The sequence below is a fragment of the Pleurocapsa sp. PCC 7327 genome, from assembly GCF_000317025.1.
Classification (GTDB): Bacteria; Cyanobacteriota; Cyanobacteriia; order Cyanobacteriales; family Microcystaceae; genus Hydrococcus.
Map to the genome: position 1 here is coordinate 3,580,543 of NC_019689.1, position 230,686 is coordinate 3,811,228.

Below are 230,686 nucleotides of genomic sequence, written 5' to 3' on the forward strand. Positions count from 1 at the left end.
GACCGACAATAAATAACGTGATATTTTCTCGCTTTGCCACCTGCATCAATGCCGAGGTACATTCTCTCACCTGAGCGACCGAACCGGGAGCCGAAGTTAGCGAGGCAAAATAGAGGGTTTGAATACTGTCGATAATTGCCACCTGGGGTTTAAGAGATTCCAATTCTCGGAGAATTTCTTCTAAATCGGTTTCGGGGAGAACATAGAGATTGGAATTTCCCTCTTGTAGCTTGTCTTGTGAGGATTGATGACCTTTTTTCGCCTTGCCATTGCTCGTATCTTCCCGTTCAAAAGAAGATGTCTGCGTCACGCCCAAACGAGAGGCGCGCAACTTAACCTGTTGTCCCGACTCTTCGGCGGATACATAGAGAATTCTGGGCAATCGCTGAGACAGTTGGTTAGCGACTTGCAGCAATAGCGTCGATTTACCAATGCCGGGATCTCCCCCAATTAGCACCAGCGAACCTGGAACGATGCCCCCGCCCAGCACCCGATCCAATTCTCCATATCCAGAAGGAAACCTGGCTTGAACTTCGTGGGTGATTTGCGAGAATTTGACGGATATTCTTGGTTGAGCGGGACCTTTGGTTTTGCCAACCGTGCGAGTAGACGATTGCCAGCCTCCTCGACTGATTCCAATCGAATTTTGTATGACAACTTGCTCTTCCAAGGAACCGTAGACTCCACAGCTCGGACATTTGCCAAACCACTGCGGCGATTCTGCTCCACAGGCACTGCAAACGTAAATTGTTCGAGATTTCGGCATTTGAAGTTTTTTTAAAAAATTGTTAAATCCATTCAGATAAAGAGCAAAATATCCACCAGCCTCAACAATTAAGTAAACTTTAAAAAAAGCCCAATCGAGCCAATATACAAGGCAATTTAGGGTTAATAATAACGGGAAAGAGATATTCTAGTAACAGAGGCACTCAAAAATTAACTTAAGAATTAGCAAATTTATTTAAAAAAGGAGTGTTGAGTAACTTGGAGATTCATAAAGAAAAAATCTTGGTTGTAGATGACGAAGCCAGCATCCGCCGAATTTTGGAAACTCGTCTCTCCATGATTGGCTACGATGTCGTTACGGCTGCCGATGGAGAAGAAGCCCTCGAAGTCTTTCATCAGACCAATCCAGACTTGGTAGTCTTGGATGTAATGATGCCCAAGCTCGATGGCTATGGCGTTTGTCAAGAACTCCGCAAGGAATCTGATATCCCCATCATTATGTTAACCGCTTTGGGAGACGTTGCCGATCGCATTACGGGTTTGGAGTTAGGGGCTGATGACTATGTAGTCAAACCTTTTTCTCCCAAGGAATTAGAAGCTCGCATTCGTTCGGTGCTGCGACGAGTCGAAAAAAATGGTACCCCCGGCATTCCCAGTTCTGGGGTGATTCATGTGGGATCGATTAAAATCGATACCAACAAGCGACAAGTTTACAAGGGCGACGAGCGCATTCGTTTGACTGGAATGGAGTTTAGCCTGTTAGAGTTATTGGTCAGCCGTTCTGGAGAACCTTTCTCGCGCTCGGAGATCTTACAGGAGGTGTGGGGCTATACCCCCGAACGCCACGTCGATACCCGCGTCGTTGACGTTCACATCTCCCGCTTGAGGGCAAAGTTAGAAGATGACCCTAGCAACCCAGAATTAATCCTCACCGCACGGGGAACGGGATATTTATTTCAACGAATTCTAGAACCCGGAGAAGAGTAAATTGGTCATTTGTCCTTTGTCATTCGTCCTTTGTAGACTGAACTAATGACCAATGACTAATGACTCATGACGAATGACTAAATCCGACGATCCCAATCGAGTGGTGCGGCTGCTTCCTCTATTTGTTGGCATTTTGGGAGGAATATTGCTGCTCCTTAATCGTTTGACAACCGCTCAGTTGACAGAATCTCAAGCTCGTTCCGATGCGCTAGGCACGATCCTTAGTGCTATATTGATTCTAGTCGGTTTGCTTTGGCAGCAAATCCAGCCGCGATCGCCCGATGCAGTTACTCTGATTGGCAAAGAGGGAATGGAGTTGGCTTCGGAGTTGCCCGATGCGGTTAAAACCGAACTGGCTTGGGCATCGCACCTCTTATTAACCAATACTGTAACAAAATCCTTAGTCGTTTACTACCAAGGAAAAGTTCTCCTGCGGCGGGGAATATTGACAGATAATCCCCATGTAAAACCCGGTCAAATCGTTCGGCGGGTGTTGGAGACTCACAAACCAATTTATTTGGTCGATCTGAAACTTTTTCCAGGACGCATAGAATTTGATTATCTGCCAGAAAATACCCAAGGGCTGATCTGCCAACCGATGGGCGACGGAGGCGTTCTCATTTTAGGGGCTAATGTACCCCGCAGCTATACCAAGCAAGACGAAAATTGGATTGAGGGAATTGCGGACAAATTGGGAGAAACCCTCAGTCGCTATAGCCATGAAATTGTCGCTTGCGAAAAATAAACGGGATTCAATCCAAAAGTTCGATCCTCCTTGCGATCGCGTTAAACTATTTGGAAATAGCGCGGCTAAATTTTAAAATTTTAATGAACTTGGTAAAAATACGTAGACAAGATCCTGGTGAAATGTTATCAAAGTACTGTTAGGGGTTAATTGGTCAGTGGGACTGATAGAGAGCGTTTATACAGAAGAAGATTAATTCGATTCTTAAAAATCGCTATATAAATAAGCTCTCAGTCCCTCTTATTTTTTTATTTTAAAATTTCAGTACCAGCAGAAAAACAAGCTAAAAAGTAAAATATACTATCTTTAGAAACAACTTGAAGCTGTTCATGGAAGAGCGGCAAATAGAACAAAATCGCAATTACATATCGCAGAATTTACCACTAAAAACTTCTCTGTCCAACCATCAGGGAAGCCATTGGCAACCCCAACAACTGAGCGAACCATCTTTCTATTATTTTGCCTATGGATCTTGTATGTGTCCGGTGGATTTAAAGCGATCGCTCGGCGAAAACACTCATCACTACGTCATCGGAACTGGAGTTGTTAAAGGCTATCGTCTCGGATTTTATCGCCGCTCTCTACGTCGTAACTGCGGTGCTTTAGATATCGTTCCCGATCCTAGTTCTTACGTCGAGGGGGTATTGTATAATTTACCTTGGCGATTGAGCGATCTTCTCGACGAACGAGAAGAAATTCCCTGCAACGGATACCGCCATGAATTCGTCAATGTATACCATGGTAGACAAATTTATCGCAACGTTCGGACTTATGTCGTCGTCGATAAACTAGAAGAAGAATTAGCACCTAACGACTGGTATTTGAATGTAGTCATTCGCGGTGCGGTGACTTGCGGACTCTCAGAAGAATACCGCTGGAAATTGTTCCATCACATGTACCAGCTACAACAAAAGTCAAAATCGATCGAGTTAAAATAACAAAGAACAAAAAACGCTATGTGATAACTTGTCCGAGCAACAGCAACCCCAATTATCGCCGACAACTGCGATCGCAACCGATGACGCTCTCAGAGCGACTACAGAAGTATGGTTTGAATACGCCGTTCGCGCTCAACCTCATCATACAGACTACGGCGGAGTGGTCTGGCACGGTTCTTACCTTACCTGGATGGAAGAAGCGCGAGTCGAATGCTTGCGCTCCATGGGCATAGATTTTGCCGATTTGGTAAGGTTAGGTTGCGACCTACCCGTAGTCGAAATGTCCGTTCGCTATCATCGAGCCATGCGGTTAGGAGAAGCGGCTATCGTCAAAACTCGCATGACCGAGATAGCAGGAGTCAGAATTAATTGGGACTATAAAATTCAGATGCCACAAGAAGAAGAATTGTATTTGACAGGGAGAGTTACCCTAGTTGCGATCGATCGCGAGAAAGGCAAAATCATGCGCCAGCTACCTCCAGCCGTAAAGGATGTCTTGATGAGGCTGATTCAATAGTAGAAATTAAAGCTTGCAGATATAGCCATGTCAAACCAATTTTCCGACTACAAAAATTTACTTGCCGAGCTGATAAATCGCTATCGCGATCGCATCGATTTTTTAGCCATTCGCATAGAACAAGCAGAAGGAACGAATATCTTATTGCGAGGAGACAAGGTAGAAACCCTTAGCGAAGGCATTTCGATTGGCGGCCAGGTGAGAGCAGCTTATAAAGGCGGTTGGGGGTTCGCTACCTTTAACCAATTATCTACCCTAACCGATCGCGTCGAAGAAGCCATTGCCGCTGCCAAAATGGTAGGAGAAGAAGAGACGATTCTCGCCCCAGTCGAACCCGCGCAAGTCGTTTGCCAACTGCCACTAACCGGAACCGATCCGCGTCACGTGCCGCTAGAGCAGAAAAAAGCCCTCTGCGATCGCTACAATGAGCTTCTTCGCGCCTATAGCGATCGCGTCGCTACCACCTCTGTCCGCTACGGCGATACCACCCAGCGCGTTATTCTTGCCACTTCTGAGGGAACCTTAATCGAGCAATCCTGGGCAGACATGGAAATGCGCTTTTCCGCTACCGCTAGAGATGGAGAAATCGTGCAGACGGGGCGAGAAACAACGGGTTCTCGCAAGGCTTACGAAGATTTAACCCAGCTAGACGAACAGGTGCGGGGTGCCGCTCAACGGGCGGTAAATGCGCTTTCCTTGCCATCAGTCAAAGGCAATACTTACACCGTTGTCATCGATCCCATTCTCGCAGGTTTATTCGTTCACGAGGCATTCGGACATCTCTCGGAAGCGGATATGCTCTACGAAAATCCCGACTTGTTAGAAGTCATGAGTATAGGGAAACGGTTCGGTCCCAAAGAGCTACAAATCTTTGACGGCGCTGCCCCCCAAGGACACCGAGGCAGTTATTTCTACGACGATGAAGGAACCCCCGCAAAAACCACTCAATTGATTAAAGATGGCGTATTAGTCGGGCGGTTGCATTCCCGCGAAACGGCAGGTAAGTTGGGCGAACAGGCGACGGGAAATGCTCGTTGTCTCAATTATCACTATCCCCCAATCGTTCGCATGACCAACACCTGGATCGAGCGAGGTACGACACCTGTAAAAGAGTTATTTGCAGGAATTCAAGAAGGAGTATACGCTCGCAATTGGTTGGGTGGCATGACCAATGGAGAAATGTTTACCTTTAGTGCAGGAGAAGCGTGGATGATTCGCGATGGCAAAATTGCCGAACCCGTGCGCGATGTGACGCTATCGGGAAATGTATTTAAAACCCTGGCAAATATCGAAGCGATCGGCGATGATTTCTACTGGGATGAATCGGGCGGTTGCGGTAAGGGCGGACAAAACGGTTTGCCCGTCGGTTGCGGCGGTCCGAGTTTGCGAATTCGCAATGTCGTCGTGGGAGGCGAAGCAATGTAACATTAATCGGCAATCGCAGTATTATTGGACGACTTTGCGAGTCGTTAAATAGTTAAGATGAACGATATCTTCGCAAAATTGACAGTAGCCACTGCTCTATGTACTCCGAGTTTTACGGCGATCGCGGCTCAACCGACCCAAGCAGCTACCGTCTTTTGGGATTTGGAGTTTTTTGACTCTCCTAGTGGCGAGCAAATCGGAACTGGAGGGTTTAGTTATGACGATTCAGAACCTTTTGAAGGTACTATTCCTAGTCCCGTTCCCTACATCCCTGAATTTCCCGACATTACGATTCGCAAAAGCGATAACTGGTATGCTTTGGAAAGTTTTTCAGCAACTATAGCGGGTGTCACCTGGAATTTAAGTAACGGACGTTGGACTGCAAACATTGCTGGTCAAGTAGACGAGTTTTTTCCATACGCTGCACTTTTTGCCTGGCAACCTCCTGAGACAGATACTTTTCCAGGAAGCGGTGGCGGACTTCGTGCTATTGATACTTATCCCAGATACATTTTATCAGTCATTAGCGATCGCCAATCGGGTGAAGAATAAAAGTAAAAAAAATGACAAATGACAAATGACAAACACAATTGATGAAGGGTATGTAAAATATCAATGCCATTGGATTAACTCGTTACCCCTTTCTAATAATAAAATTCAAGACCTCAATCGATGGAGAAATAAACTCTATCAATTGGGTTTAATTGGCGAATATCCTAATGGCATAGGATTTGGCAACCTTAGCATTCGCCATCCCGATAAACCCAGTCAATTTATTATTTCTGGTACTAAAACAGGAGGGTTGCCCGCCTTAAACGAGCAACACTACACGACAGTTATTGATTACGATTGGGAGCGAAACTGTTTGACTTGCGAAGGACCAATACAAGCTTCTTCAGAAGCATTAACCCATGCAGCTGTTTATGAAGCCAACCCAAAAATTAATGCAATTATTCACGTTCACCATCTCAAACTCTGGCAAGAATTAATGGATAAAGTTCCAACAACGGCAAAAAATATTACTTACGGTACGCCAGAAATGGCAAAGGAAATTATTCGATTGTGCCGAGAAGAGAATTTGGGTGAAACGCAAATTTTAGTGATGAGCGGACACGAAGAAGGAATTATTGCTTTTGGCAAACAATTGGATGAGGCAGGGAGTTTGCTGTTGCAATACTATAAAGATTTCGTTAAATCTTAATCTTATTTATGATGCTTTCAATACCTGTTTTAGTTTCGCACAAGCTTCTTCAATTTTGTCGATGCTGCCAGGGTTGACTAATCCATAATAATCAAAAACATACACGCGATCGCGCTGAGTGGCTTTCAATTGACTCCAGAAAGGTTGGGCTTTAAATTCTTCAAGTAATTTTTGTCCGAATGATTCTACAATTAACAAAACTTCTGGATTAGCTTGGAGAATTTTTTCAGGAGAAAGTGTAATATAACCAGAAAAAGCAGATTTTCCTTGGAATTCTGCTGCTAAATTTTTCGCATTAAATTTCTCTAATAAATCGCCCGCCCAACTATTTTTATTGGGAGCTAAAATTGGTTGGCGACTGACCAAAACTAAAGTGGATAAATTTTGTTGGGGAAGATCGGTTAAAAAGGTTTGATAGCGTTTTAATAAAGGAGTTGGATCGGCGCCAATTTTTTGAGCTAAATCTTGAGTAATTTCTGTTAAAGCATTCCAATTATTTATATCGGTGGACAGCGTAGCAATTCCCAACTCTTTTAATTTGTTAAGAGTTTGGTCGCTAAATCCTTTAGCACCGATGACTAAATCGGGTTTGAGAGCAACAATTTTTTCTAAATTAGGTGGGGTTTGTCCTTCGCTAACTATAGGAATATTTGTAAAGCGATCGCTCGATTTGAGCAAGCTACTGCCTGCGATTCCAACCAGTTTATTTTTATCTAATCGTTCGATAATATCGGCGGTTAGCGAAGTTAAAGCTACCACTCTCTCAGCCGATTCGACAGAAGAATTGGAAGAAATGGCAGGAAGATTGACATTTTGATTTTGTGCCGTACCACAGGCAATTAAAAGGATGCTGCACAGAAAAGCTAAAAGCCTAGTTAAGCAATGACGAGACATAATTCTGACTTCAGTTGTGCTTGAAGTCTAAAGGAAATCGAGACCAGATCGCAAACGAGCTAGAGTTTTACTACTGAATTTCCCACCAACCAAAAGCGGGTCCGATAAAGCGAATGGTCACCCAAATAACGGCTAGAGCACCGATACCAATCCATGCCACTCTTGTGGTTAATTTGTACAGGTTTTCTGCTTGACTTTTGGTTACTGGCAGCCAAGGAAAGATTCTTTCTTCTTGACCGTATTTATCGCCTAGTGCAGCTTTACGACGCTTAGCTTCACCCATAGCCGAACTCTTACATGTGTTTCAGCGTATTTTTTCCCCTCGATTCTATCACGCGAACTCTTCTATTTGGGAAATAGATGTTGTTTGATTACGTCCAAACGAGAGCAGTGCCAGTAATCGACGTGAGAGACAATCATTTCTTGTTCGTCGAGCTTTAGTTCGCTTCTGCCAGGGATGGTAATGCGAGGTTTCCAAGGAATGGGAGTCGTCCAGTTGAGCGTCCATTCAGTGTGGATGGTATCTCCCTCTCTCCGAATGTCGTGGAGCTCCATTTTAATGTCCTGAAACCAATTACTCATAAAACCAATCATCTCTTTATAGCGTGCAATTCCCCGAAATTCATTGAGAGGATCTTTGAAATAAACGTTTTCGGCGTAAATACTATAAGTTTGATGGGCGGGAAATCGCTGATAGTCGTCTTTGAGAATTTCGATAATATCCATCTCAATTTGTACTTTTTAGCTTATATGTAGCAATTCGATTTGAATTGCGGACGGAGTGCGATCGTCTTGCTCGCGCGCAAGCGAGACGCTCACACTATATTTTTACAAATCATTTAGGTTGGCTATAAACTTTTGATATGCCTATCCGTTAAGTATTGGTTGTAGATGTAGCGAACGATCGGATGGCTCCAGACCACGGGAACGATGTTGCCTGCTTTTTAAAGACAATTAGATTGTTCAAACAGTGACCTATTTTAAGTAGGTAGACAAATATTAATTACAAATTTTCTTCCCTTTTCCAAATCTTCGGGGATGAATTGAATTTTGCCTAGATACCTAAAAACAATAGTTGGTTCGATCTACAGGCAGATCGGCATCCTTCCTCAAGTCTCCTTCTTTTAGGAATGCTAGATCTATGCCTGCATGACCAAACAATTAACCATTAATGAAACAGCGTTGCTGCCTAACCAAGCTTGCGAGTCTAGTAACCTATATCAACCTATATCTTTGAGCTAGCCTTCATAGACTCAAATAATTGCAACTTGATTTGACTCGCTTTAAGACCAACCTTTTTCTGCTTGAGACAAGACATAATTGGCTACGTCATCGATTTCTTGCTCGCTCAAGCGACCCGCAAAAGCTGGCATAGCATTTTTTCCTTTGGCAATCTGAGTCTTAATTGCTTCTAGTGAATTCATGCTGTACTTCTCTAAATCGCCTTTTTGCAGCGTTTTCGCTGCATTGACTACATTCTTGCCGCCGGCATGGCAAGCAGCGCAATTGGCAGAAAACAACTTAGCTCCTTTGGCTAAATCTCCAGCTAGGGCAGGACGAGTAAAGGTTAAAGTAAACAATGCCAAAACTAGCAAGATTAAAGACAAAAATCTTTTCATTGAGTTCTCCTCTCGTTTGCGTATCGAACCGTAGATTATCGTCGGCAACGGTCGATCTTTTGTCAAAAGACAAGCTGTCGAACTTCTGTAGTAGGATCTTGTATGGAGCTAAAACAAGCAAATTTTAGGACTCCTGTCAAAAGACAAACTGTCAAACTTTTGTAGTTGGATAATTTTACTGAGCGAACAAAAATGTCGAAGAAATTAGCTGTATTACTTGCCACCATTTTGCTAGTCATTTCTAGCTTCGTTATTTCCGCTGCTCCTGCTGCGGCAGAAACCTATACGGTCAAAATGGGTTCGGACAGCGGCTTGCTGAAGTTTGAACCCGACACCTTGACCATCGAAGCAGGCGACACCGTAAAATGGGTGAACAACAAGCTGGCTCCTCACAACGTGGTTTTCGACAGCAGCAAAATGGATGAAGCTATAGCCACCAAAATGTCTCACAAAAATCTTGTCTTCTCTCCCGGCGAATCCTATGAAAGCACCTTTGACGAACCTGGAGAGTATACTTATTACTGCGAACCCCATCGCGGTGCGGGTATGGTTGGCAAAATTATTGTGAAATAATTCGGAATTCAAAATTCCTAGAGACATTCCACGAACGTCTCTACTGACTTCGATTCGATTGACTGCTCCAGCAATAGAAGCAAGAGAAGAAAAACCCCACAGCTCAATTCTGTGGGGTTTTTGTGGCATAAATATATTGCAAAATCAGCATCCAGAGTGTTTTTTGAATTAAGTTCGTTTGAGAAAGGTGCAAGATCTCAGTTTCTTGTTATTATCTCGTTGCGATCGCGAGTTTTGGGATTGCGATTGAAGCTTTGCGAGTACTGTCTACCTTGGTTAAGTTATGCTCGATCTGAAAGCTATTTAAATCTATCAATTTTTGAGATCGATCTGAGATTACAAGAGGAGAAAGTGACATCCGTAACGCCAGAAATCCGACAGAGAGTCGAACGACTGCGGCAACAACTGCTTAAAGCTAACTATGCTTACTACGTTCTCGATAACCCTATTATGGAAGACTCGGTTTACGACCGATTGTATCGAGAACTGCAAGATTTAGAAACCCAATGTCCCGAACTGATTGTACCCGATAGTCCAACTCAGCGAGTAGGAGATCGACCTGCCTCTCAATTTACCTCCGTTCGCCATAACATTCCTCTCTACAGCCTAGAAAACGCATTTAGTCTAGAAGAATTGGCTAAATGGCAGGAACGCTGGCAGCGTGTAGTCCCCGATGTCAAACAAGTTGAATACGTTTGCGAGTTAAAAATCGATGGAAATGCTTTAGCATTGACCTATGAGAATGGCGTATTCGTGCGAGGAGTCACGCGGGGAGATGGCGTTACTGGGGAAGATATTACCCAGAATGTCCGTACTATTCGTTCTATTCCTCTGCGATTGCACCTAGAAACGCCGCCACCGATTGTAGAAGTACGAGGAGAAGCATTTTTACCTCTCGATGAATTTGACCGAATCAATCAAGAACGAGCACAAGCCGGAGAACCTCTCTTCGCTAACCCCCGCAATGCTGCTGCCGGGACGCTTAGGCAACTCGATCCCAAAATAGTCGATAAGCGACGATTAAAGTTCTTTGCCTATACCTTGCACCTTCCCAACCATAACACGCTCAAATCCCAATGGGAAGCTCTAGAGTTTCTCAAAGAAATGGGATTTGCTGTCAATCCCAATTGTAAGCTGTGTCAGTCTTTAAAAGAAGTAGAGGAATACTTCCAATACTGGGAAACGGGAAGGCGAACCCTACCCTACATGACTGATGGGATAGTTGTGAAGATAAATGACTTTCAACTGCAAGAAAAACTCGGCTTTACGCAAAAGTTTCCTCGTTGGGCGATCGCGCTTAAATATCCCGCCGAAGAAGCTCCTACCATAGTAAAAGAGATTGCCGTCAACGTAGGACGCACTGGGGCAGTCACGCCGCTCGCGATTATGGAACCCGTGCATTTAGCGGGGACGATCGTGCAAAAAGCTACCCTTCATAATAGCGATCGCATTGCCCAATTGGACATTCGCGTCGGCGATACGGTTATCGTTCGCAAAGCGGGAGAAATTATTCCCGAAGTCGTCCGCGTCATGCACGAACTGCGTCCCCCCGATAGCCAACCCTTTCAAATGCCAACCCACTGTCCCGAATGCGGTTCGCAATTAGTGCGTCTCGCTGGCGAAGCCATAACGCGGTGCGTCAATAGTTCCTGCCCGGCTATTTTACGCGCTAGCATCGTGCATTGGGCTTCTCGCGATGCTTTAGACATTCGCGGATTGGGAGAAAAAATCGTAATTTTACTGATTGAAAACGGATTGATTGAGTCAATCGCCGATTTATATGACTTAAAACCCGAACAAATCGCTTCCTTAGAGAGAATGGGAACCAAATCTGCCGAGAATTTGGTCAATGCGATCGCCCAAAGTAAAGAGCGACCTTGGTCTAGAGTTCTTTACGGATTGGGCATTCGTTATGTCGGTAGCGTTACAGCTAAATTATTAGCCGATAATTTTCCCTGTGTCGAACAATTATCCCAAGCTTCGATTGCCGCCTTAGAATCTGTTTACGGGATCGGTGCAGAGATTGCTGAGTCCGTATACGATTGGTTTAAAATTCCTGCCAATCAAATGCTAATTCGGCGTTTACAAGCGGCAGGCTTACAGTTGGCTAGTACTTCCACCTCAAAAGGCGATCGACTTACGGCTTTGGCAGGTAAAACCTTTGTGATTACTGGAACTCTGCCAACTCTCACCCGCGATGAAGCCAGGGATTTAATTGAAAAAGCAGGCGGAAAAGTCACGGGTTCGGTCAGTGCTAAAACAGATTATTTAGTCGTGGGAGAAAAAGCCGGTTCTAAACTAGAAAAAGCCCAACAGTTAGGAATTACTCAACTTACGGAATCTCAATTATTAGACATCCTGCAAAAATCATAAAATTTAATTCCCATTTGGGGAAAGAGGAAAGAAAAAACTTTTATATCTCTTTTTCCCTTGTCCCTTTTCCGGCATCTAGATTAATGGATTGTCTGAGTCGCGATTGCGTTTCTTGGCGCAGCCAATAATTCTTGAATACTCTGTACTGACGATCGCTAAACTGTTATCTTGGACATAAAAGCGATCCATCCAAAAGTTAACTCAATACCATGCCAACGCGGGATCTTCACTTTCCAACCTCTCCCGATCTGGAATTGCCCTTTCCGGCAAGGACTGCCTCAGTTAGCCGCACTACAAAAGAAACCGACGTAAGCGTAAGCCTCAATCTTGACGGACGAGGAAATTGTAAGGCAGCGACGGGCATTCCTTTTTTAGATCACATGCTGCACCAAATTGCTTCTCACGGGTTAATCGACTTGGAAGTGCGGGCAACGGGAGATATAGAAATTGACGACCACCACACCAATGAAGACGTAGGAATTACATTAGGTCAAGCCTTGGCCAAAGCATTGGGCGATCGCAAGGGCATCATTCGCTTCGGTCATTTTCTCGCCCCCTTAGATGAAGCCCTCATTCAAGTGGCACTCGACTTTTCAGGAAGACCGCATCTGAGTTACGGGTTACAAATCCCTACCCAACGAGTAGGAAATTATGATACTCAGTTAGTCAGGGAATTTTTTGTTGCCTTGGTCAACCACAGCCAAATGACGCTTCATATTCGGCAATTGGATGGTATCAATTCTCACCACATCATCGAAGCTACTTTCAAGGCATTTGCTAGGGCGACGCGAATGGCAATAGAAATCGATCCCCGTCGCGCCGATGCCATTCCGAGTTCTAAAGGAGTTCTGTAAATGCTTCTCAATAGCAGAGCAAAAGAAGATTGAAAAAAACATGGCGTCTTGGCGCGAGAAAAAAATGGGATTGGATCGACAAAAACTCGCAGCAGAACTCCTCAAATTTTCCGATAACAAAACACTGCAACAATTATCAATTTATCTCTACGAAATTATCCCTTCGACCAACCAAATTCTTTGGGAACTGCTCGATCGCAACCTCAAACCTCCCCTAGCAGCAATCGCTGCCGAACAAACCGCAGGACGCGGACAGTGGGGGCGGCAGTGGCAATCTCAGCGAGGGGGACTGTACCTATCCGTTGCCATAAATCTTAATATCCCGGCAAGCGATGCGTCCCATTTAACCCTCTTTAGCGCTTGGGGAATTGCCGAGGCATTGCGCTGCCACGATCTACCCGTTTTTTTGAAATGGCCCAACGATCTCATTTTGGAAGGACGCAAACTGGGCGGCATTAAAAGCGAAACCCTCATCCAGCAAGGAATAGTCGCTCAAGCTGTTATCGGCGTAGGCATTAACTGGAAAAATCCCGTACCAGAAGTAGGGATTAATCTCCAGTCTTTTCCCGTCATTCATTCTCTCGAACAGTTAGCCGCGATCGCAATTTATGGCATATTTTTTGGATATCAACACTATCTATCCAATGGGGTAGAAATTTTGCTACCCTCGTATTTAAACCTTTTACAAAGTATCGGACGCGAGGTGACAGTCAATGGCAGTCCAGGAGTCGTTGTCGGCGTAAATTCCAAAGGAGAATTGCGAGTGCGACTGCATTCCCCAGGAGCTACTACAGAAATTCATCTACCATCCGGTACAATAAGTCTCGGTTACGACGAGCAACTCTAAGTCAATTCAATCTACTGTAGAAGAGTGAGGCAGCAATGAGTCAGCCATCGTCCCAAGAGGCGAATCCCGTCAATCCTAAAAATCCTGTCCATCCCTATCGCCTGCTCAAGCAAGGTATGGGATTAATGGGCGGACTCAGTATTCTGGCGAGTGGATTGGTCTGGATCCCAGCCAAAGCAACTACTAACACATTTATCGTTCCAGATTCTTCAATTCCTTCAGATCCACCGCCAAAAGCGATCGACCTCGCTCCCCCTGCGCCGGCAAAGCGCATGAAACCGATTGTCAGAGAAAATCCTGTAAAAACTACGGTGACTCGAACCGCCCCGATTGAGGTTCCCAAACCTTCCGCAAAAACGCAACTGTCCGCTCCCAAAGTTTCTACCTCTTCCTCGACCGCAGAAAACGACGCTTCGGGGATTCGTAACCTCATTCGCCAACCTCAGTCAACTCAGACAAGCTCCGTTTCTGGGCTGGCCAATCCGGGAAAGAATAGCTACATCGACCCAACCAACTATAACCGAGATGAAGTCGAAAATTACGCAGCCCCAAGCGCTGTGATTATGAGCGATCGCGCGACGGGATGTAGCAGCATTTCTCAAAATGGAAAACTAACCAACGGCACCTGCGGCGGCACAGCCAAAAAGCAACGCGCGATCGCGACAAAAACTCGCCTAGCTTCATCGCCAATACAAGTTGCCAGCAGGGCAAGAACTTCCGGAGAACTAAAATCTACCAGCTATAAAACTCGCCCAACCGCAATCGGTTCGGTCGTTAAGCCACCTGCTTCTATTGCCTTAGCTCCCGTTCCCAAGTACAGTCGAGCAACGATAACCTATCATTATCCTCAAGTCCCTTCCCAACAACGCAGAACGTCCCTCATTTTCCCCTTACCCATTCCTGCTAATATTACCTCTGGCTTTGGCTGGCGAATTCATCCCATCACGGGCGCTAACAGAATGCATGAGGGAACCGATATCGGCGCACCGCAAGGAACTCCCGTACTCGCTACTTACCACGGCGAGGTAGCTGTCGCCGATTGGATGGACGGCTACGGATTAACGGTGATTGTACGCCACGAGAAAGGCACTCAAGAATCTCGTTATGCCCACCTATCAGAAGTCTTCGTCAAACCAGGCGACTGGGTCAACCAGGGAACTGTTATCGGACGAGTCGGTAGCACGGGAATGTCTACAGGTCCCCATCTCCATTTTGAATGGCGACATCTGACGAATGAGGGTTGGGTGGCTGTAGATGCGGGACTGCATCTCGAATATGCCCTAGATAATTTAATGCGTGCCATGCAGATGGCCGATACCAACGCCGAACCGCAAGGGTAAGTAAGAAAATTTCGCTCCATGCGTCAGTTACTCTCAATTTTTTAGCTTTGGCGATCGCCTTTTTTGGGGTAGCGGACTAATTCCAACCAGAGCAATGCCTAATGATGATGCCTTACTCCAGCTAGGAGAAAGCATTATTTTTTCCTAGAAGGAAGCAATCCCAAATGATTCATAAAATAGGCTGTAGTGCGAGCAAGATGCTCGCACTACCATATTTACAAATAGCCATGCTCCGCTAAAAAAGTAAGGCTAAGATCTTCTTGGGCACTATCGGGGGCTAAGCGATGATTGAGTAACTTATCGACATATTTGCCCAGAATATCGCCTTCTAAATTAACCAAATCGCCGATATTGAGATAGCAAAGGTTCGTTTCGGCATAGGTGTGGGGAATGACCGCTACCTTGAACCAACTGCCGCGCTCGTCGCAATCGGCAACGGTTAAACTAATGCCATTGACGGCAATGCTGCCTTTGGGAATGATATAACGGGCAATGCGAGAGTGCCATAGTTCGGACATGGACGGCGGTGCGGCGAAGGTCATTTCCCAAGACTTTTCCGTTGAGACTGACTCGACCAAACATCCCAGCCCATCCACATGACCCGTGACGAAATGTCCTCCCAGTTTGCTGCCTACTCGGAGAGACGTTTCTAAATTGACATAATTGCCTGCCTGAGAGCGCTGTCCTAGCGTAGTCCGCTGCAAGGTTTCTGGAGAGGCAGTGGCTACGAAGCCATCGGGCAAGATTTCTTCTACAGTCAGACAAACGCCATCCACTGCCACGCTATCGCCGATCGCTAAATCTGACAAGATGATGGAGGCAGCATTTCCCTTAATTGACAAGGCAAAGCGATCTTGCCCCAGCGATCGCATCGTTCCTATTCCTTGAATTAATCCTGTAAACACCGTTCTTTATTTGAGACAATAGAAGTAGTATCAGAGCGAAGGGAGTCACAGAGAGCGTCTTGGCTTAATGTATTTTTTTCATGAAGTTAAAAACTATTCCCCCCATCTTGGGGCATACTGTTTGTTGGGTGCCACGCTAGGTGTAGTCCACTGCTCAATCCTAACAATCTTCCTTCCCTTTTTACCTTTTGATTCTTTGATTAACGCCGACCTTACTTGAGAGGCTGAGCTTATGATTGAAATGAGAGTTGCTGGAATTGCCTTGGATGCCGTTACTCGTAGCCCGATCGTGCTGCTCAAAGACGGCTCGGATCGTCGCGCTCTGCCAATCTATATCGGGCAAGATCAGGCTAGGGCGATTATCGGTGCCCTTGAGCAACAAAAACCTCCTCGACCGCTAACCCACGATCTGCTCGTCAATCTCCTAGAAGCATGGGAGATGGAATTAGAGCGCGTTATTATTCATTCCCTACAGGATAATACTTTCTATGCCGTTCTATGCATAACTCAAGGAGAGAAGAAAAAAGAGATTGATTGTCGTCCCAGCGACGCGATCGCGATCTCCCTGCGCACGGGCGCCCCCATCTGGGTCATGGAAGAAGTCGTAGCCGATGCTTCTATTCCCGTCGATCGCGAGGCTGATGAAGAAGAACGCAAAGCTTTTAGGGACTTTGTTGCCAATTTGCGACCCGAAGACTTCATTCAACGAGGAGGCTTGGGCAACGAGAATGAATCTTCTTAATTGTCTTGCGCTTAAAGCTCTAACGGGTAACTGGTGATGCGGTATCGACGGTTCGGAAAAACGAATTTATTCCTTTCAGTTTTTTCCTTGGGAACCATGCGCTGCTTGGCTTCTGAATCAGTGCTCGAACAGACGCTACAGCAGGCGATCGCGCTAGGGATCAATCATGTCGAAACCGCCAGAGGCTATGGCAAGAGCGAACAATTTTTAGGACGCGCCCTCAAAGTAGGACTGCCAGTGCCGCGAGAGCAAATTTTCATTATGACGAAGCTTCCACCGACCACCGATGCAGGACAAATGCGTCAGTGGATCGAGCAATCGCTGGTTAACCTACAGCTTGACTATATCGATTGCCTGGCAATTCATGGAATTAATACCTGGGAGCATCTCGGCTGGATTACGCAGGAAAATGGAGGCATGCAAGCCATTAGAGAAGCCATGTCAGAGGGAAAGATACGGCATCTTGGTTTCTCTACCCATGGCTCTTTAGAATTAATCTTGGCTGCCATTAATAGCGATTTATTTGAGTTTGTCAATCTTCACTACTACTACTTTTTTCAGCGCCACGAAAAGGCGATCGCACTCGCCCATCAGAAGGATATGGGGGTATTCATCATCTCTCCGGCGGATAAAGGGGGTCGTCTCTACACGCCGCCAGAAACCCTCGAACGGTTATGCCAGCCTTTTTCTCCCCTGGAATTGAACTATCGTTTTTTGCTCGGCGACCGCCGCATTACTACCCTCAGCATCGGACCCGCTAACCCAGAAGAATTAATCGATCCCCTGGAGGTTAGCGATCGCGATTACCCGCTTACCGCCTCGGAAATAGCTGCTCTAGAACGTATAGAAACTCATCTAGTCCAGACTCTAGGAACAGATCGCTGCGGTCAGTGCTATCGCTGCCTGCCTTGCCCAGAAGAAATTAATATTCCCGAAGTCTTACGGTTGCGCAATCTTGCTGTTGCTTATGACATGACAGATTTCGGTCAATATCGCTACCGAATGTTTGAAAACGCAGGTCATTGGTTTCCCGGCAATAAGGCTAGCTGCTGTACTGAATGCGGTGAGTGTCTTCCTCGCTGTCCCGAACAGCTAGATATTCCAAGGTTATTACTCGACACTCACCAACGCCTCAACGGTTCTCCCCGTCGTCGTCTCTGGGAATGAGGCAAAATCGGTGACTTCCTCCCGACGGTAAATGCTCCTTGCGTCGCATTATACCGTGGGCTTCCCAACCTCACGGCTGGGCATTCCTCCCCCACGCCACTTATCTAGAACAAAGTTCCCCGACAGTACGACGGCAAAAAGCCCGCCTCGACTTGAGAGGCAATTTCTTGCTTCTCCAGAGTCCCTGGATACGTTTCTATTCCTCGGTTACAGATTTCTTGCGCCGAGGCGATATCTCGATCTGCTTCATAACCACATTCAGTACAAACATGATATCTGTCAGATAGCTCTTTCCTGACTTCAGTTCGACAATTAGGGCAAGTTTGAGATGTGCCGCGATGGCCAACTCGACCTACAAATATATTTCTTTTTCGAGCTACATACTCTAATACTGCCCTAAATTGTCCAAAACTAGCATCAATAGTATGTTTGCCTAGCATCCCTTTTGCCATAATTCGAAAATCACAATCTTCGACAAAGATTGTATTCGCCATATCGCATAACTTATGAGCTAGTTTGAACTGATAATCCTTGCGCTTGAAATCAATGTGATTATGTTGTTTGGCTACTCAAATTCTTGCTTTCTCGTAGTTCTTGCCTCGTTTCATTTTCCTAGACAAGCGTTTCTGTAGCACTTTCAGCCGACTACACACTGTCTTGAAAAATTTAGGTCGCCCTTCGGTATATCCATCTGATATCGCCACATAAGACAACAATCCTACATCGATACCTATTGCACGACCATGAGGCAAAGGACTAGGAAGAGAAATATCCGATTCAATCGCTACTACGGCAAACTAACCTACTGCCTTTTTAACTACCCTAACCTGCTTGATAACAAATCCATCAGGGATTGGGCGATGTAAATTGATGGGGATTTTCCCTAGCTTGGGTAATTGTATCTGCCATCCAGTCAAAGGATTAGATTTGAACTGAGGGAACAAGAGAGATTTCATTTGCCCGTATTTTTTATAGCGAGGAAAGCCATAACCCCTTTTTTGGAAAAAGTCCCAAGCGTCGTGCAACCTTCTTATATTGGTTTGCAGCACTTGAGACGGTACAGAAGCAAGTTTAGGGAATTCTTTCTTTGCCTTGGGTAAATTGTTTTGCTGTTGATGATAGCTAGGAAACGGATAATCCGCCGCCATAATGTATTCTGATTCTAAACTACATCTATCAATCGGGCATTTTCTAGAAGCAAGCCAATCTTTTAGTTCCCGCAGCGCATAGTTATAAGATATGCGACAAGTTTCTAGCCACTCGTTGAGTAGGTCAACTTGGTTGCTATCCGGGTAAAGGCAGTAGACATAGTTTAGTATTATGCCAGTATTATGCCAGCATTCTACCACATCAAAAATAAATGGTAGAACATTAGACCTCCAGCAAAAGTCAGAGTAAGTTAGGTAAAATAAAACCAAATTACAATTCGAGTTATGACTTACTCTCAAGTAAAAATTTAAAACCGACAGAGTTTAAACGGCTTTGTGGAGTATATCCAGAGACGTTTAAAGAGATGGTAAAAGTTCTAGAAGCCGAAAAAGTCTTACAAAAAAAACAGGACGACCAAATAAATTAAGCGCAGAAGACCAAATCTTAATGACTCTTGAATATTGGCGAGAGTATCGCACCTATTTTCATATCGGAACTAGCTGGGGAATAAACGAGACAACGGCTTTACGAATCACCAGAAAAGTAGAAGATATTTTAATGAAATCGGGACTTTTCAATCTGCCTGGGAAAAAAGCTGTTCAACCCCAAAATACAGAAATTGAAATTGTCGTAGTAGATGTAGCAGAACATGAAATAGAAAGACCGAAAAAAAACAAAAAGCTTACTACAGTGGTCGGCAAAAGTGTCACACGATAAAATCGCAAGTTTTAGCTGACGCAAAAACGAGACAAATTCTTTGTATTGCTCATGAGAAGGGAAAAAGTCATGATTTTAAGATTTGGAAAAATAGTAAAATAGGAATCGAACAACAGATAGAATGTTTGGCTGATAAAGGATATCAAGGAATTCAGAAACTTCATCCCAACAGTAGAATTCCCAACAAAAAAAGCGCAATCAACAGTTAAGTCTAGAGCAAAAGAAGTTTAATCGTAAGTTAGCAAGTGAAAGGATTGTAATTGAAAATATTCATCGCAGTCTAAAAATATTCAGAATTCTTTCAAGTCGATATCGCAACCGAAGAAGACGGTTTGGGTTGAGATTTAATTTGATTGCTGGCATTTATAATTATGAACTTCTTTCCCACTCCAATTATGCGATCGCGTAACACTTTTGCAGGAGGTCTATTGTAGCTTCGCGTTTATTTACTGGTCGGGTTGTATCCCACCGCCAAATCAAAGGCTTGTTCTGAGCTTGCGAAGAATCTAGCGGGGGACTTAACCCGACATCTAAGTTAAATATTCTTGAGTAAATGCTTGTATAGATTATCTTTCACCATCATCTGGCGAAAGAGTTCGATCAAACACTCTTGAGCTTGGTTTTGGTTCAAGTTTTTGACCTGCTCTTTAAACACTCGCAATTTAAACTCTTGCTCCATAGTCAGTTGGTTGGGGATTTCCATCAACTTACTCCTGAGAACCTTTTGAACGGGGGAATTGATTTCGATCTGTTTCATCATTTGTTACTATAGCAGCTGATGAGTAAAAAGTCAATTTTGTCAAGTTATGATTAATGTTGTCAATAAAAATTAACAAATAAAGGAAAAATTTTTTCAGTCCTTTGCCCTTCATCATTGGTTAGTAGGGGTGGGTTTATCTCAAAATCCTAGAGATTGCCCGACAGTTACTGTTAAAAACCAGTTAATCGTCTCCCCGTCTCTCTCGACCGAAGGAAGCCATTTGTATTTTTAATGTATTGTATCGAGTCAATTTTTACCTTATGTTTACCTTGACGTTGTAAGTTAATAGCGGACTTGTTGCTTTTTTTGGGGAAGGACTTAGATTGGCATGATAGTAACCTGTAATCTCACTCACACACAACTACAGAACGAACAGACGGAAGGACGGAGACTGCATTTTTATGATAGAGGCGAAGAAATTCCGTTAGTAGAACAAGGCGTTTGGCAAGTTTATCGCGGAGTTGCCCAGCTAAGTCAATTGTCTGTAAATGGAGAAGAAATTCTATTGGGTTGGGCGCAACCTTCCACCTTTTTTGGGATGTGGTTAACGCATATCGAGTCTTATCAAGTCAAAGCCTTGTCGGAACTATACTTGAAATGGTATCCCTTGAGCGAAATCGAAGCCTCTCCCCATTTGTCTCATCTCATGTTAACTCAGGTAGTGCGTCGGATGCGCCAGACAGAAGCGTTACTCGCGATCGCGGGATTGCGCCGAGTCGAAGAGAGACTGCAAGAGTTATTACAACTCCTCAAAAAAGAATTAGGTCAACCCGTCCCAGAAGGAACTCGCTTGGCAGTTCGCTTGACTCATCAAAATCTGGCAAATGCGATTGGAACGACGCGAGTCACGATTACTCGTCTGTTGGGGGACTTTCAGCGTCAAGGGATAATCAGTCTAGATAGCGATCGCCACATGATCGTTCATCACTAATGTAGTGCGGAAAGTGTGGCGTGCGCATAAGCGCATATGTTGGCGATCGCAGTCATTCATCCAGATTTGATATTATTTGAGAGTAGCGAGCGCAGATAGAAGATCTAGAGTCTCTCTATCAAGGTCAAGCGAGTAGTACGGTTAGGAAAATATTTCTCCTCGACCCTACTAATCTCCCACCACACTAGGAAAGCAGTTAGTGGCGAGAGTGTCAAACGACGAAATTCACCAACTTTCCAGGTACGACAATGATTTTTTTCACTTCTTTGCCTTGCAAATATCGTTGAGCAATTTCTGATTCGCGGGCATATTTTTCTAAAGCAGCTTTATCGGCGCTTGCCGGAACTTGTATCGTCCCGCGAGTTTTGCCCATAATTTGAATCACCAAGGTAATTTCATCGACTTGTAGCGCCAAGGGATCGACTTGAAGCCAACTTTGTTGGTGAATGGAACAATCATGACCTAATTCGTGCCACAATTCTTCGGCAATGTGAGGGGCAAAAGGGGCAAGCAAGATAAGCAAGGTCTCAATTCCTTCGGCATAAACTGGTGAATCGCAACATTTTGCCTCGCCAAGCGCATTACTCAGCTTCATTAATTCAGAAATCGCCGTATTAAATTGATAGTCTCCCTCTAAATCTGCCGAAACTTCTTTGATAGCTGTGTGAATGGCACGACGCAAATCTTTTTCAATTTTGGATTTTGGATTCCTCCCTTTTGAAGAGGGGGATTGATTTTTGGATTGTTTTTTTCCTATTGGGGATGATTTCTCAACAAACTCTGCAACCAAGCGCCAAACCCGATTTAAGAAGCGGAATTGTCCTTCTACATCGGCTTCATCCCACTCCAAATCTTTTTCAGGCGGTGCTTTAAATAAAATAAACATCCGTGCCGTATCTACGCCATATTTAGCGATTACTTCTTCCGGTGCTACGCCATTGCCTTTTGACTTAGACATGGTAGCGTAAACAAGCTGCAAAGGTTCTCCCGTCTGCGGGTCGCGCGGGTCTTTGGGATTGACGAGTTCGGCAGGAATCCATTTATCTTTATCAGACTTGTTAGGATTCATGTAGGTCAATCCCTGTACCATTCCTTGCGTCAAAAGACGTTGGAAAGGTTCGTCAAAATTCAACAAACCTCTGTCCCGCAAAACCTTAGTAAAGAAGCGAGAATAAAGCAAGTGCAAAATCGCGTGTTCGATGCCCCCTACATACTGATCCACTGGCATCCAGCTATTTACCTTATCTGAGGCAAAAATTTCCTTGTCATTGTTGGCATCGGTGTAGCGGAGGAAATACCACGACGAATCGATAAACGTGTCCATCGTGTCTGTTTCCCGCTTGGCAGCTTCGCCGCAACTCGGACAAGGAACGTTAACCCAACTTTCAAGCTTTGCCAATGGAGAGGGCCCGCGCCCGGTAAACTCAACATCTTCGGGCAACTTGACTGGCAAATCTTCCTCTGGAACGGGAACGATGCCGCAACTCGGACAGTGAACGATTGGAATGGGCGCACCCCAATACCGCTGGCGAGAAATTAACCAATCCCGCAAGCGATACTGTACCCGTGCCTTACCATAGCCTTGTTTTTCGGCATATTCGATGATGGCGGTTTTTCCTTCAGTCGAAGGCATTCCGTCGAACTGCCCAGAATTAATCATAATTCCTGGGTCGGTATAGGCTGTTTCTAAAGGTTTCGTGCCATCCTTGCCTTCTGAGACAATAACTGTTTTAATGGGAAGATTATTTTCGTTAGCAAATTTGAAATCCCGCGTATCGTGGGCGGGAACTCCCATAACAGCACCCGTACCGTATTCATAAAGCACGTAATTGGCAATCAAAATGGGAATTTCTTCTCCGTTGAAGGGATTAATTGCCTTTCCTCCCGTGAAAATGCCTCGTTTGGGTTTATCTTCTGCCGTCCGCTCGATTTCGCTTTCACCCTTGACTTCTTGGATAAACGCCTCAACTGCTTCTTTTCTGTCGGGAGTGGTGACTTTTGGCGTTAGGGGATGTTCTGGAGCGAGGACGACGTAAGTCACGCCATACACGGTATCAGGGCGAGTGGTAAAGACCCCAATCTTTTCCTCCATCCCGACGATGGGAAATTCTAAGTATGCGCCGACGGATTTGCCAATCCAGTTGGCTTGCATTAGCTTCACTCGTTCGGGCCACCCTGTCAATTTCTCGAGGTCGTTGAGCAACTGTTCGGCATAGTCGGTAATTTTGAGAAACCACTGGCGCAACAATTTGCGTTCTACGATTGCACCAGAACGCCAGGAACGCCCTTCGCTATCGACCTGTTCGTTAGCTAAGACGGTTTGGTCAACGGGATCCCAGTTTACCGCGGCTTCTTTTTGATAGGCTAATCCCGCTTTAAAAAATTGCAAGAATATCCATTGAGTCCACTTGTAGTAATTCGGCGCACAAGTGGCTAATTCTCGACTCCAGTCGATGGAAAGTCCCAATTGCTGGAGTTGTTTCTTCATCTGGGCAATATTTTGGTAAGTCCATTTAGCTGGTGGAATGCCTCGCTTAATAGCAGCATTTTCGGCAGGCAAACCAAAGGCATCCCAACCCATCGGGTGCAGAACGCGATACCCTTGCATCCGCTTGTATCGAGCAATCGTATCCGTAATTACGTAGTTGCGGACGTGACCCATGTGCAGGCTTCCCGATGGATAGGGAAACATAGATAGGGCATAGAATTTGGGCTGGGTGTTATTTTCTGGAGTTAGGTATAACCCCGACTCTTCCCATTTCCGTTGCCATTTTTGCTCGATGTTGGCTGGGTTGTATTGGGACTCCACTCTCTGGTTTCTCCAAGGACTTCATTTTCCTATTTTAAGCGCATCCCACAACTGAATTTCAGAAGGCTTTCACTTTTGAGCCATTTCTTTGGAGGCTATAATCGACTCAATTAAGTTTTAGTTTTGTCCATCCTTATCAAGAGGTAGCCAATGAAGAAAGTTTTATTGACTTTGCTTGCTAGTTCTGTAAGCCTAGCTGTTATTTTATTAGCGATCGCTACGGCTCGTGCAGATGCGATCGCATCTCGAAATATCAAGTCTGCTATCTCTGGACCTGTCGTACAATTTGTCAATCTAAACTTGGCTAATTTCAGTTTTAATGCGATCGACCCAAAAAGCTATCCTATTTTGCATCAATGGGGATGTAGTTGTACGGCTTGTACCGAACCGTCCAGACAACTATCTTTGATAAAAAGTTAACGCCGTGTTGCCGTAAACTTTTTCTCGACAAATTTCTAATCCTGGAATCTCTATTGCTTTCCAAGATTTAGGATCGTGTTCTACTGCGATTTCCCCTTCTTTATCGAGAAGTTGGTATTGCGCGAGCGCTTCTAGGACTGGCTGGTACAATTGGCTTTCGTAGGGAGGATCGAAATAAATGCGATCGAATTTTTCTCCCGCTAGGTTTTTGAGGCGCGTTACGACATCTCCCCGGATAACTCGGAATGTCTGTTGCGGGGTAGCTACTTGTTGCCAATTTTGTTTGATAATCGCGCAAGCTTGAGGCGATTTTTCGATCCCGACAACTTCCCTAGCACCCCGACACAATGCCTCTGCACCCATCGAACCATTGCCCGCACACAAGTCCAACCAGCGACAATTAGCAATCTTGCCCTGCCAGATATTAAACAATGCTTCTCTCACTCGCGCCGCCGTCGGCCGAGTTAATTGTCCCGGCAGGGTTTTCAATTGTCGATTTCCGTAAATTCTCATGGTAATTAGTGACTCTACCTCGTTGAAGTATAGTCACGCTATCAAAAAATATTGGTTATGGAGATGGGGGCAGAGGGACTTGAACCCTCACGACCTTTTAGGGTCAACGGATTTTCATTCTCCCGCAGCTTTCGCTACTGCCATCTGCTGGCTTTGAGAATTGGACTCTCTCTTTACCCTCAGCTTGACCTGTTAGGGTAGCTCCCGTTGAGTCTCTGCACCTTCCTTTCAAGGTAAAAGGTAAAAATGTTTTTTTCCTTGATTAAGGCTTGGCTCAGGATTGCCATATCTGTTGCCAGACTTAGGTTTCCCTGAATTTGAGAGCGTTCGCATGACAGATTTCTCTGCCAAGGCTCAATTTTTTTAAGTCCGTAGCGTCTACCATTCCGCCACGCCCCCGCGATCGCCTAGAAAGAATTTCCGACAGCGAACCAGCAGTTATCTACAATACCATATTTTTACCTTAAGTGACAAATCAAACAATTCTATCTATTTGCTCCCGTTCAATTTTTTGGGAGGTAGCACCCGAAGCGATACAATAAAATAAATTTGAGATAGCTCCCTTTTTATTCTTGACAAATAGTAGAAATAATGCTTTCTCCTGAAACCACTTTAATTGCTCTTCTCTATCTGAGTTTAGGCGGTCTCTATTTATTAATAGTTCCTGGTTTGGTTTATTTTTATCTTAACAATCGCTGGTATGTAGCCAGTTCCTTTGAACGGGGATTTATGTATTTTCTGGTATTCTTTTTCTTCCCCGGACTGTTGCTGCTAAGTCCGTTTCTGAATTTTCGTCCCAAACGCCGGGTTCTAAAAGCCTAAAGCTCAAACAGACTTTTCGATTACAAAATTAATGCGACGAATTGATGTCATAGGAATTGGAATCGGTATTTTTGCAGCAGGTGGAGTTATCTATCTGTTTTTGCAAGCATTTGGATTAGACAGTCTCTCAGCTGGGGTTTGGAGTCAGGCGATCTTAGTCGCTGGGTTAGTTGGTTGGACGCTGACTTATTTGTTTCGAGTCTTGACAAAAAATATGACTTACAACCAGCAACGTAGAGACTATGAAGATGCCATCTTGCAAAAACGTCTCGATGAAATGGCACCAGAAGAACTAGAAAAGTTATTCTCTGAGGTGGAGCAAGAAAAACAAACCAAGCAAACCAAGACACAGAAGAAAGCCTAATGTGAGTTTACCAAGAGGAGGCGAGAAAGCCTTATTTTTGTAGGGATAGTCATTGGGGGAAAGGGAAAAGGACAAATGATATCAAATCCGTTTAATTAGTCATAAAATATATGTAGTACGCTCATCGTAGCGTGCGCGTAAGCGCATACGTCCCGCTCGCGACCAAGACGCGAAGCGCCCCTCCAGCGATAGCAAAGGATCTTTCGCACTACTGGTTATTGTGGTCATTCATCCGGATTTGATATGACTTGAAATCTCGCTCTTTTTAAGAATGAGATGAGGTTAACATCCGGGAATCTAGCGTGAGAGAATAAAAAGTCGGCTATTAAACTCGTATCCAAAATCCTTTCATCGAATGACCTCTGTTTCCAACTGCTTAGAATCCTTACGCGATCGCGCTCAATGCGCCTTAATTCCCTTTATCACTGCTGGCGATCCCGATTTAGACACTACCGCTAAAGCTTTACAAATCCTCGATCGCTCCGGTGCCGATCTCATCGAGTTAGGAGTTCCCTACTCAGATCCCCTCGCAGATGGCCCGGTCATTCAAGCGGCTGCCACGAGAGCTTTGGGACGCGGAGTGAAGCTAGAAGATGTCTTGCATGTAGTTAAGACAATCGGCAAAGAGATTAAGGCACCGATCGTTTTATTTACCTACTACAATCCGATTTACTATCGGGGAATTGACAGTTTTCTCCGACAAATTGCTGATGCTGGCGTGCGAGGATTAGTCGTCCCCGATTTACCCCTAGAAGAAGCGCAAACCCTCCTAAAACCAGCCGCCGAGATGGGGGTTGAGGTAACGCTGTTGATAGCGCCTACGACTCCAGCCGAGAGAATAGACGCGATCGCGCAGCAGTCGCAAGGATTTATCTATCTCGTCAGCGTCACTGGCGTAACGGGAATGCGTTCTCAAATTGCCAGCCAAGTTCAAGATTTACTTTCGGCTATTCGCAGCACCACCGATAAACCGATTGGCGTAGGTTTTGGCATCTCTGCACCCGAACAGGCTTTACAAGTCAAACAATGGGGGGCAGATGCCGTTATCGTTGGCAGTGCTTTTGTCAAACGACTGGCTGAAGGAACCCCAGAACAGGGTTTAGAAGCGATCGCTCAATTTTGCCAAAGTCTCAAGCAGGCTATTATCTAACTTCAACAATTGCCACATCTTCGATCGCTTTGCCACGATGTATAAAAGTTTCGTGACCGTTGGCATTTAAACTAACTTTGATTTCGTTGCGTCCCGGTTCCAATCGGTCGAGATAATACCAATTCCCATAAAGACGGGTGATTTTTTTGCCATTAACGTAGAGATGGGCGTGTCCTTCTTTAAAATTACTACTTTGATTGACCTTTTCTGGAGCAAATGCAAAATTAGTTACTTTCAGTTCTAAATTCCATCCCTTCAAGGCATCCCGATGAACGATTAAATCTACTGTGGGAATCGGTTGACCATCGGGAATTTCCATCATTTTATGTTCGTGTCCTTCTCCGTCTTTAAGCTCAACATTTCTTTGTAATTGAGCGGTTGCGACAGTTCCAAATAATGTCAAACCAATTAGCGAAGCCGAAAGAAGCACAAGTTTTTGTTTCATAAAAGAAAGAGTCAAACAATGATATTTTCAGAACCAGAAAAACTTTGCTGAATTTGCTCGATTAGCTTGAGAATGTGTCGATAAGCAACTAACTTTCCTTGCTGGCAAAAACATTCTGCACCTAAGCGCAAATCTGTTAATGCCGTTTGGTAATAACCGAGTTGATGGCGAAGCAAACCGCGATTGATGTATGCTTCAGCGCGATTGGGATCGTTTTGTAGGGATAGGGTAAAGTTGGCAATGGCTTCTCGATAGCGTCCTTGCCTCTGACAGATAAAAGCACGGTTATAGTAGGCTAGAGAATTTTTGCTATCGAAACGAATAGCGCGATCGTAATCCGCGATCGCTTTTTCCAAATTGCCCAAGCCAAAATAAGCCAATCCCCTGTCATTGTAGATAGTGGCGAGTTGGGTGCCATCGAGGGCAGACATCTGACGCAAGGCTTGATTATAATCGGCAATGGCTTCTAAATATTTTTCTTGAGCGGCATAGGCTAGTCCTCGGTTATAGTAAGCCAGAAAGCCATCGGGTTTGAGTTGGATGGCAGCATTATAATCTGCGATCGCGCCTTGATAATCGCCGAGTCGATAGGCAGCCAGTCCGCGATGCAAATATGCTAAATCATTTGTTGGCTGATGTTGCAAGGCATGGGTGCAATCTTGTTTGGCTTGTTGGTAATCATTTAGATAAATGAGTACCAAACAGCGATTGCTATAGGCAGCTGCGAAATTAGAATCGAGTGCGATCGCTTTATCAAAGTCTAACAGTGCTTGTTGGTAATGTCCTTGTTGCGTCTCTTCAACACCTGCTTTAAACCACTCTTGCGCGGAGATCGGATTAATTTCTGCTGCTTGAGTAGCCCGACCGAAGAGGGAAACGAAGAGCAATACCGAAATCAAAAACTTGGCAAGTTTTCTCCGAGCGAATTGGGCAAGCATTTTCCCTTTCTAATCGCGATCGCCCTTAATTTTCGGCAAGATTTCTAGCGATGTCAAAAGACAAGCTGTCAAACAAACTTCAATAGTTATTGGGTAGTAGATATAGCAATCCTAAAATGAGTTATGAACATTTCGCGAGCATCCTGCTCGCACTCACCAATCAATTAAGACTGCTATAGTCGTTAGTAGAAGATTTCCCACTAACAGCTAACTACTAACTAAAAAGCGATCTCTACTAACTTATTTTTTGAAGATAAACCGGACTTAATCAAAACTTGTGATTTCGTGACCTTGAATTTTTTGGCAAGCAGTTCGATGAGTTCTTGATTGGCTTTTCCATCAATTGGAGGCGATTTTAAATAAATAAATAAACTTTCGTCATCAGCTTCTTCTATTCTTTGTTGTTTGGAGTTAGGTTTAACTTTTACTTGAATTTTCATCAACTTTCTGTTATTCAATTTAACATCCTTGCGGGAAGTCCCCCAGTGCAGGGAAACGGAACTGGGGGATGAAAGCAAGGGCAGGATATAGTTAGCTACGCGGAGAATCTTGTTGCTTGATAGATTTTTTCAAAACATCAAGCGATACTCCGCCACTGGAATTGACCAAGTATGAGCTAGACCAAAAAACAGGTTTCCAGTAGTATTTGTCAACATGAGACTTGAACTCCTTGCGAATTAGTCTGCTTGATGACGCTTTGAGAACTTTTACAAACTCAGAAATCTGGTTGTCTGGAGACAGACTGACCAATTGAGACCCCGTCCTTAAGGACGGGGATTTATAATGCTTTTTTGTTGTTCACCTAGTGAGAATTTCAGAAGTAATCACCTTGCCTCGATACTTCGTTACCAATACAATATGCAAGTGAATACAAAATAGAGCATGAGAACTCTTTCTGAGCAAAGGTTGCACTGGGCGTTAAGTGAATGGTACGCTCGCACCCATGAGAGTAACACGTAGAACCACCTTTCGCTTATATCCAACTAAATCTCAGGAGTCGAAATTGCATTATTGGCGACGACTTCATAAAGATTTGTTCAAGGCCTGTCTTTACCACAGAAAGACAGAATATCAGCGTTTTGGGAATTCTATTAGCTACTATGACCAGCAAAATATTCTGCCAGATTTCAAAGAATGTTGGCCTGAATATAAAGAATTAGGTGCGCAAGCTTTACAGGCAACGGTAAAGGGTGTTGACTATGCCTTTCAACGTTTTTTCCGTGGATTGAGTGGATACCCAAAATTCAAGTCTGCACGACATGATCGTGGTCGGACTTATCCAGGAATAAGTGGATGGAAAGCGCATACATCAGGCGATAACGGCTACCTGGAATTGTCTAATTTAGGACAAATTCAGATGAGAGGTAAAGCTAGAACTTGGGGGACACCAACAACTTGTACAATCATCTGGAAACCAGGTAAATGGTATGCTTCAATCACTGTAAACTGCGAACCAAAACGAGAAACTAGCACTGGTGCTATAGGTTTAGATTTTGGTACTCACCACGCTATTGCTTGTTCAGATGGAACAATAATTGCTCCTCCGAAATTTTTAGCCAAAACTCAACAAAAAATAAAGCAATTATCTAAGAGATTACGTCGCAAGCGTGCGCCTAATTTCAAAAAGAAGATTAAAGCATCTAAACGTTGGAGAAAAGCCAGGAAACAAATTAGTAGACTTCAAAGTAAAGTGACCAATCAAAGACAAGATTGGCAACATCAAGTAGCTACACAGATAGTAAAGAGTAATTCACTGGTAGCTACTGAGAAGTCGAACATCAAAGGGATGACTCGTAAAGCAAACAAGGGCAGCCAAAGAAAACATCAAAAAACAGGACTCAATAGCTCGCTGTTAGATGTTGGGATTGGCAATCTAACTTCACTAATCAGATCTAAGCTCAGTGAATGTAGTGGGGTATTTGTTGAAGTACCTCTCAAAATTGCACCATCCCAAACTTGCCCTCGGTGTGGTTACAAAAAGAAAAAAGAGTTAGCCGAGCGTGTGCATCATTGTGAAAACTGCAACTTCACTGCGGCTCGTGATGTGGCAGCATCAATGGTAATGCTCAATTACGCTTTGGGGTTAGGAACTAGCCTCTCAAACGCTGATGCTGAACCTCTTTCTAAGACCCCACAGCATTGTGGAGGGTTTAGGAAAGTTCAGCAGGTGAAGCGTCAGAAACCTCGGAGGTAGCGCAAGCGAAGTCCGTAGGTAGTTCATAAGCCTACCGATCGACAGCTCCAAGATTTAGAAAAGCAACAACCCAACCCTGTTGTTAGAATTAGGGTTGGGTAATTAACTCTTAGCGAGAGCGACCGAACGCTATCTTACAAGTACAGGTCGTCCCAAAGGTATAGTATGTCATGTTGAGCGTAGCGATCGCGACGCGAAATATCTGAATATACCAACTTCCTGCACTCAGAATGACAAAATGGACTTTTGGGATGTCTTCTTAGCCAACATAGGAACAAGACGGACAAAATAGATAATCATCTTTGGGAATATAACGATCTAGCATCTCTAAATGCAAATCGAGAATCTGAGCAATTCCCTCAGTGACATAATGCTCGATAAGCAAGCGAAGTTCTAGAGACCGATAAGGAAACTTAGTTTTCGAGAGTCGATGTTGCCTATTTTTGAGATCTGCGTTTTCTGTCTCAATTTTATCAAGAACATAGGCGCTCAATTTTTGACGAAAACCAGGGATCGCCAAAATTTTCTCACACAATTCATCCGAATAAAGTTGCAGTGCATTTTCAATTTCTTCATCAATCGATTTTTGCACTGAATTTACCCAGATTGAGGTCGAGATAGTCATTTCAGTTCCTTCCTGTCGTAGTCGATGCTAGAATTCACTGCTTACTTTAATTCCCCAACCTCAAAATTTTGTGAAGGAAATCGGGAAGAAATCGGGAAGAAGCCGCCAACTGCGATCGCAAAAGATTAAGCAAGCCGAGCCATAACCTGCGTCGCTTTGCAGTACTCCTTAAGGTTCCCTCAAAGCATCCCGCTCGCTACCCAACTCCTCTACTAAAGTTGATTGTCGCGGCATGTTGAGTCGATAACCGATACCGTGAACCGTCTCGATTAACTGCTTGGGAGCGCCTGCGGAGTTTAGTTTGTGGCGCAGGCTTTTGATATGTGCTTTGACTGTTTCTTCTGTTGGCGGTTCTTCTAAAGACCAGATGTGTTCGATAATAACGCTGCGACTGATAACCCGTCGACCATAGCGCATGAGAAGTTCTAGGATGGCATATTCTTTGGGAGTGATGTGGAGGAAACGATCGCCATAAGTAACTTCAAAGGTACTCGGATTAAGGCGCAAGCTACCCCAGGTTAAAATCGGAGGCGCACAAATCTCGCTCCTACGCAGCAAGGCTCGAATTCTTGCAAATAGCTCCGATAAATCGAAAGGTTTGACGATATAGTCATCGGCTCCGGCATCTAATCCAGCAACTTTGTCGGTGCTAGCGTCGCAGGCAGTCAGAATGAGGATGGGTTTGAGAAAACCGCGATCGCGCAGCCGTTTGCACAAGCTAATACCATCTAATTTAGGCAGCATCACATCTAACAAAACGAGATCGTAGTCGATTGTTGCAATTTGCCGCCAAGCCGCTTCCCCATTTTGGACGACATCAACCGCATAGCGTTGGTTGGCAAGCGCTTCAGATAAGCTGACAGCTAGCGTTACATCATCTTCAGCCAGGAGAAATCTCATGGAAGGTTTATTCTTTTGTTTTTTTGTTTTGAGTCGATTTTGAAGGCTTTACCAACTGCTCTTCCTTATCAAAATAATATACGAGGTTCTCGCTAGCGATCCGAGGTGGGGCGATCGCCAAAAATATTTTTTAACGATTAACCTCTTGCAAAATTATCCGACCTGTCGCTATAATAAGAGGCTGTTGTCAGCAATCCTCGGTAGCTCAGCGGTAGAGCGGTCGGCTGTTAACCGATTGGTCGTAGGTTCGAATCCTACCCGGGGAGTTAATAAATTAACCCAAATCTTGCACTGCGATCGGTAAGCCTCATATTCCGCCAAGAAATAAATTTCTTGGCTAACAGCCCAAGTCCATTAAAATGGACTAAATTAATTCTGCTGTGAGTCTTCTTTAGAAGCGGGTCATCTCTCAGGTGCAAAAAATAGATTGCCGTGGAAAGATTCCCACGGCAATCTGTCAGAATCTATTCAATTGATAGCTTAAATTAAACTAGCTTCAAATTGGGATATTCAGCCAAGATGTCCTCAGAGGTTAGAGTATCTCCTTGTGCTTGAGGAGTCCAGAGAACCTCGACGGCTAGCAGGCGATCGCTGCCGATTCCCCCAATTTGTTGCAATGCTTGGCGTAAATCTTCAGAATCGTTAATCTTGGGCAGTTCGAGTTTTCCTTCAACACCGACTAGAATGGTGACGACGATGTAGTCCCCAGAACCGTTGCCTGTTTGGGCTAGTTGTCCCTGTCCTTCTAAGAGAGCCGTTGGCGAGGCTTGTCTGAGTTGGTTATTGACGTTTGAGAGCGTTTCTGAGGTAAATTTGCTCCGTTCTGCCAAGTCTAGCTGATTGAATTTTGCTTCTGCTGACTCTAAGGTAGTTTGATAGGATTCCGTAGCGCCGTAAACCCAATATTCGGGATGGCGTAGCAAGGCTAGGCTGGCTTCTTGGAGAACCAGAACGCGCCCCGCAGCCGAATTAGTATCTGCGCTCAAGGCGATTTCATTCAATTCTCTCTGCAAACCACGGGCATTAGCGAATAACCCGACTTGTACCTTAGCAACAGAAATTTTAGGACTGCCGTACTCGAAGGAAGTTCCATCTCCTTGCATGCTGGTACTGCGAAAGCTTCTTACGAGAAAGTTGGCGATCGCAATAAAGATCAGAATGGTAAACAGTCCCCCAAAGCCGCCGCCAAAGCCGAAGAAAGGCAACAAAAAGGGAAATCCAATACCGCCGCCATAGCCGTAGCCATAACCGGGCGAACTATAGCCGCCTCCAGGAGGGGCATAGGTTCGGCTGGGAGCGCGGAAGGAACCGCCGCCGATTCTACCGCCACTGCGGGCAGCCAAGGCAGTACTTGCATTGCCAAAAACTAAGGTGAGAACCAGTCCCAGAGCTATCAGGGATTTTAAAAGAGATTTTATTTTGGGAAATCGTTGTTTAGACATGGGAATACTTTGGTTGTCTACGCTCGGTTCATACTTTAGCGACTTAGATCGATACCAGTCTCGTTTCGCTAAAGATTTTTAAGAATAAATGTTTACCCAACTGGCAGTGTAACAACTTGTATCTTTTAATGTATCCCACCTAGCACTATAAATACGAGCGATCGCAGGTGAGGAAATCTTCACTCAATGGTACGGTTCTCTCTTTGAAGCTTGTGCAAATAAGCGATCGCCTTTTGATAATTCGCTCCCTGTCCTTGTTGCTGGTACAAAAACACGGCTTGCTGACAATCTTTTAGCGCTAAGGAGCGATCGCCCAATTCAGCATAACATTGACTGCGATAGAAGTAAGCAGCTGCATGAGTCGGCATTCCCTCGATAATTCGCTCGAGATCCCGAATAGCTTCCCGAAAATTGCCTAAATTGGCGTAAACTCTGGCTCGATTATAAAGCACCCCCCTATGATAAGGGTCGATCTCCAGCGCTCGGTTGAAATAGTCGAGGGCAGCCTGAAAATCTTGTCCTTCTAACTTGAGTATGCCTTGCTTGTTCCATTCGGTTGCCTCCCGATTCCAAACGTGCTTTTGACAGACCTGGCAAGCTTGCTTTTCTATCTCGGTTTGAGGATTTTTGAAGGCGGGATGATAGCGCAAGCGATCGCAGCAAACTTGCAACCAACTCCGCCAACCACCGCCGCGCCACAAATACACTTTTCCATTCAAACTGCTGCCGACCAGAATTTGTCCGTTGGAACTGAAAGCCACTGAGGTAGCTTCACTTTTGTAAATCTCGAAGGGTTGAGCGATGGGATTGCCTGAGAGATCCCATAGCCTAATCGTTCCGTCGCCGCCGCCGCTGACAATTGTCTGTCCGTCTGGATTGAAGGCAACTGAAGTGACGTAACTTTCATGACCCCGAAACGGTTCGCCAATGGGATTGCCTGAGAGATCCCATAGCCTAATCGTTCCGTCGCCGCCGCCGCTGACAATTACCTGTCCGTCTGGACTGAAAGCCACCGAATTAACCCGTTCCCGATGACCCTGAAAGGGACGAGCGATGAGGTTGCCCTTCAAATCCCACAGGCGGATGGTTTTGTCCCAACTGCCGCTAGCGATTTTCTCTCCATCAGGACTGAAGACAACTGAGGTGACATCTCCTTCGTGACCTCGAAAGGGACGAGCGATGAGGTTGCCCTTCAAATCCCACAGGCGGATGGTCTTATCCCAACTGCCGCTAGCGATTTTCTCTCCATCGGGACTGAAAGCTACCGAGGTAACGTCATTTTCGTGACCCTGGAAAGGTCGGGCGATGGGGTTGCTTGCCAGATTCCACAAGCGGATAGTCCTGTCCCAACTCCCGCTAGCAATTGTTTGTCCGTCGGGACTGAAGGCAACTGAGGTGACATCCCCCGCGTGACCTCGAAGCGGTTGACCGATGGGATTGCCTGAGAGATCCCACAACCTGACCGTTCCGTCGCCTCCTCCAGTTGCAAATATCTCCTCTTTGCCCTCTTTATCAACCGGGGTGGGACTAAAAGCCACTGACCAGACGGAAACTTCGTGCCCTTGGATAGGTCGATGAAGAGCATTGCCTCGGAGATCCCACAACCGCACGCTTTTGTCCGTACTGGCGCTGGTAACTGTTTGTCCGTCTGGACTGAAGGCAAGCGAACGCACGGAACTCGTGTGACCTCGAAGCGGTTGACCGATGGGGTTGCCTGAGAGATCCCACAACCGAACTACTTTGTCGCTACTCCCGCTAGCGATTAATTTTCCTTCAGGGTCGAACGCGATCGCGATAACATAATCCTCATGACCGCGAAAAGGACGACCGATCGTTTTGCCTTGCAAATCCCACAACCGAACTGTCGTATCCCAACTGCCGCTAGCGATTTTCTCTCCATCGGGACTAAAAGCGACGGCAGCGACTTTATCTTCATGACCCCGAAACGGTTCGCCGATGGAATCGCCAAAAAGATCCCACAACCTCACCGTTCCGTCGCCGCCACCGCTGACGATTGTCTGTCCGTCGGGACTAAAGGCAACCGAGGTAACATCTCCTTCGTGTCCTTCAAATGGCAGACCGATGGGGTTGCCTTGCCGATCCCACAATCGAACCGTTCCGTCGCCGCCACCGCTGACGATTGTCTGTCCGTCGGGACTAAAGGCAACCGAGGTGACATCCCCTTGGTGACCTAAGAAAGGGCGAGCGATCGCGTTTCCTTCGAGGTTCCACAGTCGAACCGTTCCGTCGCCGCTGCCGCTGACAATTGTCTGTCCGTCGGGACTAAAGGCAACCGAGGTGACATCCCCTTCATGCCCTCTAAAAGGTTGACCGATGGCGTTGCCTTGCCGATCCCACAGGCGCAAGGTTTTATCCCAGCTTCCGCTGACGATTATTTGTCCGTCAGGACTGACGGCAACTGCCTTGACTCTATCGTCGTGCCCTTGGAATATATTTTGCTCTCTTGCGATTTCCATCGCACTGTTTAGACAGGTTTGCACGACGGGAAGCATCTGCTGCGGAAATTTATCTGCATTTTCTCCTGTTGTTTGAATGGCCAACACTAGACCTTCTAGCGGTCGAACGGGCAATAAATTTTGCGCTCTCGCTGCTTGCTCTCGCAGCTTGGTTTCATCAAGTATCCGATTTAACTGTTGAATTTGTGTTTCTTTTGACTTCAGCGCCTGATTTTGCCGGGCGAGACTTGCGTCGAGAAATCGATCTTCGTCGGGACTCAAACCATCCACGGCTAAATTAAATAACCAAGTATTTCTCAGTTCGCAAGCTTTCTCTAATTTAGATCCATACCAAAGTTTTGTATTGGCTTGCTCTCGATCCTCTTGAGACAAAATTTTCCAGGCATCTGCTGCTTCAGTTAGTTGTTTTTTGATGACCAAAACTTGACGAGCTTCTTCTAACCAATCTCTCAGAAATTTCCACCGATGCAGCAAGGTTTCATGGATAATTTCTACTGAGTTCGTAGCGCGATCGCAGGTTAACAAATTCCCTTCAATTAGTTGTACGATCGCCGTTTGACTGATTTCATCATTGAAGTTAGATAGTTCTGCTCTTTGACTAACGGCAATTCCCTCGCGCCCCGATTCTTCTACATCGACAATCTTTACTAGCTTTAAAAAAATTTTCTTGGCGGCTATTTGTTCTAATTTAGAGAGACTATTATAGACTCGATTCGATTGATTTTGTAATGCCTTTTCAATCTTACCTAATTGCCTATAAGTGCTTAGTTTTAAAGTTCGCTTGTCAAGATCTTCACTGTGCCAAAGTAAGTTGAGTGCGTGTTGTAATAGAGGTAAAGAGTAGTTATACTCTCTAATGTCCTTAAGAATTTCTGACACTAATTCCTCTTCAAAAATTACTCCGTTTCTGGCAGCGGGTTGCTCGATCGCTAAACGCAGAGAGTTGGGGTCTATATTGGCGATCGCTCGAATATTTTTTCGATCTATTGTTATGTCTAAAAATTGAGGATAAGCACTGATTTTGTCTAAAAATTCGGTTTTGATTGCTAGAATAATTTTTATTTTGACAAAACTTTCAGACGTACGATCGAGATGATTATAGAGATGAATTAAACTATCAATAAATTTATCGGTCTTTTCGGTAGCACTAATCGTCAAGAGTTCTTCAAAGCGATCGATAAAAATAAGCCAGTAACTTCCATCATTTCTGGCTTGTAGGACTTGAAAAAATTTGCTCAGACCATCGACTTCTTCTCTAAGAATCAGTTCGGCTTCTTCTGGATTGCAATTTTGTCGAACGAGTGCCTTAAATAACGATACAAAAGGATTGCGATTGGGGTAACAAATAACCTCAATAAATTTTGACGGTAAATTGTTTCTAATTCTAGGAAGCAACCCCGCTTGAATGACTGATGTTTTCCCACTTCCCGAAGCTCCCAAAAGTAAAATTAAGTTTTTTTTGCATAACTCTTCGAGTAAGTGAAAAGTTAATTTATCTCGACCGAAAAAATAATCGCAATCTTTGGCTGTGAATGGCTTTAATCCTTTATAAGGCGAAGTCGAAATTAAAGGTCTACTTTTAATTTGCTCGGCAGAAATATCTAGAATCGGTGTTGGCGAAAAATGAAAAACATTCTGACCATCGCTGAGAGTAATAGTTTGGTTATGAAACTGAGGATTGGTTGACTTCCAAGCCATAGCTGGTTCTAGTAAATTTTAGGTTTGCAGGATTCTGGAGCTATTGCAGTTAATATTTGCCACAAATACCAAATTACGAATTTTTAATTGTTAATTGAAATATATTCTCTTGCTTGCAATGCGAACCAATCGCGATCGCAAACTCGCCCAACTAAAACTTCTCCAACGGTCGGAATGGATAAAACGGTGGCGATCGCTTTTTGAGGGTTTCATGATTTTTATTGTTGCAGCTCTTAAATTTATTAGAGCGCAAGAATTAGCCAATCGAACAACCGAGACTCTGAGCGGTATTGTTGCGCGTGTAAGCATTCCAAGTTCCTAACTCTTGGGCAGAACGACTGCACAGCATCGCTTTTGTTTCTTCGCTCAATCCTTGAACTAGCGTAAAATCGGCTCCAGCAATACTCTGCAATTGTTCTAAACTTGCATTTGTCAAATCGGCGGCTCGCAAATCCGCTCCCTGTAATTCTGCCCCAATCAGTCGAGCATTCCGTAAATAGGCTCCGGTGAGAAAAGCCCCTTGAAGATTAGCTCCGCTCAGAGCTGCTCCTGCCAAATTCGCCCCCGTTAAATCTGCGCCGCTGAGGTAAGCGCCTCGTAGGTTCGCCCCTCGCAGATCTGCCTCTCTGAGATTAGCCGTGTTGAGAAACGCGCCGCCTAAATTGGCTCCCGGTCCAACTGCACCAGAATTTTTGTAAGCAAATCCTTCAGTCCAAACGGTTTGAGAATCGTATCTAGCTAGTTGTAGCCTAGCACCTTCGAGTCGAGCATCTTTGAGATTGCATTGCTCTAGGCGAGCGCGAAATAAGTAACTATCTTCTAAATTAGCGCCTTCTAGGTTGGTGTTAATTAAATTCGCCCCCCGCAAGTCGGCGCCTTTGAGATTAGCGTTGCTGAGATTAGCGCCGTTGATGTGAGCGCCAATTAAGTTAGCCCCCCTTAAATCGACACCAGACAAATTCATCTCGGTGAAATCCATTCCCTGTAGGTTGGCATTGGCAAGACTTTTACCTTGCTTGAGGGTTTGTAAGATATCGCTAGATAAAGAATTCCAAGAACGGGAAGAGAACTGTTTGTGAATGGTCATAAAGTTTATCTGAAGGATGATTGATGTCAATTATCCTAAAATTTGTGCGATCGCGACCCTGAGTTTTATTGATTTTCTTATACTAAAGCTCGTTTACCTTTAGCTTAACTAACTCCGCAATCTCGACTGCGAACTCCGAACTCGGTAAAATCGAGCCATCGGGTGCTTCGAGGACAAATCCGGCATCGCGGAGCATTTCTAAGTCAGCACGAGCAGCTTGTCCGGCAGTAGTCAGATAATCGCCAATAAAGATAGAATTGGCTGGATATAAACCTAAAGGTTGAAGCGATCGCAAATGCACTTCCCTTCCTCCTGCAATTCTAATCTCTTGAGAAGGAAGGAGAAAGCGAAACAGACACAGAATTCGCAAACAGCGACGCGGGTTTAATTGTTGCACCTTGCCGAGGGGAGTTCCCGAAATGGGAATGAGAAAGTTAATCGGAACGCTAGTAACTTGCAACTCCCGCAGAGAAAGCGCCAAGTCGATGATATCGTCGTCTGATTCTCCCATACCGACAATTCCGCCGGAACAGGTTGTAATGCCTGCTGTTTGGACATTTTTTACCGTGGTGACGCGATCGCTAAACGTATGAGTAGTGCATATATTAGGATGGTAGTTTTCTGAAGTATTTAGGTTATGATTGATGCGATCGACTCCTGCCTCTGCTAGACGATGGGCTTGCTCTTGACTCAGGAGTCCCAGACATGCGCAGACTTTGAGGTCGTGTTTGCGTTTGATCTGGCGCACTGCCTCTAGAACTTTAGTAAAGACGGACTCGCTCGGAGAACGTCCCGAAATAACAAAACAAAACGTTCCTGCCTTTAATTGTGCCGCGCGATCGGCAGCAGCGAGAATTTTTTCCTGTGCTAGCAGGGGGTATTTTTCGATTTCTGCTGTCGAAATTTTCGATTGAGAACAGTAATGACAATCCTCTGGACATAAGCCACTCTGAGCATTGAGTAAAAAATGCAGCCGTACTCGATTTCCCCAATAGTGACGGCGCACGCAGTAAGCTGCTGCAAGCTGTTCGAGTAAAACCTCATCGGGTGCTTGCAAGACTGCTTGTGCTTCTTGACGGGTTAGGAGTTCGCCTCTCAGAGCGCGATCGGCTAGACGATTCCAATCGGGTAAATTACCAGAGAATTCTGTCATGGGTGTTTGATTGCTTTCAGGGGACAAGTATTATTAATTGTTCTACTACAGATGGAGTTTGTCTACTCATACAAAATCCTTGTTCAAAATATCTATGCGCCCAAATCTCCAGCAGCGTATTATTTTGGCTATTTTGCTTTTCTTGAGTACGAGCTAACGATAAAGTAGATCCGAAACTTAAGTCTCGAAAAAATCCAAATTATCGAAGAGAGGACTTATATTAAGTAAAATGGACGAACAATTGGAAGTTTTTTTCTCATTATTTACACCTGTCAGCGACCTAGCCACAGGAGAAATCGGTCGGAGGTTAGAAGCCGTTTTCGGTCGCCGTGGTAATGATAGCTTGTATGCCTTTGCGCCCGGCGCAGCTAGTCCGCCCCAAAATCAAAATGTCGATATTTTATTCGGGGACATATTTGACAACACTTTAGAAGAATTTGAAGTTATTTTTGGTATCCAGACTAGCCCCCAAGGCGGCAATCCCCTACTGATTCTAGAGAGGAATATCCCCTCTGTAGGAAGAGACCGTCACGTTCTCGGAGATACCACTACACCTTACTATTTAGGCGACCCAAATACTCTAACTACCTCGAATCTATTTGGGACTAATGAGTTTGCCGTCATTTACGATTTCGATCCCAATCAAGATACGATACAGCTCAACGGTTCAGCACAGGATTATGTCTTGCTAGAAGTGAATAATTTGCAGGTTGAAGGAGTCTCACAGCCGTTTTTTGGTGAAGCGATTTTTTCGCTTAGACAAGGAGTCCCCGACCTCGTCGGCTACGTGATTTCGAGAGATGAAGTCGATTTAAGTCTGAGGGCTAATTATTTCGAGTATGTGGGCAACCAACCCCCACGAAGACCAGAGCAGAGACGGGTTCAACAATTAGGGGGAGCTGGACTCGAACTCGGAATTGATACAGCTACAGACCCTTCGGGTAATGTCTACGTAACCGGAACGACTACTGGGACGATTCAAAATGGAACCACCTCCGCAGGGTTCTCAGATTTCTGGGTAGCCAAATACGACAGCCGAGGCAATCAGTTATTCATTCGGCAGTTTGGCAGTTCTGATAATGACTCGGTCTTAGACATCGCCACGGACAGTGCCGGGAACTTCTACGTGTCGGGAGCGACCCAGGGCAACTTGTTTGGTCCGAGGCAGTCACAATCACAGGATTCCTATGTAGCCAAGTACGATAGCAATGGCAATCTGTTGTGGGGGCGGCAATTTGGTTCTAATGTAATCCCTAATGCTTTTTCCAGTGCTGCTACAGCTCTTGATGTGGATGCACAAGGAAATGTCACTGCATCGGGATTGGGACTGAAAAATAACACTCGAACAAACATCTTTAATTTTCCCATTCAGGACGATTCTTACGCGCTCAGATTCGACACTAATGGCAACCAGCAGTGGTTTACGGAGATTAGAGATCCCGTAGCTCCTGCCCCTTTGAACGAAACTCCCTTTTTTGACGAGACATACGACGTTGCCGTCGATAGGAATGGTAATACCTACTTAGTCGGATGGACTCAGGGTTTAGTCAGAGAATCCGATCCTGGTCGAGAGGTTTCCAAGTATGATGTTTGGTTGGCGAGGCTCAATCCCAGCGGTCAGGTGCAGTGGGTTCAACAGTTGGGAAGTCAAGATTTGGGTCTTGAATTTCCTTGGGGAGTTGACACTGACAGCCAAGGCAATGTCTACGCGACTGGATGGACGACAGGCAATTTTCCGGCAGGTAGCCAAGCCAATCCTGCTTACGATATCTGGCTTGCCAGATTTAACCCAGCAGATGGCACTCCGACATGGATCAGACAGTTCGGCACTCCAGGCGATGATGGCTCCTTTTTAGCTGACATGGAGATCGACTCACAAGATGGGATCTACATAACCGGATATACCGACGATAGGCTCGGCGGACGCGGCAGAAATAGAGGAAGAAATGATGCCTGGGTGGCGAGATTCGACACGGCAGGCAACAATCAGTGGATTCAACGGTTTGGAAGTGCGGGAACCGACTACGCGACAGGCATTAGTGTAGATGCCAACGCGAGCAGAGTTAATGTGACTGGATTTACCGATGGTTCTTTAGGAGCTACCAATACTGAAGCTGTAGATGCCTGGTTCGCTCAGCTTGACGCTAGGCGGGGAAGAGTGCAAAGAGTGACTGGCTCTGCAAGGGATAGAATCGCTGGCGACGAGTCGGGTACAGCGCCTACTGAGGCTTCCCAACTTGTCCCCAGCCAGCAACTTCCCGCTGGTGACAATCGCGCTAATCCCAGTCAGGGGGTTCCTGGGAGTGTTGCAGTAGACCAACAGCGAGTTGAATCTGCGCTCGCTCGCATCTTCGATCCCAATGCGGCAAACGGTTTCCCCAGGGCTTTGGGAAATGCGGTTAGAGATGATTTTGCTAACTTTCTCAATCCCACCGACACTCATTCAGCCTCAGATCCAACTCTAACTCCAGCCGATGCCGATACAGTTGTAGCTTAAGTTCAGCTTCTAGAGGTTTTCAGCTTGAGGATCTTCAAAAACAGGCTTGATGAAAGCTTATTGAATTGATAATAATGACAGGAACGCGATCGCAGTTAACCTTAATTACTCGCAACAGAGAAACGATCGAGTGCAGACTTCCGATTGTCTTTAATTTGCTCCCACAAACTCTAAAATACGATCTGCTGTTATCTGAGGCTGTTCTAGATGGGGAACGTGACCGCAATTTTCTATCCAAACGAGTTGGCTATCGGGGAGCAACTGCTCGAATTGCATCGCTGCTTTCGTTCCCAAAATGCGATCGCACTTTCCCCATAAAATTAAGCTAGACTGCTGGATCTGCGATAGTTGAGTAGAAAAATTGCCATAACCGCCGCTTTTAGTGAAAGCAATCAACGCTTCTCGCCACCCCGGACAATTTAAGTGCAAAGCAGCACAGAGTTGAGCGTCTCGACTGGCAAAGCTTTTGTCATAGTAAGCGGCGCGACTGATGTTTTGACGGACTCTCGGATTGCGCAAAAACTCTGTCGCCCAGTAGTCCAAGGGAGGAAACATCAGTTTCCCTGCCATTGGAGAATTGCTTAATCCGGCACTATCCAAGAGAATCAATTTTTTGACGGCTTCTGGATAAGCTAGCGTAAAATCGATCGCGGTTGCCCCTCCCATCGATGCCCCAACTAAAATAACGGGCTGTTGGATGAGAGTTTTCCAGAAATAGTAAAGATGGGCTTTAATCTCTGCTGATGAAAACGATAATCCGGGAAGCCTTTGTGTAAAGCCAAATCCCAATAAATCAACTGCCCAAGTTTCTCTAGCTTGGACTAATAGCGGCATCAAGCGACGAAATTCTAGGAGCGAACTATCAAACCCGTGCAGTAATAGAAATGGCGTTTCTCCCCTTCCCTGACGAGTGTAAGTCATTGTTATGGATTGAGGACTGAGTGGCGTTGAGAGGGCATGAGATTCGATTTGACGAATTAGAGCGATCGAAGTCGATTCGGTTAGATTTTCGGCTTCTGAGGGAATAAAGCTGGGAAACATAAACAATAAAGCCGTATTTTAATAGCGATACCTCTTTATTGAAGTTTAAACCCAAGCACTCATTTTAGGTGCCTTACAGACAAAAGAAACGTCATTGATAATTCGCCATTCGCCATTAAAATCTAAAAACATTGAATTTATAGCTATAATCCATCTCTATTTCTCAATCGCAAACTGATAATTGCCAATTGCGAATTGCTATAAGATGTTTCGCTTCGCGATCGCTACGCTCAACATGACGTACTATACTTTTGGGCTCTGTACAGGACAAAAAATGAGAGTAGAGGTTGCAATAGGTGACAGAAAAAGGGTCTCATAGAAAGTTACCACACAATCGTTGAACCCCTATGAACCAAGTTAACCTACTGCGAGACAGTTTGAAACCCCTTCTCCCATGGCACGGTGCTCGACTCAATTTTCTGGCTTTGTTTTTAATTGCCCTCATCAGAGTTAAAATAGCGGTAGGGTTTAGGAGCGAGGCGAAAACTGGTTCAAACTATCAGCGATTACAACGGTTTTTCAAAAAATTCGACCTTGATTATTCTTTGATTGCTAAATTGATTGTTGCCTTAAGGAAAATTCCGCAGCCTTGGGTATTAAGCATTGACCGCACAGAATGGTCGTTTGGGCCAACTCGTTTTCATATCTTTATGCTGGGAATCGTACATCAAGGAGTAGCTGATCCGATAGTTTGGACGATGCTGTCGAAGAAAGGCAACTCTAACAGTGATGAGCGGATGGATTTAGTCGATAAGTTTTAGGAAATATTCCCCGACGCCAAAATTGATTATCTATGTGGAGATAGAGAGTTTATCGGCCAAGAATGGTTAATTAATTATTATCTCGGATGACTCGCCCACCACAGCTATTACTGACTATGGATTAATATTTAACACTTAATTAGAGAAAATTTAAAAATTAATTAATCTTTAATTTTTGAGTTGATTAAGACACAGCTGTTCAAAAATTTAATAATGGATGTACTCTAAAAATTAATGATGTCTAATTCAACCATTCGTGTTATTGCCCACGTAATAGCACTACCTAACAAAATAGAAGAATTAAAAGCAGTTCTTCTCAATCTTGTCGAACCTACTCGTCAAGAAGAAGGTTGTATTCAGTATGACTTATTTCAGAATCAGACCGATCCGACCGATTTTACTTTTGTAGAAGAATGGACGACTAAACAAGCTTTAGACAAGCATTTGGCGAGCGAACATCTTCAAGCTGCCGTACAAAAAATAGATGGTTTAGTAGCTGCTAATCCAGATATTCGGACTTATCATCAATTAAAGTAAGTTAAGCAAAAATTTCAGATAAATTAGACGTTTTCTGCCCAATCCCAAATTTTTTCTAACTGTCGAAGATTAATTAATCCATACTTCCATAAAACCATCGGCAACACGGTGGGATTTTCTTGAGAATAACGGAGAGCGAGTTTGATGGAGTTGCCTGGAACGGCTAACTCTTCGACTAAAAATTTAACCAATCGTTGTTGCGTCTTAGTTTTCATCGCTCTAACCCAGCTAACGATTTTGACTTGAAACTGAATATACTCAACCCACGTGTCAAGAAAATGACAAGCGATTTTTGCTAAGAACAAATTGCGATCGCTAAATTTGCTAGCGTTATTGTTGCACGTCACTAATATTAAACAAAAAGGGCACGTTACTCTTAGAATCGCCACTAATTACTAGAACTCTTGGCATTTGTGCGCCGCCTTCTCTCCACGATTCGATCGCTTCTTTTTGCAACACTAATGCCCCGCCCTGCGCTTTGAGGGTTTCTGCCAGCAATCGTTGCGCTTCTGCCTTGCCTTTAGCACGGTTGATGTCTGCTTGTGCCTGTTGTTCGGCTTCCTGGGCGATGTAAACGGCTCGTTGAGCGCGTTGTTCGGCAATTTGTTTCTCTTCTACCGCTCTGGCAAACTCAGGAGAGAAAGTGAGATCGACAACGCTAGTATCTAACACGATAATCCCATACTTCTCTAAGCGTTCGCCCAGCGCATTATCAAAGTCTTGTTTGAGTTCGCTTCTTTGGGTAATGGCTTGTTCTACCGTTCTCTTAGCCGCAGCAATTTTGAAAGATTCTTGAGTTTGAGGCGCGATAATTTTGGAGACAATATTTTGTAAGGTACCTTGTTTTCTTCTAATGTCCACTACTTGCACGGGATCGAGACGAAAGTTGATAGCAAAGCTAGCCGATAAATCCTGAAGATCCTTAGTCGAACTCTGTGCGGGAACTTCAAACTTCTGCACCGTGACATCATAAATATCGACAGTGGAAACAAAAGGAGGCTTGAAATGCAGCCCTTCTAGCAATGCCCCGTCTCTCGCTTTCCCCAAAATACTTAATACTCCCGCCTGTCCGGGGTTGACGATGACAAAAGAATTAAAACCAATTAAAACGATTAAAGCAATAATAAGTCCGCCGAGTAGGGATTGCCAATTTGTCGAAGCCTGAGATTTCACGGGTTGCTCTCCTTCTGGTATGCGATTCGCCCATCCGCATCATACAGAAAAAAATGCCCTCTGGTTTGACTGCTTACTTTTGATGCTCGCCCATCTGAGGCACGAATCGCTGCTTGAATCTTAGGAGCCAAAGTTAAAACACATGTTATAACTTAAGAAAAAGAAAACAATCGATCTCGCACCTGGGCACATCGTAAGTCATTATGGCAATGCAACTCAAAATCAGAAAAATTGGCAACTCTTATGGTGTCATCTTTCCCAGTGAAATGATATCTCGACTCAAAGTAGCTGAAGGAGATTCCGTATACGTCACTGAGTCTGCTGAAGGATACAACATCTCTGCTTTCGATCCTGACTTTGCAGAAACAATGGCTGCTTTTGAAGAAACCTACCGCCAGTATCGCAATGCTTTCAAGGAACTTGCCAAGTGACCGGCAGAGAATCTGTATGGTTATCAGAAAAGGCTATTAAAGCTATTTATGAAATTCTGATAGCCAGAACTGGTGGTACTTTTGGAGTGCTAGACCCAGGAATGCTTGAGTCTACCCTAGCTAAACCCAAAAATCTTTACTACTACAGCGATCGCGCTTCTATTTTCAGGCTTGCCGCAACCTATGGCTATGGTTTTATTAAAAATCATTGCTTCGTTGATGGCAATAAAAGGGTAGCTTTAGCTGCGGTTGCTGTTTTTCTCATCAGAAATGGCTACCGACTGAATGCAAGTGAAGTTGAAGCTGCGACATTCTTTCTCAATTTAGCAAGCAGAATTGAAAGCCAGGATGAGGGAATAGATCGCCTGACGGAATGGATTGAGAAGAACAGCAATCCTATAGAGAAAAGCGATCCAAATACTTTTTGAAGCAGCTAGAAAAGTTTACCCATTAGATAGTTAATTTGTACCTGTTCGGTTTGACTGAAGTCGCGATCGCAACGACTCTTAAGACTCAGAAATTATTCCGGCTAGCATTATCCCCCTTCCAAAATCCTCCCTCTACAATAGAAGTGTGAAGAAAGTTTGCAGGCTTGGGATATGAAACGCATCGTTGTCATTACTGGGTTTGAATCATTCAACGCCGATCTATACCGAAAAGCGGCACAGTTAGCGACTTCTCGATGTGAGGGATTAGAGGTGCAGGTATTTAGCGATCGCTCTCTCATGACGGAACCTGAAACAATAGAAAAAGCCCTCAAAGATGCCCAAGTCTTTTTTGCTAGCTTAATCTTCGATTACGACCAAGTAATGTGGTTGCGTCAGAGGGTGCAGCACATTCCTATCCGCCTCGTCTTCGAGTCCGCACTCGAATTAATGAGTCTCACGCAACTGGGTAAATTCTCCATTGGCGACAAACCCAAAGGAATGCCCAAACCCGTTCAATTCATCCTCAGCAAATTCTCTAGCGGCAGGGAAGAAGACAAACTCGCTGGATATATCAGCTTCTTAAAAACGGGGCCCAAACTCCTCAAATTCATCCCTCTACAAAAAGTTCAAGACTTGCGAAACTGGTTGATCGTCTATGGGTACTGGAATGCTGGCGGTTCGGACAATTTCGCTGCCATGTGTTGGACTATTGCAGATAAATATTTAGGATTGAAAGTAGGAGACATTCCCGAACCCATCGAAACTCCCAACATGGGATTGTTTCATCCCGACTATCCAGGATATTTCACCTCTCCTTGCGAGTATTTGGATTGGTATTTTCAAAGGAATCAGGAGAAAAAGGATTCTCCAGTAGTTGGTATTCTCCTTTATCGCAAGCATGTCATTACCAAACAATCCTATATCGCTAAACTCATTCGTTATTTTGAAGAAGAAGGGTTGATTCCCTTACCTGTTTTTCTCAATGGGGTGGAAGGTCATGTTGCAGTTAGGGATTGGATGACTACTGAATATGAAACCCGTCAACGCCAGCAGGGAAATATTGAAACTCCCTCTCTATCCCAAGATGCAGTAGAAGTTGACGCGATCGTTTCTACCATCGGTTTTCCCTTAGTTGGCGGTCCTGCGGGTTCGATGGAAGCAGGACGGCAAGTAGAGGTTGCGAAAAAAATTTTAACGGCTAAGAATATTCCTTATATCGTTGCCGCACCTTTGCTAATTCAAGATATTTATTCTTGGACGAGACAAGGTATTGGCGGATTGCAAAGCGTGGTATTGTATGCATTGCCAGAACTCGACGGCGCGATCGATACCGTTCCGCTGGGGGGATTAGTTGGAGAAGATATTTATCTGGTTCCAGAAAGAGTCAAACGCCTCACGGGAAGAATTAAGAACTGGATTAAACTAAAACAAACGCCTCCTGCCGAACGGAAAATTGCGATTTTATTATATGGTTTTCCGCCCGGATATGGGGCGACCGGAACGGCAGCTTTATTAAATGTTCCTCGCAGTTTGATTAAGTTACTTCAAGCACTAAAAGAACAGGGTTATACGGTTGGAGAACTGCCGGAGGATGGAGAAGAAATCATTCGTAGAGTGAAAGAGGCGGATGAGATAATTAGTGGTAAGGAGCAACTAACAACAACAGTTAATGTAAAAACTTTAGAAAATTGGTTGGGTTATCTCCTGACGACTCGCATTGAAAAGCAATGGAAATCGCTGACAGGAACGGGAATTAAAACCTATGGAGATGAGTTTCAGATCGGTGGAATTCAATTAGGAAATATTTGGATTGGAGTCCAACCACCACTCGGTCTTTCTGGCGACCCAATGCGATTGATGTTTGAAAAAGATTTAACCCCCCATCCTCAGTATGCAGCTTTCTATAAATGGTTGCAAAATGATTTCCAAGCCGATGCTGTCATTCATTTTGGCATGCATGGAACGGTAGAATGGTTGCCAGGATCGCCGTTAGGAAATACGGCTTATTCTTGGTCGGATATTTTATTAGGAAATCTACCTAATCTCTATATCTATGCCGCTAATAATCCCTCGGAATCTATCTTGGCAAAACGTCGAGGATATGGAGTATTAATTTCCCATAACGTACCGCCCTATGGTCGGGCAGGATTATATAAAGAATTGATGGCACTGCGAGATTTAATTGCAGAATATCGAGAAGATCCTGAGAAAAATTATGCTCTCAGAGATGCTATCTGCCAGAAAATTGTCGATACGGGATTGGATGCAGATTGCAAATTTGAAGAGGGAGAAAAGCAAGGCATTGCTTTTACAGTTGAAAATGCTCGTCTGTTCAGCAAACATGCATTAACTAATTATTTTGTCAAGGTGTATGAATACTTACAAGTGGTAGAACAACGGTTATTTTCTTCGGGATTGCATACTTTAGGGGAAGTTCCCAATGAAGAAGAATTGACTTCCTATCTCGAAGCTTATTTTGGGGATAAATTACCAGAAAAGGCAAGGGAAGCTATTGTGACAGGAGAAAAAGAAACGCTAGAAATTTTCTATTCACAAAACGGTTATTCAGAAACGATAAAAGAAGCTCAAAATATTCGAGATTTGCTATTTCAAACTACTGAGGAATTAACCAATCTTCTTCGAGGATTAAATGGAGAATATGTACCGCCCGCACCTGGGGGAGATTTATTGCGGGATGGAATTGGCGTATTGCCGACTGGAAGAAATATTCACGCTCTAGATCCCTATCGAATGCCTTCGTCTGCTGCCTATGAAAGGGGAAGAGAAATTGGGAAAAAAATTATTGCCCAAAATTTAGAAGAACATGGCAAGTATCCGGAAACCGTGGCGTTAATGTTATGGGGATTAGATGTTATTAAAACTAAAGGAGAATCCATCGGGATTTTATTAGAATTAGTTGGTGCCGAACCTATCAAAGAAGGGACGGGAAGGATCGTTCGTTACGAGTTAAAACCTTTATCAGAAGTCGGACATCCTCGCATTGATATTTTAGGAAACCTTTCTGGGATTTTCCGAGATACTTTTGTCAATATTATTGAGTTATTAGACGATCTGTTTCAACGGGCAGCAGAAGCAGACGAACCAGAAGAAGAGAATTTCATCCGCAAGCATGCTTTAGCTTTAAAAGCACAAGGCGTTGAAAATGCCTCGGCACGTTTATTTTCTAATCCAGCAGGAGATTTTGGTTCTCTCGTAAACGATCGAGTTGTCGATGGCGATTGGGAATCAGAAAATGAGTTAGCGAATACTTGGAAAAATCGCAATGTATTTAGTTATGGCAGGAAGGATAAAGGACAAGCAAGACCAGAAGTATTAAACCAATTATTACAGACTAGCGATCGCGTCGTTCAAGAAATAGATTCAGTCGAATATGGACTAACAGATATTCAAGAATATTATGCCAATACCGGAGGCTTAAAACTCGCCGCAGAAAAACAAAGTGGCAAGAAAGTTACTGCCAATTTTGTTGAAAGTTTTTCTCGCGATACAACTCCCCGAAAGCTAGAAGAAGTGCTGCGTTTGGAATATCGAACTAAGTTATTAAATCCAAAATGGGCAGAAGCGATGGCAAACCAAGGCTCGGGGGGCGCCTATGAAATTTCCCAACGCATGACAGCTTTAATTGGTTGGGGAGGAACGGTCAATTTTACCGATTCTTGGGTATACGACCAAGCTGCACAAACCTATGCATTGGATGCAGAAATGGCGAGAAAATTACGCAAGGCAAATCCCGAAGCTTTCCGTAATATTGTCGGACGAATGTTAGAGGCACACGGACGCGGTTTCTGGCAAGCTGATGAAGAGAAATTGGAAAAATTAAGAGAATTGTACGATTTGACTGAGGAAGAACTTGAAGGAGTAAAATTTGAGTAATCCAAAATAATTCTGACTACAGAATTTGCCTTACTAAATGGAAGCGGTCGCTAGAGTTTGATTGAGTTTTTTAAACTCAGAGCTCGTACCTACGCTTCACCCGACAAGGGAATAAATTCCTTGACGCGATCGCAAAAGTCCTCTTCGGAAAACTAAATGATGACTGAATAAGGCTTTCGATCTATTTTAATAGACTTATGCTATTAGCCAAGAAATTGATTGCTTGGCAAGTTAGATATATTAGATAGCAATTCTATTGAGCAATAATTGTGGTAATGATTCGTAAATTATGCTGAGATACTGACAGTTCCTCACACGCACAGTCTTATTCTCAAGAAAATTTACAGCATCACACAGACAATAAGAGAACTGATGGCAATTCACCATAGATTCAAGAATCGGGCAAAATTATCTCCTCAAATTCGTAGAGAAAGCAGACAGCACCTATTACAAAAGTTAGTAGTTTTTGGGATTTTGGTAGCAATAAGCTTGGGATTGCTAGTTTTTGACAGATCGATATTTGTATTTTCTGACAATCTTCCGTTAAAAGAGAAAGAGCGCGCCGAACCATTGAAGTTAGTCCCTGCACGGTTCGAGTCGAGTAACAGTAGAGTCGGTCGTCTCTTAAGCCAGCAGGAACGCCAAGCGATCGCGCAAATTTTAGGACAACCCTTATCAACAGATCCCGATCCAGCATTCGATCGAACGCCCAAGTTTATCTTACACGATACGTCGGGCGAACTGAGCGATGGCACAATTGAGAGGATGAAACAGCAAGCGCGAGGTCCGATGGGCAATGGAATTGCCGCCTACGTATCTAGGGAAGGTAAAGTGACGATCGCGCGATCGATGTTCTTCAACCAGCGCCGTCCGACAGCAACCGTTTATGAAAAGGCAGCCGACATTCTACCCGAAACCGTTCGCAATCGGGAAATTCGCCGAGTCTGGAGTGCCACCGCAGCATCGATAAGACAAGCAGCGCTCAAAAATTTGGTGGCAGCGCTAAATTTGAACGAACCCTCTCTCGCTAACCGAGCGAGTATTTGGCTTAATGCACCTTCCGAGCAAGCCTTTGAAGCGCTAAAAGCCCGTTCTTCAACTAACTTGGACGGGGGGAAGACGACGGGATTGTGGACGGTTGCCCAGATCTGTGATGGCGTTCTCAACGATAGCGAGAATGCCGCTCGCATGGCTAGTTCGTCTGGGACGGCCGCGACCCTCAAAAACGCTTGTCAAAAACTAAATCCCGTACTCAGCGAAAATCGAAAGAGGGTCGCCTCATCCACCCACGTCGAAATTCTCCAAAAGCGAGGGTCTGAGTGCTGGGTAACAAATGCACAAGTGAGAGCATACAATCAAAATGTGCCAGATAGCTTAAAAATTCAAGCCAATCGAGTCGTTCCTCTGGAAACCTTAGATCGACCTGCTTATACTGACGAACAGTACGAACAAATCGCTCGCCTGTACCTGCAAGCTGCCCTGCAAGCAGGTCAGTTTCCCGAAATTACGACTCACTACTGGGTAGACCAAGGCGAGTTCGGACGAATAGGCACTCATTGCGATCCCAGGGGCTTTGACCTAATGCACCTCTACCGCCAAATTAGCCTGGCTTTGGGGCATCCCCAAAAGACGCGCTACGGAATCGAGCCACAATATGGCATACATCCAGAAAAAGGCGACAATGTTTGGTGGACTGAAGCGGTCTTGGGGAAACTCCCGTCCGATACCGATTCAATTTAACGGTCGTCTAACCAGCTGCCAAACTCTTCAACAAAGCGATCGCGCAAGATTGCCTCGCGAATTTGTTGCGTAAAGCGTACCAATTCGCTGATATTGTGCAAAGACAGTAAGATATAGCCGAGCATTTCCCGCGACTTAACCAGATGGTTGAGGTAAGCCCGACTGAAATTCTGGCAGGTATAGCAGGGACAAGTCGGATCGAGGGGGGTAAAATCTTCCCGAAACTGGGCATTTTTGAGATTTAGGCGCTCTCCTCGAACTAATGCTGCCCCGTGACGACCAAAGCGAGTCGGAATCACGCAGTCAAATAAATCGATTCCAGAGGCGATCGCTACTACCATCTCTTTATAAGTTCCCACTCCCATCAGATAGCGAGGTTTTTCTGGCGGCAGCATGGGAGCTGTTATCCGAACGATTTTATGGATTAGTTCCGGTTCTTCGCCTACACTCACGCCGCCAATGGCATATCCGGGTAAGTCCAACTTAACTAGAGATTCCGCAGCAGCACAGCGCAAGTCTGGATAAATTCCTCCCTGAACGATGCCAAAAAGGGCTTGTTCTTGCGGGCGTTGATGGGCGTTGAGGCAGCGTTCCAGCCAACGGTAAGTCCGTTCCGTTGCTGCGACGACTTCCTCGTGCGCCGCACCAGCAGGCGGACATTCATCGAATGCCATAATCACATCTGCACCCAAGGCATTCTGGATTTGAATCGAACGTTCTGGAGTGAGTTGGATAATGCGTCCATCCCTGGGAGAGCGAAATGTCACGCCAGATTCATCGATTTGGCGGAGTTCGCTCAAGCTAAATACCTGAAACCCTCCCGAATCGGTCAGAATTGGACCCTGCCATCCCATGAACTCGTGCAATCCTCCTGCCTTCTCTACAATCGCTTCTCCGGGTTGTAGGTGCAGGTGATAGGTATTAGCCAGTATCATCTGTGCCCCAGTCGTTTGTATTTGTGCTGGGGTCAATCCCTTAACTGTTGCCAGCGTTCCCACCGGCATAAATCGAGGCGTTTCTACGCAACCGTGCGGCGTATGCCAAATTCCCGCTCTTGCTCCCGTTTGACGACAGGAGGCACGACATTCAAAGGAAAATCCCACTTAATCTGTTACCAGTTACCGGTTACTGGTTATTAATTACTATTATTAACTATACTACCTAACATTTTAGTGTTTGCTGGTCGCTGAATTTAAAACGGGCAATCGTCGTCTTCATCATCGAGTTGTACGTCCCACCTGGCTGAAAGGACTTGCGCGACCATAGCTTCGAGGGTAGCTGCATCAATATTGCTCGTAACTTCTGGATCTTGCAAAGTGTTGGCAACAGGAATGAGGCGCAGTTGGCGATTGTCTTGAATGAGATCGAAGTAGGTTTCTTTTTCTAACGATTGATGAAGCTGTAAATAGTCAAAACTTAAAACGTTAAGATATAGCTTGCGGTTGGCTACGAGTGTGGCTCGATCTGGATCGACAAAAACTTCTAGAACCCATCCTTCTCCTTCGCTTTGTAGCTGACCGTCTAGAGTATGAATGTAACGAACGCGACCCAAATCGCTAAGTAAACGTTGTATGTCGGCTTTATTGACAATCGTACCGGAATCGATAATGCAAGGGGCGGGTAGGTGGTGCGCGGATTGTTCCTGACTCATAGGAAATAGCCTTTAATGGTAATTGTCTTGACAGCCCAAGGGGGGAATTCTATGCATATCCCGATCTTGAATCCGGTAAGCTACGACACAATCTTAGCCCAAGATGTCCTGACTGTTTCTTAAAGTTTTAGATAAAGATAATTTATGAAGGGAGTGGATTGGAAAATCATATCGCGCTGGCGAGAACGACAAACAACCTCTTTTTTTGGTGCTGTTACCTTTTATACCATAATACGGCTCCCAAAAAACTGGCAGCTAGAATTTCGACGGATTGCTCGTTGGGCGCCTTGCATTGGGTCGATCGTAGGAGGATTGTTAGGGCTAGCTGACGGGGTTTTGCAGCGACTGGGATTTTCAGTCTTAACTCGTAGCGTTTTGATTATTACTCTTTGGATTGCACTGACGGGAGGACTTCACCTCGATGGCGCGATGGATGCAGCTGATGGGTTGGCTGTTGGCGATCGCGATCGCCGACTAGAGGTCATGAAAGATAGTGCGACGGGAGCTTTTGGCGTAATGGCAGCCCTCGTCGTATTGGCGATCAAAACGGCGGCTTTGTATGATTTGGAGTCTTACCGCTGGCTGGGATTGATGGGTGCTGCTGGATGGGGACGTTGGGGACAAGTAGCCGCGATCGCCTTTTATCCTTATCTCAGACCGACAGGAAAAGGAGCCTTTCATAAACAAAGTCTGCGCCTGCCCCAAGATCTTCTATTCGGTCTTGTCTTTTTATTGAGTCTTGGCGGACTTCCCTACTTACTCGACCCTCATCAATGGTGGCTGGGATTGGGAATGACGGTGGTTGGAGGCGCGATCGCGCTTTTATCCGGTTTCTGGTTCTATCGCCAGTTTGGCGGACACACGGGCGATACTTACGGCGCAGTTGTCGAGTGGACGGAAGCGCTATCGCTTTGCTTTTTTACTGTCTTTTTCTAACAGCAGCTTTTTCTTCTAACTTACGACTTTTACTTCACTGGTCGCAAGCGAGTCATTTTTAGCTTAAAATTGCCGCTTCCCGTTTCTCCAAAGGCGCGAACGCGAATGATGTAGTTTCCCGTCTCTGTAATTCGCGCAAACAGAAGCGAATTTGTCGATCCATCCGGTCCGTCGTCATTTTCTGCTACCGTCGAACCGTCGGCGGCAAGCAGGACGATAATGCTATCAAAATCATCGGAAGTTAGGTCGATCGCTACCTGATCTCCCTCTTCTAGCTGCACGAAATAATCGCGAGCAAACCCTCCTTCGCCTGTGGGGATATCTCGCTCGGTAAGCTTATCGGAGATTTCGGAATTGGTGGGCATGGGAAGCGGATTATATAGCTTCTCCTGTGCCTTCACTGGCACGGTTTTCAGTCCTATCAGTAGTGAAAGCGTCCCAAATACTAAGGGCAAATGCCAACGATTGACGCAGAGGATAGCCATACACAATTCGGTCGCTCGATCTTAAACCTATTCATTTTGACACTCCCACCGATAAATTGGGGGATTCTTGCTTTATCGGGTAAGGCGCGCTTAAAATCATCTTTGATTCCGAGCAACGTCCAGATTTCCCTCGGCAAGCTACTATTTAACGTCCACTGGCTGTCCGACAGCAGACAAAAAATTTAACTTTCCTTTCTTCAGACTATATCGCGACAGATACTTAAACGCCAGACGCACGTTCCAGCAACGTGTCCTCCCCTGTTACTAAGTATTTTTTCTTAGTTTGACTTTCTGACTACTGAGAATCACTAATTTTGCCTCTCGTGGCACTCATGGATGCGTTGATTTGTTCATTGTACCACGTCTGACCGTTATTCACGAGGCTCTTAAAGAGCCGTTCACCTTCTATCAAGTGTCCGAGGGGCGGGAGAAGATAGAATTATATCGTTTTGAGAAATTCCTGCTATAAATCACCCTTTTCCCACACCTCTCACTCTTTTATCTCTCATCTTCTGCAAGGATTTACAGAAATTGATTTTAGGTTCTTCTTATTGACTTATAGCAAGATAACTTGGCTAAAATCAACCAAAACGACCGCTGACGTAATCTCTAGTCGCTTCTTGGATGGGATTTTGGAAAATTGTTTCAGTTCGGTCATATTCGACCAAATAACCAACTTTTCCTCCCTTGGGAGTAGCTTCTGCATTATAGAAAGCCGTGTAATCGGATACCCGTGACGCTTGTTGCATGTTGTGGGTGACGATGATGATGGTATATTGCTGTTTCAACTCGTGAATTAACTCTTCCACCTTTAAAGTAGAAATGGGGTCTAGGGCGGAACAGGGTTCGTCCATTAAAATGACTTCCGGTTGAATCGCGATCGCTCTGGCAATACATAAGCGTTGCTGCTGTCCGCCTGAGAGGGCAAGTCCGCTTTCTTTGAGCTTATCTTTAACTTCATCCCATAGGGCAGCTTTGCGCAGAGAATCCTCGACTAACTCGTCCATATTGCCTTGATAACCGTTAATCCGCGCGCCAAACGCAATATTTTCATAAATAGACTTAGGAAATGGATTCGGCTTCTGAAATACCATGCCAATGCGGCTGCGCAACGCCACGGGATCGACTTTTTTGTCATACATATCGCGTCCGCGAAAGGTAATTTTCCCTTCAACCCTTGCCCCTGGAATTAAGTCGTTCATGCGGTTAAAGCAGCGCAGAATCGTACTTTTTCCACATCCAGAAGGTCCGATAAACGCAACGACTTTGTTTTCTGGTATGTCGAGGGAAGTATCGCGAACGGCTAAATTAGAACCATAGTATACAGAAACATTCTGAACTCTTATAATCGCTTCGGTGATGACATTAGTAGAAGAAGAATCGGATAGCATAAGATTGAGCCAAAACTAATAGATGAGAAATAAATTCTAAATTTCTAAGTTAAAAGTTCCCAATTAATGAATTCAAACTCGCTTTTGGAACTTATTGCGTAAAATAATTGCTGTGGCATTCATTGCCAACAAAACAACCATCAAAACGATAATTCCCGCTGCTGCATTCACATGAAATTCTTTTTGGGGACGAGAAACCCAGTTAAAGATTTGAATGGGTAGTACGGTAAAAGAACTCTGTAAATTCTCTGGTAAAAATGAGACGAAGGTCAGCGCGCCAATAGTAATCAGAGGAGCTGTTTCTCCAATTGCCCGTGCCAAAGCCAGAATTGTTCCCGTTAAAATCCCTGGGAGAGCCACTGGAAAAATATGCTCGCGGATTACTTGCCAGCGAGTCGCGCCCAAGGCGAAACCTGCTAGTCGCAAGCTGTTAGGAACGGCACGTAATGATTCGCGGGTTGTGACGATGATAATCGGCAGTACCAACAAGGCGATCGTGAGAGAACCTGCCAGAATACTCCGCCCTCCCGTAATGGGTGCCATTACCCGAACGAAAAATCCTAACCCTAACAATCCATAGATAATGGAAGGAACCCCGGCTAAGTTAGCAATATTGATTTCAATGACCTTGGCTAAAAAGCTATCTCGCGCAAATTCTTCCAAATAAATTCCCGCCCCAACTCCGATGGGAAAAGCCAATAGCGCTACCAACCCTAACATCCAAACGGTTCCTGCTAGGGCAGATAAAATGCCTGCCTGTTCCGGTCTGCGGGAGGGAAAACTGCTTAGAAACGTCCAATTGAGGCGAGGTAAACCATCAATAAAGGTATCCAATAGTAAAACTGCTAATACGGCTAGCGATACAAATGTCGCCACCCAAACCAGGATTTCAAAAAACCGATCCACTCCATAGCGTTGGGCGCGATCGCTCTGAAAAAGCTCTTGGTCTTGCTGGCTTTTTCCTGAAAACAATCGAGTATTTGGACGTGTCATTCGTACTTCTCCCGGAAACGGCGAACGAACCAAAAGCTAAAAATATTGAGTGCCAGGGTGATGAGGAACAGGGTCATACCCACGGCAAAAATGGTCTTATAAGCGAGGGATCCTGCTGGCGTATCTCCCAAACTGACCTGCACGATAAAGGCTGTCATTGTCATTACGGGCACGAAGGGATTTAGTCCCAATCGAGGATTTTGACCGGCAGCGATGGTCACGATCATTGTTTCCCCAATTGCCCTAGAGATGGCTAAAATGAGCGAAGCGACAATTCCTGAAAGAGCGGCTGGCAAGACGACGGCAAGAATGGTTTCTCGCTTGGTTGCTCCCAGGGCATAAGCTCCCTCGCGCAAGCTGCGAGGAACGGCATAGATAGCGTCTTCACTTAAAGAAGCGACTAATGGAGTGATAGAAATTCCTAAAACTAGCCCGGCACTTAGGGCATTGAATCCCTGCAAACCGGGGATAAAGTTTTGCAATAAAGGAGTGACAAATAGTAAGGCAAAGTAGCCATAAACAACTGTGGGCACGCCCGCTAAAATTTCTAGACCGGGTTTGAGCCACTTACGTACCTGGGGACTAGCATACTCGCTTAAGCAAATAGCAGCTAGCAAGCCTAACGGTAAAGCGATCGCAATGGCAATAACGGAAGTCAGAAATGTCGCACTAATCAGGACGAAAATCCCAAATTGAGCGTTAGCAAACAGGGGAGTCCATTGCTTGTCGGTTAAAAACTTCCACAAGGGAACCGCTTGGAAAAACTCAATCGTCTCAAAGATTAGCGTCAGGACAATCCCGATGGTGGTAGCGATAGAAACCAAGGCAAACAAAGCAAAAATTGCTTTGACAGCTAATTCCATCCGTTCGCTCAATTGCCGCCGAGGTTGCCACAGGTTCGATCTAGACAACGGTAATTCTAAAGTCATAACGTGATAGATAAGGGGTGAAAGGCGAAAGGGAAAGGCTCCCTTGCCCTCCAAGTTAATAGCGTCTTGTTACTTTTTACTTCTCTTTTGCCAGAATATCTGCAAGTTTCACGCCTACTGCGGGTTCTCCGCCAAAGACGGTGCCTATTTTAGTAGTTTCTAAGCGCTCTTTTACTACTGCGAGAATATCATCGGGAAGCGGCACGTAGCCAGTCTCTTTAATCAGACCTTTATTGGCTGGATCGATCTGAAATTGAGCAAACGCTTTAACCGCAGGTTTGTCAAGGGAAGTTTTCTTGACGTAAATAAATTCTGGACGAGACAAAGGTTTGTAGCTACCGTCAGCAATCGTCGTTTCGCTTGGTTCTACGCAATTGCCATCCCCGCTATCGATCGCGACTAGCTTCAGTCTATCTTTGTTTTCTTCGAAGTAAGCATAACCGAAGAAGCCAAGACCGCCTTCATCGGAGGCTACCCCTTGAACGATTGTGTTGTCATCTTCGCTTGCGGTGAAGTCGCCTCGACTTTCGCCTTCTTCACCCACAATAGCAGCCGTAAAGTAGTCGTATGTACCGGAGTCAGTGCCTGCACCATACAAACCAAGACGTTTATTGGGAAAGCCTTCTCTAATTTGATTCCAGTTAGTGACTTTGCCTTGGGCAGCGGGTTCCCACATCTTCTTGAGTTCCTCTACTTTTAAGCAAGTTGCATAGTCGTTTGCCGGATTGACCACTACCGATAGACCGTCAAAAGCGACGGGGAGTTCGACATATTCAATGCCATTTTTCTGACATAGTTCGATTTCTTCTTTTTTGATCGGACGAGAAGCATTGGAAATATCGGTTTCTCCAGCACAGAATTTCTTAAACCCACCGCCAGTTCCAGATACTCCAACCGTCACTCTCACGTTGGGATTTGCCTTCATAAACTCTTCTGCCATCGCCTCCGAGATCGGAAAAACGGTGCTAGAACCGTCAACTAATACTGCACCGCTTAGGTTAGAAGCGGCAGGTTGACTGCTTTCTTGAGTTCCTGAGGGACTTGAGGTGGAATCAGGAGTGGTGGTAGTTTGATTTCCTCCGCCGCAGGCGGCTAAAGTTAAAGCTAATCCGATAGATGATAAACGAATGGAAAGCTGGCGTTTAGTTTTCTTAGAAAGGGTCATAAAGTTTTCTTCAGATGACGCATTTTTCAGGCAAGGCATGTTTTTGTAAATTCGTAACTTAAAAAACCTTATTGATTTTACGACACAGCCTAACTCTTGTTGGTAAACAAGAGGTTAAGAAAATTGCTTTGGATGTTAAGATTTTTTGGGGATTTGTTTAAATAGCTCAAATTAAACTTGTACTTTTGTCGTTAGCTTGAAGAACAATTAATCGTCTATTGGTAAAGCGTAGTCTCTAAAGAAAAGGTTGGAATATGCTATCAAAACTAGATTTTCTATTTGGAATCTTGTTGTCAACTTTTGATTTCTAAAAAATTAGAAAAGTTTTTGAGGCGGAGTTAACATTTAACTTTCTCTCGATCTTGTCTAGACAACTGGGTCCACTTCAATCGATAGCTAGCTAAGAGAAAAGAAAAAAGCCGTCAATTCTTTTCTGAGAGGCAGTTGACGTTTGACAGCGAGTGAAAATTATTTTAGTCTGTTAGCTCACTCTAATCGTTTCTCTCTCTTGAGCAGTTCCTGAAGCGTTAACTTTTCAGAATGTCCGGCAAAAGCAGTCCCGACTTTACGACTCTGGAAATGGTCAAGAGCAAACGTATATGCTTCATCGGATAAGGGTACATAACCTACTACCTTAGCCAGATTTTCAGCATTGACGAGATAGAATTGAACGAAGTTCTGCAATCCTGGCTTCTCTTCTAGCAACTTAGCATTCACATAGATGAACAGCGGGCGAGCAAGAGATTGATACTCACCTTTAAGTACTGTCTCGCTTGAAGGCAATACAGGACCTCTGCCTTCGTCAATGGCTACTGCCTTAAGTAGGGTTTGGCTTTCCTCATAATAAGCATAGCCAAAGTAGCCCAGACCATTGGGATCGTTCCTGACTCGTCGCATTAACTCGTAGTCATCCTCGCTGGCGGTATAATCATTCCGACTGGCTCCTACTTTACCGACGACTATCTCGGTAAAGTAATCAAACGTCCCAGAATCTCGACCTGCACCATATAGATTGAGAGGTTTGTCGGGCCACTCAGGACGAATCTGATTCCAACGGGTAATTTTTCCCTGTGCTGCTGGTTCCCATATTTTTTTCAGTTCTTCTAGGGTAAGGCTCTGTGCCCAAGTATTGGAAGGATGTACGACTATTGTTAGGGCATCATAGGCAACTGGCAATTCAAGGTACTTTACTTGATTGGCTTTACAAGCTTCTATCTCCTTATTTACGATCGGACGAGACGCATTGTTTATATCTGTTTCACCTGCACAAAATTTTCTAAACCCACCTCCCGTACCAGAGAAAGCAACTGTAATCTCAGGAGCATCGCTGCGTTCAAATTGATACTCTTTGACGACTTCATCGGTCAAGGGGAAAACGGTACTGGAACCATCAATAACGATGGGCTGTTGCTGGATTTGAGAGGTTGATGTTGGCGGTACGCTACAGCCTGTCACCAGAGTAGAAAAACTCAGGGCGATCGCCCACCCACAAACTTTTATATTCATTGTTTTATCTCCTTATTCCCATCAAGGAGTGTTTTCTATATATTTCAAATAAATTTGATACATTAGGTCAAGTAAAAGCTTATGGTTTGATAAAAATCTTAATATTTTGGTGCCGCGATCGCTCCTGCCCAAGATGTTTTTGTAATTTTAATATCAAAAATTTTTGTTAATTTAATCTGCAAGTATTGATGTAATTGATATTACTAACTGCTGAATCTGGTTAGGTTCGTGAGTTGCCATAACTGAGAAGCGAATGCGGCTGGTGGGAACTGTGGGAGGGCGAATGGCTGGGGCAAAAATTCCCCTTTCTTTGAGTTGTTTGGCTAGCGTTAATGCTTCAGCAGGCGTAGCTAAACCAAGACAAATAATCGGCGATTCGGAAGGCAATAAATTTAGTCCAGCTAGTTGCTGTTTTAGGAAATTAACATTGCGCCACAATTGTTGACGGCGATCGCGATCGGTTTGCACAATTTCAATAGCTGCTAATGCTGCTGCTGTATCGGCGGGAGAAAGCCCTGTAGTATAAATCCAACTGGGGGCGCGATTGCGTAAAAAATCAATGAGGGTTGCCGAACCCGCAACATATCCTCCCAAACTCCCCAAGGCTTTACTCAGCGTCCCTATTTGAATGAGTTCTTTCCCCGTGCAACCGAAGTGTTCTACACATCCCGCACCCGTTTTTCCCATAACTCCGGTAGCATGGGCTTCATCAATTAAAACCATGCAGTCAAAGGCTTCTGCTAGAGATAATAATTGGGGCAGGGGACACAAATCGCCGTCCATACTAAAAACGCTATCACTCACAATTAAACAGCGACGATATTGTTGGCGATATTGCTGTAATTTTGTTTCTAAATCTGCCAGATTACAATGAGAATAATCGATAACTTTTGCGCCGCTTAGTTTGGCTCCATTTTTTAAGCTGGAGTGATTGTATTGGTCAGAAAAAATCACGTCGCGCCGTCCGACTAAGGCGGGAATTGTTCCTATATTTGCAAGATAGCCAGAACTAAAAACTAGCGCATCTTCTGTTTGTTTTAAAGACGCGATCGCGCTTTCTAATTTCTCGTGCAATTCTCGATGTCCGCTCAATAATCGAGAACCCGTGCTACCCGTTCCTAATTCTTTTATCGCTTCTATTGATGCTTGAATTAAGCGCTCGTCTCCTGCTAGTCCTAAATAATCATTACTGGCAAAATTAATCAGCGATCGTCCTTCTAAATTTACAATTGTTCCCGGACGACCATAAATTTTTTTTACCGAACGATACCAATCTGCACGATGAATTATTTCCAGAGATTCTTTAATCCAATCATAAGGATTTGAGGACATATTTTGTCATATCAATAATCGGAGTATAAATCTTTCTTTCTCTTAAGCTTTATTCAGTTAATCCTACTATTTAAGTCGTTTTGGCTCGCAAACTGAATTGCTTAATAATAGATAGCACTTTGCGTCTTTGTGTGCGCCTATCATCCCCTAGTTGTGCGACGCTATAAATTAAATTAACAACGTTGCATGATTATCAATTAAATCTGGAATTCCATTCCCATTAGTAGCGCTGAATTGTTGAAAGTAATGACGAACTAATGGCGGAAAATCAACAAAATCAAAAACTGCATCGCCCGCTGCAATATCTGCCCAGAAATAGCGTAACTGAGGGACTAATTTTTCTGCTTCTTCCATTGATAAATTCAAAGGATGTCCGGTTAGTAATCTTATCATAAAAGGATAAGAGCGATCGCCCATCCATTTTCGGGAAATTTTTGCTAAATCTTCCCATCCCGGTAGAGATTTTAGACGATGAGATTCTATTTTTAACTCCCAATTTCCCCCTCTTTTGGCTTGCATTTCCAAGATACGATAGGGGTGAGGATAGCTGACCAAAGATCCAGTCGTAATCTCATAAATTCCCTCTTCATAAGCTACATCTTGAACGTGTAAATGCCCGCTAAAAATTAGCTTGATGCCCGCTTCTTGAAGTATTTGTAGCAAAATAGGAGCATTGTCAAGCATATAACGCTTGCCAAGTTCGTGGCGAGATTGCCCTGGTAAATGTTCGATTACGTTGTGATGAATCATTACCAATACTAATTTATCTCGAACATCTGGAAGCAATTTTTCCAACCATGCTAATTGTTCCTCATCTAAACATCCTAATTGCTTGCCATGAGAATCGAATTGATTAGAATTAAGGGCAATTAATTGAACCCCTGGTAAAATTTCACAAGTATAGTAATGTTGTTGAGAATTCTGATAGCCAAGCTGACGGTAACAGAGGGGAAAATCTTGAAATCCAATTGACTGTTCTGTTGGCAATAAAGTTGGGATGTCGTGATTGCCAGGAACGACATAGACGGGAAAAGGCAAAGTTTCTAGGCGTTGTTGCAGCCATTGATGATTTTCTGGTTCTCCATCTTGGGTTAAATCCCCTGGAAGTAAGAGAAAATCGAGATTTATTTGTTCTAGATGCTCTAATACAACCTCTAAAGCAGGAATACTGACTTCTACTAGATGAAAACGGTTGGAACGATTCCAGATAGTTTGGGGAACAGCAATATGGGGATCGCTGATAATTGCAAAACGAAAATTCATCGCGAATATAAGAACGCAAAATTGCTTAAGAACTTTTAACTATTGGCCAGTATATTAGCGTAGCGTGTCTCAGGCAAATTCTATTAAGATTGTTTTATTGCTAATTCAGCTCAGTCATAAATTATTGTTATTTAGTCGGATTTGATATAAATTTCTGACAAAAACATTTTATTCGTCAAGAAATAAATTTCTTGGCGAATCGAAAAAGTCCACTTAAGTGGACTTTTTCGATTAGCTTGGGAATTGATTCCCAAGTGAAAGTTTAGCTAGAATTTACTTAGCTCGATCGCTAAAAGGTTCGCCAAATTTTGAGAGTTTTGTCTTCGCTGCCGCTGACTAGAGTTTGTCCGTCTGGACTGATGGCAAGGACGCTGACGGATTCTTGATGTCCTTTGAGCGTTTGCAGCAATTTTCCCGTATTCAGATCCCAGACTTTGATAGTTTTATCATGGCAAGCAGCGATCGCGTACTGGCTATCGGGAGCGATCGCGATCGCGCGAATTGTCCCCGAATGTCCTTTAAAAGTATGCAGGAGTTTGCCCGTCCCTATCTCCCAAAGTTTGATAGTTGCGTCGTCGCCACCGCTGAGGAGCATTTGTCCGTCAGGACTGACGGCAAGGGCTTTTACGCCACCATCGTGTCCGCTAAGCGTGTGTAGTAACTCTCCGGCAGATAAATTCCAAATTCTAATCGTTTTGTCTTTACTACCGCTGATCAGCGTTAGACCATCCGGGCTAACTGCCAGAGAATACACCCACTCTTTATGTCCAAAAAGCGTAAGAAATGACTCTCCCGTCTGTAAATCCCAGAGTTTGATTTTATGGCTACCACTGGCGAGGAATTGCTTGTTTTCACTCTGCCAAACACCGATCGCCAGAGAATGAATGGCTTGTTTGTGACCAAATAGAGTGCGATGGAGTTTTCCCGTTTGCAAGTTCCAAATTTTGATCTGACTTCTCTCGGCAGTTTTATCGCTACTCGCTAGCGTCTGTCCGTCGGGACTAAAGGCGACTGTTAAAACTTTCCCCGCATGTCCGCCGAGTTTGTGACTCGAAGATAGTCGATCGCTTCCCTTATCCAAGTACCATAACTCCAGCGTGCTACTATTAACCTCGCTAACTAATTTTGGCTCGTCAGAACCAATGGCTAGCGAGGATACTTTCCCAGAAATTCCTTTCACCGTATGGCACAGAGCAAACTTAACCCGCTTGCTTGCCTGAGTTATCTGTTTGCAGGGAACAATTGCGTTTAGGAGATTTTCTACCTGAGTTGCGCCCGACTCATCTCCCAGGAGCGACAAACAGGCTTTAAGGCTTTCGAGGTAGTCTCTGTCTTCGCTAGTTAAGGTAGTTGGGATAGTTTCTGGGGTAGATAATTGAGGTAAATGGTGCTGTTGCAGCCACAACTGTAGCGAGTAATCCACTTGTTCTCTAAACAAAGATTTGTCGGGGAAAGAAGCAAGACTGAGCGCAAGTTTCAAAGCTAATTCGGGAATGTCTTTAGGTCGTTCGTTTGCTAAGGCTTTAAAAATCTCTCGATAGATTAAAACTGTCGTGCGGACGATTTCGTCAATGGATAATCGATCTGCGATCGCCCCTCTTAATTGAGGCAGCCATTCGGATAAATTTGGGGGAGTATTGTAGTGGATAAGATAGTGAATGTCTGCTATCCAGCCCGCTATTAAACAATTACAGATACTCAAAAATTGACATAATGCTTCAACATCTTTGCGATCGATTTGATAAGAAAAGTTTAGCTCTCTCAAATCGATACCAGCCGCTTGTAAAGCTTCTGCTTCTTCTAAAAGATCGAGATTGACAGTGTTGTTTCCTCCTAGACGCTTAACTTCTTCTCTGGTTTTTCCCAGGGCGAGAAGTTTCTGGCGTGTTTCTTTCCATCGCAAAGCTCTCGCTTTTGCCGACTCTTGTAGAAACGTTTTGTAAGGCAGTTTAAAAATAGTTGCATAGCAATATTTTTCCTGCTCAAATCCCCAATACGCTATGCGAAAATTAAGAAATTCTCTCTCAATTTCTGACTCGATAATTAAAGTCGGTTCTGACTTTAGCACTCCAAAGATTGCCTTAATATTTGCTTCTCCATAAACGCCGCGATCGCTCCACGCTCCTCCTAAAAATTCTGTCGGTCTAACCTGAGAGTGTAGCGAATAGTTTTGGCTGAGAAATTCTCGCAGTTCCTGAGCTAGGATTGATTCGATTTCTCGCGTTCCTAGACTAGTTTCTTTGCTTTCTAAGTATATTTTAGGAGACGCGAGAATCACTCGTAATGGAGTAGGACTGCGATCGCCAATAGATTCTAAAAGTTGGGAGGGAAATAATCGTAGGGGCCAATGTTCTAGTGTTTTTTGCAGTTCGGGAAGTTTTAGCGTCGTTTCTTGGACGCGATCGGCAATTTTTGAAAATACTTCGTTATCTCGACCGAACGATTGTTGTTGTAGAGTTTTGTCTCTGTTAAAAGAGGATTGCCAATCTAAATTTTTTAACTCAATACTTGAAGTAAAATTTACAATAGCCTCTCGAAGATAACTCGCTTGCTTTTCTCTAATTCCCAATGAGTTTAATACCAGTTCGGTGCGCTCTTTTTGTCTGTTTGTTAGTTCTTCTTGTAGGCTACTTAGTAGCGTATTCGTCCCCGTATAAACTAAAGTTGAAAAGATAGGCTTAGCAACTTGAATGAATAAGTTAAACCATTGCTCCATAAATTTTTTCTTGAGCCAAGAAGGAGTTAATCTCTTGAGAAGTTATTCTTGCATTAGAATCTAGGTTCATCTCAACAATATATACAATAGAATTCTACTTGTCTGCGACCGTAGCTTCTCAAACTCGCTTTAGACCAGATATAGTTGCTAAATATTAAACCGCAGTAAGTTAGCTCCCAAGGTTATGGAAGATTAAAATTTTGGTTAGCATTTGGATAAGAAATTCGCGTCAGTTTTAAAACTCCGCATTTAAAGGAGTGCGAGGGAAAGGAATGACATCGCGAATATTGCCCATTCCTGTCATAAACTGTATCACTCTTTCAAATCCCAATCCGAATCCGGCATGAGGAACGGTTCCAAAGCGACGCAAGTCTAGATACCACCACAAATCTTTTTCCGGCATTCCTAGTTCTTTAATGCGTTTTTCTAAAACATCTAGTCGTTCTTCCCGTTGAGAACCGCCGATAATTTCTCCAACTTTTGGCACTAAAACATCCATGGCGGCAACGGTTTTGCCATCATCATTCAAGCGCATGTAAAAGGCTTTAATAGAAGTCGGATAATCTGTCACGATGACGGGTTTTTTAAACAGTTCTTCTGCCAAATAGCGTTCGTGTTCTGACTGTAAATCGACTCCCCACTCAACGGGATATTCAAACTGACGATCGCTCTTCTCTAATAACTTAACCGCTTCGGTGTAAGTTATACATGCGAACTCATTGTTGATAATATTATCTGCCGTTGCCAGCACGGTGTTATCGATGCGCTGGTTGAAGAATTCCATGTCTTCGGGGCAGTTGTCGAGGACGGATTTGAAGATATATTTTAAGAAAGCTTCTGCTAACTCGCGATCGCCTTTTAAGTCACAGAATGCCATTTCCGGTTCTACCATCCAAAACTCTGCCAAATGGCGGGAAGTATTAGAATTCTCGGCGCGGAAAGTCGGTCCAAAAGTATAAACTTTCTGGAATGCCATTGCCATGACTTCTGCTTCTAACTGTCCGCTGACGGTTAAATAGGCACGCCGTCCAAAAAAATCTTGAGCGAAATCAATTTCTTGTTTGTCCGTGCGAGGAAGGTCGTTTAAATTTAAGCTAGTGACGGTAAATAACTCTCCCGCACCTTCGCAGTCGCTTGCCGTAATAATGGGCGTATGAACCCACAAAAATCCCCTTTCCTGAAAGAATTGATGAATAGCTCTAGAGCAAGCGTTGCGGACTCGCATGACGGCACCCATCGTATTGGTGCGCGATCGCAAATGTCCGATAGTACGCAAAAATTCAAAGGAGTGGCGTTTCTTTTGCAGGGGATAGGTTTCGGGTTCTGACTCTCCGTAAATTTTTATAGAAGACGTTTCCAGTTCGATTCGCTGCCCTTTTCCTGGCGAAGGGACGAGTATCCCGGAGACTTCGACAGATGCGCCCGTATTCAACTTTTTGAGAGATTCTTCATAATTGGGGACATCGGGATTGAGAATGACCTGTAAATTTGCCATTGAGGAACCATCGTTGACCTCGATAAAAGCAAACCCCTTCAATTCCCGCTTGGTACGCACCCAACCCTGAATCGTTACTGATTCGTCTGGTTGACCATTTTTCAATACTTCCCCAATCCGTCGAGTCATCATGTTTTTTTGCGATCGCTAATGAGTCACTAAACTAAGCGGCTACTTCTCATCCGCACTTTTTTAGTTTAATCGCTATCTTGCCTGAGTTTGGAACCCATTAGAGACAAACTCGATGAGAGTCTTTCGCCAATCAATAATTATAAGTAAAATTTATAGTAATTGGGTCTCAGATTGTTGCAGCTTTCCGGAATTTTAGTTACAGTTATTAACATAATGCTTTACAAAACGTAATTTAAAGGGGAATTATGGAGAACGAAAATCGCAACGAGTTCAAATTCGGCTTCACTCCCGGCGCTGAAAATTGGAACGGTCGCCTAGCCATGATCGGTTTTGCAGCTGCTCTAATTATCGAGTTAGTTTCCGGTAAAGGCGTGTTGCACTTCTGGGGTTTGATGTAGTTTCTAACGCAATCGCCCTTCGTCAATCTCAATCAAATAATCTTACTAAAATAACTGGGTATCCTCATGCAAAGGAAACCCAGTTTTTTTAGGACAGGGATTAGTCAATCTAATTCGCAATTCAAAATTGCCAATTCGCAATTAGAGTCCGACAATTGCGAATTGCGAACTATCAATTGTCAATTGCTTAGGGCATACCTTACCCCTGCCATTCGTTTAGCGGATATATTCTTTAAGAATACTGTTGCGATTGGGGTGACGCAGTTTGCGTAACGCCTTTGCCTCAATTTGGCGAATCCGTTCGCGGGTAACGTTGAAGATTTGTCCGATTTCTTCAAGCGTCTTCATCCGTCCGTCATCTAACCCATAACGCAGTCGCAGCACGTCCCGTTCGCGGGGACTGAGAGTGTCGAGGACGTTTTCTAAATCTTCGCGCAACAAATTTTTGGAGACTTCATCTTCAGGGGTTTCGCCGTCTGCTTCGATAAAGTCTCCAAGTCGAGAATCTTCTTCTTTACCAATAGGGGTTTCCAGGGAAATAGGCAGCTGAGCCGATTTAGCAATAAACCGCAATTTCTCGATAGTCATTTCCATTCTGGTGGCGATTTCTTCCTCAGTCGGCTTGCGGCGCATTTCCTGAGAGAGAATCTTAGTGGTTTTCTTGATGCGGGAGATGGTTTCGTAGAGGTGAACTGGGAGGCGAATGGTGCGGGATTGATCGGCGATCGCGCGCGTAATTGCCTGCCGAATCCACCAAGTCGCATAGGTAGAGAATTTATAACCTTTCTCGTGATCGAACTTTTCGGCAGCCCTAATCAATCCGAGCGATCCTTCCTGGATTAAATCCTGGAAAGATAAACCGCGATTCATATATTTTTTCGCAATAGAAACTACTAGACGCAGGTTAGACTGCACCATTTTGTCTTTTGCTCTTCTGCCCAGGTAGAGGCGGCGTTGAAACGCGGGCAATTCCATTTCCACAGCCTCTGCCCATTCGCGATTGTTGGGGAAGCGACCCAAGCGCTTTCTGAGTTGCTCGTAAATGCGTTCTAATTCCAGCAAATCGGCGATTTTGCGAGCCAATTCAATCTCTTCTTCGGCTCTTAAGAGACGAATACGACCGATTTCTTGTAAATAGACGCGAATTGAGTCTTCTGTATAGGGTTTCTTTTTACTTGTCTCGCGACGGCGAGAGCTACCCCTTACTTTCCTGTCTTCAGGTTCAGCAATAGCGTCTTCTAAGTCCTCCATCTTATCGCCATCGAGGTCTTCTTCTATGAAGGGTTCCCAATCCGTTTGAGGCTCAGTAATAGTTGCAAGTACTTCGTTGGCCTGCGTCATGCCGTTTTCCTCTTACTCCTGCTGTGCAAAACGAGAAGATTTCTTGGTTAGTTTAACTTAATAAGTTTTAGGTGTTTAAGGCGAGATTAGCTTTCTGGTTTGGCTCGACACGTTTCCTGACTTTTGTCGGAAAGGTTCGCCATCTATCGCCATCCTGCAAGACTTTGCTAGGATAACAATCTTCTGCCTTCGAGAAAATTGTAAGCCTTCCCGATTGTAGCTTCGATTACAACAAAATGGTTGGGGCTTTTGATTAAATTGCAAAAGAACAAAGCAACTTTTGCTATGATTGAACTTTTTTCCTCGAACGCATTCATTATTCTGGCTTTCCTCAGAAAACTACCAGGTTGTAATTGCGGGTAGACTATTTTGTTTTAGTCTTGAACCCCTGATTTTATAGCTTAGCTTACAATCCTTGAAAACAGGATTGAGAGATTTTTTTCTCTCGATCGAGTTTATAGGCTAATAAGCTAAGCATAAGACAACCTAGCTGACCTTGACACTCTTATATAGATGAGCTAATAGCCAACAGTCTCGATCCTTAAGCAGGCGAGCTACTTTTTTGTAGTCTCAAAATCTTCAGCTATTGTAATTAATTTCACGTCAAAGTGCAGCTAAAACCAATAAAAAACAACTTAATTGTTTTGTTATGAATAGTGCATATGTACCAGTAAGGATTTGTTAAGATAACTGAATCGTTACCTTACCTAAAGTTTAAATTTTCTGTTGAGAAGCATTGATAAATTTTGTAAAAAAATTTAGGATTTGAAGTTGAAACGTTACTCGCTATCAGATTTTATATATAAATTAAGTAAGCGATCGTTGTCGATCTTGCGAAAGTTCTTAAGGATGCTTCTGCCGCCAAAGTTCGTCAATGGTTACGAAACGATAACCTTTTTGTAAGAGACGGGGAATTAAATTAGCAGCGATCGCGCTTACGTCCTGTCCGCCACAATAACCGTCGTGCAGAACAATTATGGAGCCATTGCGGACGTTCGCCATAACTCGGTTGCTAGCAACAGCAATGCCGGGACGCACCCAGTCCTCTGGCACCACAGACCACATCACCGGACGATAATTGTTTTGGTGTAAAAGCTGTAGAACTTTAGGAGTAAATAAACCGTTGGGAGGTCGAACGTCGCAGACGCGATCGCGATCGATCTGACAAGCATTGGCGATCGCGGTTTGCGTTTTCTGCAAGCTTTGTTTGAGTTCGTCTGGGGTTAGCAAAGGAAAAGAGCGATGGTGATACCCATGCAGTCCGATCCAGTGACCGCGTTGATGAATTTCTTTGGCAAGGGAGGGATTTCTGTCTACACAAACGCCCAACAAAAAAAAACTTGCCTCGATCTGGTATTCGTCTAAAACTTTTAGAAGTTGAGGAGTGTATTCGGGATGGGGACCGTCATCGAAGGTGAGAGCAATTGTCGGTGAAGCTTCATCGCCATTCCAGAGGCAGGTAGGAAAGGTTGGTTTGAGAATCCGATACAAAATCGGATAGAGAGGAGCCAATTGCATCAGAGCTTATTTCATCGGATGAGGCGCGATAATTCTACATCATCCTTATATATGCTAACAAGATAAGGGCAAGGCATGACCCGAACAATTGACGATAGAAGCCCGTGACGAGGATTGAACTCGTGACCTCACCCTTACCAAGGGTGTGCTCTACCACTGAGCTACACGGGCATTTTAAGCTTTATTTATATATTGTGGTGGGCCGGGCTGGATTTGAACCAGCGTAGGCATAGCCAGCGGATTTACAGTCCGCCCCCATTAACCACTCGGGCACCGACCCATTAATGTCACGATTAATCATCATAGCACAACTTTCATCTCAATAAAAACTTTTTTGCCCAATCCTCAAAAATCAGGATTGTCAGCTTCGCGATCGACGCGAGCATCTTCACTAGATTGTTATTCCCACTCGGCAACTTTAGCTTCGTTTATTAAAGTGCATTGGTAAGCGTGCAAAGTTCAAAACGGTGAAGCTCAAGGCATTGACCGAGGTTTGTACCATCTGGCAACCACCTCAGACGGTCAGTTCTTTAGCTCAAACAAAGTTCGTGCTACGCCAAGACGGTATTTGTACAATTGGCGCAAGTTGCAGCAAAAAGGTACTCGAAGCGCGAAGCGTCGCCTAGGGGCGATGTCAGGCAAAGAGAAGCGGTTCATGGGCGACGTTAACTATTGTGCAACCAAGAAGCTTGCTAGACAGCCTGATTACACAGTTTTTGTGTTGGAAGATTTGTCGGCCCTTCGCACTCAAAGGCGAGGTAAAAAGCTCAATAAGTAGCTCTCTAGCTGGAGCTTCTATCAGTTTGAGCAATTCCTTTCGTATAAGGCTGAGGCGCTTGGCAAACGAGTTGTCTTTGTCGATGCTCGGTATACCAGTCAGAAATGTTCTCGGTGTGGGCATGGCAGTAGCGCCAACCGGAAAAAGTCTCGATTCTATTGTGGCTCTTGCGGCTACACGGCACATGCAGATCTAAACGCTGCGGTGAATGTGCGAGATAACGACATTCTTTCCCTTGCTCAAATCGAGACGGGGGAACAGGGATCAGTCAATGCTCCTCATGGTTCGGGGACTCTCGGTTCCCAGAGCCAAGCCGCATCCGCTTGTCGGTGCGGTTAGTTGACCCAACCAGATTGTCTTTATAAGAGAAAAAAGATAGCAGCGATCGCTTCCGTTCAGTTTGGAGAAGATCGCGGTCTTGTCGATAGCATCTTCTTTACTGGAGAGGAAAAAGATGGCGGTACTGAGTTTGCCTTAGAATTGGAAACTAATACTCTTCATGCTGTGCCTTGGTTGGGACGGGCGGCTTGGGAAAATGTTACTGAAATCGACACTGGTACTACAGATAAAGTAGCATTATTGGTTGGCGACGATCGCGAAGGTGCGCCTTTATTAATGTATGTCGGGAAAAAGATCCTAGCGAAGAGGCTGATTTCTTAGCTCGTAACGGTTTGAGCAATGGCAAACTTTATACTTGGGTTCCCGATGAAGGGGCAGATACCCCAACTTTTACTCTTGAAGGTGGTCAAAATGTTATTACCGGGGATGAAGGCGCAGACCAATTCTGGATTGCGGTAGCCGAAATTCCCGAATCAGCTAACACCATTACTGATTTTGAATCGGGCGTGGATGTTTTGGGGATTATTGGCTTGGGAATTGGTTTTGAAGACCTCAGTCTTACCCAAGATGGGGATAAGACCTTAATTGCTACTGGTGAGAAAGATTTAGCTATTCTGCTTGGTGTGGAAGTAGATAGTCTGAGTTCGGACAATTTTGTTTTTGTTTTTAACCTCAAGTTCTACTTGGGTTTGAGGCTTTTTTGGGGGTGTTTTTTTATCTAAGTCCCGTTAAGTAAATGACGCGATCGCCAAATCCGATCTGAAATCTTCCTGATTTCTCAAATGCTTTGGAAGGATGGAAGATGGCGATCGCCTAGATCCCAAATGGGTTCTATATATGCATATGCCAGCCATTTTAGAAAAAGGTGTCTGGCGGTTTTGAATATCCAGTTCTTAATGTAAAGGTTCATGTATCTTTCTCAGAAATCTCTAATCTCTTAATAATTTCTTTTGATTACGCCGTCTCCAGCCAATCATCAAAAATTTGTTCTAACTGTCCTAGATCGATTAGTCCATACTGCCACAGGAGCATCGTTAGCTGATTGGGAGCCTGTTGGACTTTAGAGATGGCTAAAGCGATCGCCGATGCCGGAATTTTCAGTTCCTCTTGTAAAAAATGAATTAACTTTTTCTGCATGGCTTTATTGACCAAGGTTTCTTCTTACTAAGATAGAGCGGCTCCTCGTTTTTGTAAACTTATGTAAATTATTTTAAGATTCTGATGACTCAAAACATTTTTGTATTATTTCTCCAATCCACCGCTCACATAAACTTAATTCTAGCTGCGACGGCTGCCTGTAGATCTTCACGGCGATCGCCAACATATAAACAATCAGTAGGCTCATTCGTGAGAGGTTAAGAAAACTATGCTTTAGTCATCAGCTTTTCCTTTGTTGTAAGCTACGCTGAAATGGTACAAATATCGATAACAAGGAAGCGATCGCTTTCGTCTCTAAGACATTGACAAATAATGTGGTGACAGAATTTTCCTATTGCAGTTTATATAACCTATGGACGTAACTGGACTCGAACCAGTGACCTCTACGATGTCAACGTAGCGCTCTAACCAACTGAGCTATACGTCCGCACGATTTTTTATCATAACACAATAACTACTTATAGGGACAAATTTTTTAGTTAATTTCAACACAGAGTGCTTCACTTTAAAAACTGTCTCTAAAGATCGCGCGATCGAGCAGGGTTTGCTACAATAGCATGCGGTCATTAAGCCTATGTTTGGTTAAAATCTTTGAGCCAACCAGTAGATATTCTTCCCCCTGATACACTAGCGCAAGAACTAGCAGCCATTCAGCAAACTGGCTCCAAGCGCATTGCTATTTTAGGCTCGCGCCATGTTCCCCTAACTCACCAGCAGCTGATCGAAATGATGAGCTACGCTCTCGTGTTGGGCGGCAATCGCCTAATGACCTCTGGTGCCACGGGAACGAATGCAGCCGCTATTAAAGGTGCCATGCGAGCCGATCCTAATCTTTTAACCGTAATTCTGCCTCAAAGTCTCGAACGCCAGCCACGAGAATCACAGGAACAACTCAGACAAGTTATTCACCTAGTACAATGCCCAGAAAACGATCGCTTGTCTCTGGCTGAAGCCAGTGCTATATGTAATCGAGACATTATCTCTCGCTGTCAACAGCTTATTTGCTTTGCCTTTCACGATAGCGAGACGTTGCTGAAAACTTGCCAAGAAGCAGAAGAACAACGTAAGCTAGTTACCTTATTCTATTTTGACTAGGATAACGCTCGCCCTCGAATCGCGAGATTGGGGAAATTAACCAAAACTAACCCAATCGCTCTGTAATATATTCTGTAATATATTTTGTTATCTTTGCTAGTGCACTTTGATGCCGCGCTTTTTATTATAGTAGGCAATTAAAGCTCTCAAGTTCTCTTTTAAGCTCTCTCAAGAGAGTAACTTTTCAGAGCTTTTGAGAGCTAAGAGCCAAGAGAATACCCAATCTAAAGAGGAGTAAACCCATATGAAATGGAAGTTAATTGTATCTATTTTTCTGGGGACAGTTTTATTAACGACGCTCAGTTTGAGACCAGCCAAAACTCTCTCTCAGGAAAACCCTCAGCCTAACTCGCAACCTGAAATGACTTTTGTCTGTGCCTCAGATGTAGCTCCGCCAACTACCTATGCTTACATTCCAGGAAAGGTCGAGCTTCAACCCTTAATGAGCTGGTATTCTGAATATTTACTTCCAGGCGATTCGGCAGCAGCACTTTGTCAACAAGCCGCTCTAAAACTACAAAGCAAATACAACGAGCAACAGGAGTACCTCTTGGCAAGCAATTGGACAGACGAAATGTGGAAAGTCTGCATGGTCTCAAAAGAAGGGGAAGACTGCAATGCAAGCAGTAGCGTCTATTTATTTAGTTTAAACAGCAGCTATCAATCCCCTAGATGTTTAATGGAGGGAATTCAACCTTTACAATGTCCTCGCTCTAGAGGAAAGGTTATCAGCCTTCCAGGAGGAAGTTATACGCCTAAATGGTGGATTTTCTAAAGCTGCATTGGTCTCGTCAAAAGTTGCTATCTGTGAAAAGATGGAATGATTGAGCTAAAAATTTGGAATTTATCTCCTTAAACTTTGAAAAATGCTTGCTAAGTCCATCTACTGGCTACCTTTTGTTTCTTTACTGACTGCTACTTTATTACAAGGTACTACACAGATTGCCCGAAGCATGGAAGAGCAAGATTCTGTTTCAAAGCGATCGATTCAAAATATAAATCCCCCAGCACGGACTGGAAGTTTTCTTGAAGACTCAAACTTTTTTTCGCTGCCAATTTCTCAATCCAACACGCCATTCTCACAAAATACAATGATAGAACCCCCTAACTTGCGCCGCGCGCCCGTTGGCGGAGAAGAGGAATTTAAACCCAAAAAAGTGCCTTTAAATATTCCTGGACTTGAACAGATAGAACAACAGGAAGCTAGATCGGCTCCCTATAAAGCAGCTCCTAGCATTTCTATCATAACCCCTTCTGGTTACGGAGCTGATTGGGGAACAGCGGGGATTGGAATTGGTTTTCAACAGAGAACTCGTTTTACAGAAACTAGCGATGCGGTAGTCGGATTAGGTTTTGGTTTAGGCGACGCTCAAAACCTTGTGGGCATTCAAGTCGGTCTTGCCTTAGTAGATGTCAGCGATCCTTTCAGAGATGGAAGTATAAGTTTTAAAGTCCATCGACGTTTACCATACGATTTCAGTCTCGCCGTAGGCGTACAAGGTGGAGTAACTTTTGGAGTAACCGACGGAGGTTCATCTGTTTATGGCGTTGTCAGTAGAAGATTTGCCCTCAAGCGAGATGTCAGAGAACCGTTTAGCGAAATTTACACTTCTTTAGGAATTGGGGGAGGACAATTTCGCTCGGAGTCTGATATTAATGAGGGAGTTGAATCTGTGGGATTATTTGGTAGCGTAGCCGTAAGAGTTCTCGAACCAATGAGTTTAATTACTGAATGGACTGGTCAAGATTTAACGATAGGAATTTCATGGGTTCCTTTTCGAGATCTCCCTCTAGTAGTTGTTCCAGCAGTTACTGATGTGACTGGAACGGCTGGAGATGGCGCTCGATTTCTCATTGGCGTTGGTTATGGTTTTTCATTTTAATTGATTTAACAATTAATTGAGATTTTGATGATAAGAATATGAAAATCTTTCAATCTTGGTTCAAAATCAGTTTATTCGTCAGTCTATTTCTAATGCTTACCACTCCTGGTAATACTCAGACTGGCAACATGTCAGATGTTACCGGACCCAATCCTATTCCTGGGGATACTAATCCAGATGGTGGTAACAATAACTCTGGCGGCGATACCAACTCCGGTGGGAATACCAACTCCGGCAGCAATAACCAAGCAGGGGGCAATACTAACTCCGGTGGTGGAACCGGCAACATCAGTTCGGGTACTGGCAATACTAACTCCGGCAGCAATAACCAAGCAGGGGGCAATACTAACTCCGGTGGGACTACTAACTCCGGCAACAATAACCAAGCAGGGGGCAATACTAACTCCGGTGGGACTACTAACTCCGGCAACAATAACCAAGCAGGGGGCAATACTAACTCCGGTGGGACTACTAACTCCGGCAACAATAACCAAGCAGGAGGCAACCGCATGGGGACTAATACTTCTAACAACCGCAACGCAGAAGGCAGTAATCGGACGGGGGCCAATTCCCGCAACGCTGAGTCAGAAGATAAGACACAACGGGCAACTGAATCGGAAGACCAGAATCGACAGGCAACGGAACGAGGAAGAACTGACCGACAGGAAGCTTCGCGAGAGCAAGAGGAAGCCAAACGAGAACAAGCTGAACGAGAACGAGATGAACGAGAACGAGCCGAACGGGAAGAACAAAAAGAAGAGAAAACCGATAAAGAGGCTCAGCCACAACAAGCTGCTGTCACTGTAGATAGAAGTGCTTATGACAGTCAGCTTCAACAAGCAGATCCCGTGCAAGCAGTACAGCTTCAGGAAGAGTTTCAAGCAGTAGAAATTCAGAATTACTTAGGCATAGAACTCTATGGAGACAATCCTCCTCCCGAAAAGATTTCTGCTAGCTTATCCAATCTCAGTCAAGTCACTGGGAAAAAATCCGCAGTGATTTATGTATCTGCTGTTGATGAAGAAATCATTACTTTTTCAGTTTTGCCAAGTCCTTCTCAGGTCTCCGATCGCTCTGGTGCCAGCAGTCAAATTCATGGTTCCAAAGAGCAAAACCCAAAAGATAAGCTCGCTCAGCAAAATGAGTTTACCATGTTGCATAAAACATCGATCCCGCGAGCTAAATTATTAGAAACTGTTAAAAAGTTTCAGGAAAATATCAGCGATGAATTTAAGGTAGGAGAACAAGAATATTTACCATATTCTCAGCAGTTATACCAGTGGATTATCGCACCTATAGAAGACCAGTTAAAAGCCAATGGGATTGATATTTTGGTGTTCGCGTTGGACGATGGTCTAAGAGGATTACCGATCGCAGCTCTTAACGACGGTCAACAGTATTTAGTTGAAAAGTACGCTTTAGCTATAGTTCCCAGTTTTGGTCTAACCGACATTGGGTATGTCGATGTAAGAAAAAGCCCTATTCTAGCTATGGGGGCTTCAGAATTTACCGATAAAGTTCCTCTACCAGCAGTGCCAGTCGAACTACAAACCGTTATCGAAAATCCTCGTCGCGGAGAGAAGTTCCTTAATCAAGATTTTACGATCGCAAACTTCAAAAACGAGAACCTGAAAGAACGGTTTTCTATTATCCATCTGGGAACTCACGCAGAATTTCAACCAGGAGATCGAGATCGATCTTACATTCAATTCTTTGATAGCCGACTCAGCATGGGTCAACTCGTACAACTCAGCGACGAACTGGGCTGGAGTTCGTCTAAAAATTATCCGGTAGAATTACTGGTGTTGAGCGCTTGTCAGACGGCTTTAGGCGACCGCCAGGCAGAATTGGGATTCGCTGGGCTAGCCGTTGCAGCTGGAGTCAAGTCAGTCCTCGCCAGTCTTTGGAATGTCAGCGACTTGGGAACTTTGGGCTTGATGGGTCAGTTTTATCAAGAGTATGGCGAATTTGCCAACAAAGCAGAGGCTCTGCGACAAGCTCAGTTAGCTATGCTCAAAGGACAAGTACGAGTAGACAATGGCAAGATGATGCTGGCGAATGGAGAAAGTATCCAGCTTCCACCGGAGTTTCCCAAGGGAACGTTAGAGCTATCTCATCCTTACTATTGGGCTTCCTTTACCATAATTGGCAATTGGAACTAACAAAAGGGCAGTTTCTTTCCTAATTTCTTTATTAATTGGCGATTTTCGGGAAATAGCTTGAGCCTACTAAAAAAGATTGAGAGGCTCAAGCTTTCTAATATCAATTACATAAATAAACGAACTTGTCAGTTTTATAAAGCCATGGGATTTATGCCCGATGGCATGTCTAAACAAGATAGACGAGAAAATACAATCCTGACACAATTGAAATACTCGTATATCAATCTTTAAGATTGAATAGGATTCGATGGGCTACGAATTATTTGAGATTATTGCCAATGGATACGTCATCGCTGGATTTTTCTACTTATACTCAATGGTTGGGAATCTTGACCTTAATATGTCTCGTCCTCACAATTTTGGGGTTTGTCTTCGGGTGGGGCATTCGCTTTCGCTTGGTCGGGGTAACGAGTTTTATGGTAGTTCTGACGGCAGGAATATTTGCTCTGGGACTGGGATTATTTACTCGCACGGTTGTCCCCGGTGCCGTTCGTTTTGCTCTGGTTTACGATAACGGGGCAACCCAGGCAGTAATCGCCGTGCCGCCGAAAATAACCGAATCGGAATTGGAGGCAACGCTGCGGCAAGCTGCTGACGATTTATTTTCCTATGGCAGAAACAGCATTGGTGGCGAAAATCAATTAACCATTCGGGCGCGCGTCTTGCTGCATCCAGAATCAGGAGTATCAGTACCAGTGTATGTGGGACAAGTCAAGCGATCGCTCGCTAAACGGGACGACGACCAAATGCAAATCGAAATCTTCCCCGAAAGTCTCGCTAAATTGGAAATGAACGCTAAGGGATAACGATCGAAGAGCAACAGAGGCTAACATAGAGAAAAATACATCCATATTAATGAGATAGAACGTTACAAAATTGTCTAGTCACGCTGCCACTTCGCTCATTTCTCTGTTTGTCGCCCCCACTCAAGTCCTGCGGGGTGAAAATTCTCTTCAAGCTGCCGCAGAAGCGATCGCCCTTTTGGGAAAGCGTCCCTTAGTCGTTGGCGGCAACCAGACGTTAGGGATCGTCAAACCTCATCTCCAGCCTCTCTTCAAACAATCCAAACTGAACGCCTCTGAGGCAACCTACAGCCCCGACTGTTCGGAAACCTCGTTAGCCTCTCTCAGAGAAGCCGTCAAAGAGCATCAAGCCGATCTGATTATTGGCGTTGGTGGCGGAAAAGCCTTAGATACGGCAAAATTGCTGGCGCATCGGTGTCAATTGCCCGTAGTCACCATTCCCACCTCTGGGGCGACTTGTGCTGCTTGGTCGGCTCTGTCTAACGTTTATTCTAATGAAGGAGCATTTCAATACGATGTCCCTTTAAGTCGCTGTCCCGATCTCCTCATCCTTGATTATGAGTTAATTAAAACTGCGCCGCAACGGACGCTCGTGGCAGGAATTGGAGACGCGATCGCGAAGTGGTACGAAGCCTCGGTTAGCAGTGGTGCTTCAACGGCAACTCTGACTATTGCTGCGGTACAACAGGCAAGAGTTTTACGCGATATCCTCTTGCAAAAATCCTCTGCTGCCCTAGAAACTCCTGGCGGCGAAGAGTGGCGAGAAGTGGTCGATGCAACCGTTTTACTCGCAGGAGTCATCGGCGGGTTGGGCGGAGCAAATTGCCGCACGGCTGCTGCCCATGCCGTTCACAATGGCTTGACCCATATTCCAGCCGCTCACCATGCTTTACACGGAGAAAAAGTTGCCTACGGTATTTTAGTGCAATTGCGGCTTGAAGAAATGATCCAGGGAAATCAACTTGCCGTCTCCGCCCGACAGCAGTTATTGAAATTCTACGACGAGATCGGTTTGCCAAAGACGCTAGAAGATTTAGGGTTGAAAAATATTACTTTAGCCGAACTGCGTTATGCGGCAGAAATCACTTGCCGTCCCGATTCTGATATCGATCGCCTGCCTTTCCCCGTTTTACCCGAACAGTTAATGGCGGCAATGGTGTCTACAGCATATGAGTGTGCCAAAGTTTCCAGCCTGCGCGTGTAGTTTATCGCGATCGCGCGGGTAAGGGCATTAAATAAAGCAATAAGAGCTTAATTTTCATAAATTTCTAGCGGCAGATCGTCTGGATCTTTAAAGGCAGGGGCATTCTACCAAATTAGCCTCTCATATTTTTTAGGAGCGCGATCGCTCGACTTGATTTTATAACAAGTGTTCGATATAGTAAAATTCAGCGATCGCGTCATTGGCGAATGCGAAAATCCAAAATGGTATGATGCGAGCGGGAATCTTAGCACAAGAGATGTAGTTAATAGCGGCTGGAGCTAGAGGGAACAAATGAAAAGCAACCTGTTGTCTAACACTTCGCGCATTTGGCTGCGATTGACGAAATGGAAGCTTCGCTGGGCGATCGCTCCCAATTCCTATATCAATACGCTGATGATATTACACGAGATTGCTTTAGAAGACTTGGAGTTTTATGCCATTTACGACCCCAATATTTTCAGCGTAGCCGTTACGATTTTGATGTTTAAGCCGATTGAATATCTCCTTGAGGTCGCTGTTTGCTTATTTGCCTCCCGCTGGCAGTGCGATCGATAAGTTTGCACCATTCTCAAGTCAGCGATTGAAATCGCTGCCTCATATTTCAAGTCGTCTAAAGACGACTGCATAAGAGAATTTATTTCCCGGCGGTTGATGCAACTGCTGCAAGAGGTAAGTTTCAACTAAGATCTTGCACCTTCATTCTCATGTGTCCTGGACTGTACAGGATTAAAAAAACTTTTATCATAATGAATAACTTGTGTTTATCATAGCTCTTTATTATAATCTTATTTATAACGAACATTCGATATTAAGTTGATTCATTAATGATTCTCAAACGCTTGCGCAAAACACCCCTAGCTTGGCTTCAGCTAAAGAAAGAAAAAACGCGCTTTTTCGTCGCTTTAGCAGGAATTGCCTTTGCAGATATTCTCATGTTTATTCAATTGGCATTTCAAGATGCGCTCTATGATGCAGCCGTCAAACCCCATCGCAATTTAGAGGCAGATTTAGTCTTAATCGATCCGCAACTACAAACCCTGTTCTCGGTCAAAAGCTTTCCGAGAGAGCGTCTTTATCAAACATTGGCATATGAAGGAGTCGAGTCCGTCAGTCCCGTCTACTTTGCCTCTGGGCAGTGGCGCAATCCTGAAACTCGTCTAGAGCGGACTATTCTCGTGTGGGGAATCGATCCGGTAAAACCGACATTTAAGTTTTTAGAAGGCAACCAAAATCGAGAGCAACTAAAGCAGCTCAATCGGGTGCTATTCGATCGAGCAGGTCGTCCAGAATACGGAGCGATCGCGGATATTTTCAACCAGACTGGTACCCTAGAGACAGAAATAAACAACAAAGCGATCGCGGTGGCAGGTTTGTTTACCAACGGAGCATCCTTTGCTGCCGATGGCAACGTCATCGCTAGCGAATCTACCTTTCTGCACCTATTCCCCAATCGCCAACCCAATCAGATCGATATCGGTCTGATTGCACTCAAACCGGGTACAGATGTCGAAACAGCGCGATCGCGACTCGACGCAGGTTTGCCCGACGACGTTCTAGTCCTGACTACAGAAGAATTTGCCCAAATCGAGCAACAATACTGGGCAAATAGTACGGGCATCGGTTTTATCTTTGGACTGGGAGTAATTATGGGTTTCATCGTCGGGATCGTCATCGTCTATCAGATCCTCTACTCCGACGTATCCGACCATTTGCCGGAATACGCGACGCTCAAAGCAATGGGATACAGCGATCGCTATTTACTAACAGTTCTCATGCAAGAAGCTTTAATTCTAGCGGTACTGGGTTATATTCCGGGATTTATTCTATCGCTCGGACTGTATCAGCTAACCTACGCCGCCACCATGCTTCCCATCGCCATGAAAACCAGTCGGTCGATTACCGTGTTTATTTTAACGGTTTTGATGTGTTTTATATCGGGCGCGATCGCGATGCGGAAATTACAATCTGCCGATCCCGCAGACATTTTTTAGAATTTTCAGAAAGTTTTATTAAAAATTTAACAAATATGGAGACATTACTGAGTTCTATTGTCGCGATCGCTGCTATTGATAGCATTAATCCAAGTGCTATGGCAGTTCAAATTTATCAAATTTATTTGTTGAGTACGCCGAAACCAATAGCTCGTTCTGTCACTTTTATCGTTGGAAAAATTCTTTGCCGCTTGGATAGCTGGTTGGTTATTAATTCTAGGATTGACTCAAATTATCGCTCAACTATTCAGCCGTCTAAACGAAGTTATCTATTTTTTCAGTTCCTTCTTGGCATTGTCTTAATTCTGCTTGGCTACCACTCCAACAAATTTGCTAACCAGTCAACGACTAATTTTTCTTTCATAAAAATGCTGCTTCCGTACTCGATCGCATTCATCCCTCGATCGCTGATTAGTTTCCCAAAATCATGTGCGTCGTTCTGATAATTTTTGGCTTTTTACTAATAGTTGATTCTGTTATCTATCTATTCAGTCACTCAATCTTTTAACTAGATTATCAATCCAAAATTAATCATGACCCAAACTACACTCACTCCCATTATTTCTGCCCGCAACCTCAACCATTACTTCGGTCAAGGTGCGCTTCGCAAACAAGCTTTATACGACATTAATTTAGAGATTAACTTCGGCGAAATCGTCATTATGACGGGACCTTCTGGATCTGGTAAAACAACTCTATTAACTTTATTAGGAGGCTTACGTTCTGCCCATGAAGGTAGCCTAAAAATATTAGGACAGGAAATGTGCGGCGCAAGCAAGCAACAGTTAACGCAAGTTCGCAAACGAATTGGCTATATTTTTCAGGCAAACAACCTAATGACTTTCTTGAGTGCAAAGCAAAATGTGAAGATGTCTTTGGAATTACACGAGGATTTTCTTGATGAAAAGATTGATGCCAAAGCGATCGCAATGTTAGAATCCGTTGGGTTAGGAAATCGCGTCGATTATTATCCAGAGAATTTATCTGGCGGACAGAAACAACGAGTTGCGATCGCACGCGCTTTAGTTAGCCATCCTCAAATTGTCTTAGCAGATGAACCCACCGCCGCACTCGATAAAAAATCCGGTCGAGATGTGGTGGAATTGATGCAAAAGTTAGCGAAAGAGCAAGGCTATACTATTCTACTGGTGACTCACGACAATCGCATTCTCGATGTCGCCGATCGCATTATTTACATGGAAGATGGTCGTTTAGTTGATGATGGTAAGACAAAGTAATGCGATCGCATATATTTCATTCCAGATATTTTAAGAATTTACTAAATATAAAGATTTAGTATTTATATTAAGAAATCAATGTTTTTTAAAATTATCTTATCTGTCAAGCAAATAGTATTATTTAGGCTTTAGGATATAGAGCGAAGAATTGGAGGAAATTATGAATCCTTTCGAACAAAATAAATCCACAATCCAAATAGAAGATTTAGGTTGCTTGAGAGAATTATCCGATCTAGAAGTGGAAAAGATTGCTGGTGGTGCTGGTTCCACATCCAATCCAATTCAAGCCATGGAAGCGCTCTTACAACAGGCACAACGTATGGCTATGATGGCAACCGCAGCAAATATCTCTGCTAGCTCTGCGAGGAATCTTGCCTCCCCAGCAAGAAAGCAATAAGAATTTTGAATAGTTTGATAAACCAGAAATCTGAGTACAAATCCAATGGCTAGCGTAGTTTTGTCTACGGTAGTTCATCGAGTTAGGGCGATCGCGTGTGAGCAATTTATTAACGTAAATCAAACTGCGATCGTCCGATAAAAGTCTTTTAAAATCCAAAATCGATTTGGATCGTTTCGCGTTGACGCGGCTAAAACGCATAAAATAGCTTGTAACTAAGATCTTGCACCCTTCGCAACAGGTGCCTGGAAATCAATTTCCAGGCTTATATATCAAGTCCATTAAAATGGACTGAAACACTTCTCTAGTCGTATGAAGACGACAAATATGAGGCAGCGATAGAACATCGAGGGTCGGACTGTTGAGACTGGCGCAAGATCTCAGTTTTAACTAACTTTTAGTTCTACGCCAAATCCAACTAAAGCGACTTGTTCGAGTGGCTGTCCTTCTGGCGGACGTTGATAGTTGATTATTTTTCTAATGCGTAAACTGGGATTAACTAATGTAATCGAATCGACGGAGACAACGCGAGTGTAATGAGTCGTCATTAATAATTCTCTGGTTTGAGAATCGAAGCGAAAATGAGAAATAATTGGTTTTGCTTCTTCATAGGCGCGATCGCGCAGATAATCCCCTTCTAAAAAAGCATTAATTTTTTGTTTGGGAACGAATAAAAGATTGAGTTGTTGAGAGACTTCTTCGCCTTTTTCAGAAATTGTATAAAATCCTAAGCTAAATCCTGGAAGACTTTCTAAATTTGATAGTAGAGCATATTGATTATCTGACATAACTTTAGCTTTTAGATCGGAAGTTAGAGGAGCGATGGTAAATTCTGTTCGCGATCGCTCGACTTCATTGTGGGTTAAATAGTGATACGTTCGTTCCGTCGCCCAACTGCCCACGCAACAATCAAAAAATTCTACAAATTTAGAAGTATCCATAATTCAGTTTTTAAAAAAGCTAAAGACTTACAACAGTTAGTGTAAAAAAAATGCCCATACAGTCATTTATTCAAATTTACTGAAACTGTTTCATTTTCTCAATTAAATGGTCAAAGTAAGGAGCGATATTTTCTAATTCTTCCCCTTGAAATTGTTTTAAACTAAAACACTTTAAATTTTCCAATCCTAAAACCATTGCCTCTAAAGGAACGCGCAATTCTTGGTAAAGTAATTGCATATTGTTTAATCCTTCTTGACTGGTATAGGCGGTACTTTGACCAGCAATGCCATAAGAAATGCAGCGCAAAAAATGCCAGAAATCTCGCCAACAAGCTTCTGCCCTTTCAGGAGGATATAAGTCGCCTCCTGGTTGAGTAATATTCGGAAATCGTTCTAAAACTTTCTTTCTAGCTTCGCTAACGATTTCAGTCGCTTTTTCTCTCAATAATTTTGCTCTTTCGAGTGACACTAAGGTCTCTGAAGAAAGGGTTTTGATTCGTTCTATGTCTTCGTCAGTAAGATAGCGACCTTCATCATCTGCTTTCTGAAAAATGGCAATTACTTCACTAGGATAATGGTTTTTCCAAGTTGCAAAGCTAACAATTCTTGCCTTGGGAATTAATTGTTTAGCTCTTTTGCTGAGTTGCATAATTCTAAGATAACTTAACTAAATGTTTTTGCTCCCGAACGTTTTACTGAATTTGTTGTTACTGAATTTGTTGGGCACGAAGTTTTTCTATGGCGGCATCAATCCGAGCAATTTCAGGATGTCGGGAAAGGTGTTCCATAGCAGCTTTTTTAGAAAATTTGGCTTTTTGCGCCATTTGGAGCATTTCGTTGACAAGCCTTTCTCGATATTGCTCTAATTCTAGGATGACTTCCTTAATTTCTGCTGCTGATACTGGTGTGGTTAAATTCTCAGACATAAGCTCTACTTTCTGTTAACGATATATTGCTCTAGCCTTTATCTTCCCAAAACCTGTCTCCTATCGCTACTTTTGTAAAGTAAAGTAAAGTAGAATTAAGAAAACTGTCTCGATAACGCTTATGGAAATTAACCAGATTGAAGCCTGTCTGAAAAGTTCTGACTCTCAAGATAGACTCAAAGCGATCGTTGAGTTAAGACGTTATGATTCAGAGATAGCCGTTCCCCTGCTGCTCACTAGAATACGCGACCAAGAATTTATCGTCCGTTCCTTTGTGGCGATGGGATTGGGTAGAAAGCAATCGGCAGAAGCATTTGCTGCCTTGCTAGAGTTAATGCAATTCGATCGCGATCCTAACGTTCGTTCGGAAGCTGCAAATTCTCTCTCGTTTTATGGCGAGATAGCCATGCCTCATTTAGTGGCAACCTTTTATCGGGACGATCATTGGTTAGTTCGTCGCAGCATTCTTGCAGCAATGGTTGAATTAAATTCTCCAGAAGAATTGTTTGAAGTCTGTGCGTGCGGATTAGAAGGGGAAGATCTGACAGTCCAAGAAGCTTCTGTTAATGCGTTGGGTTTGCTTGCTGGTACGATTAGAGAAGACGCCGCATTGGAAAAACTTTTAGCTTTAGTTAAAGTAGATTGGTGGCGCCTGCGAGCGGGTGTTGCCAAAGCTTTAGCAAAATTTGACGATCCGAGGGCAAAAGAAGCTCTCCTACAGCTAAAAGAAGATGCGGATCATCGCGTTGTAGGGGCAGTCTTGGAAAGTTTATTGTAGCAATTAGCGACTTTGAGAAAAAACTCGCTCGATCCTTTCTAATTCTAAGTCCCACAAGTAATCGATCGCCCAGTTGGCTAAACGTTGCATGATATGAAAGGGATAGGTATTGGCTATCCCGACTACTTGCATTCCTGCCTTTTTTGCTGCTTGAATTCCGGCAGGAGTATCTTCGATCGCTAAGCAATTTGAGGGTTGTAGTTGTAGTGTCATGTCTAAACGATTGAAGCGCTCGACTGCTAGCAGATAGCCATCGGGTTGGGGTTTGCTGGCTTTTAGATCGTCGCCTGCTACAATAACACTGAAATAGGAAGCGATGCCAGCGCGTTTTAGAATCAGTGCAACTTCCGAACCCAATGCACCCGTTACTACTCCTATTTTTAATCCTTTTGCCTGAATTTTAGCTAGAAAATCTGTTAGTCCCGAATAAATTGGCAGCGTTTCTAATTGTTCTATGCGTTGCTGATAAGATCTAGATTTAATTTCAATTAATCGATCGAGATAATCGTCTAATACCATTCGTCCTCGACGAGAAAGAATGTTAGACAGACAAGCACGATCGCTCCTTCCCAAACAAAATTCTTGAAACTCCCCAGCAGAGGGACGCAGATTTTCTCTCAATAAAATTTCATCAACTAACTCTTTATGAATTGGTTCGTCGTTGATAATAACGCCATTGAAGTCAAATAAAATTGCTTTTAAAGTCATCCGCTTTTGGATTTTTATGTTTAATTTTATGATGAAATTTGATTGAAACAATTATTAATAAAAAGAGACACGACAAAAAATTTTATCGCGTCTCTTTTTCATTTTATCCTATTGAGAATTACTCAATCCCTTCAATCCGATCTTCAACCTCTTGATACAACTCGCGCAAACGGTCTAGATTCTCTTCGCTGGTTTCCCAATAACCGCGACCGTTGACTTCGAGTAACGTGCCGACAATTTTGCGGAAAGAATTGGGATTGAGATTCATCAAACGCCGACACATTTCCTCATCTTTAATGAAGGTGGAATTGACATCTTCATAAACCCAATTATCGACTGCATCGGCAGTTGCAGACCAACCCATCGTATTGACGAGACGTTTCGAGAGTTCTCTCACGCCTTCGTATCCGTGACTGAGCATTCCCTCATACCACTTGGGATTGAGTAGCTTCGTCCGCGCATCCAAGCGCACGGTTTCCGATAGCGTCCGTACCTGTGCGTTAGCAGTCGTCGTATCGGCAATGTATGCCGCAGGTTTCTTGCCATCTCCCCGTAGGTTAGCAACAACTTTTGTCGGGTCGGAGTCGAAATAGTGAGAAACGTCGGTAAGACTGATCTCAGAAGAATCGAGGTTTTGGAAGGTCACTTCCGCGGTTTTGAGTGCCGATTCAAATATCTTCCGATTTTCATTCATCACGCCGGGATTGTCGGAGTCAAAGGCAAAGGACTTGCGATTGAGATACATTTCCTGTAATTCTTTTTCTTCTTCCCAACTGCTGTTTTCTACTGCCAGGTTGATGTTAGAAGAATAGGAACCGGAAGCGTTGGAGAAGATGCGAGTCGCCGCTTGACGCAAGCTTAATCCCGTATCTTTTGCTTGTTCTAAGGCGTGTTTGCGGACATAGTTCATTTCTAAGAGTTCGTCTGCTTCCGCTGCCAGCTTCACCGCTTGGTCGAGTAGATTCATCTGATTGATGAACAAGTCGCGGAAGACTCCAGAACAGTTGACCACTACGTCAATACGAGGACGACCCAATTCTTCGAGGGGAATCAATTCTAATTTATTAACTCGTCCTAAGGCATCGGCAACGGGTTTGACTCCCACCATCCACATAATCTGTGCCAAAGATTCCCCATAGGTCTTGATATTATCGGTTCCCCAGAGGACACAGGCAATTGTTTCGGGGTATTTGCCGCCATTATCTGCCTTTTGTCGCGCTAGCAGTCGGTCTACGACGATTTTAGCCGATTTTACTGCCGCCATCGTTGGAATGGATTGGGGATCTAGCGCGTGGATATTCTTACCCGTTGGCAGAACGTCGGGATTGCGGATGGGGTCGCCTCCGGGACCGGGAAGAACGTATTCGCCTTCTAATGCCTTTAGCAATGCACCGAGTTCGTTATCGGCGCAAACCTGTTCTAAGCAGAATTCGAGATATTCAAACAGGGGTTTCAATGCCTCCTGGTCAACTTTGGGATAACCCAATTGATGCAACGCTTCTACCCAAGGCGCTTTTTTGCCGATATTGAAGAAATTGAGTTTGGAAATCATCGATACTCGTCCCTCTGCGTCTACCTGCGCCTTGACTAAGGCAGATACGGCAGCGCGAGTTGCTTGAGTGATGTTTTGCAGCAAGTCAACGTCTTCGAGGATTCCTTTGTCGCTATTTTTATAGATCTCGTCGATATCGCGTCCGATGCTATTGGCAATGATACGAGGTAAGGAAAGAATTTCTTCTTCTTCGCGATCGAGAATGGCTATATTCACTAAAGTTGCGATCGCTTCTTCGGCGCTTGGCGGTTTGCCGATGACATGTAATCCGCAAGGCAGTAAGCGCGATTCGATTTCCATTAACTTGCGATAGACCAAACCGACGACGTTATCTCGTTCTTGGGCGGTCATGTCTTGGGCATTGGTTTCTGGTAAAGCGATATCTTTGTCCAGATTGCACAGTCGCGCTTTATCTAAGATGGTATCGACAATCTGTACCCCACGCCCGCTATCTTTGAGGGTTTGATAAGAACCAATTAACTCGCTGAGTTCTTTCAACCCTTTGTATAATCCTGCATTTTCTGCGGGAGGAGTAAGATAGGAGATAGTTTCGGCATAGCTGCGACGCTTGGCAATGGTCGCCTCGGAAGGGTTATTCGCCGCGTAGTAGTAGAGGTTGGGAAGATTCCCAATGAGGTTGTCGGGGTAACAATCTCCAGACATTCCCATCTGTTTGCCCGGCATGAATTCTAGGGATCCGTGCGTTCCAAAATGCAGGATGGCATCTGCTTTCCAGACATGATTGAGATAAGTATAGTAAGCGGCAAATCCGTGGTGGGGACTTGCAGAACGAGAGAATAACAAGCGCATGGGGTCGCCTTCGTATCCGAAGGTAGGCTGTACGCCGATGAAGACATTACCGAAATGCTTGCCGTAAATGAGTAGGTTTTGTCCGTCGCTGTTGAGATGTCCTGGCGGCGGTCCCCAGTTTTCTTCGAGACGGACTGAATAGGGGGTTAAGCTTTCGTACTGTTCGACCGACATCCGATAGGCAATGTTTAATTCGGGGCTTTTGTACTGTGCCTGCGCGTCGTGAATAACTGCTTCCATCAACGCTTTGGGCGACTCCGGCAAATCTTGCACGTCATAGCCATTACCTTGCAGTGCCTTCATTACTTCATAAATCGAACCGAAGACATCTAAATAGGCAGCCGTTCCGACATTTCCTTTATCGGGAGGGAAGCTAAAGACGGTGATAGCTATTTTCTTTTCTAGTTTGGGCTTTTTGCGTAGGTTTGCCCACTTCATTGCCCGTTGCGCGATCGCTTCGATTCTATCCTGTAAAGCGATCGCTCGTCCGGTGTTTCTATCTCGACCGGAGAGAATAATCGGTTCGATCGCGCCGTCTAATTCTGGAATGGCAATCTGCAAGGCAACTTGAATCGGATGCAGTCCCAGATCGCTTTCTTCCCATTCTTGCGTGGTTTGGAAGACCAGGGGCAAGGCGCACATATAGGGGCGATTTAGGCGCTTAAGCGATTCAATTGCTTTGGGATGGTCTTGTCGCGCGGGCCCTCCCACTAAGGCAAATCCAGTCAGAGAGACTGCGGCATCGACAAGAGGAACTTTGTCCTTTGTCGTTTTTCCTTTGTCATTGACTAATGACGAATTGTAGAAATAAGCGTCAACGGGTTTCGAGAAATCCAATCCGCCTGCAAAGACGGGAATTACCCTTGCGCCCATCGCTTCCAATTCCTGGATCATCGCCACATAATGGGCATCATCGCCCGTTACCAGGTGAGTTCGTTGCAGGATCAGACCGATACAAGGGGCTAAAGGATCTTTGAGATCCTCGGAAATATCGGTGCGGCTGTTATACCAATGGAGATAGTCTTTGACATCCTCAAACATTTTCATCGCTAGCGGATGCCAAATGCCCATGTCGGGATAAACGACGGGTTCTTGATACTCAACCGACTTATCCTTATTTCGATCCTTAAAAACATATTTATCTGCCAACATCAGCAGGAAATTCTCCAGATTTTCCGAAGAACCGCCCAACCAATACTGGAAACTGAGCATAAAATTGCGGGCATCCTGTGCTTTATCGATGGGAAGGTATTTTAGGACTTGCGGCAGAGTACGCAATAGTTTGAGCATGGCGTCCTGGAAAGATGCGCCCGAATTTTCCTTACGCTTGCGCATGAACTGCGCGATCGCACTTTTAGACTGACCGAGTTGCGCCATCGAGAAACTTCCCATTTTATTGAGGCGCATTACCTGTGGCATCGACGGAAAGACCACGATCGCGTCCAATTTATCTCTATATGGCTGTACTGCTCCTACCACTTTTTCGGCTAGGTCTTCGATAAAAATCAGCGAGGCAATAAAAATATTCGCTTCGGCGATATCTCGCTTAAAATCTTCGTAATTTTCTCGATCGCGCAGTTCTTCGATTAAATAGCCGCTAATTTCGATCGCTAGTCTGGGATTGTTTTGGTTAATCTGCCTGACAGCGGCAGATAGGGAACTCTGGTACTGAGGCTCTAGCACGACATAGACCACCTTTAGTAAGGAACGCCCGTCTAAGTTTTCTGGAACGATATGGCGAATGGTGGACTTGACGTGAGTGAACATATATGACGCTTCTCCTTCTGATTCGGTCTGCTTGGATAGGGGAAAGAAACAGGCTCAACAATTTTTAATGACCTGCAATATATAGTCCACTTGTGTTTGTATCAGAAAATGACCTACCAATGAGCGCTTACTCTCCTATTCGACACAATTTGATAAAAATAGAGACTTGTTTTGTTACATTTTTAAACAAAATAGTGAGTGTTTGCTTTAATTAATTTTTTACAAAATTTAACATAATAAATCTCTATTTGTTATTTTTGAAGAGTAATAATAGTTCCGTCGGTTCTATGCCGAGTCGCTGCGGGACGGGAAGCGATCGCTTCCAAGCTGTTATTGACAAGTTAAACATGGGAACAATAGCAGTAGTTCGACCCACCACCAAATATGCAATACCTGCTTTACGCGATCGCTTTCTACTTACTGATACTCGTTCTCCCCTATCTCATTGCTTATTTACAGTTTCGCAAGTCGATCTTGCAATACCCAAAGTACGAAATTTGCTCGGATAATAGCCTTCCCGTTCATCTGACGGAGTTATTTCAAAAGCCAATTAAAGATTTAGAGCCATTTGGCTTCGAGCCATGCAGCTATTTACTGGTAGAGCAAATGCAAAAGCTCGATCCGCAGACAACCTAGGAGCTTTTACGATAAATATATCGAGAATTATATCGATCGCTTACTGAAGTTAAAACAGATATCGACCGTAAAGGACACTAACTTATTTCAATACAATCGGCTGACAGCTTTCAAAAAAGCGCGACAGTCTGTTTAAAGTAGTCGGCGTAATTTGTCTGGGATTGTTAAGAATCAACTCGCCGATGATACTTGCATTTACTTTGCTTATCGCCTTAAGCATTCCCAGCAGCTTTCGCATTGCCAAAGTTCATGCCAAGTTGCGCCAAGAACTGCGACAAAACCCGCTCACAGATCGAGAAAATCTCCTGCCTTCCATCTTCGGACATCTAAAGCAATTGGGATATGGCAACTTGCCCCATACTCAAAAATCGGTGCTGGTAAAAGAATTAATCCAACGCCATTACGAATCGCGTGCCGATTGGAGGACGAGGGTTTTTCTGAGTGCCATTTATTTAGGAAGCTTATTTGGAGGAGTCGCTGGCGCTTTTGGGGCAATCTCTCCCCATTGGATAGGTTTGCTGTCTTCTTACTTTAAAAGTTCCCAACAAACGCGCGATCGCATTACTCAAGAAAGACAGCAGGAGATCGATCGCGCCACCGAAGCTTTACGTCGCAATCCTAATGATGTCGATGCTTATCTCAAACGAGCGCAGATGTATACTTGGCTGGGCAAGGATCGGGAAGCGCTAGCCGATTACGATTGCGCTGTCAGTTTAAAACCCGACGACATATCATCTCGCCTGAATCGCGCTAGTTTTCGTGCTAAGTTGGAAGATAGTCAAGGCGCGATCGAGGATTACGACTACGTACTGCGCCTAGAACCTCACAACATACAAACCTACTACAGTCGGGCGCAACTGCGCAATGAAATAGGAGACTATCGGAGAGCTTTTGACGACTACAATACCATTATCCAATTCCATCCCAAAGATAGCTGGGCTTACGTAAAACGTGGCTATGTTCGCCAGCAGCTAGGAGATTACAAAGGTGCGCTTGTCGATGCTAACCGCGCGATCGCCCTAGAACCAGAACTGCCTGATGCCTATGCGCTGCGCAGCGAAGTCCGCCGCCGTCTGGGAGACAAAAAAGGCGCTCTTGCCGACGAGAAAAAAGCAGACGATCTCTACGAAACCTCGAAATACTAACGGTTAGCAACAGAAATTTCATAAAGCTTGCATTTTAGGTTTCATGGGTTTCTCTTTTCTATTTTCTTTACTTGGCTATAGTTTTCACAAAAACTAGCCAAAATAACATAGTAACTCAATTGTATTTTTTAACTGAATCTCTGGAGTAGGTTATTACTAATTCGTTAAAAGTTTTTGTAATGTTGACTTGCCATGAATCAATGCGATCGCATAATCCAAACTTGGCCGATGTATCGCGGGGAGAGATGTTCGCCATTGCTTAAAAGGCGTTGTTTTCTTATTATAGTTACAATCCCAACACATTACTAAAAGATTGCTCGTGTCTAAAGCTTTTGTATAGTGATATGATAATGGTTCTAGATGGTCAATAGTTCCAAACTTAGTATCCTCTCCACAAACAGGACAAATATAACCCAATTTTTCTAATTGCTGCTGTTTAAACTTTTTTCCATCTTCCGAGTCTCGCCATTGCTCGAACAAAGCTCGTTGGTGTTGCGTACAGTCTCTAATAGTTGAATAAAACCGGGCTGCATTGCGAGAGAGCTTATCTGCTTTTAAACTAGCTTTTTTTGACCAAGATGTCATTTTCTACCTCGTTTTATTTTACTTTCTAGCTTTGTTAGCGTCATTTCTAATTCTCGATCTTTACTATAAAAATTATTAGCTAATACGTCAGATTTGCAATTCCAAAAAATCGAGCAGCTATTCTTAGTTATTCTTTGTTTATGAAATTTTTCTAGCCCGATGACCTCGGCAGTTTTTCTAACTGATAACAAGACTTTATCGACCATCTCAGGTTCGCACTCTAAAACTGAAAGAGCATCCTGAAAATCTTTTTTATAATTAAAATTATAACTAGATAACTCAGGGAATAAATATTTGAATTCTTGAGTTTTGCTAACCTTGGTTAACTTAAAAATCTTTTGTTTTATCTCGTCTCGTTTCATTTTTTTCTTGGGTTCTAACTCTAGAAGATAAAGATACGCTAAACCTAAAAAGCTTTTTATTTTTGTTTGGTATCATATTGAACCGTTGGTTGCAGAATCTTCGTAATAAATTGGCAAATTTCACTTCTGCTAACCATATCATCCATTAAGCCATCGGCAATGTGTTGTAGGTTTTCACCCATCGCATCTCGCCATTCATCCAATTTCTGACGCAAAAGATGGATTTGTTGCTGCCAATAAGCTACTTCTTTCTAGGCTCTATTTAGCTGCCCGTTACGAATCATCACTTGATTAAGAATTTCTTTATTCTTGGTTCGCGCATCATTGCGATCGCTGACCAAAATTCTCAAGAATTCTGCATACTTTTCGTTAAGTTCCGCTATTTCACGAGCAGACTAAATTTGCTTTGCATTATAGCTAGGAGTTAATTCAGAGGCTAACAGCAAAAGTCCACTTATAAATATTGCCTGAATGCCTCTACGATCGCACGAGAATAAACGGGTGCATATCCCTTGGAGAGGGGAAACGGAAGAGTAGGGAGAACTTCTTCCCACACTCCCCACACTCCCCATTCTCTTCATCTGTAGCCAGAAAAGAAGCAATTGATATTAGTAAGCTCGTAGAGTGCGTCAATTGTCAATACGTCTAAATACCTCATTGATTTTGATTCTGGTTAGCAGTCCGTTGCGTTTGTATCTGCAAGGCATCTCTGGCAGAGATCCCATCTCCTTGGAATCCAAAATACCAGAGTGCGGCGGCAGCTTCGGCACGAGTTACATTTTTTTTCGGTTGAAAAAGGGTAGTCGAACCAAAGACGCGACCGATGTTTGCTTGTCCGCTATTTTGGTAGTCGGCATAGAGCGATCGCAGTGCTTTAGGATCTATTTTGGTAGCATCTTGGAAACCCCAAGTCTGTTTGATTTGATCGATCGAAGCTGAGGGTAAGGCTTTGCGATGATCCAGTGCCACTTTCCAGGCAATTAGATCTTCTCGCGTCAAAGGGGAATCGGGACGAAACAGCATAGCAGAATTATCCCCAGTCAACGTCGAAGAAATAAACCCTGCCTCTGCCAGTCCTTGAATAGCAGCAAAATCGGGATCGTTTTTCGGCACGTCTTTAAAAACGGGTTCCGAAGTGTTAGTAGCGAGACGAAGTTGTTTGCCTGGTTGGTTGGCAAATAATTTATTATTCGCCGCAACTAGCCAACGGGCATATTCTCGGCGCGTAATAATGGTATCGGGATTAAACCGATCGCCTTGGTTTTGATTTGAGACTAAAATTCCTAAAGCGGCTAGATCTTGCACGTATCCGCGCCAAGGTTCGGCAATGCGATCGAGATCGGAAAATTCTAAGGGAGTATCCGAGGCGAGTTGAGTGGGTGTAGGGTTATCTGTTGGCGAGTTGGCAGCGTTATTATCTCGCTGGTAGGCGATCGCAAATTCTGTTGGAGAGGATGAAGCGATCGATATTTTTACTTCTAAGTCGTTCTGACGCGCTACCAAGGCATTTTCTGCATTACCTTCCTCTGTAGGGAAAGGTGTAACAATCTGCCAACCTCCAGACTGAAATTGCTGTTGATAAAAAGTTGCGATCGCATTACTGGGATCGTTAGATTGCCAGCGCGTGATGCCTTGTGCGGCAGTCAATCCGGGTTCTGCCGCCAAAAATTGTGCGGTTGGATAGCGAGGAATATCCGCAGGAAAGGCATCCGGTAATTGACCTTGCGATTGAGGTGGCTGAGTCTCTAAAGACGAAGAAGTAGGCGTAGAAGAGTTATTTTTCAGTTTCGGATCGGGCGCGAACGCGCTTTCTATACCGCTACAGGCTGTTAATGTACCCAGCAGAAGGGCTAATAGACCGATACGAATCGTAGCGTATTTTTTAGGCAACACAGTTGAACCAATCGAGGATACAGGAGGGTCGCTATAGCAATCTTAGTAGTTCGGGCATCTTGCCCGCGCAAGCGGGCCGCTCGCACTACCTTCACAAATGATTTAGGATGGCTATATCTAGTACTAGGCTAGCGCAGAGTCGTTATATTTACCTTAATAAATACTCTCTCAACTGGCTTCTACAATAGTATATGGAACCTGCCAGCTAACTAAGATTCGTCTAATCTGTGACTGTATTTGACTGCGAACGCCTTCTATTTACTCCTGCTTCTCCCAACCCCGATGCCATTCCGGTGATTTTTGCCTTTCCCAATGAATATAGTGTGGGAATTACCAGCTTAGGCTATCAGGTTGTTTGGGCAACTTTGGCAATGCGTCCCGATCTCCGCGTCAGTCGCCTTTTTACCGACGTTTGTGAAACCCTGCCGCGATCGCCAGAACTGTTGGGCTTTTCTTTTTCCTGGGAACTGGATTATATTAATATTCTCAATCTTCTCGAATCCTTAGAAATTCCTATTCGTGCTGCCGAACGCGACGACACCCATCCCCTTGTTTTTGGTGGCGGTCCTGTATTGACGGCTAACCCGGAACCGTTTGCAGATTTCTTCGACCTAATTTTGTTAGGAGATGGGGAAAATTTACTCGATAATTTTGTTGATGCTTATCAGGAAGTTAGAAGCGCAGATCGTCAAACTAAATTGCGCTATCTCTCGCAAGTTCCAGGTATTTACGTTCCCAGTTTATATGAAGTTACTTATGACAGTCAAAAGGGAAAAATTCAATCGATCGCACCGATAGATTCTGAAACTCCTACCCGAATACAAAAACAAACTTACCGAGGAAATATTCTGTCTGCTTCAACTGTCGTGACCGAAAAAGCAGCTTGGGAAAATATTTATATGGTGGAAGTGGTACGCAGTTGCCCGGAAATGTGTCGCTTCTGTTTGGCAAGTTATCTCACCTTGCCGTTTCGGACAGCAAGTTTAGAGGGATCTTTAATTCCTGCGATCGAACGGGGATTAAAAGTTACCGATAGAATCGGTTTATTAGGCGCATCCGTTACTCAACATCCAGAGTTTGAAAAATTATTAGATTATTTGTCTCAACCCCAATACAAAAACGTGCGACTGAGTATTGCTTCGGTACGCACCAATACCGTGACCGAAAAATTAGCTAGAACGCTAGCAGAACGCGGTACTCGTTCGATTACGATCGCAGTTGAAAGTGGTTCGGAAAAAATTAGACGAATTATTAATAAAAAACTGACCAATGAAGAGATAATCCAAGCTGCTATCAATGCTAAAGCTGGCGGTTTAGGGGCGATTAAATTTTATGGCATGGTGGGAATTCCTGGGGAAGAAGAAGCGGATGTCGAAGCAACGGTGGAAATGCTGCAAGCAGTGAAAAAAGCAGCTCCCGGTTTGCGATTGACGCTAGGATGCAGCACTTTTGTACCGAAATCTCATACCCCATTTCAGTGGTTCGGGGTGAATCCCGACGCGCAAAAAAGATTGAAGTGGTTAGAAAAACAACTGCGATCGCGCGGCATCAATTTTCGTCCAGAAAGCTACAATTGGTCGGTCATTCAAGCGTTAATTTCTAGGGGCGATCGTCGTCTTTTTCAAGTCTTAGAACTCACCCGACAGTACGGCGATTCTCTTGGGAGTTATAAACGTGCTTTTAAACAACTCAAAGGACGGTTACCTAATCTAGATTACTACGTTCATAGCGACTGGGCAACCGACCAAATTTTACCTTGGCACCATTTAGAGGGCCCCCTTCCTCAGTCAACATTAATTAAGCATTTGCACGAAGCGATCGGTCATTTTAACGCCAGTCGATTAGTCGAACCTGTAGGGTAAGGTGCCAGAGAGACTTTTGAAATCTCGCCGGAGGGATAGTGTTTAGTCATCTGTCATCGATCGTTGGTAATGAGTACAAATGACCAATGAGCCTTTCCCTTGAAGCATCTTGCTCGTCTATGGCATAGTTTTCCACGCTTGAGCTACGATGTCGCTTAACCAGCGTCGTTGAACGCGATCGAGAATGGGATCGTCTTGTAATACTTCGGCTGTTAAATCATCGAGGGACTGTCCCTGAGAACGCGCCATCTTGACAAGACCCGCGATCGCCACAGCAATCATTTCTTCGTCAACGGGGCGCTGACGGAGCGCCATAATTTCTTCAGGATCAACTGGAATAGAGTAATTCATAACGGTTTCGCGATAGCATCAGAGAATCTTACTAAAGGGGTCAAAATGTAAAGTTTTTTTAAGTGCTTTTAAGGATTTAGTATAAAAAAGTTTAGCCTACTTTCACCGTCATTAGTTCCGTATTTTCTTTTAACTATTAGATCAAGCCTTTGCTCGATATGCAAGAAATCCTCTATATAGAAGTTCCAACGGCGGATACAGTTGGCGTACGTATCTGGCTACAGCAGGAATGGAAACCAGATCTGGGGCAAATAATCAATACCCCTGATGGCATTCGCCTGCAATTTTCCCAAGAAACTTCAAAACACCCTCAAGAAATTTCGGAAAGCGAACTCTCGATTTTTGTTTGGTCGGTTCAGCGCACGACTTATCTAAAAGTATTCCGCTGGGGATCGAAAAGAGTTCCATCGGAAAAAAGAATTTTACAGCAATTGGTTACCAACATAAGAAATCGATTTCCTCAGCAATATCCAGAACTTCCAGAGATTGATTTATCCAAACAATCTATTTTTGAGGCTTTAGACCCCTACTATCCCAAAACGGTTCATTTTTTTCAAAAAATGCCTCAAGGGGAATACGATCTCAAACGGGTTTACTGGTGGGAAAAACGTTGGCGCGAAAGCGTTCGCCATCCTCAACAACCAAAGCAGGTGGTGTTTAAGGCACAAGAAAATGTAGAGACGCGACATGGACTATCTCCCGATTACGACCTAATCTATATCGGAGGGGCGTTAGGGGCGATTCATGCAGCAGTGATGGCGAAGTTAGGGTATCGAGTCCTGCTTGTCGAACGATTGTCTTTTGGACGGATGAATCGCGAGTGGAATATTTCGCGATCCGAGTTACAGGGTTTACTCGATTTGGGGTTATTAACCCCCGACGAATGCGAAAGCATCATCGCCAGAGAATATGTCGATGGCTTTAATAAATTTTTTGATGGCAATTTGCCTCTACATCTCAAAGCCGAGATTTTACATACACCGACGGTGTTGAATGTAGCTCTTGCCTCCGACAGGTGGCTGAGTTTGTGCGGCGAAAAATTACGTCAAGCAGGCGGGGAAATTTGGGATGAAACTGAATTTATTCGTGCAGATATCGACTCGGAGAAAGTAACGGTTCAATTGGTACATTTGCCGACGAGAGAACCCAAACAGGCAAGCGGACGGTTACTGATCGATGCGATGGGGACGGCATCGCCGATCGCTTGGCAACTTAATGGCAAGCGGACTTTTGAGAGTGTTTGTCCTACGGTAGGCGCTGTCTTAGAGGGCATTGAACCACAGGTATGGGATTCTAACTATGGGGACGTTCTCAACTCCCACGGCGATATTTCTCGCGGACGACAACTGATTTGGGAGTTGTTTCCAGCACAAGGAAAGGAACTGACCATTTATCTGTTTCACTACCATCAGGTGCATCCCGACAATCCCGGCTCTTTATTAGAAATGTATGAAGATTTCTTTACAATTCTGCCGGAGTATCGACGCTGCGATTTGGAGAAGTTGACTTGGAAAAAACCGACTTTTGGGTATATTCCCGGTCACTTTAGCGTGGGAAGCCGCGATCGCGCGGTGGCATTCGATCGCTTATTAGCCATTGGGGATGCCGCTTCGCTTCAATCTCCTTTAATTTTCACGGGTTTTGGCTCTTTGGTACGCAATCTCGATCGCCTCACGACTTTACTAGATACTGCTTTAAAACATAACTTATTAAGCGCAGAAAATCTGAATCAGATTCGCGCCTATCAAAGTAACGTTGCCGTGACTTGGCTGTTTTCTAAGGGAATGATGGTGCCGACGGGGACGACTTTACCGCCCCAACGCATCAATGCCATGCTCAACAATTTTTTTGGATTGCTTGCCGACGCACCTCCAGATGTTGCTGAAACGTTTATCAAAGATCGAACCAGTTGGTTGATGTTTAACCAACTTGCCCTTAAAGCCGCCTGGAAAAATCCTGCTTTACTTCTATGGATCTGGGAGATGGCGGGAAGTCGAGATATGTTGCGCTGGCTGGGATCTTACTGGGATTTTACCCTCGATGCGCTCAAAAACTGGTTATTAAGTGGATGGTTCCCCAAATGGTTGCAACACTCACAACCTTGGCTAGAAAAGAATCATCCAGCTCTATGGCTGCGATTGTTGAATTTGAAATACAGTCTTAATCCAAAATCGATATAAATATGTGCGATACCTTAGTTGTTCTATCAGAGGATATCTGAAAAGTCTATCTTGTTATTCTCAGTGCAGGAGAAGGTAACGAAGAATATCTGTTTGGAGTTGGTATGCTAATACCATTTTGGATGAAAGGATTTTGCGCTGCTCGAACAAAGTTCTGCGCGGCGGTTTTGGATTTTGGATTGAGAAGTAAGGGCGGGCCGATCTAAAAACGCGAGAGATTTCCCTACAGTTACTGTCAAAAACTCGCCCCACCCAGAGCGGCTGACTAATTGATAATTCGCAATTAATAATTCGCCATTCGCCATTAAAATCTAAAAACATTGAATTTCTAGCTAGAATCCATCTCTATTTCCCAATTGCGAATTGATAATTGCCAATTGCGAATTGCAATTTATATTAATTAAATTATCTTTCCTCTGATAGAAAAGCTTGGGCGATTTCTTCCCAATCCACTTCATCAAAAGCTTCTTGCAAAATCTCAGTGTATAAAGAATTGTGACCAGAAAGCGGATTATTAAAATCCGTCACTAACGCTTCAATTTCTTTTGCAAGCGCTTCGATCTTATTTCTCGCATCGGCAGCTAGCACCTGAAGTTGGTTGTGAGTATTTTCTTCTTTAGTCAACCAGAGGTGGACAAGCCAAGTAGAGTAGTTTTTAAATCCTTTATAGGTCATGGTCTTAGTCCTCCTTATTTGTGACTTCTATTTTAATTATCTCAAAAATCAGTGAATTTAAGATGTCTCGATTATTTATCTATCTAAATAAGTCGGTCTATAATGACTGGGCTGCTTAATTTATTGTCATCAAATTCTAAATTCTTTAGATATCTATCTAAGTCAACTTTTCTGTTTTTCAAGAGCAAATACAGATTTTTTTGCAATAGTATCCAGTTAAAAAAATGAATGATGGGATTTAGAGGTTTACTAGACAACCTTCTATTGAATCAAATATGAAGAAAAATAATTAGGGATTGCTTTTCTTGATAACTAATTCTAATTTTTTTCCTTGTTTCTCCGTCTCCTGCGTCCTGAATTTGGGTATTTCTCCTCAAAGGGATTACAATAAAAATAACAAAACTTAACAAAAGCTAGAGGTAACGGCTATGGAAAGCCTATGCTACACTTTTATCGTCCGGCGACTAGCAACCTTTCTGGCAATTGCAACGCTGACTTTATGCTTGCTTGCAGCGTCCACGGGAGTTCTTCTAGCATTTTACTATTCCCCTTCTGCGGGCAAAGCCTTTTCATCGATCGAGCGCATCGCTACCGAAATTCCCAACGGTTGGCTGATTCGCAGCTTACACGACATTGCAGGTAACGGACTGATTGTTGTCGCGCTAGTGCAAATTGTCGTGATGTTTTTAGGACGGCAATTTCGCTTCGGTTGGCTGACTGCCTGGATTTCAGGAATCGCGTTAACTCTGAGCGCGATCGCACTGAGCTGGACGGCAATGAATCTCGAATGGACTCAAACGGGGTATTGGCGTTTGACCCTCGAACTTGGCATTATTGAAAGTATTCCGCTAATCGGTCAAACCCTGCGAGAGTTTCTGACGGGTGGCGAAGCAATTGGGACGGTTACGCTTCAACACTTGTTTGCTCTGCACAGCTACGTACTCTCAAGCTTAGCAGTCCTTCTCTCGATAATTCATTTAGTCGGACTGCTTTTCCAAGAACGCCAAGAAAAACAGCTGCAAGCTTTATCTTTAGAAACCGAAACCCAAAAAGACTCAAGACAGTCTAGCTCGGATCTAACTTCCCCATCCTCGGAAGTCTTAGATCTTGCACCAGCTTTTCATCCCACCAAGAAATAAATCTCTTGGCTTATAGCTAAAGTCAGATAAATCTGACCAGAAATAATGGGATACAAGCCCCATCTTTCCAGACGGCTTTATTTCTGTTATCCTAGTTGCCATAGAAGTTTTCCACGTCAATAATAGTTTTAGAGTTTAAGGCAAAGGGGAAAACAACTCAATATGCGGCTATAGATGAGGCGATAAGAACTGCTCAATTTGTTCGCAACAAATGTATCCGTTTTTGGATGGATAACCGAGGTGTAGGACAAAAAGAAAAGAACTATATTGCTACAACACTACATTAAGAGCTGAATACTCCTTTGTTAAAGACTTAAACTCTCATGCTTGTCAGGTAGGAGTAGAAAGAGCCTATAGCGCTATAGCTAGATTCTACGACAACTGCAAAAAAGGTATTCCCGGCAAGAAAGGTTATCCACAGTTCAAGAAAAATAGCCGTTCAGTGGAGTATAAAACTTCTGGTTGGAAGTTATCAAAAACGAGAAAGCAAATCACTGTTACAGACAAGAAAGGGATTGGCGAACTCAAACTAAAAGGGACGTGGGATTTAAATTTTTACCAACCAGGACAGATAAAACGGGTCAGGTTAGTACGTCGTATAGACGGTCACTATGCCCAATTCTCAGTCAGTGTAGACAACAAAGTAGAAACACAACCAACGGGTAAAACCATTGGTTTAAAAATAAGTAGGCAACGTGAAGAACGCGCCAAGCGAGTGGCGCGTTGCGTAATCCAATCTAACGATTTGGTCGCCTATGAAGATCTGAGGATTAAGAACTTAGTTAAAAATCATTGTCTTGCCAAATCTATTAATGATGCTGGTTGGGATCAATTCAGGAAATGGTTAGAGTATTTTGGTCTGAAGTTTGGCAGGATAACTGTTGCGGTTAATCCTGCTTACACATCTCAAGAATGTTCTCACTGTGGGGCAGTAGTCAAAAAATCTCTGTCAACAAGAACCCATGTTTGTAAATGTGGATTTGTAATGGATAGAGATTGGAATGCTGCAATTAATAATATTCTGAAATTAGCCTTGAGTACGGTAGGGCATACCGGAACTTGGATCTTAGATCCGAACGCTTCAGGAGATTCGACCTCTACTCATGCTGGAGAAATCTTGTCTGAGCAAGTTGGGTCACAGAATGAAGAATCTTCGCCCTTATAGGGCGGAGATTGTCAAAGTTAAGTATGAATCACTTTATCGTCGGGGTTGACCAAGCGCAAGAATTTTTGCTTGATTTGATTGTCAAAGACTTCCCATTTAAGCTTGGTGTATTCGGCATTGTCATTGCTGCCGCTCAAGAAGCCGATGGGGATTTCAAATCCTCCCGCCATGTTGCGTCCGCCGCCATAATAGCGCCCTTGGCTGTCTCTACCGAGGGCTTGTTTGAGGAATTCGTCCGGATCGAGCGTCAGTTTGGTAGTTCTCAGGGAACCGATGATGACTTCTATGTCGTTGTCTTCGTCGTGAACGATTCCGTAGACGACGGCAGTGTGGACGTTTTCTTCGGTGGCGAGAAAATCAGCCGCCTGGGGAATGGCATCGCGATCGTCATAGCGCAAATAGCCCACCCCAGCGATAGAAAAGTTATTTTTGAGCTTGCGATTTTTCAGCGCTCGCTCGATCGCGTCCATCACGTGTCGCGATCGCGCTGATTGTAGAACGGCACTAAGCAACTGACAGTCGTAAAATCGACTTAGATAGGCTGCTGCTAGTAAATCTTCTTCCTGCGCTTGTAGCAAACCATTGGTATCGGAGCGCACGCCGTGCATCAAAGCGGTGGCGCATTTAACGTGGGCTTTGTTGTTACTGTTAAAGGTTAACAGTCCCGCCTGGATGTATTGGGTCAAAATCGTAGCCGTAGCTCGGATTTGCGGGCGCACGTCGATAAATTCCGCCTCTATTTCTCCTTGCTGGGTGTGGTGATCGATGACGACAACAAAGGGGATTTTTGCCTGTTTTACTAAGGGGATAAGTTGGCTAGTCGTTCCTTGACTGTCTACCAAAACGCATCCTTGATAAACGGATAAGTCCCGATCTTTGAGAGTCTGTACGCCCCAGCGTTTTGCAGGTAACTCCGTTAATTTTACCAAGGCAATATTCTCTTGATGGGAAAGGGTTCCTGCATAAACAATGTCGCATTGGATGTCGTACTGCTGGGCGATCAGTTGATACGCCCAAGCACTAGAGAGGGCATCTGGATCGGGAAAATCTTGGATGACGACGATCTGATATTCGCCTCGATGCCTTTCTAGCGTCTGCTTCAGTTTTTCTACGATCGGTCTGATAGATGCAGCATGGCTTTCTCGCTCGAAGGTCAAAGCAGCCGTTTCTTCGTGCCGATCGACAACTGCTGCATCTGCTTTGACTTCTGGATCGGTGGAATTGTTGCGATCGAGAGGAGTAAGTAAATTTGAAGTCATTTGAAAAGAATTTTAAAAAAGACTCAGCCGTTTTCCTGTAATAATTGAAGAATTATATAACCTGCTCCTAGTCTAAAACTAACTCACCTGTCGAGTGATGGATTTCATCGATTTATTTTTCTTAAGCGATAAGATTAAAGACAGCTCAAACTACTTACGATATAATTTATACAAAAATTTCCGTAGAGAGGAAGTCGGGTTAACCGACACGACAACCGAACGCGATCTATAGCGCAGCACTCGCACGAATTCAACATCGTTCGACATCTGAGGCGATTGTTTTTATCATAGCCTAAACTCAATAGTTTGTCATTGTGTTGAGGATTGGAGATTGGTAATATCAATTCGCCAGGATTGGCAATTCACAACACAATTGTCAATGATTTTCCCTTGGCAATTATTAAAATATAGTCAGGACATGAACCTGTCATGTAAAATTCACAATATTGTCACAGAAAGTTCATATCCCTCATCTACAGTAAGAAATGTCAGCTCAAGCGCTCCAGCCGTTTTCCTCAAACGACACTCCTCACACTGCTGAGCTGACTTCCTTCTCCTAGCGATCCGAAGCTATAGGGTATGCGAGACGATCCAAACACTATGAAACGAGCTTCTTTTGATTCGGAACTTCCCCATCAATCTTCTTTTTCTGGCTCTCGCTTCTCTCCCGCGAAGAGAATGGCAACCTACCTATCGCTGCTGCTGTTGGGAGCAGGAATGGGAGTAGGAGGAGTATATATTGCTGGCAGTCCGCCAATGTTGACGCGCACGCCGGGGACTTCAGCTTTAGCTCAAAATAATGAGAACTCTCAAGAAAATTCTACCCCCGCGATCGCCGCTCCCACTAACTTTGTGAGTGAGGTAGTCAATCGAGTCGGTCCGGCGGTGGTTAGAATTGATGCCTCGCGCACGGTACGAACACAAGTGCCAGAGATGTTTGACGACCCGTTTTTCCGTCGCTTCTTTGGGGATGCAATTCCTTCTTCTCCAGAGCGGCAGATTCAGAGAGGCGTAGGTTCCGGCTTTATTGTTAGCGCCAACGGTCAGATTTTGACGAATGCCCACGTAGTCGATGGCGCGGATCGAGTTACCGTAACCCTCAAAGACGGTCGCACTCTAACGGGTAAAGTCTTGGGGACAGACGATCTGACGGATGTAGCGGTTGTCAAAGTAGAAGCAGAGAATTTGCCGACCGTGAAGTTGGGCGACTCAAACGCACTCCAAGTCGGAGAGTGGGCGATCGCGATCGGAAATCCTTTAGGATTAGATAACACCGTCACCACGGGGATTATTAGCGGTACGGGTCGCAATAGTTCCCAAATCGGCGTCGGCGATAAGCGAGTCAATTTCATTCAAACCGATGCGGCGATCAATCCCGGTAACTCTGGGGGTCCTCTACTGAATGCCAAGGGAGAAGTCGTGGGCATCAATACCGCAATTATTCGCGGTGCTCAAGGTCTCGGTTTTGCCATTCCCATCGATCGAGCGATGCAGATTGCCGAGCAATTGATTGCTAAAGGAAAGGTCGAGCATGCGTATCTGGGCATTCAAATGGCAGAGATTACCCCAGAACTCAAGCAAACGTTACAAGAAAACGAGGGGTTGACCATCAATGCCGACCAAGGAGTATTGATTGTCAGAGTCGTTCGCAATTCTCCAGCTGCTCGCGCGGGATTGAGGGCAGGCGATGTCATCCAAACAATTAACGGTCAATCTGTTAGCACGCCCAGTCAAGTTCAAGATACTGTCGAGAAAACAGCAGTAGGTAATGAGTTATCCATAGCAGTAGAACGCGATGGGAGAACGGTAAATTTGAATGCTAGAGTGGGAGTATTCCCAACTCGACAAGCTCAAGGTTAGTAGTTGGAAAAAGGAAGCAGAGACGAAATTCCGATCTCCTCTAGGGACAAGGTATTGTCTTGTCCCTACGCCTAACTTCCAACCCTTAATTTCTCTCTATGCGACAAGTTCTCAGCGGATTTGGCTTTCTTGCGGGAGCCTCTTATCCTTTTCGCGCCTTGGCAGTTTTTCGACGCACGCCTCGTCTGTGGGGTTATTTAATCGTTCCAATTTTGCTGAATTTTTTTCTAGGCATTATTTTATATGCAGGCTCTCTATATTTAGGTTGGCAGGTAGTCCAGGATCTCATCACTGGTCTCTCCAACTGGGTCGATTCATTAATTGCTAATCTTCCCGCTTGGTTGGGGATTTTGGAATATCTTATTGTTGGGTTGGGTTTTTTACTGCATCTGCTGTTGATTATCGTGTTATTCATCGTCACGGGCTTCTTGTTGACTCAAGTGGGAGTGACGCTAGGCGCGCCATGGTATGGAAAACTCTCAGAAGAGTTAGAGAAAATTCGCACGGGTAAGCTACAAGCGGTAGAAGTCGGAATTTTTCGGGATATTTGCCGAGCAATCCTGTTTGAATTTAAAAAACTGGTACTCTTTGCCTGTGTAGGAATCCCTTTATTTGTGCTAAATTTTCTGCCGGGAGTAGGTACGGTAATCTCTACAGTTGGTGGGATAATCCTGACGGGAACGATTGTTTGTCTCGATTTTTTAGATGGTCCGCTAGAACGCCGACGCTTGAGCTTTCGAGACAAGTTGAGTGTCGTTTTTGGCAGTTTGCCTGCCAGTGCCGGCTTTGGTTTGGTCTGTTTGGGATTGATTAGTATTCCCTTAGTCAATCTGGTGACGATTCCGCTGTGCGTTGCTTCGGGAACATTGTTTTTTTGCGATCGCATTTTGCCCAAGCGTTTTCGGTCTGTTGATAATGCTAAGGGCTAATTAGCTAATTTATGTTAAGTCAAACGATCTCGATTCCCGATACCCCAAATGTCAGTTTGGTAGCCTTTTATGGCACTAAACCAACTGCCTTAAAATTATTCATTGAATCCTTACAAACACGCATTTCAGAAGCGCTGGATAATAGTTTTGAATGTTATCTCCTCGAACAAGTACACGCCACAATTATTGGATGTGAAGGATTGAAAACAGAAAAAGGCATCCTAAGCAAGTGGTTTTTAGAGCATCGGGGTGAAGAAAGATATATTAAGTTAGCTGATTTTATCAATTATGTTCGTCAGAGCGATCGCTTGCCCATTCATGTAAAGATCGGTGGCTACGCTCCAAAGATCGACTATGGTTTTTTAAGTCAAAATAAGCATCCCTTTGAACGTTCTTTTCAATTTCTAGGAAATATTGCCGTATCGATCGGATGGTCGTTGAGAGAAAGAAAAATTTCTCGCGATCTCGATCGCTTTCGTCTAGAATGCCAAAATTTTAACTTACTCCATAAATATCATAAGCACCCCAATTCAGTAGATAATGATTGCTATATGCGGATTGGCGTTATCAAAGGCAAAGTTAACGATCGAGAAATCAAAAAGATCGAACGAGAAATTCAGAATAGTTTGAGAAATATATCGCCCATTCATTTATCTATAGGTTTCGATAACCTCAAATTTGTAAGGTATCAAGATCTAGCACTTTCACTTGATAAAACTCAAATAATTTCTCTTAAAAATGCCACTGAAGATAAAGTCGAAAAATTTTATCCATCGAGATAATAAAAAGCGTAAACGATCGAGGAAAGATTATTGGATTAATAGTGCAATGGCACAGTTACTAAAGGAAGAAAAACAAAAAATATCCAACTCCAATACCACCAATTATAAGTCAGATAAAAACTATCTTCGCTAAGAATAAGATCGATTCGTTCTTTTAAACGGCTATGAGAAGTTGGATCGCTTAGAGCAGCACAAAAACTAGCTGATATATCTATGAATGAAGATTGACTAACTTGTTGGGCAACTAACAGCAGCGATTCTGCTAACAGTAAAGAATCTACTTGTTGAATTGCTTGCCGATCTGCTCTTAATTCTCTTAATAATAAAAGTTCTTGCCAGAGAGATTCTGTATTCGGCAACCAAAAAGTCAGCGATCGCAACCAACCTAACCAGAAAAACCAAAAAGTATCTCGATTATTATAATGAGCTTGTTCGTGAGCTAATACAGCTATGATATGTTCGCGATCGAGGATATTTAAAAGTCCCTTACTAATAACTAATTCAGGATTTAAAAAACCGATTTGGGCACTGTAAGGAAAATTTGTCTCTAAAATTCTGGCGATTTTTCCTTCTACTATTTGCTGGGGATAGGCACAAATTTTTTGCCGAGATCGCCACGCTTGATACGATAACTTAACACCTAAAATGCCTGCAAAAGTAACAAACCCTATAGCCAGCATATAGCTCAACCAGCTTGCTCTCCAGCCTAGCATTGTGCCTTTATATCCCATGCACGATACTGCTACAGCCGTCATTAGCAATAGTAAGGGAGGAAAAAGAAATAAAAATAGCGATCGCTGCCAGGATTTTCTCCAATTTCCTAACAGCTTTAACGACATTAATCTAATACTAAAAGCCAAGCCCAAGGCTAACAAAATCATCAATGCATGCATTATTTTTGTTCCTCTCTTTGGCGACGAATTTTTTCTAGACGGGACGCAATCGCTTCTAGTTGTTCGAGACTGGCTGTATCCAGGCTATCCGCAAAAGAAGCTACGATATCGGGATTGCTAACGGCTAAAAATTGATGCAACTGTTCGTAAGATTTAATTGCCCGCGCTTCTTCGCGAGATACCAAAGGTTCCCAATAAAAAACCCGCCCTTTTTTATAACAAGACAACCATCCTTTGTTAGTTAAACGATTGAGAACGGTAGTGACTGAAGTATAAGCTAATTCTCGGTCTGGATCCGATAAAATTCGCTCGTGAACTTCTTTGACAGTCGCGCAACCCAGTTCCCAAACAATGTTTAAAATTTCTGTTTCTAAAGGTCCCAGAGACAGTTGTCTGGGGCGATAATCAGGTAACGGAGACATATTTCTTGTTTTCGTTTGCTGTTTAATGATGCCTGTTAAAGGCGATAAATTGTATCATCGATCGCTCAATCGATTCCGTTAATCGATCGTTAAGCCAATTTAATTTTAGAGGGTTAACGTTCCTGATAGAATAGCTTCGTCCCTTTTCACTACACTAACATGTCTGCTGAAACCCAAGCATCGTCACAAAATACAACTGGCGCTGATGCGGTAGATGCTGCTATCGCCAAAGGAATCGATCTCGATGGCACTCCCATTCCGGCTGAAAAACTGGAACTCTACAACAAAATCATGGCACTAGAAGCCAACAGACAGCGTAGCGGCGTTAGCAATACGATGCGATCGCGAATCGTTAGAATTGGTTCCAAGCATATTGCTAAAGATGAATTAAATCAAATGTTAACTGATGCTGGTTTTGCCCCTCTAAAAGAGAAAGAAATCGCCTTTTTTATGGCGGCAAATAAATGACAAGATTGATAGGAATCGACCCTAGCGAGTTCGGCATTTAGGATCTTAGAAATGTGCTACTCAAGCTTTGCGCTCGCAATACCATGTCCGAACGTCAGTTCTTTCAATTACCCCGCCTAAATTTTAAAATCTGGATTCTGGCAGCAGGTCGATCGATCTCTCAAATTGGCACGGGTTTTACACTATTTTATGCGCCAATTTTTTTCGTCAATCAAGTTGGTTTATCTGCCACGACTGTCGGAATTGCTTTAGGCAGTGGCTCTCTTTCTGGGATAGTCGGACGTTTTTTAGGGGGATCGTTTTCGGATTCTCAGTGGTGGGGACGCAGAAAGACTTTATTGCTTTCTGCCGCTATTTCTGCGATCGCAGATGTCGTTTTGGCACTTACCTATAATTTTCCTACCCTAGTCATTGGCAATTTATTGATGGGGTTGGGAATCGGTTTATATTGGCCCGCTACGGAAGCCGCTGTTGCCGATTTAACCACCATCGAACAGCGAAATGAAGCGTTTGCCATTACTCGCTTAGCCGATAGTATTGGTTTGGGATTGGGGGTAGTTTTGGGCGGCGCCTCGATCGCTTTTTCAGGTAATTATCGTACTTTGTTTATTATCGATGGCATTTCTTTTCTTGTTTTTTTTGCCATTGTTTATGTTGCCATTTCTGAAACTTACCAATTTCACAAACGCCAACGCGATCCGAGTCGAGGATGGTTAGTTGCATTAAGCGATCGCCGTTTAATAATTTACTCTATTGTTAACGTTATTTTTACTACTTATGTTTCTCAAATACAAAGCACGATGCCGCTCTATTTCAAAAATTTTGTTTCGGGAAGAGGATTTTCTCCCACAATAATTAGTCTTATTTTTAGTTGGCATATCGTTTTTAGCGCCCTCTGTCAGTTACCCGTCGCGAGATTTCTTAACCGCTTTAGTCGCATCGAGGCTTTAATCTTTTCTCTTCTGTTCTGGGGAGTCGGATTTATCTTAGTTTGGCTGACAGGAATTTCCACAACTTATGCTTTGGTCTGGGCTATTTTAGCGCTAGGAGTTTTGGCAGTGGCTACGGTAGCCTATACGCCTTCTGCGTCTGCTCTCGTTGTCGATTTATCGCCTCCGTCTCTGAGAGGAATTTATTTATCCATTAATTCTCAATGTTGGGCAATTGGTTATTTAATTGGTCCGCCACTGGGAGGATGGGCACTCGATCGCTCTCTCAGTTTTGCCCATAGTTTTTGGTTGGCTTCTGCTGCTAGTATTAGTTTAGGAATTTTGATTTTACGATATCTCGATCGAATTTTAAAAAGCGATCGCTAATTTTCTCAATTTTTTTCAACGTTTATATAATTTGCGCCCAATTTTTTGTAGCATTTTGCTTTACTTTTTTGACTTTCTGCCTTATATTTTAAATAATAGGTATCTTTGCGTTTTAATTTTAATGCAAATTTTTCCATTTTAAAAAATATCCTTTAAAAAAATTATCCCAAAAGTTGCTGGCAATTACAAGAAAATTTTCACGAATAATTACTAATTAATAATTAAGATTTTACTGTCGCCGTTCTTGTAACTTGCGATAAACCTCTCTAAGATCGACCTGGTGATAAGCCAAAGCGACTAGAGCATGATAAAACAGATCGGCAACTTCAGAAGCGATCGCGGCTTTATCGTCGTCCTTACATGCCATCACGACTTCTGACGCTTCTTCGCCAATTTTTTTGAGAATTTTATTATCTCCACCTGCAAATAACTGACAGGTATAAGATTTTTCAGTTGGATTATCCCTGCGATCGCAAATAACTTTAAACACTTCAGATAACGTATCGGCTGGCGGAGCATCTTTCATTCCATCTACTCGATGAAAACAACTCCTTTCGCCTGTATGACAAGCGATATCGCCGATTTGTTCGATGGTGAGTAATAGAGCATCGCTATCGCAGTCATAGCGAATGGAGCGTACCTTTTGAATGTGTCCAGAAGTTGCCCCTTTGTGCCATAGTTCTTGTCGCGAACGACTCCAATACCATGCCTCGCCGGTTTCTAGGGTTTTTTGGAGAGAGTCTCGATTCATCCATGCCATCATTAAAACCGTCCCATCGAGATAATCTTGAGCGATCGCGGGAACTAATCCTCGCTCGTTGTAGCGAATTTCATCAATGGGGATGGCTTGGGTTAGCGAAGTTGGTTGAGTCGAAGACATAGTGTTGGTAAGCTCTCAACAAAGCTGTAGTGCTTTCCAAATTGTACTTTATAAAGACTCTTATCTTTGATATAGAGAGTGTCAATGAATGGCATGATAGTTTATGATACCCATTCAGAAGCTTTGCTGTTGAGATTATTGGCTTGGCAAACCGATCGCGCTGACATTGCTGCAGAAGACAATCTCTCTGTCAAAATAGCGTTTTATCCGTGCAGTCGGTTGGGAGTTACCGATATAAATCAACGCGCTTTTAGCCTGGGAAAATGCCTTGGCAATTATCTCTCACATTTTGTCCGAACGATCCGATTCAAAAACTAAAGGGAAAGAGTTCTGCTCTCAACTCTGGATCTGACGGTGCGATCGCTGCTCGCGAGAGACTAAATTCGATGGTGCAAGCGTTTGAGAAGATGCCTCTAAAGTCGAGACAGCAAAGTTTGGAAGGGTACTGAGTTAAGTACGTACCATGAATGAACTAAATTCTTTCGGGAGAACAATGGTAAAACGATTCATTTGGGTTGTTATAGCAACCGTATTTTTTGTGTTTCAATTCCACGTTAGCGGTGCATCGGCTTTGGAATTCGATGAAGCCACGCGCACTATCACCTTAAACGAAGCCGGTGAAACCGTCACCCTGAGTTCTAAAGAAGTGACCGAAGGTCAGCGTCTATTTAACTCAACTTGTACGAAATGCCACCTCCAAGGCAAGACCAAGACCAATAACAACGTGAGTTTGGGTTTAGATGATTTGGCTGGTGCAGAACCTCCTCGCGATAATCTTTTAGCTTTGGTCGATTACCTCAAACATCCCACCAGCTACGATGGAGAAACCGATTTGTCTGAGGAGCATCCCAACGTCAGCAGACCCGATCTTTATCCAGAACTGAAAAATTTCACTGAAGATGACATTTATAACATTGCTGGCTATATGTTAGTCGCGCCGAAGTTAGATCCGAGATGGGGAGGAACGATTTATTTCTAACTCTGAAAAGTTGACGATTTCGGCGTTACAACGTTGACTCAAAAATTCCCCCTAGTTTTTCGCTGGGGGGATTTTATTATAATTTTCTAAAAATCTATAACTGTTAATGACCAATAACCAAATTTTAGGGGGCGATCGCGCGAGGAGCCTTTGGTGGGAGGCTTGGCGGCGGTTTCGTCGAGATGGGATGGCTATCTTAGGAACGGTCGTTCTGTTGAGTATTATCGTTGCGATCGCCATTGGACCGCTGATTTATACCACTCCTATCGATCGCATCGATTTCGGGCAAGCGGCCGCGCCTCCGAGTTGGCAACATCCCTTTGGCACCAACGATCTCGGTCAGGATTTACTAGCTAGGATATTGTTTGGCGGGCGCGTTTCTCTGGCCGTTGCCCTCGCAGCCATGTTAGTGACCACCTTCTTGGGAACGTTTATCGGCGCGATCGCGGGGTTCTATGGGGGAATTGTCGATAGCCTATTGATGCGCCTGACAGATTTATTTTTATCGCTGCCTCAGTTACCTTTATTGCTGTTGGTGGTGTATTTATTCCGAGACGCGATTCGGGCGGTCGCCGGACCTGAAGTCGGAATTTTTCTGCTGGTTGTTGTGGTCATTGGCGGACTCAATTGGATGCCCGTGGCGCGATTGGTGCGAGCCAATTTCCTGAAACTGCGGGAGATGGAATTCGTCATGGCAGCTACTGCCATAGGCGCGCGTCCGAGTCGATTAATCTGGGTGCATCTCTTTCCCAACGTCCTTAGCGTCATTATCGTTGCCGCTACCCTAGCGGTTGGCAATGCCATCATTACCGAATCGACTCTCAGCTTTCTGGGATTGGGATTTCCGCCTGATGTCCCTACTTGGGGCAGAATGTTGTACGACGCTCAAAATTATCTGACCTCGGCTCCTCACATGGCACTGTTTCCCGGTTTGGCAATCTTTTTGACCGTGCTGAGCATCAACTATATCGGCGACGGTTTGCGGGATGCCCTAGATCCAAAAACGCGATAATCTTTGATAACTTATTCGATATTTTTTGGGTTATTCTAGGGAATCCTGAGAATATATAAATTAAATAAACGCGACTTTGCCTATTTATGAGCGCTACCCCAGTAATCGTTCCTTTTGTCGATCTTTCCTGGCAACACGAACCGCTACAAACCGACATAGAACAAGCGATTAAAAGCGTCATCGAGCGAGGAGATTTTATCCTGGGTCATGCCTTGAGCGAGTTTGAAACGGCTTTTGCTCGCGCTTGCGGAGTCGAACATGGCATCGGGCTAGCATCGGGCACCGACGCGATCGCCCTTGGCTTGCAAGCTTGCGGCATCGGCGCGGGCGACGAAGTTCTCGTTCCTGCCAATACATTTATTGCCACGATTCTGGGAGTTATCCAAGCGGGAGCAACCCCCATTTTAGTCGATTGCGACCCCGATACCGCCCTCATCGATTTAAATTTGGCTGCTAAGGCAATTACTGCCAAAACCAAAGCGATTATCCCCGTTCATTTATACGGGCAGATGGTTTCTCCAGGGCAGTTATTAGATTTTGCTAGCGCCTATAACCTACTGATTTTTGAAGATGCTGCCCAAGCGCATTTGGCACAACGGGAAGGCTACACGGCTGGCTCGGTGGGAATCGCAGCCGCCTTTAGCTTTTATCCGAGTAAAAATCTCGGCGCGTTTGGCAATGGCGGCATGTTAGTTACTCGCGACGAAGCGATCGCCAAAAAAGTCCGAACCCTGCGCAACTACGGCGCGCCCAGCAAATACTATCATGTCGAACTGGGCAAAAACAGCCGTCTCGATACGATCCAAGCCGCTATTCTCCAGGTTAAACTGCCCTATCTATCCAAGTGGAATCGCTTGCGCTATCAAGCTGCCCAAGAGTACGATCGTCGCTTGCAACCCCTACAGTCGTTTGGAATCTCTGCGATCGCTAATCAAAGCGGCACGGGACACGTTTATCACCTCTACGTCATTCAAATTAGCGAAGCTTGCCCTTTAAACCGCAATGAAATTCAGAACCAACTGGCAGCTAGCGGCATCCAAACGGGCATTCACTACCCCCTTCCCTGCCATCTCCAACCCGCCTGCCGTCATCTCGGCTATCAAATCGGCGACTTTCCCAGCAGCGAACGACTGTGCGATCGCATTTTATCCTTGCCAATGTATCCGGGGTTAAGCCGCGAGCCGATCGAATTTCTCAGCGAGCAGTTGTCATCTCTCGCTAGAGTGGTTTCAATTTAAAAAGGTTGTTAAATCTAAACGCGATCCGACTAGGAGCGTAACGATGCTCGCCAAACAAAAATTTCCGCTTGTCAGAGAACAAAACCTCTTTACCATCCTTGTTATCGTTTTACTGGGCGTTCTTTACGCTCCAATCCTTCTCCACTGGTACGATGGCTGGTTAAACAAAAGTATCAGCACCGAACACGAATACTTTAGCCACGGGCTAATCGGTTTTCCCTATGCCGCCTATATTTGTTGGATGCAGCGTAAAAAGTGGCTGCGCTTAGAAAATCGCTCTCATCCCATCGGCGGATTTTTATTGCTATTAGCAGCGGTTTTTTACTTAACTGGCTCTGCCGAATTTGTCAATTTGTCCTTTCCCATTATTTTAACGGGGGTCTGTCTCTGGCTCAAAGGACTGCCTGGTTTGAGGCTGCAAAAATTTTCTTTGCTTTTAGTTTTACTAGCTACTCCCAATTCAGTTCCTTACCTAATTACGCCCTATACGTTACCCTTGCAAATGTTTATTGCGGGAGCCGCAGGTTTTCTTCTGATGCAATTGGGATTTAACGTTACGGTGGATGGAATTTATCTAGCTGTCGATGGAAAACTCGTAGAAGTCGCTCCCTATTGTGCTGGCTTAAAAATGTTGTTTACCAGCCTCTATGTTGCTTTGCTGCTTTTACATTGGACGGGAAATTTAAGTAATAGAAAAAAAACAAATTTGTTATTAATAGGAGCTGTCGTCATTAGTATCGTTGCTAATATTATTCGCAATACGTTACTAAGCTTTTTTCACGGTAGAGGATACGACCAACTCTTTAAATGGCTCCACGATGGAATGGGCGGCGATCTGTATTCGACCGCTATGTTAGGTGCCATTGTCTTACTTCTAAATTTTTTAGGGAGGTTCGATCCAGTCATCGAGTCAGAAAAGTCGGAATCACTTTCTAAAACTCAAGAGTCATAATTTCTAAACATCGAGGGAGCGATAATTTGATGGCTGCGATAAACCTAATTAAAATCAAAAAATCACTTTCAATTACTCGGATGGCCCTAGTCTTGCTGCTGATTGCGATCGCCGCTATTGGAACCATTCCCGGCTACTTGGGGGGTCAGTGGTCATGGGTAGATTTGCCAAAAGTGACCCAGATCGAGCGGCTCAAAAATCTGCGCGACAATGGTTTAACGCTTCCCGGCTGGAAAACCATCGAACAACAACAAGTTTTGATTGGAGGAAATCAATGGTCGTATCAAAAGCTCGAACGAGAGGGAAAAAATTCCGTCGAACTCTGGCTGATGCCCCAAGATTATTACAAAAACCATCCACAAGTTGAATGGACGGATCTTAACGGTTTCGAGCGCTGGCAGACAGATTCCCACAAAACCCTAAATCTAACCGATCGCGTCAGCGCTAGCTTTTTTAGAGCCTGGAATCGAAAAACCTATGCGGTAGTTCAGTGGTATGCTTGGGCTGGCGGCGGGAATGTTTCTTCGCTGCAATGGTTTTTAGCCGACCAATGGGCGCAGTTACATCGCCGCCGAGCTGCCTGGGTTGCCGCAAGTCTAAAAATTCAAATCGATCCGCTCTCAAGTGTAGAATCGACGGAAGCTTTCGCTCAATCCCTGGCTCAAACGGTTCGGACAACTTTAGAAAAAGAGATTTTTCACCCATCGTAAAGGCTAGCGATCGGGGTCTACAAGCAGTTAAAGTAGGAAAATTGCTTTTTAACCAATGAGGGGTAGATCCACAAGACGAACGCGAGACGAGAAAATCTCGTCTCGCGTTCAAAAGATTTAAATACCCACTTGCTGTAAGTACTGGCGAGGATTGTAACTGCGAAGGTGGCGGAGTTTTTCGTAGTATTCCCGTTCGGTGGCGCTAAGATTTTTAGGCGTATCGATCGCGATCTTCACCAATAAATCGCTCCGTCTGTCTTTGGGATGAATCCATCCTTTGCCCCGCAGCCGGAGAGATTGACCGGAACGAATGCCAGGGGGCACTTTCACTGTTACCATGCCATCGGGAGTCGGAACCTCAATGGAGGCTCCTAAAACGGCTTCATCTGGTGCAATCGGCACCTCGCAAACCAAGTTATCTCCCTCAAACTGGAAAAAAGGGTGGGGTTCTAACTCCACAGTCAAGTACAGGTCGCCCCGTTGTTGCGTGTAGGGACTTACCGAACCCTTGCCGCGCACTCTTATACGACTGCCTGGTTTGGCGCCGGGGGGAATGCGGACATCAACAACCTCATTGCCCAGATTAAGGCGTTTTTGAACGCCGCGAAATGCTTCGGAAAAGGTGAGGCGAATGCTAGCTTCTCGATCTGCAGCAGGCGTTTGAGTACCAAAACCGCCAAAGTCGCCATATCCCCCAAAATCGGTATATCCACCCGGTCTGCTACCGGTTGAGGTTCGGTAAGTGTAGGTTCGACTTTGAGTCCCGCCGGGACTAGAAACGCGACCGAGTAATTCGTTAATAAAATCTTCAAAATTGGCGAACTGGCTGAAGTCAAAGCCGCCAAAATCAACGCCAGCGCCACCGGGAGACCACCCTCCAGCCTGTTCCGCTTGTTTCCAGTACCGACCGAATTGGTCGTATTTTTGGCGCTTATTGGGGTCTGACAAGACTTCATAAGCTTCGCTGATTTCTTTGAAGCGTTCCTCGGCTTTTTTATCGCCGGGATTGCGATCGGGATGATACTTTACAGCTAGCCTGCGGAAGGCTTTTTTAATTTCTTCGGTGCTAGCATTTTTGCTGACCCCTAGAGTGGCATAATAGTCTTTGAAGTCAGTCGAAGCCATTAATAAATATCTCCTCTTCAATTACTGGTGGTTCGCGTTTGTTGGCGAGGATTTAACAGTTAATGAGTTAAGAATAATAACTTTTTCTGAGAGTTCCTCTTCATCTAGGTTAACAGAATGATTAACTGAAGTCAGTTCGGTTCTTACTCTCTACAGCAAGGGCAATTTCCGTACCAGTTGTACGGACAGGTTGAATTATCAAAATTTCTAATCTGGTCTCCCAAGTCGCACTTGGCGGCGATCTCTTCCGGCAAGCCTGCCTTGGCTTTCAGTTTCCGACGTTCCCGACCGTTGCGTTCGGACTCATTCCTCCAAGATCGCACAAAAATGAATAAAAAATCAAGCAAAAATGAAAAAAAGATGAGACTTTTTTGCGAGAAATTCAGTTAAAATCTTTAGAGGCGCGAATTAGTTACTAAATGGAATCTTTATCAACAGTATTAATGGCAGTAGGATTATCAGCAGATGCATTTGCTGTTGCTATGAGTAGTGGGTTGCTGATTAAGCATATCAAAATTAATAAAGCGCTAAAGATTGCTTTATTTTTCGGGGGATTTCAATCTCTTATGCCGCTGCTTGGATGGATGGCAGGGCTAACTTTTAGAGAGATTTTGTCTTCATTCGACCATTGGATTGCTTTTGGCTTGTTGGGAATTATAGGAGGGAAAATGATCTATGAATCCCTGACAAGCGATGATGATGAAAGAAGATTTAATCCTTTAGATACCTACACGCTGACCGTTCTTGCTATAGCGACCAGTCTCGACGCTCTTGCAGCAGGACTGGGATTAGCGGTAATTAAAACTTCAATTGTTTTAGCAGTAACTACTATTGGGGCTATTACTTTTAGCTTGTGTTTTTTGGGCGTATTCATCGGTCATAGATTCGGAAACTTATTCAGTAAAAAAATTGAAATTATTGGTGGATCGATTTTAATTTTTATTGGGAGTAAAATTTTGTTCGAGCATTTAACGATTTAGGAAATAGAAAATAACATAATATAGAGATTCATAAGATTTTAGCGATCGACTCTGGCAAGGTAAGAAATTATTTGCTCGCGATCGCCGTTCTCAAACCAACCAATTGCTGTTGGAGTCCATTCTCTACGATTGATGGTCGATTTCTGGATCTCGACTTAAGATAAACCTTTTGGGAAAAAAGTTGGTAACATCTAAAATGCCCAGTCGCCATTTGCCTTTCCTTAATTTCTGGTTGGCAAAGGTGTCTTTAAAAGAGAAAATGAGATTACAGTTTCTATGTCAGTCTGTCTTGTGGATAAGGTTCGTACTGTTTCAGACGCAAAGCGTGATTTCTATACTCATCACACCCGCCCGATCAACTCGATCTATCGCCGCTTCGTAGAAGAGTTGATAGTAGAGATGCATTTGCTCTCCGTCAATACGGACTTTCGTTACGATGCTATTTATGCCTTGGGAGTCGTCACCGCTTTCGAGCGTTTCATGCAAGGATATCAACCCGAACAAGATAAATCATCGATTTTTGCAGCACTGTGCCAAGCAACTGGCGGCAATTGGGAACAGTACCGTCAAGAAGCCGGAGAAATCTTAGCCCAAGCCAAACAGATGTCGGTGCAGGAATTAATCGCTAAAATTAATTCCTCTACGCCTACGGGTGGCGAAAACAGATTGGTAGAAACTTTACAGGCAATAGCTAATCGGTCGAACTACAAGTATAGCCGTCTGTTTGCCATCGGTCTGTATACGCTTTTAGCAGAAGCCGACCCAGACATACTCAGAGACCCAGAAAAACGCGATCGCACCCTTAAGGAAGTGACCGAAGCCTTACATCTCTCGCCAGAAAAGCTACAAAAAGATTTAGATCTCTATCGCTCGAACTTAGATAAAATGGATCAGCTTCTCAAGGTTCTTGAAGAAGCTTTGGAAGCCGAGCGCAAAAAGCGCCAACAGCAAAAACCAGAGCAAGGAACCGCTCAAATCAATAACGACGAGAAAAATCCGTAAAGAAATGTCGCAATAACGAAGACTCATGACAACCAAACCGAGATCGGGAATCAACATCGAACGCCAACCCACTCAAGCACGCTTGAATGAATTGGGAGTGTTTGACTGGTCGATTTGGACAAAAGAAGTATCGGAGTTTTCCTGGACGTATGATGTAGAAGAAACCTGCTATTTTCTCGAAGGCGATGTCGTCGTCACTCCCGATGGCGGCGAACCCGTGGAAATGGGAAAAGGAGATTTAGTGACTTTTCCGGCAGGAATGTCCTGCACTTGGAAAATTCGCCGCGACGTTAAAAAACATTATTCCTTTGGCTGAAGGATCGGTCGAGAAGAGTCTAAATTGCAGGGTTAAATTGGGAAATTTTCGTTCGATTGTTCGGATTAGTCCCCTAAATCTAGTTAAAATGAAAGTACAGGCTGTCGTGGAGGACAGAATTGTGACAATTTCTTTCTATTTAGATAAAATCTTTTCCGAACTCGAACAACTCGATCGCGTCGATACAGTTACAGGTGCCATCTATCGCCAACAAGCGCAAGAGATTTTAGCCGATCCTTCTATTGCCTTGAAAGTTAAAATTGCGATCGCCGATTTGCTCAGCCAAGCCAACCGACGACTTGCCATAGCATCGGCTGGAAACAACGAAGAAAGCTATTGACATTTCGTCGCTACACTGCTTTGCAGTGTAGCGGCGGATTGGCAAGAGCGAGGAGAAATCCTACTTAGGATATTAGCTCTCCTGCTTTCAATCACACGCAGAGAGAACATTCGGTTAGAGGTAAGGTGGAGAGGCTTCGTCCCAGGTTAAAGGGAAAAGATATGTAGCAGTTTTCCCTTTTCCCAAGCGAAGCCTTTTCCCCTTATTACTTACCCGAAATAAAAGCAAAAAGCCTATCGTACATTACAGTAAGGGACTTACCCTAATATTAAAGTTAAAATCGTAAAGTTATCGGTCATTGACACGAGAGCGCGAAAGGTTACACTGATAGCAAATAACTAAGAACTAATAACAAATAACTGAATTCATGTGCGGCATTGTTGGTTATATTGGTACTCAAACAGCAATAGATATTTTATTAGAGGGATTAGAAAGACTAGAATATCGAGGCTATGATTCTGCTGGAGTGGCTACGGTTTTAGAAGGAAAACTCCGCTGCGTTCGCGCCAAGGGCAAACTCTACAACCTGCGAGAAAAATTAGCCAGAGAAGACAATGCCGCCCGCATCGGCATCGGACATACCCGTTGGGCAACCCACGGCAAACCAGAAGAATACAATGCCCATCCCCACATGGATACAGACGGAAGAGTTGCCGTCGTTCAAAACGGGATTGTAGAAAACCATCAGGAGTTGCGCGAAGAACTTAAAAGTCAAAATCGCCAGTTCCTCTCGGAAACTGATACGGAAGTCATTCCTCATTTAATTGCCGATTTATTACCCGAAAAGACAGAAGAAGATTTAAGCCATCCCAGCCCTTTCTTAAAAGCCGTCCAACAAGCCGTCAATAGGTTAGAAGGGGCATTTGCGATCGCAGTTTTATGTGCGGACTACCCCGACGAACTGATCGTCGCCCGCCAACAAGCCCCCCTTATCGTAGGATTCGGTCAGGGGGAATTTTTCTGCGCTTCCGATGCCACCGCCTTAGTGTCCCATACCCGCGCCGTACTGCCTCTAGACAATGGAGAGATCGCCCGCCTCACGCCGCTGGGTGTAGAAGTCTACGACTTTACAGGCAAGCGCCTCAAAAAAATGCCCCATATCCTCGACTGGACTTCTACTACGGTAGAAAAACAGGGCTTCCGTCACTTCATGCTCAAAGAAATCCACGAGCAACCGGGGGTAGTGCGCACTTGTCTGGAAACCTATCTCAATCCCGATTGGCACGCACAAGATAACCCAACCTATAGCCCAATTAATTTGGGCATCCCGCCAGAACTTTACGACGATCTCGAACACATCCAGATCCTCGCCTGCGGGACGAGTTGGCACGCCAGTCTGGTCGGCAAATACCTCATCGAACAGTTAGCGGGCATTCCTACGATGGTGCAATACGCCTCGGAATTTCGCTACGCACCGAGTCCAATTACTGCCAATACCCTTACCATCGGCGTTACTCAGTCGGGAGAAACGGCGGACACCCTAGCTGCTCTAGAAGCAGAAAAACAGCGTCGAGCTGGACTCAAACCTAAATATGCTCCTCAGCTGTTGGGAATTACCAATCGCCCAGAAAGTACGCTTGCCCGCATGGTCGATCGCATTGTGAACACCCAAGCGGGAATCGAAATCGGCGTAGCGGCAACAAAAAGCTTCATGGCACAGTTGATGGGATTCTATTTTCTCGCTCTCGATCTCGCCTATCGCCGTCAGAGTTTGCCTATAGAAAAGTTGGCGTCGATTGTAGAAGGGTTGCGCCAACTGCCCGGACAGATCGAGTTAGTGTTAGAAAAACAAGAACCCCTCATCGAAGAACTCGCTCACGAATTTGCCGAGACGCAAGATTTTATCTTTATCGGACGGGGCATTAACTTCCCAATCGCCTTAGAAGGGGCACTCAAACTCAAAGAAATCAGCTATATCCATGCAGAAGGCTATCCAGCTGGAGAAATGAAACACGGTCCCATCGCGCTATTGGATTCAAAGGTGCCAGTGGTTGCGATCGCGGTTCCCGGTAGCGTCTATGAAAAAGTCCTCTCCAACGCCCAGGAGGCAAAAGCCCGCGATGCCCGTCTGATAGGAGTGACGGCAATGACCGACCGACAAGCCGAATCGATCTTTAACGATTTATTAGCCGTCCCAGCCGTAGATGAATTATTGTCTCCCGTTTTGACAGTGATTCCCTTGCAGTTATTGGCTTATCACATTGCGGCGCGACGCGGTTTGGATGTAGATCAGCCAAGAAATCTGGCAAAGTCGGTGACGGTGGAATAGGGGTCAACCCAATTCACAATTCATAATTGGCAATTCGCAATTCTAGGAGTCGCAGACAAGCTAGGCGTAAGCGATCGCAAAAGGTTTTTACTACCAGCCGCAGCGAGCGGAAACTAGAAAAATGTATGCCATAGTATACAAATCGAGAGATTAATATACCATTTTGGATTTTGGATTGAGAAAGACTCATCTCATCAAGGTTTTAAAAACCCATCTGTAGCCAAGATTTTTCAAATTGGTATACAAATCGATCGCAGCTTTGAGGGATAAGAAGTCGTTGAAGCTCATCGCCATGCAGAAGAGAAAAAAGACAAAAGGGGCTTCAAAGCGTCTGCCTAGCCATAAGCTGAGCAAACAGACCTTCTCGCTTGGATAGTTGCTCAAAACTGCCCTGCTGCACCACTCGACCGTTTTGAAACACGTAGATACGATTGGCATTGCGAATCGTACTGAGTCGGTGAGCAATAACGATTCGCGTCACTTGTAGTCGGTCGAGGCTTTCGCTGACAATCGCCTGCGTTTTATTATCCAGGGCGCTAGTCGCCTCATCAAAGAGTAAAATCCGAGGTTTGAGAACCAAGGCGCGAGCAATTAACAATCGCTGCCGTTGTCCGCCAGAGAGGTTAGTCCCGCCTTCGCTGACGACGGTATGCATTCCCATGGGCATGGATTCGACATCCTCGGCAAAGCCTGCCATCCGGGCTGCTTCCCAAGCTTCCTCCATTGTGACCCTAGCGCCGCTAGCAATATTCTCAAAAATAGACGCAGACATCAATCGGCTATTTTGCAGCACGACGCCCAACTGTCGGCGCACCGCATGAACCTCTAGTCCAGCCAAATCCTGCCCGTCATAGTAAATGCTGCCAGATTCGGGGACATCAAACCCCAGTAGCAATCGGAACAAAGTTGATTTGCCACTCCCAGAAGTTCCCACTAGGGCGATAAACTCTCCAGGCTCAGCCCGAACGCTTACATCATCGAGCGTCAGGGGTCCATCATCACGGTAGCGGAAAACGATATGGTCTACAACCACTCTGCCCGAAAGCTTGCCGGGATCGGCTTTAGCGGAATCTACTTCTGGTTCGGCTTGCAAAATTGGCTGCGATCGCTTCCACAAAGGTACGATTTGTAAAACATCCACCACCGTACTGCTCAAGCTGGTTGCACCGCCAATAAAGGTGCCAAAAGCAGCGTTGAAGGCAAGGAAAGTACCAGTGGTCAGTCCTTGACCTCCGTCTTGGCGCAGCATGTTAGTCGCAAACCAAAAGAGAGCGCACGATGTTATGGTAGGCAATACCTTATTAATGACCGTTAGGATGTCTTCAATGCCTTGGGTACTCAGCAGGAGTTTGACTTGTTGGCTATACTGTTTGCCCCAGTAGCCGAAGGCGCGTGCTTCAGCGCCAGCGACTCTCAGCTTGGCAACACCATTAATGAGCTGCACCATGACGCCAAAGATTTCTCCTTGCAACTCCAGTAGCGGGCGAACTTTACGAAGCGTAAGCATACCAGAGACAATCGTGACGGCAATATTGGCCATGGCTGCAACGATCGCGATCGCGGCGAGTACGCCATTGTAATAGATCAACAGTCCCAAGTTCAGCAGTGCAAACAAGCTGGTGAAAATAGTTTTGAGAACCGTGCCGCTCAGGAGTTGACGGATCTGACTGATGGCTTGTACTCTACTATCTAAGTCGCCGATTGAGTACTGGCGAAAGAAAGATGCCTTTAACTTCAAAAGCCTATCCCAGACTGCCGCCTGGGTGGTTGAGTCGGCAAAAGTTTCCAGCCGCAGCAGAGCAAGTCCCTGAGCTAACTGAAAGATCGTTGCGCCAAAGGCAGTAGCAGAAAGACCCAAAGCAATTTGCAGCAATAAGCCGCGATTGGCATCCGGGATAGCGTTGTCGATGAGGATAGCGGTAGCTTGGGGGGTCAACATTCCTAGCAGCGTTGCCGCAATGCCAGTTAGCAGAACGACTGCCAGTTCCTTCAAACGACCTCGCAGCGCAAATTGGAGCAGTTCCCAGGTTTTTAGGGCTTTCTCAGGTAAAGGTCGATAAAATATGTAGGCAGAAGGGGCTAGCCGATCGGCGCTGCGAGCATTGACGGGACTGCGTTTGCGCGTCTTGGGATCGAAAATCTCGTACTTGCCGTCAGAGATTGGTAATAGCGCCACTGGGCGCGTGTCTTCGACGGTATAGGCAAGAATGGGACCAGAATCTTTTTTCCACCAGCCATCCGTTAGCTGGATCTGACGCATGCGAATTCGCGAGGCTCGCGCGATCGCTTCTAGGGGATCGGGAACCCGTTTGAGGTCTTCTGACTTGGCTGGCGGACGAATGGTAATCCCTAAAGACCGCCCGACTGCCCCAGCAGCGCTCAGTAAAAGGTCTTCTGGCTGGCTATCGGTTCTCGTCGGAGCGGGTTCGCTTCCCTTGGGTTGCAGCACGGATGACAGTGCAGCCAAGGTTTCATGCATTACTTGACGATTGAGGCGCTCTCTCTCTTCAAACCTAACTAATTCTTGATGCATCTCCTGCTGCTCTAGCAAGTCGATGTAGCGCAGGAAATAGATTTGCAATTGGGCGATACTGTTGATTAGTACATTGACATTTTGGATCTCCGAAGTGTGAAGGCTCTCAAGCTCAACTCTATCTTCTGCCTGCAACCACATCTGAGAACCTAATGGCAACATGCCAGAGGCAGGCTCCAAAGGCAGTTCTTCCAATCCCATCCAAAATGCGCGTCCTTGCTGGATTCGCGTCCAGGATACCCCGTTAGAATCAGGCTGGAATATTTCCCCGCCCGCTAAAGAAAAGAATTGGAGTCCTTCATGGGGTATGCTAAAGCTTGGAGCGGGCAGATCTGCCAGTCCGGAACCCAGTCGCTCGATCCAGCGCTCTACTAGCGCCACGGCTTTACCATTAGCCTTGACCATAAACTCCCCAAAGTCTTCTCTAGAGAGTTTAAGGAGTTCTGTCTCCTCAAGCGATACTGCTAGGATTTGGCGCTGTTCGCCTTGAGACGATGGAGGAGTGGGGAACATTGCCTCCTTAGCGCCGACCTTAAATAAATAGCGACGCTTTCCGTCAGGCATGCTGTTTTTGAGAGCGATCGCAAATAGCGCTAAACTACCGGATTGTACTATCCAAACTGTATTCGGGTCATCTAACAATAAGGGTTCGTTGCCTTTGAATCGATGCCGCTCTATCTGCAAGCTCTTAGTTTTAGTTTGAATAAGCATTTTTTATACCTCTTATTCGATTTTGGATTGGTCGTACGGGCAGGTCGATCTAAATACGATAGAGATTTATTGACAACTCTCCCTCTACTTCCGACTTCACGAAATCGCGCCCCCCTCGCTGCGGATCAATTGTAAGTATGGTCCTTCAACCTGCTGTAATTGTTCGTGGTTTCCTCGTTGCACGACTTTGCCCCGTTCGAGGACGATAATTTCATCGCAATCGCGGATAGTACTCAGGCGATGTGCCACGATAATGCAAGTACATCCTCGCTGGCGGAGATTTTGGTCGATGATTTTTTCCGTCTCGGTATCGAGAGCGCTAGTCGCTTCGTCCATGACCAAGATGGAAGGATTATTGACTAAGGCGCGGGCAATTTCTAGGCGCTGTCGCTGACCGCCGCTTAAATTGGTAGCGCCTTCTAAGAGGTCGCCATTATAACCGCCCGGTAGAGAGAGAATAACATCGTGGATAGCCGCATCTCGGCACGCCTGAATTAGATATTTTTCGGGCACCGTCGTATCCCAAAGCGTTAGGTTATCTCTTACCGTGCCAGCAAATAGCAAAATATCCTGCTCGACCATGGCAATAGAATTAACGAGAACTTGACGGGGAATTTGCCGTCTGGGTTGACCGTCAAAACGAACTTCTCCTTCCCAAGGTTCGTACAGCCCGCACACCAGTTTAGCGACGGTTGACTTGCCAGAACCGCTTCCGCCCACTAAGGCAACGCGCTGTCCGGGTTTGACCGAGAAACTAAAGTTTTCAATCAAGGGAGAAGCAACTCGGTTGTAACCAAAGGTAACGTTGCGCAATTCAACGTACCCTTGCAAGCGCACCGAAGGATGAATTGTTGGCGCGAGCATCGCCTCACTTTTCTCCTCCTTCAGTTGCGGATCGATGGGGTTTCGCAAGACATCATCGAGTCGATTCACGTTGCCCTCCATTTCTTGGAGGCTACTGCCGAGGTTGACGAGATTATTCACGGGTGCGAGAAAAGCTTGCATCATGCCCTGAAAGGCGATTAGCATCCCAATAGTAAGATGCCCGTCCATTACCCGAAGACCGCCCACCACTAAAACCAACATGGACGTAATACTTGAGAGAAACGTAGGCAAAACGCCGAGGGTTTGATTGGTAACACCCATCTCCTGCCGAGCATTAATCGCCTTGGCATAGTAGCCCGCCCAGCGGGAAAAGAAATCTGACTCCAACCCAGATGCCTTCAAGGTTTCCATCGTCTGAAGACCAGAAATCGATACGCCGCTAACTTTTCCCTGTTCCTGTACCAATCGCATATTGGCATCCACGCGCCACCGAGATACCAACTGCAAAGCGGCGAGATTTATGGCAACGAAAGCTATCCCAATCGAAGTCAACACCGCGTCATATTGCAACATGATCGCGGCATAGAATATGACCATGACGGCGGAAATAGCGGTAGTAGCCAAATTCCCGGAAAGGATATTCGCCAAGCTATCGTTAAGGCGGACGCGACTACTAATTTCTCCGGCAAACCGTTGCGCATAAAAACCGACGGGCAGGCGTAGGATGTGCCACAAGAATCGGCTCGACATTCCTACCGAGAGCTTGATCTTCATCCGCCGCAGGAATCGCAATTGTAGCATGGTCAACAGCCCGCTAATTCCGGCTGTGAGGAGCATCCCCAACAGCAGCGGACGCAACCATTCATCGCGGTTTTGAACGAGAATGTTGTCTACAAATACCTGAGAAAACACTGGAATTGCCAGTCCGGGAATCACCAGCAGAAATCCTGCTAAGATGCAGTAGGCGAGTACTCCGATCGAGCCTTGTAACCGTTCCCATAGACTCCAGATGATGCTGGGTTTCCTGCCGCCTCTTTTGAACTCCGGTCCTGGTTCTAGAACTAGGACAACCCCGGTGTAAGCTTCGTCGAATTCCTGTATGGAGACGCTGCGCGGTCCGCTGGCAGGATCGTTGAGGTAGACTCGTTCCTTGCTAAATCCCTCGACAACCAAAAAATGGTTGAAGTTCCAAAATACGATGTAAGGACAGTCCAGTTTGCGCAGCTCGTTTAAATCTTTGATCTTCAGCCCTTTGCCCTTGAGTCCGAAACCTCTGGCAGCGCTGAGGACGTTGGAGGCTTTACTGCCGTCACGGGATACGCCGCAGTCCTGACGAAGTTGCGCTAGCGGCACGATGCGACCGTAGTAACCGAGAATAATCCCCAGGGCAGCAGCGCCACATTCGACCGCTTCCATTTGTAACAACGTGGGGGTACGCCGCCGGATACCTTTACGCTTGAGTAGTTTTTGCAGTTGCCACAACATAATTAATCTATGCCACTCCAAGATCTGAGGATGGGTAAGACAAAGGTGATGGGCGCGCGTTCTTCAACGGTGACTCGCACTGCGGTTGTGGTTCCGGGAGAAATTTTCACCTGCGGACCCTTGGAAGAAGACCACTGATAGCCGCTAAAGGTCGATTTGTCTGGTTGGAGTTCTGCGAATACTTGGATTTGAGGACCTTGAGACATCAGACTCTGCACGAGGTCTGGATTTCCTACCAAACTCAAAGCACCATCTTTAGTGACGGGGAAGGCTGAGACATTGGTAACAGTACCCACAATGCCGCCATATCGTTCTCGCTGCACTGTGGTGGGCGTAATTTGCATTTTCATGCCTTTTTGGATTTTTTTGCCTTCGCTCACTGGCAAAAATGCGACACTAACTAGCTTGGCGGATGAAGCTTCTGCTGCGATAGAACCAAGTCGGGTTCCTTCGCTGAGAACTTGTCCGGGAGCCACTGCTAGTTCTAATATGCGTCCGCTGTATTTACTGGTAATTTGGCTACCCTTGGCTTGCAATTCCAATTGGCCGATAATCCGCTTTGTTTCGAGGATCTGATTTTGTCGGTTAATTGAAGCTTGAAAATCTTGTTCGGCGAGAGTTTTTTCTTGAGTATCCAAATCTTTCAATTGCGCTTGAAGGCTGACAATCTGGTTGAGGTTTTGACGATAGTTAGTTTCTGCCTCAACTTGTCTGACATCGAGTGCCTTCAACTGACTTTTAATATCGGCGATCCTCGCGAGACTATCTAGGTAAGTCTGTTGTGCTTCTAGTACGGTATCCTGTGAAATAGCCCCTTCATTCTGCAACCATTTGCGCCTCTCCAGTCTTTCCTTGAGAGTCGGAGCCAATGCCAGCGAGTCCTGCAAGCGTTGCCTTAGTTCTTGTCGCTGTTGTTCGAGCGCGAGCAGTCCTTTATCTCTGAGAATAGGACTCAGCTCCTGAGTGACTCGGAGATTTTGCCAAATCCCTTGACGCTGCTGGGCGATCGCAACTTTTGCCAGTTGAGTTCGTTGGTATTGCAGCAGTTTAGCGTCCCGATCCTGAGCTTGTAGTTCCACTAGCTTGTCACGCTGCTGCTGTAATTGCTTCTTGATGTCTGATTTGTCAATCGTTGCCAGCACCTGTCCTTTTTTCACATAGTCGCCAACTTGTACGTTGACGGTCTGCAACTGCCCCGAACTAGATGACTGGAAAGAGACAACTTTGCTAGGGTAGACCAATACGCCTTGACCGGAAACCGCGATCGGAACTCGACCCATAATACTCCAGCTTAGCCCTGCTGCTACTAAGGTGCCGAGAGCGGTCAAAGGCAGCCAGTGCTTGGGACTGACGACTTGCACGAGGCGATCTAGCCGTTCGGGAGAAGCAGAACGCTCTAGAGCTTTTTGGCGAAACAGATTGCTTTTTTCGGTAACCATAAGATTGCGAATTGTCAATTGTTAATTGCGAATTGGTATTACCTGCCTTGAATCTTTTTGAGCATCCAGTTAAATCTGGTGCCAGCCAATGCTACTTGAGCTAAGAAATCGGAATTTATTTCGTTCTCATAGTTGCAGTCTTCATCTAGAGACTGACCCTTGCTGTAGCTGAGCCTGCCATAGCCGAGGCGACTGATTATTCCCTGCTGTTTGTCGGCAAGTAAAATTGCCAGCACTCGATAAAACCGGGCAGCAAAACCTTCATCGTGTAACAGTTTTGCCGCTAACCGCCACCGAGGAATTGACAATACCAGCGAATCTTCGATCGCTGCGACAGCGACTCCGGGAGGACTAGCCTCTACAAAAGACGTTTCTCCTACTAAGTCGCCTTTAGATAATCTGGCGAACTCCCGTCCCGAAATTTCGCTGCCTTCCAAGTTTGAAAAAGCCCGCATCAAGGGATTGCCATCATTCTCGGAGACGGAAAGGGTCAATTTTCCATCCAGTAGAATATACAGCGCTTCAATCGGTCTTCCTCCACGGACGAGAACTGTACCCGCAGGAACTCTAATCGCACTTCCAGCAGAAATCATCCAATCGATGTCGCTATCGTGCAGTTCCGCAAATACAAAGAGGATTTCTCGCAACTGAGGCTGACCGAGAACAATAGTACTATGACCGATCTCGGAAACCATTTTTGCCTGTCTGTCTGCAAGTTGAATTGCGATCGCTCGGTAAAGATGAGCGGCAAAACTGAGATCTTCTTGCAGTTTTTGGGTCAGTTGCTGCTGTGGCACTGACAAGATCAGCGACTTTTCGATCGCTTTGACGGTGGTAGCAGATAGGGAAGCCTCTAAAAAGGGCATTTCTCCCAGCATCTCTCCGCTTGATAATCTAGCGATCTCGCGCCCTGACATTTCGCCACCTTCTAAGGCAGCAAAAGCACGACCTAAGGGATTGTTGTTAGCTTGAGAGACGGAAACTGTTAATGCTCCATCTAATAAAATGTATAGTGCCTCGACAGGTTGTCCTTGACGGAGGATTGCCGTACCAGGAGGAATTTCTTCCTGGGTTCCCGTCGTCAGCAACCAGTCAATATCGCTATTACTAAGTTCTTTGAGTAGAACGTCTGTCATAATATAACTCCCTTGTAGATGAGAAAATCGGGAAGTATTTTTCGAGGGACTCTTGGCTGGTGAGACTGTTTCGGTGAAAGCGACGCACTTTAATTAGCAGTAAATCGTTATGTCCTCGTTGCATATATCTGCAAGATAAGACAGAGACTTGAAACGAAGACCGACGATTTGCTCGTAAAGAGGATTTAGTTTGCACAACGGTGGAATGTAAAGGATTGTGCGATTAAACATTGAGATCTTCCGCTCAAAAGGACACTGCGCTGGGACGAGCTTGCAGATAAACTTAGCAACTTGAGGATCGCGAATATCTATGTCTTCAAGCCACTGGCGCAGCGGACGCACTAGAGCGCTATCCAAAACAGTTTTAGCTATGCTTATCATGGTTAACTCGCCTCCATACAGTTAAACGCTCGTGCTAATGACTATTTCGATTCCCACTTGGTATGCTGATACTCGCTACGATCGCCTTTTGGTAATTGCATCGATCCATAATCATCGAATGATGGCATCGGTAACATCGGCGGCATTGACGGCATCGGCGGCATTGAATCCGCTTTCCAGGGATCGGGGTAATAATGCTCTCCCTCATAACCTCCTGCGATCGATTCCAACTCTTCCTTTTTAAGTTCGATATCCTTGAATTTGTGTTCTTCAGACATTGTTAGTCTCCTGTTAGATTTGTTGTTTGCACTAAAAGTCAAGCTTTTGTATTTTTGTTGATAGTCTTATCGTAGAGATTCAACTAAAAATAAACATCCGATCGATGTCACGAACTTACCCCTGACAAATGTCATGGTTTTTATTGATAGCGAGATAGGTAATTTTCTCTGACTTTCGTTGAGTGCGATCGCGAAAGTTATACCGAGTTACAATCAAAGAGATAGGATAGTGCGAGCGTCTCGCTGGCGGCTCATGATGTCTGTACCACACTACAGCAAAATTACATTTACGAACAAACTTGGTATCATTCTCAGAGGATGTCTGAAAAGAATGTTTTGTCATTCTGAGTGAAGCGGAGCGGAACGAAGAATCTAGCTTATAAAGATACCAGCACTAGCTAATCGCTTCACCCTTGCGTAACATTTTTGACTTCTCAGACATCCTATCAATTTTTTAGCACTAATTACTTTTGCTCGTTGAGCTGGCGAACTGCTCGAATTGTTACCTGTTTTTGTTCCAGATTAGAAACAGAAAAAGTATAATTTTTTGTGGCTAATATTTTATAAAAAATTTACTTAAACTTAAAAAAGATATTTACCTATCTGAAAGATTGTGAGTTGAAACATTGGTGCGATCGCTCGCCGAATTGGGTAAAAAAAACTGTGTTTTGAAAAAGAAAACGACAAAAAATCCAATTTATTCTAACCAAGAAATGAATTTCCTGGCTCAAAATTTAAGTCCGTCTTATAGGACTTAAGGTATTAGACAGAGAATTTATTCTCTGGCTTTCTATTCCTAGATTAATTCTAAGAGTTTTTAGGGAGTGCGAAAGATCCTTCGCTATCACTCAGGATGCTTAGCATCTCGATCGCTTTTAAGGAATTCGCGAGCAAGATGCTCGCACTACTCACTATAGATAATTCTTCTATCTTTCATTGACTGCTTAAGTCTTATTGGATTATTCAATATTTATATAACTGTCCAGTGAGATCGCAATCCCTTTTCTAAGAACAACCGCTTTTTCAGTCTATTTAGAAGAATTAATTTGCCACATTTTTTCTAAAATTTCTCTCTGATGATGTAAAGTATTAGGATAGCGTTGGACGCGAAATTTTTGAGACAAAAAAAATCCTAAAACTAGGCAAAGCGGCACTAGGAGGAAACTTGTTACTCCTAAGAAAAATTGAGGTTTACTTTGACAGATTTGATTTGAATAATTCTGCTGGGTAGCGATATATTCTGGATGCTTGAAAGAAGTGAAGTTGAGCGGCATAATTTCCTCGTTGCGATCGAAACTTTTAACTAAAAACTCTTAAGAAAACAGTCGAGCCGAGCTGCTCAACTGCTACACCAAGCTGCAATTTTATCGACTTAACGTTTTTTGTTTAAGTCTAAACCTCCAATTTTAGGGATGTCATCTGCCGATCCAAGTCCCAAGCCAATAAATTGGAAAGCACCAGTGATTATGTGCAAAGACTTGAAAACAAATGATGATGAACTACCTTCAGGAGTCACAGTGGTTTGCCGAGCGATCGACGTGGCACTTTCCTCATAAAAAGAGCTAGAAAAAAATATATCTGCACCACCTGCTACAGCATCTAATTCTTCCTCGGATAATTCTTCAGCTTCACCACCCATGGGAGCGATTTCGTCTGACATAATTTCCTCCTTAATTTGTAGGATTTCAAGTTTGGTCAAGCAGAGGTTAATCCCTCTTAGATTTCAGAAGAAAACCTCTGCTTGAGGTTGAGGTTAGATGGGTATTATCTAGCCAGCGCCGTTGATGAACTCAGTAATCTGATCGGCATCGGTTTTCACCGCATCAGCAACGACTAGAGATTGAGCTTCACTGCCATTGCGATTGGAAGAGACCTTCTGAGCAGCGACTAGCTGATTTTGAGCGAAGTCGGTAGAACCTTTCTGGAACAGTGCTTGAGGTCTTCCTCCGAGAATGAATACACCGCCTGCGACAGCATCCAATTCTTGCTCAGACATCTCTACAGAGGCATTGATTTTGTTGGTTGGTTCTGTCATGATTTACTCCTAAATTGGTTAAGTAATGTGTTTTAGTTTGAGCAAGCAGAGGTTTCTCTCCTGCAAGATTGATTGGTTTGGGGAACTTCTGCTTCGTTCCTTTTGGAACTATATTCATCGTAGAAATTCAATCAAGAATCAACATCTGATAAATGTCACGAGCTTACCCCTGACAAATGTCACGGCTCCTATTGATAACAAAATAAGTATTTCCTCCGATCCGGAATCCGAGCGATCGCTTTGCAATGGAATCTGTTTTTTATAGTTCGGAATAGCAAACTCATTTGCTATAAATGATTGATAGAACTTTTAAAAACCGAGAAAGCCAGAAAATAAATTCTCTGTCTAATACCTTAAGTCCTATAAGACGGACTTAAATTTTGAGCCAAGAAATGAATTTCTTGGTTAACTGCAATCAGAACGAAATAACCCTGTCTTAGATGAATGAAACACGAATAGGGATTGAGCTAGGCTCACTCCCTACAGATTGCCGTATTCTACTCATCTGAGAATTGTTGTAAGATCGATGCAAGCGATGCAAGCATTGATGCTTGCCTGGTTAAGTATTTTCAGTCTGGACAAGCAGAGGTCGATCGCTCACAATATTGATGAGCAAGACCTCTGCTTGGGGCGTCAGGTTAGAGCGGTATTATTTAGCCAGCGCCGTTGATGAACTTGGCGATCTGGTCGGCATCGGTTTTAACCGCATCAGCAGCGACCAGAGAGATGGTGTCGCTACCATCGCGATTGGAAGAGACTTTCTGAGCAGCTTGTAGCTGGTTTTGAGCGAAGTCAGTAGACCCATCTTGAAACAGAGCTTGAGGTCCATTTCCGCCTAAAACGACGGTACCGCCTGCAACAGCATCTAATTCTTGTTCGGAAAGTTCCATCGAGGCATTGATTTTGTTACTTGGTTCTGTCATGATTTACTCCTAAGTTTGTAAAGTATTTTCAGTCTGGACAAGCAGAGGTCGATCGCTCACAATATTGATACTGAGGGGACAACCTCTGCTTGGAGCGTCAGGTTAGAGCGGTATTATTTAGCTAACGCCGTTGATGAACTTGGTAATCTGGTCGGCATCGGTTTTAACCGCATCAGCAGCGACCAGAGAGATGGTGTCGCTACCGTCGCGATTGGAAGAGACTTTCTGAGCAGCTTGTAGCTGGTTTTGAGCGAAGTCAGTAGACCCATCTTGAAACAGAGCTTGAGGTCCATTTCCGCCTAAAACGACGGTACCGCCTGCAACAGCATCTAATTCTTGTTCGGAAAGTTCCATCGAGGCATTGATTTTGTTACTTGGTTCTGTCATGATTTACTCCTAAGTTTGTAAAGTTTTTGGTTTGCTCAAGCAGAAGTTTCTCGAATACAAAATTGATTTGTTTTGGGAACTTCTGCTTCGTTTCTTTTTGAAACTATATTCATAGTAAAAATTCAACCAAGGACGAACATCTGATAAATGTCATGAGCCTACCCCTGATAAATGTCATGGTTGCTAACGATCGCCAGATAGATAATTTTCTGTGACTTGCGTCAAGTGCGATCGCGTCATTTTAAAAGTCTATTAACTTATGTTCTTTCAATCTCTTGCCAACGTTATTGACGATCTCGCTTATCAGCAGTCGATCTCCCGTCGTCTTTTTCTTGTGCAAATGCTATTGTTAACTGCTTGTGGAGCCAAAACAACGCAGACTCAAATAGAGGAATTAGTCATTGGCGTTATTAGCTACGAGCAGGGAAAACAAATACTCAATCGCTTCGATCGCTTCAATCGCTATTTAGGCGAAAAAATGAGAGCGCGGATCGAGATAGAACCCGCTTTCAATGAAACTTTAGCTCTCGATCGCATCGAGGCAAGGGATTGGTCGTTAGTTTTTGCTCCTCCAGGCGTAGCTGCAAGCGCGATCGCTTATCACCAATACACTCCTCTTTTCCCGCTACAAGACGATAGGAATTTACGCTCTATTTTCGTCGTTCGCCAAGATAACCCCGTCCGAGACTTGAAAGCGCTCAATGGCCAAACCATCGTCTTAGGCAAACAGGGTTCGGCAACGGGATATTATTTCCCTCTCTACAACCTTTATGGCTTGACGCTGGCTGAAATTATGTTTGCTCCCACGCCCAAAACAGTTCTTGAATGGGTGGCTCAAGGGAAAGCGACTGCTGGGGCAATTTCCGAGCAGGAATTCAATCTTTACAGTTCGCAGTTGGATTCTGTCCAATTGCGCGTGCTGTTTACCGATCCTCGCAATGTTCCGTCTGGTTCGGTTTTGATTGCACCTACAATAGAACGCAACCGCGAAGGCTACATCCGCCAAGTTATGAGCGATGCTCCCACTGCTTTAGCTCAAGAAGTGGGATATTTAGCCGATCGCTCGCTACCGGATTACCAATATATGATTTCTGTAGTCAAGCGGGTAAGAGCGATCGCTACTCACGTTCGCGAAAAGCCCGCTCGTTTAATAGCAAGCGAACCATCTTGACATTTAACCGACAACATGTTTTGCAATCGCCTTGATTTCTCGTGACCAGAAATGGTCTGGATAGCGCAAGCAGAAGATGTCGCTGCTCCCCAGATGAAACATCTCTTCGCAAACGGGCAGGATGCCAGCGACTTTTGTATTGTAGGTCTTCTGCATTTCTTGCCGCAAAGCTCCAAAATCCAAAGCTGGCAATGCTTTATTGACCACCAGCAGCATTTTGGGAACCTCTAACTTGCGGGCAACATCTACAGCCACAGCAGTTCCTTGATAGTCCTGGCGATCCGGACGCAGGATGACGACTAAAACATTAGAAATGATAATTGACAGCAGAGTTTCTTCGTTAATCCCAGGGTGAGTGTCAATTAATAAATAGTCTAGCTTCAAACGGCACATCAGGTCTTGCAAGCCATCATTAAGCCGACGAGCGTCGTATCCTTCGCGCAAAATTCGAGAAATTTCGCCAGTTTTGATGCTAGAAGGAATCAAATAAATACTGCCCTTTCTGCCAAAAAGCGGTTGCTTGACTTTCAGATTGGGGGTAACGTCATAAGCAGCTTGCTCGACAGCACAACGCCCCCATAAATAATCATTGAGAGTATAATTAATTTTTTCTTCTTCGAGACCGAAAAGGACGTGGATTCCAGGCGATTGGATGTCGGTATCAACAATGCCAACCCGCCGCCCAGATCCAGCGATGATAGTTGCAATGTTGGCGGTGACATTTGATTTGCCAGTTCCACCACGGAACGAATGGACGGACACGACTTTAGACATAGTGCATTTCCATAATAATTAGTAATTTGCAATCTTTAGTTGTAGTTGTCAGTTATCGATCGTGCTACTAACCACGAACCACTAACCATTACTCCTTTTCATCAGAGTCTTTCCATTTACCTCTAATATCTTTTGCCTCTTGCTGTAACCTTTGGAAGTAGGTATTGTCTGCGATCTCGTTTACCTGATGCCTTATTTTGGTTTGGTCGATCTCGATGCGAAGTGCCTGCACCTGTTGTCTTAGGCGTTGCTCGCGATCGCGGACTTCATGAGCCATTCGTTGGAAGACTCGTCCCAACTGTCCTAGCTCGTCCGAGCGCTTGGCGATCGCCGTTAACTTTTTAAGCTCGATCTCTCGCTCCCCTTCGGCATCTGCTGTATCGTTACCAAGCTGTTGAGCTAGCCGAGCCATTGGTTTGATAGGCTGGATTACATTCTTCTTGAGCAAAAAATTAATAAGCAAAATGACTGCGGTAAAAATCGCAATAAAAATTGCGATGACTAAAGAAAAAGTAAGACGAGTATTTTCAAAAACTTGACTAGCTGGAACATAAATAATTTGGCTACCAATAATTTCATCAAGCTTCCACCCAAAACCATTTTCTGTTCCGTAGGTTTCTAATTGGCTCTTGGGAGCAACCTCTGGAGTGCTATGGCAGCGAAGACAGCTTTGTTGTTTGATGGCAAAAGGGCGAGCGCTATAATAAAGTCTCTCTGCCAATAAATTTCGATAACCCGATAGAGTTTGTAACTCTGGGTTAGCGCGAAATTGCTCGATAATACTAATTTCAAATTCGTCAGCTTTATCGCGCAAATTTGTCGGGTTAAGTGTGGCATCTTTGTAAAAGTAATTTTTATCTTCTTTGTTGTTGCGAAATTTTTCAAAGATCTCTCTAGCAGCAAAGCTTGGTATTGCTTCAGGAATGAATTCTGGTTGAGTTTCCAGGCTAGGCGTTAAAAGGGGATTAATATGGGTATTGGTATAATCCCTAATCGAGTTCACCATTTCCATGAGAACCTGTGCCCTATAATCTATTTCATCTTTAGCTCTGTGTTCGAGAGCCTCTGACAACGCTATTCCACTGACTGAGATCCCGCCTAAGAGAACCAGCAATAGAAATAAAGTAAATTTAGTGGCAAGCTTGAGATTCTTAAACATAGATTTTTCGGTTTCTATAAGCTCAATTCAAACCTCTCAAAGCAGACTTGCATCAAAACTTGGCACTGCGCTCAATGTTCGAGCATCTTTCAGGGAATAACAAGCGCAGTAGAGATCTCCTGCGCTTGCTGCGATCGCTATTTGGTTACCTAACTATAAGAGTTACCACCAGCTAGGATTACCAGCGACAACCAGGGTACCACCAACTAGGTTTACGGGGTTTGCAATAAGGTTTACGGGGTTTGGGGTAGCAACCTCCGCCTTTATAGTCATCGTCGCCATGATAGTCGTCGCCATAATAGTCATCGTCATGGCGATGGTCTTCTTCGTAGTTGTGACATCCGCCTCCTCCTGCAACAGAATCTAATTCCTCAAGATTTAACTCTGACATCGCTTTAGTGTTCTCAATCATAAAAAGTTCTCCTTGGTTTGATTGTTTGTTTCTCTAAGTTATCCGCAGAGAATTTCTATCGACATCGAATAAATGTCATGTTCGGATCGTTACATTTGTCATGGCTGGGAGCGAGATCTTTTTCTGATGCTTGCTACTGTTTCAATTTCTATGCTGGAGGAAGCATCAACGCCTAGAACTTTAGTTCTAGGCTCAAAGCTCAACTCGATTAAAATCGACTGAAATTTCTATCGGGTCTTCTAAAGAAAACTTTTTCGATCGGACAGGAATTAATTACAAGAGCGTTTGTTGAGAATAGTGCAAAATCTGAAACAAGACGGTCTTTAGCCTCTTAAACAGAGAATTTATTCTCTAGCTACTTGTTGGGTTAAGGCGATGATTTCTTCAAAACAGAAGTTATTAACTAAATAGGTTAGGGTATTGGCTAAATAATCGTTGGGCTGAGGAAGTTGTTCGACGAGCATGAGAATCTGCTTGGCATTAACTTTGAGGGCAGCTTGATGCAATTGTTTCACCCACTGTTGCGGCATCGCAGCGAGAGCCTCTCTCAGCTCGTCTGGTTGAAGCCGCGACAGTTGGGACAAATCTGGCAAGTTCTCTACCACCCCGCTACGCCATTGGGGAAAACTATAGAGGTAGCGCACTCCCAAGTGCTCGGCTATCTTTTCAAAGATGACCTCGACTCGAAAAGGTTTGCGTACAAAGTCGTCACAGCCTGCCGACAGAGCCGCGATGCGGTCTTCTTCAAACGCGCTTCCGGTTAAGGCAATAATGATGGGGGCTTTCTCGCCTGCGGCTTTAATCTGTTTGGTCGCTTCCAACCCGTCCATTTCTGGCATTCGTAAATCCATCCAGATTAAGTGAGGCGACCAGTTTTGCCAGAGCGCGATCGCTTCTCGCCCATTAATTGCCTCCCGCACCTCAAAGCCGACTGGGATAAGCAACCCCACCAGTAACTGACGATTTTCTGGCTTATCTTCTACAACCAGAATGCGATAAGAAGGCTGTCCGGCTTCTAAACCTATAACCTGCCGTGTGGATTCTTCTTGATAGCTTCGTAACTCGTCCGCTTGAACTGGGCTGGTTTGGATGTCAAACTGAAAAATCGTACCTTCTCCCAAGCGACTCTCGACGGTAAGGTCTCCACCCATTAGGCGCACGTATTCTCGGCTAATAGGTAAGCCGAGTCCAGTTCCTTGCTGAGAGTTCCGACCAGCCTCAGCTTGGACAAAAGGTTCAAAGAGACTCTCAAGTTCTTCAGCGGCAATACCAGAACCAGTATCCTCTACTTCAAAATGAATTGTCATCAGTCCTTCGTCTTTCGTACCAATGACCAATGACCGATGACCGATGACTGATGACGCTCTTAGCCTCACGCTTCCAGCTTGCGTAAACTTCATCGCATTGCCTAATAGGTTTAGGAGAACCTGGCGCAGCTTGCTTTCATCAGTACGGATATAACGGGGCAGGTTGGGGGACAAGTCAAAGCTAAGCTCTAGTCCCTTGGATTCGGCTTTTAACCGAAACATTTGTTGCAGCCAGTTTAGTAAACCATAGAGGTCGAAATTGTTTTCATTGAGCGCAACCTTGCCTGCCTCAATTTTGGCGATTTCTAGCACATCATTAATCAATCCCAGTAAATGTTCGCCACTACGGTCGATGGTGTCCAAGTATTCCTGCTGTTTTGGAGTGAGCAAGCTATTGCGAGCCATCAATTGGGTAAAGCCGAGGATGACGTTGAGAGGGGTGCGCAATTCGTGGCTCATGTTGGAGAGAAATCGACTTTTAGCCTTGTTTGCCTCTTCTGCTCTAGCTCTGGCTTGTTCCGCTTCTTCCATAATTTTAGCCAGTTGGGCGGTACGCCGTTTTACCATCCGAGTCAGGTTTAGCTCGCGGGCAGCAACTTCGCGTGCCATGTGCTGGAAAGCACGGGTAAGCTGTCCTGGTTCGTCAGATCGTCGAGCCAGTTGGGCAATGCTAGGAGTGTCAAATACTCCCAATTGTTCGGTCGTCATGTTTCCGGTGCTGACTTTATGGGCAGTTGCCGTCAGTTGGTTGATGGGATGAATGACTGTGCGCTTGAGCAACCAGTTGAGCAGCAGCACTACCACCGCAAAGATGACGCAAAAAACGCCCATCGCTAAGGTTAAATATTGGCGACCGCGAGCCGACACCTCATTGGCTGGGACGTAAATCGTTTGAGCTGCAACCACTTCATTGAGCTTCCAGCCAAACCCCCCTTGGGTCCCATAGGTAGCGATCATGTTCTTGGGGGCTGCTGAAACACTGCCGTGACATTTCAGACAACTTGCCTGCGCGATCTTTAACGGACGGGCGATGAAAAACAGGGTTCCTTCTGACTTGGCTGCGTATGCCTTGGCTCGATAGCCAGAGAGCTGGGTGAGTTTGGGTTGCATGCGAAATCGTTCTACTAGCTTGCTTTCAAACTCATCTGCCCGATCGCGTAAATTGGTAGGATTGAGCGCGGCTTCTTTATAGAAGAAGCTTTTGTATTCGGGGCGATCGCGAAATTGCTCGAAGACTTCCCGCGCGGCAAAGGCGGGTACGGTTTCGGGAATAAACTCCGGCTCGGTTGCTAGCCGATTTTCTAGGAGCGGTTCGATATTATTGCTCGTATAGTTCCTGACAGAGTTCATCGCCTGCATCAGGATTTCTGCTTTGGTGGTGATGTCCTTCTCAACTTCGTGCTGGATTGCCTTCGATAGGGTAACGCCGCTCAATAGGATGCCACCCAGAAAAACTAGCGTTAGTAATAGGGTAAATTTAGTGCCAAGCTTTAGTTTTCCAAGCATAAAAACCTCCCAGGAAAACCACGTACTTCAGTCGTGGGAGGAAATTGAAATGTTTTGTCTGCCATTTAATTTTATTTATGTTTGATTTCTCTTCGCCATGCAGAAAAAATAGCCCGTTATATTTTTTGGCGCGATCGCACTTTCGATCCTAATTTGAAAAAAAACTTTTCTTACTGTTGTCGAGTTAAAGCGATAATTTCTTCAAAACAGAAGTTATTAACCAGATGGGTTAAAGCATTGGCCAAAGGTGCATTTAGCTCGGCAATTTGCTCGATCGCTTTGAGAATTTGTTTGGCATTCACTCTAATAGCAGCTTGATGCAATTGTTCTACCCACTGTTGCGGCATCGCAGCGAGAGCCTTTTTCATCTCTTCTGATTGAAGCCGTGAGGGTTGCGACAAATCTGGCGATTTCTCGGCACCGATGTTAGACAATTGTGGCGAACCATAGAGGTAGCGCACTCCCAAGTGTTCTGCCATCTTGTTAAAGATGACCTCGGTTTGAAATGGCTTGCGTACAAAGTCGTTAAAACCTATCGATAGAGCCGCGAAGCGATCTTCTTCAAACGCGCTTGCAGTTAAAGCAATAATGATGGGGACTTTCTCGCCTGCGGCTTTAATCTGTTTAGTTGCCTCGTAGCCGTCCATTTCTGGCATTCGTAAATCCATCCAGATTAAGTGGGGCGACCAGTTTTGCCAGAGCGCGATCGCTTCTCGCCCGTTAGCTGCCTCCCGCACCTCAAAGCCCACTGGGGCAAGCAATTCAGCCAGTAGCTGACGATTTTCCGGCTTGTCTTCTGCAATCAGGATGCGGTAAGAAGGCTGTCCGGCTTCCAAACCTATGACCTGCTGACTAGGTTCTTGACTGCTCTGTAACTCGTCCGCTTGAACTGGGCTGGTTTGGATGCCAAACTGAAAAATCGTGCCTTCTCCTAAACGACTCTCAACGGTAAGATCTCCTCCCATCAGGCGGACAAATCTTTGGCTAATAGGTAAGCCGAGTCCAGTTCCTTCTTGGGATCTGCGACCGACTTGAGTTTGGACAAAGGGTTCAAATAAGCTTTCGAGTTCTTCAGCAGCAATACCGGGACCGGTATCTTCTACTTCAAAGTGAATTGTCAAAAGTCCTTTGTCCTTTGTCCTTTGTTCTTCATCTTTCGTACCAATGACCGATGACCGATGACCGATGACCGATGACGCTCCTAGCCTCACGCTTCCGGCTTGTGTAAACTTAATCGCATTGCCTAACAAGTTGACTAATACCTGGCGCAGCTTGCTTTCATCGGTGCGGATATATTGAGGTAAATCGCTTGCTATTTCAAAGATAAGTTGCAAACCTTTAGATTCAGCTTTTAGGCGTAACATTTGTTGTAGCCAGTCTAGCAAGCTATAGAAATCGAAATCATTTTCATTGAGCGTAGTTCTGCCTGCCTCAATCTTAGAGATGGCCAGCACATCGTCGATTAATGCCAGTAGGTGTTCGCCACTGCGGTCGATCGTGTCTAGGTATCTCTGTTGCTTGCGATCGAGGGAGCCACTGCGAGCTAGCAATTGGGTAAAGCCCAGGATGGCGTTGAGGGGGGTGCGCAGTTCGTGACTCATGTTGGAGAGAAATTGACTTTTAGCGCGGTTGGCAACTTCAGCAGCTTCTACTGCCTTTTGCAGAGCTGCTTCTGCTCGTTTGCGATCGCTAATGTCAGAAATCACTCCTTCCAGGCAACCCTCTTCCCGGTTCAACCGGGCTGAAAATAGCCCCCAAAACTCAGAGCCATCATGCCTGCGAAAGCGTGCCTCAAAGTTATGAACTTCCCCATCAGTTAGGACTATTTCTAGTGCCCTCAATCGCTCGCTGGGATCGATGTAGTAGTCAATCGATCGCTTGCTCCCGATCTCATCGGCTACTGAGTTATGCCCCATCATGGTCAGGTAGCGTTGGTTGGCATCGAGAATCAGCCCATCCTCAAGGCGAGACCGAAAGATTCCAACCTGGGAATTCTCGAAGATATTCCGAAACTTGGCTTCGCTTCGCTGTAGGGCTTCCTCGGCTTTTTGGCGATCGCGGATTTCCTGCCGAAGCCACTCATTTTTCTCGCTCAGCTCCACTGTTCGTTGCTCGACTCGAACTTCTAATTCCTCATTGGTTCTGGCCAGTGCGGCAAAGGATTCCCGCAATTGCTGCGCCATTTGGTTGAAGGAGCGAGCGAGCACTTTGAGTTCCTTGGTGCCGCTTGCAGCAACGGTTTGGTTTAAGTCGCCACTGGCGATCGCAACCGACGCTCTCTCCAACTGGAGAATCGGCTGCGCGAGCCAGCGAGAGGTGAAAAAACCCAACACGGTAGCCAGTCCAAAGGCTCCCAAGCACAGGAAGATGGTCGTGCGCGTGTTGGCATCGATTCGATCCATGAAGTCGGCTTCTGGGACGGCTATTACAATCAGCCAATCCAACCCCAAATTGTTTTTCATCGGCACGACTTGTAAAAATTGCCGCTCGCCGTCAATCTCAAAATCGAGTTGCTGTTTATTATTAATTCGAGTCAATCCGCCAAAGTGTTTCAGCAAATATTGAGTTGTGAGTCGAGTCAGAACATCGCTACTTTCAGTTGCCTTAATCCGTTTCGGAACCTGGTTTACTTGAGGAACCGTCGGATTTTCGATGATATACGGCTGTTGGATTCCCGAACTTCCCACCAGCAATCCCGTGCGACGTTCGAGGATAAACGTCTCGCCCGATCGTCCAATTTTCAAGCTGCGCAGGAATTGGCTAATCCCTAATAACGAGCAATCAACGGCTGCCACGCCCAAAAGTTTGCCGCGTTCGTCGTAGATTGGCAAACTAGCATTCAATACGTATTTGGGCGTGGCAAAAAGTCTATAAATCTCGCCCCAGTTCGCCCTGCCTGCCTCGACTGCATGTTGATACCAAGGACGGGTACGGGGATCGTAACTGGGCTTGGATCTTAAAAGTTTGATGCGATTTCTATTTTTATCTACCGCATAAATTCGGATTTCCCCGCTTGTAGACTTGCCCGAAATTTTTACTTGCAAGGCATTATTCTCTAACCTTTCGACTGCAACATGTTCTCCCTCTAGCTCTGAGGCGAGATAAACTGCCGTCACCGATTCAAAGGCATGAAGCTGATACCAAAGATGTCGCTCTAAGTGCGATAAATCTTGCAAATTCAATTCGCCGAGATGAATGGCATCTGCATTGAGTTGATTAATCTTATGGGGGGTTGCTAGATAGGTTTCAAGGTACTGCTGGATGCGAGCCGTAAGTTCGCTCCGAAGTTGGCTGGCGACCTCATTAACTGCCCTCTCCCCGTTTTGGAGCGATAGCCATCCCGTCAGCCCCACTGCTAAGGAGATTTCCAGGATAAATGGCACCACGAAGATGAAACGCAGGGGCACGCTTTGAGTCAGTTGAGAAATCCGATGGGTTAGAGGACGCATTCACTAAATACCTAAGTTGAATGGCATTGAGATAAGGCAGGAACGTATACCTAAAGCCTTGAAGAAAAAACTCCAAGTCCTCTAAAACAATTCGCTATTCGCATTACTCATACAGTTTAGTTGCTTTTTAAGAGAGCGATCGCGTCAATTAGGTTTTGTCAAATAACAATGATTTCTGGAACTCAGCAGCTAGGTTGGGACAGCAAACAAAAGAAATCACAGTTTAATTTTGACAATAAAAATCTTGCAGGGCTTTAAAAGCTGCCCTTCTAGGAGGATATCCTTCTTGACGATAGCCCAGAATCAATTTGTATAATCTCTCGTTTGCTCCCCAGAAACAGAAATCTCCTACCTCTTTGCGAATTGCTTCTAAAATCTCTACACACTCTTCAAAATCCAAACCAGTGCTTTTCTGCATCTGATAAGCTTTGGAGGAAATTTGTTTTACCCGATCGAAATAAACAACCATTAGATCTTCGGATTTTATATTTATATTTGTCATAATTAACGCGCCCCCGATGCATATCGATTCCCAGACTAATAATTCGTCGCTTGACCAATATCAAGATAGCTTCTCCACAATTTAAGCTTGAAACTAATTGAATCTAGTCTCATTATTAAAATTTAAGAACAGACCAATCTCTAAAAAATGTCTCGAATTCTATCTCAGCAAAATAGATAACTTTGCGATCGCTTTCGTTGACTGACTAGAGGATGTTGGCAAACTACAAGTTATTACTCCAAATTACCTTTTGCCTTTTTTGGAAGGATATTAGTTCTTGTCAAATTTCTTAATAAATCGATTTTCCCTTTAGCAACAGCTTTGTTCGATCGCGCGATCGCTATTTATCAACCCTGTCATGACAAGTGTAACGGTCTAGACATGACATTTATTCGATGCGAGCAAGACTTCCTTTTCGATAACTTAAGGCTATCGAACCCAAAGGGATGCGCTCGGAGGTCAAGCAATGAAAGGTTATTGGAGAAATCTACTACTTAAAACCGCCGGCTGGCTGATTGCTGAAACCATCCTAAACCTGGTGGGATTGGATAACTTAGCGGATTACAGCGAATTTATCTTGGCTCGACACTCATCAGCCGAGGCAGCAGAAGCCTATAACGTAGCGATCGCCTTAGCTCTCCCCAATGAGTCGCATCTATTTTCTATTCTGCCATCTCATGAGTAATTTAATAGTAATGAGCGAAGCTTTTCTAGTGCTGTGTCAAGTTGATGAGGATGGATAGTTGTTTCGAGTGAAAGATATTCCTTTTCACTTTCCCCCTTAATTGAAAATTGACAAACTACTAGGGAGTTTCGAGAAACTTAATCGTAACGCGATCGCCTACCTTGAGACCCAATTCTTTCGCGCGTCCGCCTGCTAATTCGATAACGCGATCGATTTGTACCGAAGGACCATAGGATTGGCAGGGTTCACTGGTACAGGGAGGAACGTTGGCGAAAATGGCTTTAATTTCGCCATTGCTCAAAAAAATCATATCCAGAGGAATAATCGTATTTTTCATCCAAAAACGAGTGTATCGCGGCGCTTCAAAGGCAAACAACATGCCTCGGTTTTTGGGCAGCGAAGATCGATACATCAGTCCCATTTCCTGCTGTTCGGGAGTTCTTGCTACTTCTAATTCGAACGTCTCGCCTCCCATCTGAGCTATAGCGCCAATCGGCAATACTTGAGGGCGATTTTCAAAAGACGGCTGTTGGACGATTGACCGGAAATCGGCGCTAGAGGCGACTGGCGTTGGAGTCAAACTCCCTAACAGTAAAACTCCTAACAGGATTGTCAGACTGATACGAGTCTTATCCCATTTTGGATTTTGAATGCTAGATTGTCGATTGTGAAAAACTTTTCTGATAAAGGTTTCAGCCATTCATCGGTTACAAAATTTTTTAGATTGGGAGCGAACATCGTTTTTTTTCTAGGAGGGGCGGGCAATGCCTACCTGCAAGTGCGATTAGTAGTGTCGCCAATAGCGACTGCGATAGTAATAAATTTGTCGATCCCCGTAGCTGTCGAGATAGATGTATCGATAGTATCTAGAACGATAGGACTGGCGATCGCAATTGTACCCATCGTTTCCAGTCGAATAGATAACGATCTTTTCTCGATAGGTAGGGCGTATGGGAGTGCCATGATAGACGACTCCCCCATGTAAGCGATTCCCTGGTTGATAGACGACCCCTCCAGGTTGAGGGTTCCCTCGGCGAATGGCAATGCCCCTACCTTCTACATAGGCTCCTCGATCGGCTCCTCCTATCTGGATCGCGATGTTTTGCGCTCTCGGTTCGCTCTGCAATCCGAACCACGCCAATCCCGCACAGATAATAGCGCCTATGGTTTTGTTCATTGCCTTTAATTCCAGCTCTAAATTGATTCTATCCGTTTGAGCCTAATTTCCGAGCTTTTCTGCTTTTAATCAGTTTAAAATTTATTTAATTTTAACTTAAGAAAATATTAAAGCCAGGAGCGAGCGAGGATTGGACTTTGAGCATTTTGTGGCTGACTCTATCGAGTTTTGCTGGTTGGTTTCTGAGTAGTTTAACGGGAGGCGGTACTCCCTTACTGTTAGTCCCGGCGATCGCGTTTTTTCTCGGAGCAGCAGCAGTTGCGCCAGTCCTCACAATTAGCATGTTACTGGGGCATCCTCAGCGAATCGTTCTCTACTGGAGGGATATAGACTGGCGGCTGATGTGGTGGTACTTACCGGGTGCGATCGTTGGGGCTATTTTAGGAGCTTTTGTCTATACGCAAATTCAGCTTGACTGGTTGCCGATCTTATTGGCAGTATTCCTGATTGTTGCCGCTATTAGTAGTAGTTTGGACAAAAAACTCGATTTTTTTGCCGTTCGTGCCTGGTATTTTCTCCCTGCTGGCTTGATTTTTGCGTTTTTGTCGGGACTGATTGGCAGCACTGGACCGCTATTGAATCCTTTATATCTCAATTATGGACTGCTTAAAGAACAAACGATCGCCACGAAATCGGCGCATCTATTTGTCGTGCATTTAGTCAAAGTTCTCACCTATGCGATTTGCGGCGCCTTAACTCTAAAATATTTGAAGTTTGGTTGTTTGCTTGGAATTGCCTCTCTACCTGGCAATTGGCTCGGTCAAATCGTTTTGAGAAAACTGACTCAACAACAGTTCCAACAGTTTGCCGTTGCCTTTATTGCCTTGAGCGGTATACTGCTCCTGGGAAACGAGATCGTTGCTGCGATCGCGAAGTTTTAACGCTAGGGAACCGTCCGGTTCCCAAAATAGGATAAAGTAAGTCAAGAGCAACCGAAGCGCTCGTCAAATCCGGCTTTCATATTATAAGGAGAACAAAAGATGCTCACTCTCAAAATTGCTGTTTATATTGTTGTTGCCTTCTTTGTGGCGCTATTCGTTTTTGGATTTCTCTCAAGCGATCCAACTCGCAACCCAGGACGTAAGGATTTCGAGTAACAAATCCGAGTATGGTAACGTAGGTTGAGGAGAACGATTGGGCGAGACAAAACTCGTCTCGCTCTTGTCGTTCGGTCAAGCTGAAGTTCGCTCGCAACTCGATCTAATATCATTTCTAAAAAAGAACGCTACAGATGCTCAAGGAAAAAGCTTTACACCCAGATCTGCTGACTAATTGCGAACTGATAATTGCCAATTGCGAATTAGTATAAGCCTAATTGTTGCCGAAATGCTGCCAGCTCTTCCACCCGATAATCCTCCTGCTTTCATTCAATCGATAGCTCCCGAAAAAGTTAGCGACTCCCAACGCGATCGCAACGGGGATCGCAGCAATTCCGTCGATTCGACAGGAGAAGAATGGAAGGTCGAGCGAGGCAAAACGATTCCAATTTATTCCCAACGCGACTCGACTTCGGTACTCTTCCCTTCACTCCTTTCTCTCAAACCCAGTCAATCGCTTTTGCAACCAACGCAAACCACCCCAGCGGTGGTTGAATTTTCTGATGTTCCCTCCCAAGAAGTCGCCTCACCTGCATCGATCGAGAAAAGCGCGGCATCTTTAGGAAAGTCTATCTCTGTCGGTTGTGGAACTTTCAATCGCGATCGCACCCTGTGGAATTCGACTTTTACCGAATCTTCCCAAGCTAGAGTAATCAAAGGATTAGAGCAAATCAGCCTCTCAGATGAGGTGCAAATGGCAAAAGTTCTGGTGACGAGGCAGCGGGGGGGAGCAGTTCGAGAATTTCAACTGACGGCGCAAGAGCCTGCACCCGGATCGGCATCTCCGCCTCAAGACGGCAAAACTCCCGCCCAACCAGAGTCTACCAGCGTCGTCGAAGTCATTGCCGATCGCCAAGAATACGACTCGCAGCGAGAAATTATTACGGCAACCGGAAACGTAGAAATTCGATTTCCCAACGGCGTTTTGGTTGCCGATCGCGTGCAAGTTAATTTACCCGATCGCCTAGCCGTGGCAGAGGGAGAAGTCGTTCTTACCAGAGGTCAACAGATCCTGCGAGGGCAGCGGTTTGAATACTATTTCGTACAAGATAGCGGGGTCATTCTCCAGGCTAACGGCGAAATTTATCAGCCGACCACGAGCAAAGATTTTTCTCCCACCTTACCGACAGATGTTGGCACTGAAGCCGTCGTCCCCAACCAACCCTTAAGCGATCGTCTTGCCCTCAATCAACCCCTCCAGCGCGTCACGACAGCAGAAGGCTATCGTTTTTCGATTGGCGGCGGCGCTGAGCGAGTAGGACAACAGGGAGGTGCAGCTACGGGCGCTGCTGGCGGCAGAATTAATCGAATTCGCTTTCAAGCCGATCGCGTTGATTTCGATGCCGAAAGATGGACGGCAACTAACGTGCGCGTCACTAACGACCCTTTCTCGCCGCCAGAATTAGAATTGCGAGCGCAAAGCGCGACCTACAGAAATATCGCTCCCCTAATCGATGAAGTGGCATTTACCGACTCTCGTGTCGTTTTCGACCAATCTTTGTCAGTTCCAACCTTTCAAGATCGCTTGATTATCGATCGCCGTCCCCGCCAACCCGGTCTTTTCTCGATTAGCTACGATGGCAGGGACAGAGGCGGGCTTTTTATCGAGCGGGGTTTTAAAATCATCGATTCTCAAGACGTTAGTTTTGAGATCAGACCTCAGTATTTGCTACAAAGAGCTTTCTTTCCCGATACCTTTGACACCGACGAAGACGTAAGCCCCCTAAGTCCGTCGGCTCTTGGATTAGTCAGCGATCTCGAAATCGGTTTGGGGCCGAGAACCAGTCTGAAAGCGGTTGGCTCTTTCTCCAGTCTCGATTTTGATAACATAGACGACAACCTGCGCGCTCGAATAGAACTCCGGCAAAAGATAGGCGATCTTAACAATCCCTACGACTTGCGCTTCGGCTACAACTATCGCGAGCGGATTTTTAACGGCTCTCTCGGTTTTCGGACGGTAAACAATAGTATTGGTGCTACTCTCGTATCTCCGACTATTCCTCTCGGAGATACGGGGATTAACTTAAGTTACCAGGCATCAATTCAACACATCGAGGCTAGCACCGATCGCCCGGAACTCCTCGAACCCGATCGCGAAGATAACCTCGTCGATTTAACGCGATATCAGGGTGCAGCCTCTCTCAGTCGGGGCTTTATGCTCTGGCAAGGAGAAGCACTGCCGCCTACTCCAGAAGCAGGACTGCGTTATACTCCCACGCCCGTGCAGCCATATCTACAACTCACGGTTGGAGCAACTGGAGTTGCCAGTTATTACAGTAACGGCGATTCCCAACCGTCGCTAACGGGTAGTATCGGACTTTTAGGACAATTAGGTCATTTTTCTCGTCCTTTTCTAGACTACACCGGCTTTAACATTACCTACAATCAAGGGATTCGCGGGGATGCGTCTCCGTTTCTGTTCGATCGCTTTGCCGATACGCAAACGTTGTCTTGGGGAATCACCCAACAAGTCTATGGTCCTTTGCGCGTGGGGATTCAAAGTTCGTTGAGTTTAAGCGAGAGCGAGGAAATTAGCACTGACTACTTTATCGAGTACAGTCGCCGTACCTACAATATCCTTTTGCGCTACAATCCAGTCTTGGAAATTGGTTCGATTAGCCTGCGTATCAACGATTTTAACTGGAGTGGCAATCCGGGTCCGTTGAACGGAACCGACATTCGTCCGGTAATTAGAGGCGTAACTCGGTGAGAATTTAGCAATTCTTATCATTTAGCTGGTTTTTTCTGGCGATCGCACCGATAATACCAATTTTCATTAGTCGCGATCGACATTCTTCACCCCTCTCCCAAATAGGGAGAGGGGTTGGGGTGAGGGTAATCAACTATCTCTGTCATTACTTTTGAAAAATGGTATAAAAAGTTGAGTCGTCATAGAATTAGCTCTTAGAGATTAAAACAGTTAGAAAATTTTTGTTCTGAGATCGGATGTGTTTGCCTTGATTTGAATCTACCCGTTACTTGATCTTTTATGAAGCAATAGTTTATACTGTTTGATCGTGACCAAATAGCTGCTTTACATTTAGCCACAACTAAGTCTAGTACTGAAAGTGGAAGATGGGGTCTTGGAAGCCAAGACGTTAACATAAAGTCGCACAACAACCAAGCTAAATATTTATTATATTTAGAGGTTACTTACTATATCCTCCGATTCTAGGTCACGCTGGCATCCACTATAACAGCCGAACGCGCTTGGATGTTGTCGGAAACCGCTTGGAGATACTGGGAGAAAAGCCTCCTAAGTCTCGAAGAAAGGTTAAGACCCCTAAAATTTAGCCAGATTTTCGTTGGAGATGTTTCCCAGACTCATCTGGTTAAAAAATGGAGTCAAGTTATATTCGGTCGCTCAGAAAAAAGGTAAATTCTTGCCCTGCTAAGCAGACAAGCGGGACAAACCCATTTCTCAGCGTGCGATCGTACTGTCTATTCTAAAAAACTGTCGTCTAGCAAGTAGGGGGAAAATCCGTGGCTCTCGGTATCCTCGGTACCAAACTCGGTATGACCCAAATTTTTGACCAAGAAACTGGAATCGCCATTCCAGTGACAGTAGTTCAAGCGGGTCCTTGTCCGATAACGCAAATCAAAACACCCGAAACTGATGGCTACAATTCTATTCAAGTTGGCTATCAGGAAGTTAAAGAAAAAGCGCTCAGCAAACCTGAAATTGGTCATTTGAGCAAATCGGGTGCGTCGCCTTTGCGTCACTTAAAAGAATATCGCCTCGATGAACCCTCTCAATACCAATTAGGGAGTGCTATCAAAGTAGATATCTTCAGCGTTGGCGATTTGGTCGATGTCGCCGGCAAAACCATCGGTCGCGGTTTCGCGGGCTATCAAAAACGCCATAACTTCAAGCGGGGATCGATGACTCACGGTTCTAAGAACCACCGCCTTCCAGGTTCGACAGGCGCAGGAACTACCCCCGGTCGCGTTTTCCCAGGAAAAAGAATGGCTGGACGTTATGGCAACACTCAAGTAACTATTCGCCGACTCCAAGTCGTGCGCGTCGATGCAGAGCGTAACTTGCTTTTGATCAAAGGAGCAGTTCCTGGCAAGCCAGGTTCTCTGTTGAGTATTACGCCTGCTAAGAAAGTTGGTAAATAGTCATCGGTCATTGGTCATTAGTCACTAGGAAAAAGCCAATGACAAATGACAAATGACAAAGCGCAGACAAAGGATAAATAAAATGGTTGAATGCGTCGTTAAAAACTGGCAAGGGGAAGAGGTCGGAAAAGCACCTCTGGAAATGCGAGTAGCAAAAGAAGAAAATGCCCCTTATATCGTTCATCGTGCCTTGGTGCGACATCTAGCCAACGCTCGTCAGGGAACTGCTTCTACCAAAACTAGAGCAGAAGTCAGAGGCGGCGGACGCAAACCTTGGCGACAAAAAGGAACGGGTCGCGCCCGCGCTGGTTCTATTCGTTCTCCTCTGTGGCGAGGTGGCGGTGTCATCTTTGGACCAAAACCCAGAGACTACAGCCTGAAGATGAACCGCAAAGAGCGCAGATTGGCTTTGAGAACGGCATTCTTAAGTCGTGTAGAAGATACCATTGTCGTCGAAAACTTTGCCGACCAATTGCAACAGCCCAAAACGAAAGAGCTAGCTTCGGCTCTGACTCGTTGGGGAGTAGCTAGCGAAAACAAAGTGTTGCTGATTATGTCGGAAGTACCAGAAAACGTCTATCTCTCGGCACGGAACATGAGCAACGTGAAGTTAATTAAAGCTGATAGCTTGAATATCTATGATGTGTTGTCAGCCGACACGATCGTAACGACCTCCGATGCCCTTGCCAAAATCCAGGAGGTATACAGTGACTGAATTCAATCCCAGAGATCTTGCCGACTTAGTGCTCAGACCTATTGTCACTGAAAAGGCTACTATGCTCATGGAGCAAAACAAATATGTGTTTGACGTGGCGGTCAAGGCGACCAAGCCGGAAATCAAAGCAGCGATCGAAAATTTATTCGATGTCAAAGTCGTCAAAGTCAATACGATTCGCCCGCCCCGCAAAAAGCGCAGAGTAGGCAGATTTATCGGATATAAACCTCAATATAAGCGAGCGGTTGTGACTCTAGGCGAAGGAGACTCCATCACCTTATTCCCCGAAGTCTAACATCAGCGACCCTCCGCGAAGGCACTGGCTCACCAATTAACAGCGATTGATGACCAGCGACCAAATAACCAAGCACTGATAACTGATTAACTGATAACTGAAATTATGGGCATTCGTTTTTATCGACCATTAACTCCGGGCACCAGGCAGGCAACTGTTTCGGATTTCTCGGAGATTACTAAAACTGAGCCGGAAAAATCTCTAGTTACCTACAAACACAGTGCCAAAGGGCGCAACAATCGCGGTGTCATTACCAGTCGCCATAGAGGCGGCGGGCACAAGCGCCTTTATCGCATCGTTGACTTTCGTCGCGACAAACGCAGCGTACCTGCGAAAGTAGCGGCAATAGAATACGATCCCAATCGCAATGCCCGCATTGCGCTTCTATTTTATCAAGACGGAGAAAAGCGTTACATCCTCGCGCCAGGGGGATTGACAGTCGGAATGACCGTCATCGCAGGCGAAAATGCTCCTTTTGAAGTTGGTAACGCTCTACCGCTAGGACGCATCCCTTTGGGAACGGAAGTTCATAATATTGAACTCGTTCCCGGTAAGGGGGGTCAAATGGTTCGCGCGGCCGGAGGTTCTGCCCAGGTTGTCGCCAAAGAAGGCGATTACGTAACGCTCAGATTGCCTTCCAAAGAAGTCCGCATGGTGAGGAAGGAGTGTTATGCCACCATCGGCAAGGTAGGGAATGCGGATGCGAGAAACTTGCAGCTAGGAAAGGCGGGTCGATCGCGCCACAGAGGGCGCAGACCCCACGTTAGAGGAAGCGTCATGAATCCCGTCGATCACCCACATGGTGGTGGAGAGGGTCGCGCTCCCATCGGAAGAAGCGGACCCGTTACACCTTGGGGCAAGCCAGCTTTAGGGGTGAAAACCCGCAATCGAAAGAAACAAAGCAGTTCGCTGATCGTTCGCCGTCGCAATCAAGGCTAGACATAATCCAAAACCTACAATCCAAAATCGAACTATGGCTCGTTCTCTCAAAAAAGGTCCTTTTGTTGCCGACAGTCTCCTATCCAAAATAGAAAAGCTCAACGATAGAAATGAGAAGCAGGTGATTAAAACCTGGTCGAGAGCTTCTACTATCATGCCCGAAATGGTTGGCCATACTATTGCCGTTCACAATGGCAAACAACATGTTCCCATCTATATCACCGAGCAAATGGTAGGACATAAACTCGGCGAATTTGCTCCGACGCGAACCTTTAGAGGTCACGCTAAGAGCGATAAAAAAGCTGGTCGAAGATAAATGATAACTGATTACTGATAACTTAACTAATTACTAAAAATGGCAGTAGATACAACAAACGAAGTAAGAGCGATCGCTCGCTTTGTGCGAATGTCTCCTTATAAAGTCCGACGAGTTCTCGATCAAATTCGCGGTCGCAGTTATAGGGAAGCACTGATCGTCTTGGAATTTATGCCATATAAAGCTTGCGAACCCGTGCTCAAAGCGCTGCGATCGGCGGTTGCCAACGCCGAACACAACAATGGACTCGATCCGGCTAGCTTAGTCGTGAGCAAAGCTTATGCGGATGGCGGTCCGAGTTTAAGGCGCTATCGACCCAGAGCACAAGGGCGAGCCTATCAAATTCGCAAACCTACTTGTCACATTACCGTCGCCGTTGCCCCAAACAGCGACTAATCTAAAGGCGCGACAGGTCGCGTTTCTATCCCCGATCGCTAATAACTGAAACAATGGGACAAAAGATACATCCAATTGGTTTTCGCCTCGGCATAACCAAAGAGCATAAGTCTCGCTGGTATGCCGATACCAAACGCTATCCAGAACTTCTCCAAGAAGATCGTCGAATTCGGCAATATGTCGATAAAAATCTCAGTAACGCCGGAATAGCCGATATTCGCATCGAGCGCAAAGCCGATCAAATCGACCTGGCAATTCACACCGCTAGACCCGGCGTTGTGGTCGGTCGAGGCGGAACGGGAATTGAAGCCTTGCGCGTCGGTCTGCAAGAAGAATTAGGCGGCACTCGACAAATCCGCATCAATGTCATTGAAGTCCCTAGAGTCGATGCGGACGCTACCCTGATCGCCGAATACATTGCCCAACAATTAGAGCGAAGAGTCTCCTTCCGCCGCGTCGTGCGCCAAGCCATTCAACGAGCGCAGCGGGCAGAGGTTAAAGGCATTAAAGTTCAGGTGAGCGGTCGTCTCAACGGAGCAGAAATTGCTCGTACCGAATGGATTCGGGAAGGTAGAGTGCCTTTGCACACCCTTCGGGCTGACATTGATTATTCCTATCGCACCGCTCAAACCATTTATGGCATTCTCGGCATAAAAGTGTGGGTTTTTAAAGGAGAAATCATCCCCGGACAGGAAGAACCCGCGACTCCCCCTCCTGCCCAAGCACCTCGTCGGCAACGTCGCCGCCAGCAATTTGAAGATCGATCGAACGAATAGTCATCGGTCATTAAAAAACAAATGACAAAGAACAAGTAACAAAAGACAAACCATGCTTAGTCCCAGAAGAACAAAATTCCGCAAGCAACAGCGCGGACGCATGACAGGGCTTGCCCAGCGAGGCAGTAAGCTGAACTTTGGAGACTTTGCCCTCCAAGCAACAGAACCCTGCTGGATTACCTCGCGCCAAATCGAGGCGGCACGCCGAGCGATGACCCGTTACATCCGCAGAGGCGGTAAAATCTGGATTCGCATTTTTCCCGACAAACCCGTCACTATGCGTCCGGCAGAAACTCGTATGGGTTCTGGTAAAGGCTCGCCCGAATACTGGGTTGCCGTCGTCAAACCGGGACGCATCATGTTTGAAATCGCAGGCGTTTCTGAACCTGTTGCTCGCGAAGCCATGCGCCTAGCAGCTCAAAAATTACCGATCGAAACCAAGTTTATTACTCGCGAGGAGGAGTATATCTAAGCCATGCCTCTCCCGAAAATAGCAGATGCCAGAAAACTCAGCGATGAGGAACTCGATACCGAGATTTTAGCTGCCAAGCGAAAGCTTTTCGAGCTTAGGCTGCAGCAGGCTACTCGGCGGTTAGAAAAGACTCACGAATTCAAACATACCCGCCATCGCTTAGCTCAACTAATGACCGTAGAGCGAGAGAGACAACTCGGTATCGCCTCAAAGACCACCCCAGAAACCTCTCAGGGAAAAGAACCAACGGCAGCAGCGAAGAAAAAAGCTAAAGCCAAGTCATCAGTAACTCAAGAAGAGGAATAAACTTGCCATGGCAGTAAAAGAAAGAGTCGGAGTGGTTGTCAGTAACAAAATGGAGAAAACCGTGATTATTGCCGTCGAAAACCGCTCTCCTCACCCTAAATACGGCAAAATTGTCGTCAAAACTAAGAAATTTAAGGCTCACGATGAAGAAAATCGCTGCCGGGAAGGCGATCGCGTTCGCATTCGCGAAACTAGACCACTCAGCCGTACCAAGCGCTGGATAGTAACCGAAATTCTTAACACTGATACCCCGTAATTTAGAGGTACGCAACCGTGATTCAACAGCAAACCTATCTCAATGTCGCTGACAATAGTGGCGCTCGCAAACTTATGTGCCTGCGGGTTTTGGGGACTGGCAATTGTACCTATGGCGGCATCGGCGATCAAATCATCGCCGTCGTCAAAGATGCCATTCCCAATATGCCTATTAAGAAATCAGATGTTGTCAGAGCCGTGATCGTCCGGACTCGTCAGTCCTTGCGCCGCGAGAGTGGCATGACCATTCGCTTTGACGATAATGCCGCAGTTATCATCAACGCAGAAGGCAACCCTAGAGGCACTCGCGTTTTCGGACCCGTAGCGCGGGAATTACGCGACAAAAACTATACCAAGATTGTTTCTCTGGCACCGGAGGTCATCTAATGCCTAAAAGCAACTCTTCCAATCGGTACAAGATGCACGTCAAAAAAGGCGACACCGTTCAAGTCATTTCGGGACGCGACAAAGGCAAAGTTGGCGAAGTTCTGCGGGCGATTCCCAAAACGAGCAAAGTGATCGTCAAAGGCGTAAATATTAGAACCAAGCACGTCAAACCTCGCCAAGAGGGAGAGTCGGGGCAAATCGCGACCTTTGAAGCGCCGATTCACAGTTCTAATGTAATGCTTTATTCCCAAAAAGAAAAGGTCGCCAGCCGCATCTGCTATACCTTCACCGAAGACGGTCGCAAGGTAAGGATGCTTAAGAAAACTGGAGAAATCATCGATTAGGGCAAAAGAAAAAAAGGAAAAAGGAAAAAATGTTTTGCCTTTTTACCTATTTACTTTTAACTTAAAAATTCCCTGACCAAGCCCAGGGATGTAGAGGAAATTATAACAATGACACAGCGACTCAAAACTTTATATCAGGAAACTATCGTTCCCAAACTCAAAGAGCAGTTTGGCTATAGCAATATTCACGAAGTTCCAAAAGTAGTAAAAGTAACCGTTAACCGAGGATTGGGCGAAGCCTCTCAAAATGCTAAAGCATTAGAGTCCTCGATTAGCGAGTTAGCCGTCATCACCGGACAAAAACCCATCGTAACGCGGGCTAAAAAGGCGATCGCTGGCTTCAAAATTCGCCAAGGTATGCCGGTGGGGGTAATGGTCACCTTACGTTCCGAGCGCATGTACGCTTTTTTAGATCGCTTGATCAATTTAGCACTTCCCCGCATTCGCGACTTTCGCGGTATCAATCCCAACAGTTTTGACGGACGCGGCAACTACAGTCTTGGCATCAGAGAACAGCTCATCTTCCCCGAAATCGATTACGATAGCATCGATCAGATTCGCGGTATGGATATCTCCATCATTACCACAGCCAAAACCGACGAAGAAGGTCGCGCTTTGCTTAAAGCAATGGGGATGCCCTTCCGTTAATCTTTGAATCCTTAATAATTAGGAGAAAATAACAGGAAATAATGGCAGCAATCGACACGATTTCAGACATGCTAACTCGCATCCGCAATGCTTGCGCGGTTAGGCATCCAACCACCCAAGTGCCCATTACTAAAATGACGCGCAGCATTGCCAAAGTTCTCAAAGACGAAGGGTTTATTGAGGACTACGAAGAAGTTGGCGAAGGCATTAACAAACAGTTAGTCATCTCCCTTAAATACAAAGGCAAAAATCGCCAACCCTTGATTACCACCCTCAAACGGGTCAGCAAACCCGGACTGAGAGTTTATTCTGGCAGCAAAGATTTACCTCGCGTTTTAGGAGGAATCGGCATCGCGATCGTTTCCACCTCAAAAGGTATTATGACAGACCGGGAAGCTCGAAAACAAAAAGTGGGTGGCGAAGTCCTCTGCTATATCTGGTAGTTATTGGTCATTAGTCATTGGTTATTAGTAAAAATAAAGGACGAATGACAAAAGACAAAGAATAAACAATTAACTAATAACTGGTAACCGATCATGTCTCGAATTGGCAAACGCCCGATCGCAATTCCCAACAAAGTCACCGTGGAAATTAACGGATTAAATGTTGTTGTCAAAGGACCGAAAGGAACCCTAGAAAGAACGCTACCGCCCCAAGTCAAAGTCGAGCAAGAAGGCAATACGCTAAAAGTCTTGCGACGAGACGAATCAAGAGTGGCTCGCGAGCGCCACGGGCTTTCCCGTACCCTCGTTGCCAACATGGTAGAAGGGGTTTCCCAAGGCTTTCAAAAGCGCCTCGACATCCAAGGAGTGGGATATCGAGCGCAAGCGCAGGGCAGCAAGCTTACTCTTAACGTAGGATACAGCAAACCCGTTGAAATGATGATGCCCAAAGATATACAGGTAGCGGTAGAAAACAACACGCAAGTTGTCATTAGTGGCATCGATAAAGAAATAGTCGGTAATATCGCCGCTCAAATCCGTGGCGTCCGACCGCCAGAACCCTACAAAGGTAAAGGGATTCGCTACCAAGGAGAATTTGTCAGACGTAAAGCTGGTAAGACAGGTAAGAAGTAACGATGAAACCGACACGAGTAGAATTAATCAAACGTCGTCACAAACGATTGCGCAAGAAAGTTACGGGCACGCCCGAACGTCCCCGCTTGGCTGTTTTTCGCTCTCACAAGCACATCTACGCGCAAATTATTGATGATGTTGCCCAGCATACCCTAGTAGCTGCCTCGACGCTAGAACCAACTCTCAAAACAGAGCTATCTACGGGGGCTACTTGCGAAGCATCGGCTGCCGTAGGCAAGCTAGTCGCACAACGCGCCCTAGAAAAGGGAATCGAGAAAGTCGTCTTCGACCGAGGAGGAAACCTCTATCACGGTCGCGTAAAAGCTTTAGCTGAAGCCGCTCGCGAAGCTGGATTGAGTTTCTAGGAATTGGTGATTGGTTAGCGATTAGGAGAAGGCGACTAATAACTTACACCGAACAATAAAGGATACTAATTATGGCAAAACGTCAAAAAAGCAGTCGTACTAAAACCAAAGAAACTAACTGGAAAGAGCGAGTCATTCAGATTCGCCGCGTCAGCAAAGTGGTCAAAGGCGGTAAAAAATTAAGCTTCCGCGCGATCGTTGTCGTCGGTAACGAAAGCGGTCAAGTTGGCGTAGGCGTAGGAAAAGCCGGCGACGTTATCGGAGCCGTCCGCAAAGGAGTCGCCGACGGGAAAAAACAACTCATCGAAGTGCCCCTAACAAAAGCCAGCTCCATCACTCATATTACTAGGGGAGCCTCTGGCGGCGCGAAAGTAATTATGCGTCCTGCTGCCCCCGGTACAGGGGTAATCGCTGGCGGAGCCGTGCGAACCGTGTTGGAGCTAGCTGGCGTTAAAAATATCTTGGCGAAACAGCTTGGCTCTAATAACCCACTGAATAATGCCAGGGCAGCCGTAGATGCGCTATCAACGCTGCGAACCTTTTCAGAAGTGGCACAAGATAGAGGTGTACCCGTCGAACATCTCTACACCTAATAGACCGACCGAATCGTCTTAAGTTGCTATATGAGGAAAAATTATGAGAATCCATGACACTGTTCCCAAAGCAGGGTCTAAAAAGCGCCGCCGTCGCGTTGGTCGCGGCATTTCAGCCGGACAAGGAGCTAGCTGCGGTTTTGGCATGCGCGGTCAAAAATCTCGCTCCGGTTCGGGAACCAGACCTGGCTTTGAAGGAGGACAAATGCCACTTTATCGGCGCGTCCCGAAATTAAAACACTTTCCAATTGTCAATCCCAGCTATTACACGATCGTCAACGTTGGCAAGCTAGCATCGCTTCCGGCTAAAACCGAAGTAACTCTAGAAAAACTGATGGAAACAGGAATCGTCACCAGTAACGACGGTCCGCTCAAAATTCTTGGAGATGGCGAGTTAACGGTAGCTCTAACGGTAAAAGCGGCTGCTTTTACTGCTAGCGCGAAGGAAAAAATCGAGGCGGTGGGCGGCAGTTGCGAAGTCGTAGAAGGCTAAACTTGACATTACTTTTTGAAAATGTCATCGACGATCGCCCTTCTCTCGGTCGGATGGCATGTTAGGATTATTAATTTAAAGGTAAATAAAAGTTAACAAAGCCTAAAATTTTTACCTCCCCAACTTCCCAATCCGCCAACCCACAAGAGGTAGCCACCCATGGTCGTCAGTCGAGATAAAACCCCCACGGCTCAAGAAACTTTCCTACAAATGGCACAAGCAGCCGGATTGCGAGGTCGGCTGCTGATTACTCTAGGTCTTTTGATCTTAGTTCGCTTCGGGATCTCCATTCCCATACCGGGAATCGATCGCGCGCGATTTTCTGCCGATATTGCCAACCTTCCCATCTTCGGAATCTTTGATTTCCTCACGGGAGGAGGTTTGAAAGCAGTCGGACTATTTGCATTAGGCATCCTGCCCTACATTAATGCTTCCATCATCATGCAGCTTCTAGCCGCTGCCATACCAGCCCTAGAAGACTTACAAAAAAACGAAGGCGAAGCGGGGCGACGAAAAATTTCTCAGATTACTCGTTATGTAGCACTAGGTTGGGCAATTATCCAAAGTTTGGGAATTACGATTGGTTTGTTGCGTCCCTACGCCATTAATTACGGATTTTGGTTCGTAGCCCAAACCGTTTTGGCACTGACGGCTGGCTCCATGTTTGTCATGTGGGTTTCGGAACTGATTACCGAACGCGGCATTGGCAATGGAGCTTCTCTACTCATTTTTCTCAACATCGTGGCGGTCTTGCCAAAAACGCTGGGAGACACGATTGACTTGGCTCAAACGGGCGGTCGAGACACGATCGCGAAAGTCGTTCTTCTGCTACTCGTTTTCTTAGTGACCATTATTATGATTGTCTTCGTCCAAGAAGGCACTCGCAGAATTCCTATTGTTTCTGCTCGCCGTCAAGTCGGCAAGAGACTCTACCGAGAAAGAACGAGCTATTTACCCCTGAGACTCAATCAGGGTGGTGTCATGCCAATTATTTTTGCCTCGGCTGTTTTGTTCTTGCCATCTACACTAGCCGGACTTTTCAGCAATCAAGGCAATATCAGTCAGGCTTTGGTGCAAGTGGCTAATACCCTACAGCCCGGTAGCTGGATCTACATAGCAGTCTACTCACTCATGATTATTTTCTTCAGCTACTTCTATGCCTCCCTAATCGTCAACCCAGAAGACGTATCAAAAAATCTTAAGAAAATGGGAGCTAGCATCCCAGGGATTCGTCCAGGAGAAGCGACGACCAAGTATCTTCAAGGCGTGCTCAACCGCTTGACTTTCCTAGGAGCAATATTTTTAAGCGTTGTTGCCATCGTGCCTACCCTGGTAGAAGGTGCGACGGGGGTAACGACTTTTAGAGGATTGGGAGCCACTTCTTTGCTCATTCTCGTAGGCGTGGCAATCGATACGGCTAAGCAAATTCAAACCTACGTAATTTCTCAACGTTACGAAGGAATGGTCAAACAGTAGGCAGTAGGGACAAGACATATCTTGTCCCTATCGATCTCTGATGCGCGTATTAAAAAGCATTTAGGAAAAAGAATGGCAAATACCACTGGATTAATTTTTTTAGGGCCTCCAGGAGCGGGAAAAGGAACCCAAGCAAGTCTTTTGGCAAAATTTTATAGTATTCCTCATATTTCTACCGGAGAAATTCTCCGAGGGGCAATTGCCGAACAAACTCCACTGGGTCAGCAAGCTCAGAGTTATATGGACAAGGGAGAATTGGTTCCCGACACGCTGATTTTAGAGTTAGTTAAAGAACGGTTGGGTCAACCCGATGCAGGAAAAGGCTGGATTTTAGACGGGTTTCCCCGCACCGTTCCCCAAGCGATTTTTTTAGACAAGCTGCTTGAAGAACAAAATCATACCTCCGAGCGCGTTCTAAATTTAGACGTTCCCGACGAGGTCATCCTAGAACGCCTGCTTCAGCGAGGCAGAAAGGACGATACTGAGGAGACAGTTCGCCGACGCTTAGAAGTGTATCGAGAGCAAACCGCACCGCTGATCGAATACTATCGCGATCGCGGTAAACTTCATCATATCGATGGCAATCGCTCGCCCGAAGAAGTTACTGAAGCTTTGAAGGAAGCGATCGCGCTTTGAAAGAAAATGACTGGGAACCGGAAGATTAATTAGAAGGGCTAAAAAATTAATTTCTAATTGCTACCGTCCTCGGACTATCGTCGGGCGGGAGCGTTTAACCTCAATCTCCAGTCTCAGGTAAATTTTTGATAAGATAGATAAATAAGGGGATGATATCGTGCTACATCAATTGTTGAGCTGGGCGAGCGATTAGTACCCGATTCCACAAAAAAATTATTGAGGATTATTACTTTGTCAAAACAAGACCTGATTGAGATAGAAGGTACAGTAACCGAATCTCTTCCCAATGCGATGTTCCGCGTCGAACTCGACAACGGATTTAATGTTTTAGCTCATATTTCCGGCAAGATTCGTCGTAATTATATTAAGATACTTCCCGGCGATCGCGTCAAGGTAGAACTGACCCCATACGATCTCACCAAAGGAAGAATTACTTATCGTCTTAAGAATAGTAAAAAATAAGTAGTGGGAAAAGCTCTGCCAAAGCGATCGCAACTAAAAAAAGAGACAGATAAGTTTTATATGACCTGACAAAGTTCCTTAATTACTGATATAATTAAAAACTTGCAGTGTTTGCCCATAAACGGCATGAAAGTTAGAGCATCAGTCAAGAAAATGTGTGAAAAGTGCCGCGTCATCAGACGACGCGGTAGAGTCATGGTGATTTGTACTAACCCGAAGCACAAGCAGCGCCAAGGTTAGTGGCAATCCACCAGAAGTCTTCAACATCCTTTGTAACCAAACTACAAAATTCAGAGGGAGAAAAAGCGTGGCAAGGATTGCTGGCGTAGACCTACCCCGCGACAAACGCGTGGAGATCGCCCTAACTTATCTATACGGCATCGGTCTATCTCGTTCACAAGAAATATTAGCAAAAACTGGTGTAAATCCGGACATCAGAGTTAAAGATTTAACGGATGAAGACATCGCAACGCTTCGTTCGTTCATTGAAACCAACTATCAGATCGAAGGTGACTTGAGACGTTGGGAAGCAATGAACATCAAGCGCTTGATCGATATCGGGACTTATCGCGGTCGCCGTCATCGCTTGGGACTCCCCGTGCGAGGACAGCGAACCCGTACTAATGCGCGGACTCGTCGCGGCAGACGAGTAACCGTCGCCGGGAAGAAGAAAGCTCCCGCCAAGAAATAACCTTATCTTTTTAACTTCACTTATACAGAGAAATCTCGACTAAGCAATATGGCGCGACCAACGAAAAAAAGCGGCGCAAAAAAACAGAAAAAAAACGTACCTAACGGCATCGCTCACATCCAATCTACTTTCAACAATACCATCGTCACGATTTCCGACACCAGGGGAGACGTAATTTCCTGGGCATCAGCCGGGTCGAGCGGCTTCAAAGGAGCTAAGAAAGGCACGCCTTTTGCAGCGCAAACAGCTGCCGATCAAGCAGCTCGACGAGCCATCGAACAGGGGATGCGCCAGATCGAAGTTATGGTCAGCGGACCGGGGGCAGGTCGAGAAACCGCAATTCGAGCCTTGCAGGGTTCGGGTTTGGAAATCACCTTAATTAGAGATGTTACTCCGATTCCTCACAATGGCTGTCGTCCGCCTAAGCGGCGTAGAGTTTAAGTCAGCGACCAGTGACCAGTGACCAGCAATCGGTTCCTAATGACTGATGATTGGCAGCTAACACTGATTACTGATAACTGATTACTGATAACTGATAAGCATGGGAGGTCAGTCGGTGGCACAGTTTCAAATTGAGTGTGTAGAATCTAAGACTCACAAAAATCAGAGTCAATACGGTAAGTTTGTTTTAGAGCCTCTCGATCGCGGTCAAGGGACGACAGTAGGCAATGCCCTCAGACGAGTTTTGCTCTCGAATTTAGAAGGAACTGCCATAACGGCAATTCGTATTGCTGGAGTCAATCACGAATTCGCGACGATTCCAGGGGTGAGGGAGGACGTACTAGAAATCATGCTCAACATGAAAGAGATCGTCCTTAAAAGCTATACTCACCAGCCTTTAATCGGTCGCCTCGTGGCAACTGGGCCGGCTACGATAACAGCAGCCAACTTTGACACCCTTCCCTCAGAAGTAGAAGCGATCGACCCCAACCAGTATATAGCCACCTTAGCTGAAGGGGCAAAGCTGGAAATGGAGTTTCGCATTGAAAAGGGCAAAGGGTATCGCGCGATCGAACGCGGTAAAGATGAAACAGCTGCAATAGACTTTCTCCAAATCGATTCGGTCTTTATGCCAGTTACCAAAGTCAATTACAGCGTAGAAGACGTGCGAGTTGACGACGCTCAGGCAAAAGATCGACTGATTATGGAAATTTGGACGAATGGCAGCATCAGTCCCAAAGAAGCGCTTTCTCAAGCAGCTAATATCATTGTCGATCTGTTCAATCCTCTTAAAGATCTTAACGAACTAGATACCAAACCTATCGACGATCGGGATGAGATCCCTCCTGAGAGTCAGATTCCTATCGAGGAGCTTCAGCTGTCAGTTCGCGCGTATAATTGCCTCAAACGAGCGCAGATTAATACTGTTGCCGACTTACTCGAATACAGCCAGGAAGATCTCTTAGAAATTAAGAACTTCGGGCAAAAATCGGCAGAAGAGGTGATCGAAGCTCTGCAAAAACGTCTGGGAATTACTTTGCCCCAGGAAAAAACAGTGAAAGCATAGCTCGTTAATTCAGTTAAGATGTAGCTAGCTGCGGCAAAACAAAGACAAAAGTCAAAAATAATCTTTTTGCCTTTTGTCTGTTTATTTTTGTCTTTAGAAGATAAAATTTATCTCGCTAAATATATAAGGAAAAAGAAAATGCGTCACCAATGTCGCGTACCACAACTAGGACGACCGGCAGATCAGCGAAAAGCGCTACTCAGAGCGCTGGCAACAGAACTGATTCGTCACGGTCAAATTACCACGACTAAAGCTCGCGCTAAAGCCGTTCGCTCGGAAGTCGAAAGAATGATTAGTCTGGCAAAAGATGGTTCCTTAGCAGCAAGGCGAGCCGCTTTGGGCTATATTTATGACAAACAGTTGGTTCATGCCTTGTTCGAGGCAGCTAAAGAACGTTACGGCAATCGGAACGGGGGATACACCCGGATCGCTCGTACCGTGCGCCGCCGGGGAGATAACGCAGAAATGGCAATTATCGAGCTAGTCTGAGCCGAATTGAGATTGATGTCCGAGAAGACAGAATTAGAAAACTCAGAACGGGTGGCTCTCGTCATTCAATACGTGGGAACCAATTTTTCTGGCTGGCAGCGACAACCCAAACGGCGAACCGTACAGGAAGAAATTGAAGCCGCGATCGCGCAGGTACTTCAACATCCCGTCAGTTTAATTGCGGCAGGACGTACCGATACAGGAGTTCACGCCGCCGCTCAAGTCGCTCATTTCAACCAAAAAAGCACGATTCCCGCCTCCCGTTGGGCAGTTATTCTCAATTCTCGGCTACCCGAAGATATTTTGATTCGAGCCTCGGCTAAAGTTTCTCAAACCTGGCACGCTCGCTTTTCAGCTCTGTGGCGGCGTTATCGGTATACGATTTATACTGACAAGCGTCCTAACCTGTTTGTTAAGCCTTTTAGCTGGCATTATTATCATGCTCCCCTGCAAGAATCTCTCATGCAGGCAGCATTGACCTCCATGCTCGGAAAACACCACTTTGCTGCTTTCCACCGCGCTCGCTCCGCACGTAGGCACTCTTGGGTAGAGGTTCAAGAAGCCCAATGCTATCGACAAGGACCTTTGCTACACATAGAGATTCAAGCAAACGCCTTTTTATACGGGATGGTGCGCCTTCTGGTGGGAATGCTAGTAGAAGTTGGAAGCGGCAAGCGATCGCTAGAAAACTTTACCGATATTTGGTTCAACCAAAAGCGAGAAGAAGTTAAGTATGCGGCTCCAGCAAAAGGTTTGTGTCTGCTGCGAGTCGGCTACCCCGAATTTCCCTTTTCCCCTGACATTTGGTACGATACGCAACCCATCTTTCATTTTAATGAGGAGCTAGTCGTTAGTGGTTAGCAGGAAGAAAACAACTAACTACTCACTACTAACAACCAACTACTAAATAACCAACTACTCACTACTAACAACTAACAACCATGACTACTAAAACGCCACTTCCCACTCAAGAAACTATAGAGCCAAAATGGTACGTCATAGACGCTACCGATCAGCGCTTGGGCCGTCTTGCCTCAGAAATCGCGAAGATCCTCAGAGGAAAAAATAAGCCTATTTTTACTCCTCACATGGATACAGGCGATTTTGCGATCGTCATCAACGCCGAAAAAGTTATCGTTACGGGCAAAAAACCCAAGCAAAAGGTCTATCGCCGCCATTCGGGACGACCGGGCGGAATGAAGACAGAAACTTTCGAACAACTGCAACAGCGCATTCCAGAGAGAATTATCGAAACCGCCGTCAAAGGAATGTTGCCCAAAAACTCCTTGGGTCGCAAACTATTTACCAAACTCAAGGTCTACGCGGGATCGACGCATCCCCACCAAGCCCAAAAACCCGAAGAACTAAAAATTAATACTATTCCAACCGGAGGGAACTAATGCAAGCAACAGAATCTCAAGATAAAGTCGTCTATTGGGGAACGGGTCGCCGTAAATCTTCTGTGGCAAGAGTTCGTCTCGTTCCCGGCAGCGGACAGTTGATTGTCAATGACAAACCCGGAGAGATCTACTTCAATAGAATCCCCGGTTATCTACAAGTTATTAAAGCTCCTTTGGAAACCCTGGGTCTAGAAAATGAATACGACATTTTAGTCAAAGCCCACGGCGGCGGACTGACAGGACAATCTGATGCTGTTAAACTAGGAGTAGCTAGAGCTTTATGTCAACTCGCGCCAGAAAATCGCCAACCGCTAAAAATTGAAGGGTATTTAACCCGCGATCCCCGCGCTAAAGAGCGCAAGAAATACGGCTTGCACAAAGCTCGTAAGGCACCTCAATACTCTAAGCGATAAAATTAAATTGTCATTTGTCATCGGTCATTAGTCATTCGTAAAAAAACAAAGGACAATTAACAAATGACAAGGGACAAATAGGAAATAACTATGCCAAAACCTGACATTCATCCCACTTGGTATCCAGAAGCAAAAGTCATTTGTAATGGCGAGGTCGTCATGACCGTTGGCTCCACCAAACCCGAAATTCATGTCGAGGTTTGGTCGGGCAATCATCCCTTCTTTACCGGAACGCAAAAACTGATCGATACTGAAGGACGAGTCGATCGCTTCCGCCGCAAATACGGAACGCTCGGTAAAACCGACCAGAAAAATAAAGCTTCTAATGCAAAAGAAAAATAGCGGCTCGATTGACTTGTCTTGACCCAGCAGAAATTCTGCTGGGTTAGCCCTGTCTATCGCTCAGTCGAGCTATTTTTGTATTAGGAGCAACTTCCATGGCTGAATCTTACTTACTCGAAAAACTACAATCCGTCGAACAAACTTTTAAAGAATTGACCCGCCGCCTTGCCGATCCGGATATCGCCACCAATCCAGAAGAGTTGCAGCGAGTCTCGAAGGCGCGTTCTTCTTTGGAAGAGACGGTTAATACCTACGAAACTTGGAAAAAAACCAAGGAAGACTTAGCCGGAGCCAGACAAATTCTGAAAGAATCTGGCAGCGATCCAGAATTAAGGGAAATGGCTGCTCTAGAAGTCGAAGAATTAGAGGAAAAATTAGCCCAGCTAGAAAAACAGCTCAAAATCTTACTCTTGCCTCGCGATCCCAACGATGATAAGAACATCATGCTAGAAATTCGCGCTGGGACTGGCGGGGACGAGGCAAGTATTTGGGCGGGCGATTTGGTGCGTATGTATTCGCGTTATGCTGAGTCCCAAAATTGGAAAGTTAAACTCGTCAGCGAGTCGCTAGCCGAATTAGGAGGTTTCAAAGAAGCCATTCTGGAAATCCAAGGCGATCGCGTTTATAGCAAACTAAAATTTGAAGCGGGCGTTCACCGAGTTCAGCGAGTGCCTGTCACGGAAGCAGGCGGACGAGTCCATACCTCAACGGCAACAGTAGCGATTATGCCAGAGGTGGATGAGGTAGAAGTCGAGATCGATCCCAAAGATATCGAAATAAAAACGGCGCGTTCTGGCGGTGCTGGAGGACAAAATGTTAATAAGGTGGAAACAGCAGTAGACTTGATCCACAAGCCGACCGGAATCAGAATATTCTGTACAGAAGAGCGATCGCAATTGCAAAACCGCGAGCGAGCCATGCAAATTTTGCGAGCTAAGCTCTACGAAATGAAGCTGCAAGAACAGCAAGAAGCAGTGACTTCCATGCGGCGATCCCAGGTGGGAACGGGAGCGCGGTCGGAAAAAATCCGCACTTATAACTACAAAGACAATCGCGTCACCGATCACCGATTGGGACAAAACTTTAACTTAGCCGCTGCTTTAGAGGGAAACCTAGAAGACATGATTCAGGCTTGTATTGCTCAGGATCAGCAAGAACGTCTAGAGGAATTAGCCACTTCTCCTACAACGGCTGAGGTATTGAGTAATTGACGCTCTGTTAACCTAGGCATGGGAGTCACCTCCCCATGCTTGGCTCCAGGAACTGGACATGAAAGTTGCCCCTTCATCCGGCTCCTCTCCGCGTTGACCCTTGTCATAGGTACTAATATCAATTTTTACTTCTATCTGTAAAATTTTTCCGATCTCTAAAGAACAGATGAGGCAGCTTCACCTAAAACGCGGTGAATTGCGGCGGTAGGGTGAACATTGTCCCAAAAGAGATACTGGTCTGGATTTGCACCACTTGCAGGAGCTACACTCAAAAATGGTCGATCCACAACGGTAAGCCCAAATCTCTGCGGTTTGGCGATCGCGCGATCGAACAAACTGTTAACGTCAAACAAGGTTATATTGACATCATCAGGTAATTTTTTTTCTAACTTATCTAAGTTTTTTGCCAACAAACTATTGTGTCTGTTGCTTATCTTTGTAAGAGCCTCGGAAGAACGGACAATCTTTTCGCCGAATACGTCCCCTCCTGTGAGTGCGCCTGGAGTTCTACCCAAATCGGGCAAGTTGGGGATGAGAAAATCACGTCCGCCGCGTTGGTAAAGAGATTTGATGCTGTCTGTGATATTCTCGACGACATCTTTGGGTTTGGCACTTGAGTCAAAGAAATAATCGTTTGCCCCACCCCAAATAACAAATAGGTCATTGGCATCAGCCGATTTTTGGAAGCGGTCGTGGTCTTGAGTAAACTGAGCTACCTGATCTACCACTGTTGGCAACAAACCGCGATTGCCCGTGTTTCCTTCCGTTTCCGTGCCTCCATAGGCAAAGTTGACGCTTCGATCTATAGTTTTGCCGTCGAAAGAGCCAGTCACGGATAAATCGGTAGAAGCGGTAAGATCGTCTACTCCCAAATTCTGTGCCAGAATTTCTACCCAAGTAGATCCGTTTGTAAAGCGTCCGTTGAAGTACGGAGGACTAGGAGGTGCGCCGATAAGTTTAAATGTGTTTCCTATATCAGAGAGACTATCTCCGAAAATGTAGAGATCGTCAATGCCGTTTGTTTCCGAACTCGCCAATCCTACAAGAGGCTCATTACTTTCTAAGCCAGTGAGATTATCGTTATTGTTTTCCGGCATTTTTGTTTTTTTAAGGAAAAATCACGAAAAATATATCATATGTCGGAATTTTTAGGACTATTTTTAAATTATGATTCTGATTAGTTAAATTTACTTTCTTAAGCTGCTTTTATTGATACTTTAAGTTGCATAATTGCAAACTAGCAAATATGTAAATTAGTATCTGGCAAGTAAAACAATAGAGCCTCTAGAAAAATACTATTCATCAGACTCGCACCAAATATAGGATCCCCGAAGAAAGGCTTTCTAAACTCGTTCCCAGGCAGCAGCCCCTTTATCGAGAAGAGCGCGGTTCTAGCTTGAAAAAACAAGAGGTAAAGATGGAAATTGAGGATTTAATCTTCGATATTTCACTTAATTCTTTTGACAATAAAAAAAGGCGATCGCAGCCAAACCCGATAAAGATTTCCCATGCGATCGCCAATTTCGAGCAATTCAGTTAAAACCTAGTCAGAATGTAGAGCAGCGAGAAAAGGATAATCCAGATGATATCGACGAAGTGCCAGTAGATTTCTGCCATTTCTACGCCGACGTGTTTAGCAGCATTATAGTGACCTTGACGGCGCGATCGCCACAATACGTCCAGGATTAACAAAACCCCAATAGTAACGTGAAGGCCGTGAAATCCAGTCATCAAGTAAAAACAGTTGGAAAAGATATTAGTCGTCAACCCATAACCGAGGGTTAGATATTCGTATACCTGACCAGCTAGGAATACAATCCCCATCAGGGCAGTAACGATACGATATACCAAAGCCACAACCCACCAACATCTCCTTTCTTGATGGCTACATCGCCTTGGTAGATGACGAAACTGCTAGACACCGGAATAATTGTATTGATTGCAGGCAATAATAACTCGACTTCGGTTCCTTCTGGAGGCCAATTGGCAGCCGCACATCGGTAAATTAATTAGGCAGCAAACATCTCCCCAAACATTAAAGATTCAGAAACCAGGAAGACGAGCAACCCCAGTACTCGATAATCGGGATGTTCTGCATGAGCAGTAGCTGCAATGGCATGAGGGGTTGAGGAGTTGGAAATTATCGGAGATTCAACAGTCGATCCTTGCATAGATTTCTTTTGTTGTTTGATAGTTGAGAGTAGTTAGTAGTTAGTGGGAAGCTTTAAACTAACTACTAACCAATAACTAATTAATTCTTTAACTCCGAACTTACTTCTGAGAGTATCTCCGATACGGATTCGCTTTCGTCAACGCTGAGGCTGTCAATGCCATAATCGTAAGGCCCTGCCCAGAGAACAGGAGGTTCCTCAAAGTTTTCGATCGCGGGTGGAGAAGTGGTTTGCCATTCCAGAGTCAATGTCTGCCAGGGATTGCGACCCGCAACTTCCCCAGCTCTCCAACTCCAGAGAATATTAACAATGAATGGCAAAACGGAGATGCCCAAGATATAGGCACCATAGGTACAAATCTCATTAAGTGGCGTAAATTGCGGGTCGTACATGGCTACCCGTCGCGGCATTCCTTTCAATCCGAGTTCGTGCATCGGCGAAAAGGTGAGGATGGTGCCGACAAAGGTAAGAGCAAAATGAATGCGTCCCAAAGTTTCGTTGAGTTTGCGTCCCGTCATTTTGGGGAACCAGTGATAAATTCCCGCGTAAATGCCAAAGACGGAACCGCCAAAGAGGACGAAGTGAAAATGAGCGACCACATAGTAAGTGTCGCGAACGTGAACGTCAAAGGGAGCAGTTCCCAGAGTAACGCCACCGATCCCGCCGAAGACGAACATTGCCAGCAAACCGATCGCAAATAGCATGGCACTGGTAAAGCGAATTTTACCACCCCAGATTGTAGCGACCCAACTGAAGATTTTTACGCCCGTAGGCACGGCAACCATCAGGGTAGAAATGGTCAAGAACATCCGCATCCAAGGTGGGGTGCCGCTGGTAAACATGTGGTGTACCCACGTTGGGCTATTAAAACCGGAGATTGGTTATCGTCTCATCGTCCTCTCAAGGTTAAGAAACATGGACGACAGCAAGCTAGCGTTTTTCGTTATGGCTTTGATTATCTTCGCTCTATTTTCACTGATTTGGATTTGAAATCCAACGACTTTCTCTACTCTTTACAATTTTTGTCCTGTACTTAAAGAAAAGTGGGAGAGATAAGGAGGATGCGGAAGATGATTAGACCACATGTGGCACTCTAACAAGCAGAAATTTAGATGAGAAATCCAGGGACAAATGACAAATGACTAACCCTTAGTAGGACAAGGAGTTTGTTCGTGAGAGCGAGGACAAGTTTCTATATCTCCAATCATACTAGGTTCGGGTGTTAACCCAATCCAAGCATCAATTTGTTCGGGATTGAACCCGACTTGACGAATTTTTCCTACCTGAATTAACGGACGACGAATTAACAGAGAATCTTCTATCATCAATTTCAAGGCAGTTGGCTCGTCTAACTCTAAAGGATTAATCTCTCCTGATTTGATACGAGGTGCAGTGTAATTGAACCACTCACTAACAGGTAAATTGCCAAAAAATAGACGCAAATTTTCTGGTTTCCAAGGTTCTTTTAATAAATTATGAACCTCCAACTTATGTCCAGCAGCATATAGTAAAGCTTTCTGCTTCGCATTATTAATACAACCAGGTTTTTCGTAAAAAACTACTTTAGCCATAACTCACCTCAGTTTTGGATTGACAGGTATTTATCCAACAACCCGCCTGCCAATTAATTAGCAGGCTAATAGCAAAAGTTCTCTCAAGAGAACTGCTTATAGCACTGAGTCCATTTAAATAGACTTTAGCTATGAGCAAGGAAATTAATTTCCTTGCAGGTAATCGTTTACTTACAAGAAATGCAGAAATGCTTCTCCAAAAACGAAAGAATACTATCAAGATCCATGCGATCGCAGCGAGTTTCTTTTTCTCCTGGCATTAAAATAAAATTTGGCGCTTTTTTACAGCGTTTTTGACAGCCAGTTCGTTCGATCTCGACATGATTTTGCAATCCTAACTCAGACAAAGCTTGTTCTATTTTTTCATGTAAATGCTTGCCCCCTCGCTTGAGACAGCCTGACTTGTGACACACTAAAATTTTGGCTTTAGATTTACCTTTTTTGGAATAGCTAATTTCTTCAAGATTGTCTGGCATTGGTTCGCTTTGGCGGCTGAGGTTAATAATTCGAGTAGCTTTGAGTTTATGGATGCCTGTCTCTGGTTTTAAGGTTTCATCGCCGATAATTTTAAGGCGATCGCCAGGAACAATATTTAAATCTACAATTTCCCGTCGTAATGACTTAGATAGCTTAATAGGAAATCGCTCCTCGCCAATCGCAATGCGCACATATTTGGGCGTACCTTTCGACCAATCGAGAAATTGAATAAGTTCCCCTTCGACTTGAAATTGAAATTTCGTTTGTGGCAACATAGTTGTCTCTAAGGAGGTAAGAGTTTGCGCTCGCCTTGTTTTTTTCCCGAGGCGGGGATTGCCCGCCCCAGGTTTTTATACCTAATTAGGTTGTCGTTTCAAGTACCTGATGGCGCACTTGCAAAATTTCTGGATGTTCTTGACAGAACGCCTGGAAAGGTGTTGTATCGGGAATGACTGTTCCTTCTTGATAAGCTGCCTCAGCTTCCAAGTCTTCTACCAAAGCCCAAGCATCAATGCATTCCTGAGAAGTTGCGCCTTTTGCCGCACTAATTGCTTTTGCTTCCTCGATGGCTTTTTCCAGTTCTCGCCGCAATAGAGGGACTTTAGGATTTTCCAAGAAATCGCCTTTAAAAAGAATGTCGCTCTCTGAGACTATGCCCAATAGCCCGCCCTGAATAACGGGAGCAATGCGAATGCCCGTATTGGCAAACAGTCGCGCTACATACTCCACGCCCAGATCGGGGTTAACTACAATACAGGGCTTGGTCATAATTTCGTAGACGCGAATTGTTTGGGGATCTTTCCCATAAGCAATTACTTTGCTGACAATATCGGAGTGAGTAACGATGCCATAAGCATCTTGACTATTGCGAAGATCGACAATTAGCGCCCGCAGTTCTTTAAACTTCATCAATTTTACTGCTTCTGCTATTGTCGCCGAACCTCGAATGGTGGCTACATCATAACTCATGATATCGGATGCCCTCAGCATAGAATTAACTCCTCTCAAAATTTGAGCATTGAAAAAATTGGCGTACTCAACTGCCAGTAACTAAATAGATCGCCCCACTCAGAATCTAAAGTTAAAGAATATGACGGGGTGACAAGCAATCTGAAATCTTGGCAAGGCAGAAAGCAGAAGGTAAGAACTTCAGGAGTTTTAGAGTCATCTCATCCTCAGCATTTATGCGCAAAATCAATCGACTTCAGAAAGGATGTCACCCTGCCAGATTCAGACTTTTATGCGATTTTCCTTGCTTCAGTCGTTATTGGTAACTTTAACGGTTCTTCGAGTTTAGAAAACAGAAGTTCCCAACCATTTGCTAAGGTCATCAGTATGCCCTCTTGCATTACAGTTTCTTTGACAACTTCTTCTTCTAAATCTTTTTTAGGCACGTAAACCGACAAGTGTCCGGCAGGATTTTTGTGCAACATTACTTTCATGGCAATCTCCTTTTTCAGTTAATATTTGTCCTTTGTCCAAGGTCATTTGTCATTTGTCATTTGTCACTTATCCAATATCATTTGTCTAGTATCGAAAGTCCTTTGTTTTTACTTCCGACTTCCGACTTCCGACTTCAACAATGACCAATGACGATTAATCAACGGCTTCCAATTCCTTTGTGCGGCAACCGACGACTACATCGCGATCGATAAAATGCACCGCATAGATGTAATAGCTTTGCAAATAAGTACCGATGCTGACGACGTAGCCTTCATCTCCTTTTTTGGCGAGGACTTCACCAATGTCTCTACCGGGAAACGTTCCGTCATTGCGAATTAGCTTGCGAACCCTAACTTTCTGTTCCATGTTGAAAGCTGGGGGATCGTCTAATTCGATTTCTCCTGGGTTATACAATCCCATTGGCTATACTCCTTTTCGGGACGATATCGAGCAATTCTTCTACGGTTAAACTGCGTTTGAGATTGACTGACATATGTCTGACGGCATCAATAACGGATTGCGCTTCTTCTCTGGTTAAGGTGATGCCATGCTCTTTAAGAAGCGTCAATACTAGATGTCTTCCCGAATGCTTGCCGACGACTAAGCGGCGTTTCCAACCAACTTCATCTGGTGAAAAAGGTTCATAAGTGGCGGGATTTTGCAAAACGCCGTGGGCATGAATGCCGGACTCGTGAGCAAAAGCATTTTCACCGACGATCGCTTTCCAGGGAGAAACGGGACAACCGGACGCGGCGACGACGAATTGAGATAATTCTCGCAATCGCTCGGTTTTGATGCCCAAGTCAACGCCATAGATGCGTTTGAGTGCCATGACGATTTCTTCTAGGGCAGCATTTCCCGCTCTTTCGCCCAATCCGTTGACAGTTGTATTGACGGATGTCGCTCCCGCACGCAGCCCCGCTAGGGCGTTGGCAGTGGCGAGTCCGAGATCGTCGTGGGTGTGCATTTCAATGGGAATTGACAGCCATTTGGTCAGTTGGCTGACTTTTTCAAAGGTAGTCACGGGATCGAGAATGCCTACCGTATCGCAAAAGCGAAACCGAGAAGCGCCCCACTCTTGAGCAGAGAGTGCTACATCGAGAAGGAAAGTTTCGTCTGCACGAGAAGAGTCTTCTCCGCCAACGGATATCCACAAACCGCGATCGCAAGCATAGAAAATTGCCTCTCGCAGGCGATTGAAAATCAGTTCGCGATTGCCACCAAATTTAGCTGCAATCTGAATTTCTGAGACAGGAACGGAGATATGTACCCGTTGCAAACCACAGGCAATAGAAGCTTTAACATCGGAGCGAACAGCTCGATTCCAGCCAATTAATCGAGCGTTCAGCCCCATTTCTACAATAGCGGAGATTGCCGTAGCTTCAGAACCGCCCATTGCCGGAATGCCGACTTCGAGTTCAGAGATGCCGATCGCATCGAGCAGCGTAGCTAGGGCAACTTTTTCTTCTAGGGTAAAGGCAATTCCTGCGGCTTGTTCCCCATCCCGTAGCGTCGTGTCATTAATTTGAATCGAATTCATTATTGCTCCCTAATGTGAAAGCGGACAGGTAAAGCCTCTTCAGTGGAAGGCGGCTATGAGAGGACAGATTTTGGCTTTTTTGCCTTCTGCTCTCTCAAGCAAATGTTTTACGCCTAATGCAGCTTGACTGTCGAACCAATCAAAGATTCGCTGTAGCTGTTCTAGGGAAATAAAGCCATACTGCCAGAGGAGCATGGCTAAGGGATCGTTGGATTGTTGCCTTTTTTCTGTGACCATCGCCAAGTCTGCCTTGGGGATGGCAAGTTCTTCATGCAAAAATTGATGAAATTCCGTAAGTGAAGAATTGGATTCCATGACAGCACCATTTTCAGTTACCAGTTACCAGTAGAGACAAACGGCTGTTTGCTCGTACAGTTACTAATGATTTAAAGGGTGAGAGATGAAGTGTGGATTTGACTTAACCTTATGTTGAACTCGTTTTATCTTTCTCCTTCAATTCTTCATCCTTGATTCTTTATTGGATAACCGATCGCTATCTAGCAAGTTTGACAAAGCTTACAGTCAAGCTATCTTCTGCGAGGAAGTGTTCGAGATGGAAAGCTCTGTCTTCGGTTGCGAGCAGGATTTGTTCGTAGAGATAGCGAGTAGCGCGATCGCCCACGCTTTCGGCTTGATTGGCTTGACGGCGAATTAAGTTAATGACGGCTTGTTCGGCTGCTAGATCGTGTTCTAGCATCTGACGCGCCCTAAAAATACCATCTTCTTCTTGGGTAAAACAGCACAATTCGGCAAGTTTGCCAAAGCTGGCGACTGGCGTACCGCCCAAACCATTCAAGCGTTCTCCAATATCGTGAACGTGGTCTGCAACTGCCCCATAGCTGTCTTGGAAAAACTGATGTAATTGATAAAATTCAGACCCCTCAACGACAAAATGATGTTTTTGGTATTGGAGATAAAGGGCTTGGAAGCTTGCTAGAGCAATATTTAAGCCTTCGCAAACGGGAGTCGTTATTTCCCTTCCTAAGCCAATGGGATTGTCCGATACTTCTCCAAAGGGACGAAACGTTGTATTTGTCATGGTTTGATTCTCAGTTATTTAGATTTTGGATTTTGGATTAATAGTGTTCAGTCATCGATCGCTGGCTATACTCCGCAATTTACAATTATTGAATTGCGAATTGTTTTGGTCACTGATAACTGTTAACTGATTCAGCTTCCCAGCACCGTTCCAACCAATCCACTAATTCTGGACGAGCAGCGAATAACTGTTGAACGGTACTGCGTAACAGAATTGCATCGATGCAATTGTTAACTTCTACTAAGAGTGACCCATCGCTGGGACACCAACAAGGAATATTTAATTCGTGGAGGCGGTGATAGACGAGCCAGCGATCGCTGCGAGAAACTTTCGCCACCTCCCAGACGAATGCTTGAGAACTTGAAGGGTTATACATCATTGTAGTGACGCTCTCTTTGTAAATTCCGTATCTGTTGTTCCATTTGCTCGATGCGATCGAGTAACATCCGAATGACTTTCCCTTCTACATCGGGTAATTTGCCATGTTCTAAATGTTCTAGGGAACAACCATGACCCGTGCGCGAAACGATGCGACCGGGAACTCCCACCACCGTACAATCGCTTGGGACGTTTTGCAGGACGATCGACCCCGCACCGATGCGAACGCGATCGCCAATATTAATATTTCCTAAGACTTTAGCACCCGTCCCGACAACGACGTTATTGCCCAAGGTTGGATGGCGCTTGCCACTCTCTTTTCCCGTTCCCCCCAGCGTGGCATTTTGATAAATTAAACAATAGTCTCCAATAATAGCCGTTTCCCCAATGACGACTCCCATGCCGTGGTCGATAAATACGCCTTCTCCAATGGTTGCGCCGGGGTGAATTTCAATACCAGTCAAAAATCGTCCCACGTGCGAGAGAAAGCGGGGCAGAAAAGGAACGCTTTGACGATAGAGCCAATGAGCAAATCTATGTAGCGCCAAAGCATGTAAACCAGGATAGCATAACAATACTTCCAACCAATTTCGGGCGGCTGGATCTCGCTCGAAGATGATTTGAAAGTCCTTCCTCAGCGCCTGCAAGGGAGGGAGGGTCAGAGGACGCGGGCAATCCGTCGAGGAAGCCTTTACCTTCCAAGGTTGGTTTGTTTTTAGGGTGATGGGATGTAGCATCGAATTGGGCGATCGAATTTGAGGGTTTCGATGTTTATACCAAGTGCCCCTAGATAGATCGCACTAATTCGTGTTGGTTAAGATTATTTGATTAATCAACTTGCACTCATTTTAGTAGAATCTTGACAAGATAAAGCTTAGAGTTATTTGAAAAAAATTTTTTGGGTCGAGGGGCTAGTATTTTTTAATAGGGGTTAGAGTATTTATGCATGGAGGCGCAAGTATTTGTGTACTCAGGTTTAAACTCGCTCTAATCCAGTTCTGTTAGACTTTTTGGGCAATTCATCGAACAATTTTTAGTAATGTGGCTTTGAACTCAAAAATCGATTCTTTCATCGATCTTGAAACCTTTACCTAGTAAGTCCTCTAGCTTTTAAAACAAAATTTTTTTGAATGGTTTGAGTAGGCAATAAAATTCCTATCGATTAAATGTTAAATTAGATACAGAATTAAATTCCGTGACAGCACTGGGGAAGCCGAAGATGCTTACTCCAGTTTTTTTTAGAGTTGGCAGGACAACTAAGAGCTAGGCAAGCTAATACACTTCATCGTGACTGCCGATGTCAACAAAAACGGCTTTTCCATCATCTGTGAAGTAAAATATGACTCTCTCGTCGTATTCCAAATAATTTATGAGTTTTCAAGCTGCGCTCAAAAGGATCGTTGGTAAACAGCTCTACTTTTTGCCAAAACTTTACTTCTAAGTCCGCATTTGCCTTAATTCGCTTTTTGAAAGCACGACGAAAGGAAGAGCTAAAACTAATCTCGATCGTTGCTCTTCCATCAGTTGCCTGAGTTCGTTAATATCGGAAGAAAACTTTAAATTACCTTTTTGTTCTTCTGCTTGACTCATTCTGAAGTTATTATAAATTTCTTCTCGTCGTTCTTCCCTCAAATATTGCCTCAGTAGCAGTTGAATTTCTTGTTTTTCTTCAATAGAAAGTTTTTTAATAGCCTCGACTAGGTCGCTGAAGCTCATGACGCGAAATATTTTGTAGTCTTTATTCAATTAATTTAGCACGATGCAGATAGGATGGCGATCGCGCTCTCAAATCACAACAGCCGAGTAATAATGAAGCAAGAGGCAAGATAGCCAACCCATATCTACTTGCTTTTTAGTGATTGTAACCATTGACGCTGAAACTCCTGTTGTACTTCAACTGATGTCCTAAATTATGCTGATGAATCAGCTTACTAGAAAAAATTCTTAAATTGGTTGAAGTGCGATCGTTCTTATACCAATCCTAGAAATTCCAAATAATTCGTCAAACGTTAAGGCTGTAAGTGTTTCGACCTCGTTGTTTAGACTGATAGAGAACTCGATCTGCCATCTCCAATAACATGTCTGGCAAACTGTTTTGTGTGGGAATAGTGGTAGCAACTCCTAAACTAACGGTAATATAGCCATTGCTGCTAGCAACATGGGGAATCTGAAGCTGCTGGACTTGCGTAAGAATAGCTTTTGCTATATGCTCGGCTCCAGTAAGATTGGTATCGGGCAAAACGATCGCAAACTCTTCTCCACCATAGCGAGCAACTAGATCGGTAGGACGTTTGATAACTTGAGAGAGAGTCTGCGCGACTTGCACCAAGCATCGATCTCCCGCTGGATGACCGTAGATATCGTTGTAACATTTGAAGCGATCGACGTCGCACAAAATCAGCGACAATGGACTGATGCAGCGTGCCAATCGCTTCCATTCACGAGCAAAATACTCGTTGAAATAGCGACGATTGGCTACATTAGTCAGTTCATCGATAGTTGCCAATCGATGGAGTTCTTGATTAGCTGCTCGCAACTTCTCGTTAAGCTGCTTTAATTCGCTAGTTTGGCGATCGATGATTTGCTGCATCTGTTCCATCACATGATACGTCTGTGCTGGATCGATCCGTTTGAGCAATTGCGTTTGAGTAACAATCCCAGCTAACTCGCCAGTGGGTTCGGTAACGACCAAGCGACGAACTTGTAATTCTTGCATTCGTTGATGTACGATCCAAAGGGAACTCTGAGGCTGTACGGTAGATAAAGGTGCGCTCATGACGGTTTGTGCCGATAGGCGAGCGAAATCTCGTTTGCTTGCGTGAAGCTTAATAATGTCTCGTTCTGTAACGATTCCGACTGGAATAGAGCTATTGGCATTGACAATGACGATACAACTGACTCGATGCAATGCCATCTGTTGGGTTAGCTGCAAAACTGTGTCGTTAGGCGATCCGCAAATGACATTCCTTGCCATTACCTCAGCTACCTGTATGTAGCGCAGTAAATATTCTGGCTTCAAAACGTTGCGAATGCTCTGGGGAGTTACGATACCCATTAAGCGATCGCGATCGTCTAATATTGGCAGATGGCGAATTCGATAACGATTAAATAGCTCCGATACCGTAAAAATGTTGTCAATTTCGGAAGATTTTAGGCTAATTACTGTTTGAGTCATGAGATCGGCTAGGGTAAGTTTTTCTAGCGACCTCCCAGAAGAAATGACTTTGACGACATCTCGTTCAGTCAAAATCCCAACGAGTTTTTGATTATCGACGACTAACACGCAACTCGTCCGTGCCTCATTCATCGCTGCGATCGCTTCTGTCACCGATGTAGAAGGTGACAAGGTCAATGGCGATGACTGAACGATTGCTTCAACGGTTGTCTGCATCTGCATATCGATACACTGACTTTTTAACAATGACTGTACTTGTTTTGGTGCGATGCCGATTTATTTTGATTTAAAAAATCTAAGTTGCTTGGATTTTGTTCACCATTTAATCGATCCAAAGAAAATTTTAAATTAGTTTTGCTATCTTGCCAACGAATGTTAAATTAGATACAAAATTGAATTCCAGTAGTTTCCGAGTACAACAATAGAAAATAAAAAATTATTGGGGAGAATTACCCAAAACCCTTGTGTGGATTTACGCAGATTGGGTTGGGGTAGTGAGTGCGCGAACACCGTCCCCTCCTATAAAAAAAACTAGCTCCTCTGCTCAAAAATACTAGCCCCTCAACCCCAAAAAATTTTTTTTCTAGTTATTTCAAGGCTTTTGTCCCTGAGTACAAACTTGATTAATTCCAATAAATTCCGATCGCATCTTTGTACTCATGCCCTAAAAAACTGGGGTGGTATAACTCTTTTATTGCCAACGCCAACAAATCAGTTTAACAGTTTTTTCAAAATTTGGAATTCTACCAGAATTCATCTGCACACAACTACTTACGGAATTCAATGACTGGTACACTAATCGGCACTCAAACGACTTCCAAACTGCCAATTGCTCCTTCAACTGAGAAAAAATCTGCTGGCGGTTGCGGTTGCAGTTCAAAAACCCCCCAGGAAGTCAAAGACCAGAAAATTTTAGACAGAATTTCTAAGCACCCTTGTTATAGCGAAGAAGCACACCATCATTATGCACGGATGCACGTTGCCGTAGCACCCGCATGCAATATTCAGTGCAACTATTGTAACCGCAAGTATGATTGCGCCAATGAAAGTCGTCCTGGCGTTGTTAGCGAATTGCTAACCCCAGAAGAAGCGGCACATAAAGTATTAGTTATCGCTGGTAAAATTCCACAAATGACGGTGCTAGGTATTGCTGGACCCGGCGATCCTCTAGCTAACCCCGAAAAAACCTTTCGTACCTTTGAGTTAATTGCACAAAAAGCTCCCGATATTAAATTATGCTTGTCCACCAATGGGTTAATGCTACCCGATTACGTCGATCGCATCAAACAACTCAATATCGATCACGTCACCATTACGATTAATATGGTTGACCCAAAAGTAGGAGAAAAAATTTACCCTTGGATTCGCTACAAGCGCAAACGCTACAAAGGATTAGAAGCAGCCAAAATCCTTCACGAACGTCAAATGGAAGGATTGCAGGCACTCCAGGAAGCCGATATACTCTGCAAAGTTAACTCCGTCATGATTCCAGGGATCAACGACGAACACTTAGTAGAAGTTGATGAAGTTATCAGATCCAAGGGTGCATTCCTGCACAATATTATGCCCCTGATTTCGGCTCCCGAACACGGCACTTATTTCGGACTAACCGGACAGCGCGGTCCCACGCCCAAAGAACTGAAAGCCTTGCAAGACAATTGTTCTGGCAACATGAAAATGATGCGCCACTGCCGCCAATGTCGTGCAGACGCAGTGGGACTTCTCGGTGAAGATCGATCGCAAGAATTCACCAAAGATAAATTCATGGAAATGGCTCCAGAATACGATTTCGATAAGCGCCAAGAAGTTCATGCAGGCATCGAGCAATCCAAAGCAGAGCAAAAAGCAGAAAAAGAAAGAAAAGCAGCGCTCAGAAAAGCAAACGACGCACCTTTACCCAAAATTCTCGTTGCAGTTGCAACCAAAGGCGGCGGCGTAGTCAATCAACACTTCGGTCATGCCAAAGAATTCCAAATCTTTGAAATCGATGGCACAGAAGCGAAATTTGTCGGACACCGCAAGGTAGATCTTTACTGCCAGGGTGGTTATGGCGAAGAAGCAACTTTAGACAACATTATCAAAGCGATCGCAGATTGCAAAGGCGTACTCGCCTCCAAGATTGGCAGTTGTCCGCAAGACGAACTGCGTAAAGCAGGAGTCGAACCCTTTGAAGGATATGACACCATTACTAAGGTTGCCTTTGACTTCTACGAACAATATCTGCAAAAGCAGAAAGAGTTAGCAGCAGTATAGTTGCAAACGCTATAACCGAGGAGTAGAGCCATGACTTACCGGATTACCAGTGAATGTATTGAATGCGATCGCTGCCAAACGCAATGTCCCACAGATGCAATTGAAACTCTCAACGGCAAACTGTTCATTAACCCTAACCTCTGTAACGATTGCGTTGGTTCTTACGGCGTTCCCCAGTGCATGGCAGTATGTCCCACCAATAATGGTTGCGTTCCCAGTATCGATACTTTAATCCCATCTAAACAAACACAAGCAGATTACTGGGAATCCTGGTTCGATATTTATGATAGGGCGATCGTCCAACTCAAAGCCAGAAAGCAAACCAAATATTGGCATCGCTGGTTCTCTCTCTACTCCCAGGAAATAGCATCTCTAGCAAATAATTACACCTAGTGCGGGCATCTTGCCCGCGTGCGGGAAACCCAAACCGCGAGTGAGACGCTCGCACTACCAAGAATTTCTCAAAACTGGTCACAGATAACTGCTAACTGGTAACTAATAATGAACGACTGCATCTATCTTGACAATAACGCTACGACTCGTATCGACGACGAAGTAATTACGGCGATGCTGCCTTACCTAACTACCTATTACGGCAATCCCTCATCCATGCACACCTTCGGCGGACAAGTCGGAGGTGCCGTAAAAGAAGCACGAGAGCAAGTCGCCTCCTTACTGGGCGCAGAATCTTCGGAAATCGTTTTTACCAGTTGTGGCACGGAAGGAAATAACGCCGCGATTCACGCTGCTTTATCCGCGCAACCCGATAGAAAACATATTATTACAACTGAAGTCGAACATCCAGCCGTGCTAAATCTATGCAAGCACCTGGAAAAGAAAGGCTATACCGTTACTTATCTCTCAGTCAACGAGAAAGGATTGTTAGACTTAGATGAATTAGAAGCTTCGCTCACCGGAGGAACCGCCTTAGTTTCGACCATGTATGCAAACAACGAAACGGGCGCACTATTCCCAGTCGAGCAAATCGGGCAGATGGTGAAGGAATACGGTGCTATCTATCACGTCGATGCCGTGCAAGCAGTGGGCAAAATCCCTCTCAATATGAAGGATAGCACTATCGATCTGCTCACCCTTTCCGGTCACAAACTTCATGCACCAAAAGGTATCGGAGTGCTATACGTGCGCCGTGGTACGAGATTTCGTCCTCTGCTCATCGGCGGACACCAAGAAAGAGGTCGTCGTGCGGGAACAGAAAACGTCCCTGGTATCGTTGCACTCGGCAAAGCGGCAGAATTGGCAAAACAGCATTTAGCTAATGTAGATCGCGAAAAACGGTTGCGCGATCGCCTCGAACAAGCTATCCTTGCAACCATTCCCGATACTGTCGTCAACGGTCATCCCACTCAACGGTTGCCCAACACCACTAATGTTGGCTTCAAATATATCGAAGGCGAAGCAATCCTCTTGCATCTCAACCAGTACGGTATCTGTGCCTCTTCTGGTTCCGCTTGTACCTCCGGTTCTCTAGAACCCTCCCACGTCTTGCGAGCAATGGGACTTCCCTACTCAGTGTTGCACGGTTCAATTCGATTCAGCCTCTCTCGTTATACCACCGAAGCGGAAATCGATCGCGTTCTCGAAGTTCTTCCTGGCATTATCGAACACCTCCGCGCCCTCTCTCCCTTCTCCAGCGACGAAGCAGATTGGTTACAAGAACAAGAAAAAGCAGTACTTACTAAGTAACAGTAATCAGTAAACAGTGAAGCGAGCGCTGATTACTAACCACTGACTACTAACACCTAACAACTAACAACTAACCACTGATAACTGGTAACTGATTATGTGGGACTATACAGACACAGTAATGGATCACTTCTACAATCCCCGTAATAAAGGTGCGATTACGGAGGCACAAGAAGGAGAAAGAATTGTTACAGGAGAAGTCGGCAGTATTGCTTGTGGAGATGCGCTAAGATTGCACCTCAAGGTACAAGAAGCTACTGAAATTATTATAGATTCTAGATTTCAAACCTTTGGCTGTACCTCTGCGATCGCGTCTTCTTCTGCCTTAACCGAATTGCTCAAAGGGAAAACTTTAGACGAAGCGCTTAACATAACCAATAAAGAAATTGCCGACTTTTTAGGCGGATTGCCCGAAGAAAAAATGCATTGTTCTGTTATGGGACAGGAAGCATTAGAAGCGGCTATTGCCAACTACAGAGGCATTCCCTTAGAAAACCATGACGATGATGAAGGAGCGTTACTCTGTCGCTGTTTCGGCGTTACCGATTCTAAGATTCGTCGCGTCATTATTGAAAATAATCTTACCACTGCCGAACAAGTTACGCACTATGTTAAAGCAGGCGGCGGATGCGGTTCTTGCTTGGCAGATATCGACGATATCATTGCAGACGTTCTCGAACAGAAAGAGAAAGCAGTGGCGGTGGCAACAAAAGTTGTTACAGATAAATTAGCCACTACCCAATCCGGCAAACCCCTGACCAATCTGCAAAAAATCGGGCTGATTCAGCAAGTTTTAGAAAGCGAAATCAAACCCCTCCTCGCTAGAGATGGCGGCGATGTCGAACTGTTCGATGTCGAAGGCGATCGCGTCCTTGTCGTTCTCCAGGGCGCTTGCACTAGCTGTTCTAGCTCCACGGAAACCCTCAAAGTTGCCATTGAAGCTACCCTGCGCGATCGCGTTTCGCCTACCTTAATCGTCGAATCCGTCTAAACATCATCTATCTTTAAATTCCCCCCTTAAAAAGGGGGGTTAGGGGGGATCGAAACCCTCAACAAGAACTTAAAAACTTTCCTACCTACCCAATATCTAACCATGTACAACTATCTAGAGCTACGAATGGGGCGATCGCCTCCAGTAGCGAAGCTCCCCATCGCGTAGCGCGTCCATAGGAAAGGGTTTTAGAAAAACCGATGCAGGGGATGAAGGTTCGCCAGGGACGTATCCCACATCAACAAGAACATCGCGAAGACAGTTTTACCGTTCGTCTCTACATCCTGGGTCTCTAAAATCCTGACCTACTTTCCTAATCCATTTTGTAATCCAGACCTACTTATTTTACAGGAGAATCAATCGTGCGACAAATAGCGTTCTACGGCAAAGGCGGAATCGGTAAATCTACCACTTCTCAAAACACCATTGCAGCCTTAGCAGAACAAGGTCAGCGCATCATGATCGTCGGTTGCGACCCTAAAGCTGACTCTACCCGCTTAATGCTTCACTGTAAAGCTCAAACCACCATTCTGCACCTAGCAGCAGAACGGGGATCTGTAGAAGATCTAGAACTCGAAGAAGTATTATTGACTGGCTATCGCAATGTTCGTTGTGTGGAATCCGGCGGTCCTGAGCCTGGAGTTGGCTGTGCTGGTCGCGGCATTATCACTGCCATTAACTTCCTAGAAGAAAATGGCGCATACGAAGACCTAGATTTCGTCTCCTACGACGTATTGGGCGACGTTGTCTGCGGTGGTTTTGCCATGCCAATCCGTGAAGGAAAAGCACAAGAAATTTACATCGTCACCTCGGGTGAAATGATGGCAATGTATGCAGCTAATAACATCGCGCGAGGCATTCTCAAGTACGCTCACTCCGGCGGCGTTCGCTTGGGCGGGTTGATTTGCAACAGCCGCAAAGTTAACAAGGAAATCGAATTAATCGAAGCGCTTGCCGAGCGTCTCGGCACGCAAATGATTCACTTCCTTCCCCGCGACAACCAAGTTCAGGAAGCTGAACTGCGCCGTCAAACCGTGATCGAGTACTCTCCCGATCACAAACAGGCAGATGAGTATCGCGCTCTTGCCAAGAAGATCGAGCAAAACACCAACCTAGTCATTCCAACTCCTATCGAGATGGAAGAACTAGAAAATCTGTTGATCGAATTCGGTCTCCTCGGCGGCGAAGAAGAGTATCAAAAAGCGCTTGAGGCAGACAAAGCGAAAGCTGCGGCTGCCGTCTAATTCGGCGACTAGAAATGTTTAGAGGGATGAAACCAGACAAGGAAGATCGAACTCCCTCCTCTCCCAAATCCCCCTATCTTCCTTGTTTCTCCCTCTTCCTCATTCACTGATAACTGATTACTGATAACTGGTAACTGATATGACCACAGCAGAGGAAAAGAGACAGCTAATCCAGGAGGTACTGGACGTTTATCCAGAGAAAGCCCGCAAAAAACGGGAAAAACACCTCAACGTTTATGAGGAAGGAAAACCAGATTGCGGCGTTAAGTCGAACGTTAAATCCCTTCCCGGCGTAATGACCACTCGCGGTTGTGCCTATGCAGGTTCAAAAGGAGTGGTATGGGGTCCGATTAAAGATATGATTCATATCTCTCACGGTCCGGTTGGTTGCGGTTATTACTCCTGGTCTGGTCGCCGTAATTATTACATCGGTACTACAGGTATTGATACTTTCGGTACGATGCAGTTCACCTCCGATTTCCAAGAGCGCGATATCGTCTTCGGCGGTGACAAGAAACTGCACAAACTCATTCTCGAAATTGAAGAACTCTTCCCGCTCAATGGAGGAGTCTCCATTCAATCAGAATGTCCTATCGGTCTAATTGGAGACGATATCGAAGCGGTTGCTAAAAAGACCAGCAAAGAAATCAATAAGACCGTTGTTCCCGTCAGATGCGAAGGATTCCGAGGCGTTTCCCAATCTCTCGGACACCATATCGCTAACGACTCGATTCGCGACTGGGTATTCCCCCAAGCGGATAAAGAAAACGCAGAATTTGAAGGCACGCCCTATGATGTAGCCATTATCGGCGACTACAACATCGGTGGCGATGCTTGGTCGAGCCGCATTCTGCTCGAAGAAATGGGCTTAAGAGTCGTCGCTCAGTGGTCTGGCGATGGCACGCTCAATGAAATCAAGCTTACGCCCAAAGTGAAGCTCAATCTCGTCCACTGCTATCGGTCGATGAACTACATCAGCCGTCACATGGAAGAGAAGTATGGGGTACCCTGGTTTGAGTATAACTTCTTCGGACCGACCAAGATTGCTGAATCCTTGAGAGCGATCGCGAATTTCTTCGACGACAAAATCAAAGAAGGCGCAGAAAGAGTTATCGCTAAGTATCAACAGCAAGTCGATGAGATCCTCGCCAAGTATCGTCCGCTTCTAGAAGGCAAAAAAGTCATGATGATGGTCGGTGGATTGCGTCCTCGCCACGTCGTTCCCGCCTTCAAAGATTTGGGAATGGAAATGCTCGGCACGGGCTATGAATTTGGTCACAACGACGACTACAAACGTACTACTCACTATATCGAAGACAGCACCTTGATTTACGACGATGTAACGGGCTATGAGTTCGAGAAGTTCGTTGAAACCCTCAAACCCGACCTCGTTGCTTCTGGAATTAAGGAGAAATACGTCTTCCAGAAAATGGCACTGCCCTTCCGTCAAATGCACTCTTGGGATTATTCTGGTCCCTACCACGGATATGACGGATTCGCCATCTTTGCAAGAGATATGGATCTCGCGCTCAACAGCCCCACCTGGGAATTAATCGGCGCACCCTGGAAGAAGTAATTGTTGTTAGTGGTTAGTGGTTAGTCGTTTTTCCCACTAACTACCAACTACTAACTACTACCTAATCCCTAATCCCCAATTCCCCAATCATCCTTGATAGGAGCAAAATAATGGCTCAGAATGTAGAGAAGATCAAAGACCACGCCGAACTATTTCAACAGCCAGAGTATCAAGAACTCTTCAAAAGCAAAAAAGAAGGCTTTGAAGGAATGCCTGCTGCCGATGAAGTGGAAAAAATAGTCGAATGGACGAAAACTTGGGAATACCGCGAAAAGAACTTCGCTCGCGAAGCGTTAACGGTTAACCCAGCCAAAGCCTGCCAGCCTCTTGGAGCCATTCTCGCTGCCGTTGGCTTTGAAAGCACGTTGCCCTTCGTACACGGTTCGCAAGGTTGCGTTGCTTACTTCCGCACCCATTTTACCCGCCACTTCAAAGAACCCTTCAACGCCGTTTCTAGTTCCATGACCGAAGATGCAGCCGTCTTCGGCGGACTGAAGAATATGGTTGAAGGCTTGGCGAACGCTTACGCCCTCTATAAACCCAAAATGATTGCCGTCTGTACGACCTGTATGGCAGAGGTAATTGGGGATGACTTGGGTGCGTTTATTACCAACTCCAAGAAAGCAGAGTCTATTCCTGAAGATTTTCCGGTTCCCTACGCCCATACCCCCAGCTTTGTCGGTTCCCACATTACGGGATACGACAACATGATGAAGGGGATTCTTACCAATCTTACCGAAGGCAAGAAGAAAGAAACTACCAACGGCACGATTAACTTCATCCCCGGTTTTGAAACCTACATGGGCAACCTGCGGGAGTTGAAGCGCCTCACGTCTTTACTGGGCGTAAACGCTACGGTTTTGGCAGACAACGAAGAGTATTTGGATTCTCCCAACACGGGAGAATACGAAATGTATCACGGAGGAACGCCTCTAGACGTAGCAGCCGAGTCGATTAACGCCGAACAAACCATTGCCCTGCAAGCTTACTCCACCACCAAGACGCGGGAGTACATCGAGAAAGAATGGAGACAAAAAGTCTCCGTACAACGTCCTTGGGGCATCAAAGGAACCGACCAATTCCTGATGGCGCTGTCTGAAGCAACAGGCAACCCCATCCCCAGAGAGTTAGAAGTCGAACGCGGTCGCGTTGTCGATGCTATGACCGATACCCAAGCTTGGCTGCATGGCAAGCGGGCTGCGCTTTACGGCGATCCCGATTTGGTGCTGGGACTGTTGCAGTTCTTGCTAGAGATGGGAGTTGAACCCGTTCACGTTCTCGTGACCAACAGCAACCCCACCTTTGAGGAAGAAGCTAAGACATTACTAGCTTCTAGTCCCTACGGACGTTCTGCAACTGTTTGGGGTGGTAAGGATCTTTGGCACATGCGATCGCTGCTGTTCACCGAACCCGTAGACTTCCTGATCGGAAACTCCTACGCGAAGTACCTCTGGCGCGATACTCATACGCCATTAGTCCGCATTGGCTATCCGATCTTCGATCGCCACCACTTACATCGCTATTCTACCATCGGTTACTCTGGTGCGCTCAATCTACTCAACTGGATTGCTAATACAGTCCTCGACGAGTTAGATCGCAACACCATTATCCCAGCGAAGACGGATATCTCTTATGACCTGATTCGCTAATCGGGACTGGGGATAGGTGCTTTGGGGCTTTGAGAGTAGGGGACATAACCCCTCTCCTCCTTAAAAACAGGGAAGACGAACAACTCCCCCTTCTCCCCCATCTACCCCATTTCCCTTGTCTTCAAAAAAACTCCCCTAGGAGCAATAATTATGACCACTACCACCCATCCCCTCATTCCTAACAGAAAGCCATCTTTTGATATTCTCTATCCCCTGCGCCGTTGGATCGATGGCATTGAGGTTAAAGATGCAAAATTCGCCCACTTCATCTGTCAAGTTTTTCCTTGCAATTGTCCTTTTGAGCGGGATATTAAGCTTTTTGGACGCACTCTGTTTCATATTCCTCCTCTTTGTAAATTGAATCCTTTATACAACGAGGTTGTTGGTTTGCGGTTTCGGGCTTTATCTTATCTGTCCGATACTTGCGGGGTGGATGTAACTCACTACATCTGTTAGTCATTGGTCATCGGTCATTAATTACAAAGGACAAATGACAAGTGACAAAAGACAAAGGACAAAATCATGAAATTAACTCAAGGCAAAATTAACGAACTGCTTACGCAGTCGGGTTGCGACCACAACCACAAAAAAGACGGTAAGGGCAAAAATAAGTCTTGCAAGCAGCAAGCTCAACCCGGTACTGCTCAAGGGGGTTGTGCTTTTGATGGGGCTTCTATTGCTTTGGTGCCGATTACTGATGCAGCACATTTAGTCCACGGTCCCATCGCGTGTGCGGGCAATTCTTGGGGCAGTCGGGGCAGTCTTTCTTCTGGTCCTACGACTTACAAAATGGGTTTTACGACTGATGTAAGTGAAAATGACGTGATTTTTGGTGGGGAAAAACGACTCTACAAGGCGATTAAAGAAGTTTGCGATCGCTATCATCCCCCCGCCGTATTCGTCTATTCTACTTGCGTGACGGCGCTTATCGGCGACGATATGGATGCGGTTTGCGCTGCGGCGACTAAGAAGTTTAATACTCCCGTCATACCAGTTAATTCCCCGGGTTTTGTGGGTAGTAAAAACCTGGGCAATCGATTGGGTGGAGAATCCTTACTCGAATATGTTGTTGGTAGTAAGGAACCTGAATATACAACGCCTTACGATATTAATTTAATTGGCGAATACAATATTGCTGGGGAAATGTGGAACGTTACCCCTATCTTTGAAAAGCTGGGCATCCGCGTGTTGGCAAAAATTACAGGCGATGCTCGCTATGAGGAAATTTGCCACGCCCATCGCGCCAAAGTTAACGTCATGATTTGTTCCAAGGCGTTGATTAACATGGCGACGAAAATGAAGGACAAATACGGCGTTCCCTACACGGAAGAGTCTTTCTACGGCATCGACGATATGAATCGTTGTTTGCGGAATGTTGCCAAGTTGTTAGGCGATGTAGATTTGCAAGAGAGAGTTGAAAAACTCATCGCCGAAGAAACGGCTAAGTTAGATGTTGCTTTAGCACCCTATCGGGAAAGATTGAAAGGCAAGCGCGTTGTTCTTTATACGGGTGGGGTTAAGAGTTGGTCGATTATTTCTGCGGCAAAGGATTTAGGAATAGAGGTTGTCGCTACCAGTACCAAGAAAAGCACTGAGGAAGACAAAGCCAAAATTAAAGAATTACTCGGCAAAGATGGGATGACCCTAGAGAAAGGCAGTCCTAAAGAATTGCTCAACGTGATTGAGAAAACTAGGGCAGATATGCTGATTGCGGGCGGACGGAATCAGTATACGGCACTGAAAGCCCGCATTCCCTTCCTCGACATCAACCAAGAACGTCACCATCCTTACGCGGGTTACGACGGCATGATTGAAATGGCAAAGGAATTAGATGAGGCACTGCACAGTCCTATTTGGGCGCAGTTGAGAAAAGCTGCACCGTGGGAAACAGTTGAAACAGTGACCGAGAAACTGGCTGTTAATTATTAAGTCTTTTTGATCTCACGCAGAGGCGCAGAGAAGAGCGCAAATCTCTAACTTCCGACTTCCGACTTCATACTTCCGACTTCATTATGACTACTGTAACCAGTCGCAAAAAATCTGTCGCAGTGAATCCTTTGAAGTTAAGTCAGCCTTTGGGTGCTTCATTGGCTTTCCTTGGGTTGAAGGGGATGATGCCTTTGTTTCACGGTTCGCAAGGTTGTACGGCTTTCGCTAAAACGCTTTTGGTACGCCATTTCCGCGAGGCTATTCCTATGTCTACGACGGCGATGACTGAAGTGGCTACTATTCTGGGCGGACAGGAAAATATCGAACAGGCAATCTTGGTTTTAGTCGAGAAGGCAAAACCAGAAATGATTGGTCTTCTGACGACGGGATTGACTGAAACTCGCGGCGAAGATATGGAGGGCATTCTTCGACTCTTCCGCAAAAGTCATCCCGAATTAGATTATCTGCCAATTATCTTTGTCTCGACTCCCGATTATAAAGGGGCATTGGAAAGTGGATTTGCTGCTGCGGTAGAAAGCATTGTCTCGACGGATTACGAGACTGGGGAAGAGAAACCGCCTTCTCTCTACCAACAACCTCAAATAACAATTTTAGGGGGTTCTCTGCTTTCGCCAGGGGATTTGGAAGAGATTAAGGAGATTGTTGAGGCGTTTGGGTTGAAACCTTTGGTAGTGCCCGATCTCGGCGGTTCCTTAGACGGACATCTCGAAGATGATTATCAGACGACAACGAGTGGCGGAACTACCTTGGAAGGGTTGAGAAGCTTGAAAGAGTCTGTTTATACCATCGCGATTGGAGAAAGTATGCGTCCTGCTGCCGAAATCCTAAAACAAAAGTTCGGCACTAGCTACGAACTCTTTCCCAGGATAGCAGGCTTGGAGGCAACGGATAATTTCATCTGGCGACTTTCTAAAATTGTCAGTTCCAGACACGATCCCCATTTTGTTAATCCGCCTCGCGTACCGCAGAAATATCAGCGCCAGCGTCGTCAATTGCAAGATGCCATCCTCGACACGCATTTCTATTTTGGTCGCAAGAAAGTTTCTTTAGCATTAGAACCAGATTTACTTTATCAAACCAGTTGGTCGCTCAAAGAAATGGGGGCAGAAATTCACGCGGCAGTAACGACAATGAAATCTCCAATTTTGGAAGATTTACCTGTAGAAACAGTAACGGTTGGGGACTTGGAAGATTTAGAAGATTTGGCAGAAGGTTCCGATTTAATTATTGCTAATTCTCACGGAAAAAGAGTTTCTCAAAAATACAATATTCCCCTATATCGCATGGGCTATCCTATCTTCGATCGCCTGGGTAACAATCATCGCTGTTTAGTCGGTTATCGAGGAACAATTCAGTTTCTCTTGGATGTTGGCAACCTTTTTTTGGAAGCAGAAGAAGCCCACAATCACAGTCAATTTACTCATCATCATAACCACTAATAATTAGAACCATCCAAAATCGAACGATGAGCCAAGCAGTCTTGTTAAAAGAACCCAAAACTTTTTTTAAGAAACCAACGGTCTTTCTTAAAAAAACTTCTTCTTTAGATATCTTTGCTAATCCCTTTCTTCAAGAATTAGCCAGACAAATTATCGCTAGAGATACTTTTGGTATCTATCGTAACTATTCTTATGGATCGCTCGTGCAATTATTAATATTAGATCCCGAAACACGCAATCGCTACCAAAAAGATATTTTTTCTCAAAAGCGAATCTTTACTTTTTACAAAACGGTAGCCGCACGAGTAGAATAAGAAACTGGAAAACCAACTAAAATTTTTATTAATTTTAACCCTGAAGGGGTGAGTTCTGTATTAATATTTTGTGGCAACGTATTGGTTACTGCTCAGGTCATACGCAACGCTCAAAATTTTGGTTTTGATTCCCTAGAAGAACTCGCCAATGAAGGCGATCGCGTTACCAATTCAGCTCTTGAATTAGCTAAAAGATATCTTGATTTTCTTCGACCTATTTTAGGAGAAATATCGTGAAAGTTGCATTTGCTACCAGCGATAACGTTCGCATTAACTCTCACTTTGGTTCAGCACAAAGTATTGCTGTCTATGATGTTTCATCTAAAGGCTATAACTTTTTAGAAACAAAAACATTTGACGGCAATCTTAACGAAGATGGAAACGAAGATAAATTAGTTCCAAAAGTTGCTGCCTTAGAAGGATGTACTTTAGTTTATGTTTCGTCAATTGGAGGTAGTGCAGCTTCCCGTTTACTTAGCAACAAAATTACTCCTGTCAACCTCAGAAGTGACGAAGAAGAAATCAAAAGAACGCTAGATAATTTAGTTGAAACATTGAATGGCGATCCTCCTGCATGGTTGAGGAAAGCATTACAACAGCAACAACCGAAAAGCTTCGATTTTGAAGATGAAGACGAGTAGTATGGGTGCTTTGCCCGTTACTCGCGAGCAAGATGCTCGCACTATCTGCTAAAAACTAACCCATAGCAATTATTAATCCAATGAGTACAACTGCAACTGAAACAAACACAAATCTTGTCGCAAAAAACGCATTTTTGCAAGAATTAGTTCGTCAAATTCGCGCACAGGATCGTTACGGCGTTTACAGAAGCTGGGAAGATAGATTAGTGCTTGCACCTTTTGTCGTTTCTCGCGAAAAAAAACGTCAAATAAAAGTTGATGGAGACGTGGATTCAGCTACTCAATTAAGAGTGCTATCTTTTTATCGCGCGATCGCGGCTTGCATTGAAAAAGAAACCGGAAAACTTTGCCAAGTCGTTATCGATTTGAGTCATGAAGGTTTTGGTTGGGCATTGATTTGGTGCGGACGCTTAATGATAGTTTCTCGTACTCTCAGAGATGCTCAACGTTTTGGTTACGATTCCCTCGAAAAGTTAGCCGCCGAAGGAGAGAAATTAGTCAAAGCTGGCGTTGATTATATTCAGCGTTATCCTGAGATTGCAAATCTTTAATTTGGTCATTGGTCATTAGTCATTGGTAGAAGTGACAAGTGACAAAAGACAAAGAACAAAGAACTAAGGACAGAACAATGGTCGAACTAACCACGGAAATTCCAACAAAAGAAGCTATTGAGGAGTTAAAAACCCAAATCAAACGCCTCAATACCCAAGCGGGTCAAATGAAAATGGATCTGCACGATCTGGCAGAAGGATTACCCACCGACTTTGAAAAACTGCCAGAAGAAGCTGCTAAAACCTATGAGGTTTATAAGCACTTAGATACTCTAAAAAAACAACTGAAAGACTGGGAGAAAAAAATCAAATGACACTTACAACCGCTACACAAAGAACTTTAGCAGAATTTAGAAAGCTGACAGATGCAGAAGATTACTTGCAATTTTTTAATCTTCCCTATAGACAAGATTTTGTCAATGTTAATCGACTGCATATTCTCAAACAATTTGCCCTTTTAATTGCCAAAATTGATGAAGTTTTTCCCAATGTCAGTGAAGAGGAAAGATTAGAAAAATATCGCTTGGCACTGACAGAAGCCTATGAACTCTTCCAAACAGCCAGTCCGCAAGAAACCAAACTGTTCAAAGTCTTCAACGAAACACCAAAAAACTTTGTTTCCCTCGAATCGCTGGCTAAAAAGGCAGGAGTAATGTAAATGGTACTGACACCACAGGAATTAGAACGCTACAGCCGACAAATCATGCTTCCTGGTTTTGGCGAAAAAGGACAAACAGCCTTAAAAAACTCAACTGTCCTTGTTACTGGTGTAGGCGGATTGGGTGGCACGGCTGCTCTTTATTTGGCAGTAGCGGGGATTGGCAAACTAATCCTCGTTCGTGGGGGAGAAGTACGTCTCGATGACATGAATCGCCAGATTCTCATGACCGATGACTGGGTTGGCAAGCCTAGAGTACATAAAGCCAAGGAAACCCTAGCCAAAATTAACCCTCATATCGAAATCGAAGCGATTCCCGAATACGTTACCTCCCAAAACGTTGATTCCTTGGTGAAGCAAGCTGATATCGCGATCGATTGTGCCTTTAATTTCGAGGAACGAGACTTGCTTAACGATGCTTGCGTGCGTTGGAATAAACCGATGGTAGAAGCTGCTATGAATGGCATGGAAGCCTATCTCACTACGATTATTCCTGGCAAAACTCCCTGTCTCTCTTGTATCTTTCCCGAAAAACCCCAATGGGATCGCTGGGGTTTTGGTGTCCTCGGTGCTGTTAGCGGAACTCTTGCTTGTCTGGCGGCTTTAGAAGCCATCAAATTAATTACCGGACTAGATAAGCCACTTTTAGGTCAGTTACTGACGATGGACTTGAGTCGCTTGGAATTTGCCAAACGCCGTCCCTACCACGATCCCGATTGCCCAGTTTGCAGCAGTAGAACGAAACAAGGGATTGCAGAAGCGATCGCGTTATTGGAAAGAACAAAAGAAGAAGAACTGGCAAGCATGAGGTATTAAATTTTTTCCTCCTACTAACCACCAACTACTAACCACCAACAAAAAAAAGGAGATTTCGATGACAATTATCCTCACAGAAAAAGCAGCTTTTCGCCTTCGTACTTTTATTAAAGGAAGCGCATCAGCCACGCCTGAAACTGGAGTGAGAGTAGGCGTAAAAGATGGCGGATGTAGCGGTTACGAATATGCTTTAGATATTGCAGACAAACCCAATCCCGATGATTTGATATTTAAACAAGACAACATACCTATTTATATCGATCCAATCAGCGAACCATTAGTGAAAGGCGTTGTCATTGATTTTGTCGAAAGTTTAACTCAAAGCGGCTTCCAATTTATTAATCCCAATGCAACAGATACCTGCGGCTGTGGCAAGTCATTTTCAGTTGGCGATTGTACCCCTGATGCAATTCCTTGTAGCTAAAGAAATTTATCGAGTCGCGATCGAACATCTAAGGTAGTGCGAGCATCTTGCTCGTGCCTAGAAAATATGAGCTGCAAGCGAGACGCTCACACTACATTAATCCAAATCGAGGAGAACTAAAAAATGACTACAACTTACAAAGTTCGCTTAATCAAAGGCAAAAAGAAAAAGCCTCCAGAAGTCGATGTAACGATTGATGTGGCTGAAGATACTTACATCTTTGATGCAGCAGAAGAAAATGGCATAGATTTACCTTCTTCTTGTCGTTCTGGTTCCTGTTCTAGTTGCGTTGGCAGGATCGAGGAGGGAGAAGTCAATCAAGACGATCAAGTTTTCTTAGATGACGACCAACTAGCGAAGAAATTCGTTCTTTTGTGCGTAGCTTATCCTCGTTCTGATTGCACGATTAGAACTCATCAGGAAGCTTATTTGGTCTGAGATATTCAATTTTACTTCTAAGTGACAAAATGGCTTAGGTAAAAGTGGGCATTATTTTTTATCTTTACCCTCTTATTCATCGCTAATAGTGCCCGCTCTAATTTCAATTTGAGACTCTCAAAAATTGAGATGCCGATCGTCGAATTTCAAAATAAAAAATAGCTTGGTATCAAAGCTTGGTGTTTATCCCACAGTAACTCGACTCATGAGGAGATGTTGCAATTGTGATTAAACCAGAATATCTCGCTCAAGAATATGTATTGCTAGTCAAGAATTATTATCCGATGACTGGGGAGTTATTAGAGTATTGCTATGTCAAAATTCTTGAGTGCTATCTGGAAAGATCGGGGAAGCGTTTTTATTACGTTGGCGTTTATTATCCCGAAGGAATGTTAGCTGTCATTCAAGAGCAACAAGATGTTTTAAAAGATATTGCCGAAAATATGGGATTAGTTACAGTAGTTTGTATCAATGCAACTCGATTGGTACGCGATCCAGTTTCAAATCTAAAACAAGAAAATCCTCGTCTTTGGCTAGAGTTATATTGGGTCACGGCACGCAGATATTGAGAAAATTATTGAGCGATCGCAACTAAAACTAAATAAAGGAAATTATATCTATGTTTACCCAGGAGTTTTCGGTTTGTTTTTCTTCGTTAGCTTTACTAAAAAATAAAGAAAAGGGAGTTGTCAGTTGCTTGAGAAACAAGGATAAAGAAATTATCCGGTTTATCGCTCTCATTTTTTTGAAAAGAAATGAATTACTCAATTTGCAGGAGAACGTCTAATGGCAACACTGACTGGTACAACCCTTGGAGGACTTACCTGGGAACCGAATTTCGTTCAAGAAATCGACCAACACAAATGTATTGGCTGTGGCAGATGCTTTAAAGTTTGCGGTCGCAATGTGCTCGCTCTGAGGGCAATGAACGATGAAGGTGAATTTGTAGAAGATGAAGATGATGATGAAATCGAACGCAAGGTAATGACAATTGCCAATCCTCAATACTGTATAGGCTGTCAGGCTTGTTCGAGAATTTGCCCGAAAAATTGCTATACACACGCTGCTTTAGCAGTCTAAAAATTAGATCTTAAAAGCTATTAGCTTTTAAAATAAAGAAATAGCATAATTCGAGAAAGCGTCAGCGATCGCGTTTTGGTACATACTTAAAAAAGCTGGCTGCTTGCTGCAAACTAGCAAAATTTGTTATTGTGTCGAATAGCGTCGGAAAACTATGCGCGTTGCTCAGAATATTACAGAACTCGTCGGTCGGACCCCTCTGGTTCGGTTAAATCGCATTCCCCAGGCAGAAGGTTGCGTCGCTCAAATCCTGGTTAAGCTAGAGAGCATGAATCCTGCTGCCTCAGTTAAAGACCGGATTGGCGTGCATATGATTAATAGCGCCGAACGAGAAGGATTAATTTCTCCCGGTAAAACCATTCTCGTCGAACCCACTTCAGGCAATACAGGAATTGCGCTGGCTATGGCAGCCGCTGCCAAAGGTTATAAATTAATCTTGACCATGCCAGAGACCATGAGTTTAGAGCGACGGGCAATGCTAAAAGCTTATGGCGCGAAATTGGAACTAACTCCGGGCAATAAGGGAATGAGCGGCGCGATCGCACGAGCGAACGAACTCTTAGAAACTATTCCCAATGCCTATATGCTCCAACAATTCAACAATCCTTCTAACCCAGAAATTCATCGATTGACAACGGCAGAGGAAATTTGGGAAGATACTAATGGTAGAGTGGATATTCTCGTCGCTGGCGTAGGAACAGGAGGCACGATTACCGGAGTTAGTGAAGTTATCAAACAGAGAAAGCCAGAGTTTAAAGCGATCGCAGTCGAACCAGCCAACAGCCCCGTCCTCTCTGGCGGTAATCCCGGCCCTCACAAAATTCAAGGCATCGGTGCAGGTTTTGTGCCTCAAGTCCTTAAAGTCGATCTGATCGATGAAGTAATAACCGTAACCGATGAAGACGCGATCGCCTATAGTCGTCGCATGGCAAAAGAAGAAGGTCTGCTATCTGGAATTTCTAGTGGGGCCGCCCTTTGTGCCGCTATCCAAGTAGCCAAGCGTCCAGAAAATAAGGGAAAGCTCATCGTCATGATTCAGCCCAGCTTTGGCGAACGCTATCTCAGTACGGTGCTGTTCCAAAACTTAGATGAAGGAGAGAGAGAGCCAGTACTTGCTTAATGTTCGGAATTCAGGAGTCTAGGAGCCAAGATTCTATCATTTGTACCTTGTCTCCTGTATCTCTCTCTTCGACTTCTTTGATATAGTTCTTTTGTCCTGAATTTCTATATGAACGTTAGAATTTTTTGAGGTTTCTATTTCCTGAGAGCAACTTCTGTAAACAATGAAATTAAGTGAAATTGTTGCAAAGTTAGGTAAGTTAGCAGCATCGGATAGTCTTACTTCTAACCCAGGTTGCGATCCCAACATTACAGGAGTTGCCCCAGTTGAAGAAGCTACTGCGGGAACGCTGAGCTATATTGAGGGAGCGAAATTTGCTGCTATGGTAGCGAAAACGGCGGCAAGTGCCTTAATTTTGCCTCTAGATCCCGCGCTACAGACGCAAGCAAGCGATCGCGACATTGCTTGGATTGCCACTGCCGAGCCAAGGTTAGCGTTCGCTCATGCGATTAAACTTTTTTACCATCCCTTCCAACCGTCGCCCAGAACTCATCCGACTGCGGTTGTTTCCCCTGGCGCAACCATTGGCAAGGATGTTTACATTGGCGCTCACGTTGTCATTCATGCAGGCGTAAAAATCGGCGATCGCGCCTGTATCCATCCCAATGTCGTCATTTATCCAGACGTGACAATTGGCGATCGCACTGTCTTACACGCTAACTGCACCATCCACGAACGCACCCAGATTGGTGCGGATTGCGTCATTCACAGCGGTGCGGTCATCGGTGCGGAAGGCTTTGGCTTTGTTCCCACGCCCCAAGGCTGGTTCAAAATGGAACAGTCCGGTTGTACGATCCTCGAAGATGGCGTAGAAGTCGGCTGCAACAGCACCATCGATCGCCCTGCGGTAGGAGAAACCCGCATAGGACGCAATACCAAGTTAGACAACCTAGTCCATATCGCTCATGGCTGTCAGATCGGTCAAAATTGCGCCTTTGCCGCCCAAGTAGGCTTAGCAGGGGGCGTGAAAGTAGGCGATCGCGTTATCTTAGCAGGTCAAGTTGGCGTTGCCAATCAGGTAAAAATCGGAGACGGCGCGATCGCAACTGCCCAAAGCGGCATTCACAACGATATCCAACCGGGCGAAATTGTTTCTAGCAGTCCCGCCGTTCCCAACAAATTATATTTAAAAGTTTCCGCCATTTATAAGCGTCTTCCCGAAATGTATCAAACCCTAAAACGCCTTCAGAAGAAATTGGGCGATGACTAATATCATTTTAAAGTTATGGCGATCGCTTTCATCAAAATCAATTATATTTCCTCGATCGCATTTGGGGGAGCAGAGAAGCCTATCAGTTAAACCCTGAATAAAAATTAATATAAAATTTTTCGCTGCTGGAATTTAATTGTGCTATTTATTAAGGTCGGAATGAAGTGTAAAAAGTCAAAAAATTCAGGTCAATAAAAATGGACAAAGACGATCGCAGTCAAACAACATTAACTTTTGAAGATTTATCTTTTATTGATGAACTGAATGAAAGAGAAAAAGTAGTTGGCGGTGAAACACAAATATTTGATGACGGTACTACTTTAGAAACAGGCGAATATTGGGATTGGGATAGCGGCTATGGGTATTTCTGGACTACATCGACAGATCTTGACGGAAACCAAGTCACTTATATCGAGGTTGGAAGAATCGCATAGACGATCTCCAGGATACTCAACCTTGGCGACAGCCTGAGCTTCTTATATCAAATCTGGTTAGACAACCACAAAAAATAGGAGTGCGACCATCTCGATCGCGATCTGTGAGCTGCGCACTACTATATTATGGCTAATTAAACGGATTTGATATTAAGCTAAATCCCTTCACTGCCTAACTATATCTTGGCTCGATATCAAATAAGCCAAACTATTAATACACTGTTTGAATCCATTCCCATTGTTGCGTCAATCCTTCAATTAAGGAGACTTTAGGAGACCATCCTAAAAGCGCTTTTGCCTTGGAAACATCTGCTCCGGTGTGACGAGCATCTCCTCTAGCCGTCTCCAAATAGTTTCTTTGAATCGGAATTGCTGCGATCGCTTCAATCTTATCCAACATATCAGCCAATACAACTCTACTACCGCCGCCGATATTGAAAGCTTCGCCAATAGCATCTGGAACGGTTGCTGCCGCTAGATTTGCTGCTACTACATCGCTGACAAAGGTAAAATCTCGCGTTTGTTGTCCGTCTCCATAAATCGGAATTGGCGCACCTACCATTGCTGCTTTAAAAAATTTATGAAATGCCATATCGGGACGTTGGCGAGGTCCGTAGACGCTAAAGTAGCGAAGGGCTGTCACTGGGACTTGAAAATTTCGGTAGTATAAAAAACATAAATATTCTGCTGCCAATTTAGTAATGCCATAGGGGGAAGTAGGCTGAGGACAAATTGATTCTGGAGTCGGCAGGGTTTCTGCATTCCCGTAGATCGACGAGCTAGAGGCAAATACCAGTCGCTTAAGGGATTTGGACTCTTTGGCAGCTTCTAAAATAATTTGAGTAGCGTTAATGTTGCGTTCTGTATAGTGACGGAAACTTTCGCCCCAGCTTGCCCGTACTCCAGCCTGAGCTGCCTGATGATAGAGGGTTTCTGCGTTCGCCAACAGTTCTTGCCAATTCAACTCATGAATCGACCCTTCTATTAACTCAAAAGAAGAGTAACTCTCAAGAGATGAAATATTTCTACGCTTAAAGCTAGGCTCGTAGTAATCATTAAATTCATCAATGCCGATTACTCTCTCCCCTTGTTTGAGTAATGCTTCAGCTAGGTGCGAGCCGATAAAACCCGCGACTCCAGTTACTATCGAAGTTGTCATAAGGCTAAAAAAGATAAATAAAAATTTTAACTCACCCTACCTAATTTCTGGATATAATTTCAGGCAATTGGCTGTAAATGTTTGCTAATTATATCCTAACGATCGCGATCGCAGAAGTTTTAGATTTCTCGCATTCAAACCAAAGTTCAGAATTTTTCAAGAATCTAAAGCTTTTTTCTGGTGGTGATATTCTAAATGACGCGCAGCTCAAATTTCTACATCTTTAGACCGATGTGTTTTTTTTGACCGAAGTAGTAAAAATATAACCAACTGCAAAAATTTTAAGCGAGCAGCACAATTTATAGAACGTAAATACCGATGGCTTGTGACATTAATTATTCGGATCGAACAACTAAGTTATGAAAATTGCATTTATTGTTAGCCATTTTCCAGTTTTATCGGAAACGTTTATTTTAAATCAAATTGTCGGCTTACTCGATCGCGGATATGAAGTTGATATTTATGCAGACCAAGTAGGTGACAGTTATAAAATCCATCCAGAGGTAGAAAAATATCGCCTCCTAGAACGAACCTACTATTGGCCTCAAATCCCAAACAATCTCTGGTGGCGGTTATTTAAAGGAATGGGATTGTTGTTAGCAAACGGCTATAAAGACCTCAGGTTGTTTATGCGATCGCTTAACTTTACTAAATATGGCAAGCAAGCTTTCTCCTTATATTTACTCTACACGGCAACTCCTTTACTGAAAAAAACATACGACATCATCCATTGTCAGTTTGGAACGCAGAGCTTCAGAGGAATGGCATTTCGTGTTATGAACTCTCCCGGCAGCAAGCTTATTGTAGCATTTCGCGGCTACGATCTCTCTGAGATGCTTCAAAGAAAAGGATCTCGCGTTTACGACGAATTATTTCAAGAAGGAGATTGTTTTTTACCCAATTGCGACTATTTAAAGCAGCTAGTTCTCAAGCTCGGTTGCAGCGAACAAAAAGTTATCGTGCATCGGTCGGGAATCGATTGCCGTCGGTTTTTCTTTACCCCGCGTCACTTGCCCTTAGATGGTCGGGTTCGGATTGTCACCATCGGTCGTTTCGTCGAAAAAAAAGGTATAGAATATGGCATTCGTGCCTTTGCCAAGATTGCTCAAGTCAATCAAAATATTGAGTACAACATTATTGGCGACGGAGCTTTGCGGCAAAAATTACAGCAACTCATTGAGGAACTAAATGTGAGTGAAAAAGTGAAGCTGCTGGGTTGGAAACATCAGGAAGAGTGTATTAAAATTCTGAACGACTCGCACATTCTCATCGCAGTGAGCGTGACGGGTAAAGACGGCGATCGAGAAGGTATTCCCAATGTCCTAAAAGAAGCAATGGCAATGGGTTTGCCAGTCATCAGCACTTTCCACGCAGGTATTCCCGAACTGGTCGAAGATGGGATTTCAGGCTTTCTAGTCTCAGAGTGCGATGTAGATGCCACAGCCGAGAAGTTAGGCTACCTAATCGAGCATCCAGAAGTCTGGTCTGAAATGGGTCGAGCTGGTCGCGCGCATGTAGAAAAATATTTTGACACGCACGCACTTAACAATGAGCTAGTAAAAATTTACCAGCAATTACTAAGCTCAGAGGAGAGCCAGCAATTAATGCAAGAATATCCCGTGAGTCAAGGATGAAAAATTTGCAGTCAAAAGAGAGGATTTTCGGATGCCGCCTGAGATAGTTCACACGCCTGAGAGCTTGCTCAGACATCCAGTTCAACTCTTTAAACAGATGTGGCGAGACTTGCTCGCTTCTCGCGAACTCGCTTGGCGACTCATGGTGCGAGATCTCAAAGCTCAGTACCGTCAGTCATTTTTGGGGATTGCCTGGGCATTTTTACCGCCAATCTTTATGGCAGCCGGATTTACGCTTGCGAATGATGCCAAGGTTATCAGCGTGAGCGCTACAGATATACCCTATCCAGCTTATGTAATGTTTAGCACGGCACTTTGGCAGACTTTTGTGGAAGCGTTAAATGGTCCCGTGCAAGCGGTGACATTGGCGAAACCAATGCTGTCCAGAGTCAATTTTCCGCGAGAAGCAATTATTTTAGCCAAGTTAGGCGAGGTGTTTTTCAACTTTGCCATCAAGCTGATTCTAATTGTGGCACTATTTGTCTGGTTTAGGGTTCCAGTTAGTTGGACGGTAATTTTGGCTCCTGTGGCACTGATTCATTTAATTATGCTGGGGACATTAATTGGTATGCTACTCTCTCCACTAGGAGCTTTATATCAAGACGTGTCAAAGGGAATAACGATGGCGACGGGATTCTGGCTGTTTTTGACTCCTGTCATTTATCCGGTGCCAAGCCAGGGAACTTTTGGAGTGTTAGTAAAACTGAATCCTGTCACCCCTCTGCTAGTAACAACGCGCGAGTTGGCAACAACCGGAGTCGTCTCAGAACCATTAGGATTTTGGATAGTAAGTATTATGACCATCGTTGGCTTAGTGCTAACATGGATTGCCTTTCGCCTAGCGCTACCTTACGTTATTGAGAGGATAAGTTCATAATGCTAAATGAGATTCAAGATAGACAAATTGACGCTCAGCCTGAAAATGCAGACATAGTTATCTCTGTTGAAAATATTTCTAAAAAGTTTTGCCGAGATTTGAGAAAGTCTCTATTTTATGGGGTTCTAGACATTGCTACAGATTTAGTTGGGGGTCGAAGAAAAAGCGATCGCTTGCGAAAGGGTGAGTTTTGGGCATTAAAAGACGTTAGCTTTCAACTGCGGCGAGGTGAAGCACTAGGCTTAGTTGGAGCCAACGGTGCAGGTAAAAGTACGCTCCTGCGTATTATTAGCGGACTAATTAAGCCAGATACTGGTCGGGTTAGAGTGAGAGGTCGATTGGCTCCGCTAATTGCGCTAGGAGCGGGATTTAATCCAATTTTGACGGGAAGAGAAAATGTTTATGCCAACATGTCGATTTTGGGTTTATCTACTAAAGAAATTAATGAAAGATTTGATGCGGTTGTCGATTTTGCGGAAATTGGGGAGGCGATCGACGCACCAGTGCAGAGCTATAGTTCTGGAATGTCGGCACGGTTGGGGTTTGCCAGCGCCATTCATACACAGCCAGATATTCTTTTAATCGATGAAGTTTTGGCTGTGGGAGATATTAAATTTAAGGCTAAATGTTATCGCAGGCTACATGAGCTAAACCAACAAGGCGTGTCTTTTATCTTAGTTAATCACAACACGCAGGCTATTTTAAATGTATGCGACTCTGCAATTTATCTATCAAAAGGTCAACTGGTTGCTTTCGGGGATACAGGGACAATTCTCAATCAGTATGAAAAAGATTTATTTTTAGAAGGGAGGGAAAACACGCCAGGAGTTTTGTATTTACCAAAAAAGTTAGAACATGAGAGTTTAGGTTTGGATTTAATTTCAATTTATTTCAAATCTCTTGAAGGTGATATTGTCGAATCGATTATTAGTGGCGAACCCATCGTTTTCTGCGTAAATTTCCGCGCTCATAAAAAATTTAGTGATGTTAATGTTCACTTAAAAATTACAGAATTACGCAAACAAGGCAATCCAATTTTATTTTTAAGTAATAAAAATGATGGAAAATCTTTTGAAGTAGGGATAGGAGAGCATGAAATCCAGCTTAAAATTCCTTATCTAAGCTTAGTACCTGGTGCATATATTATGAGCATTAAGCTTAAAGAAGGAGCGCTAGGCACTCTTGATTTGGTTGAATCTTTTAAGTTTACTGTTAAATCAGATATTAATATGGGAATAAGTTTAATTAATCAACAAAGGTCGTGGGAAATTGCGAGCAAACAATAAAGAATGATTAATTCTCAAAGTTCTAATTTTAAAGGACGAGTAGTTTTTGCTATTGGTACGGGTCGCTGTGGCACTGAATTTATTTCTAGGGTTATCAATTTAGAACCAAATGTTTCTTCAGTTCACGAACGAAATCCGTTGAATGAAACCTTTCATCGCTACTGTAAGTGGTATGGTTTACCAGTGGATAGCGAGGGATTTTTACAGACAAAAGAAGGCGAGATTCAACAAGATTTAGAAAATCATTTCTTTTCCTTTGAGGCAAGCGCTCATCTTTCTCTTTCTATCCAGGAACTATACGATCGCTTTAATGCCAAGTTTCTTCTGTTAATACGCTCTCCAGAGCGAGTCGTTAATTCCTATTTACAAAAAGGATGGTATGAAAAACCTGTAATACGAGCCAATCCCAATCTGGCACCGGGCTATCAGGATTACTGCACGTCTTTTCATCACTCTCTAGGACGAATTATGCCCTCTGGAGAGAAGTTCCTGCAATGGAACCAAATGAGCCGCATCGGAAAAATTGCTTGGTACTGGAATGCACTTAATGCTAGAGTTCTCGAACAGTTTGAGCGCATCCCAGAAACTCACTGGCGTATAGAAAAGCTTGAAGATTTGTCCTACAGCCGCTATCTAGAAATTGCCGAGTTTTTTGGCTTTCAGTCGGCGATCGCGCCGGAAATATACGAGCAATTATCGCTACGCCGACCCAACGCTAAATCTCGCGTTCCTACTATTGCTACCTGGAATAGTACTGAGATTAGTGAGTTTGAGGCAGAGGTAGAGCCGATGGCTAAAAGGTTTGGTTACGAATACAAGGTGAATCATTTACCCATTCCCCAGCCACAACAAGATTCAACAGAGCAAACCTCATTAAGCCAGTTAGGACATCGCACTAAGAAGTTGGCAGTGAGTGCACTCAAGAGTATCGGTCATACCTTAATGCCCAATGCGAGGCAGGAGAAGAAGGATTAAAGGATTAGATATAGCGATCGTCGCGCATTTTTCCCTTTTAGACTTTTGTACAAACACGATATCTAGCGGCTCTACCAAACTTTTCTTTTCGAGCGAGAAAGTAATATGGCAACCTTAAAATCCCTGCTTTATTTGTCTAATGGCAACTTACCTTCAAAAATGGCTCATACCATACAAGTTGTTAAGATGGCGCAAGCCTTATCTCAGCAGCTCGACAATTTTGAGTTAGTGACAGGTGGCGATCTTCGATCGGCTTTAACGGGGATGGATGGCGAATTTCAAAATTGGTATGGCTTACATCGCCATTTTAAGCTAGTACGCTTGCCAACACACGTTAAGGTAAAGTATCCTTTTCCCCAAGATTATCAAAGTTACAGATATTTTAAGTTAGCGGTATTGTATGCTTGCCTGAAATCTCCTTCCTTGGTGTTTACTCGCTCGACTCTAATTGCCGATCGCTTGCTAAAGATTGGCGTACCCGTTCTCTGGGAAAAGCACGAACTAATCGACGACAATTCTGCTAGCCGCAAATTTTTTGCTGACAAAAACTTGATCGGTTTCGTTACCATATCGCAACGATTAGCCGATCGCTGTATCAACTATGGTCTCAGTCCCGAAAAGGCATTGGTCGCTCATAGCGGCGTGGATGTGCAAAGTTTTCTTCCCTACCAAGAAAAACATTTGGCTCGCCAAAAGCTATCCCTTCCTCAAGCTGAAAAAATCATCTTATACTCCGGTCACTTGTACGAATACAAAGGAATTCCAACGCTTCTGGAGACTGCCCGCATGATGCCAGAATGCCGATTTGTTTTGGTAGGAGGATGGGTTGAGGATATCGATCGCGTCAAACAAGAGTGTAACAAACTTAATTTACATAACGTACAGCTTGTCGGTCACGTAACGCAAACCGAGTTGGCATCATATTTATATGCGGCAGATATCTTAATCGTTCCGACGAGTAAGTACTGGCATTTAGGCGAAACCACCAGTCCTCTCAAACTATTTGAATATATGGTCGTTAAAAGACCGATTGTTGCTTCGGCTTTACCGACTATTATGACAGTATTGCGCGATCGCGAAAACGCTTTGCTAGCAGAGCCTGACGAACCGCTTTCCTTCAAAGACGCGATCGCGAATTTATTGGAGAACCCTATTCTTGCAAATAATATTGCCGAACGTGCTTTCCAAGAGGTACAAAACTTTACTTGGGATAAGCGAGCCAAGCGCATCGTAGAATTTTCAGCAGAAAGGCTAAAAGAAGTCGATCGAGACACAGCTAACCTTGGGAAAAACTTGATTAGATATCTCCAACAAAACGTGAGAGCGGCTTTTACGTGAAATAAGTCGCTCTTCCCTGAAATTTTCCTTTTTGTTTTGAGACCAATAGCCATGCGAATCCTTGTTGCTAGTATCTTTGAAGCCTCATCTCAGAAAGCTCACGTTATTAATACGGTTAAGATGGCTCAGGGCTTTGCTAGGCTAGGGCATGAAGTTACCATTATCTGCTGCCAAGCACCAGAGGGTGCGGTATCGCCCGACAAACTGGCTAAAATATACGGGCTAACGGAACCATTGCGCTGGGTGCAATTGCCAAAGAAAATTTTAGGTTACAAGATTAACGAATATAGGTGGTTTGCTCTACTAGCTTTACCCTTTGTACTTCAGATTCGACCCGATTTAGTTTACGCCCGTAACGATGGCTATCCCGGATTAACCGTAACCAGTAAATACGGAATCCCAACTGTTGCTGAAAGCCACGCACATGTGGGCACCAACACAATTCCCTTCCTGCGTCTGGTAGAACTCACCCGCGATCGTGCTTTCCTCGTGTGGGTAACGATATCCCATCGTCTGGTTGACTACTACCATTCTCTGGGCGTGCCTAAAGATAAGCTAATCGTACTCTGTGATGCAGTCGATCTAAAATTTTTCCAGCGCCCAGAACATTTGCCACCGAGTCCTTATTCAGGAAATCGGGCAAATGTAGCGTATGTCGGGCACCTATACGATTACAAAGGGATTCCCACAGTCCTAGAAACCGCAGCCAAGCTACCCGACATACACTTTCATTTAGTAGGCGGATTGCCAGAGGATATTGATAGGCAACAAAAACGAGCGCAGGAACTTCAGTTAGATAATGTCACTTTCCACGGACTCCAGCCACAAGTAGAACTGCCAAAGTTTCTCTGGCATGCAGATGTCTTGCTTCTTCCCCCTTCGCAACACCATCCGAGTGCTGCTTGGACGAGTCCTGTCAAGTTAGGCGAGTATTTGGCATCTGGCACTCCGATAGTCGCTACCGAGATCCTGGCTTTAAGAGACTGGTTAACCGACGATGACGTTGAATTTGTCGAACCCGACAATCCCGAAGCGCTTGCTAAGGGGATTGCGCACCTGTTATCTAATCAGCAACGAGCCGAACAGCTTCGAGTATCTGGACTTGCTAAGGCTCAAGAGCTATCCTACGAAAAAAGAGCGCAAGCAATTCTTAAGTACTACAAAAAAGATACTTCATCGCTAAAACAAAGATTTTGAAGATAGGTAATCTGCTACTCTTTGTTTGAGATTAATATCCTAAATGATTACTTTATAGGAATTTTGAATATGAACAAACCTTTTTTAACAGAAAAAATCAAAAACGTAATAAAAATAATAGCACCAGAGAAACCGAAGATATTTTTCATGCATATTCCTAAAACAGGAGGAATTTCGGTAGATAATGCGATCGCTCGGTTTTACAAAAGAAGCTCTTACAATGTCGATCCTGCTTTTTCAAAAACAGCTTCAAAAATACTATGCAACCCTGAAAATGTTTCGAGTCGAGACTATAACATGTTCGTCTTTAGACAGTATTTAGCCCTTCATGAAATGGTAAAAGGAACAAAATATATTAGCGGTCACGTGCGTTTTAATTTAGATATCTGGAATGCTTATCATAGTCAATATGCTTATATAACTATTTTAAGAAATCCTATAAAAAGATATATTTCTCAATATTTTTATGATGCTTTTAAAAAAGACGAGCATGCAAGAGTAAGTGAAGACTTGCCAAATTATCTTAGATCGAATAAAGGAAAAGAAAGAGGTCATACCTATATTAACTATCTCAGCAATGCTTGGCCTCAAGAGAATTGTAGCGTTCAAGAAAAACTTAAATTAGCAAAAGATAATTTAGATAAATTTCAGTTGGTTGGTTTTTTGGAGCAGATCGATGTTTTTATTGAAAGATTTAAAAATCAATTTGGATTGAGTTTAAGAATCCCTCACAAAAATAAAAATCCCATTTCTCGTCCACAGGTAGACGACAAGATGATTCAACAGATTGAGGAGGTATGCGAACCCGACATAGAACTTTATGAGTATGCTAAAAAGAAGTCTCTTTCAGAGATGCTGTCGCTGTGACTAATGCGATCGCCTTAAAATTTCATGGGATAATAGAGTTTGCTGGCGAGTTAAGTCCCTGAGAAATTCCGTGTCAACCGAACAGCATAAAATTGGCGTAGCAGTAGTCGGGACGGGTTTTGGTCAAGCCATCCATATCCCTGGATTTCAGCACCATCCGCGCACCGAGGTCGTTGCCGTCTACAACCGCGACTTGGGAAAAGCAAAAGCGATCGCAGATTCCCATAACATTCCCTACGCCTATAACCAACTAGAGAAAATTCTTGCTTTACCCGAAGTTGAGGCGGTTAGTATTTCTACCCCGCCATTTCTGCACTACGAGATGGGAAAGATGGCACTAGAGGCAGGAAAGCATCTCTTGCTGGAAAAGCCGATGAATATGTCGGCGCAGGAAACCAAAGAACTGTATCATCTAGCAGCAAAAAAAGGCTTAGTAGCGACGGCTGACTTTGAATTTCGCTTTGTTCCCGGGTGGCAACTCCTAGCCGAATACCTCCAACAAGGCTATGTCGGACAAACGCGCTTGATTAAAATCGATTGGTTGGTAGCCAGTCGCGCCAATCCCGAACGCCCTTGGAATTGGTACTCTCGCAAAGATATGGGAGGAGGTGCGTTAGGGGCAATCGGTTCCCATGCCTTTGATTATATTAACTGGCTTTTTGGTTCGGTGCAGCGATTGTGCGCTAATTTAACTTGCGCCATCAAAGAACGACCCGATCCCAATGCAGGAGGGGAATTAAAACCCGTCGATGCGGACGATACCTGTTTGATAATTTTAGAGTTGGCAGATGGCACGCCCTGTCAACTATCGATTAGTTCGGTGACGTATCAAGGACGGGGACATTGGGTAGAAGTGTATGGCGATCGCGCTACGTTAGTCTTAGGCAGCGACAATCTCAAGGATTACATACATGGCTTTCGGTTGATGGCTGCACCCGCTGGAAAATCGCTTGCAGAAGTAGAAATTCCCAAGCGGTTGGCGTTTCCTCAAGTCTTTACCGATGGACGTTTAGCACCGTTTATTCGCGTGGTCGATCGCTGGGTAGAATCTATCGATGCGGGAGAATCTTTGGTTCCTTCATTGCGGGAGGGGGTTTATTCTCAATTGCTGATGGATTTAACGCATCAATCGAACGAACATCGCTGTTGGGTGGATGTGCCCGATTTGGATACGTTTTTATCTCTCGCAGAGACGCAGAGGCGCAGAGAGGATTAATAGTGCCTTTCAAATATACTGAGGCTACAGCTTTAATTCAGCTACTATATTGCTGACTCATCGCTTTGACTTTCTCTTGAACGCGATCGCGCACGATTTCAGGAGAAACGATCGCGCAGTCTTCCCAATACTTTGAGATATCTCGGAAAAACCAGAAGGTACTAAAAATATTCCTCACTACTCGTCTAATGGGTGGATTACCTTCGAGATCGCCAATCGTTTCATCTTCGCCTGTATCGTCGTGATAGGCAAAAGCAAGTCTCCCAGACAAGTGAAATTCTACAGCAACTCTTTCTAAGTCCTTTTCCCAAGGTCGAGCGATCGCAACGACAGCCGCCTCTTGAATTCTATCTAGCCGCAGCGTCCAATTGTGAGACAGTTCGTCTATATCTTCATTTCCTTCAAATTCTTCGCAGCGACAGACTAGATATTCTCTTTTGGCTTCTAATAATCGAATCTGCGCGTGTACGATGGTGTACTCCCAAAGGCGATCGGCTGCATCCCGATAAGACAGGCGAAAAGGTTGCTGTCGGTGGATGAAGTTATCAATTTGTCGTCGCCATGTTGGTTGAGGGTTTTTGAGAAACTGTTCGATTTCTGCTCTCTGGGGAATCGTAAGTTCGCTACGTTCCTGAAGTATTTGGGCAATTTCTCTGGCTTCAGAAATTTTTCCTAAATCTACCAGCGCTTGTCTGGCTGTTTCTAACACTTGTATGCGATTTTGCGTCCAATCGTGATTGGGCGCGATCTGAAGGTGATGGCGCGCGATCGCTTCGATGAGTTTGGAGATGTTCGGGCGATCGCCCCAAGTCATTCCAAATTCTAAAGCCAGTTTTTCTAGTGCTTTCTTATCTCGTTCTGAAACAGACAGGGTAATTGACTGACCTTTACGTCCCATTTTTGTACGTACATCTTATAAGTAAGATATCTTGACTATCTCTATTTTGAAGAACAAAATAGGAAATATCAATTAGTTAAGTACACATTTTTAGTATAAAAGGAAGATAAGTAAAGAAAATTTACTATCTTACTTACGCTTTGGTCGATCGAATGCCTGTTTTGGGAAACCTAATAAAAATTAAAGAAGTGAAAATCATGTCACGACTTTTGAACCGCCAGCCAGAAACTTTAGAAGAGAAATATTTTAGAGATATTCGCCCAACTTTATACGAACGACACGCAAAACATCAGCAGTATGGTGTCAGAAAAGGAAGAACGCTGGCAGAACATCTCGACTCAGCTTGTCAATTTGTCTTAACGGTTAGTCGAAAAGCAAAAGTTTCAGAAGATAAGCGACCTTTCCTATTAGCTGCAACGGCTGTTCACGATCTCAATAAATTAGATTCATTAGGAAGAAATGTCAAAAAGTTGGCTAGAGATCGAGACTTTTTACAAGAGCAGTTAAAGTTAGCTTGCGTCTCAGATTTTGTCTCTACTGAAGAAGATTTTGAGCTAGTTAGAAGACTAATCGAACGGCATTCAGGTCATAATGCCAGCGATGGGATGAGATTTTTTCCTGAAGATGAGGCAATTAAACAATGGGCAGCTATGCTTATTGGTGCAGATTTATTTGACCTTGGTATTCCAGAAGTAGAGCGAATTCGTAAAGTTGAAAATGAATTAACGGTAGCTTTTGGTCGTCCCAGTCATCTATTTAAAGTTAGTGTCTCGAAAGACCAAGGTTATATTACTGCCCTATTACTGAGTGCTTGCGAAGAAGTTTTAGGGAAATATGGGCTGACTCCTCTGGCAATTTTTCCAGATGGAGAACTATTTGAGGGAGAAGTTTTACCAAAGCAAGACTTAACTAGAGAAATTGCTATAGTTTGGCAGAAAAACATCGATCGCGTTTTTAGTGGAAATATCGAACAACTCGTCCATTCTACTAAAGATGGAATTAAAGTCGATCCTCAAGCAATTCAGCAAAATTTAGAAGAAGCCCTCATTTGCGTTCGCTCGTTTCTTGAAAAGAAAAAAGCGGGGTTTAAGCTGGATAAAGTTAGTCAGGATATTAACAAATGGGGTAATGCAGCAGGTGAAAATGCTTTAACTATAGCCAATAATTTAGGTTTGCTACCCGTTACTAATCCAGAAGAATTTGCTATATCAGAAGGCTTAAAAGCTGCTTATCTAAGTTATAGAAAAGTTGGAATTAGTCCTCAAGAAGTTTGGAATCGAATTGCCATTCAAGTAGGTTTATCTGAGGAGCAAAGAAAGGCACTCGAACTGTTTGATGTTCAATATGGGCGCTGTTTATTTGCCGCCAAAGCAGCTTTAGCCTCAGTAGGAATAGAAGGTGTGATAGCAGCACTGAGAGAATCTTTTCAGATGCGACAAGGAAAGCAATCTGAAGACTCAAACTCGGAAGTTTCTGAGGAGATAATTGCAGAAGTAGGTCGCAGTCTAAACTTACCTCATTCAAACAATTGGAAAGGAATTGATGAACTAAATACTTATATTAATGCCAATCCTCGACAACGCTGTTCTTTAGGCACTCCTTCTACTCAGATAGAAGAATTAATTTCTAATAAAATGCCACCGGAAACAAAGGTTCAATTTTTCTCTAATCGCTTACCTGGCGGAATGAGTGCAGCACCGAAAAGACGAGCAAACTCAATAGCCGCTTTAGCTTATCAATTAATAGCAGTTGGGGCTAATTTTCCAGCAGTCAAAAAAAAAAGATCTGCTTTATTTACTTTATTTACACTTTGCTTTACCTCAAGGAACTTGTCCAGAATTACTGAGAATCTGGCGACAATTCTTAAGAGAGACTGCTGCAACTAATACAGAAGGAGGAACAGTAACTGTTGATGAATTAAAACTCTATCAAGATAATATTTTAGAATTTAAAGCCGATAAAGTCGTTGGTTTTGCTTTTCCTAAACGTCCTGATTTTATCCATTCTACTGTTATCATTCCTGTTGTTTGGGGAGATGTTAATACATCTGTTGCTCTTCTAAAATCTCTACGATTAGCTTTAGAACTCTCTTTATCTTTTGATTTTGGTTTCCCTTTTACAATTAGCGGAAATTTAGAGGTAGAGGTTTGGAGCGATCTTTATGGCAGAGTTGAAGGAATCCCATCAACGCTACAACCTCTTCTTAAAAATGGACAGTATCTTCGTCAAGATGCAGAAGAAATCCTGAAAAGATTGCGAGATATCGGAAATCTTTCAGTTTTAGTTTCTAGCCCTCAGAATCGAGATGATTGTCTTTACGATCTAGCTCGTGCGGCAAAACGCCCTCTCGATTTTTATTATGTCTTATTTCGCTGGATTTTACGCGAACAAGACGAACCAAATTGGGAATACTATTGGAGTCGTATTTGCCAACCATTAAATAGTTTACTAAAGAGTCTTATGCAGGAAGAATACGAACAACTAACTAAGTACTTAAAAGAAGCTGCTCAAATTGCAGCAGAAGCAAAACTCTGGGGAAGTTCATTTAAAAGAACCTCTCAAGTCGAACCGTTTAGTGATTTTCTTGCAGCTATTCGTGCAAGAAAATCTCATCTTCCGTGGGAAGTTGTTTTTGCTTCTTTGGTTCAAAATTATCATACTCGTCTCGATCGCATTCGAGAACATGGTGTTGGAGCAACTAAATACGAGCAAATTACCAAGTATTACGAGGTGTTGAGAAACCTGTTTGCTGAAGTCTATCAAGAGCGTCCTGAAAAACTTTTAGCCGATCGCAAAACTCTTGAACCTGCTTATTTATTTTTCCTCCAAGAAGCTCGCCAGCAACTTAAGAAATCATCTGAAACTGAATCGCTTGAAACCATTGAATCTAATTAATAGGAGATAATTATGACTATTGAAAAACTCACTCCATTTCTTGCGCCAACTTATGAAAATTTTCCTAAAGGACGCACGATTGGATTAGTTGTTTTAAGAACAACTCACTCTGAAACAATTTTTCGGACAGAAGGTTCGGGCGAACCAATGTGTAGTGAATTTGTGCGAGCGGGAATAGAGGATAAAAATATTATTTCTCGTTTGGTGATGACCAAGCGCAAACAAGTTGCGCCCGAACGACGGCGAGGACGGGAATTTTTGCGCTCTCATAATCTTCTTTATAACAGTCCTAAAGGCGATTCGATTTGCTCTCTCAATACGAATGCTCCCTGTGAAATGTGCATTGATTGTTTTCTCTACGGTTTTGCTGCCGGAGGCGAAGGCGCACAAAAAAGTCGTGTTTGGACTGAGGATGCATTTAGCGTGTTACCGAGTACGGAGTTAGTCGGCGATCGCACAATTAATGCAATCTTTGAAAATGGGACGATGCGGGATGAAAACGGGAAAGCTTCAACCGCCCTCAATACCAGCGAATACATCAAACCAGGCGTTCATTTTCTCGATATTGTCACACTCAAAGATGTAACTGCCGATGAGTTGCGTTATGTCTTAGGTAACATTCTGCTAACCACTCGCTATGGTGCAGTGTCTAGTCGAGTTGGGCGCATGGAAAATGAGATTTTAGGGGTTTTTGGCGGAATTGCGGAACTTCCGAGTTCTCTAGAGTTAGTACAAGCAGTTCATGATCGCTTAAAAGCTTCAGGAAAACCTGTAGAACATCCTCTCAATACTAACGAGTTAATTTCTGCAACCAAGCAAGCGATCTCAACTTGGATAGATAAGCGAGGAATCTCTATGCAACTTTCTGAAGATGAATTAAATAATTTAATTGCTGATGTCGATCGCCATTTATCGCCAAACGAACAAGAGAATTTTCTCAAACGTTTAGATAGATCTTACGAAAATTTCCGTCGTCTTCCTGCGGAAACAGAGACCAAAAAAGATAAAAAGAAGAAAGCGAGTACAACAATTTTAGGCGAAGCTTAATTTAAAGTGTAATAAAAATGCAACTCAACAACACCATCTTTTTAGATGTTGGGTTGCATTCTTCTAAACAAATACATCGAATACTATGCAACAGCTAGAACTATCACTCAATCCAGCTAAAAAAACTTCTCGTCCAACTTATACAAAAGCTCAACTCATTGAATTATGGTGTGCCGAACCCGTATTTTTCGCTTCTAGAGAGTTATCAGATACTTATTATACTGAAGGCGTAATTGGCAATTATGCACTTGCCTATGGATTTGGATGGGCGCGATCGCCTTATCGCCTGACAGGTGCAGCAACGGGAAGACCTACTTACATTGAAGATTTATCTCCTTTAGATTGCTATGTATTACCTGCTTGGTCGGATAAAGTTTCATTTCGTTTTGAACGTTTTAATGCGCTTTCTGATGCTTATTGGTATGAAATGACGAATAACCACGTTGCAACTTCCCGTGAAGATTTACCTCTAAAACGAACGGGTAAAAGACCGAATACTTACAGACCCAGCAATTTTCCCCAAACCGGACGGTTACGAGCGATCGAACGGGGCAACTCTTTTCAAACTATTGTCTTTGGAAAGCGAGAATTACCCGAATATATTCGTCTAGGTAAGTTTATGAGTAAAGTGCGAGTCAGGATTTTAAAAGACCTAGAGATCGTTTCTTTACCTATGGGTAAATATGACAGCAAAACTTACCTCAATTCAGCCGATCTACCTAATATTAATTTGCTCGCTTTTGATTTAGTCAATATGCCTCCTGTGTCCCTCTTAAAAAACCTTCGCTTTCGAGGAGAGGCGTGGCAAGTTGGTGAATTTATCGTTCCAGCCAATTTAAAATTTTGTGGTGGAGATCGAAACAATGGCTAATGATAAACTACGAATTACCTTAGAAGCTAAAAGTATTGCAGCGTGCGTTCCTCTTCCCGAAGAACTATCTTTTATGGGTAGAGCATTACAACATCAAGTTGATGTTTTTAAACGATCTCTTAACCACGATATCATCCTAGATTTAGCTCCTACTGGGACAGGAAAAACGAGAGCGGGTTTAACTGTTTTATTACATGAACCTAACAAGAGTGCAGTTTATATCGCTCCGACAAATGCTTTAATTACTCAACAAACAGAAGCTGCCGAAAAGTTTATTTGTGGAGCGGGTTTGCCTCACGTTGTTAAATCCGTTTCAGCACAAGAAATTAAGAATTGGTCTAGCGATCGCGTTGGTAAACGTTCAGGAGAAAAAATTTATAATCTTTTGCGTAATCCGGCGACTGTTTTTCCAGAAGTCGGAGCAAATAAACCCATTTTATTGATTACTAATCCTGATATCTTTTACTATGCCACTTTTTTTGCTTATAACAAATACGATAAAAGTAACATAGCCAGTGAGTTTTATAGCAAATTTTCAACCATTATATTCGATGAATTTCATCTTTATAATGCCAAGCAACTTGTTAGCTTATTTTTCTATCTGGCTTTATCTTTTGTCTTTGGATTTTTTCAGCACGGTAGACGAGTCGTTTTACTCACTGCTACTCCAGATAAAGCGTGTGAATCAGCCCTAGAAGACCTAGAAAAACAGGGTGTGAAAATAGCTAGAATTGATGGAGAAAGTACGACTGCTAATCAGTTGCCGTCACAAACGGCTGTAAATTTAGAAATTCGACCCCAGCTTGAAAGACAAGAATGGTTACTTGAAATTGCTAATGAAGTCGAAAAACGTTTTCGAGAAAAACCCGATCACAATGGTGCAGTTATTCTTGACTCTAAATATAATATCGATCGCCTAGCTATTTTATTAAAAGCTAGAGGATTACAAAAATCTTATGGACGAATTACAGGATCTACTCCGTTTCAAGATCGTCTATCAGCTGCTCAAAAACCTATTATTTTAGCTACCAGCACCGTTGATGTAGGCTTTAACTTTGAAAAAACTCCCGAACCTTCCCGACAGAATTTAGATTGGCTAATTTTTTCAGCAAAAGATCGCTTCTCTTTTTGGCAAAGAATTGGAAGAGTTGGGCGTGTATTAGGTAAAAATGAAACAGATATTTGTTCGGAAGCTATTGTCTATCTACCGTCAAAAGCTTGGGAACAAGGAATTACTTCTTTGAACTGTTCTGGCGGAAGAAAAGAGCTGCAACAAAAGTTAGAAACGATTGCTTGTCTCGAACGCCCCTTCTTAGAAATTTATTGGAAATCTGAAGCCTTCTTAGAAATTGCTCGCCCTTTATTAGAACTAGAAGAAAGTCTTGAGAAATTACCTAATATTAATTATATCCCCAAACTTTATCAAGCAATACAACATATTCTTGGTGGTAAGCGAGATTGGAATTACTACCGCTATCGCATGAAAGCATTAAAAGGAGCGGAAGAAATCAGTAATCTTCGTATCGAGGATATTCAAAAGGAGTTACAATATATTAAAGGAAGTCGAGCTTTTATCAAATTATTCTTAAAAGTCAAGTATCCCGAACATTTTGAAGATTTGCGAGCAGGAATAACGCCCATAGAAGCTTGGGAAAAGGAATTTAAAAAGTATGAGGATGTTTCTACTGAGTTAAAAGAATTTGCTCAACTGTGGCGCGCTAGTTATGCTCCTCTATTTCAGTTTCGAGAAACTTTATTTGAGAATTTAAAAATCCGCGATCCCCATGGTTTTTTATTGGATGAATCAGAGGAAACTATTGTAGATACCATGCATCTGTTATGCTACTATGAGTTTACCGAATCCAATGGAGCAATTGAAATTATTAATTCGGTAGAACAACCTTACGATTTAAGTTTTGCTTGGCGCTATTTTGGAACGATTGAAGAGTTAAAAAACAAAGAATTAAATAAATTGACAGCTTTGGCAAACTGTCGCATTCAAAGAAGTTTAAAAGGGGCTATTAAACCTACCCCTCTGTTGACCAAATTAGAAAAGCAGTTCCTTCCAGGAGTTATTATTGCCACTGAAGTTAATCAGGGCATAATTATTCAACTTAGCAAACAAGGATTAAAGTCCTATCCTATCTCGGTTAGCTGTAACGATTTTGAGAAAACCTATACATTCTTTCCGGGTTTGTCAGGAATATTAGCGATCGCGATGAGTGGCATAAAACTGAAACTCCCTGACGACGAAGATTTTTATATCATCTAAATCAAAATGGCAATTTTTTTCTCTTGCATCAACAATTCATCTTTCTTATAGGACTTGATATTTGGAGGACAAAAAATTTATTTCTTAGTCAAATCAAGTCACATTCCCACTCTCCCATCTCTTATCATCTTCCGCAAGTATTTACGTAATTGATATTACTTCTCCCCAATGCCTCACAGTCTCGTCTTAAACCTTCTCCCCCTCTCGCCTATTTTCCCAGGATATTTAAGCGGACAACACCTCCACGCCCTCTTTTTAACCCTCGTCAGTTCCGTCGATCGCGAATTAGGTGACTATCTCCATAACGATCGCACCGACAAAGCTTTTACCCTCTCTCCCCTACAAATCGATTGCCAACGCCCTTCCCATTGCCTTCAATGGGAACACGCCAAACCCATTCCCGTAGGAACACCTTGCTGGTGGCGCATTTCCCTACTCGATGACACCTTGTTTGGCAAACTGACGCAACTATGGCTGAACCTTAACCTTGATCGGCCTTGGCATTTAGGATCGGCTGACCTACAGATTACCAGTATTTTAGCAACTGGGCGATCGATGCATCCTTGGGCGAATGCCTGCACCTATTCCCAACTCTACGAACAAGCGTTGGAAACGGAACGTACTCTCATGTTTGCACTGGCAACTCCAATGGCATTTCGCCAGGGAAAATATGATAGTTCCTTACCAACAAGAGAAGTTGTCTTTAATAGTCTTCTCAGTCGTTGGAATAAATACAGTGGAATTGAAATTTCATCCCTTTCTTTAGACGCAATTTTCCCTAGCTTCTTCGATATTCGCACAGAAATTCTCGTTGATTCTCGCAGTAAATTGATTGGTTGTGTTGGAGAGATTACCTATCGAATTTTAGGAGAAGCAAACTCTTTAACCATTAAACAAATTAATGCCTTAGCAGACTTTGCTCTTTACGCTGGAATGGGTAGAAAAACAACGATGGGAATGGGAATGTCAAGACGTTTACGACCATTAAATTCATCAGCCTCTTAGCGATCGCTTTAGTTTTTAAACAAAAATGAATGCAGCAGATTATATTCCCATTGCTTCCTTAAATCACTATGCCTATTGTCCTCACCGTTGCTGGCGGATGTTTTGTGCGGGTGAATTTATCGATAATCAATATACGATTGAAGGAACGAGTTTGCACGAACGAGTTCATACTTTATCCGAACAAAACCGCGAAAATAAGTGGCAAATTCGAGCTGTTTGGTTGAAGTCAGAACGATATCAATTGATTGGTAAATCCGATTTATTAATTGAAGTAGAATCCGGGCAATTATGTCCGGTTGAATACAAGCGAGGAAATCGAGGCGAATGGGATAATGATGAACTGCAAGTCTGTGCCCAATCATTATGTTTAGAAGAGATGACAGAACAAGAAATTACTACAGGTTACGTCTATTATGCCCATTCTCATCAACGTCAATTAGTCGAAATATCTGAGGAGTTAAGAGCAAAAACTCAGGCGACGATTGAAGCCGTAAAAACTTTATTAGAAACTGGAATTATGCCCAAGGCTATTTATAGCAAACGATGTCAAGGATGTAGCCTTTATTCTCGCTGTTTGCCACAAGCAATTGATAAAGTAGGACGCTATCAAGAACCTGTTTAACCTTAACTCTAGTCCTTGTAGGATAGAAAAATATTGAATTTTTTTAGATCGGGATAGAAAAAATGGGAACGGTTTATATTACTCAAGAAGATGCTTTTATCGGGAAAACTGATGAAAGGCTAAATGTTAAAATCAATAAACAACAGCTTTTAGATGTCCCCATGATTAAGGTTGATGGGGTAGTTATCTTGGGACGTGCTACGGTTTCTCCAGCAGTTGTCAACGAACTGCTAGAACGCCATATTCCCTTAAGTTTCCTTACAGGGACAGGGCGTTATCTAGGAAGACTAGAACCTGAAATGACGAAAAACATCTTTGTCCGTAAAGCACAATGGTTAGCTGCCGGAGAATCTCCTCAGGCGATTCATATTGTTCGAGGATTTGTTCGAGGAAAATTAAAAAATTATCGCAATCTTTTGATGCGACGACGACGAGAATGTCCCGACCTCGATCTCGATTCTAGTATTACGAAATTAGAACAGGCGATCGCGCCCATTGAAACAACTTCTACAATCAATTCTCTACGAGGATTAGAAGGTTCTGGAAGCGCAGCTTATTTTGGCTGTTTCGATCGCTTGATTAAAGAAACGGATTTTCAATTTAAAACTCGTAATCGCCGTCCTCCAACCGATCCAGTAAATGCTCTACTCAGTCTAGGATATTCTCTGTTACGCCATGACGTTCAAAGCGCAGTTAATATTGTCGGATTCGACCCCTATTTAGGCTATCTTCATGTCGAACGTTATGGTCGCCCTTCTTTAGCCTTAGATTTGATGGAAGAATTTCGTCCCTTGGTAGTAGATGCAGTAGTATTAAGCGCTTTAAATCAAGGAAAATTAACGCCTAATGATTTTATTGCAGAACCATTAAGCAATGCGGTTTCTCTTACGCCAGATGGTTTAAAAATCTTTCTCAGATTGTACGAACAAAAGAAACAATCCAAGTTTAAACATCCAGTTTTACAGCGTCAATGTACCTATCAAGAGTCGTTTGAAATTCAAGCGAGACTCTTGGCGAAGTATTTAATGGGTGAAACGGATAAATATCCACCTTTAGTTTTGAAATAATTTCATCGATCGGTCAAACCGTGTACGTTGTTATTAGTTACGATATTTCGGAAGATAAGCGCCGGACTAAGGTTCACAATATTCTGAAATCTTACGGACAGTGGATGCAGTATAGTATTTTTGAGTGCGACTTAACTGAGACTCAATATGCTAAACTTCGCTCTCGTTTGAGCAAACTGATTCAATCTGAAACAGACAGCATTCGCTTCTATTTTCTCTGTGGTTGCTGCCAAGGAAAGGTTGAACGAATTGGGGGAGAGCAACCCCGCGACGAAACGATTTTCCTGGTTTAGTTTTACAGAATTTTCCCTAGTGGAGCGTGGACTAGTTTTTTGAAAATCAACTAAATCCCTATCAGGGATTCCAGCCCCAGAGCTATCTAAGGATACTCCCGCAGTTTTTTGAAAATCAACTAAATCCCTATCAGGGATTCGATTGAAGCTCTGCGTCAAAGACGGGTATTTTAGCGATCCGTACAAAGAAAATAAATTCCTATCCTATCAGGGATTCGATTGAAGCTCTGCGTCAGAGACGGGAGATAATAGCATTTTTTGAAAATCAACTAAATCCCTATCGGGGATTGAAACGCTAGGGCTAGTCGAAGAACCTTTATCTAACCAAGAGCTGATTTTGAAAATCAACTAAATCCCTATCAGGGATTGAAACAACTTGCTTCGTTTCTGCTAGGGCTTGTGCCTTGTTTGAAAATCAACTAAATCCCTATCAGGGATTGAAACCACCTTCAAATACTGGGAATGGCAAGGGATACGCTTTGAAAATCAACTAAATCCCTATCAGGGATTGAAACGCCGCCACTATCTTCAGCCATCACTTGCAGGTAATCTTTTGAAAATCAACTAAATCCCTATCAGGGATTGAAACATTTGTGTTTAAAAATTTATTGCATCCATCACCGCTTTTGAAAATCAACTAAATCCCTATCAGGGATTGAAACATTGCAAGTACTTTTGCACGAGGAAATGCGGGATTTGAAAATCAACTAAATCCCTATGCCATAGAAGGGATGCTAGCAGTACAAAAAGAGTTACCTGCGCTTTAACAAGTCTCAAAGAAGAATGGAGAAAAGACCGAAAACAAATGTTTGAATGGATGTCTCGATTATCTGCATCGCAAGCTAATTTTTAGGAGGCTCAAGCCGATTACTATCGGAGGCTTGAGGACGTAGAAGACAGGCTACTATGCTTGAGATTTTGAATCCTTTAACTGATAGAAGGGAAAACTAATAATTCGTAATTCGTATCTCTCTTGCATTCATTCAAAAATTGGTTGAATTCACCCAGCTAGGCGAACGTTTATCTGGCTGGTATTTCCATTGGAGCAGGTGTATTAGCAGAACGATTACAGGAGTTACGCACTCAAACCTAAATTTGTCATTGGAGAGCGATGTGAGCCAAAGAGACCAGGTCATGATAAAACAGATCGGCTGCTTCGGAAGCGATCGCGTAACTATCGATAACTGTTACTAGAACTAACGGACAAATAGCGATCGCTATCTGTATGGCTTCTTCTATTTCAGAACAAATCAATCAAAAACTAGACAGAATTAATAAACTACCCCACCGCATAGGCGGATGGGGTTTTCAGTAGCCCTGAAGCTGAATAGCTGAGCGAACAGCTAAGCAACTCCGAACCTCCAGGCGTGTTTATAGAACACCCCATTGCTTCAAGATTTTTTGCACCGTTCAAATCCGCGTCACCCACCCAACCGCAATGACCGCAAGCAAACCTCTTACCGCTTCTGTACGATTCGCCTCTAACGGGGTGAATATGCAGGCACTTGTGACAGGTCTGGGACGCAGGATTTACCAGAATCAGCTTCACGCTATTCTTCACCGCTTTGTAGGTGAGGAACTGGCGCAACTGGTAGAACGCCCAACTATTCGACAACCGCCGCTCTTTCTTCGTGCGCGGCATCTCGTTCGCGCTTTCCCTGATTCCGGTCAAATCCTCCAACGCAATTACCTGATTGTTGGTTTTCCCGTGTTGAACGATGCGTTTAGAAATGACGTGATTGGTATGCCGCTGAAATCTTCGCTCCTTGCCCGACAACCGTTGCAAGAGTCTACGCGCTCTTCGCCGCGTGGATCTTGTGCCTCTCGAAGCTTTTTGCTGGAGCGAAGCTCTTACACGAGCATGATGGTTCCGAACGTTAGTTACGTCCTTACCGCTGAAACTATCCCCGTCCGAAGTCACTGCGATATCGGTTCTACCCAAGTCCACTCCCAAAACCTTCTTGGTCTTTTTGGGCGGCTCTGGGGTCGACTCAAGCTGGATATTCAGATAATACTCACCGTCGGCATTCAGCGAGAAGGTTGCTGTTTTAGGTTTCTGCCCTTTCAACAATCCGCGCTGATAATTGCCGATGTGCAATCTAAATCGCTCTCGCTTCCTAACCATTGTGAGGCTTACCGTCCAGTCCGATTCACGGAAGCTGAACGTTCTCGCGTCGTAAGTAACCGATGTGGGGCGGAATTCCTTCACGGGCTTACCTTTCTGCTTTGCGGTCTTGCGGTTCCCGGATACCCGACGAATCGCATGGATGGCAAGCTGAGACGACAAGCCGAATCGCGCTCTAACGTCCTGATACACCAACGATTGCATTGCAAGCTCGTTAGTCAACTTTTGGGGGACTTCCTGATTCACGTACTCGCAAGCATCCGCAAACACCCGGAACGTTTCTTGCACTTTGGCAAGCTGTTCGTGAAATTTTCAAAAAAGCCGTTACAGGGGGCATTACCCGGAACGTTTCTTGCACTTTGGCAAGCTGTTCGGGCGCTACTTCAATCTTGCAGGATACAGTGAGTACTTGTTTCATGACTCTAGAATATCTCAGTACATGAGAAATTCTCGTGAAGATATTGTAGAGATTGGGGCTACCGCCCCGTCGCTATCCCTCCCTACCTTGCTCACTTCGCAATACGCTTCGCTGTTGCTACGCTCCCTGAAGGTAGGGATTCCCGCGAGTTTTGTTCAAGCCTAACAAAATATTTTTAAATATTTTTAAAATCTTGCTCGATTAAAAGGTATCCTAATACTTGACGAGTAGCTATTTTAAAGCCGTAGCAATGACTGCGATCGACAAAAATGCCAGCCAAAGCCACGCAGCCCCTTTGCAAAAGCGAATTGTTTCCTTTTTGAGAGAACATAGCGAGATAGAGACAATCCTTGCGGTTGCCTTAGGATTATTGGTTACTAGACGTTTTCAGTTGCGAGGAGTCAAGGCCGTACTCATCAACCTGCTAATTATCAACCTGATCGGTCAACTCCTAGAACTACTCAAGCAACCTGACTCCGGAACCTCTCAAAGAGTACGGGAAGAGAAAGAGAGGACCGCCTTGCAAACTGTTGGGAGTTTTGGGCAATACACAATTCTCCATGCCGTTCCCGGACGAATTCGCTTGCGCGTTCCCCAGTTAGCCCAAGATCGCGTTTTTGCCCAACGTCTAGAGGAATTACTCGCCGATGACGAGAACGTTGTGGACGTTCGGATCAATCGCGATGCGGCGTCCGTTGCCATAAAGTATCAAACCAGAGAAATCTCCGATATCGAGCTAGGCTGGCGTTTGATGAATATTCTCAATCGCGCTGAATCTGAAGAACAATCAGTTGAAACGGCAGCACATTAAGCAAAAAAAAGTGTAACGCAAGTTAGCGATCGCAGCTGGACTTAATGACCTTCGTCCTCTGGTGCGACATCAGCTCGAAAAGCGCGACAAGTTTTAATCGTCTTCGTCTTTTTGCATTTGTTCGGCAGCAATTTCAGCTTTTGCTTCCTCGACAATATCTTCAAGGATTTCTCTCGTTTCGGCGAGCGATTCTTTGGCTTTGTTGTAAAAGAGTACCCCTGTTTTCAGGCTGGCTTTGGCGGCAGGTTTGAGTAAAGGAACCAAGGTAGGAGCGAGGACAACTGCCCCTATTCCGATCGCGATCGCTTTGCCGGGATTGTTCTGACAAAAGATTTTTAACCTGTTAAACATTGACAAAACTTCCTCTCCCATTCATGCTAGGTAAAATTTTAGGCGATTATGCCAGTAAAAGTTAATTTTCCTATCGTTCCTCCGAGTTAAATAGCAATAAGCAAAACTGTTGCGATCGCCAATTGTGCTATCAGATTTTTAGTTGGTAATCTGGGATCGGTCGCGATCTATCTACTATTGAAATACCGATGAATCAGAATCGAGATGAAGCTACCCTAGAAGTTAACGTTCCTCAAGCATGGATCGAACAATTTGAGACATTGGCAAACCAGAGCGGGCGCTCGGCGAGCGAACTGGTTCGAGAAGCGCTGGCTCGTTACTTAGACATCTCAGGACAACAGCCTGCCACAAGCTTAGATCGACTCAGCAGCGAGTTAAAAACCTTCAAAGCGGAGTTAGCCGAATTAACCCAAAAAGTTAACGCGCTCTCGGAGAAGTCTTATCTTATAACAACCATGAGCGCTAGATTGACAACTTTAGAAAGGGCGATCTCGCTAGGCAATTTGAAGCAGACAACGACTTCAACGCCCTGTCAGCTCATGGATACGGACGATGATGACTACGATGACGAACCCGATGAAATTCTCACTGACTTTTTAATGGGTTAGGAATCAAACCAATTCGCAATTGATAATTCACAATTCACAATTGTTAATCGTTTTGGTCAGTTATCAGTTACGGGAGAACGGTTAGTAGTTAGTGGTTTTTCCTCCCTCCCGTACCTTCTAATACTATTTCTAAAAAAGAACGCTACAGATGTTCAATGAAAAAACCTTGTACCCAGAGCGGCTGACTAATTGCGAACCGACGCGCACGCGGGAGCGAGCCCTAAGGCAAGCGGGAGGAGCATCGATGATAATTGCGAAGGCTCATGTGTAAAATATGTGCAGGAGAAGTAATGTCAGCATGCTATGGAATTTCCCCTGAACGATTTGCTCAATCGAGACAAATGCAGGCAGTGGATTTTGGAGCATTTTCATCCGGATGGCTTGAGCTGTCCCAACTGTAAAGCTGGGGTGGAACAAGCCCGAAGATTTAGAACCACGCATCGCTCTCAGTTGAGAGTTTATCGCTGTCGTGTGTGCGACCACACTTACAACCTCTACAGTGGCACGTTACTAGCGCAACATCACCTGAGACCTGAACGGGTTGTGTTGTTGTTGCGAGGCATCCTCAAGGGAGAGTCCACTAAAAGCTTGGCAGGAGAATTACAGTTAAATTACAAAACGGCGTTAACCTTACCTCATCAACTGCAAGCTCGTGCCGAGCAGTTACAATCGCAGGAACCTGTACCTGACACTCGAACTGAAACCGATGAGATGTTTCAGAAGGCGGGGGAAAAAAGGAGAGCAGCATCTTGACCCGTTTGACCCACCTCGACGACGAGCGAACAAACGACGAGGTAAAGGCACCTAGGATCATGACCGACCACCAGTGGTTGGAACGGTTGGACGAAACAGTGGGCAAGTCCGATTGCGAGTAGTGAGGAACACTACAGGTGAAATACTGGTTAATCATGTGCATCAATTCACAGTAATTGAGAGTCAGCTCTTCACTGACGAATCAGCCAGTTATAATCACGTCATTCGTCCTCATGCTACTGTTTGTCATAGTCAGCATGAATGGGCAAGGGATGATGAGGGAGATGGGCTTCGAGAAGTTCATGTCAACACAGTTGAAGGGATGTGGACAGATATGAGGAATTTCTTGAGCTCCTTTAAGGGTGTTCACCAAGAGCGCCTGAGTGGTTATGTTGCTATTTTTGAGTTCAAGGGAAACCTCAAACGCATCTGCCCTGCCTTCATTGCCTCACTGGTTACTCCGCACACTTCTTACTTATGAGCCATTACGAATTGATATAATCGTTCCAACCCAGCCGGAGTACTCTGGCATACAGCCTCTCCCGCATGCGACGGTGCATTTCGCACTTGCGACTTCTGCTCCCCGATCGCCTTATTGATATTTCTGGAGACAAACATCTAAAATGCGGCGATCGTTCTCGCTGATAGTAGAGATCTGATGATAGCCTTCCAACCCTACGGCACGAGGCAGTCGATCGCCGGATGCTACTGGCGATAGATCTTGTAGGGCGATTTCGTAAGGATAAACGGCGTTATTGTAGGGATCGACAATCGAGAGATTCATGCGATGCGAGTCCACCGTACCGGAAAAACAATTAAACTCCGATCGCGGCAGATAGACAGCACCAATGACTTTACCCTGT

The 230,686-nt window shown here is 44.6% G+C and carries 225 protein-coding genes, 4 tRNA genes, 14 pseudogenes and 1 CRISPR repeat array (2 of these 244 running past the window's edge); of the genes and pseudogenes, 146 read left to right on the top strand and 97 right to left on the bottom strand.

Translation table 11 applies throughout. From position 1 onward, the window contains the following. On the bottom strand, positions 1-766 hold the beginning of the coding sequence (gene radA / locus PLE7327_RS16005; RefSeq protein ID WP_015144845.1) for a DNA repair protein RadA. 791 nt of this gene lie to the left of the window's left edge; only the first 766 of its 1,557 coding nucleotides appear in the window; its start codon is at positions 764-766; the stop codon falls past the left edge of the window. A 218-nt stretch (positions 767-984) separates the two neighbouring features. On the opposite strand from radA, the gene rpaB reads away from it, so the two are divergent. The 7 genes from rpaB to PLE7327_RS16040 all read left to right on the top strand — a co-directional run bounded on the left by rpaB (position 985) and on the right by PLE7327_RS16040 (position 6,539). Further along, the gene (gene rpaB / locus PLE7327_RS16010) at positions 985-1,713 is read left to right on the top strand and encodes a response regulator transcription factor RpaB (RefSeq protein ID WP_041392237.1); all 729 of its coding nucleotides are present in this window, start codon (positions 985-987) and stop codon (positions 1,711-1,713) included. Between the two features lie 73 nt (positions 1,714-1,786). After that, a complete protein-coding gene (locus tag PLE7327_RS16015) occupies positions 1,787-2,458 on the top strand; it encodes a cofactor assembly of complex C subunit B (protein WP_015144847.1) in 672 nt (223 codons plus the stop codon). A 329-nt stretch (positions 2,459-2,787) separates the two neighbouring features. Continuing rightward, complete coding sequence (locus PLE7327_RS16020; RefSeq protein ID WP_015144848.1) at positions 2,788-3,396, top strand: gamma-glutamylcyclotransferase; 609 nt, start codon at positions 2,788-2,790, stop codon at positions 3,394-3,396. A gap of 28 nt (positions 3,397-3,424) precedes the next feature. Continuing rightward, positions 3,425-3,913 (top strand): thioesterase family protein, encoded by a 489-nt coding sequence (locus tag PLE7327_RS16025; RefSeq protein ID WP_015144849.1) that lies wholly within the window; start codon positions 3,425-3,427, stop codon positions 3,911-3,913. 27 nt (positions 3,914-3,940) lie between these two features. Continuing rightward, entirely contained in the window at positions 3,941-5,338 is a 1,398-nt protein-coding gene (locus PLE7327_RS16030; protein WP_015144850.1) for a TldD/PmbA family protein, read from the top strand. A 57-nt stretch (positions 5,339-5,395) separates the two neighbouring features. Continuing rightward, positions 5,396-5,890, top strand: a complete 495-nt coding sequence (locus tag PLE7327_RS16035) for a hypothetical protein (protein ID WP_015144851.1) — start codon at positions 5,396-5,398, stop codon at positions 5,888-5,890. Positions 5,891-5,915: 25 nt separating this feature from the next. Next, positions 5,916-6,539: a class II aldolase/adducin family protein gene (locus tag PLE7327_RS16040; protein ID WP_015144852.1), complete on the top strand. Its 624-nt coding sequence runs from the start codon at positions 5,916-5,918 to the stop codon at positions 6,537-6,539. Between the two features lie 6 nt (positions 6,540-6,545). Here PLE7327_RS16040 and PLE7327_RS16045 read toward each other — a convergent pair whose 3' ends face one another. From PLE7327_RS16045 to petJ, 4 genes are all read right to left on the bottom strand, one after another. Continuing rightward, positions 6,546-7,433, bottom strand: coding sequence for an ABC transporter substrate-binding protein (locus PLE7327_RS16045; protein WP_015144853.1), 888 nt, complete (start codon positions 7,431-7,433; stop codon positions 6,546-6,548). Positions 7,434-7,503: 70 nt separating this feature from the next. Beyond that, positions 7,504-7,716 carry a DUF2839 domain-containing protein gene (locus PLE7327_RS16050; RefSeq protein WP_015144854.1) on the bottom strand — a complete coding sequence of 71 codons (213 nt, stop codon included), beginning with the start codon at positions 7,714-7,716 and terminating at the stop codon, positions 7,504-7,506. Positions 7,717-7,778: 62 nt separating this feature from the next. Next, positions 7,779-8,159, bottom strand: a complete 381-nt coding sequence (locus PLE7327_RS16055) for a DUF2358 domain-containing protein (RefSeq protein ID WP_015144855.1) — start codon at positions 8,157-8,159, stop codon at positions 7,779-7,781. 557 nt (positions 8,160-8,716) lie between these two features. Next, positions 8,717-9,052: a cytochrome c6 PetJ gene (petJ, locus tag PLE7327_RS16060; protein WP_015144856.1), complete on the bottom strand. Its 336-nt coding sequence runs from the start codon at positions 9,050-9,052 to the stop codon at positions 8,717-8,719. A gap of 192 nt (positions 9,053-9,244) precedes the next feature. Between petJ and petE the strand changes: the two genes are divergently transcribed. From petE to PLE7327_RS26265, 5 genes are all read left to right on the top strand, one after another. Further along, positions 9,245-9,625 carry a plastocyanin gene (petE, locus tag PLE7327_RS16065; protein WP_015144857.1) on the top strand — a complete coding sequence of 127 codons (381 nt, stop codon included), beginning with the start codon at positions 9,245-9,247 and terminating at the stop codon, positions 9,623-9,625. Positions 9,626-9,976: 351 nt separating this feature from the next. Next, a complete protein-coding gene (gene ligA / locus PLE7327_RS16070) occupies positions 9,977-11,998 on the top strand; it encodes an NAD-dependent DNA ligase LigA (RefSeq protein ID WP_041393435.1) in 2,022 nt (673 codons plus the stop codon). A 209-nt stretch (positions 11,999-12,207) separates the two neighbouring features. Continuing rightward, positions 12,208-12,852, top strand: coding sequence for an imidazoleglycerol-phosphate dehydratase HisB (gene hisB, locus PLE7327_RS16075; protein WP_015144859.1), 645 nt, complete (start codon positions 12,208-12,210; stop codon positions 12,850-12,852). Positions 12,853-12,892: 40 nt separating this feature from the next. Next, the gene (locus PLE7327_RS16080; protein ID WP_015144860.1) at positions 12,893-13,699 is read left to right on the top strand and encodes a biotin--[acetyl-CoA-carboxylase] ligase; all 807 of its coding nucleotides are present in this window, start codon (positions 12,893-12,895) and stop codon (positions 13,697-13,699) included. 35 nt (positions 13,700-13,734) lie between these two features. Continuing rightward, complete coding sequence (locus PLE7327_RS26265) at positions 13,735-15,039, top strand: M23 family metallopeptidase (protein ID WP_015144861.1); 1,305 nt, start codon at positions 13,735-13,737, stop codon at positions 15,037-15,039. 215 nt (positions 15,040-15,254) lie between these two features. Here the strand turns inward: PLE7327_RS26265 and PLE7327_RS16090 are convergent, their stop codons facing one another. Next, positions 15,255-15,944 (bottom strand): riboflavin synthase, encoded by a 690-nt coding sequence (locus PLE7327_RS16090; protein ID WP_041392240.1) that lies wholly within the window; start codon positions 15,942-15,944, stop codon positions 15,255-15,257. Positions 15,945-16,176: 232 nt separating this feature from the next. Between PLE7327_RS16090 and PLE7327_RS16095 the strand changes: the two genes are divergently transcribed. Both PLE7327_RS16095 and PLE7327_RS16100 read left to right on the top strand, forming a co-directional pair. Next, positions 16,177-16,686, top strand: coding sequence for a bifunctional nuclease family protein (locus PLE7327_RS16095; RefSeq protein WP_015144863.1), 510 nt, complete (start codon positions 16,177-16,179; stop codon positions 16,684-16,686). A 36-nt stretch (positions 16,687-16,722) separates the two neighbouring features. Further along, a complete protein-coding gene (locus tag PLE7327_RS16100) occupies positions 16,723-17,853 on the top strand; it encodes an aldo/keto reductase (protein ID WP_015144864.1) in 1,131 nt (376 codons plus the stop codon). A gap of 48 nt (positions 17,854-17,901) precedes the next feature. On the opposite strand, the pseudogene PLE7327_RS26670 reads toward PLE7327_RS16100, so the two are convergent. Then, positions 17,902-19,175: pseudogene (locus PLE7327_RS26670) on the bottom strand (RNA-guided endonuclease InsQ/TnpB family protein). An 86-nt stretch (positions 19,176-19,261) separates the two neighbouring features. Here PLE7327_RS26670 and PLE7327_RS23570 point away from each other — a divergent pair. Further along, positions 19,262-20,128 (top strand): annotated as a pseudogene (locus tag PLE7327_RS23570) (IS5 family transposase). 126 nt (positions 20,129-20,254) lie between these two features. Here the strand turns inward: PLE7327_RS23570 and PLE7327_RS16115 are convergent. Next, the gene (locus tag PLE7327_RS16115; RefSeq protein ID WP_015144865.1) at positions 20,255-20,479 is read right to left on the bottom strand and encodes an NblA/ycf18 family protein; all 225 of its coding nucleotides are present in this window, start codon (positions 20,477-20,479) and stop codon (positions 20,255-20,257) included. Positions 20,480-20,807: 328 nt separating this feature from the next. On the opposite strand from PLE7327_RS16115, the gene PLE7327_RS16120 reads away from it, so the two are divergent. Then, the gene (locus PLE7327_RS16120; protein ID WP_015144866.1) at positions 20,808-21,410 is read left to right on the top strand and encodes a Crp/Fnr family transcriptional regulator; all 603 of its coding nucleotides are present in this window, start codon (positions 20,808-20,810) and stop codon (positions 21,408-21,410) included. Between the two features lie 211 nt (positions 21,411-21,621). Here the strand turns inward: PLE7327_RS16120 and leuS are convergent, their stop codons facing one another. Then, positions 21,622-24,219, bottom strand: a complete 2,598-nt coding sequence (leuS, locus tag PLE7327_RS16125; RefSeq protein WP_015144867.1) for a leucine--tRNA ligase — start codon at positions 24,217-24,219, stop codon at positions 21,622-21,624. A 150-nt stretch (positions 24,220-24,369) separates the two neighbouring features. Between leuS and PLE7327_RS16130 the strand changes: the two genes are divergently transcribed. Further along, on the top strand, positions 24,370-24,639 hold the full coding sequence (locus tag PLE7327_RS16130; RefSeq protein ID WP_015144868.1) for a hypothetical protein: 270 nt from the start codon (positions 24,370-24,372) through the stop codon (positions 24,637-24,639). Here PLE7327_RS16130 and rsmD read toward each other — a convergent pair. Next, positions 24,619-25,152 (bottom strand): 16S rRNA (guanine(966)-N(2))-methyltransferase RsmD, encoded by a 534-nt coding sequence (gene rsmD / locus PLE7327_RS16135; protein WP_015144869.1) that lies wholly within the window; start codon positions 25,150-25,152, stop codon positions 24,619-24,621. The genes PLE7327_RS16130 and rsmD overlap by 21 nt on opposite strands. 591 nt (positions 25,153-25,743) lie before the next feature. On the opposite strand from rsmD, the gene ndhL reads away from it, so the two are divergent. From ndhL to trpA, 3 genes are all read left to right on the top strand, one after another. Then, positions 25,744-25,974, top strand: coding sequence for an NAD(P)H-quinone oxidoreductase subunit L (gene ndhL, locus PLE7327_RS16140; RefSeq protein ID WP_015144870.1), 231 nt, complete (start codon positions 25,744-25,746; stop codon positions 25,972-25,974). Between the two features lie 31 nt (positions 25,975-26,005). Beyond that, complete coding sequence (locus PLE7327_RS16145; RefSeq protein ID WP_015144871.1) at positions 26,006-26,338, top strand: DUF3007 family protein; 333 nt, start codon at positions 26,006-26,008, stop codon at positions 26,336-26,338. 355 nt (positions 26,339-26,693) lie between these two features. Next, positions 26,694-27,488: a tryptophan synthase subunit alpha gene (trpA, locus tag PLE7327_RS16150; protein WP_015144872.1), complete on the top strand. Its 795-nt coding sequence runs from the start codon at positions 26,694-26,696 to the stop codon at positions 27,486-27,488. Here the strand turns inward: trpA and PLE7327_RS16155 are convergent. From PLE7327_RS16155 to tnpA, 4 genes are all read right to left on the bottom strand, one after another. Next, positions 27,481-27,933, bottom strand: coding sequence for a hypothetical protein (locus PLE7327_RS16155; RefSeq protein WP_015144873.1), 453 nt, complete (start codon positions 27,931-27,933; stop codon positions 27,481-27,483). The two genes, trpA and PLE7327_RS16155, sit on opposite strands and share 8 nt — an antisense overlap. A gap of 11 nt (positions 27,934-27,944) precedes the next feature. Next, complete coding sequence (locus PLE7327_RS16160; protein WP_015144874.1) at positions 27,945-28,871, bottom strand: tetratricopeptide repeat protein; 927 nt, start codon at positions 28,869-28,871, stop codon at positions 27,945-27,947. Positions 28,872-29,089: 218 nt separating this feature from the next. Further along, complete coding sequence (locus PLE7327_RS16165; RefSeq protein WP_015144875.1) at positions 29,090-29,311, bottom strand: DUF167 domain-containing protein; 222 nt, start codon at positions 29,309-29,311, stop codon at positions 29,090-29,092. A 91-nt stretch (positions 29,312-29,402) separates the two neighbouring features. Next, the gene (gene tnpA / locus PLE7327_RS25920) at positions 29,403-29,621 is read right to left on the bottom strand and encodes an IS200/IS605 family transposase (protein WP_254658006.1); all 219 of its coding nucleotides are present in this window, start codon (positions 29,619-29,621) and stop codon (positions 29,403-29,405) included. A gap of 193 nt (positions 29,622-29,814) precedes the next feature. Here tnpA and PLE7327_RS16170 point away from each other — a divergent pair, with 193 nt between their 5' ends. Continuing rightward, on the top strand, positions 29,815-31,065 hold the full coding sequence (locus PLE7327_RS16170; RefSeq protein ID WP_041393441.1) for an RNA-guided endonuclease TnpB family protein: 1,251 nt from the start codon (positions 29,815-29,817) through the stop codon (positions 31,063-31,065). A gap of 259 nt (positions 31,066-31,324) precedes the next feature. On the opposite strand, the gene PLE7327_RS16175 is transcribed toward PLE7327_RS16170, so the two are convergent. Both PLE7327_RS16175 and PLE7327_RS16180 read right to left on the bottom strand, forming a co-directional pair. Continuing rightward, complete coding sequence (locus tag PLE7327_RS16175; protein WP_015144877.1) at positions 31,325-31,690, bottom strand: hypothetical protein; 366 nt, start codon at positions 31,688-31,690, stop codon at positions 31,325-31,327. Positions 31,691-31,858: 168 nt separating this feature from the next. Next, positions 31,859-32,590, bottom strand: a complete 732-nt coding sequence (locus PLE7327_RS16180; RefSeq protein ID WP_015144878.1) for a response regulator transcription factor — start codon at positions 32,588-32,590, stop codon at positions 31,859-31,861. A 194-nt stretch (positions 32,591-32,784) separates the two neighbouring features. On the opposite strand from PLE7327_RS16180, the gene PLE7327_RS16185 reads away from it, so the two are divergent. Continuing rightward, positions 32,785-32,856 (top strand) — tRNA-Asn (locus tag PLE7327_RS16185). 219 nt (positions 32,857-33,075) lie between these two features. Here the strand turns inward: PLE7327_RS16185 and PLE7327_RS16190 are convergent. From PLE7327_RS16190 to bioB, 4 genes are all read right to left on the bottom strand, one after another. Continuing rightward, on the bottom strand, positions 33,076-34,032 hold the full coding sequence (locus PLE7327_RS16190) for a DUF1517 domain-containing protein (protein ID WP_015144879.1): 957 nt from the start codon (positions 34,030-34,032) through the stop codon (positions 33,076-33,078). 179 nt (positions 34,033-34,211) lie between these two features. Then, the gene (locus PLE7327_RS22780) at positions 34,212-38,207 is read right to left on the bottom strand and encodes a tetratricopeptide repeat protein (protein ID WP_015144880.1); all 3,996 of its coding nucleotides are present in this window, start codon (positions 38,205-38,207) and stop codon (positions 34,212-34,214) included. Positions 38,208-38,463: 256 nt separating this feature from the next. Then, positions 38,464-39,294: a pentapeptide repeat-containing protein gene (locus PLE7327_RS16200; RefSeq protein ID WP_015144882.1), complete on the bottom strand. Its 831-nt coding sequence runs from the start codon at positions 39,292-39,294 to the stop codon at positions 38,464-38,466. An 82-nt stretch (positions 39,295-39,376) separates the two neighbouring features. Then, complete coding sequence (gene bioB, locus PLE7327_RS16205) at positions 39,377-40,447, bottom strand: biotin synthase BioB (protein ID WP_015144883.1); 1,071 nt, start codon at positions 40,445-40,447, stop codon at positions 39,377-39,379. 229 nt (positions 40,448-40,676) lie between these two features. Here bioB and PLE7327_RS16210 point away from each other — a divergent pair, with 229 nt between their 5' ends. Then, positions 40,677-42,944 carry an SBBP repeat-containing protein gene (locus PLE7327_RS16210; protein ID WP_015144884.1) on the top strand — a complete coding sequence of 756 codons (2,268 nt, stop codon included), beginning with the start codon at positions 40,677-40,679 and terminating at the stop codon, positions 42,942-42,944. Between the two features lie 150 nt (positions 42,945-43,094). Here the strand turns inward: PLE7327_RS16210 and PLE7327_RS16215 are convergent, their stop codons facing one another. After that, positions 43,095-43,985, bottom strand: a complete 891-nt coding sequence (locus PLE7327_RS16215; protein ID WP_015144885.1) for an alpha/beta fold hydrolase — start codon at positions 43,983-43,985, stop codon at positions 43,095-43,097. A gap of 347 nt (positions 43,986-44,332) precedes the next feature. Here PLE7327_RS16215 and PLE7327_RS16220 point away from each other — a divergent pair, with 347 nt between their 5' ends. Both PLE7327_RS16220 and PLE7327_RS16225 read left to right on the top strand, forming a co-directional pair. Beyond that, on the top strand, positions 44,333-44,746 hold the full coding sequence (locus PLE7327_RS16220; protein WP_051036451.1) for a hypothetical protein: 414 nt from the start codon (positions 44,333-44,335) through the stop codon (positions 44,744-44,746). Between the two features lie 234 nt (positions 44,747-44,980). After that, on the top strand, positions 44,981-45,283 hold the full coding sequence (locus tag PLE7327_RS16225; RefSeq protein ID WP_015144886.1) for a putative quinol monooxygenase: 303 nt from the start codon (positions 44,981-44,983) through the stop codon (positions 45,281-45,283). Between the two features lie 23 nt (positions 45,284-45,306). Here PLE7327_RS16225 and PLE7327_RS16230 read toward each other — a convergent pair whose 3' ends face one another. Further along, positions 45,307-45,588 carry a DUF2949 domain-containing protein gene (locus PLE7327_RS16230; RefSeq protein WP_254658007.1) on the bottom strand — a complete coding sequence of 94 codons (282 nt, stop codon included), beginning with the start codon at positions 45,586-45,588 and terminating at the stop codon, positions 45,307-45,309. Between the two features lie 25 nt (positions 45,589-45,613). Continuing rightward, positions 45,614-46,456, bottom strand: a complete 843-nt coding sequence (locus tag PLE7327_RS16235; RefSeq protein WP_015144888.1) for a prohibitin family protein — start codon at positions 46,454-46,456, stop codon at positions 45,614-45,616. A gap of 203 nt (positions 46,457-46,659) precedes the next feature. Between PLE7327_RS16235 and PLE7327_RS16240 the strand changes: the two genes are divergently transcribed. From PLE7327_RS16240 to PLE7327_RS16255, 4 genes are all read left to right on the top strand, one after another. Continuing rightward, positions 46,660-46,887 (top strand): putative addiction module antidote, encoded by a 228-nt coding sequence (locus PLE7327_RS16240; RefSeq protein ID WP_015144889.1) that lies wholly within the window; start codon positions 46,660-46,662, stop codon positions 46,885-46,887. Beyond that, positions 46,884-47,315 carry a type II toxin-antitoxin system death-on-curing family toxin gene (locus tag PLE7327_RS16245; protein ID WP_015144890.1) on the top strand — a complete coding sequence of 144 codons (432 nt, stop codon included), beginning with the start codon at positions 46,884-46,886 and terminating at the stop codon, positions 47,313-47,315. Before PLE7327_RS16240 ends, PLE7327_RS16245 begins: the two co-directional genes overlap by 4 nt. A gap of 171 nt (positions 47,316-47,486) precedes the next feature. Beyond that, positions 47,487-51,209: a magnesium chelatase subunit H gene (gene bchH / locus PLE7327_RS16250; RefSeq protein WP_015144891.1), complete on the top strand. Its 3,723-nt coding sequence runs from the start codon at positions 47,487-47,489 to the stop codon at positions 51,207-51,209. A 372-nt stretch (positions 51,210-51,581) separates the two neighbouring features. Continuing rightward, complete coding sequence (locus PLE7327_RS16255) at positions 51,582-52,949, top strand: hypothetical protein (protein WP_015144892.1); 1,368 nt, start codon at positions 51,582-51,584, stop codon at positions 52,947-52,949. On the opposite strand, the gene tgt is transcribed toward PLE7327_RS16255, so the two are convergent. Both tgt and PLE7327_RS16265 read right to left on the bottom strand, forming a co-directional pair. After that, entirely contained in the window at positions 52,946-54,052 is a 1,107-nt protein-coding gene (gene tgt / locus PLE7327_RS16260) for a tRNA guanosine(34) transglycosylase Tgt (RefSeq protein WP_015144893.1), read from the bottom strand. The two genes, PLE7327_RS16255 and tgt, sit on opposite strands and share 4 nt — an antisense overlap. An 89-nt stretch (positions 54,053-54,141) precedes the next feature. Continuing rightward, complete coding sequence (locus tag PLE7327_RS16265; protein WP_015144894.1) at positions 54,142-54,600, bottom strand: hypothetical protein; 459 nt, start codon at positions 54,598-54,600, stop codon at positions 54,142-54,144. A 144-nt stretch (positions 54,601-54,744) separates the two neighbouring features. On the opposite strand from PLE7327_RS16265, the gene cobS reads away from it, so the two are divergent. Further along, positions 54,745-55,536 (top strand): adenosylcobinamide-GDP ribazoletransferase, encoded by a 792-nt coding sequence (gene cobS, locus PLE7327_RS16270; RefSeq protein ID WP_015144895.1) that lies wholly within the window; start codon positions 54,745-54,747, stop codon positions 55,534-55,536. Positions 55,537-55,565: 29 nt separating this feature from the next. On the opposite strand, the gene PLE7327_RS16275 is transcribed toward cobS, so the two are convergent. From PLE7327_RS16275 to asnS, 10 genes are all read right to left on the bottom strand, one after another. Continuing rightward, positions 55,566-56,021, bottom strand: a complete 456-nt coding sequence (locus PLE7327_RS16275; protein WP_015144896.1) for a PPC domain-containing protein — start codon at positions 56,019-56,021, stop codon at positions 55,566-55,568. A gap of 581 nt (positions 56,022-56,602) precedes the next feature. Next, on the bottom strand, positions 56,603-57,412 hold the full coding sequence (pstB, locus tag PLE7327_RS16280; RefSeq protein ID WP_015144897.1) for a phosphate ABC transporter ATP-binding protein PstB: 810 nt from the start codon (positions 57,410-57,412) through the stop codon (positions 56,603-56,605). Positions 57,413-57,484: 72 nt separating this feature from the next. Then, on the bottom strand, positions 57,485-58,405 hold the full coding sequence (gene pstA / locus PLE7327_RS16285; protein WP_015144898.1) for a phosphate ABC transporter permease PstA: 921 nt from the start codon (positions 58,403-58,405) through the stop codon (positions 57,485-57,487). Then, positions 58,402-59,334: a phosphate ABC transporter permease subunit PstC gene (gene pstC, locus PLE7327_RS16290; protein ID WP_041393452.1), complete on the bottom strand. Its 933-nt coding sequence runs from the start codon at positions 59,332-59,334 to the stop codon at positions 58,402-58,404. Before pstC ends, pstA begins: the two co-directional genes overlap by 4 nt. A gap of 76 nt (positions 59,335-59,410) precedes the next feature. Next, on the bottom strand, positions 59,411-60,499 hold the full coding sequence (locus PLE7327_RS16295) for a PstS family phosphate ABC transporter substrate-binding protein (protein WP_041392247.1): 1,089 nt from the start codon (positions 60,497-60,499) through the stop codon (positions 59,411-59,413). 486 nt (positions 60,500-60,985) lie between these two features. Next, positions 60,986-62,005: a PstS family phosphate ABC transporter substrate-binding protein gene (locus PLE7327_RS16300; RefSeq protein ID WP_015144901.1), complete on the bottom strand. Its 1,020-nt coding sequence runs from the start codon at positions 62,003-62,005 to the stop codon at positions 60,986-60,988. 171 nt (positions 62,006-62,176) lie between these two features. Then, positions 62,177-63,337 carry an 8-amino-7-oxononanoate synthase gene (gene bioF / locus PLE7327_RS16305; protein WP_015144902.1) on the bottom strand — a complete coding sequence of 387 codons (1,161 nt, stop codon included), beginning with the start codon at positions 63,335-63,337 and terminating at the stop codon, positions 62,177-62,179. Between the two features lie 168 nt (positions 63,338-63,505). Then, a complete protein-coding gene (locus PLE7327_RS16310; protein ID WP_015144903.1) occupies positions 63,506-64,600 on the bottom strand; it encodes a metallophosphoesterase in 1,095 nt (364 codons plus the stop codon). Between the two features lie 289 nt (positions 64,601-64,889). After that, on the bottom strand, positions 64,890-67,316 hold the full coding sequence (locus PLE7327_RS16315) for a WD40 repeat domain-containing protein (RefSeq protein WP_015144904.1): 2,427 nt from the start codon (positions 67,314-67,316) through the stop codon (positions 64,890-64,892). Positions 67,317-67,551: 235 nt separating this feature from the next. Then, a complete protein-coding gene (asnS, locus tag PLE7327_RS16320) occupies positions 67,552-68,943 on the bottom strand; it encodes an asparagine--tRNA ligase (RefSeq protein ID WP_015144905.1) in 1,392 nt (463 codons plus the stop codon). A 245-nt stretch (positions 68,944-69,188) separates the two neighbouring features. Between asnS and PLE7327_RS16325 the strand changes: the two genes are divergently transcribed. Continuing rightward, entirely contained in the window at positions 69,189-69,341 is a 153-nt protein-coding gene (locus PLE7327_RS16325) for a hypothetical protein (RefSeq protein WP_015144906.1), read from the top strand. A 216-nt stretch (positions 69,342-69,557) separates the two neighbouring features. Here PLE7327_RS16325 and rpoD read toward each other — a convergent pair whose 3' ends face one another. The 4 genes from rpoD to PLE7327_RS16345 form a co-directional block, all read right to left on the bottom strand. Continuing rightward, positions 69,558-70,682, bottom strand: coding sequence for an RNA polymerase sigma factor RpoD (rpoD, locus tag PLE7327_RS16330; RefSeq protein ID WP_015144907.1), 1,125 nt, complete (start codon positions 70,680-70,682; stop codon positions 69,558-69,560). A gap of 843 nt (positions 70,683-71,525) precedes the next feature. Beyond that, positions 71,526-72,200, bottom strand: coding sequence for a polysaccharide deacetylase family protein (locus PLE7327_RS16335; RefSeq protein WP_015144908.1), 675 nt, complete (start codon positions 72,198-72,200; stop codon positions 71,526-71,528). Between the two features lie 99 nt (positions 72,201-72,299). After that, positions 72,300-72,371 (bottom strand) — tRNA-Thr (locus PLE7327_RS16340). A 24-nt stretch (positions 72,372-72,395) separates the two neighbouring features. After that, positions 72,396-72,480, bottom strand: a tRNA-Tyr gene (locus PLE7327_RS16345). Positions 72,481-73,053: 573 nt separating this feature from the next. Between PLE7327_RS16345 and PLE7327_RS26675 the strand changes: the two are divergent. Both PLE7327_RS26675 and PLE7327_RS26680 read left to right on the top strand, forming a co-directional pair. Next, positions 73,054-73,317, top strand: a pseudogene (locus PLE7327_RS26675) (zinc ribbon domain-containing protein); the annotation flags it as partial. 45 nt (positions 73,318-73,362) lie between these two features. Further along, a pseudogene (locus PLE7327_RS26680) lies at positions 73,363-74,039 on the top strand (hypothetical protein); the annotation flags it as partial. A gap of 232 nt (positions 74,040-74,271) precedes the next feature. Here PLE7327_RS26680 and PLE7327_RS16365 read toward each other — a convergent pair. Beyond that, positions 74,272-74,454 carry a DUF2949 domain-containing protein gene (locus PLE7327_RS16365; RefSeq protein ID WP_015144909.1) on the bottom strand — a complete coding sequence of 61 codons (183 nt, stop codon included), beginning with the start codon at positions 74,452-74,454 and terminating at the stop codon, positions 74,272-74,274. A gap of 374 nt (positions 74,455-74,828) precedes the next feature. After that, positions 74,829-74,902: transfer RNA gene (locus PLE7327_RS16370), tRNA-Val, on the bottom strand. A 164-nt stretch (positions 74,903-75,066) separates the two neighbouring features. On the opposite strand from PLE7327_RS16370, the gene PLE7327_RS16375 reads away from it, so the two are divergent. The 10 genes from PLE7327_RS16375 to PLE7327_RS16420 all read left to right on the top strand — a co-directional run bounded on the left by PLE7327_RS16375 (position 75,067) and on the right by PLE7327_RS16420 (position 85,248). After that, positions 75,067-75,570 (top strand): hypothetical protein, encoded by a 504-nt coding sequence (locus PLE7327_RS16375; RefSeq protein WP_015144910.1) that lies wholly within the window; start codon positions 75,067-75,069, stop codon positions 75,568-75,570. A 244-nt stretch (positions 75,571-75,814) separates the two neighbouring features. Beyond that, the gene (locus tag PLE7327_RS16380; RefSeq protein WP_015144911.1) at positions 75,815-76,345 is read left to right on the top strand and encodes a COP23 domain-containing protein; all 531 of its coding nucleotides are present in this window, start codon (positions 75,815-75,817) and stop codon (positions 76,343-76,345) included. 91 nt (positions 76,346-76,436) lie between these two features. Then, positions 76,437-77,453, top strand: a complete 1,017-nt coding sequence (locus PLE7327_RS22785; RefSeq protein ID WP_015144912.1) for a hypothetical protein — start codon at positions 76,437-76,439, stop codon at positions 77,451-77,453. Between the two features lie 38 nt (positions 77,454-77,491). Continuing rightward, the gene (locus PLE7327_RS22790) at positions 77,492-79,615 is read left to right on the top strand and encodes a CHAT domain-containing protein (protein WP_015144913.1); all 2,124 of its coding nucleotides are present in this window, start codon (positions 77,492-77,494) and stop codon (positions 79,613-79,615) included. A 278-nt stretch (positions 79,616-79,893) separates the two neighbouring features. After that, entirely contained in the window at positions 79,894-80,421 is a 528-nt protein-coding gene (locus tag PLE7327_RS16395; protein ID WP_015144914.1) for a Ycf51 family protein, read from the top strand. Positions 80,422-80,491: 70 nt separating this feature from the next. After that, positions 80,492-81,622, top strand: coding sequence for an iron-containing alcohol dehydrogenase family protein (locus tag PLE7327_RS16400; RefSeq protein ID WP_015144915.1), 1,131 nt, complete (start codon positions 80,492-80,494; stop codon positions 81,620-81,622). Positions 81,623-81,913: 291 nt separating this feature from the next. Then, positions 81,914-82,177: a hypothetical protein gene (locus PLE7327_RS16405; protein ID WP_015144916.1), complete on the top strand. Its 264-nt coding sequence runs from the start codon at positions 81,914-81,916 to the stop codon at positions 82,175-82,177. 269 nt (positions 82,178-82,446) lie between these two features. Then, positions 82,447-83,613, top strand: coding sequence for an ABC transporter permease DevC (gene devC, locus PLE7327_RS16410; protein WP_015144917.1), 1,167 nt, complete (start codon positions 82,447-82,449; stop codon positions 83,611-83,613). A gap of 533 nt (positions 83,614-84,146) precedes the next feature. Further along, on the top strand, positions 84,147-84,851 hold the full coding sequence (locus tag PLE7327_RS16415; RefSeq protein WP_015144918.1) for a DevA family ABC transporter ATP-binding protein: 705 nt from the start codon (positions 84,147-84,149) through the stop codon (positions 84,849-84,851). Between the two features lie 160 nt (positions 84,852-85,011). Beyond that, on the top strand, positions 85,012-85,248 hold the full coding sequence (locus PLE7327_RS16420) for a hypothetical protein (protein WP_015144919.1): 237 nt from the start codon (positions 85,012-85,014) through the stop codon (positions 85,246-85,248). Between the two features lie 386 nt (positions 85,249-85,634). Here the strand turns inward: PLE7327_RS16420 and PLE7327_RS16425 are convergent, their stop codons facing one another. The 3 genes from PLE7327_RS16425 to PLE7327_RS16435 form a co-directional block, all read right to left on the bottom strand. Continuing rightward, a complete protein-coding gene (locus PLE7327_RS16425; protein ID WP_015144920.1) occupies positions 85,635-86,189 on the bottom strand; it encodes a phycobiliprotein lyase in 555 nt (184 codons plus the stop codon). 76 nt (positions 86,190-86,265) lie between these two features. Further along, entirely contained in the window at positions 86,266-86,838 is a 573-nt protein-coding gene (locus PLE7327_RS16430) for a penicillin tolerance protein (protein WP_015144921.1), read from the bottom strand. Positions 86,839-86,896: 58 nt separating this feature from the next. Then, positions 86,897-87,115, bottom strand: a complete 219-nt coding sequence (locus PLE7327_RS16435; protein WP_015144922.1) for a hypothetical protein — start codon at positions 87,113-87,115, stop codon at positions 86,897-86,899. Positions 87,116-87,236: 121 nt separating this feature from the next. On the opposite strand from PLE7327_RS16435, the gene PLE7327_RS16440 reads away from it, so the two are divergent. Then, positions 87,237-87,893: a HEAT repeat domain-containing protein gene (locus tag PLE7327_RS16440; RefSeq protein WP_015144923.1), complete on the top strand. Its 657-nt coding sequence runs from the start codon at positions 87,237-87,239 to the stop codon at positions 87,891-87,893. A gap of 3 nt (positions 87,894-87,896) precedes the next feature. Here PLE7327_RS16440 and PLE7327_RS16445 read toward each other — a convergent pair whose 3' ends face one another. Both PLE7327_RS16445 and PLE7327_RS16450 read right to left on the bottom strand, forming a co-directional pair. After that, positions 87,897-88,601 carry an HAD family phosphatase gene (locus tag PLE7327_RS16445; protein WP_015144924.1) on the bottom strand — a complete coding sequence of 235 codons (705 nt, stop codon included), beginning with the start codon at positions 88,599-88,601 and terminating at the stop codon, positions 87,897-87,899. 118 nt (positions 88,602-88,719) lie between these two features. Further along, positions 88,720-92,730, bottom strand: a complete 4,011-nt coding sequence (locus PLE7327_RS16450; protein ID WP_015144925.1) for a magnesium chelatase subunit H — start codon at positions 92,728-92,730, stop codon at positions 88,720-88,722. A 384-nt stretch (positions 92,731-93,114) separates the two neighbouring features. On the opposite strand from PLE7327_RS16450, the gene PLE7327_RS16455 reads away from it, so the two are divergent. Together PLE7327_RS16455 and PLE7327_RS22795 are read left to right on the top strand one after the other, a co-directional pair. Further along, on the top strand, positions 93,115-93,366 hold the full coding sequence (locus PLE7327_RS16455; RefSeq protein ID WP_015144926.1) for a hypothetical protein: 252 nt from the start codon (positions 93,115-93,117) through the stop codon (positions 93,364-93,366). Positions 93,367-93,548: 182 nt separating this feature from the next. Then, positions 93,549-94,511: a tetratricopeptide repeat protein gene (locus PLE7327_RS22795; protein ID WP_015144927.1), complete on the top strand. Its 963-nt coding sequence runs from the start codon at positions 93,549-93,551 to the stop codon at positions 94,509-94,511. A gap of 156 nt (positions 94,512-94,667) precedes the next feature. Here the strand turns inward: PLE7327_RS22795 and PLE7327_RS22800 are convergent, their stop codons facing one another. The 4 genes from PLE7327_RS22800 to PLE7327_RS16475 form a co-directional block, all read right to left on the bottom strand. Further along, complete coding sequence (locus tag PLE7327_RS22800) at positions 94,668-95,096, bottom strand: HNH endonuclease (RefSeq protein WP_015144928.1); 429 nt, start codon at positions 95,094-95,096, stop codon at positions 94,668-94,670. Then, a complete protein-coding gene (locus PLE7327_RS16470; protein WP_015144929.1) occupies positions 95,093-95,458 on the bottom strand; it encodes a hypothetical protein in 366 nt (121 codons plus the stop codon). The genes PLE7327_RS22800 and PLE7327_RS16470 overlap by 4 nt, the downstream gene beginning before the upstream one ends. 56 nt (positions 95,459-95,514) lie before the next feature. Then, positions 95,515-95,673 (bottom strand): hypothetical protein, encoded by a 159-nt coding sequence (locus tag PLE7327_RS24915; protein WP_186005329.1) that lies wholly within the window; start codon positions 95,671-95,673, stop codon positions 95,515-95,517. Positions 95,674-96,112: 439 nt separating this feature from the next. Further along, complete coding sequence (locus tag PLE7327_RS16475; RefSeq protein ID WP_015144931.1) at positions 96,113-97,351, bottom strand: S-layer homology domain-containing protein; 1,239 nt, start codon at positions 97,349-97,351, stop codon at positions 96,113-96,115. Between the two features lie 227 nt (positions 97,352-97,578). Between PLE7327_RS16475 and PLE7327_RS16480 the strand changes: the two genes are divergently transcribed. Next, the gene (locus PLE7327_RS16480) at positions 97,579-99,213 is read left to right on the top strand and encodes a radical SAM protein (protein ID WP_015144932.1); all 1,635 of its coding nucleotides are present in this window, start codon (positions 97,579-97,581) and stop codon (positions 99,211-99,213) included. Positions 99,214-99,330: 117 nt separating this feature from the next. Here the strand turns inward: PLE7327_RS16480 and PLE7327_RS16485 are convergent, their stop codons facing one another. Then, entirely contained in the window at positions 99,331-99,564 is a 234-nt protein-coding gene (locus PLE7327_RS16485; RefSeq protein WP_015144933.1) for a type I-E CRISPR-associated protein Cse2/CasB, read from the bottom strand. Between the two features lie 158 nt (positions 99,565-99,722). On the opposite strand from PLE7327_RS16485, the gene PLE7327_RS16490 reads away from it, so the two are divergent. Next, positions 99,723-101,744 carry an NAD(P)/FAD-dependent oxidoreductase gene (locus PLE7327_RS16490; RefSeq protein WP_015144934.1) on the top strand — a complete coding sequence of 674 codons (2,022 nt, stop codon included), beginning with the start codon at positions 99,723-99,725 and terminating at the stop codon, positions 101,742-101,744. A 405-nt stretch (positions 101,745-102,149) separates the two neighbouring features. Here PLE7327_RS16490 and PLE7327_RS16500 read toward each other — a convergent pair whose 3' ends face one another. Then, complete coding sequence (locus tag PLE7327_RS16500; protein WP_015144936.1) at positions 102,150-102,419, bottom strand: hypothetical protein; 270 nt, start codon at positions 102,417-102,419, stop codon at positions 102,150-102,152. Positions 102,420-102,847: 428 nt separating this feature from the next. On the opposite strand from PLE7327_RS16500, the gene PLE7327_RS16505 reads away from it, so the two are divergent. After that, the gene (locus PLE7327_RS16505) at positions 102,848-103,558 is read left to right on the top strand and encodes a cytochrome b N-terminal domain-containing protein (protein ID WP_071880615.1); all 711 of its coding nucleotides are present in this window, start codon (positions 102,848-102,850) and stop codon (positions 103,556-103,558) included. Between the two features lie 119 nt (positions 103,559-103,677). Continuing rightward, positions 103,678-104,723 (top strand): annotated as a pseudogene (locus PLE7327_RS16510) (RNA-guided endonuclease InsQ/TnpB family protein). Positions 104,724-104,740: 17 nt separating this feature from the next. Here PLE7327_RS16510 and PLE7327_RS16515 read toward each other — a convergent pair. Then, entirely contained in the window at positions 104,741-105,982 is a 1,242-nt protein-coding gene (locus PLE7327_RS16515; RefSeq protein WP_015144937.1) for a bifunctional oligoribonuclease/PAP phosphatase NrnA, read from the bottom strand. Between the two features lie 600 nt (positions 105,983-106,582). Between PLE7327_RS16515 and PLE7327_RS16520 the strand changes: the two genes are divergently transcribed. From PLE7327_RS16520 to PLE7327_RS16530, 3 genes are all read left to right on the top strand, one after another. After that, positions 106,583-107,842 carry an HhoA/HhoB/HtrA family serine endopeptidase gene (locus PLE7327_RS16520; RefSeq protein ID WP_015144938.1) on the top strand — a complete coding sequence of 420 codons (1,260 nt, stop codon included), beginning with the start codon at positions 106,583-106,585 and terminating at the stop codon, positions 107,840-107,842. Positions 107,843-107,940: 98 nt separating this feature from the next. Further along, a complete protein-coding gene (locus PLE7327_RS16525; RefSeq protein WP_015144939.1) occupies positions 107,941-108,771 on the top strand; it encodes an EI24 domain-containing protein in 831 nt (276 codons plus the stop codon). A gap of 11 nt (positions 108,772-108,782) precedes the next feature. After that, positions 108,783-109,553: a hypothetical protein gene (locus tag PLE7327_RS16530; RefSeq protein WP_015144940.1), complete on the top strand. Its 771-nt coding sequence runs from the start codon at positions 108,783-108,785 to the stop codon at positions 109,551-109,553. Between the two features lie 35 nt (positions 109,554-109,588). Here the strand turns inward: PLE7327_RS16530 and PLE7327_RS16535 are convergent, their stop codons facing one another. Beyond that, positions 109,589-110,446, bottom strand: a complete 858-nt coding sequence (locus PLE7327_RS16535; protein WP_015144941.1) for a M56 family metallopeptidase — start codon at positions 110,444-110,446, stop codon at positions 109,589-109,591. Further along, positions 110,446-110,868, bottom strand: coding sequence for a BlaI/MecI/CopY family transcriptional regulator (locus PLE7327_RS16540; protein ID WP_015144942.1), 423 nt, complete (start codon positions 110,866-110,868; stop codon positions 110,446-110,448). Before PLE7327_RS16540 ends, PLE7327_RS16535 begins: the two co-directional genes overlap by 1 nt. A gap of 159 nt (positions 110,869-111,027) precedes the next feature. Here PLE7327_RS16540 and PLE7327_RS16545 point away from each other — a divergent pair, with 159 nt between their 5' ends. Both PLE7327_RS16545 and PLE7327_RS16550 read left to right on the top strand, forming a co-directional pair. Then, positions 111,028-111,336 (top strand): DUF4090 family protein, encoded by a 309-nt coding sequence (locus PLE7327_RS16545; protein WP_015144943.1) that lies wholly within the window; start codon positions 111,028-111,030, stop codon positions 111,334-111,336. An 83-nt stretch (positions 111,337-111,419) separates the two neighbouring features. Next, entirely contained in the window at positions 111,420-112,652 is a 1,233-nt protein-coding gene (locus PLE7327_RS16550; RefSeq protein ID WP_015144944.1) for an MFS transporter, read from the top strand. 229 nt (positions 112,653-112,881) lie between these two features. On the opposite strand, the gene hisIE is transcribed toward PLE7327_RS16550, so the two are convergent. Beyond that, on the bottom strand, positions 112,882-113,532 hold the full coding sequence (hisIE, locus tag PLE7327_RS16555) for a bifunctional phosphoribosyl-AMP cyclohydrolase/phosphoribosyl-ATP diphosphatase HisIE (RefSeq protein ID WP_015144946.1): 651 nt from the start codon (positions 113,530-113,532) through the stop codon (positions 112,882-112,884). 84 nt (positions 113,533-113,616) lie between these two features. Between hisIE and PLE7327_RS16560 the strand changes: the two genes are divergently transcribed. The 6 genes from PLE7327_RS16560 (at position 113,617) to PLE7327_RS16585 (ending at position 118,423) form a co-directional block, all read left to right on the top strand. Then, positions 113,617-113,850 (top strand): hypothetical protein, encoded by a 234-nt coding sequence (locus tag PLE7327_RS16560; protein WP_015144947.1) that lies wholly within the window; start codon positions 113,617-113,619, stop codon positions 113,848-113,850. A gap of 175 nt (positions 113,851-114,025) precedes the next feature. Further along, positions 114,026-114,511, top strand: a complete 486-nt coding sequence (gene psbV / locus PLE7327_RS16565; protein WP_015144948.1) for a photosystem II cytochrome c-550 — start codon at positions 114,026-114,028, stop codon at positions 114,509-114,511. A 106-nt stretch (positions 114,512-114,617) separates the two neighbouring features. Beyond that, the gene (locus PLE7327_RS16570; RefSeq protein ID WP_015144949.1) at positions 114,618-115,523 is read left to right on the top strand and encodes an ABC transporter permease; all 906 of its coding nucleotides are present in this window, start codon (positions 114,618-114,620) and stop codon (positions 115,521-115,523) included. Between the two features lie 86 nt (positions 115,524-115,609). After that, on the top strand, positions 115,610-116,761 hold the full coding sequence (locus PLE7327_RS16575) for a DegT/DnrJ/EryC1/StrS aminotransferase family protein (RefSeq protein ID WP_015144950.1): 1,152 nt from the start codon (positions 115,610-115,612) through the stop codon (positions 116,759-116,761). 43 nt (positions 116,762-116,804) lie between these two features. Then, positions 116,805-117,713 (top strand): cyanoexosortase B, encoded by a 909-nt coding sequence (gene crtB, locus PLE7327_RS16580; protein WP_015144951.1) that lies wholly within the window; start codon positions 116,805-116,807, stop codon positions 117,711-117,713. Between the two features lie 29 nt (positions 117,714-117,742). After that, complete coding sequence (locus tag PLE7327_RS16585) at positions 117,743-118,423, top strand: cyanoexosortase B system-associated protein (RefSeq protein ID WP_015144952.1); 681 nt, start codon at positions 117,743-117,745, stop codon at positions 118,421-118,423. A 117-nt stretch (positions 118,424-118,540) separates the two neighbouring features. Here the strand turns inward: PLE7327_RS16585 and PLE7327_RS16590 are convergent, their stop codons facing one another. Then, positions 118,541-119,548 (bottom strand): DnaJ C-terminal domain-containing protein, encoded by a 1,008-nt coding sequence (locus PLE7327_RS16590; protein ID WP_015144953.1) that lies wholly within the window; start codon positions 119,546-119,548, stop codon positions 118,541-118,543. Between the two features lie 419 nt (positions 119,549-119,967). Here PLE7327_RS16590 and PLE7327_RS16595 point away from each other — a divergent pair, with 419 nt between their 5' ends. The 5 genes from PLE7327_RS16595 (at position 119,968) to glmS (ending at position 124,455) form a co-directional block, all read left to right on the top strand. Continuing rightward, positions 119,968-120,528, top strand: coding sequence for a manganese efflux pump MntP family protein (locus PLE7327_RS16595; RefSeq protein ID WP_015144954.1), 561 nt, complete (start codon positions 119,968-119,970; stop codon positions 120,526-120,528). A 291-nt stretch (positions 120,529-120,819) separates the two neighbouring features. Continuing rightward, on the top strand, positions 120,820-121,530 hold the full coding sequence (psb29, locus tag PLE7327_RS16600) for a photosystem II biogenesis protein Psp29 (RefSeq protein WP_041392257.1): 711 nt from the start codon (positions 120,820-120,822) through the stop codon (positions 121,528-121,530). Positions 121,531-121,555: 25 nt separating this feature from the next. Then, complete coding sequence (locus PLE7327_RS16605) at positions 121,556-121,846, top strand: cupin domain-containing protein (protein ID WP_015144956.1); 291 nt, start codon at positions 121,556-121,558, stop codon at positions 121,844-121,846. Positions 121,847-121,967: 121 nt separating this feature from the next. Further along, positions 121,968-122,186 (top strand): hypothetical protein, encoded by a 219-nt coding sequence (locus PLE7327_RS16610; protein ID WP_217523177.1) that lies wholly within the window; start codon positions 121,968-121,970, stop codon positions 122,184-122,186. Positions 122,187-122,553: 367 nt separating this feature from the next. Continuing rightward, on the top strand, positions 122,554-124,455 hold the full coding sequence (glmS, locus tag PLE7327_RS16615; protein WP_015144958.1) for a glutamine--fructose-6-phosphate transaminase (isomerizing): 1,902 nt from the start codon (positions 122,554-122,556) through the stop codon (positions 124,453-124,455). 322 nt (positions 124,456-124,777) lie between these two features. On the opposite strand, the gene PLE7327_RS16620 is transcribed toward glmS, so the two are convergent. The 10 genes from PLE7327_RS16620 to PLE7327_RS16670 form a co-directional block, all read right to left on the bottom strand. Then, a complete protein-coding gene (locus PLE7327_RS16620) occupies positions 124,778-127,699 on the bottom strand; it encodes an NHLP bacteriocin export ABC transporter permease/ATPase subunit (RefSeq protein ID WP_015144959.1) in 2,922 nt (973 codons plus the stop codon). A gap of 96 nt (positions 127,700-127,795) precedes the next feature. Then, a complete protein-coding gene (locus PLE7327_RS16625) occupies positions 127,796-130,009 on the bottom strand; it encodes an NHLP family bacteriocin export ABC transporter peptidase/permease/ATPase subunit (protein ID WP_015144960.1) in 2,214 nt (737 codons plus the stop codon). Positions 130,010-130,011: 2 nt separating this feature from the next. Further along, positions 130,012-131,448 (bottom strand): NHLP bacteriocin system secretion protein, encoded by a 1,437-nt coding sequence (locus PLE7327_RS16630; protein WP_015144961.1) that lies wholly within the window; start codon positions 131,446-131,448, stop codon positions 130,012-130,014. Between the two features lie 38 nt (positions 131,449-131,486). Further along, the gene (locus PLE7327_RS16635; protein WP_015144962.1) at positions 131,487-132,584 is read right to left on the bottom strand and encodes a cyclic nucleotide-binding domain-containing protein; all 1,098 of its coding nucleotides are present in this window, start codon (positions 132,582-132,584) and stop codon (positions 131,487-131,489) included. Between the two features lie 93 nt (positions 132,585-132,677). Beyond that, positions 132,678-132,965: a Mo-dependent nitrogenase C-terminal domain-containing protein gene (locus PLE7327_RS16640; protein WP_015144963.1), complete on the bottom strand. Its 288-nt coding sequence runs from the start codon at positions 132,963-132,965 to the stop codon at positions 132,678-132,680. A gap of 41 nt (positions 132,966-133,006) precedes the next feature. Then, complete coding sequence (locus tag PLE7327_RS16645) at positions 133,007-133,243, bottom strand: hypothetical protein (protein WP_015144964.1); 237 nt, start codon at positions 133,241-133,243, stop codon at positions 133,007-133,009. Between the two features lie 1,372 nt (positions 133,244-134,615). Then, positions 134,616-134,942, bottom strand: coding sequence for a CTB family bacteriocin (locus PLE7327_RS16655; RefSeq protein ID WP_041392259.1), 327 nt, complete (start codon positions 134,940-134,942; stop codon positions 134,616-134,618). Positions 134,943-135,011: 69 nt separating this feature from the next. After that, complete coding sequence (locus PLE7327_RS16660) at positions 135,012-135,278, bottom strand: CTB family bacteriocin (RefSeq protein ID WP_015144967.1); 267 nt, start codon at positions 135,276-135,278, stop codon at positions 135,012-135,014. 653 nt (positions 135,279-135,931) lie between these two features. Further along, complete coding sequence (locus PLE7327_RS16665) at positions 135,932-136,201, bottom strand: CTB family bacteriocin (protein WP_015144968.1); 270 nt, start codon at positions 136,199-136,201, stop codon at positions 135,932-135,934. A gap of 117 nt (positions 136,202-136,318) precedes the next feature. Beyond that, positions 136,319-136,588 (bottom strand): CTB family bacteriocin, encoded by a 270-nt coding sequence (locus tag PLE7327_RS16670; protein WP_015144969.1) that lies wholly within the window; start codon positions 136,586-136,588, stop codon positions 136,319-136,321. A gap of 259 nt (positions 136,589-136,847) precedes the next feature. On the opposite strand from PLE7327_RS16670, the gene PLE7327_RS16675 reads away from it, so the two are divergent. Next, positions 136,848-137,759, top strand: coding sequence for a phosphate/phosphite/phosphonate ABC transporter substrate-binding protein (locus tag PLE7327_RS16675; RefSeq protein ID WP_015144970.1), 912 nt, complete (start codon positions 136,848-136,850; stop codon positions 137,757-137,759). 3 nt (positions 137,760-137,762) lie between these two features. On the opposite strand, the gene PLE7327_RS16680 is transcribed toward PLE7327_RS16675, so the two are convergent. The 6 genes from PLE7327_RS16680 to PLE7327_RS16705 form a co-directional block, all read right to left on the bottom strand. Further along, on the bottom strand, positions 137,763-138,533 hold the full coding sequence (locus PLE7327_RS16680) for a MinD/ParA family protein (protein ID WP_015144971.1): 771 nt from the start codon (positions 138,531-138,533) through the stop codon (positions 137,763-137,765). A gap of 88 nt (positions 138,534-138,621) precedes the next feature. After that, a complete protein-coding gene (locus tag PLE7327_RS16685; protein ID WP_015144972.1) occupies positions 138,622-139,692 on the bottom strand; it encodes a DUF3365 domain-containing protein in 1,071 nt (356 codons plus the stop codon). A 178-nt stretch (positions 139,693-139,870) separates the two neighbouring features. After that, complete coding sequence (locus PLE7327_RS16690; RefSeq protein ID WP_015144973.1) at positions 139,871-140,104, bottom strand: hypothetical protein; 234 nt, start codon at positions 140,102-140,104, stop codon at positions 139,871-139,873. Between the two features lie 344 nt (positions 140,105-140,448). Continuing rightward, positions 140,449-142,917, bottom strand: coding sequence for a DUF3365 domain-containing protein (locus PLE7327_RS16695; protein WP_015144974.1), 2,469 nt, complete (start codon positions 142,915-142,917; stop codon positions 140,449-140,451). A 170-nt stretch (positions 142,918-143,087) separates the two neighbouring features. After that, entirely contained in the window at positions 143,088-146,366 is a 3,279-nt protein-coding gene (locus tag PLE7327_RS16700) for a response regulator (protein ID WP_015144975.1), read from the bottom strand. A 223-nt stretch (positions 146,367-146,589) separates the two neighbouring features. After that, positions 146,590-146,868, bottom strand: coding sequence for a hypothetical protein (locus PLE7327_RS16705; protein WP_144266131.1), 279 nt, complete (start codon positions 146,866-146,868; stop codon positions 146,590-146,592). Positions 146,869-147,334: 466 nt separating this feature from the next. Between PLE7327_RS16705 and PLE7327_RS16710 the strand changes: the two genes are divergently transcribed. Beyond that, positions 147,335-147,553, top strand: a complete 219-nt coding sequence (locus PLE7327_RS16710; protein WP_015144977.1) for a hypothetical protein — start codon at positions 147,335-147,337, stop codon at positions 147,551-147,553. Between the two features lie 118 nt (positions 147,554-147,671). Here PLE7327_RS16710 and PLE7327_RS16715 read toward each other — a convergent pair whose 3' ends face one another. Continuing rightward, positions 147,672-148,253, bottom strand: coding sequence for a DUF192 domain-containing protein (locus tag PLE7327_RS16715; RefSeq protein WP_015144978.1), 582 nt, complete (start codon positions 148,251-148,253; stop codon positions 147,672-147,674). An 84-nt stretch (positions 148,254-148,337) separates the two neighbouring features. Beyond that, positions 148,338-148,730: a hypothetical protein gene (locus tag PLE7327_RS16720; protein WP_015144979.1), complete on the bottom strand. Its 393-nt coding sequence runs from the start codon at positions 148,728-148,730 to the stop codon at positions 148,338-148,340. Positions 148,731-148,867: 137 nt separating this feature from the next. Here PLE7327_RS16720 and PLE7327_RS16725 point away from each other — a divergent pair, with 137 nt between their 5' ends. The 34 genes and pseudogenes from PLE7327_RS16725 to prfA all read left to right on the top strand — a co-directional run bounded on the left by PLE7327_RS16725 (position 148,868) and on the right by prfA (position 170,952). Beyond that, complete coding sequence (locus PLE7327_RS16725) at positions 148,868-149,611, top strand: sulfite exporter TauE/SafE family protein (RefSeq protein ID WP_015144980.1); 744 nt, start codon at positions 148,868-148,870, stop codon at positions 149,609-149,611. A 99-nt stretch (positions 149,612-149,710) separates the two neighbouring features. Continuing rightward, positions 149,711-149,827: a photosystem II reaction center protein I gene (locus tag PLE7327_RS23585; protein ID WP_015144981.1), complete on the top strand. Its 117-nt coding sequence runs from the start codon at positions 149,711-149,713 to the stop codon at positions 149,825-149,827. Between the two features lie 229 nt (positions 149,828-150,056). Further along, positions 150,057-152,537: a DUF3769 domain-containing protein gene (locus PLE7327_RS16735; protein WP_015144982.1), complete on the top strand. Its 2,481-nt coding sequence runs from the start codon at positions 150,057-150,059 to the stop codon at positions 152,535-152,537. A 773-nt stretch (positions 152,538-153,310) separates the two neighbouring features. Then, a complete protein-coding gene (gene rplC, locus PLE7327_RS16740) occupies positions 153,311-153,949 on the top strand; it encodes a 50S ribosomal protein L3 (protein WP_015144983.1) in 639 nt (212 codons plus the stop codon). Between the two features lie 82 nt (positions 153,950-154,031). Further along, positions 154,032-154,664 (top strand): 50S ribosomal protein L4, encoded by a 633-nt coding sequence (gene rplD, locus PLE7327_RS16745; RefSeq protein WP_015144984.1) that lies wholly within the window; start codon positions 154,032-154,034, stop codon positions 154,662-154,664. Next, positions 154,657-154,959: a 50S ribosomal protein L23 gene (locus tag PLE7327_RS16750; RefSeq protein WP_015144985.1), complete on the top strand. Its 303-nt coding sequence runs from the start codon at positions 154,657-154,659 to the stop codon at positions 154,957-154,959. Before rplD ends, PLE7327_RS16750 begins: the two co-directional genes overlap by 8 nt. A 105-nt stretch (positions 154,960-155,064) precedes the next feature. Continuing rightward, positions 155,065-155,898 (top strand): 50S ribosomal protein L2, encoded by an 834-nt coding sequence (gene rplB / locus PLE7327_RS16755; protein WP_015144986.1) that lies wholly within the window; start codon positions 155,065-155,067, stop codon positions 155,896-155,898. 34 nt (positions 155,899-155,932) lie between these two features. Then, positions 155,933-156,214, top strand: a complete 282-nt coding sequence (rpsS, locus tag PLE7327_RS16760; RefSeq protein WP_015144987.1) for a 30S ribosomal protein S19 — start codon at positions 155,933-155,935, stop codon at positions 156,212-156,214. 39 nt (positions 156,215-156,253) lie between these two features. Beyond that, on the top strand, positions 156,254-156,610 hold the full coding sequence (gene rplV, locus PLE7327_RS16765) for a 50S ribosomal protein L22 (protein WP_015144988.1): 357 nt from the start codon (positions 156,254-156,256) through the stop codon (positions 156,608-156,610). A gap of 53 nt (positions 156,611-156,663) precedes the next feature. After that, positions 156,664-157,386, top strand: coding sequence for a 30S ribosomal protein S3 (gene rpsC / locus PLE7327_RS16770; protein WP_015144989.1), 723 nt, complete (start codon positions 156,664-156,666; stop codon positions 157,384-157,386). Between the two features lie 52 nt (positions 157,387-157,438). Beyond that, positions 157,439-157,858 (top strand): 50S ribosomal protein L16, encoded by a 420-nt coding sequence (gene rplP / locus PLE7327_RS16775; protein ID WP_015144990.1) that lies wholly within the window; start codon positions 157,439-157,441, stop codon positions 157,856-157,858. Positions 157,859-157,861: 3 nt separating this feature from the next. Next, positions 157,862-158,083, top strand: a pseudogene (gene rpmC, locus PLE7327_RS16780) (50S ribosomal protein L29); the annotation flags it as partial. A gap of 88 nt (positions 158,084-158,171) precedes the next feature. Next, positions 158,172-158,420, top strand: coding sequence for a 30S ribosomal protein S17 (gene rpsQ / locus PLE7327_RS16785; protein WP_015144992.1), 249 nt, complete (start codon positions 158,172-158,174; stop codon positions 158,418-158,420). A gap of 17 nt (positions 158,421-158,437) precedes the next feature. Then, the gene (rplN, locus tag PLE7327_RS16790) at positions 158,438-158,806 is read left to right on the top strand and encodes a 50S ribosomal protein L14 (RefSeq protein WP_015144993.1); all 369 of its coding nucleotides are present in this window, start codon (positions 158,438-158,440) and stop codon (positions 158,804-158,806) included. Next, positions 158,806-159,150, top strand: a complete 345-nt coding sequence (gene rplX / locus PLE7327_RS16795; RefSeq protein WP_015144994.1) for a 50S ribosomal protein L24 — start codon at positions 158,806-158,808, stop codon at positions 159,148-159,150. The genes rplN and rplX overlap by 1 nt, the downstream gene beginning before the upstream one ends. 108 nt (positions 159,151-159,258) lie before the next feature. Further along, complete coding sequence (gene rplE / locus PLE7327_RS16800) at positions 159,259-159,798, top strand: 50S ribosomal protein L5 (protein WP_015144995.1); 540 nt, start codon at positions 159,259-159,261, stop codon at positions 159,796-159,798. Positions 159,799-159,839: 41 nt separating this feature from the next. Continuing rightward, a complete protein-coding gene (gene rpsH / locus PLE7327_RS16805) occupies positions 159,840-160,241 on the top strand; it encodes a 30S ribosomal protein S8 (RefSeq protein ID WP_015144996.1) in 402 nt (133 codons plus the stop codon). A 93-nt stretch (positions 160,242-160,334) separates the two neighbouring features. After that, a complete protein-coding gene (rplF, locus tag PLE7327_RS16810) occupies positions 160,335-160,874 on the top strand; it encodes a 50S ribosomal protein L6 (RefSeq protein ID WP_015144997.1) in 540 nt (179 codons plus the stop codon). 2 nt (positions 160,875-160,876) lie between these two features. Then, positions 160,877-161,239 carry a 50S ribosomal protein L18 gene (rplR, locus tag PLE7327_RS16815; RefSeq protein ID WP_015144998.1) on the top strand — a complete coding sequence of 121 codons (363 nt, stop codon included), beginning with the start codon at positions 160,877-160,879 and terminating at the stop codon, positions 161,237-161,239. 71 nt (positions 161,240-161,310) lie between these two features. Continuing rightward, on the top strand, positions 161,311-161,832 hold the full coding sequence (gene rpsE / locus PLE7327_RS16820) for a 30S ribosomal protein S5 (RefSeq protein WP_015144999.1): 522 nt from the start codon (positions 161,311-161,313) through the stop codon (positions 161,830-161,832). 43 nt (positions 161,833-161,875) lie between these two features. Continuing rightward, positions 161,876-162,325, top strand: coding sequence for a 50S ribosomal protein L15 (gene rplO, locus PLE7327_RS16825; RefSeq protein WP_015145000.1), 450 nt, complete (start codon positions 161,876-161,878; stop codon positions 162,323-162,325). Positions 162,326-162,484: 159 nt separating this feature from the next. Next, a complete protein-coding gene (gene secY, locus PLE7327_RS16830; protein ID WP_015145001.1) occupies positions 162,485-163,801 on the top strand; it encodes a preprotein translocase subunit SecY in 1,317 nt (438 codons plus the stop codon). Positions 163,802-163,873: 72 nt separating this feature from the next. Next, positions 163,874-164,437 carry an adenylate kinase gene (locus tag PLE7327_RS16835; RefSeq protein WP_015145002.1) on the top strand — a complete coding sequence of 188 codons (564 nt, stop codon included), beginning with the start codon at positions 163,874-163,876 and terminating at the stop codon, positions 164,435-164,437. A gap of 231 nt (positions 164,438-164,668) precedes the next feature. After that, entirely contained in the window at positions 164,669-164,899 is a 231-nt protein-coding gene (gene infA, locus PLE7327_RS16840) for a translation initiation factor IF-1 (protein ID WP_015145003.1), read from the top strand. A 126-nt stretch (positions 164,900-165,025) separates the two neighbouring features. Beyond that, positions 165,026-165,139 carry a 50S ribosomal protein L36 gene (gene rpmJ / locus PLE7327_RS23590; protein WP_015145004.1) on the top strand — a complete coding sequence of 38 codons (114 nt, stop codon included), beginning with the start codon at positions 165,026-165,028 and terminating at the stop codon, positions 165,137-165,139. A gap of 67 nt (positions 165,140-165,206) precedes the next feature. Further along, positions 165,207-165,590 carry a 30S ribosomal protein S13 gene (gene rpsM / locus PLE7327_RS16845; RefSeq protein WP_015145005.1) on the top strand — a complete coding sequence of 128 codons (384 nt, stop codon included), beginning with the start codon at positions 165,207-165,209 and terminating at the stop codon, positions 165,588-165,590. 48 nt (positions 165,591-165,638) lie between these two features. Next, the gene (gene rpsK, locus PLE7327_RS16850; RefSeq protein WP_015145006.1) at positions 165,639-166,031 is read left to right on the top strand and encodes a 30S ribosomal protein S11; all 393 of its coding nucleotides are present in this window, start codon (positions 165,639-165,641) and stop codon (positions 166,029-166,031) included. Between the two features lie 115 nt (positions 166,032-166,146). After that, the gene (locus PLE7327_RS16855) at positions 166,147-167,097 is read left to right on the top strand and encodes a DNA-directed RNA polymerase subunit alpha (protein WP_015145007.1); all 951 of its coding nucleotides are present in this window, start codon (positions 166,147-166,149) and stop codon (positions 167,095-167,097) included. A gap of 138 nt (positions 167,098-167,235) precedes the next feature. Continuing rightward, positions 167,236-167,586 (top strand): 50S ribosomal protein L17, encoded by a 351-nt coding sequence (gene rplQ, locus PLE7327_RS16860; RefSeq protein ID WP_015145008.1) that lies wholly within the window; start codon positions 167,236-167,238, stop codon positions 167,584-167,586. A 15-nt stretch (positions 167,587-167,601) separates the two neighbouring features. Then, entirely contained in the window at positions 167,602-168,447 is an 846-nt protein-coding gene (truA, locus tag PLE7327_RS16865; protein WP_015145009.1) for a tRNA pseudouridine(38-40) synthase TruA, read from the top strand. Positions 168,448-168,527: 80 nt separating this feature from the next. Then, positions 168,528-168,986 carry a 50S ribosomal protein L13 gene (gene rplM / locus PLE7327_RS16870; protein ID WP_015145010.1) on the top strand — a complete coding sequence of 153 codons (459 nt, stop codon included), beginning with the start codon at positions 168,528-168,530 and terminating at the stop codon, positions 168,984-168,986. Continuing rightward, positions 168,986-169,399 (top strand): 30S ribosomal protein S9, encoded by a 414-nt coding sequence (gene rpsI / locus PLE7327_RS16875; RefSeq protein ID WP_015145011.1) that lies wholly within the window; start codon positions 168,986-168,988, stop codon positions 169,397-169,399. Before rplM ends, rpsI begins: the two co-directional genes overlap by 1 nt. A gap of 90 nt (positions 169,400-169,489) precedes the next feature. Further along, entirely contained in the window at positions 169,490-169,741 is a 252-nt protein-coding gene (rpmE, locus tag PLE7327_RS16880; protein WP_015145012.1) for a 50S ribosomal protein L31, read from the top strand. A 95-nt stretch (positions 169,742-169,836) separates the two neighbouring features. After that, positions 169,837-170,952 (top strand): peptide chain release factor 1, encoded by a 1,116-nt coding sequence (prfA, locus tag PLE7327_RS16885; RefSeq protein WP_015145013.1) that lies wholly within the window; start codon positions 169,837-169,839, stop codon positions 170,950-170,952. A gap of 155 nt (positions 170,953-171,107) precedes the next feature. On the opposite strand, the gene PLE7327_RS16890 is transcribed toward prfA, so the two are convergent. From PLE7327_RS16890 to PLE7327_RS22805, 16 genes and pseudogenes are all read right to left on the bottom strand, one after another. After that, positions 171,108-172,049 carry an SGNH/GDSL hydrolase family protein gene (locus PLE7327_RS16890; protein WP_015145014.1) on the bottom strand — a complete coding sequence of 314 codons (942 nt, stop codon included), beginning with the start codon at positions 172,047-172,049 and terminating at the stop codon, positions 171,108-171,110. A gap of 439 nt (positions 172,050-172,488) precedes the next feature. Then, positions 172,489-173,123 (bottom strand): annotated as a pseudogene (locus PLE7327_RS26685) (heme-copper oxidase subunit III). 80 nt (positions 173,124-173,203) lie between these two features. Continuing rightward, positions 173,204-173,977: pseudogene (locus PLE7327_RS16900) on the bottom strand (cbb3-type cytochrome c oxidase subunit I); the annotation flags it as partial. A 288-nt stretch (positions 173,978-174,265) separates the two neighbouring features. Further along, positions 174,266-174,694 carry an ArsC/Spx/MgsR family protein gene (locus PLE7327_RS16905; protein ID WP_015145015.1) on the bottom strand — a complete coding sequence of 143 codons (429 nt, stop codon included), beginning with the start codon at positions 174,692-174,694 and terminating at the stop codon, positions 174,266-174,268. A 167-nt stretch (positions 174,695-174,861) separates the two neighbouring features. Further along, entirely contained in the window at positions 174,862-175,446 is a 585-nt protein-coding gene (locus tag PLE7327_RS16910; RefSeq protein WP_015145016.1) for a (2Fe-2S) ferredoxin domain-containing protein, read from the bottom strand. A gap of 85 nt (positions 175,447-175,531) precedes the next feature. After that, on the bottom strand, positions 175,532-176,161 hold the full coding sequence (locus PLE7327_RS16915) for a CBS domain-containing protein (RefSeq protein WP_015145017.1): 630 nt from the start codon (positions 176,159-176,161) through the stop codon (positions 175,532-175,534). A 248-nt stretch (positions 176,162-176,409) separates the two neighbouring features. Beyond that, positions 176,410-176,613, bottom strand: coding sequence for a putative nitrogen fixation protein NifT (nifT, locus tag PLE7327_RS16920; RefSeq protein WP_015145018.1), 204 nt, complete (start codon positions 176,611-176,613; stop codon positions 176,410-176,412). Positions 176,614-176,767: 154 nt separating this feature from the next. Next, positions 176,768-177,034 carry a nitrogen fixation protein NifZ gene (locus PLE7327_RS16925; protein ID WP_015145019.1) on the bottom strand — a complete coding sequence of 89 codons (267 nt, stop codon included), beginning with the start codon at positions 177,032-177,034 and terminating at the stop codon, positions 176,768-176,770. Then, a complete protein-coding gene (gene nifV / locus PLE7327_RS16930) occupies positions 177,021-178,154 on the bottom strand; it encodes a homocitrate synthase (RefSeq protein WP_015145020.1) in 1,134 nt (377 codons plus the stop codon). The genes PLE7327_RS16925 and nifV overlap by 14 nt, the downstream gene beginning before the upstream one ends. 39 nt (positions 178,155-178,193) lie before the next feature. Then, positions 178,194-178,469 (bottom strand): DUF2949 domain-containing protein, encoded by a 276-nt coding sequence (locus PLE7327_RS16935; protein WP_015145021.1) that lies wholly within the window; start codon positions 178,467-178,469, stop codon positions 178,194-178,196. Positions 178,470-178,647: 178 nt separating this feature from the next. Next, entirely contained in the window at positions 178,648-179,193 is a 546-nt protein-coding gene (locus tag PLE7327_RS16940) for a Dps family protein (RefSeq protein WP_015145022.1), read from the bottom strand. 109 nt (positions 179,194-179,302) lie between these two features. Continuing rightward, positions 179,303-179,569: an Asr1405/Asl0597 family protein gene (locus tag PLE7327_RS16945; protein WP_041392268.1), complete on the bottom strand. Its 267-nt coding sequence runs from the start codon at positions 179,567-179,569 to the stop codon at positions 179,303-179,305. Beyond that, positions 179,562-180,308 (bottom strand): serine O-acetyltransferase, encoded by a 747-nt coding sequence (cysE, locus tag PLE7327_RS16950; protein ID WP_015145024.1) that lies wholly within the window; start codon positions 180,306-180,308, stop codon positions 179,562-179,564. The genes PLE7327_RS16945 and cysE overlap by 8 nt, the downstream gene beginning before the upstream one ends. A gap of 535 nt (positions 180,309-180,843) precedes the next feature. After that, positions 180,844-181,078 (bottom strand): annotated as a pseudogene (locus PLE7327_RS26690) (type II toxin-antitoxin system YafQ family toxin). A gap of 5 nt (positions 181,079-181,083) precedes the next feature. Next, positions 181,084-181,287 (bottom strand): annotated as a pseudogene (locus PLE7327_RS16955) (hypothetical protein); the annotation flags it as partial. A 286-nt stretch (positions 181,288-181,573) separates the two neighbouring features. Further along, on the bottom strand, positions 181,574-182,962 hold the full coding sequence (locus PLE7327_RS22805) for a diguanylate cyclase domain-containing protein (protein ID WP_186005330.1): 1,389 nt from the start codon (positions 182,960-182,962) through the stop codon (positions 181,574-181,576). 567 nt (positions 182,963-183,529) lie between these two features. Here PLE7327_RS22805 and nifB point away from each other — a divergent pair. The 24 genes and pseudogenes from nifB (at position 183,530) to PLE7327_RS17080 (ending at position 203,238) form a co-directional block, all read left to right on the top strand. Next, positions 183,530-184,999: a nitrogenase cofactor biosynthesis protein NifB gene (gene nifB / locus PLE7327_RS16965; protein ID WP_015145027.1), complete on the top strand. Its 1,470-nt coding sequence runs from the start codon at positions 183,530-183,532 to the stop codon at positions 184,997-184,999. A gap of 30 nt (positions 185,000-185,029) precedes the next feature. Next, positions 185,030-185,392, top strand: a complete 363-nt coding sequence (locus tag PLE7327_RS16970) for a 4Fe-4S binding protein (protein WP_015145028.1) — start codon at positions 185,030-185,032, stop codon at positions 185,390-185,392. 108 nt (positions 185,393-185,500) lie between these two features. Then, positions 185,501-186,703, top strand: coding sequence for a cysteine desulfurase NifS (gene nifS / locus PLE7327_RS16975; RefSeq protein ID WP_015145029.1), 1,203 nt, complete (start codon positions 185,501-185,503; stop codon positions 186,701-186,703). 97 nt (positions 186,704-186,800) lie between these two features. Further along, positions 186,801-187,694, top strand: a complete 894-nt coding sequence (nifU, locus tag PLE7327_RS16980; RefSeq protein ID WP_015145030.1) for a Fe-S cluster assembly protein NifU — start codon at positions 186,801-186,803, stop codon at positions 187,692-187,694. A 359-nt stretch (positions 187,695-188,053) separates the two neighbouring features. Then, positions 188,054-188,938, top strand: coding sequence for a nitrogenase iron protein (nifH, locus tag PLE7327_RS16985; RefSeq protein WP_371265304.1), 885 nt, complete (start codon positions 188,054-188,056; stop codon positions 188,936-188,938). A gap of 139 nt (positions 188,939-189,077) precedes the next feature. Further along, complete coding sequence (gene nifD, locus PLE7327_RS16990; protein WP_015145032.1) at positions 189,078-190,514, top strand: nitrogenase molybdenum-iron protein alpha chain; 1,437 nt, start codon at positions 189,078-189,080, stop codon at positions 190,512-190,514. A 110-nt stretch (positions 190,515-190,624) separates the two neighbouring features. Next, a complete protein-coding gene (gene nifK, locus PLE7327_RS16995) occupies positions 190,625-192,163 on the top strand; it encodes a nitrogenase molybdenum-iron protein subunit beta (RefSeq protein ID WP_015145033.1) in 1,539 nt (512 codons plus the stop codon). Between the two features lie 150 nt (positions 192,164-192,313). Next, on the top strand, positions 192,314-192,619 hold the full coding sequence (locus tag PLE7327_RS17000) for a Mo-dependent nitrogenase C-terminal domain-containing protein (protein ID WP_015145034.1): 306 nt from the start codon (positions 192,314-192,316) through the stop codon (positions 192,617-192,619). Positions 192,620-192,685: 66 nt separating this feature from the next. Continuing rightward, positions 192,686-194,092, top strand: a complete 1,407-nt coding sequence (nifE, locus tag PLE7327_RS17005) for a nitrogenase iron-molybdenum cofactor biosynthesis protein NifE (RefSeq protein WP_015145035.1) — start codon at positions 192,686-192,688, stop codon at positions 194,090-194,092. Between the two features lie 83 nt (positions 194,093-194,175). Further along, complete coding sequence (gene nifN, locus PLE7327_RS17010) at positions 194,176-195,552, top strand: nitrogenase iron-molybdenum cofactor biosynthesis protein NifN (RefSeq protein WP_015145036.1); 1,377 nt, start codon at positions 194,176-194,178, stop codon at positions 195,550-195,552. 26 nt (positions 195,553-195,578) lie between these two features. Continuing rightward, the gene (locus PLE7327_RS17015; protein WP_041392270.1) at positions 195,579-195,866 is read left to right on the top strand and encodes a hypothetical protein; all 288 of its coding nucleotides are present in this window, start codon (positions 195,579-195,581) and stop codon (positions 195,864-195,866) included. A 12-nt stretch (positions 195,867-195,878) separates the two neighbouring features. Next, positions 195,879-196,103 (top strand): annotated as a pseudogene (locus PLE7327_RS17020) (DUF269 domain-containing protein); the annotation flags it as partial. Beyond that, positions 196,100-196,507, top strand: coding sequence for a nitrogen fixation protein NifX (gene nifX / locus PLE7327_RS17025; protein ID WP_015145037.1), 408 nt, complete (start codon positions 196,100-196,102; stop codon positions 196,505-196,507). The pseudogene PLE7327_RS17020 and the gene nifX, both read left to right, overlap by 4 nt. Positions 196,508-196,587: 80 nt before the next feature. After that, on the top strand, positions 196,588-197,058 hold the full coding sequence (locus PLE7327_RS17030; protein ID WP_015145038.1) for a NifX-associated nitrogen fixation protein: 471 nt from the start codon (positions 196,588-196,590) through the stop codon (positions 197,056-197,058). 77 nt (positions 197,059-197,135) lie between these two features. Beyond that, a complete protein-coding gene (locus PLE7327_RS17035) occupies positions 197,136-197,372 on the top strand; it encodes a CCE_0567 family metalloprotein (RefSeq protein ID WP_015145039.1) in 237 nt (78 codons plus the stop codon). Further along, a complete protein-coding gene (gene nifW, locus PLE7327_RS17040; RefSeq protein WP_015145040.1) occupies positions 197,369-197,716 on the top strand; it encodes a nitrogenase-stabilizing/protective protein NifW in 348 nt (115 codons plus the stop codon). The genes PLE7327_RS17035 and nifW overlap by 4 nt, the downstream gene beginning before the upstream one ends. Further along, positions 197,717-198,532 (top strand): HesA/MoeB/ThiF family protein, encoded by an 816-nt coding sequence (locus tag PLE7327_RS17045; RefSeq protein ID WP_015145041.1) that lies wholly within the window; start codon positions 197,717-197,719, stop codon positions 198,530-198,532. 58 nt (positions 198,533-198,590) lie between these two features. After that, on the top strand, positions 198,591-198,956 hold the full coding sequence (locus PLE7327_RS17050; protein WP_015145042.1) for an iron-sulfur cluster assembly accessory protein: 366 nt from the start codon (positions 198,591-198,593) through the stop codon (positions 198,954-198,956). A gap of 123 nt (positions 198,957-199,079) precedes the next feature. Next, positions 199,080-199,394, top strand: coding sequence for a 2Fe-2S iron-sulfur cluster-binding protein (locus tag PLE7327_RS17055; RefSeq protein ID WP_015145043.1), 315 nt, complete (start codon positions 199,080-199,082; stop codon positions 199,392-199,394). 224 nt (positions 199,395-199,618) lie between these two features. Beyond that, positions 199,619-199,963 (top strand): hypothetical protein, encoded by a 345-nt coding sequence (locus PLE7327_RS17060; RefSeq protein WP_015145044.1) that lies wholly within the window; start codon positions 199,619-199,621, stop codon positions 199,961-199,963. Between the two features lie 217 nt (positions 199,964-200,180). Next, positions 200,181-200,474, top strand: coding sequence for a ferredoxin III, nif-specific (fdxB, locus tag PLE7327_RS17065; protein WP_015145046.1), 294 nt, complete (start codon positions 200,181-200,183; stop codon positions 200,472-200,474). A 154-nt stretch (positions 200,475-200,628) separates the two neighbouring features. Further along, positions 200,629-201,594: a cysteine synthase A gene (cysK, locus tag PLE7327_RS17070; protein WP_015145047.1), complete on the top strand. Its 966-nt coding sequence runs from the start codon at positions 200,629-200,631 to the stop codon at positions 201,592-201,594. A gap of 163 nt (positions 201,595-201,757) precedes the next feature. Further along, positions 201,758-202,804 (top strand): UDP-3-O-(3-hydroxymyristoyl)glucosamine N-acyltransferase, encoded by a 1,047-nt coding sequence (gene lpxD / locus PLE7327_RS17075; RefSeq protein ID WP_015145048.1) that lies wholly within the window; start codon positions 201,758-201,760, stop codon positions 202,802-202,804. Positions 202,805-203,001: 197 nt separating this feature from the next. After that, positions 203,002-203,238: a hypothetical protein gene (locus PLE7327_RS17080; protein ID WP_015145049.1), complete on the top strand. Its 237-nt coding sequence runs from the start codon at positions 203,002-203,004 to the stop codon at positions 203,236-203,238. A 211-nt stretch (positions 203,239-203,449) separates the two neighbouring features. On the opposite strand, the gene PLE7327_RS17085 is transcribed toward PLE7327_RS17080, so the two are convergent. After that, entirely contained in the window at positions 203,450-204,397 is a 948-nt protein-coding gene (locus tag PLE7327_RS17085) for an NAD-dependent epimerase/dehydratase family protein (RefSeq protein ID WP_015145050.1), read from the bottom strand. A 359-nt stretch (positions 204,398-204,756) separates the two neighbouring features. Between PLE7327_RS17085 and PLE7327_RS17090 the strand changes: the two genes are divergently transcribed. The 8 genes from PLE7327_RS17090 to PLE7327_RS17125 all read left to right on the top strand — a co-directional run bounded on the left by PLE7327_RS17090 (position 204,757) and on the right by PLE7327_RS17125 (position 213,787). Then, positions 204,757-206,031, top strand: coding sequence for a glycosyltransferase (locus PLE7327_RS17090; RefSeq protein ID WP_015145051.1), 1,275 nt, complete (start codon positions 204,757-204,759; stop codon positions 206,029-206,031). A gap of 31 nt (positions 206,032-206,062) precedes the next feature. Further along, positions 206,063-206,908 (top strand): ABC transporter permease, encoded by an 846-nt coding sequence (locus PLE7327_RS17095; protein WP_015145052.1) that lies wholly within the window; start codon positions 206,063-206,065, stop codon positions 206,906-206,908. After that, entirely contained in the window at positions 206,908-208,194 is a 1,287-nt protein-coding gene (locus tag PLE7327_RS17100) for an ABC transporter ATP-binding protein (RefSeq protein ID WP_015145053.1), read from the top strand. The genes PLE7327_RS17095 and PLE7327_RS17100 overlap by 1 nt, the downstream gene beginning before the upstream one ends. A 3-nt stretch (positions 208,195-208,197) precedes the next feature. Further along, complete coding sequence (locus tag PLE7327_RS17105) at positions 208,198-209,169, top strand: hypothetical protein (RefSeq protein ID WP_015145054.1); 972 nt, start codon at positions 208,198-208,200, stop codon at positions 209,167-209,169. Positions 209,170-209,274: 105 nt separating this feature from the next. Continuing rightward, on the top strand, positions 209,275-210,507 hold the full coding sequence (locus PLE7327_RS17110) for a glycosyltransferase (RefSeq protein WP_015145055.1): 1,233 nt from the start codon (positions 209,275-209,277) through the stop codon (positions 210,505-210,507). Between the two features lie 51 nt (positions 210,508-210,558). Further along, positions 210,559-211,704, top strand: a complete 1,146-nt coding sequence (locus PLE7327_RS17115; RefSeq protein WP_015145056.1) for a glycosyltransferase family 4 protein — start codon at positions 210,559-210,561, stop codon at positions 211,702-211,704. A 69-nt stretch (positions 211,705-211,773) separates the two neighbouring features. Beyond that, the gene (locus tag PLE7327_RS17120) at positions 211,774-212,571 is read left to right on the top strand and encodes a sulfotransferase family 2 domain-containing protein (RefSeq protein WP_015145057.1); all 798 of its coding nucleotides are present in this window, start codon (positions 211,774-211,776) and stop codon (positions 212,569-212,571) included. Positions 212,572-212,641: 70 nt separating this feature from the next. Next, positions 212,642-213,787, top strand: coding sequence for a Gfo/Idh/MocA family protein (locus PLE7327_RS17125; protein WP_015145058.1), 1,146 nt, complete (start codon positions 212,642-212,644; stop codon positions 213,785-213,787). A gap of 37 nt (positions 213,788-213,824) precedes the next feature. On the opposite strand, the gene PLE7327_RS17130 is transcribed toward PLE7327_RS17125, so the two are convergent. Further along, a complete protein-coding gene (locus PLE7327_RS17130; protein WP_015145059.1) occupies positions 213,825-214,685 on the bottom strand; it encodes a WYL domain-containing protein in 861 nt (286 codons plus the stop codon). Between the two features lie 197 nt (positions 214,686-214,882). On the opposite strand from PLE7327_RS17130, the pseudogene PLE7327_RS26695 reads away from it, so the two are divergent. From PLE7327_RS26695 to cas2, 8 genes and pseudogenes are all read left to right on the top strand, one after another. Continuing rightward, positions 214,883-217,580 (top strand): annotated as a pseudogene (locus PLE7327_RS26695) (CRISPR-associated protein Csc3). A gap of 12 nt (positions 217,581-217,592) precedes the next feature. After that, positions 217,593-218,627 carry a type I-D CRISPR-associated protein Cas7/Csc2 gene (cas7d, locus tag PLE7327_RS17140; protein ID WP_015145060.1) on the top strand — a complete coding sequence of 345 codons (1,035 nt, stop codon included), beginning with the start codon at positions 217,593-217,595 and terminating at the stop codon, positions 218,625-218,627. An 85-nt stretch (positions 218,628-218,712) separates the two neighbouring features. After that, positions 218,713-219,498 (top strand): type I-D CRISPR-associated protein Cas5/Csc1, encoded by a 786-nt coding sequence (gene cas5d / locus PLE7327_RS17145; protein ID WP_015145061.1) that lies wholly within the window; start codon positions 218,713-218,715, stop codon positions 219,496-219,498. Then, positions 219,491-221,770: a type I-D CRISPR-associated helicase Cas3' gene (gene cas3 / locus PLE7327_RS17150; protein WP_015145062.1), complete on the top strand. Its 2,280-nt coding sequence runs from the start codon at positions 219,491-219,493 to the stop codon at positions 221,768-221,770. The genes cas5d and cas3 overlap by 8 nt, the downstream gene beginning before the upstream one ends. Positions 221,771-221,938: 168 nt before the next feature. Next, entirely contained in the window at positions 221,939-222,775 is an 837-nt protein-coding gene (gene cas6, locus PLE7327_RS17155; RefSeq protein ID WP_015145063.1) for a CRISPR-associated endoribonuclease Cas6, read from the top strand. A gap of 25 nt (positions 222,776-222,800) precedes the next feature. Further along, positions 222,801-223,397, top strand: a complete 597-nt coding sequence (gene cas4, locus PLE7327_RS17160) for a CRISPR-associated protein Cas4 (RefSeq protein WP_015145064.1) — start codon at positions 222,801-222,803, stop codon at positions 223,395-223,397. A 62-nt stretch (positions 223,398-223,459) separates the two neighbouring features. Further along, positions 223,460-224,464 carry a type I-D CRISPR-associated endonuclease Cas1d gene (gene cas1d / locus PLE7327_RS17165; RefSeq protein ID WP_015145065.1) on the top strand — a complete coding sequence of 335 codons (1,005 nt, stop codon included), beginning with the start codon at positions 223,460-223,462 and terminating at the stop codon, positions 224,462-224,464. Positions 224,465-224,484: 20 nt separating this feature from the next. Continuing rightward, on the top strand, positions 224,485-224,757 hold the full coding sequence (cas2, locus tag PLE7327_RS17170) for a CRISPR-associated endonuclease Cas2 (RefSeq protein WP_015145066.1): 273 nt from the start codon (positions 224,485-224,487) through the stop codon (positions 224,755-224,757). A gap of 257 nt (positions 224,758-225,014) precedes the next feature. Continuing rightward, positions 225,015-225,477: a CRISPR direct-repeat array (repeat unit 25 nt; unit sequence TTTGAAAATCAACTAAATCCCTATC). A 378-nt stretch (positions 225,478-225,855) separates the two neighbouring features. Here cas2 and PLE7327_RS24920 read toward each other — a convergent pair. Both PLE7327_RS24920 and PLE7327_RS17175 read right to left on the bottom strand, forming a co-directional pair. Then, positions 225,856-226,011, bottom strand: coding sequence for a hypothetical protein (locus tag PLE7327_RS24920; protein WP_186005331.1), 156 nt, complete (start codon positions 226,009-226,011; stop codon positions 225,856-225,858). A gap of 17 nt (positions 226,012-226,028) precedes the next feature. Next, a pseudogene (locus tag PLE7327_RS17175) lies at positions 226,029-227,300 on the bottom strand (RNA-guided endonuclease InsQ/TnpB family protein). A 220-nt stretch (positions 227,301-227,520) separates the two neighbouring features. On the opposite strand from PLE7327_RS17175, the gene PLE7327_RS17180 reads away from it, so the two are divergent. Then, positions 227,521-228,111, top strand: coding sequence for an HMA2 domain-containing protein (locus PLE7327_RS17180; RefSeq protein ID WP_051036453.1), 591 nt, complete (start codon positions 227,521-227,523; stop codon positions 228,109-228,111). 93 nt (positions 228,112-228,204) lie between these two features. Here the strand turns inward: PLE7327_RS17180 and PLE7327_RS17185 are convergent, their stop codons facing one another. Beyond that, a complete protein-coding gene (locus PLE7327_RS17185) occupies positions 228,205-228,462 on the bottom strand; it encodes a DUF5132 domain-containing protein (RefSeq protein ID WP_015145069.1) in 258 nt (85 codons plus the stop codon). Positions 228,463-228,650: 188 nt separating this feature from the next. Between PLE7327_RS17185 and PLE7327_RS17190 the strand changes: the two genes are divergently transcribed. The 3 genes and pseudogenes from PLE7327_RS17190 to PLE7327_RS26700 all read left to right on the top strand — a co-directional run. Beyond that, on the top strand, positions 228,651-229,070 hold the full coding sequence (locus PLE7327_RS17190; RefSeq protein ID WP_015145070.1) for a CopG family transcriptional regulator: 420 nt from the start codon (positions 228,651-228,653) through the stop codon (positions 229,068-229,070). 303 nt (positions 229,071-229,373) lie between these two features. Next, positions 229,374-229,823, top strand: a complete 450-nt coding sequence (locus PLE7327_RS17195) for a hypothetical protein (RefSeq protein ID WP_051036454.1) — start codon at positions 229,374-229,376, stop codon at positions 229,821-229,823. A gap of 70 nt (positions 229,824-229,893) precedes the next feature. After that, positions 229,894-230,304, top strand: a pseudogene (locus PLE7327_RS26700) (transposase); the annotation flags it as partial. A 111-nt stretch (positions 230,305-230,415) separates the two neighbouring features. On the opposite strand, the gene PLE7327_RS17205 reads toward PLE7327_RS26700, so the two are convergent. Then, a protein-coding gene (locus PLE7327_RS17205) for a hypothetical protein (RefSeq protein ID WP_015145071.1) crosses the window boundary here: on the bottom strand, positions 230,416-230,686 show its 3' portion. Its footprint extends 284 nt past the window's final position; the window shows 271 of its 555 coding nt (coding positions 285-555); its start codon lies off the right edge, out of view — the gene reads right to left on this strand; the stop codon is at positions 230,416-230,418.

What these genes read in the sequence shown, in the direction of transcription:
- PLE7327_RS16015 (WP_015144847.1), top strand. Translation starts at nt 1,787, where the DNA reads ATGACTAAATCCGACGATCCCAATCGAGTGGTGCGGCTGCTTCCTCTA.
- PLE7327_RS16020 (WP_015144848.1), top strand. Translation starts at nt 2,788, where the DNA reads ATGGAAGAGCGGCAAATAGAACAAAATCGCAATTACATATCGCAGAAT.
- PLE7327_RS16030 (WP_015144850.1), top strand. Translation starts at nt 3,941, where the DNA reads ATGTCAAACCAATTTTCCGACTACAAAAATTTACTTGCCGAGCTGATA.
- PLE7327_RS16035 (WP_015144851.1), top strand. Translation starts at nt 5,396, where the DNA reads ATGAACGATATCTTCGCAAAATTGACAGTAGCCACTGCTCTATGTACT.
- PLE7327_RS16040 (WP_015144852.1), top strand. Translation starts at nt 5,916, where the DNA reads ATGACAAACACAATTGATGAAGGGTATGTAAAATATCAATGCCATTGG.
- PLE7327_RS16045 (WP_015144853.1), bottom strand. Translation starts at nt 7,433, where the DNA reads ATGTCTCGTCATTGCTTAACTAGGCTTTTAGCTTTTCTGTGCAGCATC.
- PLE7327_RS16050 (WP_015144854.1), bottom strand. Translation starts at nt 7,716, where the DNA reads ATGGGTGAAGCTAAGCGTCGTAAAGCTGCACTAGGCGATAAATACGGT.
- PLE7327_RS16055 (WP_015144855.1), bottom strand. Translation starts at nt 8,159, where the DNA reads ATGGATATTATCGAAATTCTCAAAGACGACTATCAGCGATTTCCCGCC.
- petJ (WP_015144856.1), bottom strand. Translation starts at nt 9,052, where the DNA reads ATGAAAAGATTTTTGTCTTTAATCTTGCTAGTTTTGGCATTGTTTACT.
- petE (WP_015144857.1), top strand. Translation starts at nt 9,245, where the DNA reads ATGTCGAAGAAATTAGCTGTATTACTTGCCACCATTTTGCTAGTCATT.
- hisB (WP_015144859.1), top strand. Translation starts at nt 12,208, where the DNA reads ATGCCAACGCGGGATCTTCACTTTCCAACCTCTCCCGATCTGGAATTG.
- PLE7327_RS16080 (WP_015144860.1), top strand. Translation starts at nt 12,893, where the DNA reads ATGGCGTCTTGGCGCGAGAAAAAAATGGGATTGGATCGACAAAAACTC.
- PLE7327_RS26265 (WP_015144861.1), top strand. Translation starts at nt 13,735, where the DNA reads ATGAGTCAGCCATCGTCCCAAGAGGCGAATCCCGTCAATCCTAAAAAT.
- PLE7327_RS16095 (WP_015144863.1), top strand. Translation starts at nt 16,177, where the DNA reads ATGATTGAAATGAGAGTTGCTGGAATTGCCTTGGATGCCGTTACTCGT.
- PLE7327_RS16100 (WP_015144864.1), top strand. Translation starts at nt 16,723, where the DNA reads ATGCGGTATCGACGGTTCGGAAAAACGAATTTATTCCTTTCAGTTTTT.
- PLE7327_RS16115 (WP_015144865.1), bottom strand. Translation starts at nt 20,479, where the DNA reads ATGATGAAACAGATCGAAATCAATTCCCCCGTTCAAAAGGTTCTCAGG.
- PLE7327_RS16120 (WP_015144866.1), top strand. Translation starts at nt 20,808, where the DNA reads ATGATAGTAACCTGTAATCTCACTCACACACAACTACAGAACGAACAG.
- PLE7327_RS16130 (WP_015144868.1), top strand. Translation starts at nt 24,370, where the DNA reads ATGAAGAAAGTTTTATTGACTTTGCTTGCTAGTTCTGTAAGCCTAGCT.
- rsmD (WP_015144869.1), bottom strand. Translation starts at nt 25,152, where the DNA reads ATGAGAATTTACGGAAATCGACAATTGAAAACCCTGCCGGGACAATTA.
- ndhL (WP_015144870.1), top strand. Translation starts at nt 25,744, where the DNA reads ATGCTTTCTCCTGAAACCACTTTAATTGCTCTTCTCTATCTGAGTTTA.
- PLE7327_RS16145 (WP_015144871.1), top strand. Translation starts at nt 26,006, where the DNA reads ATGCGACGAATTGATGTCATAGGAATTGGAATCGGTATTTTTGCAGCA.
- trpA (WP_015144872.1), top strand. Translation starts at nt 26,694, where the DNA reads ATGACCTCTGTTTCCAACTGCTTAGAATCCTTACGCGATCGCGCTCAA.
- PLE7327_RS16155 (WP_015144873.1), bottom strand. Translation starts at nt 27,933, where the DNA reads ATGAAACAAAAACTTGTGCTTCTTTCGGCTTCGCTAATTGGTTTGACA.
- PLE7327_RS16160 (WP_015144874.1), bottom strand. Translation starts at nt 28,871, where the DNA reads ATGCTTGCCCAATTCGCTCGGAGAAAACTTGCCAAGTTTTTGATTTCG.
- PLE7327_RS16165 (WP_015144875.1), bottom strand. Translation starts at nt 29,311, where the DNA reads ATGAAAATTCAAGTAAAAGTTAAACCTAACTCCAAACAACAAAGAATA.
- PLE7327_RS16170 (WP_041393441.1), top strand. Translation starts at nt 29,815, where the DNA reads ATGAGAGTAACACGTAGAACCACCTTTCGCTTATATCCAACTAAATCT.
- PLE7327_RS16175 (WP_015144877.1), bottom strand. Translation starts at nt 31,690, where the DNA reads ATGACTATCTCGACCTCAATCTGGGTAAATTCAGTGCAAAAATCGATT.
- PLE7327_RS16180 (WP_015144878.1), bottom strand. Translation starts at nt 32,590, where the DNA reads ATGAGATTTCTCCTGGCTGAAGATGATGTAACGCTAGCTGTCAGCTTA.
- PLE7327_RS16190 (WP_015144879.1), bottom strand. Translation starts at nt 34,032, where the DNA reads ATGTCTAAACAACGATTTCCCAAAATAAAATCTCTTTTAAAATCCCTG.
- PLE7327_RS22780 (WP_015144880.1), bottom strand. Translation starts at nt 38,207, where the DNA reads ATGGCTTGGAAGTCAACCAATCCTCAGTTTCATAACCAAACTATTACT.
- PLE7327_RS16200 (WP_015144882.1), bottom strand. Translation starts at nt 39,294, where the DNA reads ATGACCATTCACAAACAGTTCTCTTCCCGTTCTTGGAATTCTTTATCT.
- bioB (WP_015144883.1), bottom strand. Translation starts at nt 40,447, where the DNA reads ATGACAGAATTCTCTGGTAATTTACCCGATTGGAATCGTCTAGCCGAT.
- PLE7327_RS16210 (WP_015144884.1), top strand. Translation starts at nt 40,677, where the DNA reads ATGGACGAACAATTGGAAGTTTTTTTCTCATTATTTACACCTGTCAGC.
- PLE7327_RS16215 (WP_015144885.1), bottom strand. Translation starts at nt 43,985, where the DNA reads ATGTTTCCCAGCTTTATTCCCTCAGAAGCCGAAAATCTAACCGAATCG.
- PLE7327_RS16220 (WP_051036451.1), top strand. Translation starts at nt 44,333, where the DNA reads ATGAACCAAGTTAACCTACTGCGAGACAGTTTGAAACCCCTTCTCCCA.
- PLE7327_RS16225 (WP_015144886.1), top strand. Translation starts at nt 44,981, where the DNA reads ATGATGTCTAATTCAACCATTCGTGTTATTGCCCACGTAATAGCACTA.
- PLE7327_RS16240 (WP_015144889.1), top strand. Translation starts at nt 46,660, where the DNA reads ATGGCAATGCAACTCAAAATCAGAAAAATTGGCAACTCTTATGGTGTC.
- bchH (WP_015144891.1), top strand. Translation starts at nt 47,487, where the DNA reads ATGAAACGCATCGTTGTCATTACTGGGTTTGAATCATTCAACGCCGAT.
- PLE7327_RS16255 (WP_015144892.1), top strand. Translation starts at nt 51,582, where the DNA reads ATGGCAATTCACCATAGATTCAAGAATCGGGCAAAATTATCTCCTCAA.
- PLE7327_RS16265 (WP_015144894.1), bottom strand. Translation starts at nt 54,600, where the DNA reads ATGAGTCAGGAACAATCCGCGCACCACCTACCCGCCCCTTGCATTATC.
- cobS (WP_015144895.1), top strand. Translation starts at nt 54,745, where the DNA reads ATGAAGGGAGTGGATTGGAAAATCATATCGCGCTGGCGAGAACGACAA.
- PLE7327_RS16275 (WP_015144896.1), bottom strand. Translation starts at nt 56,021, where the DNA reads ATGGCTATCCTCTGCGTCAATCGTTGGCATTTGCCCTTAGTATTTGGG.
- pstB (WP_015144897.1), bottom strand. Translation starts at nt 57,412, where the DNA reads ATGCTATCCGATTCTTCTTCTACTAATGTCATCACCGAAGCGATTATA.
- pstA (WP_015144898.1), bottom strand. Translation starts at nt 58,405, where the DNA reads ATGACACGTCCAAATACTCGATTGTTTTCAGGAAAAAGCCAGCAAGAC.
- pstC (WP_041393452.1), bottom strand. Translation starts at nt 59,334, where the DNA reads ATGACTTTAGAATTACCGTTGTCTAGATCGAACCTGTGGCAACCTCGG.
- PLE7327_RS16295 (WP_041392247.1), bottom strand. Translation starts at nt 60,499, where the DNA reads ATGACCCTTTCTAAGAAAACTAAACGCCAGCTTTCCATTCGTTTATCA.
- PLE7327_RS16300 (WP_015144901.1), bottom strand. Translation starts at nt 62,005, where the DNA reads ATGAATATAAAAGTTTGTGGGTGGGCGATCGCCCTGAGTTTTTCTACT.
- bioF (WP_015144902.1), bottom strand. Translation starts at nt 63,337, where the DNA reads ATGTCCTCAAATCCTTATGATTGGATTAAAGAATCTCTGGAAATAATT.
- PLE7327_RS16310 (WP_015144903.1), bottom strand. Translation starts at nt 64,600, where the DNA reads ATGAATTTTCGTTTTGCAATTATCAGCGATCCCCATATTGCTGTTCCC.
- PLE7327_RS16315 (WP_015144904.1), bottom strand. Translation starts at nt 67,316, where the DNA reads ATGGAGCAATGGTTTAACTTATTCATTCAAGTTGCTAAGCCTATCTTT.
- asnS (WP_015144905.1), bottom strand. Translation starts at nt 68,943, where the DNA reads ATGATGACTCGACGGATTGGGGAAGTATTGAAAAATGGTCAACCAGAC.
- PLE7327_RS16325 (WP_015144906.1), top strand. Translation starts at nt 69,189, where the DNA reads ATGGAGAACGAAAATCGCAACGAGTTCAAATTCGGCTTCACTCCCGGC.
- rpoD (WP_015144907.1), bottom strand. Translation starts at nt 70,682, where the DNA reads ATGACGCAGGCCAACGAAGTACTTGCAACTATTACTGAGCCTCAAACG.
- PLE7327_RS16335 (WP_015144908.1), bottom strand. Translation starts at nt 72,200, where the DNA reads ATGCAATTGGCTCCTCTCTATCCGATTTTGTATCGGATTCTCAAACCA.
- PLE7327_RS16365 (WP_015144909.1), bottom strand. Translation starts at nt 74,454, where the DNA reads ATGCAGAAAAAGTTAATTCATTTTTTACAAGAGGAACTGAAAATTCCG.
- PLE7327_RS16380 (WP_015144911.1), top strand. Translation starts at nt 75,815, where the DNA reads ATGAAATGGAAGTTAATTGTATCTATTTTTCTGGGGACAGTTTTATTA.
- PLE7327_RS22785 (WP_015144912.1), top strand. Translation starts at nt 76,437, where the DNA reads ATGCTTGCTAAGTCCATCTACTGGCTACCTTTTGTTTCTTTACTGACT.
- PLE7327_RS22790 (WP_015144913.1), top strand. Translation starts at nt 77,492, where the DNA reads ATGAAAATCTTTCAATCTTGGTTCAAAATCAGTTTATTCGTCAGTCTA.
- PLE7327_RS16395 (WP_015144914.1), top strand. Translation starts at nt 79,894, where the DNA reads ATGGATACGTCATCGCTGGATTTTTCTACTTATACTCAATGGTTGGGA.
- PLE7327_RS16405 (WP_015144916.1), top strand. Translation starts at nt 81,914, where the DNA reads ATGAAAAGCAACCTGTTGTCTAACACTTCGCGCATTTGGCTGCGATTG.
- devC (WP_015144917.1), top strand. Translation starts at nt 82,447, where the DNA reads ATGATTCTCAAACGCTTGCGCAAAACACCCCTAGCTTGGCTTCAGCTA.
- PLE7327_RS16415 (WP_015144918.1), top strand. Translation starts at nt 84,147, where the DNA reads ATGACCCAAACTACACTCACTCCCATTATTTCTGCCCGCAACCTCAAC.
- PLE7327_RS16420 (WP_015144919.1), top strand. Translation starts at nt 85,012, where the DNA reads ATGAATCCTTTCGAACAAAATAAATCCACAATCCAAATAGAAGATTTA.
- PLE7327_RS16425 (WP_015144920.1), bottom strand. Translation starts at nt 86,189, where the DNA reads ATGGATACTTCTAAATTTGTAGAATTTTTTGATTGTTGCGTGGGCAGT.
- PLE7327_RS16430 (WP_015144921.1), bottom strand. Translation starts at nt 86,838, where the DNA reads ATGCAACTCAGCAAAAGAGCTAAACAATTAATTCCCAAGGCAAGAATT.
- PLE7327_RS16435 (WP_015144922.1), bottom strand. Translation starts at nt 87,115, where the DNA reads ATGTCTGAGAATTTAACCACACCAGTATCAGCAGCAGAAATTAAGGAA.
- PLE7327_RS16440 (WP_015144923.1), top strand. Translation starts at nt 87,237, where the DNA reads ATGGAAATTAACCAGATTGAAGCCTGTCTGAAAAGTTCTGACTCTCAA.
- PLE7327_RS16445 (WP_015144924.1), bottom strand. Translation starts at nt 88,601, where the DNA reads ATGACTTTAAAAGCAATTTTATTTGACTTCAATGGCGTTATTATCAAC.
- PLE7327_RS16450 (WP_015144925.1), bottom strand. Translation starts at nt 92,730, where the DNA reads ATGTTCACTCACGTCAAGTCCACCATTCGCCATATCGTTCCAGAAAAC.
- PLE7327_RS16455 (WP_015144926.1), top strand. Translation starts at nt 93,115, where the DNA reads ATGCAATACCTGCTTTACGCGATCGCTTTCTACTTACTGATACTCGTT.
- PLE7327_RS22795 (WP_015144927.1), top strand. Translation starts at nt 93,549, where the DNA reads ATGATACTTGCATTTACTTTGCTTATCGCCTTAAGCATTCCCAGCAGC.
- PLE7327_RS22800 (WP_015144928.1), bottom strand. Translation starts at nt 95,096, where the DNA reads ATGACATCTTGGTCAAAAAAAGCTAGTTTAAAAGCAGATAAGCTCTCT.
- PLE7327_RS16470 (WP_015144929.1), bottom strand. Translation starts at nt 95,458, where the DNA reads ATGAAACGAGACGAGATAAAACAAAAGATTTTTAAGTTAACCAAGGTT.
- PLE7327_RS16485 (WP_015144933.1), bottom strand. Translation starts at nt 99,564, where the DNA reads ATGAATTACTCTATTCCAGTTGATCCTGAAGAAATTATGGCGCTCCGT.
- PLE7327_RS16490 (WP_015144934.1), top strand. Translation starts at nt 99,723, where the DNA reads ATGCAAGAAATCCTCTATATAGAAGTTCCAACGGCGGATACAGTTGGC.
- PLE7327_RS16500 (WP_015144936.1), bottom strand. Translation starts at nt 102,419, where the DNA reads ATGACCTATAAAGGATTTAAAAACTACTCTACTTGGCTTGTCCACCTC.
- PLE7327_RS16505 (WP_071880615.1), top strand. Translation starts at nt 102,848, where the DNA reads ATGGAAAGCCTATGCTACACTTTTATCGTCCGGCGACTAGCAACCTTT.
- PLE7327_RS16515 (WP_015144937.1), bottom strand. Translation starts at nt 105,982, where the DNA reads ATGACTTCAAATTTACTTACTCCTCTCGATCGCAACAATTCCACCGAT.
- PLE7327_RS16520 (WP_015144938.1), top strand. Translation starts at nt 106,583, where the DNA reads ATGAAACGAGCTTCTTTTGATTCGGAACTTCCCCATCAATCTTCTTTT.
- PLE7327_RS16525 (WP_015144939.1), top strand. Translation starts at nt 107,941, where the DNA reads ATGCGACAAGTTCTCAGCGGATTTGGCTTTCTTGCGGGAGCCTCTTAT.
- PLE7327_RS16530 (WP_015144940.1), top strand. Translation starts at nt 108,783, where the DNA reads ATGTTAAGTCAAACGATCTCGATTCCCGATACCCCAAATGTCAGTTTG.
- PLE7327_RS16535 (WP_015144941.1), bottom strand. Translation starts at nt 110,446, where the DNA reads ATGCATGCATTGATGATTTTGTTAGCCTTGGGCTTGGCTTTTAGTATT.
- PLE7327_RS16540 (WP_015144942.1), bottom strand. Translation starts at nt 110,868, where the DNA reads ATGTCTCCGTTACCTGATTATCGCCCCAGACAACTGTCTCTGGGACCT.
- PLE7327_RS16545 (WP_015144943.1), top strand. Translation starts at nt 111,028, where the DNA reads ATGTCTGCTGAAACCCAAGCATCGTCACAAAATACAACTGGCGCTGAT.
- PLE7327_RS16550 (WP_015144944.1), top strand. Translation starts at nt 111,420, where the DNA reads ATGTCCGAACGTCAGTTCTTTCAATTACCCCGCCTAAATTTTAAAATC.
- hisIE (WP_015144946.1), bottom strand. Translation starts at nt 113,532, where the DNA reads ATGTCTTCGACTCAACCAACTTCGCTAACCCAAGCCATCCCCATTGAT.
- PLE7327_RS16560 (WP_015144947.1), top strand. Translation starts at nt 113,617, where the DNA reads ATGAATGGCATGATAGTTTATGATACCCATTCAGAAGCTTTGCTGTTG.
- psbV (WP_015144948.1), top strand. Translation starts at nt 114,026, where the DNA reads ATGGTAAAACGATTCATTTGGGTTGTTATAGCAACCGTATTTTTTGTG.
- PLE7327_RS16570 (WP_015144949.1), top strand. Translation starts at nt 114,618, where the DNA reads ATGACCAATAACCAAATTTTAGGGGGCGATCGCGCGAGGAGCCTTTGG.
- PLE7327_RS16575 (WP_015144950.1), top strand. Translation starts at nt 115,610, where the DNA reads ATGAGCGCTACCCCAGTAATCGTTCCTTTTGTCGATCTTTCCTGGCAA.
- crtB (WP_015144951.1), top strand. Translation starts at nt 116,805, where the DNA reads ATGCTCGCCAAACAAAAATTTCCGCTTGTCAGAGAACAAAACCTCTTT.
- PLE7327_RS16585 (WP_015144952.1), top strand. Translation starts at nt 117,743, where the DNA reads ATGGCTGCGATAAACCTAATTAAAATCAAAAAATCACTTTCAATTACT.
- PLE7327_RS16590 (WP_015144953.1), bottom strand. Translation starts at nt 119,548, where the DNA reads ATGGCTTCGACTGACTTCAAAGACTATTATGCCACTCTAGGGGTCAGC.
- PLE7327_RS16595 (WP_015144954.1), top strand. Translation starts at nt 119,968, where the DNA reads ATGGAATCTTTATCAACAGTATTAATGGCAGTAGGATTATCAGCAGAT.
- PLE7327_RS16605 (WP_015144956.1), top strand. Translation starts at nt 121,556, where the DNA reads ATGACAACCAAACCGAGATCGGGAATCAACATCGAACGCCAACCCACT.
- glmS (WP_015144958.1), top strand. Translation starts at nt 122,554, where the DNA reads ATGTGCGGCATTGTTGGTTATATTGGTACTCAAACAGCAATAGATATT.
- PLE7327_RS16620 (WP_015144959.1), bottom strand. Translation starts at nt 127,699, where the DNA reads ATGCTTATTCAAACTAAAACTAAGAGCTTGCAGATAGAGCGGCATCGA.
- PLE7327_RS16625 (WP_015144960.1), bottom strand. Translation starts at nt 130,009, where the DNA reads ATGTTGTGGCAACTGCAAAAACTACTCAAGCGTAAAGGTATCCGGCGG.
- PLE7327_RS16630 (WP_015144961.1), bottom strand. Translation starts at nt 131,448, where the DNA reads ATGGTTACCGAAAAAAGCAATCTGTTTCGCCAAAAAGCTCTAGAGCGT.
- PLE7327_RS16635 (WP_015144962.1), bottom strand. Translation starts at nt 132,584, where the DNA reads ATGACAGACGTTCTACTCAAAGAACTTAGTAATAGCGATATTGACTGG.
- PLE7327_RS16640 (WP_015144963.1), bottom strand. Translation starts at nt 132,965, where the DNA reads ATGATAAGCATAGCTAAAACTGTTTTGGATAGCGCTCTAGTGCGTCCG.
- PLE7327_RS16645 (WP_015144964.1), bottom strand. Translation starts at nt 133,243, where the DNA reads ATGTCTGAAGAACACAAATTCAAGGATATCGAACTTAAAAAGGAAGAG.
- PLE7327_RS16660 (WP_015144967.1), bottom strand. Translation starts at nt 135,278, where the DNA reads ATGACAGAACCAACCAACAAAATCAATGCCTCTGTAGAGATGTCTGAG.
- PLE7327_RS16665 (WP_015144968.1), bottom strand. Translation starts at nt 136,201, where the DNA reads ATGACAGAACCAAGTAACAAAATCAATGCCTCGATGGAACTTTCCGAA.
- PLE7327_RS16670 (WP_015144969.1), bottom strand. Translation starts at nt 136,588, where the DNA reads ATGACAGAACCAAGTAACAAAATCAATGCCTCGATGGAACTTTCCGAA.
- PLE7327_RS16675 (WP_015144970.1), top strand. Translation starts at nt 136,848, where the DNA reads ATGTTCTTTCAATCTCTTGCCAACGTTATTGACGATCTCGCTTATCAG.
- PLE7327_RS16680 (WP_015144971.1), bottom strand. Translation starts at nt 138,533, where the DNA reads ATGTCTAAAGTCGTGTCCGTCCATTCGTTCCGTGGTGGAACTGGCAAA.
- PLE7327_RS16685 (WP_015144972.1), bottom strand. Translation starts at nt 139,692, where the DNA reads ATGTTTAAGAATCTCAAGCTTGCCACTAAATTTACTTTATTTCTATTG.
- PLE7327_RS16690 (WP_015144973.1), bottom strand. Translation starts at nt 140,104, where the DNA reads ATGATTGAGAACACTAAAGCGATGTCAGAGTTAAATCTTGAGGAATTA.
- PLE7327_RS16695 (WP_015144974.1), bottom strand. Translation starts at nt 142,917, where the DNA reads ATGCTTGGAAAACTAAAGCTTGGCACTAAATTTACCCTATTACTAACG.
- PLE7327_RS16700 (WP_015144975.1), bottom strand. Translation starts at nt 146,366, where the DNA reads ATGCGTCCTCTAACCCATCGGATTTCTCAACTGACTCAAAGCGTGCCC.
- PLE7327_RS16705 (WP_144266131.1), bottom strand. Translation starts at nt 146,868, where the DNA reads ATGACAAATATAAATATAAAATCCGAAGATCTAATGGTTGTTTATTTC.
- PLE7327_RS16710 (WP_015144977.1), top strand. Translation starts at nt 147,335, where the DNA reads ATGAAAGGTTATTGGAGAAATCTACTACTTAAAACCGCCGGCTGGCTG.
- PLE7327_RS16715 (WP_015144978.1), bottom strand. Translation starts at nt 148,253, where the DNA reads ATGGCTGAAACCTTTATCAGAAAAGTTTTTCACAATCGACAATCTAGC.
- PLE7327_RS16720 (WP_015144979.1), bottom strand. Translation starts at nt 148,730, where the DNA reads ATGAACAAAACCATAGGCGCTATTATCTGTGCGGGATTGGCGTGGTTC.
- PLE7327_RS23585 (WP_015144981.1), top strand. Translation starts at nt 149,711, where the DNA reads ATGCTCACTCTCAAAATTGCTGTTTATATTGTTGTTGCCTTCTTTGTG.
- PLE7327_RS16735 (WP_015144982.1), top strand. Translation starts at nt 150,057, where the DNA reads ATGCTGCCAGCTCTTCCACCCGATAATCCTCCTGCTTTCATTCAATCG.
- rplD (WP_015144984.1), top strand. Translation starts at nt 154,032, where the DNA reads ATGGTTGAATGCGTCGTTAAAAACTGGCAAGGGGAAGAGGTCGGAAAA.
- rplB (WP_015144986.1), top strand. Translation starts at nt 155,065, where the DNA reads ATGGGCATTCGTTTTTATCGACCATTAACTCCGGGCACCAGGCAGGCA.
- rpsS (WP_015144987.1), top strand. Translation starts at nt 155,933, where the DNA reads ATGGCTCGTTCTCTCAAAAAAGGTCCTTTTGTTGCCGACAGTCTCCTA.
- rplV (WP_015144988.1), top strand. Translation starts at nt 156,254, where the DNA reads ATGGCAGTAGATACAACAAACGAAGTAAGAGCGATCGCTCGCTTTGTG.
- rpsC (WP_015144989.1), top strand. Translation starts at nt 156,664, where the DNA reads ATGGGACAAAAGATACATCCAATTGGTTTTCGCCTCGGCATAACCAAA.
- rplP (WP_015144990.1), top strand. Translation starts at nt 157,439, where the DNA reads ATGCTTAGTCCCAGAAGAACAAAATTCCGCAAGCAACAGCGCGGACGC.
- rpsQ (WP_015144992.1), top strand. Translation starts at nt 158,172, where the DNA reads ATGGCAGTAAAAGAAAGAGTCGGAGTGGTTGTCAGTAACAAAATGGAG.
- rplX (WP_015144994.1), top strand. Translation starts at nt 158,806, where the DNA reads ATGCCTAAAAGCAACTCTTCCAATCGGTACAAGATGCACGTCAAAAAA.
- rplE (WP_015144995.1), top strand. Translation starts at nt 159,259, where the DNA reads ATGACACAGCGACTCAAAACTTTATATCAGGAAACTATCGTTCCCAAA.
- rpsH (WP_015144996.1), top strand. Translation starts at nt 159,840, where the DNA reads ATGGCAGCAATCGACACGATTTCAGACATGCTAACTCGCATCCGCAAT.
- rplF (WP_015144997.1), top strand. Translation starts at nt 160,335, where the DNA reads ATGTCTCGAATTGGCAAACGCCCGATCGCAATTCCCAACAAAGTCACC.
- rplR (WP_015144998.1), top strand. Translation starts at nt 160,877, where the DNA reads ATGAAACCGACACGAGTAGAATTAATCAAACGTCGTCACAAACGATTG.
- rpsE (WP_015144999.1), top strand. Translation starts at nt 161,311, where the DNA reads ATGGCAAAACGTCAAAAAAGCAGTCGTACTAAAACCAAAGAAACTAAC.
- rplO (WP_015145000.1), top strand. Translation starts at nt 161,876, where the DNA reads ATGAGAATCCATGACACTGTTCCCAAAGCAGGGTCTAAAAAGCGCCGC.
- secY (WP_015145001.1), top strand. Translation starts at nt 162,485, where the DNA reads ATGGTCGTCAGTCGAGATAAAACCCCCACGGCTCAAGAAACTTTCCTA.
- PLE7327_RS16835 (WP_015145002.1), top strand. Translation starts at nt 163,874, where the DNA reads ATGGCAAATACCACTGGATTAATTTTTTTAGGGCCTCCAGGAGCGGGA.
- rpmJ (WP_015145004.1), top strand. Translation starts at nt 165,026, where the DNA reads ATGAAAGTTAGAGCATCAGTCAAGAAAATGTGTGAAAAGTGCCGCGTC.
- rpsK (WP_015145006.1), top strand. Translation starts at nt 165,639, where the DNA reads ATGGCGCGACCAACGAAAAAAAGCGGCGCAAAAAAACAGAAAAAAAAC.
- rplQ (WP_015145008.1), top strand. Translation starts at nt 167,236, where the DNA reads ATGCGTCACCAATGTCGCGTACCACAACTAGGACGACCGGCAGATCAG.
- truA (WP_015145009.1), top strand. Translation starts at nt 167,602, where the DNA reads ATGTCCGAGAAGACAGAATTAGAAAACTCAGAACGGGTGGCTCTCGTC.
- rplM (WP_015145010.1), top strand. Translation starts at nt 168,528, where the DNA reads ATGACTACTAAAACGCCACTTCCCACTCAAGAAACTATAGAGCCAAAA.
- rpsI (WP_015145011.1), top strand. Translation starts at nt 168,986, where the DNA reads ATGCAAGCAACAGAATCTCAAGATAAAGTCGTCTATTGGGGAACGGGT.
- rpmE (WP_015145012.1), top strand. Translation starts at nt 169,490, where the DNA reads ATGCCAAAACCTGACATTCATCCCACTTGGTATCCAGAAGCAAAAGTC.
- prfA (WP_015145013.1), top strand. Translation starts at nt 169,837, where the DNA reads ATGGCTGAATCTTACTTACTCGAAAAACTACAATCCGTCGAACAAACT.
- PLE7327_RS16890 (WP_015145014.1), bottom strand. Translation starts at nt 172,049, where the DNA reads ATGCCGGAAAACAATAACGATAATCTCACTGGCTTAGAAAGTAATGAG.
- PLE7327_RS16905 (WP_015145015.1), bottom strand. Translation starts at nt 174,694, where the DNA reads ATGGCTAAAGTAGTTTTTTACGAAAAACCTGGTTGTATTAATAATGCG.
- PLE7327_RS16910 (WP_015145016.1), bottom strand. Translation starts at nt 175,446, where the DNA reads ATGTTGCCACAAACGAAATTTCAATTTCAAGTCGAAGGGGAACTTATT.
- PLE7327_RS16915 (WP_015145017.1), bottom strand. Translation starts at nt 176,161, where the DNA reads ATGCTGAGGGCATCCGATATCATGAGTTATGATGTAGCCACCATTCGA.
- nifT (WP_015145018.1), bottom strand. Translation starts at nt 176,613, where the DNA reads ATGAAAGTAATGTTGCACAAAAATCCTGCCGGACACTTGTCGGTTTAC.
- PLE7327_RS16925 (WP_015145019.1), bottom strand. Translation starts at nt 177,034, where the DNA reads ATGGGATTGTATAACCCAGGAGAAATCGAATTAGACGATCCCCCAGCT.
- nifV (WP_015145020.1), bottom strand. Translation starts at nt 178,154, where the DNA reads ATGAATTCGATTCAAATTAATGACACGACGCTACGGGATGGGGAACAA.
- PLE7327_RS16935 (WP_015145021.1), bottom strand. Translation starts at nt 178,469, where the DNA reads ATGGAATCCAATTCTTCACTTACGGAATTTCATCAATTTTTGCATGAA.
- PLE7327_RS16940 (WP_015145022.1), bottom strand. Translation starts at nt 179,193, where the DNA reads ATGACAAATACAACGTTTCGTCCCTTTGGAGAAGTATCGGACAATCCC.
- PLE7327_RS16945 (WP_041392268.1), bottom strand. Translation starts at nt 179,569, where the DNA reads ATGTATAACCCTTCAAGTTCTCAAGCATTCGTCTGGGAGGTGGCGAAA.
- cysE (WP_015145024.1), bottom strand. Translation starts at nt 180,308, where the DNA reads ATGCTACATCCCATCACCCTAAAAACAAACCAACCTTGGAAGGTAAAG.
- PLE7327_RS22805 (WP_186005330.1), bottom strand. Translation starts at nt 182,962, where the DNA reads ATGCAGACAACCGTTGAAGCAATCGTTCAGTCATCGCCATTGACCTTG.
- nifB (WP_015145027.1), top strand. Translation starts at nt 183,530, where the DNA reads ATGACTGGTACACTAATCGGCACTCAAACGACTTCCAAACTGCCAATT.
- PLE7327_RS16970 (WP_015145028.1), top strand. Translation starts at nt 185,030, where the DNA reads ATGACTTACCGGATTACCAGTGAATGTATTGAATGCGATCGCTGCCAA.
- nifS (WP_015145029.1), top strand. Translation starts at nt 185,501, where the DNA reads ATGAACGACTGCATCTATCTTGACAATAACGCTACGACTCGTATCGAC.
- nifU (WP_015145030.1), top strand. Translation starts at nt 186,801, where the DNA reads ATGTGGGACTATACAGACACAGTAATGGATCACTTCTACAATCCCCGT.
- nifD (WP_015145032.1), top strand. Translation starts at nt 189,078, where the DNA reads ATGACCACAGCAGAGGAAAAGAGACAGCTAATCCAGGAGGTACTGGAC.
- nifK (WP_015145033.1), top strand. Translation starts at nt 190,625, where the DNA reads ATGGCTCAGAATGTAGAGAAGATCAAAGACCACGCCGAACTATTTCAA.
- PLE7327_RS17000 (WP_015145034.1), top strand. Translation starts at nt 192,314, where the DNA reads ATGACCACTACCACCCATCCCCTCATTCCTAACAGAAAGCCATCTTTT.
- nifE (WP_015145035.1), top strand. Translation starts at nt 192,686, where the DNA reads ATGAAATTAACTCAAGGCAAAATTAACGAACTGCTTACGCAGTCGGGT.
- nifN (WP_015145036.1), top strand. Translation starts at nt 194,176, where the DNA reads ATGACTACTGTAACCAGTCGCAAAAAATCTGTCGCAGTGAATCCTTTG.
- PLE7327_RS17015 (WP_041392270.1), top strand. Translation starts at nt 195,579, where the DNA reads ATGAGCCAAGCAGTCTTGTTAAAAGAACCCAAAACTTTTTTTAAGAAA.
- PLE7327_RS17030 (WP_015145038.1), top strand. Translation starts at nt 196,588, where the DNA reads ATGAGTACAACTGCAACTGAAACAAACACAAATCTTGTCGCAAAAAAC.
- PLE7327_RS17035 (WP_015145039.1), top strand. Translation starts at nt 197,136, where the DNA reads ATGGTCGAACTAACCACGGAAATTCCAACAAAAGAAGCTATTGAGGAG.
- nifW (WP_015145040.1), top strand. Translation starts at nt 197,369, where the DNA reads ATGACACTTACAACCGCTACACAAAGAACTTTAGCAGAATTTAGAAAG.
- PLE7327_RS17045 (WP_015145041.1), top strand. Translation starts at nt 197,717, where the DNA reads ATGGTACTGACACCACAGGAATTAGAACGCTACAGCCGACAAATCATG.
- PLE7327_RS17050 (WP_015145042.1), top strand. Translation starts at nt 198,591, where the DNA reads ATGACAATTATCCTCACAGAAAAAGCAGCTTTTCGCCTTCGTACTTTT.
- PLE7327_RS17055 (WP_015145043.1), top strand. Translation starts at nt 199,080, where the DNA reads ATGACTACAACTTACAAAGTTCGCTTAATCAAAGGCAAAAAGAAAAAG.
- fdxB (WP_015145046.1), top strand. Translation starts at nt 200,181, where the DNA reads ATGGCAACACTGACTGGTACAACCCTTGGAGGACTTACCTGGGAACCG.
- cysK (WP_015145047.1), top strand. Translation starts at nt 200,629, where the DNA reads ATGCGCGTTGCTCAGAATATTACAGAACTCGTCGGTCGGACCCCTCTG.
- lpxD (WP_015145048.1), top strand. Translation starts at nt 201,758, where the DNA reads ATGAAATTAAGTGAAATTGTTGCAAAGTTAGGTAAGTTAGCAGCATCG.
- PLE7327_RS17080 (WP_015145049.1), top strand. Translation starts at nt 203,002, where the DNA reads ATGGACAAAGACGATCGCAGTCAAACAACATTAACTTTTGAAGATTTA.
- PLE7327_RS17085 (WP_015145050.1), bottom strand. Translation starts at nt 204,397, where the DNA reads ATGACAACTTCGATAGTAACTGGAGTCGCGGGTTTTATCGGCTCGCAC.
- PLE7327_RS17090 (WP_015145051.1), top strand. Translation starts at nt 204,757, where the DNA reads ATGAAAATTGCATTTATTGTTAGCCATTTTCCAGTTTTATCGGAAACG.
- PLE7327_RS17095 (WP_015145052.1), top strand. Translation starts at nt 206,063, where the DNA reads ATGCCGCCTGAGATAGTTCACACGCCTGAGAGCTTGCTCAGACATCCA.
- PLE7327_RS17100 (WP_015145053.1), top strand. Translation starts at nt 206,908, where the DNA reads ATGCTAAATGAGATTCAAGATAGACAAATTGACGCTCAGCCTGAAAAT.
- PLE7327_RS17105 (WP_015145054.1), top strand. Translation starts at nt 208,198, where the DNA reads ATGATTAATTCTCAAAGTTCTAATTTTAAAGGACGAGTAGTTTTTGCT.
- PLE7327_RS17110 (WP_015145055.1), top strand. Translation starts at nt 209,275, where the DNA reads ATGGCAACCTTAAAATCCCTGCTTTATTTGTCTAATGGCAACTTACCT.
- PLE7327_RS17115 (WP_015145056.1), top strand. Translation starts at nt 210,559, where the DNA reads ATGCGAATCCTTGTTGCTAGTATCTTTGAAGCCTCATCTCAGAAAGCT.
- PLE7327_RS17120 (WP_015145057.1), top strand. Translation starts at nt 211,774, where the DNA reads ATGAACAAACCTTTTTTAACAGAAAAAATCAAAAACGTAATAAAAATA.
- PLE7327_RS17130 (WP_015145059.1), bottom strand. Translation starts at nt 214,685, where the DNA reads ATGGGACGTAAAGGTCAGTCAATTACCCTGTCTGTTTCAGAACGAGAT.
- cas7d (WP_015145060.1), top strand. Translation starts at nt 217,593, where the DNA reads ATGACTATTGAAAAACTCACTCCATTTCTTGCGCCAACTTATGAAAAT.
- cas5d (WP_015145061.1), top strand. Translation starts at nt 218,713, where the DNA reads ATGCAACAGCTAGAACTATCACTCAATCCAGCTAAAAAAACTTCTCGT.
- cas3 (WP_015145062.1), top strand. Translation starts at nt 219,491, where the DNA reads ATGGCTAATGATAAACTACGAATTACCTTAGAAGCTAAAAGTATTGCA.
- cas6 (WP_015145063.1), top strand. Translation starts at nt 221,939, where the DNA reads ATGCCTCACAGTCTCGTCTTAAACCTTCTCCCCCTCTCGCCTATTTTC.
- cas4 (WP_015145064.1), top strand. Translation starts at nt 222,801, where the DNA reads ATGAATGCAGCAGATTATATTCCCATTGCTTCCTTAAATCACTATGCC.
- cas1d (WP_015145065.1), top strand. Translation starts at nt 223,460, where the DNA reads ATGGGAACGGTTTATATTACTCAAGAAGATGCTTTTATCGGGAAAACT.
- PLE7327_RS17185 (WP_015145069.1), bottom strand. Translation starts at nt 228,462, where the DNA reads ATGTTTAACAGGTTAAAAATCTTTTGTCAGAACAATCCCGGCAAAGCG.
- PLE7327_RS17190 (WP_015145070.1), top strand. Translation starts at nt 228,651, where the DNA reads ATGAATCAGAATCGAGATGAAGCTACCCTAGAAGTTAACGTTCCTCAA.
- PLE7327_RS17195 (WP_051036454.1), top strand. Translation starts at nt 229,374, where the DNA reads ATGGAATTTCCCCTGAACGATTTGCTCAATCGAGACAAATGCAGGCAG.